Here is a 180,669-nt window from a genome sequence, read left to right on the forward strand (position 1 = left end):
GCATCATTTACGGTGGCCGTTAGATCACATGACTTCGCTATCTTGTGCTAGCTCGTCTCCAGCCTACGCCTTATATGATGTTTTTGTTCATCAGCTCGCACTTATTTTTATAAAGAATGCTAGCGGCGTCCTCCAGACTATCTCTCACGATTTAGCCCTTGCCATTTGCGAGTGTCTATCGTTTAATAACAGTGTGTTATTTAAACGGTGATCTTCCTACAGAGGACTTTCACCTCATAAGTCAATGCCCATGCCGGGCGTACACAAGGCGTTTAAATGCAACAAAAACAGTGGGTTACGTTTCGCTTCGCTACACATTATAACCCACAATTTTTGTCCGCTTAACGCGGCGTTAAGTCTCTAAGGAGTTTTGGTGAATAAATCTAGTGTTCTTAAAGACGCTCTTTGTAGAACAGCAATAATACATCAGTCACATAGCCTTAAAGCTTTTTTATCTGCATCTTTTTTAGAAAAAAGAATTGATGGCTTTGATAATAAAGGATGGGAAAAGTGTCATGAATTAATTGCTCATGATGAGTTGTCTACCGAGTGTTTATTTAGTTCAAGAGTGGAAAATCGGCATTTTAATCTGCAAAGGATTGATGGGATTCTAAAACGTGGTTTATTTCCAGCCTCTTACGTAGCAATGAAAAATTGGTTAGAGCACTCAAGTATTGAAGCAATTTTTTCATTTTATGAAAAACAAGCCATTGAAGGGAATGAGTATTTGCTGCATACAGTTTCAATACTTCTAGCATTTAAGAAACTCTGGCCAAACTTGAATGAACAACAAATACCATATGCGATAGAAAGGTTTACTGAGTTTGTCACCTCAACTTATTACAATAAAAATCACATCGAATACCCAAAAAAGACAGAGTTAATCACTCAAGATATATCAGTTGAGCAGGCTATTTTAAAAGCTGTAACTCAACCTGGATTTTGGGGGCATAATTTAATTTGTTTGTCGTGGTTGTTGGAGTGTGAGGACTCTGTCAGCACTGAATTTAAACAAAGAGTATTAAAATTCATTATTGAACAATCTGATTGGAATTTCCCTGATGTTGATGACGTAATTAACCAGGAAGTATTTGAACAGTTAGTGGGTAGCAATGATCAAAGTAAATTTCATGAGAAGGTTAAAATCTTGATATATAACTCAACGCGAAATATACATCAAATTACTCTTGCTTCGGCATTGGTTCATTTGTGGGAACGTGTTGATTGCCTAAAAACAAAAGAAAACTTATATAAAATATGTTGCTACTTTTCAATCGAGACTTAATCGGGTAGCCGGAGGTCTCTAACCTCCAGCCCCTACACCACCCATCATGCGCTTTTTATTAACAGGAAGTGCAATGGGCGGTTCACCTCCCGTAACAGGGCAAACGGGTTGATTTTATACAGTTAGCCCAACGGTTAGCACTTTCATCATATAAGCATTGTCCCAACCCCGCTTTTAACCGCCTGCTTTTCACTCCAACCTTTGCACTTTTTTCGTTCTTCAATAGATTAAGGGCTATTTTATTAATTAACGCGATGTTTTGAGCTGCATACCCACTGCGTAAACGGTTTTGGTCTTCATTAAAGCTAACGTCGAGTTGCCAATGTAATTTACTCTCCACATGCCAATGAGTACGAATAGCATCTGCAATAAATGCAGCATCTTTATCTTTATGGCTACTAAGATAATACCGCTGCTCATAGGAGCTTACGCCATTTACCTCTCGTGTTGAACATATTACGGCAATACTTTTTAAACTTTTCCATCGTGGGTGTCGCGCTACCAGCCAATCTACCTCTGTCGTTAACCAAACCTCTCTATTTTCTATTCGTCCGTGATCACCATTGAGTGAACAATGCACGCTGTGAGAGATATTTTTAAATTGCGTGTTGAGCTGGGTATCTAAATGTAGTTTAACATCATCATAAATCTCCCCTTGATTCCCCTTAAGTCCTAGTACATAGTTCCCTTCATTAGAGACTATTTGCTCACCGATTTTATATTGGCACCCCATGGCATCAGTTGTAATTGTCGCTCCTTTTATGTCAAGGAGCTCAAGCAAAATGGGGATAGCGGTAATTTCATTCGATTTATCAGCGACTTTAACTTGCCCTAAACAAAAATTATTTTCAACAGACCATGCACTGACTAAATGAGTTACGGGCATACCTGAGGCTTTATCTAATGTACGACGCATCACTTTACCATCCAGAGCAATCACACCTTCTTTATTCTCACTTATTTCAGTGACCCATTTGGTAAATGCGCTGTTAAATTCAGTTGGGTTGAGGCGATTGAGTACGTCATTAAAAGTGTCATGACTAGGAATACCATTTCTCAGGTCTAAAAATTTCCGTAACCACTTTACTTTTGACTATCCGTACTCTTCTATCTCGTTAAAATTATTGCAACCGCTGATAATAGCGCAAATAGTGATACTCAGAATATTGATAAGTGGATGGCGGACACTGGCAGAGTTTCTTGGGTCGGTTAGTTGATTAAAAGCTTGGCTGATAGTCGTTTATTTCATGTTTTATACAGGCAAAGACTATTATAAACCACGATCATTAGGATCGGTCAAATGATCAAAAACTACTTGTATGTTTTTCACCCGCTTGCCCTGCCTCCCGTAATGAATATTGATCCAAATATCTCCCAATGATGCTAAACGTTGTGAAGCTAAATAGTCATTGCCTGCGCAATGTTAATTCCTTTTTATGAGCCCTACCCTACTAAAATAAGCGACTCAAACACCTGTGACACCTTGCAAAAAACCAATTAAAACAACATCAAGTTTTCTTTTATCTTTTACGTGAAATAGAAGTAACTGATTGAACCAAAAGAGGAACTCAGTTATGGTTAAACACTCAATAAATTAAAAACGAGTTATACTACAAAGCTCGTTAGTTGGCAAAAGGAGATTGATAGTTTTGTGGATAGAAAAAAGCTTAATTGAAGGGAAATATGTAGCTCTAGAGCCCCTTACTTTAGAACACGTACCATCACTGATTGAAGCAGTCAAAGATGGAGAGCATTGGAAATTATGGTTTGCTAACGTACCAACCCCAGACACAATGCACCAGTATGTCAACGATGCAATTAAACAGATGCTTCTAGGTAATATAGCTTATGCTGTACGCGTTAAAGCTACTAATCAGATAGTTGGTACAACTCGCTTTTATAATGTTGATGAGCCGAATAGACGGGCTTTAATTGGGTATACTTGGTACTCAAATGCAGCTAGGGGGACTAAAGTTAATACAGAATGTAAGTACCTCCTTATTAAACAGCTGTTTGAGAAGTATAGTGCAATTGCAGTAGAGTTTCGTACTCACTTACATAACACAGCTTCTAGAAAAGCCATAGAGCGGATAGGCGCAAAGCAAGATGGAATATTACGCAACCATATAATTTCAAATAGCGGGACAGTCAGGGATACAGCCGTTTATTCGATCATAGATACGGAGTGGCCTGATACTAAGCAAGGATTACTTAAAAAGCTCAACAGCGAGTAAATTACAAAGTTAGCTATCAGCACTTTATAATACAGCCGATAATGCAAAATATTGATGTTAACTGATAGACTATTTTTGTTGGCTTTCGTTACAAAACTTAGCAAATAACGGGAGGAAGAATGATAAATGGCAATGTTAAAACTTTTATGGGAAAGCTTGGTTTAATATTATTAGCATTAGTAACTGTATTTTACCTTACAGTTATTGTTATCTCTAAAAGCCAATTTCCATTAGCTTTATTTTGGTTACTAATCTTTTTAGGTATTATTTGTTTCGCAATACTCGCAAATTTTACTTTTATCATGCGAAGCAAATAAATCACCGTAAATAAATTAAAGCCAAAAAGAGCTATGGAAGGCTTGTTAATACTAAGCTGAGGTAAAGACAGGTAGGATATATTTCGTTGGGCTTCGTTGCACTCTATCCAACCTACACAGCCAATTTTAACGCTGAACTTAACGCTTAAAGCTTACCGCTCTAAACTAGCTTTTATATCTTCTCTTAAGCGCAGCGTCTCATAACCTCTTTGTGAATAAATCACTTTAAGGGCTTTAAACACAATAAAACAATGGGGTCAAATCTTGTCTTCAGACATCAAAATTTTTGACTATGTGCTTATGATGAAAAGCAGTCTATTTTCTACCCTGTTACTTATAAATTTTAATGTCTTCTCTTAAGCGCAGCGTCTCTTAATCTCTTTGTGAATAAATCACTTTAAGGGCTTTAAACACAATGCAGAATAAAAAAGTGAAGAACTAAAAGGCTTGTTAATACTAAGTCGAGGTAAAGACTGATAGGGTATTTTTTCGTTGGGTTTCGTTGCACTCTACCCAACCTACGTAGCCAAATTTAACACCTAGTTTACAACTTAAAGCTTACCGCTTCTAACTCGCTTATATATTCTTTATAAACAAAAGCGCGAGATATACTCGCGCTTTCTAAAAACACCCTAGAACCTAGTTACCTAGATCCTAGCATCTAATTATTTACTAAATCGCTGGATACCCAATGCGATCAGATAAATAGCCAACGCTGGTGGCGAAGTAGTAAGAACGGTTCCAATGCATCAGTGCTTTGTAGTTGTCATAGGCAAGATACATACGACCGCCCATGTCATCAGGCATAACTAGCGCCGCGGTTACATCTACATTTGGCAAGTCAGTGCCGTCCATTTTACGTAAACCAAGTGCTTGCCAATCAGCCAATGAACGCTCAGAATCAGCCCAATATTCAAGCCACTGCTTACGCGTTCGTGTTCCTCGTTTTAATATATAATTTTTATCAAAGCCTTCTGGTAATTTAACTTGGCGGCCCCACGTTAAATCGTCATTCCAACCTGCTTGTTTTAAGTAATTCGCGATTGAAGCAAATGCATCTGCTTGGGTTGTCCAAATATCTTTGCGGCCATCATTGTCATAATCTACGGCGTAGGCATTAAACGATGTTGGCATAAACTGTGTTTGCCCCATAGCGCCTGCCCAAGACCCTTTAAATTTATCTAAAGTGATATGCCCTTCTTTTAGAATATCCAGCGCTGCCCAAAGTTGATTTTTATACATGGTTTCACGGCGGCCATCAAAGGCGAGCGTAACAACAGATGAAATAACACCGTGCCCACCTTGAATTTTACCAAAGTTACTTTCAAGTCCCCATAACGCTACTATGAATCGCGCTTGCACGCCAAACTCGGCTGCAACTTGTTCTAGCAGCTCTTTGTTTTGTGCATATAACTTACGGGCTCGGTCGATTTTCCATTGTGGAACACGTTTGGGTAAATAGCCTTCCAGAGTTTCTTTTACTTCTGGCTGGCTTTTATCTGCCGAAATAACCTTTTTTTTGAACTTTGCAGTCGCAAAGGCTTGTTCAATTAACGAGTTGTCATACCCTTTTTGCGCTGCTTCATGCTTTAGATTGGCAACATATTCATCAAATTTAGCCTGTGTATTGGCCAGTACAGATGTGCTAGTTGTACAAATAAAAGCACTACATAAAATAGCAGACAAATTTTTCATTACTTTTTTAGTCACTATCAGCTCCATTTTGCTTTCTGAGTTCAGCTAATAAGTTTGCTTCTGGAGGTGGAAGCTGAAGATAAAAGCCTTTATCAGACAATGCTTCTTTCACTAAGTTAAGATCGGCTCCACCTAAATGCTCACGTTTTGCTAAATTAATAATCATTACGTAATGTGGTTGACCAAACATAGCCATTAAAGGTTCCGGAACCTTACTAAAATCATCTCTTTTTTCTACATAGAGGAAGGTATCCGCTTTTTTCTTACTTTTATATACCGCAGTTAGCATTATGACCCTATAAAATCTTGCTTAACAGTGCCGCACACTATAACATGAGACTAATAATAAGTTAGAATAATTAGATCGGAAATTTCAATTAAGGGCCTATTCAGCCTAGGTTTATCTAATATTAATTTCTGATTCAACAATTCAAATGAGCGTGTATGTCGGACCAAATTTTTGAGCTAAAAGGGAATCTTTTTACGTTATCAGTTTTACATCTTTATAGTACTGATATAACCCTTTTAGCAGAACAACTGTATATAAAAATAGCCCAAGCCCCTCGCTTTTTTGAAGGGGCACCTATTGTTGTGAACTTAATTGAAATAAAAAACAGTACGCTTGATTTTGTACATTTAAAATCGCTAATCGAACGCATGCATTTTAATGCTGTTGGTGTATGTAATGGCTCTGATGAGCAACATGCGCAAGCTAAGTTAGCAGGCCTTTCTGTTTTAAATTATTCACAAGACGTTAAGAGTGAACCTGTTATACAAGAAGCGAATACTTCAATTGTTGAAAAAACAGTTCACTTACCGGCACAAGTAATTCACGGCACTGTTCGTTCTGGCCAGCAAGTTTATGCCAAAGATCGCGATTTAATCGTGATTGGTGCCGTTAGCCATGGTGCAGAAGTGATTGCTGACGGTAATGTGCACATTTATGGCGCATTACGCGGACGTGCTATTGCCGGTGCACAAGGTGATAATGAAGCGCGAATATTTTGTCAAAAGCTAGAAGCAGAGCTTGTTTCAATTAATGGCAACTATTGGATTAGCGACTCTCTACAAGGCGAACACTGGGGTAGTGCTGCACAAATCCAGCAAAAAAATGAATCATTAGAAATTTCAGCTTTGGTTAAAGGATAAATCTTATGGCAAAAGTTATTGTCGTTACATCGGGTAAAGGTGGTGTAGGTAAAACTACGTCAAGTGCTGCAATTGGCACAGGTTTAGCCCTTAAAGGGTATAAAACAGTTATTATTGATTTTGATATTGGTTTACGTAACCTTGATTTAATCATGGGCTGTGAGCGTCGCGTAGTTTATGATTTTGTAAACGTAATTAATGGTGAAGCTAAATTAAACCAAGCGTTAATAAAAGATAAGCGTGTAGATAAGTTGTTTTTACTACCGGCATCTCAAACGCGAGATAAAGATGCACTAACGCGTGACGGTGTCGAGCGTGTTTTAAATGAGTTAAAGAAGGACTTCGATTATATTGTTTGTGATTCTCCGGCGGGCATTGAAGCCGGTGCGATGATGGCGATGTACTTTGCTGATGAAGCAATTGTTACAACGAACCCTGAAGTATCATCAGTACGCGATTCAGATCGCATTTTAGGTATTTTGCATAGCAAATCTAAACGCGCTGAAGAAGGGTTAGAAAATATAAAAGAACATTTATTACTGACTCGTTATAATCCAGAGCGTGTATTAAAAGGCGAGATGCTTTCTGTAGAAGATGTACAAGATATTCTGTCTATTGAACTTTTAGGTGTAATCCCTGAATCACAAGCCGTATTAAGTGCATCAAACTCTGGCCAACCTGTCATTTTGGACTCTGAATCAGATGCAGGCCAAGCTTATGCTGATGCCATTGATCGCCTACTTGGTGAAACAGTCGATTTTCGTTTCTTAGATGTAGAAAAGAAAGGGTTATTTAAACGGATATTTGGAGGTTAATGTGTCACTACTTGACTACTTCCGCTCAGAAAAGAAAAACACAGCGTCATTAGCAAAAGAGCGATTGCAGATCATTGTCGCACACGAACGTTCACAACGTGGTACGCCTGATTATTTACCACAGTTGAAGCAGGATATACTTGATGTAATACGTAAGTACGTCAACATTAATTCTGATGCTGTACAGGTACAGTTTGATCAAAATGAAGATGATTTAGCCGTTTTAGAGCTAAATGTCACGTTGCCTGACGAAGAAAAAAAGTAATAAACTGCGGGTGCTATTTAGCATCCGCTTACCTACTTAAATAATAGTATACCTACATACTGCGCCTAATGACATAAGTTAAGTACCTTTTTTGGGCTCAATTTAAAGTTGTGCTTTTACTTTCAAGTGCCATATGAAAGATTGAAAATGGTTTACCCATAGCGTCAAGTGACGAACGCGAAATAATATTAAATCCACAATGTTGGTTGAAACGAACAGCCTGTGCATTTTGTTCGTTTACATCAACTTTATTTGTATCCAGTTGCGTAATGGCACAGTTTAAAAGTGTTTCCCCCCTTGCCTCGCGCCGAGTTTAAGATAAATAGCATTGCAATTTTTGAATCATAAACACAAATAAAACAATAACCTCACCAACAGCATTTTTCCATTTCTTTATGTAGCCGCAGGGAAACCTTGTTCTATCATTATTGGCTTAAAAGGCATTCAGTAGTAGGATTGGTTAAGTAAATCGCTTCGACCAAGCGGTGCAATTTCCATAAATCAAGTAAACTGGCTGTGTATAACAACCAGATACCCGTGTTAAAGCCTGTTGTTAACCTTTTATAAACTCGTTAAACATCCCATTCTTTTAGCGCGTCTTTTATATAGTTATAACGCCATGATCTTAGTAAATCTGGTTTTGGTGTTGTTTTACGTGTCTCACTGTCTAGCTTCCAATTCCAGCTGATTAATTGATTGATTTGCTTTTTTGAAGCAAACACATCTTCTGGAATGGCGTTCTTTTTAGCCACAGCCGTAATTTTTTGCTTAATGTCTTTAGCTACTTTCTTATAATCAGGGAAATCGATTAAACGGCGCAAGGTTGGCGGGTGATCCTGTATTTCAACTCGTTTAGCTTGTTCTAAACATTTTAAAATTTCAATCCCTGAGCGATTCACTTCACTGCTTTCAATGTCTGGAATATTTCGCATCGCATTTAAGCTTGTAGGTTTACGTTTTACAATCTCTACCAAATTATGTTCTTTTAAAACAAAGTTAAGCGCCAAGTTTTTGCGAATTGCTTTATTACGTCGCCATGCAGCAAGCTCTCGTAAAATCACTAAGTCAGCAGGTTTTAACTGCCACGCATTTTTAATATCTTTATACAAAAGTTCATCTGGAATTTGATAAGCTCGTTTTTGCGCTATCAACTCACTTTCTGCGATAACAATATCAAAAAATTTGGCATCGTTAATTTGCTTAATAATAATCTCAAAGCACGGGAGTAGATGAAATACATCTGCGGCAGCATAATCTAGCTGGCTGTTTGTTAATGGTCGTTGTAACCAATTTGTGCGTGATTCACTTTTATCAATTTCAATATCAAGTAAATTTTTAACCATATGCGCAAACCCCATGCAATTACCATTTCCTAAAAGCTGGAGTGCAAATTGGGTATCAAATAATGGCGCAGGAACAAACCCCGCGTATTTTTGAAATACTTCAATATCTTCTGATGGTGAGTGCAGTACTTTTAATACTTTTGGATCTCGCAATATTTGCCAAAAATCAAATAGTGAAAGTTCTGCAAGTGGATCTATCAAAGCTAAATGTTCGCCATCATACACTTGGATCAGTGCGACTTCTGGATATAAAGTACGTCGACGCATAAACTCTGTATCAATTGCTAATATTGGTTTATTGCTAATTTGCTCTACAAACTCATTTAGTTGATTTTGTGTTTTGATCAGTTGGTATTGCACTTAAACTCCTACAATAAAAAAGCCGACTTATGTCGGCTTTTTTAGCTTGCTAATCTTTTAAGGCTCTTCTGAGGATTTTGCCAACATTTGTTTTTGGCAACTCATCCCTAAATTCTACGAGCTTAGGGACCTTATAATTAGTTAAATTATCACGACAGTGCTTTATTATATCTTTTTCAGTTAAAGATGGGTCTTTTTTAACAACAAAAACTTTAACTTGTTCACCACTGACATCGTGAGGGATACCAATTGCAGCAACTTCAAGCACGCCATCATGCATTGCAACAACTTCTTCTATCTCATTTGGATAAACATTAAAACCAGAAACAATAATCATATCCTTCTTACGATCAACAATAAAAAAGAAACCATCATCATCGTAAGTTGCAATATCACCCGTTGCAAACCAACCATCTTGCAGGCATTCAGCTGTTGCATCAGGGCGATTATAATACCCTAACATTACTTGTGGGCCTTTAACCCATAACTCACCCGGTTCACCTTTGGCTGCTTCTTCACCATTATCTAACATTAGTTTAATGTCAGTATTTGGTGCAGGTAAACCAATAGAGCCATTATAAGAGCCTAAGTCATACGGACTAATAGTTACCAAAGGTGAACACTCAGTTAAACCATAACCTTCCATTAGCTTACTTTTAGTGACTGCCTGCCATTTTTCAGCAACGGGACGCTGAACGGCCATTCCGCCGCCAAGTGACATTTTTAAATGACTAAAATCTAAATCCGCAAAACCTGGAGTATTTAATAAACCATTAAATAAAGTATTTACACCTGTGATTGCTGTGAACTTATGTTGGCTTAATTCTTTTACAAACCCTTGCATATCTCGTGGGTTAGTGATTAATAAGTTTAAACCACCATACTTCATAAATGTTAAGCAATTAGCTGTTAATGCAAAAATATGATACAGCGGCAATGCAGTCACAACCACTTCTGTACCACGGTTAAGTACTTTGTCTAAACAACCAGATACTTGCTCTAAATTACCAACCATGTTGCCATGAGTTAACATTGCGCCTTTAGAAACACCTGTAGTTCCACCTGTATATTGTAAAAATGCAATATCAGATAAACATATATCAGGCTTTTTATACGCGTTTTCGTTTGCAGCAAGTAAAGACTCAAACTTGATAGGGTTAGGTAATGAGTAACTTGGTACCATTTTCTTTATGCGCTTAACAACAAAGTTAACTACATGTTTTTTCAAACCACCAACCATATCGCCTACTTGTGTGACAACAATATGTTTTACTTTTGTATGTGGTAATGCTTTTTCAAGCGTGTCAGCAAAATTTGCGAGTATAAAAATAGCTGATGTTTGTGAATCATTCAACTGATGTTCAAGCTCACGTACTGTATACAGAGGGTTTACATTAACCACCACACATCCAGCACGTAAAATGCCCAATATTGAAACTGGTGTTTGCAATAAGTTTGGCATCATAACCGCGACTTTGTCGCCTTTTTTCAGCCCAAGCTCATTTTGAATATAAGAAGCGACACGTTTAGTTGCACTATCTATTTCATCATAACTGAGCGTTTTACCCATGTTAGTAAAAGCAGGCAGATCTTTGTAATCAGTGAAGCTCTTTTCAAACACTTCTAACAACGAGTTGTAGTGTTCAGGATCGATTGTTTCAGGCATACCCTCTGGGTAGCGCTTAAGCCAGATTTTTTCCACTCTTAGCTCCTGTTCTATTTATAATTTATTTTTATTAAACCTTAAACTAACTAAGGCAACTTCACAATTGAGCAAATACTCTAATGGGTAAATAATCCCACATTTGGCGCAAAGATACAATTAGCATGCACCATTTTGCAGCATAAACCCCTGAATTTGCTGTAAACACTTAACTGGATTTTGCATATGACAGTGGTGTCCTCCTTCAAGTTCAGTTACTGTTAGGTCTTTGTAATATCTACTATAATCATTTATGTTATCACGTACAAATGGGTACCCTACAGTGCCTAATATTAACTGACACGGCACATTTATTTCATTTATAATGGCTATGCATTGTTGCTCATCAAATCTAAAACCTGAATGATTTTTGAGCTTTGGGTCGGTAGTAAGTACCCATTTACCACCACTTTGGGCGATATTTCTATCCATTAATAATGCGATTAAATCAATTGGTAAATCACTCATTAATGCGCGAGCTTGATAAATCGTTTGCTTTGACTCATAACTCCTGGGTGCTTTTTTGTTGGTTCGGCGTCTGTTTAAAATTGCTTGACGTAATTGCTGCACAACGTCGTTGCTGGGCGTTGTGATCACACCAAATCCTTCTATCATAGTGACTGATTTTACCTTTTCGGCAAAACAGCTGGCAAATAGTCCTGCAGCCATCGCTCCCATAGAATGCCCCACTAAATGCACTTTTTTATTAGTGATTTTGGTAATGAAATTATAAATGTCATCAATGTAATCTACAAAATAGTAATGCGCATCACTACTTCGCCAATCTGAGTGACCATGCCCAGGAAAATCAAGGCAGTACCATTTACCTTCTAACTGAGTGTTTTTTAACATTGGTATAAAACTATGGCAATTATCCAGCCACCCATGTAATCCAATAACAATTTCATCACCTTCGCCAAAGGTTAGTCCATGTAACGCTAAAGTACCACTTTGAATTAAAAAAGGCTGCAAAGGATCATTCCTCATTTTTTTGACTTTGTTTAACCGTAAAAGACATTTAATTATCATACATTGTGTATACAATAACACCACAAAATATATGGGATCCTAAAATGATAAAACAAATAAGTCTATTGGCATTAGCGTGTTCTAGCTATGCATACGCAGAGCAGACTCCAAAGAACATTATTTATATGATTGGTGATGGCATGGGCCCAGCTTATACCACTGCTTACCGCTACTTCAAAGATGACCCAGCGACTAAAGAAATTGAAAGCACGGTCTTTGATACAATATTAACAGGAATGGCGCATACATACCCTGATGATCATACGTATGTAACTGACAGTGCTGCAAGCGCTACAGCCCTTAGTAGCGGCCATAAAAGCTATAATGGGGCTATAGCAGTAGACACTGATAAAAAGCCTGTTAAAACAATGCTTGAAATAGCAAAAGAACGCGGGATGATCACTGCACTTGTTGCCACATCGCAAATTAATCATGCAACTCCGGCAAGTTTTGCATCACACAATGAATCGCGCCGCAACTATAATGAAATTGCCAATGATTACATCGACAATAAAATTGCAGGAAAGTTACCTGTCGATTTAATGCTAGGCGGTGGTACTGCATATTATATTCGTGACGATCGTAATTTGGTTGCTGAGTTTAAAGCGGCTGGTTACCAATATAGTGATGATTTTAATAGTTTAAAGCAAATTAATCAGATCCCTGCTATTGGCTTATTTGCCCCAAAAGGAATGCCATCAGCCCTTGATGAAAACCCAACTCGTTTAGCTAAAATGACCGACAAAGCCCTTAAACTACTTGATAAAAATAAAAAAGATGGCTTTTTTGTAATGATCGAAGGCAGTCAAATCGATTGGTGTGGTCATGCCAATGATATCGCATGTGCGATGGCCGAAATGGACGACTTTGCCAAATCAATCGAGTACGCTAAGGCGTATGTTGACAAGAACCCAGATACGTTACTTGTTATTACTGCAGATCATTCAACGGGAGGTTTAACTCTTGGAGCGCATGGTCAATACAAGTGGGAGGCTGAAGTTGTAAAAGGCGTTAAAGCTACAGCGACTAAATTAACCAAGTTAATGTTAGAAGCTGATGACTTAAAAGCAATTTGGACAGCAAATACAACGATTGAGTACACCAGTGAAAATCAAGTTAAGCTTGAGCAAGCAAAGAAAATGGGAAGTAAAACACTCAACCTTGCTATAAAAGATATTATTAGTAAAGCAAGCTTTACTGGCTGGACAACCGGCGGCCATACCGCAATCGATGTTCAAGTTTTTGCTTACGGGCCAAGTTCTACACAATTTGTAGGGTCGCAAAACAACACCGACATAGCAAACAAACTAATTAACTTTATCCAGAAAAAATAATGGCTATCTATGATGTTGTTTTTTGAGTAATTCAACAGCAACATTATAAGGTAACGCTTTATTATATAAAAAGCCCTGTGCACATTGTATATGGGCTTTTTTTACAACATCTTCGTGTAATTTACTCTCTACCCCCTCAGCAACTATTTTAAAGCCCAGCTCATCGCATATCTTAGCTAAATGCTGATAAAGTACGGCTGATTTAATATTGCCATCGATTGGTAATAAACTACGATCCAGTTTTATCGTATTGATATTAAGCTTAGATAAAACAGATAAACAAGAATACCCAGTACCAAAATCATCCATTGCACATTGAATATTATGCTTATTTAAATATTTAACTAATTCAATTGTTGATTCAAAATCTTCAATATAACTTGACTCTAAAATCTCGACTTCAACCTGATTTGGGAATCGAGAGAAAGCTTTAACTACACGTTTATAGCCATCAGCAAGCAAATTTTGTGGCGATATATTAAAGCTAATTTTTGGATGAAAACCCTGTCGCGCAAAATTGTCTAAATCAACTTCTAATTGATCAATAACAAAACTATCAATTACATGCATTAGTTTATGCTGCTCAAGTGTAGCCAAAAACCAAGGGCCCATTACTTCGCCATCATTTTTTATTAAACGTAATAATGCTTCAAAACCAACAATCTGCTGACTTAAGGGATCCATTTTTGGCTGATAATACAATGCCAATGCGCCACTATTGAGTGCATCAGTGACTGTTTTAAGACTATATTGTTCAATATGCTGTTCGGAATGTGATTTCGCAAAGCTTTCTTCCGCTTTATCTTCAATAACATGACCTGCACTATAGCGTTTTACAAGCATATCTAGCGCTTTACCTGTGATGTTGTGACGTTGGTTTGCAAGTACAAAGGGATAATAAATGGCTACATTTAAAGCGATTAACATTAATTGCAGAGCAATGCCTGTCCAACTATGGGTGATCATCCACCCACTCAATAAAACGGGTGTAAACCAAGGTATATTCTCACTGGCACTAAGCACAATAAGTCCATGATCTATCAATTGATATGCAATGAAACCATTAACAATAGGGGCAAGTAAAAACGGAATTAAAAAATAAGGGTTAAATACAATAGGTAATGCATAAATCATTACCTCACTTATATTAAACACAGCCAATGGCGCTGAAATACGAGCGATGCTGCGTTCATGCTCTGCATTTTTAAGTAAATAACAGGCAATTATTAATCCCCATAAGCACCCTGTTCCACCTAGTAACACAAAAATAGAAAAGAAGTTATAACTCGACAAGCCTTCAAGAACTTGATAATCAGTGTACGCAGCTGGCGCTAAAATATGATAGGTATTATCCCCATGAACACCAAAAAACCATAGCATATGAGCCGTAATCATTTGGAAACTAACTTTATCAAACACACTTGCATCTTGGTGATAATTCATAAGGAATGCGAGTATTTTATTGCCAAAATCACTTATGAAGGGAATACAAATTAACGTTATCAAACTTGTTAGCAAGTAAGGAAATATTAGGTTTAAATGCTTCCTTAAGAATAAGCTTATAGTGCTTATACCTACTAACTTGAGTGCATTTATTGACGCAAAATAATGCAGTATGTAACAACAAAATATCGGCATTAAAATAGAGTAAAGAACCCCACCTTTACTATCTATATGTATCCCTGCTTCATTTACTATGATGTATCCTGTACTTGCAGCAAAACACACCATCACCAGCACAGGGCTTGCAATTGAGTGTAGTTTTAGATTTTTTGATAAATAATAGCTAAATGACAAGAGTGTTATTAATGGAAATAACGCCCAAACCAAAGTATTGAACGTATTTAAAAATTCATGACTTCCCCCTTTATCCGCAATATCAAACCATTGATTGAGTAATGTGATCACTGAAGCAACAATGAAAAAAGGAATAAGAGCGATATAACTTTCACGCAATGAAAGGATCAATGTGTTTGAAGATAGCTTCACAGCACTTTGATTAAATTGATTAAATATCTTAGCCAGCAAAACGATTTATTCTTTTTATTTTTTTTCTACAATACCGAATTAAGGGAAATATACAAGTGATAATATTGCATGGGAAAAATTATAAATTCAGTATTTAAGCATAAATATCAACACCAATGAGGCTTTGCACCTCGGCGCGACGATCTAAATTTGCAAATTCAGTATAAGTAGAAATTGCTCTGCTCACTTTTGGTGAAGGTTGATCATAAATTGTTTGTGTATATTGGGTTTGAGTATTATTGGTATGTAAAGACAGCTTAGCGGCAAGGTCAACACCTGCGGGGCTTGACTTAACAAACTCAGCAGGTTTTTGATTAGCAATGGCATTACTTAACGTATCTGTAGATACATTAGGCACATTTTTTTTAGGGATAATTCTACCGGGAATATCCCCCGTATAAAAACCAGAACCAATCGGTAAAGCCATAATAGATACTCTTTTAAACTATCAGGTTAATTATGAGCCAAAATATACATTGTTGCAACTTACTCGCGACCGGGTAGCTTTTTCCATGTAACAGTGTCACGAACATACTTAGGTTGAGCTTGTGCTGGCGACACGGTGTGCTGATTTGCGAATGCATAATCAATATGTGCGACCATAAACCCTGCATCAGGCAGTGTAATAGCGTTATTGATTGTTATATTTGTATAATTATCAAGGGCGTTAGGGTATGTTTTCCAGCCTGTTCCTACTGCTGTGCCTTCTGGATTGTCCAGTATTAGTGCATCTGGTTTCAGCACTTGCTCTTCACCTTGTAACACCATCAGACTCTCATCATTTAGCATATAATGAGCAAAATAAATCTCTCCCATACGTGCATCTATCGCGCAATAGACAGACTTATCACCCGTTTGCTGATGTGTCTGCTGTGCCATCATTTGTAATGTGGATACGCCTACTAATGGCAACTTACACGCATACGCTAAACCTTGTGCTATGGCGACACTAATTCGAACGCCAGTAAAGCTACCAGGGCCTTGACCAAAACCAATGACATCTAAGTCATTTAAACGGCAATTTGCTTTACTAAGCAACTCATCAACTAAAGGGAGTATTTTTTGACTATGCTGTTGCGGACACTCTTCAAAGTGATGGAATGTTTGGCCGTTGTAATTAAGCACTAAAGATAATGCTTCTGTAGATGCATCTAAAGCTAAGAAGTTGATTGTTGTAGCATTCATTTGGTTACTCATGGAATGTATTTCTCTAATTAATTTGTTCTAAAAATTCGCTTGCAGCTTCAAGGCTTCGAGTACGGCGCATTGGGGGTAAGCTTTTCAAAAAAACTTGTCCATACTGGCGCGTCACTAAACGGTTATCACAAATGACAAGTACGCCTTTATCTTTATTATCTCTAATGAGCCGCCCAACCCCTTGCTTAAGCGCAATAACAGCCTGAGGTAATTGAATATAGGCGAACGGATCATGGCCTTGTAATTGCGCGTCTTGCATCTTTGCTTGTAACAATGGATCATCTGGCGCTGCAAACGGTAATTTATCAATAATAACACAACTTAATGTGCTGCCTCTAACATCAACCCCTTCCCAAAAAGAAGCAGTGCCTAAAAGGACTGCATTGCCGTGGCGGGTGAACTTTTCGAGTATGATCCGTTTTGACATTTGTCCTTGCATATATATGGGATAATCAATCTGCGTACTCAAACCTTCCGCGACTAAATGCATCATGCGGTAACTTGTGAATAATACAAAACACCGCCCTTTTGCAGCTTTAATTAAATCAAGGGTGAGCTTTACAATTGCATGCGGCATGTTTGCAGCATGCGTTTCAGGTAAATAACGCGGTAAACACAATAAAGCCTGCTTATAATAATCAAACGGGCTATCAACCATCATACTCTGTGCCGGTTTTAACCCAAGGCTGGCGTTAAAGTGTATAAGCTCATTATCAACCGATAATGTTGCCGAGGTAAATACAAAACCCGCGCCAGTGTCGGCCATCATTTTAGCAAATTTAACGGATACATTAAGGGGGGTTATATGTACCGTTAAATATCGACGCGTTGTTTCATACCAATAACTATTACCCGTTTGGCTAATATCAAATACCCGTTCTAATTGACCTTTAAAGGCTAAGGTGCGTTCAAATGGATGCTCTATTTTGTCGCTACGATCTAAACAATGTTTGAGTACTTGATATAAAAAATCGAGATCACTAATTACTCTGTGTAATGCTGCGCATATGTCCTTATTTGCCAGCATTTGTCGCCAATCGCCTCGGCTACCGTCTAAACCAAATTGTAAACGTAGATCAGCCACGCTGGTTTCAAGTTTATTAAGTGTTTTACCTAACTGCAGCATATCTGGAATGTCGGAACGGTAAATTGCACGTAAATCATTAATTAAGTCCACCAGCTTTTTGGTGCTAATACTTTCACCAAAGTAGTCACTGGCAATTTCACTTAATTGGTGTGCTTCATCAAATATATACGCGTCAGCTGTAGGGATAAGCTCAGCAAAGCCGGTATCTTTAACTGCCATGTCTGCAAAAAACAAATGATGATTAACCACCACAATATCTGCATCCATTGCGGTTAAACGGGCTTTGCGGATATAGCAATCTTGAAAATCAGGACATTCTTTACCTAAACAGTTATCCGCAGTGGAGCTTACGTAAGGCAATACTTTGGCATCTTCCTCAATGCCAATACAGTCAGCTAAGTCACCGGTACGTGTTTCACTGGCAAATTTAGCTACCATAGCTAGCTGATGCATTACATCTGAATCATCCGTAGGCACATGTGCAACATGTTGATTTAGTCGATAAGTACACAAGTAATTACTGCGCCCTTTTAACAGAGCTGTTTTTTTACTTGCACTTAATGCTTTAACCAATTGTGGCAAATCACGATGATATAGCTGCTCTTGCAGAGCTTTAGTCCCGGTAGATATAATCGTTTTTCCCTTAGATTTAAGGGCTGGGGCTAAGTAGGCATAGGTTTTACCAGTACCAGTACCGGCTTCAACCACCAGCTGCGAGCGATTTTTAAGTGCATCACTCACCGCTACAGCCATATCTATTTGTGGTTGACGTGGCGTATATCCATCAAGTGATAACGCTAACGGCCCGGTTGCACTAAAAAGCTCTTTGATAATCTCGTTCGCTTAACTAAATCTAATAGCAGGATTTTACGTAAGCCATAGAGTCAGAGCAAGAAAAGAAACCAATGGTTTTGAAATAACCCGTTTTTAACTTTAATTAAAAACTAACAAATATAATCAATATAAATACATATCCGAGGGTCTTGGTTAATAAATGCCGGTGATGACGTGATCAACGCATTATGTTCTTGAGCCAACCAGTTTGTCCCTTTGTAAATTGCAATGTCGCCGTCACAAAAGTGATTAATAACATGATCCTCAGGAGGTTTAATTTGGTGCGTTAGTTGCCCGTCGACTAAAGGTAAAAACGTTGCATTACTGTGTTCAATCCATTGTTCACCGGTACCGCCTACGGATGAAGCCATACGGGTAATCATTGTGTTTTTATGAAAAGCAGGGCTAATCGCATGGTCACAACTAATAACACGGATACCAATCTCTTTTGGTTCAAATAACACCTCAAACATACTTAACATTTGCTTTATATGCGTTGAGATTAAATCACCGTGTGCTGCCTTATTAAAAAGCTGCTCAACTTCAGTGTATAACTTAGGGTTTATTCCACCTTGATAGCGAATTAATTCTCCCTGACTATGTTGTGCATATTTTTTAGCCGCAGTCGAAAGTGCCCAGCTAGACTTACAGCAATAACACGCAAGTACAGTATTTAAATTATAAATTTGAGATAAAACATTTGCCTGTGTATCAATAGAATAAACAGGTGAAACTGTTTGTTCTTGTGAAAGTAACGCATGCATAGAACTAAAACCATAATGATATGTGATATTATATCAAATTAACATTTTTAGGTATTTTGGCAAGCCTTTAATACGAATATAATTATTTATTAAACAACGGAGTTTCTTATCAAGGTTGCGCCTTCCAGAAGATTAAATTTACTGCTTTGTACTTTGTATTTAGTTTGTAGTTAACTGTATTACGATGCTGATGCCTCATAGAAAATCGATAATGCAGCAAAAAAGAAGTTTACTGCTTAGTCCTCGATTTTTACTTATCCACGAATTCACAAACCTCTCATTGCAATTCCCCCTTCATATTGAATAAAATTAAACCAAGTAAAGTGCAACAGTTTTCACAGCACAGTAAAAATTACAGTGCTTAAAGGTTATGCCCATGTATCTAAGTGAGCTTCATCGTCTTCTGTTTTTTTCTGATTTTGAGTCGTTTCGAGCTGTTTTTTATTAATCTTATCTTTTCGTTCTATGTCACGTTTTTTACGTTTTTCACGTTCAACTACCGTCACGTTCGACTCTTTTAGACCCGCAATATGAAACGCGCCTTTTGATTGAAGTTGCAATTTAGTTATTTGCCCTAAATAAGGGATCATGATGTCCATACGTTCCTCCTTTTGTTACTCTTATTATCGACAGTTATAGCTTATTCTTTAATTTGTAGAAAAAAAACTTGCCTCACTATATAAAAATATGTTTTTCTATATGTGAAATTTATTTAACAGATTCAATTTCTTTGTTTACATATATTAAACGAAGATTTATAGGAAATATAATAATGCGCTTAAACCTGACAACAGTACATCATCACCACCATTCACCGGAATAACCTGTCAGGTCTTTCGCTGAGAGGTTATTCCTAAAAGGAACCTCTGGCGAGTCAAAATACAATGATTCATTTTCGCCCTGAGGTTCCCTCGGGGTTTTTAGTTTTTAAATTAAAGGAAAATGAATAATGAGTAACAGCAACCGTCTACGTATCGCCATCCAAAAAGGTGGCCGCCTTTCTAAAGATTGCCAAGATTTACTAAAACAATTAGGTGTTAAGCTTAATTTACGTGAGCAACGTTTAATTGCTCACTCAACTAATATGCCGATTGACGTACTGCGTGTGCGCGATGACGATATTCCAGGTTTAGTCATGGACGGCGTATGTGATTTAGGTATTGTTGGCGAAAACGTACTTGTTGAAGTGCAAGCAGAACGTGAACGCCAAGGCGTACCAAGCGAAGTAACTAAACTTTCAAAACTTGATTTTGGTTATTGCCGCCTTGCACTTGCATGGCCTTCAGAGCTTGGAAAACAAGAAAAAAGCTGGTTTGAAGGCAAGCGTATTGCAACAACCTACCCTGAAATTTTAACTCAATATCTAAAGCGTGAAGGGATCAATGCCAGCACAGTAATGCTTACAGGCTCAGTAGAAGTGGCGCCTCGAGCAGGACTTGCTGATGCAATTTGCGATTTAGTCTCTACTGGTGCAACACTTGAAGCTAACGGCCTAATGCAAGGCGATACTATTTTAGAATCAAACGCCTGCCTTATCCAAAATAAAGACTTACAAGATGCTGACAAACTAGCGCTTATTAATAAGCTTATGCCTCGCTTACGTGGTGTGAGACAAGCTAAAGAAAGTAAATACATCATGTTACACGCGCCAAAAAATAAGCTGGATGAAATCTGCGATATTTTACCAGGCTCAGGTCAACCAACCGTATTAGCACTAGCAGGCTCAGATGAATACGTTGCCCTGCACATGGTAAGCAGCGAAACATTATTTTGGGAAACCATGGAGCAATTAAAAGCGTTAGGCGCGAACTCCATCCTCGTTATGCCAATTGAAAAAATGATGGAGTAAGTCAATGTTGCGCTGGAATGAGGTATCCACTGACGCACAAGCTGCGGCGCTAATGCGCCCAGCGGTTAGTGCAAGTGCGGAAGTAGAAGCAATTTGCCAAGCAATTATGGCAAACGTAAAAGAGCAAGGCGATACAGCCTTACTAAACATGGCTAAGCAATATGATAACCGTGAAACACCTCGTTTATTAGTACCTCTTAGTGAGATTAATGATGCTGAGCAACAACTTAGCAGTGAGCTTAAATACGCAATTGATACTGCCTACGCTAATGTAAAACGTTTTCACCAAGCACAGTTACCTAAAGATATTAAATTGTCGACTCAGCCTGGCGTGCTATGCGAACTAAAATATCAAGCCATTGAAGCCGTAGGCATTTATGTACCCGGCGGCAGTGCGCCATTACCTTCATCGGTGATCATGCAAGGTGTGCTTGCGCAGCTTAGTGGCGCAAAAACAGTGGTTTTAACAACGCCAGTACAAGGCGACTTACCAATAAATCCAGCAATTTTATATGCGGCTAAACTATGCGGTATCAAAACAATCGTAGAAAGTGGCGGCGCCGGTGCAATCGCCGCCATGGCTTATGGTACAGACTCAGTGCCCAAAGTGAATAAGATCTTTGGCCCTGGTAACAGCTTTGTCACTATGGCTAAACAGCTTGTCGCACAAACTATTCCTGGCATGGCGATTGATATGCCTGCAGGCCCGTCTGAGGTATTAGTCATTGCAGACGAACGTGCCAACCCTGAATTTATTGCCGCTGATTTACTCTCACAAGCAGAGCATGGAACAGATTCACAAGTAATTTTACTCTCTAATTGCGCGCTAATTATTGCACAGACAGAGCAAGCTATTGAACGCCAACTTACAGCATTATCACGCCGTGATATAGCCGCTCAAGCATTAGCAAATTCATCGTTTATTTTGGTTGATTCTATCGAACAAGCATTTGATGTATCAGCGCAATACGGCCCTGAGCACTTAATTTTGCAACTTGCCGATGCCAATCCATATTTAGCTAAAGTTAAAAATGCCGGCTCAGTGTTTGTCGGTGATTACACCCCAGAGTCTGCGGGTGATTATGCGTCGGGTACTAATCACGTATTACCGACTTACGGTTATAGTGCAACGTATTCGAGCTTAAATCTGCTTGATTTTTTTCGTACTTATACGGTGCAAACAATCACCGAAAATGGTTTGAAAAACTTATCAAAAGCAATATTACCGCTTGCAGATGCAGAAGGACTTGATGCCCACGCAAATGCTGTAAAGGTGCGTTTAGAGGCTATGAATAGAGGCAATGAATAATGAGTAGTAACCCTTTATTACCCGCAAATATCGATGCATTAGCAGCGTATAGCTCGGCAAAAAGCGAAAAACTAACCGGCACAACGTGGTTAAATGCTAACGAAAGCCCATATGTTAAAAATATTGATATTACTATTAGTGACTTAAATCGCTATCCAGATCCACAACCAACAAGCGTTATCAATCGCTATGGCGAGTATGCAAAGCTCAACGCCGATCAAGTATTAATGACCCGTGGAGCAGATGAAGGCATTGAGTTGCTGGTTCGCACTTATTGCCAACCAGCGACAGATTCAGTTGCTTTATTTTTACCAACTTATGGTATGTATAAAGTAACCGCCGATACCCATAATGTCGCGATTAATGGATTAAGCCAAGCACTGCTATTAGAAGGCTCAGTTGATGAAATAATCACAGCTGTTGATAACAGTAAACTAGTGTTTATTTGTAACCCCAATAACCCAACAGGCAGCATAACGCCGCTTGATAAAATCAAAGCTATTGCCACAGCACTTGCAAATAAAGCATTGGTTATTATTGATGAAGCCTATATTGAGTTTTGCCCAGAGCAAACCGCAAGCAGCCTTATTAATGAATTTGCCAACGTGGTTGTATTGCGTACACTTTCTAAAGCCTTTGCATTAGCTGGCCTGCGAACAGGCTTTACCCTTGCACAAGAGTCAGTACTAGCACCTATTCGCAAAGTCATTGCGCCGTATCCGGTATCAACGGTCGTCGCAAGCATTGCTGCGAGAGCTCTAAGCCCAGATGCAATTACTTCAATGCGTCGCCAAGTAAGTATTCTAAATGCGCTCAAAATAAAACTAAAGCAGTGGTTAGAAGCATCCCCTGCTGTATTAAAAGTATTAAGCGGCGAAGGTAACTTTGTAACGCTAAAACTAGCTAACAAAAACAGCTTTAATATTGCCCTTGAGCAAGGCCTAGTGATGCGTTCATTTACTTTGTACGGCGAAAACGACTGGCTGCGCATTTCAATCGGTAGTGAACAAGAATTAGAACAAGTAAAAAGTTGGTTAGATGGGCTTAGCCAATCAGCCACGCTAAAAGAGCAGGAAGTATCATGAGCAACCCTTATTTATTTATCGACCGTGACGGCACTATCATTGCCGAGCCAATTACCGACAAGCAAGTAGACAGCCTAGAAAAATTAGAGTTTTTACCCAATGTGATCCCTGCCCTATTACAGTTGCAAGGTTCGGGTTACCGTTTAGTAATGGTGTCGAACCAAGATGGTTTAGGCACTGACAGCTTTCCAACAGCTGACTTTGATATTGCCCAAGATAAAATGATGGATATTTTGTCTAGCCAAGGCATTAAATTTGACGAGGTATTAATTTGCCCTCACTTTGATGAGCAAAACTGTGATTGCCGTAAACCTAAAACAGGCTTGTTAACACAGCTTATGCGTTCAGGCAAAGTTGATTTAGGCCGTTCATTTGTGATTGGTGACCGTCAAACTGATATTGGCCTTGCGCAAAATTTATGTTGCGAAGGCATATTATATGACGGTGATTGGAACGCAATTGTTACCAAGCTGACGACAGCAGATCGTAAAGGCCGTATCACTCGTAACACCAAAGAGACGCAAATTGATGTAAAAATCAATTTAGATCAAAACAAAAATGGTGAGATCAGCACCGGCCTTGGCTTTTTTGATCACATGCTTGACCAAATTCGCACGCACGCCAATATTGGCCTTGATATTCAAGCCAGTGGTGATTTACACATCGACGAGCATCACTTAGTTGAAGATATCGGCATCGCGCTTGGTTTGGCACTTAAACAAGCGCTTGGCACTAAATCGCAAATTGCCCGCTATGGTTTTGCCCTGCCTATGGATGAATGCAAAGCAGAGGCACAAATTGATTTATCAGGGCGTGCGTCTTTTGTTTTAAACGCGAACTTTAGCCGTGAAAAAGCCGGTGATTTAGACGTACAAATGGTTGAGCACTTTTTCAAAAGCTTAAGTGACAATGCAGCAATTAGCTTAATATTGTCAGTAAGCGACGGTAACTGTCATCACCAAGTGGAAGGTTTATTTAAAGCATTCTCTCGTGCCTTGCGCATGGCTGTTGCGGCCGACGCCAGTCAACAAACTGCCAGCTCTAAAGGATGCTTATGATTGCCATAATTAATACCGGTTGTGCCAATATAAACTCGGTACGCTTTGCGTTTGAACGCCTTGGCCAAACACCCGAGGTGATCACATCCCCTGAGCAGCTTAAAAACTTTGAACGCGCTATTTTACCCGGTGTTGGTCATGCGTCAGTTGCTATGAAACGCCTTATTGAAGGTGGTTGGCAAGAAGCTATTAACGACTACCAACGCCCATTGATGGGGATTTGTTTAGGCATGCAATTACTCTGTGAGAGCACTGAAGAAGGTAATGTGCAGTGCTTGGGTAAAATCCCTGGGCAAGTGAAAGCCCTTGATGTAGGCAGCTTAACCTCACCACACATGGGTTGGAATAATCTTATGGTTAACCGCGGGCATGCCTTAACTAAAGGCCTTGATATAAACGACCAAGTGTATTTTGTACACAGTTTTGCGCATACAGTGAATGATGCCACGCTAGTAAGCGGCGAATACGGGCAAACTTTTTCAGCCATTGTTGCCAACGATAACTATGCGGGTATGCAATTTCACCCAGAGCGCAGCGCAAAAGTCGGCACCCGTTTATTACAAAACTTTTTAGACTGGCAAGTTTAGTCAACAAATTATAAAGAGAATTTAACGTGATTATTCCAGCATTAGATGTATTACAAAATCAAATCGTGCGCTTATATCAAGGTAAATACGATACCGCACAGTTTTACCCGTTTGAGCTTGGCGCTCGCTTACAAGAATACGCACAAAGCGGCGCAGGTAAATTACACCTTGTTGATTTAGAAGGCGCACGGGATCCAAACAAAAAACAATGGCAACACATTCAAGCAGCCACTAAAGCACTAAATGTGCCGTATCAAGTTGGCGGCGGCATTCGTACTGAACAAGACGTAAGCGACTGGCTTAAAGCCGGTGCCAACCAAGTTGTAATTGGCTCTATGGCAGTTGAAAAGCGCGATGAAGTAAAAGGCTGGATTGAAAAATTTGGCGCACAGCATTTTGTTATCGCCCTTGATGTAAATAAAACAGACAGCGGCTGGGCCCCTGCCACTCACGGTTGGTTAAGTGAATCTGAATTTGGCTTATTTGAGCTAGTGGACTTTTATGTTGCACTTGGCGTTATTGATTTTTTGTGTACGGACATCAGCAAGGACGGCACTATGACCGGCCCTTCATTTGCTTTGTACCAAGATTTAGCAAAGCACAACAGCGACATTAAAGTACAAGCCTCTGGCGGCGTAAGTTCACTCGATGACATTAAAAAGCTTAAAGAGCTAGGCGTAGGCGGTGTTATTTTAGGTAAGTCATTGCTCGATGGCGCATTTAATGTTGAGGAGGCGTTGGCATGTTATCAAAACGCATAATCCCGTGTTTAGACGTTAAAGACGGCCAAGTCGTTAAAGGCGTTAAATTTAAAGGTCACGAAGTCGTTGGTGATATATTAACAATGGCTAAAGCGTATAGCGAAGCCGGTGCTGACGAACTCGTATTTTATGAAATTAGCGCAAGTGTTGAAAAACGCCTACTCGATGTAAATTGGGTCGAAAGCATCGCCCGTCATATCGACATTCCATTTTGTGTAGCCGGTGGTATTAAATCGGTCGCCGATGCTGCACGCGTGCTAGAGCGCGGCGCAGATAAAATCAGTATCAACAGCCCTGCTATAGCACGCCCTGAACTTATCAAAGAGCTACATGATGAGTTTGGTAAGCAATGTGTGGTCGTCGGTATTGATAGCTTTTATGATGACGTAACTGGCGAGTATTTAGTGTATCAGCTAACTGGCGATCCCAATGCATCAAGCCGTACACGTTACAAAACGCAGGAATGGGTTAAACGCGTGCAGGACTTAGGCGCAGGCGAAATTGTACTCAACTGCATGAACCAAGATGGCGTGCGTAACGGCTACGATAACGAGCAACTATCTAAAATGCGCGCTTTGTGTGATATTCCACTGATTGCCTCTGGCGGCGCGGGCAGCATGCAAGATTTTGTTGATGTATTTAAACAAAGCCAAGTAGATGGCGCACTCGCTGCGAGTGTTTTTCACAAAAACGTGATCAACATTGGCGAATTAAAACAGTATTTAACAGATAACCAAGTGGCGGCGCGTTTATGCAACTAACTAAAGAAAACCTCACTCAAGTCGACTTCGCGAAAAGCGAGCTTATCCCAGCCATAATTCAAGATGCTCGCACCGGGGTTATTTTAATGCAAGGGTTTATGAATCAAGAGTCCCTTGAGGTCACCTTTGAAAAGCAAAAAGTGACCTTTTATTCACGTTCAAAAAACCGTTTATGGACGAAGGGTGAAACCTCTGAGAATTACTTAGAAGTAGTGTCGGTCCATACAGATTGCGATTACGATTCAATATTAGTGCTCGCCAACCCACTTGGCCCAACCTGTCATTTAGGCACGCAAAGTTGTTTTGGTGATGCCGCTAAACCAAGCTTGAGCTTTCTAGCACAACTTGAACAAGTGATTGTAGAGCGTAAAAACGACGACCCTGAAAAAAGCTACACAGCGTCACTTTTTGCTAAAGACTTAAGCCGTAGCTGCCAAAAAGTCGGTGAAGAAGGTGTAGAAGTTGCTCTAGCCGCAATGAAACACGACAACGACGAGCTAACGAATGAATCAGCCGATTTGTTGTATCACCTAATCGTGTTACTACAGCGTCAAGGTTTAGAGCTTCAAGACGTTGTAACATGTTTGCAAGGGCGTCATAAATAACTATCACAATGCGAATAAAGCGCTGGGCTTGGCTAAGCTGAGCGCTTTGCAAAGGATATTTCAATTTTACCGATTACAAACCCAGGCATCCCGCCTTAGCTTATATGACACTGTATATAAATATAATAAATTAAGCACTTCCACTTAGCACATTTAAAAAAATAGTTGACAATTACAGACAGCTACGTAATCGAGAAAAAGAAGCTTATTTAGGTCTTCTCCCCTTTAATACCTGGAGCACTCTGTGTAATGGAGAGACCTTTAAACTGATCACCACCTGCTCATCTTCCATTTACAAATATCAGTTAAACTCTAATTACTAAATTTTAAAGGTAAAATAAGAGTGACTAAAAATAATTCACTTCGCTTTAAACCTTTCTAGCGCTTTGTGCGACTAAACTAAAAACATGACAAGAATAGAAAGGGAATAATGATGATTAATATATTTACACGACTTACTCTAATCAGTGCCGTACTCGTATCAACTCAAGCTTTTGCTTGGAATAACGATATGACATTACAGAACACAAAACAGCTGACACTTGATGCGCAGTCGCTAACGGCATTAAAGGTCGAGGCAGGATCAGGTTTTTTAAATATAGTGGGCAGTGATACAACTGCAATCACTGTAAAAGCTGAAATTTACCAATATGAAGCGCACGACAATTACTGCCTTAATTTAGCTAACAAAGGCACAACAGCACAGCTCACTGCAAATAATTGTAATAGTAATAATGACCAGCAAACACGCATTGACTTAACAGTGGCATTACCGAAAACATTTAGCCTGGATATTACCGACGGCTCAGGCGCGATTTTAATTGAGAATACGGCTGCAACAAAAATTCATGATGGCTCTGGCGCAATAAATGTTGACACTATTAAAGGTGACTTAATCATTGAGGATGGATCAGGTGGCATTACTGTCAACAATGTCAGCGGCACGGTGGATATACATGACGGTTCAGGAAGTATTGATTTAACTAATACCCTTAGTGATGTAAAGGTTCATGATGGCTCTGGCAATATCAATATTGAAAATGTGGATGGCGATGTGTCGGTAACCGATGGATCAGGTGGAATTTATGTTGATACAGCAGCAAGCTTCACTTTAGTTGCTGACGGCTCCGGTCGTGTTAAAATAAAAAATGTACAAAAGCAAACACTTTAACGTTTATTTACGCAATGACTTTGTTTAAGTAATGATAGTGCTCAGCACTGGGGCATGTAATTTCCAGTACTGAGTACTGATATACCCAACAATTCTCAATAACCCATTTGATAAAAAATCAAACCGCCCTTTTATTTTCACCTCTTTCATAGCATTTTTTCAAGCCCTTAGGTATCCTTAACATCACTTCGAAGGATTAGCTATTACAAAAGGATAGCGCATTATGAAAAAGTCTTTATCAGTATTGTTAACTGGCCTAATTTTATCTGGCTGCACAAGTTTAACCACCGAACAACAAACAACTATTGATAATCTTACTCCCTGTGAAAAAATCAACGGGTTATTGAATGCCTATGATAACCGCTTTGAAGAGTTAAAGGGCACACGTGTTAATACTAAGTACATGGAAACGTGGACTGCAAAATACGATCTGGTTGGTGAGGATTGCCAAATAACAGCCGTTGATGCACAGACGATTACATATCGTTGCCAAGGCGATTTTAAAGAGCAAACAACCGCCGTTGCATTACACCAAAAAGCGGTCGATTTTACCCGTGAATGTTTAGTACAAAAAAACTGGCTTGAAAAGCAAAAAGAATCAGCAGACTCATTACGCACTACTTTTGTATTGGATGACAAAACTCCTGTAATTTCAATTCACACTGCAAAGACTTTATCGCGCACCACACCGTGGTCTACTTCATTAGAAGTTGGTAAACCAATATCAAGCAAATAGCGACAATTTAATATATAAACCCATACCACCTCACAATGCTGAACCCAACGTTTCACAGGAACTTAATCTCAGGTATTACTTTGCAATAATGGTAGTCCCTTTGAAGGTGGAGTGGGTATATGCCCACTTAAACTGGCCTTTAAATATCACGCAACTTTAAAAAAGACATTATGACTTCACCAATTAAATCAAACACCCTCCCGCTAAAAACCGACTGCATTGGCAAATGCCACCGCTTAAAGGGCTACTGCACAGGCTGTGGGCGCACCAGCGAAGAGATTTTTGATTGGATTATATTATCCGATAGTGAGAAAAAAGCGATTTTAGAAACGGTTCGACACGATAATTAGTAATAGGCGCTTTTGGTAGCCAAAACGCCAATCTGAATATGTTTAAGCTTTATCTAACGCTTGACTAATATCAGCGATAATGAAACTTGAAACTGAACTTAAAATGACACCCATTTTAATTTTCATCGGAAGTAAAACTGTTTTCCTTTTCTTCCTACAGAGGACTTTCACCTCATAAGTCAATGCCCATGTCGGGCGTACATAAGTTGCTTATACGGAAAAATAACAGTTGGCCATCGCTTCGCGATTATAGCCAACCATTATTTTCCGCTTAGCAAAGCGTTTTATAAATACCTAAAGGATTGAGTGTGGACGTTACATTTTTTGCAGAAAAAAAAGGGGGCGATATAAATAGCTTTGATGAAGTACCTGAAAATTCATTACTAGGTGGCGGTCGTTTTACCAAGGATCAAATTGGAGATTTGCTTGGCTGCTTTAAATGTTCAGCTTCTGCTTTAAGCGACAACCTTTGGGTACTCCCAACGAGTTTTTCTGAAAACTTAGCAGTAATTGATGATGAGCAATTAAAAAATATTGCCATTGATTGGGCGGATGAACACTCATGGGGAAAATACTAATGTTAACTCTATGGATTTAGCTGGTCACTTATTAGAACTAAAGTATGCGTATCTATCTCATTGAAATACAAGAATTTTTGCACTATTTGAGTAAGTATTTATAAAAAGTAGTTCAAGCGGGACTAAAAACAGTTTGCTCGGTTTCGCTACACTCTGCCAACCTACGTAATAACCAAAAAAGGCGCTTCCGGTTAAGGTAAGCGCCTTTTGATTATTTTAGCTATTACTTATTTTACGATTTTCATTTCGTCTAATAAATTTTCTGCGTTATCAACTTTATCCATCACCCATAACATATAGCGTGAATCGACGTGGATTGAGCGGTTAAGTGCAGGGTTATAATCCCAATCGCCAATGATGCTTTCATAAACACCGTCAAAGAGTAAACCAACAAGCTCAGCTTTGCCGTTAAGTGTTGGTGAGCCTGAATTACCGCCTGTTGTGTCAACATTTGATAAGAAGTTAACTGGCACAGTATTCATACCACCGGTGTAATCGCCATACAACTTAGCTTTGATCTGTTTTTGTAGATTTTCAGGCGCGTTGAATGGGTCAACATTGGTGTTTTTAGCGAGTAAACCTTCAAGTGAGGTAAATGGCGTTGCAACCAAACCATCTTGTGGCGAATAACCACCAACCGTGCCATACGTAACACGTAAAGTGCTATTAGCATCAGCATAAACTGGTTTATTTTGTGCTTTGTTAAATGCAATGATTGCACTCATTAGTTGCGGGCGTGCAGCTTGTAATTTACCAGCAAGTGCTTTGTCTTTATCTTCTTCTGCTTTCATTACTGCAAATATCGCTTTAGCGTATTGCATAAATGGGTCTTCGCTTTGTTCTACTTGCGCTAAAGATTGTTCAAATAACGCTAAACGAGCGGCTTCATCATTAAGTGATGAATTTGCGTACATTTGCGAGAGTAATTCACTGTGCTTTGTTTTATCAAACCCATTTTGTAGTTTAAATGCGTTATCAACATCTTCAAAACGTTCTGCTTTTGGTAACGCAGCATACAACTCTAAAAAGTGTAATAAAATTGCTTTATCAACTGTTGCATCAAAACGACGTGTCATACGCTTTAAGCCCGCTTCAAAACGCGGTAAATCACGTTCTTGATAACCAGACTCACGCTCTGCATTTGGCTTTTGTTTTTCATATGCTAAACGATATAAACCACGTGCAGTGCTGATCATTTGCGAACGATGTACATAGCCAAGCATACGGTCACGTTCATTATGATTTTGAGACTGTGCAACTAAAGCCGACAATTCATCTAAGATTTTACCGTATTGATTTTTACGTTTGCGATCGCTATTGATCCAGTTTGTTAAGTCTTGCTCAAACTGATTTTTACGCTCAAACATACTGCCTTTATTAAAGCTTTCAATCATTGAACCGTAGTTTTTAATGTAGTTGTTGTAGCCTGCAATTGTGCTTTCATAAGCAATTCGCGCTTTACTACCGTCTTCTGAGTTTTCTTCAATCAAAGACACATACTTTGAGTTATGTTTACGCGCTTTTGGGTAGCTGGTGTTAAATACATAATCAACTTCCGCAGCAATTCGGTAGCGATTAGTGCCCCCCGGGTAACCTGTTACCATAACAAAGTCGCCCTCTTGAACGCCTTTGGCACTTACACTTAGGTAAGAGTCTGGTACGTACGGTACATTGTCTTCACTAAATTCAGCTGGCTTACCATCTTTACCAACATAGGCACGGTAAAATGCAAAATCACCGGTGTGACGTGGCCACATCCAATTATCGATATCGCCGCCGTATTTTCCTACACCCATCGCTGGCGTATATGCTAAACGTACATCTTTAATTTCTAATGATTTAATAAGGTAAAACTCTAAACCACCGTGGAATGAATATACGTTGCAACGGTAATTGTCATCAGCTTCACACTGAGCAACGAGGGCTTTTTCATTTTTTTCAAGCGCATCGTAACGTGCTTTTGCGCTCAACTTTTCAGTGCCTTTGATTACTTTATCAGTTACGTTGGTCACGGTTTCTGTAACATACACGCGCGATCCTGGTGCCGCAGGTAAATCCTCAGCGGGTGTTTTTGCTAAAAAGCCGTTTTCTAAAATGTTATTTTCAGGCGTTGAGTTATATTGAATAGACCCATAAGCACAATGATGATTGGTAACGACTAAGCCTTTTGGTGACACAAAAGATGCCGTACACCCACCTAAACTAATTACAGCATTCATCGGGAATTCTGTAAGCTTAGAAATAGATTTAGCATCAATTTCAAGCCCTTTTGCTTTTAGTATTGATTCTAGTTCTGGAAGTTGATGTGGCTGCCACATTCCTTCATCTGCAATAACTGTCGTCGAAAATGCAACAGCAAGTGTTGCAATGAGAGGTTTTAAACGCATTTTATAATCCTTTTTATTTTATCCGCAATAGGGTACGCGCGAAGTATGCTTGAGGTCAATCGCCCTGCAATGAATTGTTACATTATAACGGTTAGAAACCAATATATTGATTAATTAATAAGTTTTAGAGGGAAAATGCCTCTATAAGAGGCTTCTGATTATAGTTAAGCACACTCTAAGGCTTGGCTTACATCTGCAATAATATCGTCAATACTTTCAATGCCGACCGACAAACGAACTAAATCTCGACTAACGCCTGCATTTGCAAGCTCATCATCATTGAGTTGACGATGAGTTGTGGATGCGGGATGACAAGCAAGTGATTTGGCGTCGCCTATATTAACTAGCCGCAAGACCATATTAAGCGCATCAATAAAACGAGCGCCCGCTTGGGCCCCGCCTTTAATGCCAAAACTTAAAATTCCAGATGCTTTTGAATCCGTAATTTTTTTACTCATTTCATTATAAGGGCTTGATGCTAAGCCCGCGTAATTAACCCAAGACACTTTAGGATGATCTTCAAGGTACTGAGCGAGTTTTTGGGCATTTTCGCAGTGACGTTCCATTCTTAAGCCAAGTGTTTCAAGACCAATTAGAATGTCTGACGCGTTTTTAGGGGCCAATGCTGCGCCGGTATTTCTTAATGGCACAACACGGCAACGGCCTATAAAAGCAGCCTCAGCGAATGCATCTGTATACACAACATTATGATAAGACGGATCGGGCTCGTTCATCATAGCAAAACGTGTCACATTTGCTTTCCAATCAAATTTACCCGAATCAATGATGATGCCGCCAATGGCAGTTCCGTGGCCATTAATGTATTTAGTTAATGAATGCACAACAATATCTGCACCGTGCTCAAACGGACGACATAAGTAAGGCGTTGCAACGGTATTATCAACAATCAACGGTACACCCTTTTTGTGTGCAATTTCTGCAAGGCGTGCTATGTCAACAATATTACCAGCAGGGTTCCCTATTGACTCACAAAAAACAGCACGGGTATTTTCATCTATGGCATTTTCAAAAGCAGTAAAGTCGTCAGCTTTGATCATGCGAGCTTCAATACCTTGGCGTGGTAATGTGTGGGCAAATAGGTTGTACGTGCCACCGTATACCTGACTGGTGCTAACAATATTAGTGCCCACTTCACATAAACATTGTATTGCGTAAGTAATTGCGGCCATTCCAGAAGCAACTGCCAAGGCACCAATTCCGCCCTCCATTGCAGCTAGTCGCTGCTCAAGAACCGCGTTGGTGGGGTTCATGATTCGAGTGTAAATATTACCTGGTACTTTTAAGTCAAATAAATCAGCGCCATGCTGAGTGTTATCAAATGTATAAGATGATGTATGATAAATAGGCACCGCGGCAGATTTTGTGGTGGCTTCTGATTCATAGCCATGATGAAGTGCTAACGACTCTAATTTCATTATTATTCCTTTTAATTGATGAACTACGTGTAACTTAGCACCTTTCACTTCGTTGGTTCAATTTTTAAGCTCTATGTAGCTTAAAACACTGTAAGTTGCTCTGTAGATCACATGCTCAAGCAAAGTTTGGTTAATAACAAAAAAAGGAGCCGCAGCTCCATTTATACCCAAGCCATCTCAAGATCCAGTTTCAGTTGGAATTAAAAGCGATTTAGGCAAGGCATTGATTGAAAATAATGGTTGTTCCCTTATTAAAATCAATAACGCAGTGTAAATCGCTTTTAAACCAACCCGTTGGGCGTCTCATCTTGAGGTGGTTTGGGTATAGTCATTCGTCATGTTAATTATTTAACTAGATTAGGATGAGCGACCCCCATCCATGCTTTAAACAATGCCATTTGCTGTTCAGTAGCCTCTTTATTTACGACGATTTTTTTAGCTTTATCAAAGTCTTCAGTAAGAGTTAGTGTCGTGCTTTGAAGTGCATCACGGCGTATAAAGTCAACCGTCACTTTGTCACCCGCTTTGAATGTTTCAAGACTCGCTTTTAAATCTTTTCCAACATGCTTTTTGTTAATTGCTACAATTTTATCTGCCGTTGTTAAGCCCGCTTGCCACGCAGCACCACCACGACGAACATGCGTTAGCGTAAGTAACTCGCCACTATTTTTAGCCATCGCATCAACACTTGCTAATGTTTTAGCACCTTTAGGGCGTTCAAGCACAAGCCCTACTTTATTAAGTAAAATATCAAAATCAATTTTAGCTGGAGAGTCTACATTTGCAGCCCACCACGTACTATAGTCACGCCCAGTTAAGTCTTTTAAAATCGCTTTCACATTATCAACGCTAAACCCTTGTGGGAGTTTATGTAAATTATAAAGAGCACGATGAACATCGCGATAACTTTGCTTTCCTTGGCTATTCTCAAGTAGATCAATATCAAGCGCCATGGAGATTAATGACCCTTCTAAGTATATATTGGTGCTATAGTTACGCGCGTGGTCACCACCTTGATTAATCCATTTATCAAAACTTGTTTCAGTGGCGCTTTGTACGTCCCGACCCGGCGTTAATAAATGGCGGTTAACTGTTTTTGTTAAACTTTTAAAAAACTCATCTGTCGTTGATATACCAGAACGAACCATTAAATGATCTTCAAAGTAACTAGTTGAACCTTCGGCAATCCACAGTAACTTGTCAAAATTCATATTCGTATAATCATAAGGTACTAACCCTTCTGGGCGGTACGCTTTGACATTCCACGTATGAATAAATTCATGCGCTGCCGTACTAATAAATGCCAGGTAATCTTCGCGCGAACCAAAACGATCTCGCGGTCGTTGAATGATGGTTGAGTTTAAATGCTCTGTTGCACCACCAGCACCTGATGTGGCATGCACCATAAATACATAGCGCTCGTACGGATAATCATCCCAGATCACATTACCTGTTGTGACTAGTTTTTTAAGGTCTTTTAACATTAAGTCAACGTCATAGTTCCCTTCTCCCCAGATCACTAGCTCATAGTCACGACCACCCACTTTAAAAGTATGATGTTCATTAAGACCTGTTTCGATTGGCGAATCGACCAGTACATCATAATCTGCAGCTTTAAAACTATGTTTTGAGCCTGCGTTATCCATTCCTGACACAGAACGCCACGCTTTTGGAACATCAAGGGTTACCGTCACAGGCTCTTGACGAAATGACTCACTAAACATAAAAAAGCCGGATGCATCAATAAATGCATGACTATCGTCAATATGACGGGCACGCTTACCTAATTCATTGGCATACACTTGGTAATCTATTTGCACATCAGTTGGTTCGTCTAAGTGCACACGCCATGTACTGGCATTTATTTTTTCCCAATTAAGCGCTTTACCTTCATCATCTTTTGCTTGAAAAAAACGCACACCATTAGCCAGATTTAAAATCTCATAACGACCCGTGCGCCATGCCGGTAATTTAACATCTAAATGAGCTTGTGCTGTTTGAGGAAACGCAACACTTACATTCCCTAAATGATGCTCTGGTTGAGTGATCTCAAGAGAGTAATTTACGTCAGCGAATGCTGACTGAGAGAGTGCTGCTAATACCGATAATGCTAAAAAACGTTTCATATAGACTCTTTATTCTAAATTATCATTGCTATGTTATAAATTAGCCTAACAATGATGGCTATTAATGTGAATTAAAAGCGACAAAAAGACACAGTTATAAGCCCGATGAATAAAAATCACCATCAAATGCTAAGTTTTTGACTTCGCGACTACATTTGTTCCAATTTTGTTGTAAACTTAAGGCAATATAAAGATTTAATCAATGGCGGTAGCTATCAGTGTCACAACAGATCGAAGTTTTAAATAAAAAACTTAAACAAGCCATTGAGTCGCGCATGGTGATAGAGCATGCGCGCAAACAACAGGTCGATACATTAACCCATTTTTCAGCTAAATTATCATTAAGCTGTAAAGGTATGGACATTGAACTTGATAACCGTTTAGCTAAATTTCGTAGTGCATTAGCAAAAGGGGTCGATTTTGAAATGTTCGCGCCGCTTATTGATGAAGTTCTTACTCTATTAAAGGGGCAAGAAGCCCTACAGTCAGCTCATCAGCGTGAACTTTACAATAGTGTTCAAGATGCCGGTAAACAGCTGCAAAAAACAAAAGGGCTGCCTGATGACGCAAGACGTACGCTACGTCACTTGCTCGATCATGAATTAAATCAGGTCCAATCAAATAGGGATTTCATTCCTATTCTTAACCGCCTTGTTACTATTTACCATCAAGCTTTACATGCAAAACTTACATTAACTGACTCTAAGCAAGCATCATTACAACCCTCATTGGCAAAAGAACTCTTAAATTTAGCCAATGATTTAGTCTTTGAAGATGAAGCTGCGGAACAAGTTAAAACAATAAAAAATAATATCTCTGAAACGGATACTGTGGATGACTTATTAGTTTCAGCAATTGAAATTATCCGTATTATTGCCGGTAATATAAGTAAAGAGCGACAATCCGCTCAAAGCTTTTTAGTATCATTAAATCAAACACTTGAAGAATTACATCATTCAATTGTCTCAACCAGCAAACACTCACAATCGATGGGAGCTGAATTTGATGCACTTAATAAACGAATCGAAAGTAAAATAAATAATTTAACGTCACAAACGCAAAATGCAACGTCTATCTCATCGTTAAAGGCACTCGTTGATAATGAATTAAAGTCGCTTAGCCAAGATTTAATTGAAAAAGAACGCCTTGAACAAGAAGACCGTCAAGCGTTAATTTCCAGTTTTAACGAAATAAATCAACGAATTGGTAGTTTAGAAGGCAAGCTATCCAAGTATAAAAAACGTTTACATGAACAGCGTTTTAAAAGCCTACTCGATGGTTTAACTAAATTACCTAATCGTGCTGCATTTGATGAACGCTTTAATCATGAGTTTCACCTTTTTGCAGTCCAAGAATCAGATATGACATTAGTGGTTATTGATGTTGATCACTTTAAGTCAATTAATGATAAGTATGGACACAGTGCTGGTGACAAAACATTGCAAGTAATTGCAAAAGCGTTGCAAATGTCGATTCGTAAATCTGACTTTATTGCACGTTATGGTGGCGAAGAGTTTGTTTTATTAATGCCAGGTATGTCACTTGAACATGCAAGCCAGCCCCTTGAAAAACTACGTAAGGCTGTGAAAGGCATTCCATTTAAATTTAAGAATAAACAAGTCGAAATTACTATTTCACTTGGTGTTACTCAGTTTAAAAAAGGGGATACCCCTTTAAGTGCATTTGATCGTGCTGATGATGCGCTTTACAAAGCTAAAAATACAGGTCGTGACCGAATATGTATCAGTAAATAATCACGACCACCGAACTGCTTTTCAGCAAGGAGAATGCCTATGTTAATACAGTTAAACCCAACCGGTGTGTTAGATTTACTGTCACAATTAGAAGTAGACCTATTAGAGCAATCGTCCACGAGTGAACGTTATAAATTATTTAGAAATTGCGCGTTAGCAGTACTTAATGTTGGTAGCCATACAGATTCAAGCCTTGAAATTTATAATAAATATAAAGACTTTGACATTCGCTTAGTAAGTCGTGAGCGAGGCATTAAGATTGAATTAATTAACCCCCCTACTACGGCTTTTGTTGATGGTGAAATTATTACAGGTATCCACGAGCATATATTCTCTGTGATACGCGACATCTTGTTTATTTGCCAAAAATACGAAAAAGACTTAACAGATCAAAAAAGCATTACTCATATGGTCTTTGATATGTTGCGCAATGCTGCTGCGCTTCGCGTGAACAGCGATCCGAGTATGATAGTTTGCTGGGGCGGACATTCGATCAATGAAGTTGAATATAAATATACCAAACAAGTTGGTTATGAACTGGGCTTAAGAGGCTTAAACATTTGTACCGGTTGTGGCCCTGGCGCAATGAAAGGTCCAATGAAAGGCGCTACAATTGGCCACGCCAAACAACGTAATACCAACAACCGTTATTTAGGTTTAACAGAACCAAGCATTATTGCCGCAGAGCCACCTAATCCAATCGTTAACGAACTCGTTATCCTCCCTGATATTGAAAAGCGCCTTGAAGCATTTATTAGAACGGCTCACGGTATTATTATCTTTCCAGGTGGTGCGGGAACGGCCGAAGAGCTGCTTTATTTACTTGGCATTTTATTACATCCTGAGAATCAAAAGCAGTCGTTACCTGTCATTTTAACTGGGCCTAAAGAAAGCGAAAATTATTTCATTGAACTCTGCAAATTTGTAGAAATGACGTTAGGCACTGAAGCTCTTGATAAATTTGAAGTGATCATTGATAACCCTGAATTAGTGGGTATTAAATTAAAATCTGCGATGGCTAATGTACGCGATTACCGCAAGAGCCAAGGCGATGCTTACTACTTTAACTGGACACTGAAAATAGAAAACGATTTTCAACAGCCATTTTCCCCAACGCATAAAAATATGGCGGGACTTGATCTTCATTTAGATCAACCTAAGCAACAGCTTGCAGCTAATCTACGTCGTGCATTCTCTGGCATTGTTGCCGGCAATGTAAAAGATGAAGGGATCCAAGCAATAAAACAAGACGGTCGCTTTATTTTAAGTGGTGAACCTGAATTAATGAACGCCATGGATAAATTATTACGTGCATTTGTTGAACAAGGACGAATGAAACTTCCCGGCAGTAAATATACTCCATGTTACGAAATTAAAGCATGAGGATTTTTATTTAGTGTCTGGACAATTACTTTTAATAGATGCGCTTAATTTAATTAGGCGTATCTATGCTGTTGATAGTAATCAAAATAAAGGCAGCGATGAGCAAATGATTATAACGTGCTGCGCGCGTGTAGCGCATGCCTGTGAAAAATTACTAAAAATCACCCAAGCAACACATGCTATTGCAGTTTTTGATGGCGATAAAAGCTGGCGTTATCATTATTACAAGCAGTATAAAAGTAGCAGAGCACCAATGCCTGAAACTTTAAGAAATTCACTCGCTAAATTTAAACACGCCATAGAGCAAACTGGTATTATTGTTTTTGCACCCGTTAATGATGAAGCTGATGATATTATTGCCACTTTAGCGCATAAGATGGCAAAGAATCAGCTACATTCGACCATTGTATCTACCGACAAGGGCTTTTTACCTAGCCTAAATAATTACATTAGTGTGTACGACTATTTTAAAAAAGAGTATCTAGATTTAAATTCTATACACCAACGCTTTGGTGTTGAACAAGCTAGGTTGATTGATTTTTGGGCCATGGCTGGTGATAAAACCAATGATATTCCTGGAATAAAAGGTGTTGGAACTAAAACAGCACAAGACGTGATAGCTAAACACGCTGATATTACGTTAGCCGCCAATGATGAATCGCTTTCTCCCGGCACCCGTAAAAAACTAGCGTCTGGTATGGAAGACTATATTATTTCAAAAAACTTGGTTAGTTTGCGCACAGATATAAACTTAGGCTTTAGTTTAAAGCAGTTAAGACTCAATTAATCGCATTAGCATGGCACTGAATTTCAACTATGCGTATACTCAATTTTAAGTTTCAGTGTAAGAGTGTCAGATGTTTAAAAAGGTTTTTCGCTATCTAATATTAGGTTTAGGTGTCTATGCTTTAATTGCTACCTTGGTTATTACTTTTTATAAAGATGACCCTCAAGCAATGATTTGGCAAGACCGCGAAGCTTTCAATAAGCGTTATATTGATAAGTTAACGATAGAAAATCCCGTTAATTTGAACAGCGTATTAGATTATTTAGGTAGTCCAGATCTTACCTTTGCAAAGCGTGATAAAGAAGAAGTATGGCAAATTATTTTCTACCGCACTCAGCATATAAAGTCAGACGGGATCACCACTATGGATGAGTGCTCGGGGTTACTATTTAAAAATGGTGAATTAGTTTTATGGGGCCCAAGTGCATTTGATGCCTATCAGCGCGAAGGATAATATTAAATAATGGATACCGTCAATCCACAATCACTGGTAACCCTTTTTGAAAAAACACACCAAGTGCTGCGCTGTTATAATAATAAAAGCCAATGGCCCAATATTTATCCACTACTTAGTCAATTAGCTGAACGCTATTATCAAGTCTATGAGCACACACCACATGCTATGCAGGCTCAACTTACTTTGTACGTAAAAAGCTATGGGTATACGACGAACCTAGTTGTCAATCAATGTGTATTGATCACCGCATTTTGCAAAAGTTTAGGTTATGATAGTAAAGTTACACAACAACTCATTTTTGTTTGCCTTACAAACTACTTATGTGTTCAAACGCAAAGTAACAAGTTAGCACTTCGCCAACCACTTAATTTACAAGAAAAAAAGCAGTGGCAATGTCGCCACCAGCTTGCTATTAAACTTTTGCAATCTTCTCAGGTGCCAACGGATAATATCTCAGCAGTTTTAGCACGACTAAATAAATACAAACAAGCCTTACTTAGCACACCACAAATTATGATTTACGATGGCGCAACAATTTTAGTCGCCCTTGCAAATATAATCGCGATGAATATAACTTATCGTGAACACAATGATCATATCAGCGTTTATAAAGCGGTGGCTGATATTTACTTACGTACACCCAATCAGTTTGCACAATACGCACTAAAAAGTATCATTGCACATATAGGGCCCTTTATACCTGGAAGTGTTGTTAAACATGGTGAACAGGATCTCGTTTACATCGGTGAAGATAAAACTCAAAAACACCTTGTTATTTCTATTGATACAGAGCAAAAAATACGCTGGCATAGTATTAAAGCGCAACTAGATGCCAATGCTAAACAACGGCCCATTATAGATAAGCGAGTTTTATTCAGTGTTTGGTTTAGTGAGCACCTTGTAAAGAATGAGGAAGTTAATGAGCAGCAACAAGCGCTTTTAATACTGATAAGCCAAGTTAAAGTACAACATGAATATTCATACACGGCATTGATTAAATTATTACAGAATCAAACTCAAACAATTGAAAATTTATGTCAGTCAGTTAAACCTTATAATAAAGAAAATTTACCTGGTAAAGACTTACGACATAGCCTGTGTATGGTCGGCCTAGATAATGCCCCCGCAATAATACAGCACGTACTATTTGAGCAGCTTGTAACATCCCATAAGCACCCTTTACAGCGTCATATTCATTGTCGTTTACGCGGTATAATTAATATTCTAGCACTGTTTTTCAGACATAATAGTGAGCAACAATTTGAGCAACTTGCCTTGCCTGTTTATGCATATATATGTTATTTGATTGAGCACGCAAGTACTGATCTAAGCCGAAAAACATTGCATAGTAAAGAGCCAAATAATGATAAAAGCCCCCTACTCTCATGGTTATTTGGTGTTCGACAGTTAGACCCAGACTCCCTCAGCCAGTACTTACTCACCGTTTTAAGTGATAACCCATGGACTCAAGCCTTATTAGATGCTGAGCAACATAAAAAGAAATCACTCAGTGATTCGGCTAAGTTATGGGTCGCGGTTAAGTTAATTTCAACACAAGTATATCAACCAAAATACGTACTCAGCCCGTGGCAAAAGCAAATTTTAGATTCTGTATTAAAAGAACTTGGCTGGCCTAGTACTGCGAATTTTTATTCACAATTAACCAGCCTAGGTTTAAGTAATAGTGTATAAACAGCGCATTTTATAAGACATATTGACTATTTTCACGGTTTTTACTGGCAAAAAGTTGAATAAATTGCTATAAAAGCCGCTTAAATTTTCAAACTCATTCACGTAAATTATCTAACAAGTTATCGCAGTTTATTTTTGCGACATATTTACGTGTATTTCTAACTCGTAATAGGAAAAGTTCATGACCAAAAAAATCATCACAGTAATCAAAGGCGACGGTATCGGTCCAAGTATTATTGATTCAGCTCTTGAGATATTACAAGCCGCAGGATGCGATTTTGATTATGAATTCGTTGATGCTGGTCTAGCTGCCTTAGAGAAAACAGGTGAATTATTACCGCAAGAGACTATTGACACTATTGCACGTAATAAAATCACTTTAAAGGGCCCATTAACAACGCCTGTTGGTGAAGGTTTTACTTCAATCAACGTCACATTACGTAAGCAATTTGGTTTATACGCAAACGTGCGCCCAGTAAAATCATTTGTCGGAACAAAAGCCCGCTACGATGATATTGATATCATCACAGTACGTGAAAATACACAGGGTATGTATTCAGGTTTAGGCCAAGTGACTTCAGAAGATGGTAACGAAGCACAAGCAATGTCAATGATCACGCGTGACGGTGCTGAGAAAATCGTTACTTTTGCATATGAGCTTGCCGTGCGTGAAGGCCGTAAAAAAGTAACAGCTGTTCACAAAGCTAACATTTTAAAATCAACATCAGGTTTATTCTTAAAAGTAGCACGTGAAGTTGCAGAGCGTTACCCTGAAATTGAATCAACAGAAATGATTGTTGATGCTACTTGTATGAAATTAGTAATGAGCCCAGAAGAGTTTGACGTTATTGTTACAACAAACCTTTTTGGTGACATTTTATCTGACTTATGTGCAGGTCTAGTTGGTGGTCTTGGTATGGCGCCAGGTGCTAATATTGGTGAAGATGCAGCGATTTTTGAGGCTGTACATGGTAGTGCACCTGACATCGCTGGTAAAAACTTAGCAAACCCGACATCTGTGATCCTAGCGTCAATTCAAATGCTGGAGCATTTAGAAATGGGTGATACAGCTGAGCGCATCCGTAGCGCTGTAGCTGATGTGATTAAGACCGGTGATCGTACAACGCGTGATCTAGGTGGCAACCACGGAACTACCGATTTCACTCAAGCTGTAATTGACCGTCTATAATTTTTTCTGAACGGTTAAAAAGCACAAAAAACCAGTGTTAAAACTGGTTTTTTTGTGCCTGTCAATTTTCGATTCAACGGCCCTTTGTACTAACAATTTTATACCAATCGAGTTAAGTTACTGACCACTCATAGCGACAGGTAAATACGGTGATAACAAGGCATAAATTTTGACATGGTGTTGATCTCGGCAATTGCTCCTGCATTGCTCTACCTCCTGCATCCATGCAGTCGTACATGAAAAATTTATAACGCTGTTAGCGCTTTATTTAGCCCGCTAGAATGGTTAAATATCTAAGTCGATTGGTATTAGTACTCAATTCATAGACGTTTAATGAATAAATTAAGCGCTATCACCTATGCTCATACCTGCAACATCAGCTGAATACCCTGTGTTCAATCTTTAATTAATTGTATGAAATAGCATCTAAAAATATTTATCTCTCACATAATTAGAGCTCAACACCATTCCCATTATTAAGTTTTGTCATCGTAACGTCTTTGTCTACAATTAGACTCTGTAGCTGAGATCAAATCATCGATTCATCAACAGCTATCATTTTAAGCATAAATTCTTTAATTACCTCGTCAAAAAACACATTTTAAAGCTAGCTTAAAATAAAAAACCAATTAATTTGGAATTTTAATGCAAGATAGTCTTGCTGGCGGTTGACATTAGGTAGTAAAACACTTAAAAATAGAGGTAATAAAAAAGAGAATTAATTGTGTCTTAAGCACCGAATAATTAAATAGTTCATTAGAAATTTCATAACAAACATACAGAAGAAAAGTAATACTATGAAACATCAATTTCACCAAATAAACGTACTCGTACTGGTCTTAGTCTTAAGCCCTGCGAGGATGTATTAAAAGGTGAAACAGCTTTTTAAAAACCCTCGCTCCAGCGGGGGTTTTTTTATGCATTTAAATTGTAATACTAATTTAATTAAGTCTATTAAGTAACTATTTACTTGTAACCTTAATTAAAAGTATCAGGTACGTGAGGAATGAGGATGAGTACGAAACAATATAATGGCTCCGAACTAGTGGTTCAGGCATTAAAAGAGTTAAAGGTTAAATATATATTTGGCTACCCCGGTGGCTCTGTATTAGATCTTTATGATGCTTTATTTCAACAAGATGATGTTGAGCATATTTTAGTAAGACATGAACAAGCAGCAACGCACATGGCCGATGGCTATGCGCGTGCTACAGGCGACGTTGGGGTGGTTTTGGCTACTTCTGGGCCAGGTGCTACAAACTGCATAACGGGCATTGCGACAGCGTACATGGATTCAATTCCAATGGTTGTATTATCAGGCCAAGTACCTACTAACTTAATTGGTGATGATGCATTTCAGGAAACTGATATTATTGGCTGTTCTCGCCCTATTGTTAAACATAGTTTTAACTGTCGTAGCGCTAAAGATATTCCAACAATTTTAGCTAAGGCATTTTATATCGCAAGTAGCGGCCGCCCAGGGCCTGTCGTTGTTGAACTACCAAAAGACATGTTAAACCCAGCGTTAAAATTTGATTTTGAATTCCCTTCCACAACCGAATTACGAACCTACAACCCTAATACTAAAGGTCATTCAAAACAAATACGCAAAGCTGTAACTGCTATATTAGAAGCTAAAAAATTAGTTATTTATTCTGGCGGCGGTATCATCATTTCAAATACCTCAGAGCAACTAACACGTTTAGTAGAGTCACTTAATGCGCCAATTACCAATACTCTAATGGGTTTAGGTGGCATCAGTGGTGTACACCCCAACTTTATTGGCATGCTAGGCATGCACGGCAGCCTAGAAGCCAACAAAGCAATGGCCAATGCTGATGTAATCTTAGCCTTAGGTGCTCGTTTTGATGACAGGGTAACCAACAATGTTAAAAAGTTTTGCCCGAATGCAACTATTGTCCATGTTGATGTTGATCCAACATCTATTTCGAAAACAATAAAAGCCCATATTCCTGTCGTAGGTTGCCTTGCAACGGTACTTGAACAATTACAGACCGCGATAGATAAAAGCCCTTTAAATATAGACAGAAGTGCCCAAGAAGATTGGTGGCGTCAGATCATCAGCTGGCGCGAGCAAAAGTGCTTAAGCTACAGCAATGATGGCGAAAAAATAAAACCACAAGCTGTTATTGAAGCCCTCTATAAAGCAACAAATGGTGACGCTTATATCAGCTCAGATGTTGGCCAACATCAAATGTTTGCTGCACAATACTATCCGTTTAAAAATCCACGCCAATGGATCAACTCAGGAGGCTTAGGCACCATGGGTTTCGGTTTACCTGCAGCTATGGGCGTGAAGCTGGCATTTCCTGATAAAGAGTCAATTTGTGTGACTGGAGATGGTTCAATTCAAATGAATATTCAAGAATTATCAACCTGCATGCAATACAACTTAGCAGTCAAAATTGTTTCTTTGAATAATCGCTCATTAGGTATGGTACGCCAATGGCAAGATATGGTTTATGGCGGTCGCCACTCATCATCTTATATGGACTCACTGCCTGACTTTGTAAAATTAGCTGAAAGTTATGGTCACGTAGGCATTAAGGTAAATACACTAGATGAGTTACAGCCTGCGATTGACAAAGCTATGGCGATTACTGACAAGTTAGTATTTTTAGATATTTGTGTTGATGAAAAAGAACACGTTTACCCAATGCAGATTAAACTTGGGTCAATTGATGAGATGTGGCTACGTAAAGGAGTAAAAGCATAATGCGCCGTATACTATCTATTTTACTAGAAAATGAGCCAGGTGCCTTGTCGCGTATAGTTGGTCTGTTTTCACAACGCGCCTATAATATTGATAGCTTAACTGTAGGCACTACTGATGATCATTCATTATCACGGATCACCATCACCACAATGGGAGATGACCGTATTGTTGAACAAATCACTAAGCAAGTTAATAAACTTGTGGATGTTTTAAAAATCATCGACCTGACTGAAATAGCACATATTGAGCGTGAGTTATTACTCGTGAAAGTTCATGCTCAAGATGAGGCTAAACGTTCGGCAGTTACTCGCGTAGCCGATGTATTTAACGGCGCTATTTTAGATATGGGCCGCAATAGTTATACATTACAGCTCGTTAGCAGCACAGATAAAATTGAATCATTTTTAGACACTTTACGCCATGAGACCGATATTATAGAAGTGGTACGTTCTGGGGCTGTAGGCATAGGCCGTGGTGATAAAGCGTTAAGAATATAATAATTAAAAAGCACAAAAAAAGGGCTAAACAGCCCTTTTTTGTTAATAAGTGCTTTAACTTATTAAGGATTAACTTGGTCTTTTAGACCTTTGCCTGCTTTAAAGCTTGGGATAGTTGCCGCTGAAATTTGAATTTCTGCACCTGTTTGTGGGTTACGGCCAGTACGTGCAGCACGCTCTTTTACTGAGAAAGTACCAAAACCAACTAATGCAACAGAATCACCTTCTTTTAAAGATGTTGTTACAGCACCAGTAAACGCGTCAAGTGCACGTGTAGCCGCTGCTTTAGAGATTTCTGCATCAGTAGCGATTTTTTCAACTAATTGAGCTTTATTCATTTGTTAAATTCCTATTCGTTATTATTTTGCCTTCGCAAAACCTATCTTTATGCATTTTTTAAGTATTGGCAACAGCAAATTGCCATTTTTGTTTAAATTCTTAATAAATGGATAAAATTTGGATAATAGTCTTAAAAAATAATGCTTATATCATTAACGAATACTGAATTTAATGACTTTTTAATACTATTATAAAAAAACTATCTACTGTTCAATTTTTTCAATCACCAAAGTAACTTCACCAACCTCAATACCAAATTTATCAATAGCGGTACGGTTAATCAAGCGAGAATCTGTTACCAAGTACATCCAATCGTCAAAGTTAACTTCATAACTGCTACCATCAACAGACAACTCTAAAGAATATGTCCAATGAAAAACACTTCCATTACTCGCACCTTGCGCTATCCCAATGACATCACTAGCAGTTCCTGTTAATGTATTATCATCGTTTAAAGTTATATACCAAACGCGGCGCTGTGTTTCCCCATCATCGTAAACAAAATCTTCTTCTATAACGCCCTTATTGCCATCCCAAGACGCATCCATATCAACAACTAACTTACGGGTAAGTTCGCCTTTATAATCTTGTACGACACCGTAGGCTTTCAATTTACCATTGAAGAATGTCTTAAAATTAAACTCAGGCTGGCTTTGGCTGTAATAATCTACATCGGGCGCTGCACAGCTCGTTAAAAAAACAAGCATAAATAGAATTAAACCACGGATTGTATTGTTCATATTATTTCCTATTGATAGCGTTTGTAACAAATGGTAATTGTATTTAACGACCCAGTAATTGCTTGCGCATTTTAGGCTCAGATGTGTTTTCAGATAGCCATATAGAGAGGAAGTCATCCGCAAAATTAACATCCTTGATCGAGCCTAGCTCTTTATTTTGATGATAAAAAGTACCTACACCTGTTTCAGTCGTAATAAAAGTAAGTGTCTCGCCTTCTTTTATGTCAGGCCAGATTGCCAATAACTTATCATCATACTTTTTAACCAGTTGGTTTTTTCCTAGGTACTGCCACTGCTCGTTGGTTGCTTTGACAATGTCTTTTGCAGCAAAATCGCGAAGATAAGTAAGTGATAATTTAGTCGGGTGCTGAGGAAACTCGTACTGCCCTGTAGTCGTTGCCAAAGTAGCGTCATAAACATCCCAAAAAATGTACTCAAAACGAGACGTTCCGACGGTTTTAAAATCAGCCGAAACGCATTGACCAACAAAGGCTAAGCACACCGCACAGATTGTATTAGCTATAAAACGGTTCATGAATACCTTTAATTTAATAGTGAAGGTTAAATTTTTGGTGAGCTTTGATTGCTGTTTTGAGCAAAGCGTTTGTTCAAATACATAATGAGATTGAACATACATGACCAAGCCACCCCGTAAACAAGCCAAAACTGCAATAATGGTACAGCAATGGTAATAACACCAAAACGAGCACCCGCCCAATAACTTGCAGGTGCGCTAATGGCACAAACCAATAAAGAAAAAAACCAAGGGAGCTTATTTAAAAACTGCATTGAGGTATTCAAAGTCAGTAATAATGCACACCACAATAATACAAGCCAAAACGGGAAAGGTGACTGTTTAAAATACAACATCCCTGATAAAACCATTAAATACTCGTATGTTAGCGCTATAACTAAGCCAAATGTGATCAGTATTAAATCTTGTTTTTTCTGTTTAGACAGATAAACCATTAGACCAATTACACAGAGTATTGGAATTATTGCTCTAGTTTCAAGGAGTAAGGCCATAAACCAAACACCTTGAAACAATGCAAAATTAATAACCGAGCGCAATGTCGTCTCTTGAATGGCTAAAGCGAGGTTTACGTGCCACTAAATGAACAGTGCTGGTTGCTCTGGTGCGAAAAGCCCCTTCACAATAGGCTAAATAGAAAAGCCAAAGACGATAAAAGCGCTGATCAAACTTAGTTTTATCAATTTCAGGCCAACTTGCGACAAAGCGAGAACGCCAATCTGCTAATGTTCTCGCGTAATGGACTCCTATGTCCTTTATGCTATGGACTACCATGTCGGACTGCTGCTTTATTTGTTTATTCATTTCATCAATACACGGTAAGCATCCACCAGGGAATATATACTGCTGTATGAAATCAGAATTTTTTAAATAGTGCTTGTAACGTTGATCGGCAATAGTTATTGCTTGAATTAGCATCGCACCAGACTCTTTCAATAATTCATTGCACTTTTTGAAAAAACTCGGTAAATATTCATGCCCTACAGCCTCGATCATCTCTATGGAAACAAGCTTGTCATATCGCCCTTCAAGTAAGCGATAGTCTTTTTTAAGCAACGTTATTTTGTCCTCTAAACCTAGCTCAGCTACTTTTTGTGCTACGTATGAGTATTGTTCATCTGAAATTGTCGTGGTTGTAACATGACAGCCATAATGCGTTACTGCATGTATTGCAAATGCTCCCCAGCCGGTTCCAATTTCAACTACTTTTTCGCCTGGCTGTAAATCTATTTGCTGACAAATTAAATCGAGTTTATGTTTTTGTGCATCTTCTAAAGAAGCGCTTTTTGATGGATAAACTGCACTTGAGTACAACATTTCAGTGCTTAAAAACGATGAATAAAGCTCATTACCAAGATCGTAATGAGCAACAATATTCTTTTTTGAACCGTGCTCTGAGTTTTTGTTCTTAAAATGATTTAATCGAAAGTAAATATTACTGAAAAATGCAAATTTCTTCTCAAATGCATCGAGCTCATTTTGATTAATGGCAAATATTTCAATTAATTTGGTTAAATCATCACAATCCCAATGACCAAGGATATATGATTCACCCGCACCTACACTGCCTGATAAAGCGAAGGACTTGTACATAGCATTACTGTGAACTGTAAGCTTTACATTGAGTTCGCTTTTTTTATCACCAAAATGAGTTACATTGTTACCTTCTAACAAAATTACATGCCCGGTTTTTAGACTATTAAAGGCACCGAAGACAAGTTTTTTATATATTTTTATCAGCCAATCACTCGATTGCACAGTCTCTAAACTGGATACTTTTTCCATAACATCACCTAAATTCTTACTAATGCAGATTAGCTGCCTTTACCTGAGTGCCCAATAAATGGCACTCGTTTACAAAATAATTTAAAAGCATGGACGTATATCCCTTTGAAAATACTCCACGTCATTGCTGGAAATTGCTTTAAAAGTGCAGATACACTCTCATTGTTCAATGATTGGCGTTTTAATCTAAGCGTCGCATCAAACAATACAGTGCCATCTTTTTTGTTTTCTATATGAATCATTGCATTATCGTTCTTAAAACGCGTATTCCAATGGTAGTTCATATCTAAATCCATGAAAGGTGATACGGAAAAAACCTTCTTAAAGTTCACTTTTTTTTCTATTGGTACTAAATAATAATGCCGCTCATTCCAAGGAGTATTACTTACCTCTGCGACCATATGCGTGAAATCACCGGACTTGCTTTGATAAAAGAAAAAGTTAACCGGACTAAAGTAAAGACCAAAACACCGTAACTGACCAAGCATGTATACGTTTTCAAATATATCTGAAACCCCAAACTCGGCTATTTTTTTAAATGCACGATCGGAGATAGTTTCATGTATATTTTCGTCTTGATTAAGATAATCTGCTTGATTAAACTTAAGCGCTTTAAACCCTTTAGTGCCCAACCCTTTATGTATATTATTGAGTGATTCAGGATCAATAAGGTCCACCCACATCATATAGATGGGGTGTTTAAAATAATGGGATTTAACAGCAAATCGGCGATGTTTTATATCACCAATATACACCGCGCTAGTCAAACTCAACACCAAGCTGACGCGCTACATCTACCGCACTTTTAACGCCGTCTTCATGAAATCCGTTATACCAATAAGCGCCGCAAAAATAGCTATTATTTTCGCCATCAACTAATTTTTTTTGCCGCTGGGCTGCAATTGACGCCTTATTAAATACAGGATGATAATAGGTAAATTCACGAAGTATTTTTTCTTTATCAATACCTTGCTTGTGATTAAGTGTCACACAAAACTGTGTGTCACTTTTAATTCCCTGCAAAATATTCATTTGATATGTCACAACAGCAGCTTTATCTACATTATCATTGAGTAGGTAATTCCAGCTTGCCCAAGCCGCTTTACGCTTTGGCAATAGTCGCGTATCTGTATGTAATATAACTGAGTTTTCAGTGTAAGGAATAGCACCTAGCACCTTTTTCTCATCATCTGTAGGCGAATCCAATAATTTAAGAGCTTGATCTGAATGGCATGCAAATACTACTTTATCAAACTCTTCACTGTGACCATCGGCAAAAGAAAGCGTTACACCTAGGTCCCTCCTTACCACTGACTTTATATCGCTATTTAACTTTATATTATCAGCAAAACCTTTTATTAACGGCGCTATGTATTCTCTGGAACCACCCGGTATTACGTACCATTGAGGGCGATTAGTAATATCAAGAAGCCCATGATTAAAAAAGAACTTTACAAAAAATTCAACGCCTACGCCGCTCATTTCTTTTATGCTGGTAGACCAAATCGCTGCGCCCATAGGCAAGATATAATGATAACGAAAAAAATCATTAAATCCGTGCTCATCTAATAAATTGCCCAGAGTTTGACCCTGCGTGTATTTATTGTCATGGTGTAGAACCTTGCATAATTTATTAAAGCGGACGATATCAGCCAGTAGTTTCCAAAAACGAGGACGAAAAATATTTCGTTTTTGAGCAAATAGGCTGGTAAACGTGTGGCCATTGTATTCAAAGCCTGTTTCTTCATTATGAACACTGAAACTCATTTCAGTCGGCTTTCGCTCTATGCCAATACGCTTTAATAGTTTTTCAAAGTAATGATATGTACGGTCATTAAATACGATGAAACCGGTATCTATGGCGTAATTTTTACCATTAACATCAACATCTACTGTTGCAGTATGCCCACCAATATAATTATTTTTCTCAAAAACGGTGATATCGTACTGTTTATGTAACAAATGAGCACAACTTAAACCGGATACGCCGGAACCTATTATTGCTATTTTTTTCAACGTGATAATCCTTTTGCAAGCTTTAACCACAGAGGGAGTGGCAGCACGCGTAAACACTTTAAGATTAAAGTAAATCGATACGGAAAATGAATTTCCTTACGGCGTTTGCAAACGCCTTTAATAATATAATCGGCCGCTTTTTCTGCCGTAACTGCCATAGGCATCGGAAAATCGTTCTTCTGTGTAAGTGGGGTTTTAACGAAGCCTGGATGAACGAGCGATACATCGACATCAGTTAAATCAACAGCAAGGCTTTTTGCTAAATAACTTACTCCCGCTTTTGAAGCTCCATATGCCTCAGAGCGAGGTAGTGGTAGATAAGTAACACTTGAACTGACTATAACTAATTGCCCACCTGACTTTATTTTTGGTAATAAGGCATCAAGGCAATAACCCATTGAGAGTAGATTTGTTGTAACGACACGCGCAAATAAAGCGCTGTCGAAGTTTCGAGCATCATTAATATATTCACAATTTCCGGCATTTAATATGACACGGTCAAACTGTTCGTAATGAGCTGTAGCCTGTTTCACTGCATCAACATCGGTAGCATCAAATTTACATGCCTCAATGTAGTTATAACCTGACAATTGAGCTAATTTTTCCTCATTGCGACCACAAGCAATAACGCGATCACCTAGAGCAGCATATTGCTTTGCAAGCTCCTCACCAATACCAGAAGTCGCACCTGTAATGAGTGTAATCATGATTGTGTCGCTCGCTTATTGATAAGTTTAATAACAGGGCCTATTAATGGGATTTGTTGGTATAATAGCTCACCTACATCAAAGTAATCTCGGTGCAATTTTATTTTGTTCCCATCGAAAACCAGATGACTATGACCCTGAACAGCGATTTCTTTGTGCGATGCTAATTTAGGGTGACGATAGTACATAGTCCAATATAAAAAAGCGTTATCATCTACGCTATGAAAGCTTGAAATATCAAACCGACATTCAGTTACATTACTGTATAAATCGGCGAAGTAACTGTGAAGATCATCTAAACCATTAACAGTATGCAATGGGTCTGAAAAACAGATTGATGGATGATAAATATCGTCAAGTAAATGTAGGCTATCTTTACTTAGCTGTTGATAAATATTGACAAAATTCTCAATTTTTTGTTCGCGCATTTTATACCTTAAAACAATTATACCTTGAAAGCGTTTAAAGCCCTTTCACGTGCGGCTTTGTGATCAACAACAGCTGGCCAATATACCTCTTTCTTATTCATCTTCGCTAAATATTCATGCGGAAAATGAATCTGTTTATCCGGCACATTTTCCAGTTCAGGTATATACTTACGAATAAATTCCCCCTTTGGATCAAATCTTTCGCTTTGAGTAATTGGGTTAAAGATCCGAAAGTATGGTTGCGCATCACACCCTGTACTCGCTGCCCATTGCCAACCACCATTATTAGATGCTAGATCGCCATCTATTAGGTGTGTCATGAAAAAGCGCTCACCCTTTCGCCAATCAATTAAAAGGTGTTTAGTTAAAAAGCTCGCAACAACCATTCGCAAACGATTATGCATCCAGCCTGTTTCTAATAACTGGCGCATTGCAGCATCGACAAGCGGATAGCCAGTTCGCCCTTCACACCACGCTGTAAAATCGTTATCGTCTGCTCGCCACTTAACTGCATCGTACTTTTCATTAAAGTTTTTATATTTATTTAAATCTGGAAAAGCAACAATCAAATGGCGATAAAACTCTCGCCATACCAACTCATTAACCCAAGTGAATAAGTTACTTTTTGCACTAGTCAATACATCTACATGTTGTTGTTGAACAAGCGCGACAAGTTGATGAACGCTTACAATACCCAGTGCCAAATATGGACTGATCCCCGATGTTCCTTTTATGCTAGGAAAATCACGAGTGTCTTTGTAACTAACCAATTTTTTATCAATAAAACGCGCAATAACACCACTGAGGGAGGCATCATCAACAGGCCATTTTTCAGAGCTATTGTCACTCTCGAGTGATGCTGGTGGTTGCCAAATTATTTCTGCAAAGCACTGGGGAAATTGACGAAAATGAAAATGTGTATCTTGATGTAGTTTCAGCCATGTATTTTTGAAAGGTGTAAAAACTTTATACATTTCACCTGTTTTAGTTACAACTGTACCAGGCGGGGCAATTACGTCGCCATCGTAAAAAGTGCATCTTATCTGATGTTTGTCTGCCCTTGAAATAAAATCGGCGTCTCGCTGCTGCTCATTATATTCATATTCTTTATTAGCAAAAACTTGTGTGATCTTATGAGCCGAGCAAAAACCATCTAAAAGTAAAACACATTCGTTGTAAGTTCCTGCATCAATTACATGTAATTTGATGCCATGTTTAGCCAACAAATCACCTAGAAATACAACTCTACGTTTTATCAAATCTATTTGGATAGGTGCAACATTATGCTGGCGCCATTGCGTGGGGGTAATAAAAAAAATGGCATTTTTACAACCACTTTCAATCGCATCGTATAATGCTAGATTATTAAAAAGGCGCAAATCGCGCCTAAACCAAAAAACTGTCTTCATTAGATACCGTATCTCAACTTTAAATCATGAGGATAAGGATTGAAATAAACTTGCTTATCAAGATACTCATTAGGGTGAACTTTTAAATGGTGCTTTACTAATGTTAAAGGCACATATAAAGGCACGAGTCCTTCTCTGTATTCATCAATCGCATCTCTAAGTTCTTGTTTTTCAACTTTACAAAGTACCTTTTTAAAATAGCCTTGCAAATGCATAAGAGTATTACTGTTATTTTTGCGTGATGCAGGCCTCTTTAATGCAGCCATTAGCCCCGAAATATAGGAATCTGCAAGTGATTCACTATCTGCACCATCAAAAGTACCAAGTAAGTTACCTAAGTCTTTATAAGCTTGGTAATTATGAGCCATTAGTAAGTACTTGTATTGGGAGTGGAACTGAGTTAAACGATGTACACTTACTGGCTGCTCTCGTAAAATTTGCCAATTTTTGTAAGTATAAACTCGCATTACGAAGTTTTCCCGTAAGTGCATATCATTTAACCTGCCGTTTTCTTCACAAGGAAGCAGCGGGTTATGCAACATAATTTGTTCAGCAAAAAAGCCGACGCCTTCAGATGTATTGCCGGTACCAGCCTCATTGTAAATTTTAATCCGTTCCATACCACAGCTCGGACTTTTCGCACAAAAAACAAACCCACTCAATTGACTAGCCTGCTCTGTTGCAATTCTTTTACCATATTCGGTTAACTTAGGCCCAACATCTCCTGTGCCATCTGGGCGACATACTTTTATTGTGTCACCAACTCGAACTTGCCTGATTGTAGGCCTAGGTATGGGAAGCCCTACAGCTACCTCAGGGCAAAAACGAGTATATTCAACGTGTTTAGATAACTCGTCCATACAAAAATTTGATTTTTTATGTCCGCTATCAAAGCGGACTTTTTCACCAGCAAGACAGGCGCTTATTCCTATCTTAATTGTCGATTGCTGCATGTATTTCCTTAATAGATCAAGTTGCCGATTGGATTAAGTAGTTTACTCAAACCTTTATTAAAGTGTAGAGCACTACTGACAACTGTGTAACATAAACAGCCATTTTCTGTTACCGGTGTATGCTGATGCTGACCATCTAGAAGCATAAAATCTCCTGCAACATAATCTCCTGATTCATCACTAAATTCACCGGCAAGCAATAAAGTTAATTCAAAGCCTGTGTGAGTATGCTCTGGTATTTCGCCACCAGCAGCAATATGAAGTAAACTTGATCTAAGAGCGCCATCATCTAACGCTATACGTGATCTAGAAAGTTTGCCCATTTGCATAAACTTACTATGAGCAATTCGAGACAACGCACGTGGTAGCTCATATGATTGTTCATTTACAGAAACTTCCTGCTTTTTAACTTCATACACTTCATCAATGCCATCATCTAGCATGATAGATTCTAATAGACCTGCATCTTCTAAATCTATTTGTTCGGAAAAATCTTCTTGGTTGTTAATAAATGCTTCGCTCGCATTACTCGCTTCAATAGCTTCAACCTTGTCTTTACAACAAGAGCACATATCAATATGGATAGACACAGCAACACTTAAACTAGCAGGTAATGTTCCGTTACAATACTGAGTTAATAAAGCATCAGTTGGATGGTGTTTAATCATTTTTATCTCCCATCTCATTTCGTAACTTTTGTAAAGCTAAACGCAAACGAGATTTAACTGTTCCAACTGGAATATTCAGTTGCTCTGCAAGTTGCTCTTGTGACATGTCCTGAAAATAAACGCCACGTACAACATCTCTTTGGGCTTGTGGCAATTTATCAAGATAACTCTTTATCTGCTTATCTTCGAGGTGATCACTAAACTCATGGGCATCATTTTCATTTTGCTCAACTAAAGGCCAAATATCTTCACTGATATTATCCTCTTTGTTACTTTTCATTTTACGAAGCATATCAAAGGAGGCATTTCGCATAACAGTGTAAATCCACGTTGTCGCAGCGCCCTTGTCGTTGTTATATAAGTGAGCTTTTCGCCATACTGAAGTGAGTGTTTCCTGTACAAGTTCCATAGCTTGTGCTTCAGAATTAAACTGTTTTATACCGAAACGTTTAATTTTTGGTGAAAAATACGCGAATAAATAAGAAAATGCTTTTTTGTCTCTTTTAGTAGCAACGGCGAATAGAGCATCAGCAAGTTCTTTGCTTGGTGTATCTGGCATGGCAGTGTAGTTACCTGTTCTAGGTTTACAACGTATTGACGGTTGTTGACTCACCATTTTTATATTCCCCTTAATGTTCTTATTCTTCAATACGCATCTGAAGAACATATGGATCATATATATTTAGGTAAATTCGTTATTAATGACAGTATGTAGGAAAGTGTGGATATTCGCAAAGTCAGATTTATACGCAAGCTGTTGTTTTTTATCTATTGAAATAGGAAGAAGTTCAAGCCATCGGGCAATCACCCAATTAAAGTTATCAAATTGAGTTTCTCGGTACAAATTACGCAGTTGCTTATTGTCTGCAAATAAATCTTTTAGTGCGCTCACCAAACATGTATCACTGCGTTCAATAGTGTGGGGCTCTGTGAACCAATTTGGTTCTTTCGTCTTCGATGTTTGACCATAGCGTAGTTTATTTTTATCTTGAACCACATCTGTTATCTCAACAGCATACATCGCCGCCACGTCAATAACTAAAACCCCTCCTTCATCTAAGGTAAAATCGACGATCTCAACCAAGCAACCGCGGGTAGGTGTATTTAGGTAACAATCAATATCATATTGGCATAATACAAAACCACTCCCACTTTTGAGCGACTCTTTGACCATGTCAAGGTAACGCTGTTCAAAAATGCGTAATCGTGTATACCCATGTGGTAATAAAAAAACAGGTAATGGGAAGATTGCACGTTTCATAAGGCCTACTACATCAATTAACTATGCATTACTCTACGTGCCTTGCAGTAAATAAGATCAATTCACCTACTGTTGTTATACCTGCTTAACAGATATTAAACCACTGCCCCACATTACGGATAAGCTCAAACGATGCATATACACCTAATAAACTGAAAACAGGTGCTAACATTAAGGCTAATAATCCTAGTTCACTGCTCATTAGATTACCCTTCATTTGATTGAGATTGAACAGCTACCAACTCAGTTTTTACTATTTTTTCTAGATCTGAACCCTGAGTACGGCTTGTGTTTTCTACAGCTTCAGTCATCAATAACTGTGAATTAATTGATAGGCTTTGTTTCAGTGAGTTACTTAATTCTTTATTCATCGTCTTTATATAGCTTGCTATATTTTGTGTTAATACTTGTGTAATCTCAAACTCACCTTCATTTGCACTTGCATGTGTAGAACCGACAATTAAAAGTGCTGCTACTGCTGATTTAATAATGCTTTTCATAATGGTATTCCCTGTTGTGTTATTAAGTTAGTCGCTATTACTTAATCAAAGGTTGTGCCAACTAGAAAATAAAAAATAAACCACTGATTTAAAAAGAAATAAATAAATTAAAATTCATACACCATTCATTGCATGATATTTTTAACCAATCATTTTAGTCAAAAAAACCAAAAAGTAGTGCATTAATTTAGATTGCCAAACTCAGCGTACACTTGTACACTGAAACTCGTTTTTGATTATTATTTTTAGAGCTTTATATGTCGATTGATCATGCTTATTCCCCAAAGGAAGAGCAACTTAATACCGTGTCTCACGGGGCTGGCGTTCTATTTTCAATTTATGTGTTGTGGGAGTTGCTTTCAAAAGCACAAAACTATGCAGAAATAATAAGTGCGGGGATCTACGGCACAAGTTTATTTCTACTTTTTTTATCATCAACTTTATATCACGCAAGTACAAGGAGTGAAGTTCGCGCATTTTATAAAAAATGTGACCACTGCGCTATTTACATTCTCATTGCAGGAACCTATACCCCATTTTTAGTGCTATCACTACAAGGTATATGGTCGGTTGCCACCCTATTATTTATTTGGTCTTTAGCACTTGGCGGAGTCGTTTATAAACTAGTAGTCAAAAACCAAAGTAAAAAAGTTTCACTATCAACATACTTATTAATGGGTTGGTTTGCAGTCGCAATCATCTACCCTATGTACTTAAATGTAGACGTTAATGCATTATGGTGGTTACTTGCAGGTGGCATATTCTATAGCTTAGGAACACTCTTTTACAGCGCAAAACACCGACAGTTTAGCCATGCTATTTGGCATATTTTTGTGATTGCAGGCTGCGTTTGTCACTATATTTCAATTAGTAGATATTTATTAACGCGCTAATTTAAAGCCAGCGGTAAATTCGCATATTTACACGGTTATTTTTAAACGTCACTCCCTCACAGATGAGCAATTGGTGTTGTGTTATATACTGTGAAGAGCCTTCTGGGAAAGAAATTTTACCCTGACTATTGATAACACGATGCCATGGAATGGTAGAATCTTTTGGCATCAGTTTTAATAAACGCCCTACTAACCGTGCGTTGCTAGGCAACCCAGCCATTGCAGCAACTTGACCATAGCTGGCTACTTTCCCTAATGGAATATTAGCCATCACAGTATAAATCTTTTCTTCTTTGCTTAACTCCATATCATTTCCCTAAATATTCTTTACTTAAGCGTTTAAAATCACGCCATATAGCCCTTGCAACAGGCCCATGATGCGTTGAGTTTTGTCTAAAAACACGAATTTGAGCACTAAAAGTGTGCTCCCTATCGATTATGTTTATTTGCTGTAATGCACCACTATCTAACTCATTTTGACAATGAGCAAGGCTTATTATTGCCCAACCTGCGCCTGATAATAAAAATGACTTTAATGTCGAAACGTCATCTATTTTCATCATCGCAGACCCTTTCGAATAAGATAGACGTTCACTATCAAAACTCATATCACTTTCAAACATGGCTAAACATGGGTACTGCTGTAATTGTTCATAGTCAACTTTATTTGGTAACAACCCATTAGCACTAACAATGCCTATGTCTAACTTCCCAATAGGTAGACTCTCTAAATCTCCTGTTGCATGAAATAAATCAAACCAAGGACCAATCCCCAAATCCACTTGTGCCTTATTTACTTGCTCTAAAGACGCAAACCGCTTACCGCTTGTTACACTAAACTCCGTGCTTGTATACTTTACAAACGCATCACAAATAATATCGTTATAAAACGGTTGATGGCATAGTTGCTCATAGCAAATTTTGTAATTTGCTTCATTCCCTAGTGCCAATTCGTTGGCTAATTGCATTAAATGAGACTCAGCACCTAATAATAGTGCTGCTTCTCGATGAAAAATACGCCCTTTTTCGGTCAATTGGAGACGATAATAGTTACGGTCAAGTAATTCAAAACCCACTTCATTTTCAAGCTTTTTTACTGCAAGTGTCAAAGCGGGTTGGGATTTATGCAGCGCAAGTGCAGCCTGCGATAAACTTTGAGTGCGCACTATCGCGTCGAGCATTTTTAATTGGACTAGGTTCATAATAACTTCAACCAAAACATCATTATTTTTATTTATGATCTTTTTAAAATTTAATAATTTTTATTTTATATGTTTGCGGCGTATGCTGCACGTAATATATTGTTTTATGACACGGAGAAGATAATGAAACTGGTGCCTGCCTTTTTACTCTCAGCATTAATGCTCACTTTAATTGCCTGCAAAGAAGATCCAATTCAAGTCGATCAGCAAGCTACAATTCGACCCGTTAAGCTTTTTAAGGTTGGTAGTGACTCTGACGAAACGATTCGAAGTTTTCCTGCTGAAGTTGTGGCTAATCAAGGGTCATATTTAGCATTTAGAGTAAATGGTGAGTTACTTAAGTTTCCAGTTCTGGCTGGGCAGCATGTTGAAAAAGATCAATTACTAGCTAAATTAGACCCTGAAGATTTTCAGTTACAATACGAAGAACGTAAAGCACGCTACGAATTAGCACACTCTCAACTTGACCGCATAAAAAAATTATTTGATAAATCAATTACCAGTCAATCTGAACTTGATCAGGCACTTGCTAATAAGCAGGTGGCGGAATCTGCATTAAAAATAGCTCAAACAAATTTAGATAATAGTGAATTACGTGCGCCATTTAGCGGCACTGTGGCAAAAGTATTTGTTAAAAACTTTGAAAATATCCAAGCGAAACAAAATATTTTACGCCTTGAGACTCGCGATCTCATGGACGTCGTTATTCAAGTACCTGAAAAACTCATTGCACGTATAGATAAAGACGCAAACTATCAGCCTAGTGTGGTATTTGATGGTTTTCAAAATAAATCATACACACTCACAGTCAAAGAATTTGATACGCAGGCAGATCCTATTACACTGTCATATAAAGTGGTTTTTTCTTTACCTGTACCAAAAGACTTCAATTTACTCGCGGGCATGACTGGTCGTGTTGATATTGATTTAAGTAAAATCACTCACTCTCAATCACAGTATGCATTATTGCCTGTTGAAGCCGTATTTTCAGAACCAACGGAATCTTCAAACAACAATAGTTACGTATGGGTTTACGACGCTGTTAGCGAAAAAGTAACTAAACAAGCAGTAGAAGTTGGTCAACTCCATAAGAGCGGAATAGAGGTTCTTTCTGGTGTTACAAAAGATCAACAGGTTGTTGCAGCAGGTGTGCATTATTTAAAAGAAGGTATGCAAGTTCGTCCTTGGCAAAAAGAGCGAGGCTTATAATATGAGCATAGCTGAACTTACCATAAAAAGAAAAGTAATTAGCTGGATGTTCGCACTGCTGCTTTTAATTGGCGGGGCAGTCTCTTATTTAGGCTTAGGGCAATTAGAAGACCCTGAATTTACACTAAAAAAAGCGATGGTTATTACTCTGTACCCCGGTGCATCACCGCAACAAGTTGAAGAAGAAGTTACATTTCCTATTGAAAACGCCATCCAACAATTACCTTACGTAGATTATGTGACTAGTATTTCCTCCCCAGGTAAATCACAAATTACGGTTGAGATGAAAAGTACTTACCGCAAACAAGACCTGCGACAAATATGGGATGAATTACGCCGTAAAATAAACGATCAAGCCTCCGCTTTACCAAGTGGTGTATACCCAAGTACCGTAATGGATGATTTTGGTGATGTCTATGGCGTTATGTATGCTGTTACAGGCGATGGTTACTCTTATGATGAGCTAAAAAATTATGTTGATTACTTAAAGCGTGAACTCGTTCTCGTCGATGGTGTAAGTAAAGTTACTGTTGCTGGTGAACAACAAGCACAAGTAATGGTTGAAATTTCAACTCGAAAACTCGCTCAGTTAGGTATAGCACCAAATAGAATTTATCAATTATTACAATCACAAAATACTGTATCTAATGCAGGAAAAGTCCGCGTTGGTGACGAATCAATTCGCTTGCACCCAACAGGTGAATTTAAAGACGTTAAAGAACTTGAGAGTTTACTTATTTCAAAACCAGGTGCTAGCGAGCTAATTTATTTAGGTGACGTAGCGAAGGTTTATAGAGAGTACGCTGAACTTCCTAACAATATTATGCGCTTTAACCAACAGCAAACGTTACTGGTTGGCGTATCTTTCAGTACTGGTGTTAATGTTGTCGATATTGGTAAGAATATAAAAGCCCATTTAGCATCAATGGAGTATCAACGCCCCCATGGCATGGAAATTAACACCGTATATAACCAGCCCGTGGAAGTCGAAAAGTCAGTTGATGGCTTCATTATCAGCTTATTAGAAGCTATTGGTATTGTTATCGTTGTACTTTTAGTTTTTATGGGAATTAAAAGTGGTGTGTTAATTGGCGCTATTTTATTATTAACGGTTCTGGGTACTTTCATCTTTATGAAACTATTTGCAATCGACTTACAGCGAATTTCTTTAGGTGCACTTATCATTGCGCTTGGCATGCTCGTTGATAATGCAATCGTTGTGACCGAAGGCATTTTGATAAACCTAAAGCGTGGTCAAACAAAAATTAAAGCGGCAGTAAACATTGTAGAACAAACGAAGTGGCCACTGCTCGGTGCCACGGTTATTGCCATCACTGCATTTGCTCCTATTGGGTTAAGCGCTGATGCCAGTGGGGAGTTTGCTGGAAGCCTTTTTTGGGTGTTGTTAATTTCACTATTACTTAGCTGGATAACCGCCATAACGTTAACCCCTTTTTACGCTGACTTAATGTTTAAGCAGTCTGAAGTTAAAGAAGATAGCCACGATGATGACCCTTATCAAGGAGTGATCTTTAACCTATATAAAAGCTTACTAAGTAACTCGATGCGATTTCGTAAAACAACATTACTCCTTATGGTCGTGCTGTTAATGAGCGCTATATTTGGGTTTAAGTTTATTAAGCAATCATTCTTTCCAGCTTCAAATACGCCTATGTTTTATGTTGATTACTGGCATGCTCAAGGTGCTGACATTCATACTACATTAGATGGTGTAGCAAAACTTGAGGCCTTTTTACAAAAAGATCCCCTCGTTGAAGATGTAACAACGACCATCGGCCAAGGTGCTCCGCGCTTTATGCTTACTTACGCACCTGAAAAGTCATATCCCGCATACGGACAATTGATTATTCGCGTAAAAGATAGAGAAGCCGTTGCTACCATGATCAAAAAAGTACGTGATTATGAATACAATAATGTTCTCGATGCTAAATTAAAAGTAAAGCGCATGGAAATTGGCCCTTCAACAGATGCAAAGATTGAAGCTCGTTTTTCAGGGGCCGATCCTGTCATATTACGCCAATTAGCAAAACAAGCTAAAGACATATTAAGTAGTGACGCAGGTTCATTTAATGTACGTGATGATTGGCGTGAACGCTCTAAATTAATCCGCCCTCAATTAAACGAGCAAAAAGCACGTCGTTTAGGTATCGGAAAAACAGATTTAGATCAATTACTGTTAACCAGTTTATCCGGTAAAAAGGTAGGTGTATACAAAGACGGTACGCAACTATTGCCTATTATTGCCCGCTCACCTGCTGAAGAACGGCTCAATGTTGAAAGCTTACGTGATTTACAAATCTACAGCCCTGTTTTAGGTGTATTTGTTCCGGTTACTCAAGTAGTCGATGATTTTATTGTTGAGTGGGAAGATAGTTTAATAATGCGCCGTGACCGAAAGCGTACAATCACTGTTATGGCCGATCATGACGTTATTGGCGACGAGACCCCCGCTAAACTATTCGCCCGGGTTCGTGCTGATATAGAAGCAATTACATTACCCCATGGTTATGAGTTACAATGGGGTGGAGAGTTTGAGTCATCCAGCAAAGCGCAAAAAGCAATATTTGGCTCGCTGCCACTGGGTTATTTAGCTATGTTTGCAGTGACTGTATTACTATTTAACTCGGTTAAACAGCCTCTCGTGATTTGGGCAACGGTGCCGCTGGCAATTATTGGTGTAAGCGCGGGGCTATTATTAATGAACGCCGCATTTAGTTTTATGGCTTTATTAGGCTTATTAAGCTTAAGCGGGATGTTAATAAAAAATGGCATTGTATTAGTTGATCAAATCAACCTTGAGCTAGCCAGTGGAAAAGACCCATACCAAGCGGTGTTTGACTCTGGGGTAAGCCGTGTCCGCCCTGTTGCAATGGCTGCAATTACAACTATTTTAGGTATGATCCCTTTACTGTTTGACGTATTTTTTCAATCTATGGCCGTCACAATCATGTTCGGATTAGGATTTGCAACTGTACTCACACTCATTGTCGTACCCGTACTTTATACTCTACTGTTTAAAATCGAAGTACCTAAAAACGCATAATAGGCTCTGCCCAAAGGGTTCTTCCTAGGGGGGATTAACTCTTTGTTACCTACACGGATGTCGGTAAGGGGGTAAGCAGGACGCGGAAGCTTTGCTCGGTTTTTACTTATTCTCACATGGATGTGAGCCAGTAGAATAACGCAGGAGCAGTTATCGAGCCCACTCGATTCCAAACCTCGCGTTGCGATTAAATCGCCCCTAGATTGAACAAATCTCAACCCACAAAGGTCAACATGCCCTAGGCCAAGCACTGAGTCAAATACATATCTGCTTTAACATATTCAAAACGACTCACCATTTCTTGTAGTTTTTTTATTTGCTGTAGCTCTAGGGTATCACTAACAGATAAGCATTGGACGATTTCACTAGCCTCAGTATCAAAATCTTTAAGCGCTTGCGATAGTTTTTGGATAAGCCCTCCCTGATTATCAACTTCGTTGATTTTTTGCTTACTCGAACTAATTGATTCTATAATTGCTAAACATTGTGGGTTTATTTTCTTAACATATTCAATAAGACTGTCAATATCATGAGCATCGATCAGGTTAGCTTTTAAGCTTTGTTCTAGGTTCTTCATTTTATCTGCGATCACATAAACAGCTAAATTCGCAGCGGCACCTTTAATTGCATGCAATAAATTTGACGCTAGCTCATAGTTTTCTATAGTAATTGCCTGTTTAAGGTTTATTAGCTCTTCCACTTGTTGCGATAAAAATTTTGATAGTATGCTGAAATAGGCCAACTCATTACCTGCCGCACGCTCAATTCCTTCATCTAAGTTAACCCCATCTAAATACTTTTCAACTACTTTCGTTTTCGCAATAGATGTCAAGTCAGGCTCAATATAAGTTGGCTCCCTCATCTTTTGTATAGGGGATTTTGCAACGTGCAGCAAAATTTGTTCAACAAGCATATTTACATCTATTGGTTTTGCTATATGACCATTCATTCCAGCATTTGTGCATCGATTTATATCTTGTTGCATAGCATTTGCTGTCATCGCTAAAATAGGGAGTGCCTTATTTGAAAGTCCCTCTCTGATGATTTTAGTCGCACTGATCCCATCTAATACGGGCATCTGCATATCCATTAAAACAAGGTCATACTTTTCCTTTTCTATTTTCTTTATAGCTTCTTCACCATTATTTGCAATATCAACATGTGCCCCAAAGCTGGTTAAAATCTCATAGGCGATTTCTTGATTTACAGGTTGGTCTTCAGCTAAAAGAAGCTTTATGTTTAAAAGCGCATCATGTGCGTAAGTTTGTTCTTTTAACGGCTGTTCTGATGTATATGTGCCAAAGCATGCAACTAAAGAATCAATTAAATAAGAAGGGTTTATTGGCTTTAATATAATTGCATCTAATAAGCGTTTTTGATCTTCATTTAATTCAAGTTCTCTTCCATACGCTGTTGTTAACATAACCTTTGTATTAGCTAATAAGTCTTCATTCTTAAGTAACTCTATAGCATTCAAACCATCCATTTCTGGCATTTGCCAATCCATGATTAAAAGATCGAAATCATCATTAACGTGCCTTAACAACTCAATTGCGGCAGTTGCATTATCTCGTCTCGTTATTTGTAATCCGGCATTTACAAGGATACCTTCCAAAACATCTAATGCTTGAGCATTATCATCAACTATCAGTACCTGATAATTTGCAAATGATTTGGGTAAAGTACCATTTAATTCACATTCATCTTTTATAGGTAAATTCACATTAAAGTAAAATTCTGATCCCTCACCTAATGTGCTCTCTAAATAAATCTCGCCTCCCATTAGTTTTACTAACTGTTGAGAGATTGTTAATCCTAATCCTGTACCGCCATACTTCCTTGTGATAGATGAGTCGGCTTGGGAAAACGAACTGAACAACCTTTTTTGTTGCTGCCTATCCATACCTATGCCAGTATCTTTGACAGAGAATTTCAATTCAGTATTTTTATCGTCAATTGATTCAGCCACAATCTTAATTGTTACACTCCCTGAATCTGTAAACTTTACCGCATTACCAACTAAGTTGATTAATACTTGGCTTAATCTTAGTGGATCGCCTATAAAACTATTGGGCAAAGAAGGGGGGATATCGAATACCAATTCCAAGTTTTTTTCTTGTGCTTTAATACTGGTAACTGTTGATACTGTTTCTAATAATTTATCCAATCCAAAAGCCGTTTGCTCTATCTCTATTTTTCCCGCTTCTATTTTAGAGTAATCTAGAATATCATTGATTAATCTTAATAATTGCTTCGCAGCAATGTCTATTTTATTAACATAATTAGCCTGTTTTTCATTTAATTGAGCCCCCATCGCTAAATGTGCCATGCCAATTATCGCATTCATTGGCGTTCGGATTTCATGACTCATATTGGCAAGAAACTCACCTTTTACTTTTGCAGAACGGTCCGCCGTTTCTTTAGCTTCTACAAGATCTCGCTCAAGTTCATTGCGTTTTGTAACGTCTAAAAACATCCCAACAATTCCTGACACAACTCCTTTGTTATCAAAAAATGGAGCTTCATAAATCACTAATTCAACGGGCTGATCATTACCGCTCATTGTCACCATGCTATATTCTACATTCGCTCGATCTTTGATAATTTCATTCGCTTGTTCATTAAATACGGCAGCCGCTTGCTGTTCGAAAATAAAGTCAACCGTAGTGCCAATAACGTCAGCTTCAAATTTATCTATAAAGTTTAAAAAGGCTTTATTAACCCCCATAAAGCACCCTTGCTTATCTCTGTAGTATGTTGGGTTTGGAATCGCATTAATAATATGATGATTAAGCTCTAGCTGTTGTGATAAGGCAACCTCAACTGCATTTTGCTTTTCAATATTGACTCCTAATTTAATTGCAATCGCTAAGTCGTTACATACTTCTTCAAGTGTTTCTATTTGCGCTTTATGGTAAGTAGATGTGGAGGCTATGTAGAGTGCACCTATACATTGTTCACTGACGATTAAAGGCATTAAATGGGCTTCTTGAATTAGGATTTGCTGCCCATTGACAATGATCTTAATTGAATTATTTTCCAAAGCAGTCATCGTCTGAACGTTTTGCTTTTTTAATAACGCCTTTGCTTGTGCACTGCTTTCATCAAAAATAGGGATATGACCTATATATTCATCTAATATTAGGTTATTCCCGTTTACTTTAAATATCGCGCAGCTCGGCGAATTAAAGTTTAGTGAAATAAATTGTAATGACTCTTCGATGATGTCTTTAGGTTTGTGAATACCACGAATAGCATGATTAAAAGCTTTAATATGTTTAGATGCACTAATTTTAAAATTTAACTTTTTAAGCGTTAACTCAAATGCACCAATAAGCTCACCCAGCTCCCCTTTAACATCATTTGGTAAAACAATTTGGTGATTATGTAGCTTAATAGATGTAAATACAGCATCGTGGATCCGTTTAATCGGTGAAAAATATCTGCCTTTTAATAACGTATATGAAAAAAGCAGCAGGGCTACTATCCCTCCAAAACACAAAATACCGAGGGCTTTTATTAACTGTAAATGCTCCGCGGCTTTTTTTAAATCTAAGGACTTTCGTGCTTCTATTTCAGCAAGTACACTATTTATTGAAAACATGACTTTACTTTTTTCTTTTATATATACTTCACCAAACAACAAAAGCCGAGCGTTAGCAACGTTTTCTTGTCCTCCTATTTTAATTAAATCAAACGCTTGCTGCTCAATATCAATCAAAACATTTGAGCTATCCAACGCACTTTTAAAAGCGGCAACTTCATTACGGCGCGCATCATTACTTTGAATTATTTCAAGTAATGATGGCCATGACTTTTGTACAGTACGATGGGGAATTGTACTTTTAGGCGCCAAAGATAAACGTTCCCAATATATGGTCGGGTTTTCAACTGGAGAGGCAAAGCCTGTGCGTATATCAACAACATGATCAAATAACATGCGCCACTTTTCATCCATGGTTATTACGTACATTCTTGCAAACCGTGTTAATGAATCTGAGCTTGTTTTTAATTCAGTCGACATCGCAGTCAATTTTTCTAAAGCAACGAGATTTTTAGTTTGCTTCAAGTTATGCTGAAGGAATAAAACAACAATAAAAACCGACATTAGTAAAAAGGCACAAAACACGATATAGAGGATATTTAATACTTTCTTTGCAGTCATCTCATACGCTCGAATTACTTAATGCTCATATAAAAAATAGTCGTATTAAAAATATAAACAAGCTAAATACACTATAAGCATTTTTTGATGTGTTGCTGATGAAATAATAACTCATATTAAAAAAATAAATATTCTAACTATGGCTATACTTGATGAGATAATGTTAACGGGGTAATAAATGGCTAATATTTTGATTGTAGATGATATTGTGGAAAATTTACATGTTCTCCAATTAATTTTAAAATCTGAAAACCATACTGTTAGAGCTGCCACCAATGCAGCTCTGGCTTTGCAACTCGTTGAAAAAAAACGACCAGATATTATTATTACCGATATAAAAATGCCTGTTATGTCTGGTATAGAGCTATGTCAAACCCTTAAATCCAAAGACGAATCTAAACATATCCCCATTATTTTTGTAAGTGCTCAAACTGACACTGATAACATAGTGCAAGCATTAGAGGCTGGTGGCGTAGATTATTTAACAAAACCATTTCGCCCTGCCGAAATAGTCGCGCGCGTTAGTACTCAGATTAAATTAATTGAAGCTCATAATTTACGTGTAGGCCAGGAGTTATCGCACGCAATTAATCAAATGGTTGTTGGTGTTGCCCATGAAATAAACACACCTTTAGGTACAAGCATTACTGCTGTAACCCATTTAAAGAGCATCATTGAATCGCTTATGTCTAGTTATATGCACAAAACTTTATCCGCAACTCAACTAGAAGCCAAGTTAAAAGATGCAAGTGAAAGCATAACTTTATCTGAGAACAATTTGATGCGTGTAGCTGAGTTCGTTAATTTATTAAAAATGATCTCTAGAGCAAAGGGGCCTAGGAAACTTAAAAATACTAACTTAGAGAGTTTTATTAAAAATATCCTCACTCTATCTCAAGAGCTATACCATGGTCTGACGTTTAATTTACAGTTGAATATCCACCAATCAGATTTTAATCTAGATACTGAGTTATTAGCGCTCGTATTTAATAATTTAATCCAAGACTCTTTTACCCACGCACCACAAGCGGATAAGACACAGATTAATATAATTATTACTGAAAAAAATGATGGATTTGACATTCACTACTCTGATAATGGTAATGGCTTACAAGGGCTATCGATTGAGCAACTGCTAAAGCCATTCTATACGAGTAAAAGAGGTAATAGTGGGCATGTCGGGCTGAGTGCTCCCATGGTTGCAAGTATTATTTCAGGCCCACTTAATGGTAAATATCAAATAACGAGTTCAAAAAATGGTATTGAATGGGTAATAGAACTCCCCCATCTAAATGCTTAATTAAAAATCACACTAAAAGTAACGCAAGCTGCGTCAATTTTAGTGTTAATTATGTCATTATTTTTTTAAACTCAATGTGCCGGTCACACGTTTTGTACTTGTGCGGGGGGATGTTCTTTTTATGGTACTTTTAGCGACGCTTTGCGTGTTTGCAACTCGTTTTTTAAAGGTTTTTTTATTATCGAAAATCAGGTTATTTTTATTCTCATCAATTGAATGTTCTTGAGTTTTCCCTGAATCCATTATTGAGTTGTTAATCTCTGCCATTTCTAAATCGCTAAGATGGCGCCACTGCCCAACCTTTAAGCCCTTTAAAGTAACATTCATAATTCGAACACGTTTTAGCGTAACAACTTCATACCCTAAATATTCACACATTCGACGAATTTGTCGATTCAAGCCTTGGGTAAGCACTATGGTAAATTGCTGCGCACCTGTTTGAGTTACTTTACATTTTTTAGTAACAGTATCCAAAATTGGTAGGCCACCCGACATTTTACTTACAAATTGTCGATTTAGCGGCTTATCAACGGTAACAACATACTCTTTCTCGTGGTTATTACCCGCTCGAAGAATTTTATTAACGATGTCACCTTCGTTTGTTAAAAAAATCAGACCTTCTGAAGGACGATCTAACCGCCCAATTGGAAATATACGGTCGGGGTAGTTAACTGCTTTGACAATATTACTTTGAATTTTGCGTTCAGTTGTACAGGTGATCCCTACAGGCTTGTTATAAGCTATATAAGCTCGCTTAGGGACCTTTTTTAATGCTTTACCATCAATAAGAACATTATCACTCGCTGAAACTTTAACGCCCATTTCAGGGCGAATGCCATTAACAGTAACACGACCATCTTCAATATATTTATCAGCCTCTCGTCGCGAACAAAAACCGGTATCGCTAATAAATTTATTTAATCGTTTTAAGTCTGTCATGAGCCATATTCATATTAATTTCAAAGGCCGATAGTTTAAACCAGCAATAAAAATATTGCGCGGTTATTTTTCTAGATTAAGGTTATCTTTACGCAGGCTTTTTATATCAAAGCGGTAGCTAAGTTGTTCGTTATCGAGAAGGCGATAGCGGTTAAAATCTACAAAAGACCAATTATTCACATCAATAAGATACTCATATTGATTGATATTGTCTTTTGTGATCACATCAAGGTCTATTTCAATATTGGTGTTATTTTTCCAGTAATCATGGCCGTTTCTTAAATCAACCAATGTTATCAACGCCCAGCCTGCCATCATAAAGTGACCTCCAACACTTGCAGCCAATTTATCCTGCTTTATTAAGCGTAAATTATCTTTTAACCAATCAAAGCCACCAATTGAATAATTTTTCGCATTAGAAACCCCAGTGTAAGCTCCCAATGCCATTAAATCAGATGCGCTCCAAATTACGTTAGTTTTTGGATACCGTTGAATTAATTTTTTTGTCTTAGTGATAGCTTCAAGTTTTGACCAGCCCGCATAGACTGTTTGGCTTAATTGCAATTTGTTATCAGATAAATAGGCTTTTAAACCATCGCTTCTTGCATCTGACTCAGTACCATAATGCCCATTTATAGCCACAACGTGAGGCTGGCGACCTTGATTTTTAGAATGAGTGATTAATGCATCAGCCAAACCCCGGCCTGCTTTAAAATTATCATGATAAATTTCACCTAGCCAATTTTTATAACGTGCTTGTGGTTCGCCAATTGATCCCCGTTCATCGCCTGTAATTGTTTGTTCTAGAGTAATAAAATTAACGTTGTACTGCTTAAGCAAATTCATTGATTGCTCAGCCCCACCGGGGTAATTCAGCAATACTACATAGTCAGGCGTAGCGCGATATTGTAAGTATTTATTAAGCTCCGAGAGCTGAATATAACGATTGCCTTCTCCATAGATCACATCCAGGCTTATATTGTTTTGTTTTGCAGCCACCTCTGCAATACTTTGTACTTTCTCCCAAAATGGGTCCCCTTTAACTGAAGGGTTCACAAATAGTACAGAAAAAGGCTCAACAGCACTTAAGTGCAATGAAATACACGATAGAATGATAAATAAATAGCGCTTCATCTATGTCTCCAGTTTATTACTACCTCTGAGAATAGTCCCAAATAAACTAGCTAGCCAATTTACGCCAAATAAACTCCAAGGGCCCTTGGTCAAAGTAACGTCTATAAAGTACACTAAAAACGAGCTGAAATAAGGCAATTGAAGTAGCAATTAACCAATAATCAATTCGATCGAATGTCAGAACCCATTCCGGATAAAGCATTTTAAATAACATCACTAACAAAACACTTTGCATAATATACAAGGTTAAAGCCAACCGCCCAACGGATTGCAAGCCTGTAAGTAGAATCCCTTTCACTGTTACTAATTTAACCACAACATGTATAATAATTAAAGCCATGAACAAAGCTGAGAACCACGTTATAGGTTCTAAGATCGCAATATCGAATGTGCTATTTTGAGATTCTAGTAATATTCTAGTGCAGCTTAAAATCCCGGAACAAAACAGCGAAATGATTAACACTTTTTTAGGTAAACCATTTTCAAACACATTATTTTTGTAAGCATAAATACCAAGCAGCATAAGCCCTGCGGTCATCCATACGGTAATAAAAGGAAGTATCACAAGCATAAAGCCAAACATTGCCATGTTGCTCAAATACACAGAGCTTCCTGATTCACTATACGTATAAAAATGGTCTAAAAACTCAGCTGAGTCACGTGTAATAACGATTGGGGGGGATAATAAACCTAATAAAACGGTGATAACTGAACCGAGTAAAAGAAATTGAAAACCACGCTTTAATTGCATGTTACTTTCTGCGTCGAGGTATTTAATTACGACCCAACCTGCGCATGCGTAAATGAATAATATATCACCAGCCCACAGTAAAAAACCGTGAAGTAAACCAAACACGGCGAGTATTTTTAAACGCTTAGTTAAACGTGATAAATCATTATTTCGTTGCCATTGAATATATAACCCAACCCCAAAAAGAATACAAAATAGGCTCCGAAAACGTCCATCGACAAATAAGTGACTGCTCAATTTAATAACATGATCTGAAAACGGAGGTGACGCTGAAGCAACATAGCCAAATTCAAATAGCCCGAATGAATATGCATTCATATACATTAAGCCAAGCACAGCAATACCACGAATAACATCTATACTGTGATTTCGCATTGTTAAATCCTTTTAATTATATTTATGGTTGTTAGACCATTCTAAAGCATTTTTATATAAACTTGGCAGTATATCACTTGGGATATTTAATAATATTACGGCTTGCTCTAGCGCCCACCAGCTTCCAGATTCATATGCTTTAACAATTTCGAGGATATAATAAAGATTATTCTTTTCTTCCATTAACGCCGACTTGATTATGTCAGGGAAAGGTAAACGTATAAGCAACTGATCCATCGGCCTATCTAATATGGCATCCAACAATGAAAATAACCCTGTTAAGAATGCACTATTCGCATTGGCTGGTGCCACTTTTTTTGCTATCAATTCACAAAATCGCGCTCGAATTATGCACATTTTAATTAATTCATTTGGCTTACTTTGCGCTACATGGGCCGTCACTAAAAGACTGATAAACTTTTTGATATGATCATGACCCAGATACACCAATGCTTGCTTTAATGATTCTATTTCTTTTTGAACCGGGAACACCCCACTGTTTATCAACCGTAATAATTTGAAAGCAAGGGCAGTATCAAGCTGAAAAAGAGCTGCTATCGCATTAATATCAGGATTCTCTTTCATCGCTTGAGCATAGATAGACAATGCCAGCGCATGATTCATATCTATATCTTTTTGTTGGATCAACAGTGGTTTAGCAAAAAAATACCCTTGAAAATAGTCGAATCCCATTGCATGAGCAACTTTAAAATCAGCAAGCGTTTCTATTTTCTCTGCTAATAGTTTTAAATTTTTGTATTTTTTAAAGCGCACTATAAGCGATTCGATTTGGTTTAGAGGAGTGATTTGAATATCAAACTTTATCAACTTAACAAATTTCAAAAATCGATCCCATTTAGGATCATAGATAAAATCATCTAAAGCTAATGTAAACTCTTTTTTAAACAACTCTTTACATAATTGATAGTTTTCTTCTGTCGGCTCTATAGTTTCTAATAATTCAAGCACAACGTCTTGGGGGGGTAAAAAGCTGCACAAATCCATTTTTAATGAATCTGGGCCTATATTAATAAGCGCTTTCTTACCACATGTAATATGGCGAGTGCCGAAGTTTAGTTGATTTTCTACAATTAATTTGGCTGTAGCTACACTTTCGTCAATATTAGGAAAGCAATTCTTAATGCTATTACGAAATAATAACTCGTAGGCAACCACAGACTGCCGACGATTAAAAATTGCTTGCCTTGCTACAAATACTTCCACTAGTCAGCCTTTTACAGTATTTTTTATTAATCAAGCCTATAAACCAATAAAAAAAGACTAGGCCACCTTGAAATATAAACACATTATAACTAGAAAGGTGGCAAATTGCAGTACTAACAATAAAGTTTACTAATGTACTCCTGAGCGACTTTCGACCATGTAAAGCGAGCCGCCCTCGCTTGTTGCACTATATTCTGCCATTGCTTTGGCTTATGGGCCCGTAAATTAAGGGCATCTGAAAAGCAATCAATCAAGCCTTCACATTGTGTTTCAAGTGAGTTACCAGTAAAACTGAAACCCGTTTCTAAGTGATTTATCGTATCTTTAAGGCCGCCAACGCCATGAACTAAACAAGGTTGCCCAGCACGCATAGCTAACATTTGACTAATTCCACATGGCTCGAAAGAACTTGGCATTAAGAATAGATCGCCAAGCTCATAAAGGTCCTCCCCCACTTTATGTCCATACCCTTTAAGGAACAGCAAATTACAATTGCGAGCCATGGCTTCTGTCATTATCTGCTCTAATTTTTCATCCCCAGAGCCTAAAATAATCATATTGCCTTGGTGCTGTGCTAATTTTTCACAAAGATGATCAATTACATATTTATTTTGATAGGTTTGGTGTAATAACAATACCTTTTGATCAGTCAATCGGCCTACACTGGTGATCAAAGGTCCTTTATTTTTTTGTTTTTGAAAGCCTATTAATCGTTGGTGAGCAATATAAAAACTACTAACTAATGTAGTTTTTTGAGCGATCCAACCAAATAGAGTTGACTCTATTTCTTCATATAAGTCAGTTAATTGAAGTGTTGAATTTGCTTCATGAGTTGGGTACTCACAGCCATTTAAAATACCAACGACTTTATTTTCTTCTGCTCCCTTTTGTAAATCTTTCTCAAGGCCTTCACCACCGAAGAAACCATTTTCAGGTGAACTTGCAGCTAAAACTTCCAGCGCATAAGTGGGTGATACTAAATGTACTTTATCTGCAAGATTAATCGCGGTACGCATTGGATTAAAACAATGCGGGTACCTAGGATCACACAATAAATGGCCGTCATAACTTAATGATGGAAACCAAGCTTCAAGGCTCGAATCATCGCCTTTAAAAGGTCGGATCCCCTGTAAAGCTATATTATGTACTGTAAACACTGTTTTTAATTGTGAAAATGCAGTAAAACGATGATCAAACTTTAGCAATAATGCCGCGCAGGTACTATGCCAATCATGTAGGTGCAACACGTCAGGGCGTATAAATATACCTTGTAATAATGCTTCACAAACGCCAGCATTAAACAGTGCAAACTTAGTTGCATCTGTAGCGAATGGCCTACCAGGTTCGTCATTGCAATATACCGCGCCATTATGCTGACTAAAATAAGGGTGAGACAAAACTAATTGCCTTACCCCATTATCAACTGAGTTAATTTCCCATGCATGTATTTCATGAATGTAGCCTGCAAATGGCACATATAATAATCCAAGATGCTCTTTGCTCAATACGCTAAAACCATAATCAGGTATAACAACATCAACTGTTAGCCCTCTTTGTGCTAATGCTTTTGGACTATCTCTAATCACATCAGCAACACCGCCGACTTTAGCATTTGGTAACGTGTCATTTTCGGCTGCAACCATTAATACATGCATATTTTCTTTATTTCCTACAACTGATTTATTAGGGTCTTTTGACCTTTCAGGATTAAAACTCGTTCAATCTAGAGGCGATTTAATCGAGCGGGCTAAGTAAAATCGAGCAAAGCTTGTGCGTCCTGCTCACGCCTCTTACCTACATCTGTGTAGGTAACAAAGAGTTAATCGCCCCTAGGAAGAACCCTTTGGGCAGCGCATGTTTGGCATTTATACTGCGTTATCGCCGATTTATGGGGAACAACCACACTACATAGGCTCTGTCTTGCCTAAATACCAAACATACTGCTGCAAAATCAATCACGAAAGGTCAACACACCCTAGGCTAATTGCTTTTTATCACGCTCTTGGCGCTCAAGTTTTTTTGCAAGCTCAGTGAGCATATCACGGGTAACTAGTACAATACCCTTTTTAGATACTCTAAAACCATTTTCTTCATCTGCTTTACGGTCAAAACCAATCTCAACCCCTGCTGGGATCTCGCACCCGCGATCTATTATGGCACGGCGAATACGACAGTTTCGCTGTATGATGGCACCTGGCAATATAACCGACTCTTCAATTTCACAATATGAACGTATATGTACATTTGAGAACAGCAGTGATTTTCGCACAACCGAGCCCGAGATGATGCACCCGCCCGAAACGGTAGAATCAACGGCCATACCACGACGCTCATCATTATCAAAAATGAATTTTGCAGGAGGTAGTTGCTCTTGGTATGTCCAAATTGGCCATGTAGGATCATATAAATCTAGCTGAGGCTCTGGCATTACAAGCTCCATATTTGCTTCCCAAAATGAATCTAGGGTGCCCACATCTCGCCAATAAGGTTGACCTTCATGGCCTGGATCTCTAAATGGAAAAGCAAATACATTATGTTCTTCAATAATAGCAGGGATAATATCATGGCCAAAATCACGTCCAGACCCTTCATTTTCAGCATCTTTTTTTAATTGCTCAAATAAGAACTCGGTATTAAAAACATAATTCCCCATGGATGCTAAACATGTACCCGGTTTACCTGGGATTGAACTTGGTGCAGCTGGTTTTTCATCGAATCGACGAACACGCTTTTCTTCATCTACCGTCATAACACCGAATGTGTCTGCGGCTTCTTCACACGGAACTTCAATACAACATACCGTCATATCCGCACCTGTTTCCAAATGCTTAGCTAATAAACCACCGTAATCCATGCGGTATACATGATCCCCAGATAAAATCATGACATATTTTGGTAACTCATGGCGGATGATATCCATGTTTTGAAAAACAGCATCCGCAGTACCACAATACCATTCATCACCATAACGCTGTGATGCTGGTAAGATTTCAACAGACTCGCCAAGCTCTTTTTTGAAGTGTCCCCACGCGCGATTAACATGACGGATCAACGAGTGTGATTTATATTGCGTCGCAATTCCCACACGACGTATACCCGAGTTAATACAATTAGACAGTGGAAAATCGATAATCCGATGCTTGCCACCAAAATAAACCGCAGGCTTAGCCCGCCAGTTTGTTAATTCATGTAGGCGTGATCCTCTGCCACCAGCAAGAATAAGCGCATAGGTTTCCCGTGTTAAACTACTAATGTAGCGATTTGCATAACTTGGCATAATTTATCTCCGTATTAATCTAAGCTGTTACTAGTGGCTTGATTTGCCATACTAGTTGTTGTTAATGCTTCTAAATGCCAAATATCATCACTGTATTGGCTTATCGTCCTATCACTTGAGAAAACACCACTGGCTGCCGTATTTAAAATACTCATCTGTGTCCAATGCTGTTGATCTAAGTAGGCGTGCTCAACGGCACGTTGGGCGTGTACAAAGCTCTCAAAATCATGCGCTACAAGCCATGGATCATGAGGGCTTTTAATTGCATTTATAATGTCGTCAAATAATCCTGGCTCAAATAAATTGAAGTGGCCACTTTCTAGCAACTGCATTACATTAAGTAAATCAGGGGTATTATGAATTAAATGTAACGGATTATAACTTTGCTTAATACCGTCAATTTGTTCAGTTTGTGCGCCAAACAAGAAGAAATTATCAGCGCCAACAGCATCTCGAATTTCAATATTTGCACCGTCTAACGTACCAATTGTCAATGCACCATTCATCATAAATTTCATGTTACCAGTGCCCGAAGCTTCTTTTCCGGCAGTTGATATCTGTTCAGAAAGATCGGTTGCAGGACAAATAGTTTCCATGGCTGTGACGTTATAATTTGGTAAAAAGGCAACTCTTAAAAATGGCTTAGCAAGCGGGTCTTTATTTATTACATCAGCGACATTATTGATAAGTTTGATAATCCGCTTTGCCATGTAATACCCTGGTGCTGCTTTACCACCAAGTAGTACACAGCGAGGCACTAAATTAGCAGTATCACCACGGCGAATGCGGTCATAAAGGTGAATTACATGGAGGACATTAAGTAGTTGGCGTTTGTATTCGTGAATACGTTTTACATGCACATCAAACATCATACTCGTATCGAACTCAACACCGCATCGCTCTTTAACTAAATCAACTAAGCGCTGCTTATTTTCAAGCTTAACTGCTTGCCATTGTTGGTGAAATTTAGCGTCATCAAAATAACGACGTAACTGACTGATTTGTGAAAAATCACCCACCCAATTATCTCCTATTTTTTCGCCAATTAGTTTGGTTAATTTAGGGTTACAATGGGCAAGCCAGCGCCTAGGTGTGACACCGTTTGTTTTATTATTGAATTTTTCTGGCCATAACTCATAAAATGTTTTAAACAGCCCTTCTTTTAATAGTTCTGTGTGAAGTGCTGCAACACCATTGACAGAAAAGCTACCAACAATCGCTAAGTAAGCCATACGAACCTGTGGCTCAGGACCTTCTTCAATTAAAGAAAGTGCTTGTTGTTTTACCACATCCCCTGGCCACGCAAGCGCAACGTGAGCAAGAAAGCGTGCGTTAATTTCATAAATAATTTCTAAAATGCGTGGTAATAAACGTGCAAATAGTGACACCGACCATTTTTCAAGTGCTTCTGGTAATAATGTATGATTAGTATATGCCATTGTTTTGGTTGTTATTTCCCAAGCATCGTCCCAATCTAGATCATAATCATCAATTAACAGCCTCATTAATTCAGCTACGGCTATACTTGGGTGAGTGTCGTTGAGTTGGAAAACATGAAAGTCTGCAAAGTCACTAAAATCTTCACCGTGTTGTGAAACCCATACACCCATGATATCTTGCAAGCTGGCTGACGATAAAAAGTACTGTTGCCTTAAGCGTAATTCTTTACCATTTTCACTGGTATCATTGGGATACAATACCATCGTAATTTGTTCAGCAAGATTTTTGTGAGCAACCGCTTCCGAATAACTACCCGCATTAAATTCGCTTAAATCAAATTCATCCGTGGCTTCAGACTTCCATAATCTTAATGTGTTAACTATGTTATTTTTATAACCAGGAATTGGTACATCATAAGGGACAGCGAGTACATCATGTGTGTCTAGCCATTGACGATGAACACGTCCTTTTTTATCAGTATAGCTCTCTACGTGACCAAAAAATTTAATTCGTTTAGCTTGTTCTGGCGCGCTGAGTTCCCATGGATGCCCTTCACGTAACCAATTATCTGGTTGTTCAATTTGATGACCATTTTCAATTGATTGGTTAAACATGCCGTATTCGTAACGAATACCATAACCCGTTACAGGTAAAGCAAGGCTTGCACAGCTATCTAAAAAACATGCAGCTAAACGCCCTAAGCCTCCATTTCCTAGGCCAGCGTCATGCTCGGCTTCTGCCACATCTTCTATTTTGGCACAGTACTGATTGAGCGCATCCTTAACCTGATCATCTAAATCTAAATTTAGAATTGCATTACCAAGCGCACGGCCCATCAAAAACTCTAATGAGATATAAGCTGTTTTACGACGTTTTTCGCTATTCATTTGTTGCTTCGTTGCTCTGCAACGAGCTACTAAACGATCACGAATTGTCAATGCTAACGCATTATATAAATATAGTTGAGATTTACCGACTCGATCACGCCCTAAGGTATAGTAAAAATGGCGTGATAAATCATCTTCAAGCGTACTTTCATCAATTAAAGGAGCATCTTGCCATCCTTTAGCTACACACATTTGTTCACCATTATTAGCCATGACATTCGTCCTCTAAATTGGCTGTAAAAACCCAGCTGCTTTGTGCAGCAACCTCAAATTCATCCGTACTTTTGATCATTGCTTGATCAACACTCGATATCGCTAAACTCCATGTAGATAACCCATTACTCACGGGTAATTGGCATTTGACCTTCACTTTACTGGCATTCAATATAATGAGTAGTGCTGTTTTGGCCTGTAAATCCCGCAGGCTATACATTAAAAATTGCTTAGAGCCATCATGCCAATCACTTTCTTCCATCGCTTTACTTTCTTCAGAATACCAATCAACGCAAAATCGATTATCGCTGTCATGCAAAAACACACTGTGCTTAAAAACATTATGCTCTTTACGTATACTCAACACGTCGTCAATAAAACGGGTTAAACTGTGTTGACGTTGAGAGTCTTTCCAAGCTAACCAGCTGGTACGATTGTTCTGGCAGTATGCATTGTTATTACCGCCCTGCGAGTGACCCATTTCGCTGCCGGCCGACAGCATAGGAACGCCTTTAGAAAGTAATAATGTAAGAAGTAGGTTCTTTTGTTGCTGTAAGCGTAATTTGGTAATTTCTACATCATCAGTGAACCCTTCAAAACCACAATTAAACGAATAATTTGCACTATGACCATCACGGTTTTGTTCACCATTAGCTTCGTTATGTTTTTGCTCATAGCTAACGAGATCTGTTAATGTAAAGCCGTCGTGGCTAGTTATAAAGTTAATACTATTTAACGGGCCTCGTAGATTATGTTCAAACAAGTCAAATGAACCATGCAAACGCTTTGCAAGCTCAGGTAACATATTGCCTTCACCTTGCCAAAATCGTCTGACAACATCTCGATATTTATCGTTCCATTCACGCCAAGGAGCAGGAAATGCACCAAGCTGATAACCACCGGGCCCTATGTCCCAAGGCTCTGCGATAAGCTTTACTTGGCTTAAGACAGGATCTTGGTTTATTGCTTGTAAAAAGCTATGTGTTTGACTAAAACCATGAGGAGTACGCCCTAGAATAGTGGCTAAATCAAATCTAAAACCATCAACCCCCATCACTTCAACCCAATAACGCAGACTGTCTAGCACCATTTTCAAAGTATAGGGGTCATCTATATTCAACGTATTACCACAACCGGTATCGTTAATATAAACTTCTGGGTTGTTATTAATTGAACGATAATAACCGAGGTTATTTAACCCACGCCAAGACAAAATTGGACCATCACTGCCTGCTTCTGCGGTATGGTTGTATACAACATCTAAAATAACTTCAATATCTGCTTCATGTAGCTTAGTTACCATTTGCTGAAACTCTGCTACTTCGCCATTTACTAAGTAATCTTTATGCGGGGTAAAAAAATTTAAAGAGTTATAACCCCAATAGTTTTGCAAACCTTTCGCTGTTAAAAATTGTTCACTGATAAAACTATGAACAGGTAAAAGCTCTAATGTTGTTACCCCTAGCTTTCGTAAGTGTTCTATAAAACTTGCATGACTCAAGCCCAAATATGTACCTTGGAGCTGACTTGGAATTGATGGATGTCGAGCTGTCGCGCCTTTTACATGACATTCATAAATAACGGTTTTACTCCAATCATGCGCGGGCTTTTTACCTTTATAAGGCTGTAATTCAGTGACTTTAGATTTAGGCATGTCAATTGCGTTGTTTACTGCACTGAATGTTCCAATAGGCATTTGACCATAATGACGCTCACTCCATGTAAACTCACCAAATAAATCTTTTGCGTAGGGGTCTATCAATAATTTTTGGCTATTAAAGAATAAGCCTTTTTTAGGCTGATAATCGCCTTCAGCTCGATAGCCGTATAAAGTACCTGGCGCGAGTGGACTGATATATAAGCTCCAAATTCCACCTTCATTATTATTCATCGCCAATTTCAGTACTTCGGTATGCCCACTTGCATCAAACAAACATACATATAATTGCTTAGCAAAAGGTGCATAAACAGCAAAATTAACACCCGAGTCAACGACGTTTGCCCCCAACGGAGATATATGACCTTGATTTAACTCAATTGATAGGCTCATCAGACACCTTTTTTAAATAAATTGTCGCAAGCGCAGGCAAAGACAATTTAATACTATGTTGATGGCCATGACTTGCAGTCGCAACAGTACTTATTACTTGCTCCGTTAATGCTACAACATGCACTCCTGAACCAAATAACGCTTCCTCATCTGTATTTAAAATGACCTTAAACTCACCGGCACTTGGCACACCAATACAATAATCATGATAAACCGTGGGTGTTAAGTTACTGATCACGACAACATAATCGCTGGCTTTTTTAGCGAATCGAATAAAACTGAAAATACTTTGCTGTGCATTTTGGCTATCAATCCAACTAAAACCTCTTGGATCATTATCTAGTTGATGTAGCGCTGGTTCAGAGGTATATACTTTGTTAAGTTGACTAATCGTACGCTGTACACCTTGATGCGAGATATGTTCCAATAAATGCCAATCGAGTGATTGATCGTGGTTCCATTCACTGCGCTGAGCTATTTCCCCCCCCATAAACAATAGCTTTTTACCTGGATGCGCCCACATAAATGCATAATAAGCACGTAAGTTTGCAAACTTTTGCCAATCATCTCCGGGCATCTTTTCGAGTAATGAGCCTTTACCATGTACCACTTCATCGTGGCTCAAAGGTAAAACATAATTTTCACTAAAGGCATACACCATTGAAAAAGTTAATTCATGATGATGATGCTGGCGATACAAAGGATCGCGTTGCATATAATGCAAACTGTCATTCATCCAACCCATATTCCATTTATAACCAAAACCTAAGCCATCTTGATCTACTTGACGTGTAACTCCAGGCCACGCTGTTGATTCTTCTGCAACCATCATGATCCCAGGGTTATTGGCATAACTACGTAGATTAACTTGCTTTAGGCATTCAATCGCACCTAAATTCTCACGACCACCATAGCAATTTGGGATCCATTGACCTTCTTTACGGCTGTAATCTAGGTAGAGCATCGACGCTACCGCATCAACACGTAAGCCATCAATCGCAAATTCTTCAAGCCAATACATTGCATTAGCAACTAAAAAACTACGAATTTCAGGACGATCATAGTTATAGATGTATGTATTCCAATCTGGGTGAAAACCCTGGCGCGCGTCAGCATGTTCAAATAAATGCGTGCCATCAAAACAATGTAGGCCATGCGGATCACTTGGGAAATGACCGGGAACCCAGTCAATAAGCAAACCAATATTTTTTAAGTGGCATTGCTCTACAAAATATCTAAAATCATCCAAACCGCCAAATCGGCTCGTCGGTGCAAATAAACCAACCGGCTGGTATCCCCAAGAACCATCAAATGGGAATTCACTAATTGGCATTAATTGAATATGCGTGAAGCCTTGCTCAATTACATATCCAATTAAGCGCTGTGCTAATTCTCGATAATTTAAGTAACGATCCCCAGCCTCTCGCTGCCATGAGCCCAAGTGGACTTCATAAATACTAATGGGTGCATCTATTGCATTTCGCTTGACCCTTTGCGCTTGCATTTCTTTAGTCAACGCTATAGCAGTTGGACGAATTTGTAATACTGATGCTGTCCCTGGCGCTTGTTGCATTTTAAAAGCAAATGGATCAGCTTTTTCAAACACCTCACCACTTAACGTTGTAATTGCAAATTTGTAGCACTGGCCTTGTGTTAATTCAGGAATAAATAGATCCCACACACCCGATGCTGGATGAAAACGCATAAAATGCTGGCTTTTTTGCCAGTGGTTAAATTCACCAATAACAGAAACACTACTCGCATTTGGTGCCCACACGCTAAAACGCACCCCTTGTTTACCTGATAATTCAATAAAATGCGCACCAAGGTGTCGATATGCGTGCTCTAATGTCCCTTCATTAAATAAGTACATCGCGCTGTCATCAAGGCTACTTTCGAAGCTGTAAACGTCATCGCAAATAATTTCGTATTCACCATAATCAACCACAAATTGATAAGTGCCCATATCTTTACTATTAACATCTGCTATGAATAAATCTGACTCAGAGTATCGTGCGCACTCTAATCTTTGCTCACCAAGCTTTAAACTTACTTTGCCAGCGCCTGGCATGTAACAACGTACTTCACTTTTTGTTTCAGAAATTGAATGCGTTCCTAAAAAGCTAAATGGGTCTTTAAAACAACCACGCTGTAATGCATTAACTTGCGGGCCATAGTGCTGCAACGTCGATTGTTTACGAACAATACTGTTCATTTAATTAGTCCTTATGGAATTAATAGCACGCAGGAATTCACGATGACGATCGAAAATGCTTTCACTTGAATAAGTGAGCACTCTACGCCAATTAGGGTATTCCTTATCTGTCCCTGGGATATTTACAGGTAGGGTTTGATCATCTAAATCGTCTAGTTGGATAGTAAATAAACGTGCGGGTGAATGAGCTAAACTTAATGTTAGCGCTTGATAAACATCACTCACTGGGCTTTGTAAACACAGTGATTTTCCACAGTTTTCCAAGAAACGTAATAATCGCTGCCTTTCTAAGTCTCTTGCTTGTTGTTGTTGAATTAATTGCGATTCATCAATTAATTCATAGTCATATTTTAAACTCAGATCACAGCCTTGCCACCAGCCAAAAAAAGGCGGTACATCATGATTTGCAATCATCAATAATGATTGCGCTGAAAAAGAACTAACAGGTAAAAATTCACCGTCACAATCCTTTTCAAAGTAAAATAAGCCATTTGAGAAGATTGCTTTGTCAGCTAATGCAGCTTTGACTTCAGGCGGTACGACACCCAAATCTTCACCAATTACAATACATTGATTTAAATGAGATTCAATGGTTAAAACAGCTAGCAAATGTTCAAATGGATAATAAACATAACAGCCATCTTGCTGATATTGGTTGTTAAAACACCACCATAAACGACGAATAGCCATTACATGGTCAATCCGTAAGCCTCCCACGTTTTCCATATTGGCGCGGATCAATGCTCGATAATAAGCAAAGTTATTATCGCTAAGCTTAATCGGGTTAAGTGCTGGTAGCCCCCAATTTTGACCTTGTTCAGCCCAAGGATCTGGTGGCGCGCCAACATAAGCATAATCTGTAAATAAGTGTTGCTGATTAAGATACTCACTACCATCACCAGCACAGCCAACAGCTAAATCATTAATTAAACCTATGCTCATGCCACTTTCACGCGCAACCACTTGGCACTGCTTTAATTGTAGGTGGGCCTGCCACTGAAGATAGCTCGCAAACTCAAGATCATCCACTTTCAAAGTCGCGAGTGTTTCGCTATGTTGCAGACAAAAATCTGCAAATAACTGCTTACGGACACGACTTCCAGATTGACAAAAACCTTGATACAGCAACTTAAAAACAGCATATTTAAAATAATTTACAGCTGTGTAATCAATATATTGCGCCTGCTGATTAGTAACTTTAAAATCCAGAATATCTGCATTTTTCATAAAAATCGCAACTGATTCATTATCAAGATAATCTTCACATGACTCAACAGCAATATAAAGCGGGTTTAATAATGCTCGGCTATTTGGACTATAAGGGCTTGCTCGTTCTGGCTGTTCACAAAACAGTAAGTGCAATGGGTTTAATAGGATGTAATCGAGCTGGTGTGTTGCAGCTTGCTTCACTAAATCAAGCAAATCAGTAAAATCGCCTATTCCTAATCCCGCTTTATTTTTTAAACTGTAAAGTTGGATTGAAAGCCCGCTTTGTTTTTTTTCTGTTACTTGGTAACTGTGCTTTGGTGTTACCCACAATTGGGTCACTCCAGATATTTCAGCAACGTCAACACGAACATGGTGATAACCGATTGGCAGTTTAGGTAATGGACAAGCAAGTTCTAAATATTTAATACCGTTAAATATATAATCGCCAGTACATATTAAATCAGCCAAACAGACATTAATATTTTCTAGTTCAAGTTCCATGAATGAAATAACACAATGTTGCGCCAATAAACGTTGATCAATACGTATTTTGAATATTGGTTTCTCTTCGCAGACAATGCTGCAATTAGGCACTAGTTGCAGCCATTTATTTGCATCTAAGGTGACATTTAAATGTTCAACTTCAGCATTATTTGTAATATCAATCCCACAGCAACTTAGTGCCGCACCGCGAGTTTCGTCACTAAAAATAACGTGTTCACCAGTGTACTTTGTATACTCATACCCAATTCCATGCAGGTAAAAAAGCTGCGAAAGTGACTCCATAATCGCGCCTTATATACGTTGTGTATTAACTATACTATTTTCTGTTCCGAAGCTATTTGCAATGTAACCATCAGCTTGATGATCATTGTCCCAAATGCAGCCATTTACTAAATATCTAAAGTGGAACTGTTGATCACTTGGTAATCGTTGTTTGAATTTAAAACAGCGCCCTTTCTTGTTGAACTTCATATTAACGGGTTGCCAATCAGTAAACTCAGCAACAAGTTGAACTTCTTCAGCTTCCGGGTGCTGAAATTCAAATGTCACTTCAGCTTCATTTTTGGTTTTAAAAAATCGTTTGCTTAACATAGCGGGCTCCAACTAAACCTTTTGGTTAATTAATCCTTGCCACCGTGCTGTGTTCAACTACTCAACATATGCAGGGGTGTTATACGTAAAAACATTGTTTATTAGTAAATCAAAGTTATGTTTATGCTTTATGACAGTGCAATTAAAATTTAATTGCACAATTTTAGTGCAATAAATGATAAAAAACCCATCAAAAAGAAACATCGCAATGAAGATAGCAATAAACAAACCACTTTGTGGTTAATGTTCGAAATATAGCCTATAAAGTAGTTAAGAATTATTCTCAGGTAAAGTGAAAAAAATTAATGTCCTCCTTGAGTAAAAAAGCCATACACCTTATGTATTTACTCTATTTCATCATAAAAATGATCACTCCTGTACAATTGTACTCGAAATGTTTTGTCACCCGCTGTCACAAACTATATACTGAGAAAAACCTTCAATCCCTAATAATAACTTCAAAGCTGAAATGGGATCCTTATGGCTAATGTAATGACTAACTTTTTTCGTTCTTTCGGTATTGCTTTAATAGCCATTATTGTTTTTGGCTATTGCCTAAATGTATTGCTTACAAAACAAATCAACAACATCAACCCTCAGCAATCAAACATAGCTCTACGTACGTTTAAAATCGCCAATACACAGCTTGAAATGCCGCCTTGGTACAATCCGATATTGAGCGGACACCATCTAATACACAGTAATAACAACGACTATTTATTAATAAAAATTACAGAGACCGAGTTTATTACTGCCAAAGCGTCATCTGTTTTAAACGCAACACTACTATCCCCTGCCAATTTAATATTATTAATATTACTGGGCTTATGGTTAACTTGGTATTTAGGGAAGGCTCGCCAAATAAAGCGCGAACATAATGTTATTAACCAATTACACCTGCAAACACATAAATTGGTAAGTGCTTTTAATATTCAGCTTCCTCCACTTGATAATCCCACATCAGTAGCAAAATTGAGCCAAGCAATTAATGCCCTCAATAACCATGTCACTACATACGCACGAGAAACTCAAACAAGTATTTGCCAAGATAAGCTCACGCTACTGATTGATCGCCATGCTTACATCGAGCACTTAGATCGTCAGCTAAATGGCGCTGAAATAAAAAACATTAACTGTGCATTATTGTTCATTGATTTGGATGGTTTTAAACAAGTTAATGATTCATTTGGACATAGCTTTGGTGATGAAGTACTCATTCAAGTCGCCGAGCGACTTGCTAATGTTCTTCGCCACCATAAACTGAATGATTTAAATCCGACCAGTTTATTAGAACAAAATTTAGCTCGCTTAGGTGGTGATGAGTTCTCAATTTTTATTAATGAAATCGATTCTGACACTAAAACCTTAGATGTTGCTCAACACGTTTTAAATGAAATAGAACGTGACTTTGTACTCGGTAATAAAATTATAAAAATTAGTGCCAGTGTCGGTATTGCCGTTTACCCAGAAAGCGCATCAACACCCCATGCGTTATTACAAATGGCCGATGTGGCTATGTATCGGGCAAAAACAGATGGTCGTGGTATTTTTAAGGTCTATTCGCCTGAAATGGGCAACAAGATGCGTCGTTACCATTATTTATTAGAAGAGTTACGTTTAGCAATAGCGTGTCAGAATTTTCACTTATCTTTTCAGCCCATTGTTCACGTAGAAGACTGTGCAATAGATTACTTTGAAGCTCTAGTCCGTTGGGATCACCCTGTAGAAGGTGCAATATCCCCTGTTGAGTTTATTCCGATAGCAGAAGAATCTAATCTTATTTTAGAGCTTGGTGATTGGATAATGCTCGAGTCGTGTAGACAAATGTCAGCATGGCATAATGCTGGTATGCGTAAAGTAAAAATATCTGTCAATGTGTCAGGTATCCAACTTAAACATCGTCCAATTCACGAATGGGTAATGAAAAAACTAGCTAAAACAGGACTTCCACCAAGCTCCTTGATGCTAGAAATAACGGAATCAACGTTGATAACAGCCAGTGAGACTATAATTAATGAACTTGAAAAATTGCGAAAAGAAGGTGTAACCATCGCTATTGATGATTTTGGTACTGGTTTTAGCTCTTTAAGTACTCTAGCTGATTTACCAATTGATGTAATAAAAATAGATCGATTATTCATCGCACAAGCTAACGAAAACCCTAAATATAATGAAATTCTAAACTCAATCAGTGAACTAGGCACAAAATTAGGGCTTAAAATTGTTGCAGAAGGTGTTGAAGAAATAGAACAATTTGAACTAGTAAAACGTATGGGAATTAGCAGCGTACAGGGTTACCTTGTAAGTCGTCCACAGTCATCGCTAAATGTTGGTAATAAAGTTTTACAAGGTAATGTTAATCATATCGCAGCGACGGGGACCGGCGTGTGGAATCTGGAAAGTTAAATATTGACTCTAAATTTATTAGACGTAGAAATTTACACTAAAATAGATAATAATAGTTAGCAATTTAGTACTTAGACATCCTCATACATGCTTAAAAAAAGCCTATATTCACTTATCTCTATCGTATTTTTAGTTACAACTATTTCAATAAGCATTTCAATTTATACCCTATATAGTAAAAAGGCAGTGAGTGTCGATCCTAAACTAAAAGAAATTTCCGGTATTGAGTTTGATAAAGGTAATCACCTGTGGGCTATAAACGATGGTGGTGACGAAGCTAAACTTTATCGCCTAAGAGAAGATGGGTCTATCGCCAAGGAAGTACTTGTCACAAACGCAAAAAATATTGATTGGGAGGATATGACTCAAAATGACTTTGGGCACTTCTTTTTAGGTGATTTTGGCAATAATAAACAAGAGCGAAAATGGCTAACAATTTATAAAATTGAAAACCCGATTGATATAAAAACAAACACCACAGAGGCTGAAATCATAAAGTTTACGTATCCTGAACTTGATGGGAGCCCTATTGCTGCAAGTAAACGCAATTTTGATTTAGAAGCATTTGTTGCTTTTGGTCGTCATTTATATCTATTTACTAAAAATCGCACTGTTCCCTTTGATGGCATAACTAATGTATACAGAGTAGGTGATCATGCAGCTAATTTTGACGCAAAACTTGTCGGCTCTTTTAAAACCTGCACAACAATGGAAAAGCTATGTTGGATAACTTCCGCAGCACTAAGCCCTGATCGAAAAAAACTTGTATTACTTGATTCAACCAGTATTTGGTTATTCGAAAACTTCTCCGAAGATAAGTTTTTTTCCGGTGACGTATCGCGTATTGATTTAGGTATTGTTACTCAAAAAGAAGCTATTACGTTCTACGATGAAAATACCATAGTCTTCACAGACGAGGAATTTAAAGGGATCGGCGGGAATGCTTATATCATCAAGCTTGATGAAGTAAAAAAGAATAAAATAATTAGGTCTGCCTCAAGTAATAGATCAGAATAAATCGATGTCTGAACTCTTATCAGGTGAATCAATCAAGTTATCAGCAATTAGCTCCTCATAAAAACAAAGTTTATCGCGTCCATTTTCTTTTGCGTAATACAGTGCCTTATCTGCATTTTCTAATACCGTTATCGGAAAGTCATAAGGGCTGATACGCGACATACCGATACTCAGGGTCATCTTTGCTACAAATGGGAAATGAGTTGCTCTTATCATCTCAAGAAATTGACTCATCTTTTCATTAATTGATTCAAAATTAGTTGGTTCAAATACAATAACAAATTCCTCGCCACCAAAACGAAATATCAAATCGGTCGAACGAAAAAAATGACGCATTCTCTGAGCAAGTACCAGTAACACCTCGTCTCCACAGACGTGTCCGAACTTGTCATTAATACTTTTAAAGTGATCAATATCAATCATTGCAAGCCAAGATGTTGAGCTTTGCTTTAACTTCCTATGGCAATCAACCTTCGTTAACTTGTGTTGCTTTAGTACTTGTTTTTCAATGAGCTGCTTAATTTTTTTATCAAAAGTTTGACGGTTTAGCAACCCCGTTAGCTTATCTCGCTCATTTTCATGTAAAATAAATAAGTAGTTTTCAAAGATTCGACAAAAAGCGTTCAGTAATACTTGATCCGCACTTTTCAATTCGTTACACACTATTGAGATTGCGCCTATGGGTTTGTCTTGAAATGAAATTGGCAACCAGCGCTTTTCAACTCCATCATTCGACTTCACTGTGATAATACATGCAGAGCGTAAGCACGATACAAGTTCAGGTTCGGGATCATCTATTATCTGTCTTGGCCCCCAGATAAATTCTTTATCGTTAAGAGTCTGCAAAGACAAACTACGTTCAATTGTCAATTCTTCTTGGACATCCAAATCTTTATAAACAGCAATTTCTGAGCAATCAACAAACTCTTTAATTGTTGAAATAAGGCTATATTCTAGTGAATCAATGTCTCTATTTTTAGTTATTTTAATAACAGAATTTAATAAACTTTCCTGCATATGACCTCTGTATTCGAGTAACTAGCAAATTGATAATAATTTACAGAATAAAATAAGTACTGAATTAATATACCCAAACCACCTCAATATGTGAGCGTCGTTGGAATTTAAAACGATTTAGGCAAGGTATTGATTGCAAGTAATAGTGGTTTCTATTGTTAAAATCAATAACGCAGTATAAATCGTTTTAAAACCAACCCATTGGGCGTTTCACCGGCACTTACTCTCATCGTTGTTGCTTCTTAAAAGGGACTGCCATTCTTGCAAAGTAACGCCTTGACATTAGGCCCCTGTGAAACGCTGAACTCTGCATATTGAGGTGGCTTGGGTATAGTATAGTGTGTTAATACAATTTAAGCTTAAAATATTAGTAAAGTTATTTTAAGTAAAGTTTAATCCCATCCTATTTTCTCAACGGAGGTAACCCTACATATTACCGCTTAAATTTGGTCTCTAAGATAACCGATGAGGTTGTACGCTCAACGCCATCTAAATTACCAATATCATCGAGTAAATGACTTAGCTTTTCTAAATTTTGCGCTTGAACAACTGCAATTAAATCAAATTCACCGCTAATTGCATAAAGTTGTGAAATAGCGTCAATTTGCTTTAGTTCAAGATTGGTTTTTGTTGTTAGCTTTTGCTTCACTTTAATCGAAACGTGTGCCGATACCATGGCATTTAAATACGCCTCTCCATAATCAACACTGTACCCTTTAATAATGCCGCTTTCTTCGAGTTTTAGCATCCTACTTTGTACTGTAGAGCGTGACAAATTTAACGCTCTTGCTAAATCTGAAATACTCGCACGTGCGTTTGTACGTAGTATAGATAGTAATCTTTCATCTTGTTGACTAATCATTTTGGCAACACTCTTCGTTATTTTGCTTTTTATTATCGTCAATTTTAACAAAATAGCACTGCAAATTGAATCTCTGAACCATGATAATAGTAAAACAACAACTAAAGAGCTGTTTTTAAGCAGCTATATATTTTATAAATATTCGTTTTTATAACTTTTTTATAATTTACCCTCTCATATTCGTTATTTTAGGTGCGTCAAATGCAAGTAAATAGAGACTTATTCAATCATGTTATGGTTCCAAACTACAACCCGTCGGATGTTATTCCTGTTCGTGGACATGGATCACGAGTGTGGGATCAAAACGATAAAGAGTTTATTGATTTCGCCGGTGGCATAGCGGTTAATTGTTTAGGGCATTGTCACCCTGCACTTGTAAATGCTTTAAAAGAGCAAGGCGAGAAAATTTGGCATTTATCAAATGTTATGACTAATGAGCCTGCATTGCGTTTAGCAAAGAAAATTACCGATGCAACATTCGCAGACAAAGTTTATTTTGCGAACTCAGGAGCAGAAGCAAACGAAGCGGCACTCAAACTTGCTCGTCGTTTTGCGTTGGATATACATGGTGCTGACAAAACGCAAATTATCGCATTTAACAAAGGCTTTCACGGTCGTACATTTTTCACTGTAACTGTAGGTGGGCAAGCCGCCTATTCTGATGGATTTGGCCCTAAACCTGCTGCAATCGATCATTGTGACTACAATGATTTGAACGCATTTGAAGCACTTATTAGCGACAAGACATGTGCGGTTATGATGGAGCCCTTGCAAGGTGAAGGTGGTATTATTTCGCCTACAAGCGATTTTATTAAAGGTGTACGCACTTTGTGCGAAAAACACAATGCATTACTTATCTTTGATGAAGTGCAAACGGGTGTTGGCCGTACAGGGTCTCTTTATGCATACGAAGAATTAGGTGTAACCCCTGATATTTTAACAACAGCAAAAGCCCTTGGTGGGGGATTTCCAATTGGCGCAATGATCACAACAACCGACATTGCAGCACATCTAAAAATTGGTACACATGGCTCAACATATGGTGGCAACCCATTAGCTTGCGCCGTTGCAGAAGCTGCATTTGATACCGTTAATACCCCTGCTGTACTTGCTGGCGTTAAAGAACGTGAACAACTTTTTCGAGCCGGCTTTGCTCAAATCAACGAAAAATACGACGTATTTAGTGAAGTCCGTGGTAAAGGTCTATTATTAGGTGCTGTACTTAACAGTAAGTTTGAAGGACGTGCACGGGACTTTCTCGTCGCAAGTACTGAACACGGACTTATGAGTTTGGTCGCTGGTACAAACGTTATTCGGTTTACACCTTCGCTCGTGATCCCACTAGAGGATATAAAAGAAGGTTTAGCACGCTTTGAAAAAGCAGTGGCAGATGTTGTAAACGCTTAACCTAATTTAGCACCCTACATGGGTGCTAATGGAGCACTTTGAATGCAAGTATTACGTCCTATCACCGCCAACGATTTTGATGCGTTAAAGCAAATTGCAATCGAATCTGGCCATGGTTTTACATCATTGCCCGTTGATGATGCTTTATTGCTAGAAAAAATTGAACGCGCAGAAAGAAGTTTCGCGAAAAACATTACTCAGCCCCACGACGAAACTTACTTATTCGTATTAGAGGACAGTGAAACAGGGCAAGTCGTTGGCACCACAGCGATTGAGGCTGCGGTGGGTTTGAACGTGCCATTATACCATTACCATCTAGGTAAAACAGTTCACCACTCTGCAACCCTGAAAGTATATAACACAGTTGATATTTTAAGCATGTGTAATGATTACACAGGCTGCTCTGAGATTTGTACATTATTTTTACGCGAAGACAGCCGTAAAGGCTTGGCTGGACGTTTTTTATCACGTTCACGATTTTTGTTTATGGCACAGCACAGTGAACGATTTGCTGACACGATCATTGCCGAAATGCGCGGTGTAAGCGACGAAGACGGCCACTCACCTTTTTGGCAATGGCTTGAAGAACACTTTTTTAGTATTGAATTTCCTCAAGCTGATCACCTTGTTGGTTTAGGCGATAAATCGTTTATAAGTGAACTCATGCCTAAATACCCTATTTATGCCAATTTACTCAGTAAGAAAGCGCAGGCAGTGATAGGAAAAGTTCATGAGCATACAAAACCTGCACTGAAACTCCTTGAAAAAGAAGGCTTTGAACATCGTGGCTACGTTGATTTATTTGATGCTGGGCCAACCGTTGAAGCAAAGTTAGGAAATATACGCAGTGTGCGTGAATCCTTAGTGTGCCCGATATCAATTGGTGAGCTGGATCATATTAATGAACAAAGCTCCGACACACTCGCTATTTGCAACCAAGGCGTGAATGACTTCAGAGCAACGTTTACCAAACACGCTCACTATAACCATGCCAAGCACACTTTAATTATTAGCCGTGAAGTTGCAACCGCACTTAAATTAAAACAAGGGGATGCAGCGCGTTTCTTCCGCCTGTAACCTCGTAGGAGTTTATAATGAGCATTGAGACTCAAAGTACACAGTTAATCAATAACCAATGGCATGCTGGCCTAGGTCATGACTTTAATTCAATTAACCCTAGTAATGGTCAGATAATCTGGCAAGGCAAAACGGCAAGTAAAGAGCAAGTTGATGCTGCAGTAAAGTCAGCGCGTCTGGCACAATTAGCATGGGCTGAATCATCAATTGAAAATAGAATTACAATTCTTGAAAACTTCGTTGCTCAACTAAAAAAACACAGCGAAGAGTTTGCTACCATAATTGCAAGCGAGACAGGGAAACCACTTTGGGAATCGCGCACTGAAGTTGGCGCAATGGCAGGTAAAGTTGCTATTTCTATCAATGCACATAACGAACGTACGGGTACCACAGAAAACTCAATGCCAGGTGCCAAAGCATTTATTCGTCATAAACCACATGGCGTAGTCGCTATTTTTGGCCCATATAATTTTCCTGGCCATTTACCAAACGGCCATATTGTTCCAGCCATTTTAGCTGGCAATACGGTGGTATTTAAACCCTCAGAGCTGACGCCTTTAGTCGCGCAATACACGCTCTGTTTATGGTTAAAAGCAGGTTTGCCAGCAGGTGTCATTAACCTTGTCCAAGGTGAAGTGCAAACAGGTATAGCACTTGCGAGCCATCAAGATACTGACGGTTTATTTTTTACTGGTAGTTCAAACACAGGCCATTTATTGCATAAACAATTTGCAGGTCACCCTGGCAAGATTTTAGCATTAGAAATGGGTGGCAATAACCCCCTTATCATTAAAGGTGTAGCTGATGTAAGTGCCGCAGTCCATGACATCATTCAATCAGGGTTTATTACTTCTGGCCAGCGCTGCACCTGCGCGCGTCGTGTGTTTATTGAAAACACACCAAATGGCGATGCCATTTTAGAAAAACTGATCACCGCCACTAAACAAATTAATGTAGCGGATAGTTTTAGTGAAGATCAACCCTTTATGGGCGCTATGATCAGCGAAAAAGCAGCGTTAGGTATGGTGGCCGCTCAGCAGCAGCTATTATCGATGGGTGCCAAGTCACTCGTTACACTTGCTCATTTAAAGTCAGGAACAGGATTTGTAAGCCCAGGTATTATTGATGTAACCAACGTGGCTGATATCCCTGATGAAGAACACTTTGGACCATTAATTAAAGTTTACCGTTATAACGATTTTGACAGTGCTATTAGTGAAGCGAACAATACGTCATTTGGTTTATCTGCTGGTCTATTAAGTGATTCACGTGATGACTATGATCATTTTTTAAAGCGTATTCGCGCTGGAATTGTTAACTGGAACCGCCCAATTACAGGTGCATCCAGTGCGGCACCTTTTGGTGGTATTGGTGCCAGCGGTAACCACAGAGCAAGCGCCTATTATGCAGCAGATTACTGCTCATATCCTGTTGCATCAGTTGAAGCATCACAGGTTAATCTACCTACAACCCTTGCGCCGGGCTTAATCATCGAATAATCAGCCTGTGGCGTAACGGCCACAGTAACCAAATTAAGGAATTAAAAATGCACACAAATGTAAATACTCTTTTTGACAACTTATGGCAAAACTACCTTGCAGTCACTCCTTCAGCTGTAAAAGTACATGAATTACTTGGATCAACGCAAAAAGATGATGTGATCAATGATCATATTGCGCTTCGTACCTTTAACCATGAAAAAATTGGGCTTGAAAAACTAGCAGCTCATTTTCTAGCGGTAGGTTACAAAGAATGCGGTGAATACCACTTCGAAGCTAAAAAACTATACGCCAAACATTATGAACACACTGATCCAAAACAGCCAAAAGTATTTATCTCTGAGCTGCTAGTAGAAAAGTGCTCCACTGAATTGCAAAATATCGTCAACGAGATGGTTGCAAACATCGACGAAAGCGTTGTTACCGGCGATAATTTTTTATATTCGGGTACTCATTGGCAAGTTGACGCTGATACCTACAAGGCATTATTAGCTGAGAGTGAATACGCAGCATGGATGTCAGCATGGGGTTACCGTGCAAACCACTTTACCGTAAACATCAATGAGCTTGCCAAGTTTGATAACATTGAAGATGTAAACCAAGCACTTAAAGACGCAGGTTTTGCACTTAATACCTCAGGCGGGGAAATAAAAGGTTCACCTGCTGTACTATTAGAGCAATCATCAACGCTTGCTGATGACTTTGAGGTTGAATTTAGTGACACAAAAATGAGCGTTCCGAGTTGTTTTTATGAGTTTGCTATTCGTTATGCTAAGCCTAATGGTGAGCTTTATACCGGCTTTGTTGCCGCCTCAGCAGATAAAATATTTGAAAGTACTAACGCGCGTTAATAAAATAATGCGGCTTGCTAAATTATTTACATAAAAGCTGAACTAAGGCCCTACAATTTTTGTAAGGCCTTTTTGTAATACATACTAATTAGTTAAGTTGTTCAATTATTTAACCGATTGATGTAATAAATTCATCACAAAAATAGCGGTTTATAATCATTCTCTAATTGTTCAAATGACAGGTTACCTATAAAACGGCCAAAACTAAGCCACGTTGCCAAACCTCTTAAATCTTTAAAGTGCGGTGGCACAAACTTAGGTGATTCTATTACGCCTAAATCATGCAACTGGGAAATCAATCTAAAGTCATCTATCGAAATTTTACCGACTAACAATAATGGTAATTGATCAATACGACCAAGCTGTATTGCTACACGTATTAAATTATAAACCAGTACAAACCCTTTTATATATGCGATGTCTTTTGTAAAGGGTAATCCTGTCGCTGTACTGCCTCTAAATACGCGTTGTGCCAGGGTATAGCTTTCATCCTTGCTTAAACCTTGCGCAACGTAATCTCGATAAATATCAACAAACTCAGCGCCATCAATCACCTTAGTCACCGCTTGAATGCGGTTTACTAGCTTCGCTAAACGACGCGGTGTTGATTTAAGCGTGATGATCTCAGTTAAAACAGCAAGCCCTTCTTGGGTCACGGTAGAGCTGGGTGTCCCTTTGCTTAAACATGTTAAATAAGGCTGAGCTAAGCCATTTTGTGTGGTGCCAACATGGATCCACCCTTCATGAACTTCTAAAATATCTAGCTCACGTTGTGAAAACTTCACGTCTTGATTCAGCTTAATATTGTTAGCGCCCGCAGCGGCGTCACTGACGATCCCATCGCTAATCATCACCTCAACATCGATACCTGGCATGCTTAATTTCACTTGCTCAGCAAGAATTTTAACCGCTTCATCGGCATCAATATTCTTAGGGTCATCAGGTAAAATGTCCGCAGAAAGTAAGTTTTTAAGAGGCAACTCGAGCATATTTGCAAGCTCTGATAATGATGGCTCCCCCGCATGAAATAAATCTTTTGGATGCCCAAATAACTCGACAGATAAGTCATGGAACTCAGGTGTGCCTCTGTATTCAAGCATACTCAGTACTGTTTTATATTCAGTACACATTTTGCTCATGTATTGCGCTATCGGGTTTAATTGCCCGAGCTGGCTGATAATATTACGATTTAAATCAGAAAATGCTTGACGTAAATCACTCGGGACAAAGCCTAAATCACGTTGTTGGTAATAGGCTCTATCTACGAGCGGATTCTTTTGACACTTTTGTCTGAAAAACTCTTCTTTTACGCTTTTATCCCAATTAATGGCATCTAAAATACGTATCGGTGTTTGCAGCGCGATTAATCGATCTGATAACTCCCGAGTTTTAAGTAATAACGCCTTATCTATCATGCTCTAAGCTCAGTGGGGTATGAGCCTTGAGCATAGGATAGTTTTTCGTATATTCAAAGCAAATTATTACTGCTTTAGCATATTAATTGGGCTTGAAAAGTCAGTAACTCGCTGTATTACTTTAGCGTCTTTATAGAGTAATAAAGTAGGAACTTGACTCACTTCATTGGAAATAAATAAGTCATTCCCATGATCTATATAAAGTGGATGAAGCACTTTAAATTTTTCTACGTACTCAGCCACAGCGGCTTCATCCGTCCATAGTTGACTCACTCTCGCCTCTGTATCTATTCCCTGCGCCGTTAAGGCATTTATTTGCTCTTGTGCTGCAATACAGTTTTTTGCCATCTTTGGGCGAGTATCCGCTAAATACCAGTCGCACCAAGTCGCTGTATATAAAACGGCTTTTAAGCCTTTGTCTGGAATGGTGAGAGTAAGCGCTACTTTTTGACTCTCTTTATCCAATAAGCGTGGCTTTTCAACAACACCATCATGAGATAGTAATCGTAGTGTGTTATCAAGTGCTTTGTCAGCATCATGCCCTTGAAAAATCACTCTCCCCGTTTTATCCAGTAATACATGAAAAGGCGTACCTCTAAACTCATAGTGTTTCGCGACTTTAGCGGTATCATCAGTCATAATCGGCATTGTTAAATTAAAGCGTTTTTTAACAGCCTCCACAGCACTCGGATCATCATTGAGGTCGATATTAATTGCTATCGTATCAACTGACTCCCCATATTGTTCATATGCATGCTGAAAATGCGGCATTTGTTCCATACACGGTTTACACCACGTAGCCCAGAATTTTAGATACACAGGTTTTTTACCTATAATTTGGTTTAGTTCAAAGAGTTCGCCCTGTTGGTTTTTTAAAGTCAGGCTTGATTCATTTGCCTGTGTAGTTGCACTGCCTAAACATAAAAATAACCATAACGCTGTAACGTATATATATTTCATCTTTGTCATCCCTAAAATAAAAACACTTTAGCATAGCAACTTAAGAGCTAACTTGTAATTTTGCGACATTTTCAGTGACTTTAATTCGATGGTTTAAACTAAATGTTATGCCCATACGTAGTGATTAATAGATCAACAAATAATTTGGAGTAGCAATGAAAAATGACATTGATGGCAAACAAGTACTTGCGGTATATGAGCGAATTATTCAACGTGGTGAGATTACTGAAGAAGGCAAATACTATATGGGGTTAACAGCGTTTTCTGATATTGATGGGTACACGGTTTATTTAAAAGGCAGTGGTGTAACGCTGAGATTTGGGTTTCACAATACTTACCATCTTGATTATGAGCACGACAAGCATAAAGATGACTTTCTTAAAAAAATCATTAACATCTTTAATGAGGAATAATTGTGTACCCAACTCGTCCTCGCCGTAAGCGTCGTACAGAAAATAAAAATGGTAGCGCATTTATAAATAATGTAATTGAACGTTTGCGTGAAGATCCGAGCAAGTTAGATATTATCCGAAAAAACTTGGATGAATATCGCCAGCAACGTTTTCTCAAACGTGGTTTTTTATTAGCTATCGAAAGATTTGATTGGGTATTTGAGGCCTCAAATAATGTTGATGATATATGTGAGCAGATATTAGCTGATGACTATATAGGCAACAGATTACGTCGTTACCCTTTGTTATTTAAAGGTGTTCGCTAACATTAGGGGTAATTTAACGTACTAAGTAAGTAAGTCACCGTTTATAGGTGATACTAAACGTAAAAAATGATAGATTGCGGCAATTTTAAAATTTTGAGAACCAGCTATGTCAAAAGTTGTCGACACTGCGAATTCAACACCGCCTGAAAAACAATCGGGGTTATTTAACCGATTTTTAGCAACCGTTGAGTTTATGGGGAATATGTTACCCCACCCTATCACCTTATTTGCGATGTTTTGTGTAGCCATCGTTGTTTTTAGTGGCATCGCCGACTGGTTTGGCTTAAGTGCGATTGATCCGCGTCCAATTGGATCTGCAGGGCGTGATCCTGATGGTGTTATTGAAGTGGTCAGTTTACTAAGTGCTGAAGGTTTACAACGCATAGTGACCGGGTTAGTAACTAATTTTACAAGCTTTGCCCCTTTAGGGACTGTGCTTGTGGCCTTACTTGGTGTAAGTGTTGCTGAGCATTCAGGGCTTTTATCTGCTGCAATGCGCGGCATGGTTATGGGTGCTTCAAAACGTTTAGTTACTTTTATGGTAGTTTTTGCGGCTATTTTATCCAACACCGCATCAGAGCTTGGTTACGTTGTTTTAATTCCGCTCGCTGCAATGATATTTCACAGCTTAGGCCGTCACCCTTTAGCGGGCCTTGCTGCCGCTTTTGCCGGTGTTTCCGGTGGTTACAGTGCCAACTTATTATTAGGAACAATTGATCCGTTACTTGCAGGTATCACCACACCAGCTGCACAAATGATCGATCCTACTTATCAAGTTGGCGCAGAAGCTAACTGGTATTTCATGATGATTTCGGTTTTACTTATCGCAGTTCTAGGTACCTTAGTCACCGAAAAAATTGTTGAACCACGCCTTGGTAAATACAACCCTGACGATGCAAGTGCAGATTTAGAGCAAAATAATATTCAAGGTTTAACAGCTGTTGAAAAGTCAGGCTTAAAATGGGCAGGGTTTTCTTTATTAGTTGTATCACTATTATTAGCGTGGACTATTGTGCCTGCTGATGGCATTTTGCGTAATCCAGAAACGGGTCTAGTAACACAATCACCATTTTTAAAAGGGATTGTCGTATTTATATTTGTTACTTTTGGTATACCTGGGTTTGTGTATGGTCGTGTTGTCGGCACCATGAAAAATGATAAAGATGTCATTGATGCTATGAGCAAAAGCATGAGTTCAATGGGCATGTACATTGTATTGGTATTCTTTGCAGCACAATTCGTCGCATTTTTTAAATGGACAAATTTAGGCACTATTTTAGCAATCAATGGCGCTGCTATGTTACAAGCGCTTAATCTGACTGGCCCCGAGGTATTCGTACTCTTTATTTTTATGTGTGCTTTAGTTAATTTAAGTTTAGGCTCTTCATCGGCGCAATGGGCCGTTACCGCCCCTATTTTTGTACCAATGCTTATGTTAATTGGTTATGCACCAGAGACAATTCAAGCCGCGTACCGTATTGGTGACTCAGTTACTAATTTAATCACACCAATGATGAGTTACTTTGGACTCATACTCGCGGTAGCCACTAAGTATAAAAAAGACATGGGAATTGGTACACTCGTCGCTACGATGCTGCCATATAGCATGATATTCTTTGTTGGTTGGGTCGCCTTGTTCTATCTGTGGGTCTTTGTTCTAGGCTTACCTGTTGGGCCTGACTCACCCATTTATTATACTCCTTAATAATATTTTAATAATGTCAGCACCCGCTGGCATTATTACATTTATACCTACCAAATGAGGCCTCAACTATGAAAGCACTTTTTCTCATCTTATTTACTTGCTGTTTATTAAGTACACCTTGCATAGCAGAACAAAAAAATCCTCAAGTAATTGAGTTAATAAAGCTAAACAATTTCGCTAACCCTCAAGAAAATATTTATACCTCAGGGCAGCCGACACAAGCACAGCTTTCGCAACTTGCTGACAAAGGGGTAAAGCATATTATAAACCTACGCGGTAAAAATGAAACCCAGTGGGATGAAGAAGATGTTGTAAATACACTTGGTTTGCAATACGCGGCATTACCAATAACTTCAAAGGCTGATATAAATGTTACAAACGCTATTTTATTACAGAAATTGCTAAATGAAACATCATCTGAGGCAACTTTAGTGCATTGTGCCAGCAGCAATCGTGTCGGTGCCCTTGTTGCTGTATACCATGCAACTGAGCTTAAACTGCCCATTGAGCAAGCAATAGCAATCGGTAAGCAATGGGGTTTAAAAAGTTTAGAATCGGTTGTCACAGATGAAGTTACCCGCTATCAAAACACGCTAATACAAAAATAATAAACGGAGGGTAATAATTAGTTGTTTTAATTATAAATCTCGATTGTTAAACTCACCCCAACTTACTTAAATGGATTTAAAAATGAAAAAAATTCTACTTTTACTTGCTCTATTTTGTTCCTCTGCTCAAGCAATTGAATTTCAAAAATACCCTATTCTTTTAGAGTCATCCAGTGGCGAACATGTAACGATCATTGAAAGCCGAGATAAGTCTCAGGCTTTAATTAAAGTGGTCGGTGTTAATAGCCCAATTGATGAAGTCGTTTTTTTAACAGACTTAAAACCTCACGGCAGTATTGAAGCTTATAAATACACTTTTGATGGTGAACAACGCGCTTTAATCACAAAAGGAAAAAGCTATAGCTGTTGCAACTACACGCTATATTTGCCGAATACACGACAAGGTATTTACTTATCCGAACTAAAAGATAAACGCTCAACAGCTATTTCTGAAGATGTATATGCGCAATATCAGGCACAACAAGAACAAGGTATACAACTAAAATTGGCTAAGTTTGATCGTGACAATAGTATTAAACAATCACAAATAGCATTAACGGCTGCAACCAAAGAACTTAATAAGCTTTGCGGTAAAAACATTACAACAACAGTCAATTGGCAAGAACTTGATGATAAAATACTGCAGACCTACGCTGTCGGTGCTTATTGCGCTCAAATTGCAACAAGCTTGGCGCAACAATGTAAAAAACAACCTGCATTTAAAGCGAAAGCACAGCGGTTTGGACAAATTTCATGTGAGTTTGCTGATGAATTAAAGCTACGCCACACCGATACGTTAATTCAATTTAAAACAGCACCAAAAGCCCCAAATCAGGCTCAGTTTGTTGAAGCATATTTACGTAATTTATAAGTTTATTCCCCAGTTTAAAAACTGGGGAAAGCTTACAATTTTTTTGAAGCGTCTGCTAAAGAGAGTTTCCCAAACATAATTTCCAGCATTAAGTTTATTCGCTCAGCTGCATCACCAAACTTGCCTGTATGCAATGTACTTGGGGCTTCATAAGATACTTTTGAGACTCTTTGACCTTTATAAAAAGCCTCAATTTCTGCTCGACTTAAAAATAGTGCAAGATCCCAATTCCAGTAGCCAACATATTCTATCGTTAGCTCTTCAGGGTTGTGCTCGACACCTTCTTGTTTAACAACATAGTTAATTTTATTTGTATCCATCCAGCCTTCAATTGCACTTTGAAATCCATCACGTGTTTCTTTATCATTAATTACAAGTACTTTAGGGTTCTGTGCGAGTACCTCAACCGGTAAAGGATCACCCGAAAACTTAGGACTAACACACCCTGTCAATATTAAAGCCATAAAAATGACTATTGGAAATATTACATTTTTCATTCTTGATCTCTATAAATTTAAAGCTGCCATGCATAGCTAAGCTTTGTAAAAAACGTACGTTGATTTCGCTCTAAACTTTTCAGTGAATCATTTTGATAACCTTTATCAGAATACCCTAAGTAAAACAGTGTTTGAGCGTTGATCTTGTAGGAATAAATTAGCTGGTTACCTAACTCTCGATTCGTCTGATTGACAGCAAAATAATAGGCCTCTTTATTACGGTCAATATCTTCGAATTGCATAACCAATTTAAGCATAGAGCGCATATTAAATTTATAATAAATACGTAGATCAGTTTGGTTTGCGGTATAAATACGCTCGCCATTTTGAGCATTCAAACGACTATAGCTATGCTCTAATTGCACTTGCCAATGGTCATTAATATCCCAAGTAAACTCAGGTTCAATGGCCAGTAACTCACCTAGCTGCTCATTGCTATAATCTATTTTACTGCCAAATTCACTGTATAATGTTAAACGAATGTCATTAGTTGGATTAAACCCACCGTACACAAAACCAATGTTTTGGTTATAAAACTCATCATAATAATTTTCATTTCGGTGGGTTAAACCAAATTGTAAAAATGACTGTAACTGTCCATTTAATTCAACAACTGCTTCATATTCTTCTTCAAGTAAGCGGCCATCAAGTGCCCATGATTTATCCCAATCAGCTTCATATGAATATTCTGTTATGATGTTATCAGCATCGAGATACCAGGTTTGACCGCCCCCTAGATTTACTTTTTTGTAATCAACTTTTGCTTGGTAACCTAAATCAGTACGGTAATCTTCACCCACGTGCTCGTAACTTGCATATAACTCATAATCACGTTTTTCTCGTGTAAATTCAATTTTATAGGCTTGATCTGATTGATCTTGCTTTAAATTATATTTATCAACAAGGTAAGTCGAATTCTTCGTGTCTGCGGTAGCAACTTGGTACATTAAACTATCGGTTTGGTTAAACCAGTAACTACCATCAAGAGACAATACCGTATTATGATAATCAGCTGATTCACGATGGGTAGTCATTACGCCAATGGTACCTTGTTCGCCTATATCATATTGATAACGCCCTACTGAGGCTTTTGATTTACCCCCTAAGTTAGCAAAACCTGAACCTTGATTTGTTGGTAATAACACACTGGTATTTTCATCATCAGCATACATAAAACCATAGCTATGGTTATTGGTTTTGCCTGTTATTTTTGCGCCAATTTCAGGCTCTGCAATAGTACGGGTATAAAGTAATTCAAATAGACTACTCTTAAAATAAGATGCGCCATCTAAAAAGAAGGGGCGCTTTTCAGCAACATAAATTGAATAGGTGGTGTTTACATCCAGCTCTAACTCATCCGCTTCCACTTGTGAAAAATCAGGGTTAATTGTTGCATTGATCACCGCATCTTGCGTGACCCCCCAGCGTAAATCTAAACCTGCTTCAGTCTCAATATCCCCGTCATTCCAGTCACCTGGGACTGACTCTTTAACATCATGGCGAAGTGCGGTAAATGTTGGTGTTACTTGAATGTTTTTACTGGGTTCCATGGCATTAAAACCAGTGATTTTGTCAAATTGGCAAAAGCTGCATTTAGTATCACGGTCAAATCCGACGTTCGACATTTGGTACGTCACGTCACGTGGATAATTTCGCCACGCAGCAAAGCTCCATGTCATATCTGCTTTATTTTTTGGAAATCGTAATGCAGTAAATGGAATTCGCATTTCTACCACATAACCTTGCTCGGTAATTTGACCGGCACTATCCCAAATTGCATTCCAAGATGGGTCTTCACTCCAGCCATCTGTATCAGTCATACGCATATCTGCTTGGGCACCCAGCGGATTTACATAAAACTCATAGCCTGTACGTTCATCATTGAATGTATCAATCATTATTGCGACATTATCGTCAGACCATAAAGTATCTCGGTCTCTTAATGCTGCACGTATTTGACTCGGATCATTATCGTATGCAATAAAACCAACATATAGATAGCTGCCATCTTCATACAAATATGCATCGGTTTTTACCGGAGGTGTGCCTTTTTCGTTGGGTTCATTTTGATACTGCAGAGCAACTAATGTAGCTTGCTGCCAATGGGGTTCATTTAATTGTCCATCAAGATCGATACTTTGCTCAATATGGGCCAAATTAAATTGTTGCTTTTCTGCTACGCTAAAAAAGCTACTTAATGTCAGTACGACAAAGAATACCTGTGTATTTATTGATTTTAGAAGCTGCATAAACATCCGTTTAGAATCAGATTACTCATCAGGAGTAAATTAACCTAGAAAGTTTAATTCAAGCAGGGTCATTTGTTAATAGTTAAATTAAATAAATGTTATTAATAATTAATAAATTGGAGGTGAAATAGAATTTAAATTAACTTTCGATTAATTTTAGTTTGTTTGCAACGCCATTCCAGGTGTCTGCATCATCTGGTGCGGGTTTAACTTCAGTTATTCTCGGCCACACAAGTGCAAGTTCAGCATTGAGTTCCGTAAAATCTTTTTGCGATTCGGGTAATTCATCTTCTTGATATATTGCTTCAGCAGGACACTCAGGTACACATAAACCACAATCTATACAATCAATTGGACTAATTGCTAAAAAGTTAGGCCCCTCATAAAACGCATCCGCAGGGCATACTGATACACAGTCCGTGTATTTACATTTAATGCAGTTTTCAGTGACTACAAATGCCATATTCTTACTATGCCTATATTTACTCAACAACAGCGCTGGATCATACCCAACGCTTGAAAAAATACAATAAATAATCACTGCCATCGCAGCTTAAATTAACGTAAAATACGCGCCATTGTGAGCGGTTCGCCAAAGTGACTGCTAAGACACCTAATAGAGATTAAATATGATACGTTTAACAGAAATAAAACTGCCTCTTGAGCATAGCGAAGACGCAATTGAACAAGCTATTATTACCAAGCTTGCCATTAATGCAGATCAACTTCACAGTTTTAACGTCTTTAAACGTGGTTACGACGCACGAAAAAAAACCGCAATCTTACTCATTTATACCCTTGATATTGTCGTTGATAATGAAGAGCAGCTACTCGACAAGTTTGCAAAAGATCAACACGTTAAAGTCGCACCTGATACCAGCTATAAGTTTGTAGGTAAGGCACCTTCCACAATCCAAGAGCGTCCTGTTGTTATTGGTTTTGGGCCTTGTGGTTTATTTGCAGGCTTGATATTGGCACAAATGGGCTTCAAACCTATTATATTAGAACGCGGTAAAGAAGTACGCGAACGCACAAAAGATACATTTGGTTTTTGGCGTAAACGTACTTTAAATACGGAGTCAAATGTACAATTTGGTGAAGGCGGCGCAGGTACATTCTCTGATGGCAAACTATATAGCCAAGTAAAAGATCCAAAGCATTATGGTCGAAAAGTAATTACTGAATTTGTAACAGCAGGTGCACCAGAGGAAATTTTGTACGTAAGCAAACCTCATATCGGTACCTTTAAACTCGTTACCATGATTGAAAAAATGCGTGCAAGCATTGAAGCGCTTGGCGGTGAAATTCGTTTTAGCACCCGTGTCGATGATATTTTACTAGAAGACGGTCAAGTTACCGGTCTTAAACTTTCATCAGGCGAGCAACTCAATACTCGTCATGTTGTGCTTGCTGTGGGTCACAGTGCCCGTGATACTTTTCAAATGGTGCATGACAAAGGTATTTACGTTGAAGCAAAACCATTTTCTGTTGGCTTTAGAATTGAGCATAAGCAATCAATGATTGATGAATGCCGTTTTGGTACGAATGCGGGCAATCCAATTCTTGGTTCAGCTGATTATAAACTTGTACATCATTGCGACAATGGCCGGACTGTTTACAGCTTTTGTATGTGCCCGGGTGGAACTGTGGTTGCTGCAACATCAGAGAAAGGTCGCGTTGTTACCAATGGCATGAGCCAATATTCACGTAGTGAACGCAATGCAAACAGCGCTATCGTTGTGGGCATTTCCCCCGATGAAGATTTCCCAGGGCACCCACTAGCTGGCATTGATTTGCAGCGCAAACTCGAAGAACAAGCATACGAGTTAGGTGGCAGTAATTATGACGCACCTGCACAATTAATTGGTGACTTCTTAAAAGGGAAAGACTCAAGTACATTAGGAGATGTTAAACCTTCGTATACTCCAGGCATTAAGCTAACTGATTTAGCAAAAGTGCTACCACGTTTTGCAATTGACGCCATCCGTGAAGCAATCCCTGCATTTAACAAGCAAATTCGTGGTTTTTCCACTAATGATGGATTATTGACGGGTGTTGAAACACGCACTTCATCACCTATTTGCATCAAACGGGATAAGAGTATGCAAAGCATTAATACCCTAGGCTTATATCCTGCCGGTGAGGGTGCGGGCTACGCAGGTGGTATTCTTTCCGCAGGTATTGATGGGATAAAAGCAGCCGAAGCTTTAGCATTATCAATGATTGAGAAAAACACATAACCAAGTTTTTGGCTTAATTTGATGTAAGCCCCACAAGTTGGGGCTTTTTTATGCCCATATTTTAAGTAATACCAATCGTGTTAAGTTACTGACCAATTATAGCGACAGATAAATGGAGTGATAACAAGGCATAAATTTTGACATGGTGTTGTTCTCGGCAATTGCTCCTGCATTGCTCTACCTCCTGCATCCATGCAGTCGTACATGAAAATTTATAACGCAGTTAGCGCTTTATTTAGCTCGCTAGGATGGTTAAATATTTAAGTCGATTGGTATAAGAGTAACAAAAAAGCCTGAGTAAACTCAGGCTTTATCACTTTGTGTACTTTTAATATTACTTTTTCAAAGCAAGCTTTTCGCCTTTAAGGCTTTTACGTACACCTGAAATACGCGAACGGTTTTTTGCACGAGCTTCACCCGTTGCTTGACCAGAGACTTTATTACTGCGCGAACGACGTAAATGAGACGGTTTTTTACCAATTTTATCAATTAGTACTTCACGGTTACTTACTTTATAACCTGGTAAGTATTCACGCTCAATTTTTTGACCTATTAGGGTTTCAATTTCGAATAAAGTATTTTCTTCTTCACGGCTTACAAACGAAATTGCTTCACCTTGATTACCAGCACGGCCAGTACGGCCAATGCGATGTACGTAATCTTCTGCAAGCCATGGTAAATCAATATTAATCACACGCGGTAAACCATCGATGTCGATACCTCGCGCGGCCACTTCAGTTGCTACGAGCACGCGAACTTTACCCGCTTTAAAATCACTTAATGCGCGACGACGATTACCTTGCGTCTTATCACCATGACATACAGCCGCAGGAATACCATCAAGATTAAGTTCTTTGACTAACTCGTCAGCTGTGTCTTTCATATTTACAAACACAAGCACTTGCTGCCAGTTCTTTTTCCCAACAAGTTCAGATAGTAATTCTTGCTTACGGCGCTCTTCTACTGGGTAAACAACGTGATGTACAGTTGCTGCAGTGCTGTTTGTTTGATCAACGCGCACAATTTCCGCTTGCTTTAACACTTTACTTGCAAACTGCTTAATTGCCGCTGGGAATGTAGCCGAAAATAATAATATTTGGCGCTCATCAGCACAGGCATTGATCACGGTTTGCATATCACCAATAAAGCCCATATCAAGCATACGGTCAGCTTCATCAAGAACTAAATGCTTAACCTGAGCAAGGCTCAAGTTACCAAGGCGAATATGATCAAGTAAACGACCCGGAGTAGCAACTACGACATCTACCCCCTCTTTTAGACCATTCGCTTGACCTGCTATGTTAACACCGCCGAAAAGGCAAACGGTTTTAAGAGCAGTATACTTAGCAAAATCTTTAAAATTATTGGCTATTTGCTCTGCAAGCTCACGAGTAGGAGCTAATACTAATGCACGCGGTGCATTTGTTGGCGTATGCTCAACTTCAGATAATTTTTGAATAATAGGTAGAGCAAATGCAGCTGTTTTACCTGTGCCTGTTTGGGCACTGGCTAAAACATCTTTGCCTTTACGCACTGCTGGAATAGCATTACGTTGAATGGGCGTAAGGGTGTGATAGTTAAGTTCATCTAACGCCTGAAGAAGTTCAGGGGCAAAACTAAAAGATTTAAAATTCATGCTGTATAACCTGCGGCCACATTATCAAGGGTCGCAAATTATACAGCAATTTGAAGTAAGCAGTTAGTTATAACTTAACTAAAGTGCCTTTTAATGCCACACCGGCCATAATTGTGCCCGCGCCGCATTCATATTCAGTGCTACTAATGAATTTACGTTTTTTATAATACGACTGAATATTAACAACCGCATTCATCCCCTCTTTCACAGCACGTTGCTGTAGTGCTTTTAGCGCACTAAGCATCACCCATTCGCATGCTTCAGCATCAGATTTACCAAATGCATTGGTTTTTTTATTACTGATCACTTCACCGTATTTACTGCTTTCTTTGCTGTAGCTTTGATCTGCAAAATACAATGGAATATCTAATAAAGCATCCTTTGCTTTACTGCTTTCTAGCAGTTGTTGAATTGGGTATTTAGTTATATCGTCACGCGCTTCAACAGCTGTTGTTATTAAAGTAGTCGCCAATAACAGAGCGCTATAAACTATTTTCATCTTTATTTTCCTTGTTGAGTATAAAATTTCCATGCAACACCAAAACCAACTGATACATTACTATCTTGTTTAATTAAAGGACTACGTTGCTGTTTACTATCTGCTAAGTGGTGATATTTCACAAATCCACCCAGCCAATATTTTTTAGTATCAAAATTTACCCCTAAAGATAAATCTGTACCTGAATATCCTGAACCAACGGTAAATTCACTGCGATCTATACGGCTATTTAACGCTGATATACCATAGAAATAATTTAAATAACGACTATCAGCGAAATTTACATTCGCTCGGATAGTGGTGGTTATTTCATAATTATCACCCGTTAACAAAAGGGTTTCAAAATAAACACTCGGCCCATACCGCCACCCAGCATTTGTCAGTGAACTAAAATCCGTCGCCATTGCTTTACGAGTAAATAAACCAACATATAACTGTTCTTCAGCTTTAGGTGACCCTAGTAAGTAGTAATTTAATGAAGGACCGAGTTCAAAAACCCAATCAAGGTCTTCCATCCCTTCTCGTGCCTGGTTATCTTTACTATCAACCGCTAAACTAACCCCTGCTGAAATATCTAAATGCAATTTATCATGTTGCCATAAATACCCAGTTAGGTTATTACGATCTAAATCTAACTCATCACTTTGATAACGGATATAGGGCACTGGCAATATATATTGCTCACTTTGATCTGAGCCTAAATAATGGGGGATATCAGCCGCAAAAACGCCACCACCAATTTCCAGCTTAGAAGCGGATAAAACAGCACCACTAAATAGAGTAAACAATAATAGTAGCCAGCGCATTTTATTCACCTTTAAAACGCTTAAAAATAAGTGATGTATTAATCCCACCAAATGCAAAGTTATTACTCATTACATAATTAGTGTGTATCTCACGACCTTGCTCAGTGATGTAATCAAGCGGGGCACATTCACTGTCAATCTCTGTTAAATTGATCGTTGGGGCAAACCAATTATCGCTCATCATATTAATACTTGCCCACGCTTCAATCGCGCCGCATGCACCTAAAGTATGCCCCAAGTAACTTTTAAGCGAGCTAATTGGTTTTGTACCTAAAGCATTAAAAGTTGCATGAGATTCTGCAATATCACCTCGATCAGTTGATGTTCCATGGGCACTTACATAACCAATTTCATCCGCAGATAAATCAGCATCCTGTAACGCCATTTCAATCGCTAATTGCATTGTAGATGCAGTCGGCTGAGTGACATGCTGACCGTCAGAGTTACAACCAAAGCCAACTATTTCAGCTAAAATTGTCGCACCACGCGCTTTTGCATGTTCATATTCTTCTAAAATAAGCGTAGACGCGCCTTCACCTATAACTAACCCATCACGGTTTTTATCAAACGGACGCGGTGTCATTTTGGGTGTGTCATTTTGCGTGCTGGTAGCATAAAGTGTATCAAATACAGCAGCTTCAGTAACACATAGTTCCTCAGCACCACCAGCAACCATTAGCTTTTGGCGACCAAACTTGATTGCTTCATAGGCATAACCGATGCCTTGTGAGCCAGAGGTACACGCTGAACTAGTAGTAATAACACGTCCTTTAAGGCCAAAAAACACCCCTACATTTACAGGAGCCGTATGCGCCATCATTTGAATATAACTGGTTGCCGTTACACCATTCATAGAGCCAGTTTCCATCATCCGACCAAATGACACCAGCGGTTCAGTTGAGCCGATTGACGAACCATACGATACACCGGTTGAGCCATCAGTAAGCGAGGGGTGTTCTAATAATTTAGCTTGTTCAAGTGCACGTTCTGTCGCAACGGTCGACATCAACGATACTCGTCCCATCGAACGTACTTTTTTACGTGAATAATGTGCAGGGCGACTAAAATTTTCAACTGGGGCAGCGAGATTAGTATTCAAACCATCTATGTATTCCCAGCTTTTCATCTGCTTAACGGCATTTTCGCCTTTTACTAAAGCAGCCTTAAACTCATCCCAGTTATCACCAAGCGCAGTGATTGACGCCATACCTGTTACTACTACACGTTTCATTACGCCATTCCACCATTAACTTGAAGTACCTGACGAGTAATATAACTTGCTCCATCAGACATTAAAAATGCAACAGCTGCTGCAACTTCATCAGCGCTTCCCATGCGGTTCGCTGGGATCATTTTAGTCATTTCTGCAATTGGAAGGTCATCAGTCATACCCGTATCAATTAAACCAGGCGCGACACAATTTACGGTAATTTTACGTTTTGCTAATTCAACTGCCAACGCTTTTGATGCACCAATCACGCCCGCTTTTGATGCACTATAATTGACTTGCCCACGATTGCCTGCAACACCAGAGACTGATGACATAGCAACAATACGGCCACCTTTACGGGTGCGGACCATTGGCATAACCAGTGGATGAAGCACATTATAAAAACCATCTAGGTTAGTGTGGATAACACTGTCCCATTCATCATCAGTCATTGCTGGAAAGGCCGTATCCGCAGTAATGCCTGCATTACAGACTACACCATAAAAAGCACCATGTTGCTCAACATAATCATCAAGTACCGCTTTTGCAATCGCTCTATCGGCTACATCGAATTGCAGAATATCAACATTAACACCTAATGCGCTGATCTCAATTTTTACTTGCTCCGCTGCCTCTATGCCTGAACGACAATGTAAGCTAATATCAAAGCCATCTTTGGCCAGTTGCAAAGCCACCGCTTTACCAATACCTTTACTTGAACCTGTGACTAATACACGTCGTGACATTACAGTTGCTCCGCTAAAAATTGTTCTGGATTTTCAGGTTGAAAAACATTTATTTTGGCATCAACTAAAATGCTATTGCCTTCTCGAATCACACATTCAAACGCGCTTAAACCATTGGGTTCGCTATAAAGTTTTGTGACATCAATTGTAAGCTTACTGCCTAGTTTAAAACCATTACAATGTATTTTATATTTGCGACTACTCACTAAAAAGCCTATCGCGACTATCGCACCACTATCTATTTGATTGGCATTAGCATATGCGGCAATCGATTGCGCCATATATTCAATACCAACATGACTTGGCACTGTTTGTGATTGTGGATTATAAAAATTACTGTCTGGGGTAATCGTTACCGAGCAACGACCACTCTCTTCGTCGTAGCTATCTAAGCTATCAATTAAAATCATCGGTGCGGTGTGCGGTAATACATCTTCAATTTGGTGAACGGTCATAACTATAATCCGATTAATACACTAACGTTATTGCCGCCAAACGCAAAAGAGTTTGACAAGCACGTGGTTATTTTAGTTGGGTGTTGAGTTCCTACTGCAACAAGGTTGATTGCGGGTAAACTCTCATCTTGTTGGCCATCCCATATATGAGGTGCATAATCAGAACCACCTATTAATAGCCAACATAGCCCAACTTCAGTTGCACCTGCTGCGCCTAATGTATGACCAATCATTCCTTTTGAAGAACTGCATGGCGTATTTTTACCAAACACTGTCGCTACAGCAATGGCTTCCATTTCATCATTTTTTGGTGTTGCTGTACCGTGTAAGTTGACATAATCAACATCACCCGCTTGATAAGATGCAGCATTAAGTGCAGCGGTCATCGCCGCCGCCGCGCCCTCCCCTTGTGGGTGCGGCGCTGACATATGATGCGCATCACTTGACTCACCTACACCTAATAATTTTACTCGCCCTTGTTTTTGTACGATGCACAACGCCGCAGCTTCACCTAAATTAATACCATCGCGGTTACGGCTCGATGGATTAGATACACCCGCAGAAGTTGATGCTAAAGCAGAAAAACCGTTGACGGTCATACCGCATAAGCTGTCAACACCACCAACAATAGCGGCATCCGCGAGGCCTGATGCAATCATTTCTTGAGCTGTCGCAAAGGCCTTTGCACTTGAAGAGCACGCCGTTGAAAGGGTTAACGCGATACCTTGCAATCCCAGTTCACTACAAATGAACTGTGCCAGGTTATCCATTTCCTGCTGCTGATAATGATATTCGCTTGGGAATTCTCCCTGCGCGTGACGAGCTTTCATTGCCTGCTCACCTTGAGCAATCCCTGAAGTACTCGTACCTACAATAACGGCAATACGCTGGGCGCCATATTGCTGTTTAAGCTCTGCAATTGGATCTGCGAGTTGCGCGATGGCAAGTGCTGCTAATTGGTTATTACGGGTTTGAAACTCGATCGCCCTATCATTCAATGTTGGTAACTCACCTTGCACGGCCCCAACAAAAATAGGGCCTTCGTTTAACAAAGTATCATTACTAACAATTCCTGACTGATTGCCAGCTAATAAGTTACGCTTGATACTTTGATTATCTCGCCCTAAGGCATTGATCATGGCGTAATGACTGATAAATAGCGGTTGCTGCATATTAATATTCTTCTAATCTTTCTATTTTTAAGCGGTACTTTTGCTCAAACTCAATTAACTGAGTCAGAGCACCAGTATACGTTATTTCACGAACCAAGATTTCATTGCGATAGAACCGGCGCGTTACTTGACCATCAACAGTGAGCTCAACGACTCTACAGTGCTCATTTATTGATTGTTCAAGTGAAGTTAATGGCCAAAATGCACTTTGCATATCGTAAATAATTTTTTTGCCATCAAGATCAATTTCTAAAGTATTGCTCGTTATTAATTGCTGAGTATGCGTATCAAACTGTAACTGTGTAAGCGGCACTCCCTCAAAACTTAAAGCAGCAACACTGATCATTGGTTTAACAAACTCTGTAGATACCAACATCGACTGTTCAACTACGCCTGAGAACTCAAATTTCTCTAACCACCCGCCATTATTAAGTTCCGTAGGGACTGGCATTAGCTCAAACATCGCCGTATTTTGCACTGGTGTATACGCCATTTGACACGCACTTAATAACCATATTACTGAGGTTATAAGTACTATTTTCAAATGATTATTAACCTGTATTTTTAACACTCGCATTTAAACGACAGCAGTGTCTTGTGCTGCATTATCTGGCTCACATATTTGTTCTAAAATACGTAAACCCCGTGCAGTATTTTTAACGAATGGGTTTGTTTTATCCCATGCATAACCGGCTAAAATTGAGCAAATCATGGCTTTGACATCAGGTTGCCCATCCGCGAAAAAAATCACAGACTGTAAACTGGTGTCATACCACGAATTTACAAAATACTTAAATACCGTGATCCCTTCACGCAGCGGCACTTCATATTCATTTTGCCAATCAACGTCTTCGCCTTGTAATTGCTTTACGACTAATTCACTCGCTTGTACCGCAGAACGAAGTGCAATTGTTACACCAGATGAAAAGACCGGGTCCAAAAACTCGCCAGCATTTCCTAGCAATGCAAACTTATCACCATGTAAATGCTTTACGTTCGCGGAGTAGCCACCAATAGTGCGCACTTGAGCAATAATTTCAGCATCGGCTAACAATGTTGATAAGTTATCGTCTTCATGGATGAAGTTAAGTAAAGTTTGCTCAAGGCTTTGATCTGGTTTTTCTATTTGCGCTGTTTCACCTACAACACCCACACTGACAGTACTATCACCAAATGGGATCAACCAATACCATATATCAGGGATCTCAGGATGGACGGTGATCAATATTTTATTGCGGTCAAACTTAGGGCAATCAATGTTATCTTTAAAATGAGTAAAGATTGCTTTTCGTGGTGACAGTTCGCTTGGCTCTTCTAGATCAAGTAAACGAGGAAGCACACGGCCAAAACCACTGCCATCTAAAGTGAAGCGAGCGGTTATTTTGCTCTGCTGTTGTGTTTTTAAATCAACAACATCAAGACAAGTCCCACTATCATCTGCAGTAAAGTTCGTTACATTTTGCCCAAAACGAATGGTTGCGCCTTGCTTTATTGCTTCTTCTGCGAGCAAATTATCAAATTCAGCTCGCTTAACTTGATAAGTCGTGCCTGGGCCTTCACTAAATTTTTCTTCAAAATTAAAGTTAGTGTGGTGACCACTGCGATAAAAGGCAGCCCCATTTTTAAATTGAAAGCCAAGTTTATCTGCATTATCAAGTAACGCGTCAAGCATATTAGCTTGGCGTAAATAATCCATCGATTGAGGTAATAAGCTTTCACCAATAGAGAAACGAGGAAATTCATCTCGTTCAATTAAACACACACTCAAACCATGTTGCATTAATAAACATGCGGCAACTGTCCCCGATGGGCCAGCACCTATGATAGTTACATCAAAATCTGTCGATGTCATTAAATATTCCTTTTCGAAACAAGAGCAAGACGCGGAGAAATAGTAAACACTACCACCACGCCTATAAATACTGTAAAACCAAACTGACTAACAGCTGGCGTTGAACTAACGATTAAAATTGCAAAGACCAGCAGTGAACTCAGTGCTGATATAAGCGTGGTCAAAGTGATTTTTTCACAATGACCATGCTCCGCATAAAATACACAATAATCTAAGCCTAAGGCGAGGATCAGTATCCCTGCTACATAATTAAACACACTTAAACTACCAAAAAACAAGGCACTCATAGCTAACGCAATTATCATTGCTATTACTGGTCGGCTCACCGCTGTAATGGCATTAATAAAGCCATAGCGTAGCCAAAAAACCAACATTGCAGCAATCAGAGCTAATGCGTAAATAAGAATTAAATGATGCCTAAACTGCCCTATTTGCTTACCTACGGCTGATACTTTATCAACAAAAACAACATCGCTGTAGTTATTTAATATACGGTCAATTTCTTTAGAGTCATTAATGCCTTTGAGCTTAATAACACTGTAAAATCGACCATTAATTTGTAGCCATTGGTCATTAAATAAAGCTGCAACTTGGCTTTTTTGCCATGTCGTAAAATCCAATTGTTTATAATCACTCGGTGTACTACCAACGACTAGCCCAAGCACCGTATTGAGCTGCTCGAATAAGCCTGACTGCTGTGCATTTTTTACTAATTGCTGTGATTGTATTTGCGTAGCAATCGAAGGTAGCCACTGGCTAATACTAGCGTAAGCACTCAACACTCCTTGTTGTTGTAATTGAGTAAGTGGCTCTATCAATTGCTCAGAGCGTTGCAGTGTTTGTTCAGGTGTATCACCTGCAATTAAAATATAGGGGCTATCCCACTGCGCATTTAATATTGTTGTGATTTGCTGTTGCTGTGATATTAAATCAGCTGAGCTTTGATAAAACGTACGCGGATCGTCCACGTTTTCGACCAGACTTAGTCCCCCAAGTAGCAGGACTAATAAAGCGATTTGCCAACGCCCATTTACACGTTTTTTTACCAGAATCTTCTGCCAACAATTTAACCGTGTAATAAAGCCTGGGATAGCGGTTGGTTTTTTTACTATAAAACCGGCCAAACTCGGATAGACAAGTAATACCGTAAGTAATGCTCCCAATAAACCGGCCATAGTAAACACGGCAATTTGTTGAAATAAGCTCAATGGGGTAAAAACTAAAATTAAGTAACCTGCGGTCGTGGTAATAAAACCAAGTAATAACGAGCTGCGAATACTTAATAATGGGTTGCTGCGATTTAATTTGCTAAAGCGTAATTCACTTAAAGCATGAAAACTGTAATCCGCAGCAATACCAATTAAAGTGACCGCAAACACTAACGTCAATATATTCACTTCAGTGAAAAATAAGCGCAATGCACTATAGCCGTATAACATACTGACTGAAATCACAAATAGCGTACACAAAACACTCAATGCGCTACGATAGATTGCTAAAATCAATAGCAAGGTTGCAATAATGGAAATGCCGCCAAACACCTTCATCTCAGTTTGAGCACTGTTACTGGCATTAGCAGTAAAAAAAGCAGCACCCGTCGCAAGATAGTGAACACCAGTTGTATGCTCTTTGTTTTGCTGCTTTAGTTCTGCAATTTTTGTCGCTATGTCATTTGCAATATTTAGATCTAAGCCAGTCCCCGCACTCACAAAATTAACTAGTACATAATAAATAGATGCGCCAGCTTGGTTCGTCTGTTGGGCAATCAAATAGCCCTGATCATTTTTAAGTCCCGTCGTGGGCAAATTTTGTTGATTAAAAAAATCAGCTAAACTCAAACTTGGATCAATTTCAAGGGTCGAGGCAACCCAAGGGGATCCCATTTCATTTAGTAAACTAAATTGATACGTGAAGACATCATCGGCACTGCCACTGCTGAGCACATTTTTATAAGCATTACTTACAAACGCATGTTGATAAGGGATGTAGTCTTTTACTATCGAGTCGAGCTGGGGTAATGATCCAAATCTAAGATTGACAGTAATGCCATTAATTGTACGAAGTGATGCAGCTGCTTGCTCTGCATATTCAATTGCGTTATCACGCTTCTCATGAGCAACGAGTAACACGTGCTGACGTAAATGCTGTTGCTCAATTCGCTCACTGACCACGCGAATATCGTCACTTTGCTCAACTGTAAAAATCTGATTAATATCTGCAACAACAGAAAATGACTTAAACAAGCACAAATAGATTAAGCCCGCGATAAGAAGCAGTAACTGTATTAGCCAAAGTACTAACTTTGTACGAGAACTTATCGATTTAATGGGTGAGTTTGACGGCATTCATGTCACCTTCGGTAAGCTCCTTGCTTGTGATCTGCATGCTAATGTGAGTTTCATTTTTCTGCTGATCAGTGATCACAATACGTCGATGATTCTCATCCGCCGAACATAACTCTACCACTGCAAATAAAAGAGCCACATCATCAAGCTTAGGTATTAACTTATAGCACTGTTCAATCGCTGTTATTTTCCAATCATGTTCGTCAATTTCACCACTGAGTAATTTTGCAAGCAAACGATTGAGCTGTTTGTCTTTAGTAACTGTTTGATATGCTTTCTCAGTGTTTAAACGGCGATAAATACCACTGGGCAATAATAACATCTCACTGCTCACAGGGTCTATTGTGTGCCAATAAACATGTTGTTCATAAATAACAAATTCACCTTGTGATTTAATTGCTCGCTTCAAAAATGTAAAATGCTTCGCTTGACTAAATTGCCCCTTGCCCTGCTTTACTTCAAAGTTACTAAAGTCGTTAGCAAGTGTGTGTCCGCTCAGTAACAAAGCACATAACAAGAGGCATTGCGTAAGTTTACCCAACATAAGTAAGCACTTTATCAGTCAGGGCTGCAGGGGATTCAAATTGCAGCTCTTGGGTTTCTATATCAACTGCAACTTGGATTGTATACGCTTTATTGAGTATCTTATTCGTATCTAAACATTCTATGCGGTAATCTATTTTGATCCGCGTTTCAAATTCCATCAAATCGGCATGGATACGAATATGTGAGCCAAACTTAGCCGATGCAACATACTTTAACCGCATATCAACAATCGGCCACATATAGCCTGACTCTTCCATCGCAATGTAGTTGTAACCTATTTTATCGAGTAATACACAGCGTGCATCCTCAATATATTTTACATAGTTTCCGTGCCAAACAATGCGCATAGGATCAACATCATAAAACGGCACAACCATGTCTAGATAAGCACTGACTATTGCGTAGGATTTTTTCATAATTAACCTTTAGCTGTTGGATACAAAGCCCAGCGTTGCGTCTGAATATACTCAATCGTTTGACGAAGTAACTTATCAGTTGGACGATCTTCTTCTAGTAAATCACAAAAACTAGCTACATCATCAATCATTGTGGTGATCTCTGGATTAAGTGCTGCGGCATCTATTTCGTTATTTAAAATGCGAATGCGCACACCTTGTACGGCAGCCAGTAATGTTGCGGCTAATACTTGCTCTGTTAGTTGTAAAATACGTAAGCAATCACGCGCTGCAATTGTCCCCATACTTACTTTATCTTGATTGTGACACTCAGTAGAACGAGAAAATACACTCGCAGGCATTGTTAACTTAAGTGCTTCAGCAGTCCATGCAGAACAACCAATTTGTATTGCTTTAAAACCATGGTTGATAAAGCGGCGTTCGCTAGATGCTGCACTCAAATTAGACGGTAAACCGTGGTTCATTTTCACATCAACTAACGTTGCTATTTGACGATCCGCTAAATCAGCTAAGTTTGCTACGCAATTTTTCATTGAGTCCATTGCCATCGCAATGTGACCACCATAAAAATGACCGCCATGCAGCACATGCTCTCCAATACCATCGATGATAGGATTGTCATTGGCGCTATTTAGTTCATTTTCGATCATGCTGCGTAACCACGGCAGGCTATCTTCAAGCACGCCTATTACATGTGGTGCACAGCGAATTGAGTAACGATCTTGTAATCGATGCGAGTTACGTGGATGCTCAACATGGTTTAAATCATGTTGGATACGACTTGCAACATTTTGTTGACCTGGGTGAGGCTTAACACTAAATAAGATATCATCAAAATGATTACTGTTGCCTTTAAGTGCAATGCTTGATAAGGCAGTAATACGCGTCATTAAGCGGCTAGCGTACTCACTGCGGTCATATGCTTGACATGCAAGTGCGGTCATAACAGCCGTACCATTCATGATTGCCAAGCCTTCTTTAGGACGCAGTGTAATTGCTTTTAAGCCTTCAGCAGCAAATGCCTCCAACGAATTAACAACTTGATCTTTATAGTAAGTATCACGCTCACCTATTAAGCTGCCTGCAACATATGACAGTGGTGTTAAATCGCCGCTTGCGCCTACAGAACCTTCTTGTGGGATCACAGGTATAATATCTCGGTTGATCATTTCAACCAGTAATTTTAGTAAATCCCAGCTAACACCTGAATACCCTTGCGATAATGACGCTAAACGCGCTGCTAAAATTAGTTTACCCTGCTCAGGTGTAAAAAAGTCACCTAGCCCACAACCATGAAAGCGTGTTAAATGCATTGGTAATTCATGCACTAACGACAATGGGATCTCCACTGTGCAAGAGTCGCCATAACCGGTAGTTACACCATAAATATGGCCTTCTTCAGCAAGTAATTTGTCTAAAAAGGCCACTGCAGAATCAATTTTTTCTGCAAAATGGCTATCACCTGAAAGCGCCACGGCACGATCACCTTTAACAACACTAATAATATCTTCAATTGTTAAACGGCCTGCGCCAAATAATAGGTTGTTTGATTTATTATTTTCCATTTACTTCATTCTCCAGATATTTAGCTAGGCTTTGAATCTTTGTCGGTGGCTTTTTGCCAAAAATTAAAAAAATTGTACCATTGATACGGTGCTTTTTTACAATAAAACTCTAAACGCTGTGCGAACTTAGTCGCCATCGATTGAAAGTAGGCTTGACGCTCTTTACGTTTAACTTTAATGGGGTCAGCAAACTTCTCTATATACGTTTTATAGCGCCCTTGTTCGTTAATACAAAACATTAAGAACACTGGGCATTCCATGATATTTGCTAATGCAAAAGGACCCACCGCAAACGGGGCTTCTTCACCTAAAAATGGAGCATGATGCACACTGTTAGGATTATTAACTGAAGTACGGTCTGCAAAAATAATAACCGCTTCACCGTCATCTAATTTTTGCTTTAACTTAATTGTATCATCTGGACCAAAGTTATTGATATGAATAAAATTAATTGCTGCATCTTGGTTTACTTTTTTCAAAAAATTGTTGAATGATGGAGTATGCTCGTTATATGTAATCACATTGAGTGGACGTTTATTATCCCCCATACTGAAAATAGCACGGCAAATTTCCATATTCCCTAAGTGCGCACTAAAAATAACGGCACCTTTAGCGTCAAGTAATTGCTGATAACCTTCTGGTGTGGCTATTTCCAAGTCTTTAATGTTCACTTTGCCAAGCCATGCATCAAACTTATCTAAAATTGCCATTCCAAATGAAAAATACAGTTTAAAGCCTTGCTTAAAGCGTGCCCAGCCAGTGCGTTTATTTTCACCCATACTGGTATTGAGATTATCAAGATAATGCCAAATGGCTTGGCGTGATAAACGCCCTGTGACATAGAAATAAAACATAACGGGTGTTAAAACAATTTTAAACAGCCATTTACCAAATACTTTATAAATAAATACCAGTACTTCAATACCAAACATTGAACCGCGCTCTTTAAGCTGTGACCAATGAAATGGTTTTTCCGTTTTGTCCTGTGGTATTTTTGTTTGCTCAGACACGCATAATCCCTATTTAAATTTATTTGCTATTAATCGCGGTAAACGCCATAGCATGCCACATACCAAGCGCGTGTGCATTTTTGAAATCAACACGTTATCGTCCCACACATTAAAATGAGATACGCCATTTTCAGGGTAATGAACCTTGGTTTTAATAAATTCAACCGGTGTGCCTTGCCAAAACAGTTTGACCATCACCTCTATGTCAAAATCCATTTTATACCCCAGCTTAGTGCTGCTGATCAGCTGACTATAGGCAGCGAGTGGGTAAATACGAAAACCACACATAGTATCTTTGAGCGCAAAGGATAAAGTTTCTATATAGACCCAAAAGTGAGTAATAAAACGTCCATAGTAGCGCCCTTTTGAAATAGACTCATCGTATATAGGCTGCCCACTTACCAATGCATTTGGCTGAAATTTCGAGCGAACAATGAGCTGTTCAACATCATTTAAGTCATGCTGGCCATCGGCATCAACTTGGATTGCGTGGCTCCAACCAGCTTCATACGCATGCGCTAAGCCGGTTTGCACTGCAGCCCCTTTACCGCCATTTTCGGTGCGGCGTACTAAAGTTACTAACGCAAACTGGGCATCAATTTGCTCAAGAATTCGCTGAGTTTTTTCATTGCTTCCATCATCAACCAAGATAATCGGCAACTTAAAATTAGCTAAAGCAATGATCGTATCGAGGATCACTAAATCGTGATTGTAATTAGGGATCACAAATCCATATTGGCTTGGCATTATCAGTTACTCTTATTCATCAGCAAGGACAACTTTACCAGATGCATGTTGGCCATGCTCTGAGCTGTAACTGAAGCTATATTTAGTGTCTTTAATTTTTTTAAGTAGTAAATCTACTTGATAATTAGGCTGCACAATAATTTGAAATTTCAACGCATCAACCGAGATCACTTCTTGGGGATCTACATTTAAATATTTGTTTAAGTAATGCATTACCCAGTCAAGTTGTGCAACACCTGGCAAAATAGCAGCTTGAGTAAAGTGACCTTGAAAATAATATAAATTTTCAGGAATTAATAAACGCAATTGCACATGCTCAGGGCTTTGCTCTATTACGTCACAAATCGGTTTGTATACAAAATCAGTCAAACAACTTCTCCAATTGCGTTTTCTCAAGTTTGCCTTGTGTGTTGTAAGGCAAAACTGATAAATAGCGAAACTTGCGCGGGATCACTAGTGGCTCAAAAAAGGCCTTTAAATGATTTTTTAAAGCCTGCGAAAATTTAAACTTACCTTGCTCTGCTAATGCAATTTCACCTTGTTCGGTTAACACTAACACCGCACCAATTTCACTACGTTTTTGTTGTTGGGTATTTTCAAGCAGCAATATATAGCATTCATCAACCCACTGATATTCATTAATGCGTTGCGTGATCTCATCTAAAGAACAGCGTTTTTCTTCAATTTTGACAACTCGGTCAGCGCGGCCTAATAAATTAAAGTGGCCACTATCAAGTAACTCCACTCGATCATCCGTTTTGTACCACTGTCCGCCATCCACATAAGGTGATGAAATAATTAACTGCTGTAAATCATCACGCTTTATTTTTATTGGGCTAAATGCTTGCCATATTGATGATAAACTTTGTTGCCGCCAAGCAATACCTCCTGTTTCGGTACTGCCGAGCACTTCAATAGGCGCATGCGTTAATTGTTCTTGTAACAGTTGCGCAGCACCACTTTGCAAAGGCCCACCTGATGAAAAGCAACTACGCAATTTCTCTTTTACGGGTATAAGCACATTGTCTTGTACTAAACGATGATAATAAGCGGGGCTGCTAATTAAAGTAAAATCCTGTACATCTGCGCTTTTACCATTAAGTTCAATAAAGTGAAGCAAGTGCTCAGGGTATTCAAAGCTTTTTAAACAAACATCTCGGCCTGAATATAACGGCCAAAGTAATTTAAATAATAAGCCATATATATGTTGGTGTGATACCGTTGCTACAATCACAGTATCTTTAAGTGTTTCGCCAAACTGGGCTTGCAGTACATCCACTTCTTGTATCAACTGCTTGAAGGTCTTATCTATCGCTTTTGGCTTACCTGATGATCCTGAAGTAAAGAAACGAATTACAGTGGCTTCATTAATTTCAATATCAGTAATATGCTTACTCTTTATTTCTCCAGAAAATGTTACTTTAGCAGGTGCTAAACGTGTATCTCCTGTAAATTCATCAGCATGGTTAAGGCATTGTGTAAGCTGTTCAGGCTGGCCATTTTGCGGTAAAACAATCGACTTATCTGCCACCAACAATGCAAAAAATAGTACACTAAATTGATAACTATCAGCATCAAACAACAGCCAGGTTTGTGCCGATTGCGCAGAAAACTGTTCAGCGTGTGCAATTACCTGTTGCTGCCACATCGCGAAATCATGATTATCACCATAAAAATAGGAGTTATTAGTCGGCCATTTCATTTGCTTTATTTTTTGCCTTTTGCCATTTTCTTATTATTAATTCTATTGCCATGACTAATCCCATTAACAGATACGAGATCAAACCATTGTAGGTTAACCATACTTTCGGATCTGGGTGAAACACCGTTGCGGTAGCGATCACACCGTTAATGATAAAAAAGCCACACCACACTTTCGTCACTACACGCGTATACTTCTTGCCATGTGCATCAAGGGTTTCGAATTTTCCTGCAATAATTTCTACAACGCTTGGTGGCTTATAAAGTGAATAAGCAAATACAGCTAAAAAGCAGCTATTGATCACCACGGGATAAAACTTAAGTGCTAATTCTGAATTGGCAAACGTGGCAAATAATAATAATCCAAGCCCACTAATTGTCATTACATGAAAATGCGGGATTGTTGCTTTGCTATCCTTTACTAACCAGTGTCGCAGCAGTAATACCACTGCAAACACCCCGCCAACCAATGCAGGCTCACTAAATTGCAGACCAAAATACACCACTAAGGGGTATAATAACAGCAACCCAGCCAGTAGCGCTTTTTTCATTAAGCGTCTGCTATCATTAGCTTTTCTACAGCATCAATCACATCTTGCACAGTACGCACTTGTTTAAAATCGTTAGGTTCGATTTTTTTACCTGTTTGCTCACGTAGTTTTACTACTAAATCAACGGCATCAATACTATCAAGATCTAAATCTTCATATAAGTTTGCGGTGCGGGTAATGTCTTCTGCGTCAATTTCAAAATATTCTTGCAGAATTTCGCTTAACATTGCGAAAATTTTATCACCGTTATTCATGTTTTCATTACTCATAGTTACTTCCAAACAATACAGTTTTAGAACTGCAATAAATTATGCCCGTGTTGAGGCAATAAAATCACACAAGGTTTTAACCGAGTAAAAATGTTTTTTACTATCATCGGTATTGCCATCGATTTTCACATCGTATGCTTTTTTAATAGCTACACCTAATTCCAATGCATCAATTGAATCTAGTCCTAAGCCATCAACAAATAATGCTTCTTCGTCGTTAATATCTGCTGCTTCAATATCTTCAAGATCTAACGTTTCGATGATAAGTTGTTTTACTTCAGTGCTTAAATCACTCATGTTTTGATTTTTCCTCGTTAAAATAAGCTTGTAAATCACGCGTTAACTGCCTGACGCTATTAGATAATTGTTCGCAGTGTAAATAAGGTTCAATTAAATAAGGGGGCAGTACACGCATTTTGAAAGTAAAACGGCGATCAGTAACCTGATACCATTTTTGACCTTTCGTTAATGTGACTGGACTGACATCTATCAGTACTGGCAACATATCTACTTCAGTACGAAGCGCGATATTGGCTGCGCCACGTTTAAATTTCCATGTATTTCCAGGGGTACTTCTCGTCCCTTCAGGGAATACAATAAGATTGTTACCGCGAGCAAAACTTTGTTGGCATTGCCCTAAAAAATAATCAGGATCTGCATCATTATTTATATAACCGGTGGCTTTAACAACGCCTTTGAGAAAAGGGTTTTTCCATAAATCAGCTTTAACCACGCAATCAGCATGACGTACAATAGAAATGAGCACAACCACATCAATTAAGGATGGGTGATTAGCAATAATCAACTGTCCTTTCGCGTGTTTTATTTCATCAAGCTTATCGATGTCTAATCGTAGTATGCCGACTAAGCGCATATAACCTACAAAAAACTTAAATGAGTAATGTACCGCAGTGCGTGCGGCTTGATTACGCTGATTGATATCACGATAAATTAACCGTTGGATTGAAAACACCAAAATAGACAGTACCAAACCACCGCCACTAAATAAGGCAAACGCACTGCCTGTGGCAAATACGCGATATATTTTTATCCATTTTGCTTTCATGAACGCGTTAACTGCCACTTATAACGTTTAGAACAAGTAGAAAGTTGTTGCTGTTGTGAGAAGTAAAACTTTAAAAAATCCAGCGCCTGTAGTTGTAGGTTTTCGGCTGATTGCACATTATCATGGCCAACACATTCAATACTATAATTATCTACACTATCGCTAGCTTCAATTAATAAGCCGACGGCAATATTATCAGCGTGTTGCTGTACGTAATTCTGATAATGCTCAGGGACGGCTTGATCACTGTATACGTATAAAATACGTTTATATTTACGGGTATGTAGTTTAGCAACTGCATCTACTAAGCCCATAAAAAAGCTATCTTCGCCCGCTGATACAGCGCTTAACGGGGCTTTATTACCTGTGTAAATACTAAACAAACCACCCACAGCATTATGGACTGATAGGCCAAAGTGCGTTGGCGAAAGTGCTTCTTTACTCGCGACATCTGCTATTAATTTACTTGTTTTATGTAAGTCACCATGACGAGATGAAAAAACACTGGGAATTTCATGTTGATACGTATCACTTGCAGTTAAAGCGCAGTGTAATGTCAGTTTGGCAAACGCACTTAAGCGTCGACGCTGCATTGCAGGTATCTGTTTTAATTCAGGAAGAGTTAACGTTTTCGCCTGTATGCTGACGTTGTTTGCAAAAGCCTGCCAATCTTCAAGGCAAGTTTTACCATCGCCCCAAGCGATACATTTTTTTATGGCAAATTTCAACGTAACAGTCCTTATTACAAAGGTGGTGACAAAAAGAGGCTAAATTCTACAGTTGTGCTACCGCTGATTCAAGGAAAACCCGCAGAAACGTTCGCGTTAGCTGGAAAAACCATCATTTTCTATGATTTTAACCCAACATTGGCGTACTTTCTCGTCTTCTTGCCACACGACGACTACACCGTGATCGATTAAGTTTGAACCCATATCAGCTTCAGCTAATACCTGGTTTTTGACCATCGCCTGCTCACTGCTGCCTAAAAATATATTGGGGCCATCTATCCCAAATGTATTTGCAAGGTAATAATTAGCTGCATTACCCACACTTGCAACAAAGCTTAATGGTTTTATAGCCTGCGCGTTGTGCATATCTCGTAGCATTGACTGCATTAGTTCGCTTGAAAAATAATCAGCGCAACTATATAAACCACAACGTTTACTGAGCTGGATGTCACCTTTAGCTCGATGAACAGCAAGTAAAGCAATTAATGTAAACGCATCCATTCTACGTACAACTAAACCGGTTTCTTGCTTTACTTGTTGTCGTAAGCTTTTTATATCTAAACTCTTTTCAAAGCTAATATGACTCGTTGCTAATTCTTTCATTCGTTAACCCTTGTAACGCTGTAATACTAACGCAGCATTATTACCGCCAAAACCAAAGTAATTAAACAAAACAGTATCCACGTTATTAAAGTGTGCGCCATGATAAAACGGCCACATTAGCTCATCTTCACTATGCGTATAACTTGGTGGCGTATAACTTCCTAGCTCTAAACATTTAACAAATAGCGCAATTTCTATCGCGCCGCATGCGCCAAGGGTATGGCCTGTATAAGGTTTAAACGCAATGATAGGCGGTAATTGTTTTGCTGATATTTGGTCAGTAGTTAATGAATCACGAATAAATAGCGATGAGAGTGCATTACACTCTGCTTCATCATTCCCAAGCGTCGCTGTGCCATGCACTTTAATTAAATCAATATCGTCACATGTAATATTTGTTTGCGTTAAGCACTCATTTATCACATGCGCTATATGGCTACCATCTTCTTTAGTCATGGTTAGACTGTATGTATCACACGATGATGCACCACCAAGAACTCGCAAATTATATTGATCAGTGGGTGTTGAGGATAAGTATAACGCACCAAGGCCTTCACCTAAAATGAGCCCGGAACGCCCTTTTGCAAATGCAGCTAATCCTGTCGCGCTGATCAAATCTAACGATTTAAATCCTTCAACCGTAAGCGGATTGTAAAACTCGCAACCAATAACTAGTGCGTGCTCAATTTTTCCTTGTGCTATTAACCGTGTGGCATATAAACAAGCATTAGCACTGGCAGTACATGCTGTACTGAAAGTAAACTCAAGCTCGTTCAAACCATAACGCTTGACCAGCTCTTGGCTTATTTTATCCGTTTTTGATAACCATAATGTATCTTCAGCTCCGAGCTCAACGGCACTAATATCAAGAGATGTTGATCCCAAAAATAGACTGGTTTTTGCAAGTTCGTCAGCTGACAACTGTAATTTCTTAAAAAGTGGTAAAAGCAAGGTGTCAAAATGCGCCAAAATACCAAAGAAATCATTACAGCTAATTTCATCACGGAATGATTTAAATCCAACACGCGTACCTTCTTGCGTGGTTATTTGGCTACTTTTTTCACAGCCTAATGACGCCGATAGCACGTCGCTGGCATTTAAATACACATCCCGTAAAGTCATTACTTTTCACGCTCACGAACAATAAAATCGGCTATAGTATCAATAGACTGTAAATGCTTTCGCGTTTCTTTTGAGCCTTCAACTTTAATTCCAAAATGCTGTTTAAGCACAAGCGATAGTTGCAGAGCATCAAGTGAATCTAAATTGATACGTGATTGACTACCAAACAATGGCTCTGAGTCAATAATATCTGCGGGTTCAAAATCATCTTCCTTATCGCACTCAGTAATGATTAACTGTTTCAATTGTAGTTTTAGCTCTGCTAATTCCATGTCAAATTCCTCATTTTTTTATTAAATGTCCATAATGCGGCAGTAAAGCATAACAATGAAAAACCCCAAAGTGATGCACTATATTGCCAAAAAGTGTGATCAATCGATTCACTCATAAGCTGTCGTAATAATTGCGCTGACCAGTACATAGGCGAGCCATTAGCAAGTGCGGCTAAATTATCTGGCATAATTTCCAGCGGTACCATAAAACCACTCAATGCGGCTAAAATAATATTTACCCCACCGCCTACAACAATTGCTTGCTCGTAACTCGATACCAAACTTGCCAATAGCAAGGCAAATGCGATGGCCGTACAACTGACGGTTATAAAGGTCAGTATGCTATAAAGCAGCCCATGCAAAGATAAAAGTGGTAAATCTAAACAATACGGGATCACAATACAGCCAATCAGCGCAAGTAACCCTCCTTGTACTATACTCACCAACACATATGCACACGCCTTATTATAAAAGTAACGAGCCATACTAATAGGGTAAGTTTTTAATCTAACTAAAGTCCCATTATTGCGTTCATTAATAAACGTCAATGAAATGGGCAGCACAATGAAGTAGATACCAAATACCCACCATGCGGGCACACTATTTAATGCGGGGTTATCGAGTGCCTTGATAGATTGTTGCGCTAATAAATAGCTGACATCTGAAGCAGTTATAATCTGACTTATTTGCTCATTGAGGGGCAAATCGACATCTAAATCACCAGTATCTAACATATACAGATACAATTTTAATTGCGCTAAGCTGGCTTTTACTTTTTCAGTCATCAGCATGCGAGTTTGTGGCGCGAGCTCATCACTAATTTCCAGCGTTAGTTGGCTCGTGCCTTGTCGCATTAAAATTAACTGATCAAATTTAGGAGCAATCGTCAGTGTGCTTTGTTTAGTTTGAGTAATAGGTGAACTTGGCACTATAAAACCTTGTGCTTTTAATAGTTCAATTAAAACATTGCTATGTTTGCTGTAGGCTTTTCCAATGACACTTAACGATAAATTAGACTGCATATTCTGTTGTGATTGGCTACTTGCCATCGTCATTATCACCATAAATAAAATCGGCATCAGTAATAACACGGCTAAACTATGCAGATCATTTGCTATTAAGCGTGCTTCTTTTTTTACTGTATGGATTAGCATAATGGCTCCGCAAATAGGTCACGATAAAGCTGCTCAATATGATTGTCTGAAAACGACAATGCTTTAATATCATCACTTAATTGGCCGAGTGCACTAAACGCAGCGCCGAGTTGTTCACTATTATTAATAACCAACTGATAGTGATTACCTTCAAGCGTCACTAGCTGCTGACTAAAAAGCGTGCTTTGAGTGTTTAATAACGGCTTAAATGTAGAAAAACTCAAAGAGAGCTTCTCGCTATTTAATGCTTCACGGGCAACAACCTTTCCACCGCGTAAAAATACCACGTCATCGCATAGCTGAGCCACCTCATGCAATAAGTGGGATGTATACACTAACGTTTTCCCTTGGCGTTTTAAATCGAGTAAAAGCGTAATTATTGCATCTCGAGATAATGGGTCTATCCCTACGGTAGGTTCATCTAAAAAGATAATATCAGGCTGTTTACTCAAAGCTATGGCAATATTTAAACGACGCTTATATCCCCCCGATAACGTACCTGCGGTTTTATTAACAACCTCTTCAAGGTTACATAGTTTAATAGCTGATCCAATATGCTCGGCATGTAAGTGGCGGTTTTTTTCGCTAATAGAAACAAAGAAAGCTAAATTATCATACACACTTAACTCATGATAAAACGCAAAATCTTGCGGCACTAAAGCCACTTTTTGTGCAATTGCTTGAGTCAAACCGTACTGTTTATAAAATGGGTAGTTTATAGCACCTGTTTGCGCCATTAATAAACCCGTCATTAAAGAAATTAAAGTCGATTTACCTGCACCATTTGGCCCTAAAATAGCAGTACAACTGCCTTTAATTAAACTAAGCGACACGTTATCGATACTCAAAGGAGCATTTTGCTTATAACCAAAGCTAACGTTTTCTAACGTCAACATAACCGGTTTTACATGCGCCATAACTTTACCTGCTCCATTGTCACATCCTTGTTATGATTTTTGACCACTTTAAACATCGTTATCATTTATTATAAACTTTGTGCCAGCGAGAACGCTTCGCCTATTGCCCGTTGTAAATCCAATTTTTCAGCTTTTAATGCACCACCAATAAAGCTAACTGGAATCAATAACTGGCTAAGCTGTTGTTGATATTCAGGGAGTACAGATTGCTGACCACTGCAATTAACAATATGATCAACGTCCAATAGTCGCTCACGTTTACGCACACTTAAGTGTAGCCCTTGAGCATTTATCTTTTGATAATTCACCGCAGCAAGCATTTTTACACCTTGTTGCTTTAAATGCTCACGATGGATCCACCCTGTGGTTTTACCTAAATCAGCACCGTGTTTGCGTAGCTTACGCTGCAGTAAGTAAACCTCATTAGCCGCTGTAGATTTGCCTGCTTTATCTTTTATCCCGCCTGGGTAAGTAACACTAAGATCGATCCCCCACTGATGAGTAAATTGATCAGCATCCGTCTCATCACTTTCATTAAGAGGTAACAGCTTCGTGTTTTTAACCATATTATTTGCAGTTATAAATGTCGCTACATCAAATCCAATGCCACCGGCACCAATAATGGCGACTTTTGAGCCCAGTTTGACTTCACCATTAAGTACTTGCTGATAACCTACAACGTTTGACTGTTCAATTCCCTCAATATTCGGCGTAGCTCCTTTAACACCAGTGGCAATCACACAGTGGTCAAATTCAGATAAAGTTGCTATATCGGCACTGTTTTGCAAATGAATTACAACATTGAGATTTGCTAAGCGACTTTTAAAATAACGCAGGGTTTCTTTAAACTCTTCTTTGCCTGGTACATTCGCTGCTAATAATAGCTGCCCGCCCAATTGGGCGGTTTGTTCAAATAATGTAACCTGATGTCCTCGCTCCGCACTATATATAGCACAAGCCATACCAGCAGCTCCGCCACCAACGATAGCTATATTTTTTATCATCTTGGCTGGTTTTATAGGCATTAATGTTTCATTGCAAGCCCGTGGATTCACAATACAAGAAGCAGGCAAGTTAACAAAAATATTATCTAAACAAGCCTGATTACATGCTATGCATGTATTTATTTGTTCGCTTTGCCCTGCAAAGGCTTTAGCCACAAATTGACTATCCGCTAAAAATGGCCGCGCCATCGAGATAAAGTCAGCGTGTCCATCCACTAACAATTGTTCTGCAACTTCAGGTGTGTTAATTCGATTACTCGTAATAACAGGCACTGACACCGCAGCTTTTAGGCGTTGGCTTAATGATGAAAATAGCGCTCTTGGTACACTGGTTGCAATTGTAGGAATACGTGACTCGTGCCAACCGATACCCGAATTAAGCATATCAACACCTGCACTTTCTAATGCGTGTGCTAATTGCAGCACTTCGTTAAACGTACTGCCATCGGCCACTAAATCAAGTAATGATAAACGAAAGATTAGAATAAAATCATCACCAAGCGCAGCACGAACGCGCGCGACTATGCAAACAGCAAAACGAATACGGTTTTCATAACACCCACCCCATTGATCATCACGATGGTTAGTCGCTTTGACTATGAACTGATTGATTAAATATCCTTCCGATCCCATAATTTCAACACCATCATACCCTGCTTGTTTTGCAAGCTTGGCGCACAGTACAAAATCATCAATTTGTTTTTCAATTTGTTCATGTGTTAATTCTGCAGGTGTATAAGGGCTAATAGGCGCTTGGATAGCTGAAGGCGCAACTTGTTTAGGATGATAACCATAGCGTCCTGCATGCAATATTTGCATGCAAATTTTAGTACCGTGGGACTTAACAGCCTCGGTAATAAGCTGATGATGTGCAACCGCAGTTGATGAATCTAAGACACTGCGATTTGGTGCTAAAATACCTTCTGGATTTGGTGAAATTCCACCAGTGATAATTAGTCCAACTTGCCCGTGTGCCCGCTCGCCATAAAAAGCGGCTAAACGCTCAAATCCCTGAGGAAGCTCTTCTAGATTAGTATGCATAGAACCCATCACTACACGATTTTTCAGTGTAGTGGAACCTAATTGGAAAGGCGTAAATAAATGGTTATATAACATGAAAACAACACAATTGTGGTACAAAACCGCGCTAGAGTAACAAGCTTTAATTATGACTGCAAAATTTACTGTTATATTTTAACATTCGCAGCAAAATCAGCATACTTTATATCCATAAATGAAAAATAGGCCTTGTTGTCCCCTTCTTCGGCGATTATCATTATAGCCACGCAGATGACATCTAATCTGCATTTTCTTCTTTTAAACAAGGAATGATTATGTTTTCATTAAAGTCGTTATTAATAGGATTAAGTTTAGTTACATTATCAAGTTCTGCCTTTGCTTTAACTTCCACTGAGCAACGTGATTACGATCGCCTAATATCAGGTGATTTAAGCCAGCTGACAATGGCAGCACAATCTATAGTTGCAAACAATATTTCAAATACGCAAGTGCTTGATGTACTTGCAGAGTTTGTTGCACAAAATTACCTTAGCGCACCTGATTATCAGCTAGACTCAATAGCATGGGCATGTAGAGCACTTGGTGAGTCTGATAGTGCACGATACCGTGATTTACTTTATCGTGTAATTAAAAGTGACGCTCATAAGAAGGTACGTAAACACGCTAAAAAGTCGTATAAGCGTCTTCCAAAAAGTCCTGTTGAACAATACACCATCGGCAGTATTAATTTAGAGCAACTCCAAGCCCTTCCAAAAAAAGCGATACAATCTCGAAGTATTGAAGAACAAGCTTTACTAGACATTTCCCATGGTAATGTTCTTGAAATAAAACGTTTAGCTCAAGATTACGCAATAAGAAGTGATGCATCACAACAGGTAACCGATACTTTAGCTGAGTATTTTGCGCAAAATTACCAGCAAGCTCGTAAACAACAATACGATACATTAGCGTGGGTATGTAAAGGATTAGCAAGAAACACAGATGGTCGCTATAAAAGACTAATTGAAGACGCCGCGCAAAATAGCTCAGTACGTGCATTACGCAAACATTGCCCAGCACATATCAAAGGAAAAGGCCCCTATTACCAAGTAGGCACACTTAATTTAGAAGAAATAGCAAAGCAATTTAACTAACCTTACCTCAGGTTAAATAATACCAAACATAAAAGACGCCGCGAATTAGCGGCGTCTTTTATTATTAACTTTTACCTTAATCGCTTCATCTTGTGTCAATTGAAGTACACAATCTTCAGGTTCTGGTTGGCCCATCATTAAACTTGGATTATTTGAAAAGCCTACAGGCTCACGCGGAACCGAGTTTGCAGCAAGGTCTAGTTCCCCATTAGCATTTAAATCTTGAAAAAAACGAACGCAATACTTTCCCACGGGTAAATCTTCAACCGTAACATCGTGTACAGCCGCGGACACTGGTAGTTGCTGTGTTGTGATCACCGCCAACGTATCCCAAGAACCCTCGCTATCATTACAATCAAGAACTTGATAATGAAGGTTACCTTCTTGCTGTTTGAATTTAGCGAATGAAATAGCCAGCGAGATACGGTCTGAATTAGCTAAAAGCTGACCAGAAAACAGCATAGGCATCATTAAAATAACCATTATTTTCATCATGTAAACATCCATTTATATGGTTTGATTTTTGATAGTTATGTATAATAGCGAACTTTTAGGACGTTAGGAAAGGTAAAAGGATGCGCAAGGTCCTCGTTATTCATTATTCACAAACGGGTCAACTGACTAATATTACAGAATCAATTGTCACTCCTTTACGTGCCAATGAAGCTATAACTGTTGATTATTTGAATTTAAAACCAAGTACCCCATTCCCATTCCCATGGCCTTTTTTGACATTTTTTCATATATTTCCTGAATGCGTAAAAATGACTCCCCAGCCTATGGAAGTCGTTGAGCCTGCACATGATGACTATGATTTAATTATTTTAACTTACCAAGTCTGGTTTTTATCTCCATCATTACCTATTTCATCATTTATGCAGTCAGAGCAAGCACAACGACTACTTAACAATAAACCTGTCATTACCGTCATTGGCTGTCGTGGTATGTGGTTAAGTGCACAAGAAAAAATGAAGCAGCTACTAAAAAATGTAAATGCTAATTTAATCGATAATGTCGTGCTTAGCGATGAATGCGGAACTGGTTTTAGCTTCTTAGCAACGCCTCTTTGGATGTTCTCCGGCAAGAAAAAGTCAGTTTCGTGGGTACCTGCAGCAGGGGTAGCGGAGCATGAAATTAAAGCTGCCAGTCGTTTTGGTGTTGCGATAGAAAATGCATTACACGCACTGCAAGATAAACAATACTTACAACAACCTGTATTAAAAGGCCTTGGCGCCGTTAAAGTAAATGAAAAGTTTATTGCAAGTGAGCGTGTTGGCCAACACAGCTTTCGCATTTGGAGTAAAATCCTCAGTACGCTTGGCCCAATGCACTCAACGCGGCGCAGTTGTGGGCTATTGATCTATGTGTTATTTTTGCTGACCTTAATTATTACTGTAGTACCAATTACTGCAATAATAAAAAAATTAATCACCCCCTTAACTAGAAAAAGAATTGCCAAGCAAAAAGCCTATTTTGCCGAGCCATCAGGAGAGTAGTTGTACGTTATGGAAAATGCTGTATACATAAACAACTTGCATGCTGTATTGCCTAATGAAGCTGTTAGTAATAAAGAAATGGAAGTTGTATTAGGTGAAGTTGGAGGGCAGCGCTCCCGCGCTAAACCAGTCATTTTACGTAGTAATCAAATTAAAAACCGCTACTACGCCATCGACCCTCAAACAGGCGAGTATAATTATACCAATGCCTCTTTAGCTGCAGACGCAATACGTGGTTTATTTTCAATTGATGGTACCCGACTAGAGCAACTGGACTGTTTAGTTGCAAGTACCTCGATGGCCGATCAAATCATGCCTAATCACGGTGTTATGGTCCATGGTGAACTTAAAAACCCAAGCCTTGAGGTTGTCTCAACTGCGGGGATTTGTTTGTGTGGTATGACTGCACTTAAATACGCCTACCTAAATGTTAAAGCAGGCGAAAGCCAACACAGCGCCGTTGTTGCAAGTGAATTAGCATCAAATGTAATGCATTCCCGAAATTTTAGTGCTGAGAGTGATTACAAAGTAGACATGCTGGATCAAAAACCTGAAATTGCTTTTGAAAAAGACTTTCTACGTTGGATGCTTTCTGATGGTGCAGGTGCTGCATTATTAAGTAACCAAGCAAATCCTACCGGTTTATCTTTGCGCATCGATTGGATTGATATTATCTCCTATGCAGATCAGCTAGAAGCGTGTATGTACGCTGGCGCTGAAAAAATCGATGGGCAACTTAAAAGCTGGACCCGTTATGACTCTAAAGAACGAGAACAACAGTCAATTTTATCAGTCAAACAAGATGTAAAACTACTTAACGAAAACATTGTAAAATACACTGTTGAAGATGCCCTAAGTAAAATAGCTAAAAAACGTGCACTTACGGCCACTGATTACGACTTTTTCTTACCGCACTATTCTTCAGGTTACTTTCGTGAGCGTTTATTTGATGGCCTAAGTAACATCGACTTTCAAATTCCATTTGAAAAATGGTTTACGAATTTAACTGAAAAGGGTAATACGGGCTCTGCGTCAATTTTCATTATGCTGGACGAGTTATTTAAGTCAGGGCGATTGACTGACGGTCAAAAATTACTGTGTTACGTGCCAGAAAGTGGGCGTTTTTCAAGTGCATTTATGCAATTAACCGTAGTTAGTCGATAGTTAAGAGCACTTTATGAAAAAAGATGACGTACCTCAAGATAATAGTAAAAGCTACCAAGGCCAAAACAAGTTACTTTACGCTGTAGATGATAGCGGTCATTATCAAGGGGTTAAATCATCTGGTTGGGAAATCGAAAGTTTTGCAACCCAGTTAGCTGTTGATGATTTAAATGAACAAACCGCGCAAGCTCTTGAGCAAGCATTGCGCGGTGAAATTTCACCACTGGCATATCATATGCTAGCAAGGCGCTTTGATATTGCGACCCTTGCTGGCGCCAGTGGTTTTTTCCAATGGCAAATCAAACGCCATTTACGCCCCGCAATTTTTGCCAAATTGTCTGATAAAAACATAAACCGCTATTGCGATACGCTAAAAATTAGCCGTGACGCCTTACTTTCATTGCCTTCACAATAACGAACTCTTCATGCCTGACATTATTTTACCGATTAACCACCAGCAATCATCACATTGTGAAACTGGTGTTGTAGCCACTCTTTTACAAAGTAAAGGCATTGATATGAGCGAGCCAATGGCTTTTGGCCTCGCTTCGGCCCTCACTTTTGCTTATTTACCTTTTGTAAAAATAAGTGGTATGCCGCTTATTGCTTATCGCATGCCACCAAAAACAATCATAAAAAAGGTATGTAAAAAACTAAATATTGACCTTGAAACACGAAAATTTTCAAACCCAGATGTAGGAATGCAAGTACTCGATGACGAACTTGCCAAAGGTAACTTAGTTGGCCTGCAGAGTTCTGTTTATTGGTTGCCCTATTTCCCTGAAGATATGCGTTTTCATTTTAATGCGCATAACTTAGTGGTATACGGTAAAAATGAACAAGGTGAATACTTGATCAGCGATCCTGTATTTGAACACCCTGTCACCTGCGCTGCAGAGGATTTAAAAAATGCCCGTTTTGCCAAGGGGGCTTTGGCAGCCAAAGGACTCATGTATGTGATCCGCAGCACGCCAACTCACACACAGCTTGAACACGTTATTAAACCAGCCATTAAAAAAACCGCAAAAATGATGAACGGCTTAGTATTGCCTTATTTTGGTCTAAAAGGCATTCGTCATATGGCGAAACAAATTCGTCAGTTAGATAAAAAGCCACCTAAATATGCCCGCCTTTATCTAGCTCACATTGTGCGTATGCAAGAAGAGATAGGCACCGGTGGTGCTGGATTTAGATTTATGTATGCGAGCTTTTTAGAGCAAGCCGCACAGCTCACTCAAACCCCTGCTCTTAATCAATGCGCTGAACACACAACATTAGTAGGTGACTTATGGCGAGAGTTCGCTATGGATGCCGTTAAATATTGTAAAAAACGGGGTGACATCAGCTTAGACGATATAGCCAATAAGCTCGAACAAGTCGCTGAGCAAGAAGCTAAGCTGAGTAAATTACTCATTGGAGCAGTAGCCTAAAACAAAAAAGTCACCCAAGGGTGACTTTTTAAGCTCAGTAATAGACTGTTTTAGCCTATCACTAAATCCTTAGTAACTAATGGTACCGCGATATCACCAACAAAATCGTCAACTGATAATGCATTTATAAGAGTAACGCCCTGCGTTTGTTGCTCGTCATTAAGTGGTACATACGGTAATCTAAATACAGGTTTAACCGCCCCTGTCATCATCAATGCCGTATTAATCGCTATTGGGTTTGGCTCACAGAATAACCAGTCGATCAAAGGCTGTAATGATTGATTTAAATTGTCGTTTTGGGTATCCATTAATTCTCGGAACAAACCAGGGATCAAATTAGAAGTTACTGAAATAACGCCATGTGCACCAAACTTATGGCGAGCGTCATGTGCTTCATCATCATTACCAGACCAACATGCAATACCTTGCTGTTCATAATGGCTAACACGCTCATTACCACCACACTCTTTTACACCAATAAAGTTTTCGTGTTGAGCTAAAGGCTCCATAATGTCAGGCGTTAAATCTTGCCCTGTGCGACCGGCTACGTTATAAATAAACGCAGGTCCAATCGCTAATACACGTTTAAAATGCTCTTTTACGCCAGCCAGTGATGTACGCCCGTAATAAGGGTTAATTTGCAATGCAGCATCCATACCACTTGCAAAGCCATATTCAGTGGCTTTAACTGCCTCACGGGTATTATTGCTGCCTGTATTGCCCACTATAATCAACTTACCTGAGTACTTATTAACGCTGTGTGCAATCAGCATTAAATGCTCTTCCCAGTTCATTAACTGGCCTTCGCCCGTTGTGCCACCAACAACAATGCCATCAACACCGGCAGCTATTTGCTGTTCAACTAAAAAATCGTACGTGGCTAAATCAATTTCACCAGTACGAAGATACGGCGTTTTAATTGCTGTAATAAGACTTGCTTGCTTAATTTGTTCTAGGGAGCGCATAAAAAAATATTCTTAAAAAAACTTGCCGTATTTGTATCATAAAAGCGGGCATTTTCCGAGTATTGGGGCACTAATTTATTAAATAACTTGTGTTATTCAGGTGCATAGGCCAAAATAAACAACTGTATAAATAGACAGTATATTTTATTTTTTAACCTTGAGTGCACTTTTATGCGTTTATCACGATTTTTAGCAACCCACTTTTACCATAGCGAAGAGCTTTGTCATGCTTTAGCTATCGATGAAGACACTCTTGCCAATTGGCAACAAAATGGGTTATTCCCAAAACCTAGTTATTGTATAAAAAATCAGCTTAGTTGCAGTTCCTATTCAGGGTTATATGAATGTGAAGAATATGACGATTATTACCCACGAGGTTGTGTTAATTGGGGGCAAGGTTTAGCAAAACAAAAAATAGAATCATCTAGCCATGCTTTTAATTATTTTGCACAACAGTACACAGCAAGCTTAACTAAATTAGCGCAACAAGGATTTGAGTTTAATGAAGAGTTGTTTGGCTGTGAACTTGAAGAACATTTGCAGCAAGTATGGCAACAGTTTTTATGTAGTAAATACGGCGTATTAACACAAAACGGATTAATTGACGAAATGGCCGCCGTCGATATAGGCCGGCTAATCGTAGACGACATAACTGAGCTGCGCACTAAAGCAAACCTAACACAAGATGAGCGCATAAAACTACACCCTGCATTAAAGTTACTTAACCGTGCCCTGAGTCACGGCGCTGATCACGAAAAGCAACAAACACTGCGCACACGGTATATAGATGCCTTGGTACTTAAATATGATTTATCAGTCAAGTAACGATTAACACTGACGACAATCAAATCAAACACCGCATAAATGCTATATGAGGCTCATTCGAGTACAGTATTTTCAAACAAGGTATTAATTGAATAGCTAAGTATGTAATAATCTCAATACATCAGGGAGTTATACCTATTGCATTAAATTAGTGAGCCGTTATTAAATAACGCAGTTTATGAGTTATTTAATTCACTAGCATGATCATTATTTTAATAAAATGGATATTAGTAGCGCTGTTTAACTTAAAAGCGGCCTACTTTAATGTGGGTTAGTGTTTATTTATGGCTTTTTTAATTACGATTTTTCTTAGTTCTTTTTTACTCTTTCAAATTCAGCCAATCTTAGCAAAAATGGCATTACCAATTTTTGGTGGAGGAGCGGCAATTTGGACAGCTTGCATGCTGTTTTTCCAGCTTTTCCTGCTTTTAGGTTATCTATATTCACACTGTTTAACTCGGTTATCTAAATTAAATCATCAAGTGAGCATTCACTGTACTTTAATTGCCCTTAGTTTACTTTCGTTACCCATTACTTCATTTACAAAAAGCACAATTTTTGAATGGCAAACCCCACAGCTTGAGATCATATTTTCATTATTGCTTAGTATTGGGTTTCCCTATTTTTTATTGTCAGCGACAGCGCCATTAATTCAAAAATGGTATAGCACAATAGAAATTAATAAAGAGCCGTATCGACTATATTCATTGTCTAACTTAGCGTCATTATTAGCACTGTTATCATACCCATTTGTTATTGAGCCAATATTTAATACAACATTACAAGCAAACATATGGTCGACCTTGTACACCTTATTTGCAGTATTTATGCTTTTAAGTGGGTATCGGCTTTACAATACACAGACTACTAACAGTGAAAATACAGCTGAAAATACCGCCGTCGAAAAACCAATTAAGGTAAGTAGAATACTGTTATGGTTGTTGCTATCTGCTACGAGTGTGACAGTGATGGTCTCAACAACTAACGCAATGACTATCAATATACCGCCAACGCCTTTTCTATGGATACTTCCCCTGTGTATTTATTTGCTTAGTTATATAATTTGTTTTAATACCGAAAAATGGTATGTACGTAAGTACTGGTTAACCTTATTTTGTGGTTGTTCAATCGCGTCATTATTGATGTTTTTTATTGGCACACAATTTAATATTATTACTCAAATTGTTATTTATACTTTAATTTTATTCTCTGCTTGTATGCTATGCCATGGTGAGTTATTTAGCCTAAAACCAAAAAAGCACGCGCTTACTTGGTTTTACTTAATTATGGCGCTAGGTGGAGTTGTAGGCAGCGCATTCACCTCCATTATTGCTGAGTATTTGTTTACTCAATACTACGAGTTTCTCATTGCAATCGTACTTGTTTATCTGCTTTTTTGTTGGTCTGTTTATTCACAGCAAAATACGGCTTCATTAAGTAAGCAACTAAAAAAGCACAATATGCACCTTATGCTAATGGCTGCGATTGCTTTGACCTTATTTGGTGGATACTTTTTAAAACTCAATAACCTGTATAACCAAGAAGATATATATACGAGCCGTAATTTTTACGGCACATTAACGGTTAAAGATTTTACAAACACTGAGCAGCCAGTACGCATGCTGTTTGATGGCTCTACATCACATGGCACACAGTTATTATCAACAGATAACACAATCCCTACTAGTTATTACCGCGAGAATACCGGTGTATCATTAGCATTACAGCACTTCAAAAATGAAACTACAAAAGTTGGCATTATAGGGCTAGGCACGGGCACACTAGCAAGCTACGGAAATGCGGGTGATGAATATGTATTTTACGAATTAAACCCGCATGTTGAGATTGCAGCAAATCGCTATTTTAGTTACTTATCAGCCTCCAAAGCAGATGTCTCTGTGCGCTTGGGCGATGCGAGGATCACATTACAAAAAGAACTTAGACAACAAGGTAGCCAGCGATACCAGGTTTTAATCGTTGATGCATTTTCCAGTGACTCTATTCCAGTTCACTTACTGACCTTAGAGGCCTTTGAACTGTATTGGCAGCACTTAGAGAACGACGGTTTACTGGTGCTGCATATTTCTAATAACCACCTTGATTTATTACCATTAGTAGCCACCTTATCTGAAAAAACGGGCATGCAAATGCAGCATTTTTATTCCGCCTCCGATGATGAAAATGAACATACGGCAGAATGGGTAGTGGTTACCAATAACCAAGACTTTTATCTTGATAATTCGATTAAAAAACGCGCCACTTATTTTAGTTTGAATAAAGAGCAGCGTATTTTATGGACTGACTCATATTCTAATCTTATTTCTATCATTAAGTTTTAGGTAAAGAATATGTAGCCGCTATAAGCCTAAGTTTAGCACCACAGTGGGTTCATATATTATTTAGGTCATGTTTAGTGCTTGCTGCTCTGCTCAAGGCGTGGGATCATATTTAGAGAATTTACATATTTGATACAACAATTCTAAAAGCGCTATGCATAATATAATAAGACCACGGATCAAAACATATGAGCTATTTACTACCTGCATTACTTTACTAGCTGACATTTTCGGTTCACTTCGAACTACCATATGAATATGCTCTTCTGGTATTTCTAACTCAATTATATCAATGTCATAGTCGTTGACCAATCTTTTTAATAATTGCTTTCACCTCTGTTCTATAAGGCTCTGAGAACACTTTATGTCGATATTGAGGTATCCTCACTAAATGGCACATGATCCTAAAAGCGTGATGCGTATTTCTTTGGAGCTCTATGTAGAGAGACCAAAGACTCCAAACCAATAATGGATTGGTTTGAAATAAAGTCTTGGGATATTCCATCAAGACCATTTGTTACAATGATCAAAACCGTAACATATCTAGGCCGTGTTGACCTTTCGTGATTGATTTTTCAGCAGTCTATTTAGTATTTAGGCAAGGCAGCGCCTATTGTGTGTGGTTGTTCCCCATAAATAGGCGATAACGCAGTATAAATTCTAAACATGTGCTGTCTAAAGGGTTCTTCCTAGGGGCGATTAACTCTTTGTTGCCTACATGGATGTAGGTAAGGGGTGTGAGCAGGACGCGGAAGCTTTGCTCGGTTTTTACTTAGCCCGCTAGGTTAAAAACCTCGCGCCGCGATTAAATCGCCCCTAGGTTGAACAAATATCAATCCACAAAGGTCAACACGCCCTAATAATAGTATAAAATTAAATCGTTATTAACTTTGCCCGAATCCTCAATCCAACTTTCAAACTGCACCTTTTGGTCAACGGAAATGTCACAACTATTAATGTTTTTCAGTGCCTTACTGAAGTCCTTTCGCTCTAAGGAAAAAACTACTGGAAAGTCATCGGGTAAGCCAATTTTAATTTTCCCTTCCCGGTCAATCTTATACATCTTGAATTCATCATAATCGTAAAATACGTCGACAGCGTCACTCGGATACCAACTATTATTATTTAATTTCACCCCAAATACTTGAATAATACGCTCGATCACATACCAATGCTTAGTGCAATTTTCGGCTATTTGAGGGGTACCTCCATTTAAAAACAAGCTCAATATATCCTCAGCGGGAAGCCAGCCATCTTCTATTTCAAATTGGTCATCTAGGCCAGCCAATGATGACTTAAGTATTCCAAACATTACTTCATATGAACCTTTTTTTGCATTTTTAGGTCCTAGAATGCTTGAAAGAAGGTCAAGATCCATTCTAAAAGGAATCACTCCATATCCCATAAATATTCCCTATAATCACTAGTTAGTTGTTTATAATAACAAAGTTAAAAAAAATTGGCATCCCCTTAAATAAAACTCAGTCGAGCAAAGAACTTAACCACCCACTCTTACTCATTACTGACATCTAAAGCAAAAAACAAGATAGCCACTCTAATTGTCGCATAGAAATGATCGGCGTACACAGCGAGAAATACAGTGATAGTATTTTGTATCAACCAAACTTATTTGACGATTTTTACAATTACCATACACCACCTGTTTGTTTTTCATACTAATTAAAAGCTAGTGAAAATATAACCTTTAGAATGGGTGTCATCGTTGTTTGTCGTTACCATTGCCATACATCACTCTGTTTGCTTTTCACACTAATTTAAAATAAGTAAAAAATATGAAGAATACAAACTTTAGGATGGATGTTACCTTTGATCCTTTCTCCAATATCTATTGTGATACCCCGCTTTTTTCTAAAGACAAACAAGTCAAATATTTAGACAATTCTTCAGTTTGAGTATAGGTGCCTTTTTAACTCAGTTGCTTAGACATAAGTTGTGGCGACTACTTGACTATGCGCACGTCACCAAGTATCGTAATAGGAACAATTTCCATTTGCATTAAATGAAAGGAAGTATATAAGTGGGACTAAATACAGAAGCATACATGGCAAATAATCTAAACAACAACGAATCAATCTCCTGCTTTAAAAAGCGACATAAGCATTACTCTCTAGCATTAGCTGTTGCCGCAGCATTCTCAGGGCAAGCATTTGCAACTCAAGAAATTACAGAGAAAAAAAACGAGAATCAAAACATCGAAGTCATTGAGGTCAAGGCCTCAATATTTAGTAGCCAAAACCCTACTCCAATCCCTCTGACAGCCAAAGAGTTGCCACAGTCTGTTAGTAGTATCTCACGTGAGTTAATGGATTTAAGTGGTATTACCGATATTAACGACGTTATGCTGAATGTTCCTGGTGTTAATGTCACTCAATATGATAGCCAACGACCACTTTATTTCGCCCGAGGTTTTCAAATCACCGACTTCCAAGTCGATGGAATTCCTACTTTTAGTGGTTCAACTAATCAAGAGTACGATACGTCATTATATCAACAAATCGAAGTGATCCGCGGTGCCAATGGATTACTCAGCGGTGTTGGTTCACCTTCCGCCACTGTAAATATGATACGTAAACGTCCAAAACGAGAGTTCGACGCTTCAGTATCCGCTGGCATTGGTTCATGGGATAGACGCCGTGGTGTTGCCGATGTTTCAATCCCACTAACTAAAGATGGTAGTGTTCGAAGCCGATTAGTCGTCGCTTACCAAGATTCTGATAGTTATCTAAACCGATACCAAGAAAACAAAATAGCCATGATGGGCATTGTTGAAGCCGAGATATCTCACAATACAACTGTATCGCTAGGTTACCAAAATCAAGATAATAATCCTGAGGGAACCACATGGGGCACTATCCCAATCTTCGCCAGTGATGGTAAGGAGGCAAAACTACCTGTGACCTCAAGCTACGCCCCAAAATGGACAAAGTGGCAACGTGAGTCAGCAACTGTATTTGCTGATATTGAACATCATTTCAACGACTACTGGAAACTACGAGGAGCATTAAACCACACTAAGGGTGATGTAAATAGTTTACGAGTTTATGCTTCTGGTTTCCCCGACCGAAAAACTGGCGAAGGCTTAATATTACGAGGCGCTGTTGGCTTTACAGAAGACACTCGGGATAGCTTAGACTTGTACCTCACAGGTAATTACACCTTACTAGATCGTGAACATGACATTATGTTTGGCGCTAACATCAGCCAGACAGAATCGACAAGCTTAGGCTATACCTCACTATCTGGTTGGTCTTACAATGTACCTGATGCATGGGACTTCAATGGCGAGGCACCTTCCCCAAGCTATACAAAAACGGGCGCATACCGAACAAGTGAGACTGATCAATACGGTTTTTATGCAGCCTCGAGGTTTCGGGTAACCGACTTGTTGTCACTGGTCGGCGGGGCGCGTATTAGTTACTGGGAAACTGGAACTGACAACTACGATACTAGCGCGTCCTATGTTAGTACGACTGGTGACTATAAAGTTAGTAACGAGATTACTCCATACGTCGGGATTGTTTATGAACTAACACCATCAACCAGCCTGTACGCTAGCTACACAGATATTTTCACGCCACAAAACAGCAAAGATAAAAACAATAACTTACTTGCGCCAGTGCTGGGAAGTAACTTAGAGGCTGGTATTAAAAGTGAACTTTATGACGGTCAGCTAATGGCAACGTTTGCAGTTTTTAATGCCAAACAAGATAACTACGGTGTACGTGATTTAACGCAACCTGATTACTCACTACCCGATGGTAGCTCAGCTTATAAAGGGGTTGATGGCACAGAAAGTAAAGGGATAGAAATTAGCTTAAGCGGCCATATAACCCCAGACTGGATCGTAAATGCTGGTTATAGTTATGTGGACACAACTCGTAATGAAAATGATCGTATCTGGACTAACCTGCCCGAGCACTCAGCACAGCTTTCAACTCACTATCAGTTCTCTGGTACTTTAGAGCAGCTAAATATTGGCGCAGGCATCAATTGGCAAAGTGAGATCACCGGGTATTCTGTAAACCACCCACTGTTCGTCGAAGGTGTCACTCATCAACAAGATGCTTACATGCTGATTAATCTATATGCCAACTGGCGCTTTAACAAATCGTTGGATGCTACGTTCAGCGCCACGAACGTAACCGATGAGACTTATTGGGCAAATATTGATTTTGCAAATTACGGGGAGCCTCAAAACATAAACTTTACGCTGAAATGGGTATATTAATAATACGATAGCAATCAACGTATTATTAATCGCAATCAAAGACCAATAAAAAGTAAAGGGCTACATAATGATTCTATAGAGTCTATTTGTAGCCCTTATATTATTTAATTTTGGCTCAAATTAAATAAATAGAGACATATGAGCGATTCCCAATCGGCCAGTATAAGAGCACTAAATACGAAGTAGATACCTATTCCAAAACAGCGATTTAATCAAAGAATTTAATATCTTTGGTCACATTAGTACTGTTTGACTGTTGGACTAAAATCAGAAAAACAATAGCTTTGTTATTTAGTCTTGACTTTAGTTAGTCAGCATACGGCTATTAATTGTGATATCACAAGTGTTTAGACAGGTACGGCTTCTATCTATTAAAGTGCTGGAAAACACATATGTCCTACAGTGATTCAACTTATCTAACGATATTGAAAAACAAGGGATCAGCGCAGCTAAAATTTGCGGTGGAAAGTTAATTTTAGCTGTTTGCTGTCCAGCTCAGTGCGTATTATTAGCTGTATGCTGCACCATAACTTATTGCTGCTATTATAAAAAAGAACAGCCATGACAAGTGCTTACCTCGAGTAAATAAAAATGAAACAAGACAGCCATCTAAATTTAACAAACACAACCGTTCCACTAAATTTACTTTTTAGGTTATGAATTTATCTTTTACTACTGCGTTACTTTCATTTCACCCATTAAATGAGCTATTTTTACTTTTAAGCCTAAATTACGCGCATGAAAATGACTGCATAATTGCAGTGTTAACTTTTAACTAAGGACTTTTAACTTTATACCAGCAGATTTCACAGTTACCTATATTCGCTCGTCGTTTAATGTGTAACACAAGACGTAAGTTTACACGCCTTGTGTTATGATTTTAAAACAAACGTTGATCATACAAAGCAATTTTATAACTCATTCTCTGAGCAATAATTTTCATAATGCACTCTATGATTCACTGCTTTGTTATAATTGCTGCTGGCTAAACTTCGCGTATAATACCGGCAACACAAATAATGTTAAAAACGTTGCCGTAAATAAACCACCTACAATCACCGTCGCTAATGGTTTTTGAATTTCAGCCCCAATCCCTGTCGATAACAACATTGGGATCAACCCTAGAGCTGATGTTAATGCCGTCATTAATACTGGGCGTAATCGCGACAATGCACCATTAAATGCAGCCTCGTTTAAGCTATCTCCCGCTTTAACACGGTTATTAATACTTTCGACCATCACGACACCATTAAGTACTGCAACTCCGAACAAGGTTATAAAACCTACAGAGCTTGGGACAGACAAATATTGCCCTGAAATATATAAAGCAACAACGCCACCAATAACAGCTAAAGGTACGTTAACTAAGATCAGTAAAGCTTGGCTGATTGAACCAAAAGCAAAATAAAGCAGTAAAGCAATTAATGCCAAAGAAATAGGCACAACTATTGATAAACGCTGTTGTGCTCGTTGCTGATTTTCAAATTGGCCACCAATATTCACCCCATAACCGGGAGGAAGTTCAACTTGCTGTGCAATAACACTGCGAATATCTTCAACTACCGAGCCCATATCGCGCCCTAGTACATTGGCTTGAATAACTACGCGGCGTTGTACATCATCTCGGCGAACTTGTGGTGGGCCAGATTCAATTTGAACGCTTGCAACATCACCCACTCTGACGATAGCGCCACTAGGTGATGACAAGCGTAAATCTTCTATTGATTCTGGCGAATCACGAAATTGCTTAGCAATCCGTACATAAATATCATAGCGTTCATTAGCATTGATAATTTGTCCTGCCGATGTGCCACCAATCCCCTGCTGCACGATCGACATTAAATCGCCTACAGATAATCCATAACGAGACAACGCTTGGCGGTTTGGTTTGATCACTAACTGCGCTTCACCTGCAATTTGTTCCATTGCCACATCTTTTGCACCAGCAACACCTTTTACCGCTTGTTCTATTTCTTGCCCTTTCGTCACGAGCACATCTAAATCGGCCCCAAATAGCTTGATCGCTAATTGCGCTTTAACACCAGATAGTAGCTCATCAACACGGGTTGCAATTGGCTGTGAGAAGTTAAAGAGTAAACCTGGGAACTGCTCTAATTTTTGCTCCATAAGCACTTGTAATTGCGCACGGTTACTAGCCGATTGCCATTCACTCACCGGTTTTAAGCCAAGATAAATTTCTATATTGTTTACAGGCTCCGGATCACCTCCCACTTCAGGGCGACCCACTCGGCTTAAGGCATACTCAACTTCAGAAAACTCTAACAGTATTGCTTCAAGCTTTGGAGCAACCATAAGTGCAGTTTCAAGACTGGCTGAAGGCGCAAGCGTAACGCGTAAGTTGATAGTGCCTTCTTCTAATTCAGGCACAAACTCAGTCCCTAATTGTGGTATCAACACGGCTGCAATGACAACTAACCCAGTCGCAGCACATATAACTGTTTTACGAGCACTCATCGCCCAACGTAAGCTTACTTTATAAGCGTTATCTAATGGCTCAAGTATTACACTACGCCTAACGGTCACGCCTTTAGAAAATAAATACACAGCCATAGCAGGAACGATAACAAGCGCGACTATTACAGCTGCAATAATTGCTAACATAATGCTTATCGCCATTGGCTGGAATAACTTAGCCTCCACCCCTTCAAAGCTAAACAGTGGCATAAAAACAACTAAGATAATTAATGCCGCAAAAAATACCGGTCTTGCAACTTCTTTAGCAGCTAGCGTGATCAAATCGGCAGCTGAGTGCTGCGTTTGCGTATCGTCAGCATGCTTAGTTAAATGGCGAAAAATATTTTCAACCATAACCACAGAGCCATCCACCAGCATACCGATTGCCACTGCAATGCCACCTAGTGACATTAAATTCGCAGATAAGCCTAACCACGCCATAACGCACAATGCCATTCCAATTGAAATAGGGATCGACAGTAACACCAACAGAGTCGCGCGAAGGTTCATCAAAAACAACGCCAACACCACAACAATAAAAATGAATGCGAGTAACAGTGCATCAACTACTGTATCAACCGCTTTGGTGATCAAATCAGCTTGGTCGTATAATGGTTCAAACGTCACCCCTTCTGGTAATGCCTGATTAATCAACTCAATACGCGAACTTATCCCATCAATTGTTTGTTTGGTATTTGCACCAATACGTTTTAATACAACCCCCGTTACAACTTCACCTAATGATTGAATATTTCCTTGAGCATCTTTTTTACTCATTGTTGCAGCACCTTGGCGGATCTCACTGCCTAGCGATACCTGTGCGACATCTGCGATTGTGATCACTTTACCATCAATGGTTTTTAATGGTGTTTGTGCAATTTCTTGCAGCCCTTTGGAGCCTGCATTAAACAACCCTGTACCACGAATAACGAGTTGCTCTTGGCCGCGGTTCATATACCAACCACCCACATTGGTATTATTTTCTTCAAGTGCTGTAACAACTTGCTGCTGCTCTAATTGGTAAGCCAACAACTTATTTGGATTAAGATTTACTTGATATTGACGAACATCACCACCGAACGACAACACTTCAGTCACCCCATCCACCGGTAATATTAGTAACTTTACAATCCAATCGTTTAAGCTTCGCAGCGCCATACTATCAAGGCCTGATTCAGGAGATGCCGCCAATAAGTATTGGTAAACTTGACCAAGTCCAGAAGTATTTGGCCCCATTTCTGGCAAACCTATACCATCAGGGATCAACTCTTTCGCAGCTTGTAAACGCTCGAACACTAATTGACGAGCAAAATAAATATCAACCCCTTCTTTAAATACAACAGTCACACCCGATAAACCCGTTTTAGAAATAGAACGAACTTGCTCTACATCGGGTAATGCATACATTACTGCTTCTATTGGGTACGTTATTAACTGCTCGACTTCAACGGCCGCTAAACCAGGTGCTTCAGTATTTACAGCGACTTGCACATTGGTAACATCAGGAAACGCATCAAGATTTAGTTTTGGGATCACTAATGCGCTCATGGCAATCAACACACACAACGCTAACAATACCAATAATCTGTTAGCGATAGCGCTATCTATTATTTTATTAAACATACTGTTAGCTCCTAATGGTTATGCGGATCAAAGCCGCCTTTAGCTTGCTCTGATGCAACAAAAAATGCCCCTTCAGTCACTACTTTGGTGCCCTCTGCTAACCCTTTAATTTCACGAAAGTCAGCAAACTTTTGGCCTAATTCAACTTCTGTTGAAATAAGCTCACCATCTTCGTCTTGCACAAATACCGCCCAATCACCATCGGGGTTTCTAAGCAGTGCTTGCTCTGGTACAGCTAATACTTTTTGATCCGTTGAGAATGAAAAATACACATCACTGAACATGCCCGGGTGTAATACGTGTTGGCCATTTTGAACACTTAAACGTACAACTCGTGAACGAGTGACTTGATCGATAGTATGAGCTTCTTGGATCACTGTTGCTGGATATGATCGTTGATTAACTTTCACTTTAGCGATTGCTCCCTTAGCAATTTCAATGACTTGATTTGCAGATAATTGCGCTTCTACCCAAAGTAAACTTTCATCCGCTATAAGCATTAACTCAATACCAGCATCAACACGTTGTCCTTGAGAAAAGCTATCACTCAGTATCGCTCCTGATGTACCAGCATATAGCGTATATTCACCAAGTTTTTTTGCAGGAATTGATGCACTTTCTGCTATCGCTTGTTTCGACAAACCAAATGCAACTAATTGGCTGTGAGCCACTTCAAATTCAGCCTTAGCAGTGAGCATACGCTTCTCACTTACGGTGCCTTTGCCCATTTTCTGAACGCGTTGCCATTCTGCTTTTGTTAACCGATAAGTCGTTTGTGCACTGGCAACATCAGCACTAAATAAAGTGACAAGCGGTGCGCCAGCTTTAATATGCTGCCCTAAAGTAGCATGGCGTTTGACCACAATTGAATCGACTCTTGGTGACAGTACATAACTACTATAACCATTTGCTTTGATTTCGCCTGGTGCATAAAGCTGTGACTGATAACTGCGCTTAGTTAAAGTACTCACCCGTACATTGGCTAAGCGCATTTGTGTTGGTGTTAAGCGCACAGCGCCTTCTTGCTCATGTTCTTCACCTTCACTTGGCTCAACCTCACTTTTTTCATGCTCATGACCCGCGGCTTCTTGATGTTCCTCTTCATTCTTATGTTTGGCTTTATCAGGTGCATGCTCATGCATTTCTTTTAATTGTGCTTCACTATGCTTATGACCTAATTTAGTATGATCAACGTCTTCAGGCTCAACAGTTGCTGCCTGAGCAAAACTGCTAAAAATAAACGCAAGGGCAGGAAAAGTTACATTTAAACGTTTCATAGTGCTGTTCCATTTGTAAGAGTACGAGAGAAAGTAGTAATAAATTGACTAAGTTGGCCGCTTTGCGTTAACCAGTTAACGCTCGCTAATTGACTTTGCTGAACAATTTCAATACCCGAAAGTAACCCTGAGCTACGTTGTTGACGCATAGTTAGGTACTGGGCAGTACTAATATCTCCACTACGCCATTGTTGCTCAATCAGTACTAGACTACTGTCTGCATTATTTTGATTAATTGCTTGCCAACGTTTAACACGCTGCGAATATGCTTGCATAACTTCTTTACTGGCTTGTGCTTGAAATGTCATTGCGCGTTGCACTGCGCGATATTCAGCCTCTTTAGACAGAGCTAATGATTCAACAGACTGATATTCATCACTAAAGTCATTGACTATGTTTAATGGCATTGAGAAGTTTAAAGATACAATACTGTCATCACCATTTTTACCGGCTGAAATACCCACTGTAGGTTTGACAGCTCGCTCAGCTTTGAGAACTTGCACTTGCTGGCGTTGCTGTTGCCATTGTAATTTAGCAAGCATCAATTGTGGGTGCAGGTTCACACTATCACTCTCTATATTGAGTTTGAAACCTGCTAATAAACGTTCAGGTGAAAGTGAATTTCCTTCTTTCCAACTAGGTAAAATAGCTTTAACCGCTAATTTAGCATCAGCATAGGCACTCGCTTGCTGAGCCGTTTTATTAAGGATTTCAGACCATGAATATAAAGCTAATTGTTCATCAAGCTGGCCGACTTCACCTGACTCTCGACGCTGTTTAATAATGGCAACTAAACGTTCTAGTTGTAATTCTTGCTCTTGTGCTAGTTCAAAAGCAGCCTTACTACTTCGCCAATTAATTAATGCGGTTAACGCTTGCTCTACAAGTGTAAGGTAAACTAGCTGCATACTTTGTTGTTCAGCTAATAAAGATATCTCCGCGGCTGCTACTTGGGCCTCTTGTTGATCGTTAATATCAAACGTTTGACTAAAACCAATACTGAAATTGTTATCGTCCCCTTCCTTTTCGATACTCGAATCAAAGCTTGGGTTATAAATACCATACTGTGCGGCGCGAACAGCAGCTTCGCCACTGTGTAATTGTTGATAGGCAGCTTGTATTTTTGGATGCTGATTTAGATGGTTCAATAACCAATTTAAATCATTAGATTTCTGGGTCGGACTTGCTAAAACAACAGGCGCAACAAAAATAGCTACACACACGCAGGCAAACCCAAGTGGTTTTTTTAAGTTCATAAATTGTACTCATACTAAAAAAATCGATGACCAACTCGCGTGGTCTGAAAAAATTAACTTAGTAAGTGAACAATTGGAGGACGTAAATCAGGGGTGATTAAACGTGAAATGAATGTGTCTTGCACTGAGGTAATAGCGGCATAGCTTGGTAATAAAGCACTATTTTCCCATACTTGTGAGAACAAAACTGGGATATGACAAACATGGCAGTGCGATTCATCAGCGTTATCAGCAATGGCTTGCTCTAATTGAAAGTGCTCTTCTTGATGTAACTCATGATCATTGTTAGCAATACAATGAGTATCTAACTGTGCTTGTTGATTAAGTAACTGGGCTGCATTTTTAATCACATGATTATAATCAGCCACATCAAAACTATCCAGCAATGGCTGAAGTAGTAAAAAGGCTAATAATAACAACACTGACTGTTTCAAATACATACCCAAAAAAGTAATTAAATATAACCATACCAGAACTTAACCACACTGCAAAGCCAAGATGAGTTTTTTATAATCAAATACGACTTTCAACTGCTAGCTAATTTTCACATGCTATTTTAGTATGAATATCACCAATATTATGAATATCAACAATATTTTAAATAGAGTACTGTTTTGTATGGCACATAATCATGCTCATAATAACGATGATAAAAGTAATCGTCAGCTAAGTGTAGCGGTCTTCATTAACGTGCTACTCACTATTGCCCAAGTTGTTGGAGGGGTTGTCTCAGGTAGTTTATCTTTGATCGCTGATGCACTTCACAACTTAAGCGATGCAGCCGCCATATTCATCGCCTTAGTTGCCCGAAAAATTGGTAATAAACCCGCCAATAATTCATATCACTTTGGCTATATACCCAAACCACCTCAAGATGGCTTGGATATAAACGCGCAGAAATATTAGCAACGCTACTAAACAGCACAACGTTAATTATCATCGGCGGTTTTTTAATAATTAAAGCCATAGAAAATTACTTTAACCCCAGCCCTATCGATGGCTGGATTGTGGTTTGGGTGGCTGCTTAGTTATCAGGATAAATCCACGACCTACAGCAAATCATAACTCTATGGATGTTACTTTGTTGTCGGGATAAATCCACGACCTACAGCAAATCATAACTCTATGGATGTTACTGTGTTGTCGGGATAAATCCACGACCTACGCAAATCATAACTCTATGGATGTTACTGTGTTGTCGGGATAAATCCGCGACCTACAGCAAATCATAACTCTATGGATGTTACTTTGTTGTCGGGATAAATCCACGACCTACAGCAAACCATAACTCTATGGATGTTACTTTGTTGTCGGGATAAATCCACGACCTACAGCAAATCATAACTCTATGGATGTTACTTAGTTGTCGGGGTAAATCCACGACCTATAACAGTAAGCAGCTTTGAAATGTATGCCAATAAAACAGCTAACATAGTAGCCGTGAGAGTGGCGGTTGCTACACTGTAAACTAAGCCTAGTGACACTCCCCAACTATTCACTGCAATTATAACGGCTAAAATAACGCAAGCGTAACCACCGCATCTAAGTGCCAAAACAGTGCGCTTGGTTGGGCGCGATGTATGCTGAAATACCTGACTAAAATGCCGAGGGATTGAAAGGCTTAATAATGCAAAACCAATTAGTTGCAGCAGTATTTGTGCTAAAATCAACATATTTAAAAAACCTCTATTTTATATATTTAAATGCAATCTAAATGGCTATTTTACTCGTGTGTTTTTGTAGTAATACGGCTGAAAAAGCGAAACACGCGGAAAAAAGCAGCATGCTTAAGTCAAAACCAAGCATTAGCCAATCTCCTTTTTGTGCACTTAAAAGCAAGTTGTGCTCTGTAGTTAACATATTACATAGGGGTATAAATGCGTAGAGCGCTGCCGCTACCCACAGCATATTTTGCCAAGCTTTATCTGCAACTCTTAGGGCACAAAAAACCCCACACAATGCAAAAGCGATAAATAAACTGTGCATTTCCCATTCAGCGCGGTCAGGCATTGCTGACGGTAATAAGCGATTACTTAAAAAATAACAGGCTATGGCAATGGGCAAGCCAACAATCACAGCGGCATTGAGTTTATCTATTACGTTAATCAATCTCGTTTGCTGTTTTTTACGCTTATTAACCCAAATAATCATGCCTGTTGCTATCATTCCTGCGCCTAATAGCCCTGATATAAAATACAGCCAGCGTAGGTAAGTACCTGCAAATAGTCCTTCGTGTAAATGTTCTAATATGTCATATACTTGTGCAGCGCTATGAGTTTTACCTATTGATTGCGCTATTTGTACCCGTTCATTAACTATGCGATAGGTGATCAGAGTTGCAAACTCGATCCCTTCATTCGCATCAAGCCATACCTCAAAGCTTGGTTGCGATGTATGTCGATCAATTAACCCTAGATAACTTATAGCTTGATTTTTATAACGTACTTTGGCGTCTTTTAGCGCTGTTTCAAGGGATAAATCAGCTGTATTTAATTCAATAAATTGTTGTTGCTGATCTTCTACTTGAAACAGATCATAAAACTGACGATGTATTTTTTTACCCTCCCCATAGGTTGCATCAATCACGGGCGCAAACGATATGCCCATTAATAAAACAAGCCCGCTGTAAGTGATCATTAAATGAAAAGGTAATGGCAGTACACTAAAAATATTATGTATATCTAACCACGCTCTTAGTCCTTTGCCTGTTCGAAAGGTAAAAAATTCAATAAAAATCTTTTTATGGATGATCACTCCCGTCACTAAAGCTATCAACATAAACAAGGTTGCTAGGCTGGTCACAAGATAGCCAACCATAATGGGCACGTAATGTAAGTTATAATGCAAGCGGTATAAGGTTTCTCCCCCGCTTGTTTCTCGACTCGAAATAGCGTTATTAGTGTAAGGATCAAGGTTTTTTTCGTGCCATTGCCTTGGTATATCTAACTCAGTATTTGCTAACTGTAACCACGAAATGTCGATATGTGGATCACGTATGGATGGGTAACTGATATACCACTGTACTCCATCACCTGCTAACGAGTTTAGTTGCTGTTGTGCCTTATTGAGTATAGTAAAGTCATCTATTGGTGTATTAACAATGGCTATTTCAGGCTTCATCCAGCGATCGATTTCATTCTCGAAATAGCCGGCACTGCCTGTTACAAATATAAAAAATAGTAGCCAGCCAAAGGCAAAGCCCGCCCATGTATGTAACCAACTCATTGATTGCCTAAACCTGGGTTTCATAACACCGCAATCCCATTTAAATGACGAACAAAGCAGTACATTAAAATACAAAGAGCAAATACGCTGATACCTGCGCGCAGGGTTGTTTTAGTGGCAAATACATAAAGTACGGTTACGGTATAGATAATAAAACTCAGCATTAAGGCGCTCACAATGGAGTTTATAATGTCGCCAGGTAAAAGAAGTGCAACGAGTATTGCGCTCAAAGCTGCTAATACATAACCTCCAACCAGGGCAATAAGCACTCGACAAGTTATATTTAAGGCAGCAAGGTGTTTTGTTGTAAGGTTCATATAAAGACCAAAAAAGTATACTCAAGTGACGATAAGATGTAAGTTTAACTTTTCACAGGGGCTTAAAATCTAGGCGTTAATTTGCAACAATACATTGCCTTAATCGCCCTCTTTAATTCCACTTGAAACTTACATCTGAGGTGGCTTGAGTATATAAAGAACTTAAATAGCTACGCTCTTTAAGTTCTAATTACACTAAAATTAAAATTTATATGAAACGCTTAGACGAATATCTCGCCCTCGCTCTTTAATTCCAACAACATTTTCATAACCAGTGATACTTCCATAATCGGCAACACTGCCGTGACTTATGTAAGATTCATCCAATAAATTTTGTACTGATAAATCAAACCTAAGATTATTAAGTGGCTCATAAGTAATGTAGGCATCAACAACGTCGTAGCCTGGTTTATTGATTGTCTCTAGCTGAGTAACCCACTCTAATTCCATTGACCGATAGAATACGTCAATATCATTCAAACTAGCGACATGGTTATAGCTCATACCGAGTTTAATTTGCTCACTCAGATCGTAGTTAAAATTTATGTTAAATGAATCTGCAGCAGAGTTACCTAAGCCACCAAATTCATAAGCTGACATGTCAACACCATCTAACACAACTGTGCTATAACCTGATGGGTCATTTGCATCAGGCCAAACAAATGGGGCATTATTTAATTCAACATTATTGTGGTTATAACTAACGATAACGTCAAAGTCACCCGCTTGATAACCGGCCACCAGCTCAATACCATTTGTTTCTAAATCACCGATATTTTCATAGAAAACACCTTCTCGGCCTTTAAATTTATCAAATACCACACCGTTAATTACGCTTAAATAAGCGGATGCTTCAAATAACCAAGTCCCGTCGTTATAAATTAAACCCAACTCGGTGTTCTCAACATCTTCAGCTGATAGGTTTTCATTATGACTGAGCTCACCCACAGTAAAGGCATCGGCAACTTGTCTGCCACGTAATGCTTGTGCGTAACCCGCCGACAGTTTTAGTGAATCTGTAAAGCTGTATTCAAAGCCAATATTACCGCTAAAGCCATCTTGTTTATCTGTTGAAAAGCTATCAATTGATGTAACCGGCTTGCCATTGGCATCGGTTTCAACAACCCACTTACCCTCTACTTTTATCCAATTAGCTTCAATACCATCGTGATCAAGTTCATAAGCATCGTAACGCGCACCAAAACTCAATATTAATTCGTCGCTAATTTGCCAATGATCTTGCGCGTATACACCTGTTACTGTGCCTTTTTCATCAAAAACACCCCCAAACTCTTCATAAGAGGATGAATGAACTTTATCAACTTTTTGTTCAACTCCATACGTAATTGAATGATCACCTATGTCACTGGTATTACGAATATCAAAGCCGGTGGTTTGTATTGATGCATCCCATGTAAAAAGCTCTCGCTTAAACGATGACTCTGTTTGGTACAAAGTCGTTTCAAGGTTAACAAGGCTGTTTAAATACCAAGCATGGTTTAAAACAAGGGTTTCTCGCTCACCCCATGATTCAAATAATGGATCGCCTTTTAATGGCGCCCAGTTTGTCTGCTTACCAAATTCACCTTCTTCTTTGCGAATTTCATAACTAAGGGTAAGGTCTTGATTATCTGTTAGATCAGCACTAATTTTTATAAAACCTAACTCTTGATCTGATGCTGTACCATAAAGCTCTTCCCCATCGCCATCATCCATGTTATTTCGGCTTACATTAACGTACGACGCTAATACACCAATAGAGTCCGTTACTTTGCCGTATAAAGAAACGCTTTCTTTATGCCCGTCATTTGAGAAATAATTAGCTTTGATCATGCCACCAAATTGCTCACCATTGGCTAGCATGTCGTCAGCATTTTTGGTTTTAAAGCGAATTGCACCGCCCACTGCGCCGGTTCCCGATGTAGCTTCACCGGCGCCCGCTTGCACTTGTACACTGCGAAGTAATTCAGGCTCTATGGCAACACGGCCTATATGATGAAATAAAGTACTCGTTTGTGGCGCGCCATCAACTGTTACATTCACCATTGAGTCTTCCATACCGCGTACAAATATTTTTTGGGCAATGCCTAATGAGCCACCGATAGTAACGGAAGGGGTATGACGAAAAATGTCACCTAAATCATTTGCTTGGTAGTTTTCTAATTCAGTAGGTGTGATCTCTGAATTTGTTGTTGCACCAACAACTGTGATTTTTTCAATCTTTTTGGTTTTTTTCTCGCTAAGAGCTTCCTCAGCATAAACATTAGCGCTACAAAGTGCAGCCAAAATGGCACTGGCAATACTGGTTTTTAAACGTACTTTTCTAGTTGATACAGATGACATGACTTATATCTCAAATAACTGATGAATGCTTAAGTAAGAATTATTACCATTTAAGCGTTGTAAGGATACGACTTTTACAATTGTTACATTTAAGAAATAGGAATCATTATCAAAACCTTTAGACCTCCTTGTGATTGATTTTCTGAACGCACATCAGCTCTTACACTCGCTAAATGCCGCTTAGCAAGCGCTAAACCTAACCCAAAGCTGTCATTTTCTGCCATGCGTGAGTTATCAATACGAAAAAAAGGATCAAATACTCTTTGCAAATATTGCTCTTCAATACCGGGGCCTTGATCAATCACTTCAATACAATAATGAGTCGCCTCTTTTGCTATCTTGATTTGTACGAGCTTACCCGATGGTGTAAAGCGCAGCGCATTACGGATGATATTCTCAATAGCAGGGCATAAAGCCCTATGACTACTGTTGTTAACTACCGCATTATTTGGCGACTCTACAATAATGCGACGATCAGGAAATTCAAACTTAGCGTCTTCAACAAGTACATCGAGTAAATCAACTAAATCAACGTCTTCTTGCTTAATAATCGGTTTTTCGTTTTCTAACCACGCGAGTGTGAGCGTATCTTCAACCAATTTACGAATATGATGGGACTCACGTGTTATGCGCCCTAGGTGCTGCTGAGCATTATTTAAATCAAAACTATTTACTGCAATATCTAAACGTGTAAGTGGGGTGCGTAATTCATGAGATAAGTCCGATATTAATTGCCGTTGACTGGCAATAAGCTCACCAATTTGGCTCGCCATTTGATCAAATGTAGACGCTAAGTGAGATAGTTCATCCTTACGATGTCCTAAATGCTTGCCAACTCTGACTTTAAAGTTACCCTTGCTAAAGGCCGAGGTCGCTTTATCTAATTGCTGTAATGGGGTAATTATGTGTCGGTAAAGTATCACGGATAAAACAACTAAAACGGCCATAGGCATCAAAACTTGCAGTATAAACTTTATTGTAAGCCAGTAAGTTCCTGGGCGCATTCGTTCAGGCAGTTTAATGAGCAAACTCGCATTTGTTTGGCTAAAAGGTAGCTCCATGATTGGGTTTACTTCAAAATACAAATGTATTTTCCAATCAATGCTTCTTCCAAAGTGGTAGCCACCTACAATATCTTTTTCGATTTGTTCTCCCGCTATATGCACGGCATTAAAACTAGCAACAGATACCCATGTTTGTTCTTGTGCTTGTAAATTTTCTAACCATTGCACTAAATCCTCATGTTGATCTGATAAATAAAGCTGCTCAGCCTGTTTACTCCACTGTTTTAACTGCTCGCGATGTTGCTCGGCAATAAAACTCATGCTCTCTTCTGTTTTTAAAGTCAGTGCATGCAGTAGGTAAAAAAAAGCAACCAAGCCGGTTGCTAAAATAAGGCATAGTTTCCAGAGAATTTTGCGATTCATTTAAAACAATACCCTTTTCCGTGAACCGTCTGTAAGCGCTCGCCAAGCCAATTTGCTTCGTTGAGTTTTCGCCTTACGCGACTTAAGTGCATATCAATACTGCGATCGTATGCGCCTAACTTTTTATTTAATACTGCCTGATACAAATCAGCTTTACTGACTATTTTGTTTTGCTGCGACACCAGCTCCCACAGTAACTTAAATTGTATTGGCGTAAATTCAATTTCGTTCTCGTTTACAAAAATGCTTTGTTTTGCCGTATTAAGTGTGAGGCCATCAATACTTATCTCAAAGTGGTTGTTAGCAGGAGTATAGGACGAGCTACGCCTGAGGATACTTTCGATTCTCAGTAATAACTCTTGGGTGTTAAATGGTTTAGCCACATAGTCATCGGCACCATGAGTTAGCCCTAAAATACGCTCTTCTTCAGCGCCTTTTGCCGATACCATGATCACTGGTTGTTGGCTGCTCTCACGTAAAATTTTAAGTAATGATACACCATCAAGTTTGGGGAGCATTTTGTCTAACAATATCAGCTGATGCTGTTGTGACTGCGCAAGCTTTAACCCTGTTTCGCCATCAAAGCATTGTTCAACTAAATAGCCTGACTTTTCGAGTAGATCAGCCAAATAATTACTTAAGGTGTTATCGTCTTCAATTAATAAAACTTTTATTTTTGCCATAAACACACCGCTTAAAATGGTAACGATAATAATTAGTGTTATAAATGGTATGCTATCTGCCCCTATAAAGTAAACACACCGTATAACTATCGGCGATTCTTTTAATTCTAATCGGCGCTATATTTTGGGGTCGCTTGGGTATACACGGCTATGTTAAATACGTTTTTATGAATGTCTAGGTAGGTAATACGTTCAAACCGTTTTTTAATTGTGGTACTTCTTATGCTTGTACAGAGCTTTATACCCAAGCCACCTCAAGGTGCAGAATTCAGCGTTTCACCGAGGCTTAATATCAAGGCGTTACTTTGTAGGAATGGCCGCCCCTTTTAAGAAGGAACAACGATGAGAGTAATTCGCTGTGAAAAGCCCAACGGTTTGGTTTAAAAGCGATTTATACTGCGTTATTGATTTTAACAATAGAACCACTATTACTTGCAATCAATGCCTTGCCTAAATCGGTTTTAATTCCAACGACGCTCGCATCTTGAGGTGGTTTGGCTATATTAGCTGTCATCGCGCATGCAAGAAGACGTAAACAAAGTAACAACCGATTACTCTGATCAAGCCGACAACAGCGCGGCAAACTGGCAAGTACACTTAAAATTTAACAATAAAGGCTTACTAATCTGTTTGATAATAAGCTTCCCAATCTTTTGGCGCAGGGTACTGCTGCTTATACTCGTGTAAATCAAACTCACTGGCATACTTAAGGTAAACGTCAAAGTAATCAGAAAGGTATGATTCCCCATCTCCCATTCGCCAAAATAAACTGTCTGAGTCAGCATATTCAGAGTATTTTAGCCAAGGCGGTAGCGGTGGTGAAAACTGCAATTCATTTTCGAATCTTTGTATCAACATTTCCTCCCACTCTTTTTTATGTTTGAGGTAAGCATGCCAATCTTCTACCGACACGCCATCTGGTGGTTCAATTTTTTCTGAAGTCATACCAAATCCTGATAATAATTCTGCATTAGCCATTAATTAATGGCGCAATTGGTAGCACTGTAATTCAAATCGACATTCATTTCTATGTTCTGGACAACAACAAAATAGACAAGCCCTACGCCCCCCATAATGTTGGGCTCATTTTTTGAATCAACCGGCGCATAAAACGCCATATCTGTGTTGCACTTTGAGCAAATAGACTCTTTGGACCTTGTACAAAACAAGGATAACTACCAAGTAAAGTTGCATAATCGTTCAAACATCCAGCTCTGTCGAGCGGTTTGCATACAGCTTAACCCACCAATTTATATGAAAAGATAGTTCACTTAATACTACTCACTTAGATTCAGATCATGATTGCTGGGGGGATGAATTTATTACCCGAAGTTGAGGCTATTTAGCAAATACGTTGTTTATCTAAGTGCCCTGCTAAACATGTAGCAGCTAACGCTGCACTGCAAATTATTGCGCCGATCCATGCGGTGTCTTGCAATGTTTGGGTTTCAACAACGTGTCCACCAACAACTGAGCCCAAAGCAATGCCAATGTTAAAAGCGGCAATATTCAAACCGACAGCGACATCTATCGCTTTTGGTGTATCTTGCTCCGCTATTTTTACAACATGCAATTGCAATCCAGGAACATTACCAAAAGCAAATGCGCCCCATACTAATACGGTGATCACAACAAGCAACGGGGAGTTCATTGTAAATGTCAGTGCTAATAAGGTAATGCTTAAACCTAAAAATAAAACTTTAAGTGCTTTAATAGGCCCATATTTATCTGCAAGTTTACCACCCCACACATTCCCTACAGCAACCGACACACCATAGCCCAGCATGATAAAACCAACAAATGAGGCAGCAAAACCAGCATGTTGTTGTAAAATTGGGGCAAGAAAAGTAAATGCAGTAAAGGTCCCACCATAACCTAAAATGGTCATTGTATAAGCCAGTAGTAAACGTGGCTTAAGTAATACTTGTAGTTGATCTTTTACCTTTGTTGGTATTACTTGATCAAGCGTGTTGGGGACTAAAATTGCACTACCAATTAATGCAATCAAACCCAACAATGAGACCATCAAAAAAGTGGATCTCCAGCCAAACACTTGGCCTACCCACGTCCCTAAAGGCACCCCTGTTACTAATGCTACCGTTAATCCGGTAAACATAATAGCAATTGCGCTGGCTTGTTTTTCTTTACTCACTAAGCTCGTTGCCATCATAGAGCCTATCGAAAAAAATACGCCATGAGCCAAACCAGTTAAAACTCGCGCTGCGATTAAAGTTTCATAGCTTGGGGCTTGCCAAGCAACTATATTGCCTATGACAAATAATGCCATCAAACTCGTAAGTACTGTTTTTCGCTTCCAGCGACCTGTTACTGCCGTTAACACGGGTGCGCCAATTGCGACACCCACTGCGTATAAGCTCACTAAAAGCCCTGCAGATGGCAAACTAACACCAAGATCGTCTGCAATAATAGGGATTAAACCTACTATTACGAATTCTGTTGTTCCAATTGCAAATGCGCTTAACGTAAGCGCCCATAAAGCGAGTGGCATACTGTAATGTCCTATCGGGTATTGAAGATAAATAGTAAGAGCCCAGTGTGAACGAATTAACAGTTGTGAAAAATAGCATTAGTGGCAAAATACATTTGTTATATTTGCAAATATAAGGCAGCCCAATGAGTGTTAAATCAAAAACTGAAGATCTAGAAGCTTTTGTAACTGTGGTTGATTGCGGCAGTTTTTCTCGGGCAGCCGTTTTATTAGATCAACATATTGCTAAAGTATCCCGTGCGATAACGCGTCTTGAAACAAGCTTAGAATGCGCTTTATTAAGTCGTACAACACGGCGTTTGGAGCTGACAGAAGAAGGCCAAACCTTTATTGAATACGCGAGAGAAGGATTAAATCTACTAGAGCATGGGGAGGAGTCGTTACGTTTATTAAAACATGCACCCGCGGGGAAACTACGTGTAGATGCTGCGAGTCCATTTGTATTGCATCAGCTAACACCTTTAATAGCCCAATTTAGTCATTTATATCCAGATATTAGATTAGACATCACATCTCATGACAACGTAATTGACTTGCTTGAACATAAAACAGATTTAGCTATTCGTATTGGCCAATTGCCAGATTCAAACTTGCACGCACGTAAATTAGGTATTAGCCAACTACACCTTGTAGCGAGTCCTGCTTATTTAAAACAAAGCTCTGCACTTAATACGGAGTTAGATTTATATAACCATAAGTTAATTGGCTTTACAGGCACTACTAAGTTAAATAAGTGGCCACTTCAACAAGCCTGTGCACTTAATTTTTCTCTTAATGCCAGTAGCGGCGAAACCATTCGTCACTTATGCATTGCAGGACAAGGCATTGCACTACTTTCACAGTTTATGATCGCAGACGATCTCACTCACAATAGGTTAATAAAAGTCTTACCACAGGCTATAAAAACGCCTAACCAACGTGAACCTGTACAAGCTGTGTATTACAAAAATAGTGCAGTATCGTCGCGTATAGCTGCCTTTTTAGATTTTATACAACCACGGTTAACACTTTAATTATGAACCCGTTATTCTTGGTGCTCAAACTGACCGCGGTACACTTCAAACACTTTCAATACGGTGTGTTGCGCTTTATTTAGATTATCAAACCAGTTATCAAAAACGTCGTCATCGTCTTGTTCACTTAACGCTAAATATTGCGCTAGCAATTCAACAATATCGTTATGTGTACAGCTTAATGGATCTATTTGTTGAGCAAGTACGCTGTGATCTCTGCTACGTAATGTGTCCATCACGCCTTGATCTATTTCTTGGCTTTGCTCACTGATGCTCTCTTTAATTGATTCACTCATACTAACCTGTACTCCTTAATGCTCGGTTACATATTATTTATAACAGGCTAATTAGCAATTGCTAGCTTTTTTGATCTAACTGCTTATTTTTTAGTTGATTTGCGCGAAATAGAACCATGTTCACTACTTTTACATCCATTGCACCTAAAAGTAATGACTTAGTTAGATTTAAAATAGTGTTTGCAAAGGATTCTTATTTACTATAAATTATAGTTATACTATCACATAACAATATTGATATAATTAAAGGCATTTTATGAAACCTAATATTCATCCAGATTACCAAACAGTTGCTTTTCACGATACTGCAGCAGATAGCTACTTTATTATTGGATCAACAATAAAAACGAGCCGAACTATTGAATTAGAAGGTAAAACTTACCCTTACGTGCCAATTGATGTATCAAGTGATTCTCACCCGTTTTACACAGGTAAACAAAAATCTGTTGCGACTGATGGCCGTGTTGCAGCGTTTAATCGTCGCTTCAAAAATATCGGGAGCAAGTAGCAATGAAAGTTTTAAGTTCACTTAAAAGTGCTAAAAATCGCCCAGGGTGTCAAATCGTTAAACGTAAAGGTCGTGTTTTTGTGATTTGTAAAGACAACCCACGCTTTAAAGCCGTGCAAGGAATGAAAAAGAAAGGAAAGTAAACGCCCTTTTGTGCGCCTGAAAATTGGCGCACTTTTTACCTTCTACAGTTATATATACCCAAATCACCTCAAGATGCGAGTTTCAGTTGGAGTTAAAAGCGATTTAGACAAGGCATTGATTGCAAATAATGGTTGTTCCCTTGTTAAAATCAATAACACAGTATAAATCGCTTTTAAACCAACCCGTTGGGCGTTTCACAGGCGCTTACTCTCATCGTTGTTACTTCTTAAAAGGGACTGCCATTGTTGCAAAGTAACGCCTTGATATTAAGCCCCTGTGAAACGCTGAATCCTGCATCTTGAGGTGATTTGGGTATACCTCTTGTCCAGCATACACCAGTCTTCGTAGTATAAAAAATAGCTTTTCACTTGCCAAATAACAGTTCCCAAAAACTTGGCGGCTCATGTAGTTTATGGTATTGCTGTCGTAACTCATTAATTGATTTTAATGGTTTTTTAGCAGCATCAAGCCCTTTTTCATTCGCTAACTTTTTAGCAATTTCAGCCTGAGCGATTACTTTATCTAAGCCCTGGCGCGAACTTTCAGCTTCTTTATGAAAAGTCGCTGTCTTACTGAGCTTAACTAAAGTGATAAACTCATCAATCGCTGTATTGAACTCACTTAATTGCGTTGCTTGAACACTGTGCTTATAAGCTAGCCCCATATTTTTCATATTGGTTTCAAGATCTAGCTCTTCAGCAAACACCAAAGTAGGCGTTAACATTAATACAATTATAAATAGCAGCGCTTTCATTTTAAACCTTGTAATATAATTTCTAGCGATAAAGCAACATTATATACTTAAAAAACTTAAAGGTACGCGTTTCAGTTAGAATTAAGAATAATAAACGGCTTCTGCTGGCTATCAATAAATTGCTTTATGTATACGAATTTTAGTATTAGCACCACTTTTGTAGCACTCATAACAATGTCTATAAATGCGCAAAACAGTCAATTATCCCTAATATTAGTATGGTCTAATTATGAATCGTACTGTCATTCTGGTAAAGTCTATCCTCATTTGATAGATGAATTTTGAGCATTACTTTGATTTTATTTTCCCGGATTCTAACAAGTTCTTTATTACTAGTTGCTATACTGTCATCGTTTAATGTATTGGCGTTGAACATAACATTTATTAATCCCGGTTTTAACAAAAGTACTGATGACGTGAATAACAGCACAGGCGATTTCTGGTATAAAGTATCAGCAGCAATGCACGCAGCATCAGACGATCTAGATATTAATTTAACCGTTTATTATGCCAATCGTAATCACATATTAATGAAAGAACTTATATCTAAAGCACTCAAAGCAAAGCCAGATTTACTTATCTTAGTTGATGAAAAACAAGTGATTAGTAATTATTTGTTATCAATAAATACCGATAATGTACCATTGTATTTTCTTTTAAATCGCCCAAATGCATCCCGATTACATTATCTCATACAACATAATGCAAATATTGTAGGCAGTATGGTCCCTGATAACCGTATGGGCGGGCGCTTGTTAGCTGAAGCGCTTTTTAACAAACATCGCAACAGTAGTAACACCAATATGAAAATTTTAGCCCTGCTTGGTGACTACACGACACCTGCTGCAACTGCTCGTCGTGCTGGACTGACTGATTATTTGAATTCATACCCTGAAGCATCATTATTTGCTGAGGATGTGGCTAATTGGTCTCTTGAAGAAAGTTATACAAAAACGTTAGCGTTTTTACAAAATGCCCCTGAGATTAATGCTATTTGGTGCGCCAATGATGCGATTGCATTTGGCGCAATTAAAGCTCTTAATACTTTAAATTTAAGAAAACATGTAGTCGTAGGCGGTATTAATTGGGACACGCCTGAAAATAAAGATATAACACTTGATGTTTCTATAGGTGGGCATGTTTTATTAGGGGCGCACGCGCTTTTAAACATCTATGATGCATCTAAAACACCTGAGCAATTTCCATTGCAACATAAACAAGTTGCATCATTTAATAATAGAACGGATGACTATGAACCACTTATAAATAAAATAAATAGTGGTGATTTGAAGATGATTGATTTTTTACTCTTTTCTCAAACACAGGAAAACCATTTAGATTTCACGGTTGAAAATTTAGCCCATGAGCTAAAAAACTCACTGTAAAGCCCCTTTACAGTGAGTTTAAAATATTCAAGTCGTTTTTAACACGATATCTATATTCTGTGTAACCAATAAAACTACTAAATTAAAGTGACTGTAAAAACACGATCACTTGCTGGCGCTTGTCTTTATTCAACTGAGTGAATTTATCTCGACTTGTTTGCGCTTCACCGCCATGCCATAGAATCGCTTCTTCAAGACTTGTTGCACGCCCATCATGTAAAAATCCAGCGCCTGGATTAACTGTTTTTGTTAACCCTATCCCCCAAAGTGGCCTTGTTTTCCATTGTCTGCCAGACGCTAAAAAATCACGACGATTATCAGCGAGTCCCTCTCCCATATCGTGTAAAAGCATATCTGTAAATGGCCAAATTACTTGCCCTTTAATACCTTGAGGTGCTTTTACACCACCGAGCATAAGATCACTTTGTGTTGAAGTCGTAAAGCTTGGTGTGTGGCAACCATTGCAGTTGATCTCAGAGAAAAGCTTAGCGCCTGCTCTCACATCAGGATTACTTATATCGCGTCTTGCAGGTACAGCCAGTGTTTGTGCGTAAAAAACCACCGCATTTGAAAACTCATCACTTGCTTCCGGTAAACCTTGTGCATCTGTGCCAGTGTCTTGATAGTTAGTACGTGATAGGTAACTGTCATGCATCAAGGTGTTTGCAATACTTTCTTGTGCGAATAATGAATTTGTTACTCCCATATCGCCACGTAATGCCGCCAATGATTGTTGACGTACCGAGGGGGTGCTGGCTTTCCAGCCAAAGCGCCCTAATGACACCGGATTATCAATTCCTTGCTGTGCTTTTACTGCATCAAATACCCAATTGGCTTGACCTTTAATGCCATCATTATTGCTATCTGTTGGATCTTCTAATGCCAAAATATCTTCATCTGTTATCGCTTCTAATAAGCCAAGACCAAATACCGGCATACCGTTGCGTGCACTAAACTGAACATCACTACTGGCTAATTCGCTCAATGAATAATTACTTGGTGAATCCCATGCATTATCGACTTCAAAAACTGGCTGCTTTAAAGTCACCGTGTGCCCATCTGGGTATGTGAATTCAGTGTATTTATAACTTAAGTAAACATCTGCTTGGCCTCCAAAGTGGTTTTGTTGCCAATCTTCTCGCGCTTGTAATACACCGCGATGAAACAGCTGATCGCCAAAACCTGGGACAGGTGTATTTTTACAATAATCATTTGTACTATTTGGCTGATTGCATACACCATCAGCTAAGCTTACACGTAAAAATATTCCGGCATCGCTGCCTAATTTAATTCTGCCATCGGGGGTACTTGGCAATACGGTACTTGGGCGGCCATCACGTTGATGACAGGCATTGCAGTTATTATTATTAAAAACCGGACCCACCCCATCTAAGTCAGGGTGCGTATCATTTGGTGCTGTTGTAAACGCCGTTTCAAAATCAGTATCCCCATCAAGGTGTAAATTTAATTCTGCTGGCGATAAATTAGGCATAGGAGTAGAAAAACCATGCCCGGAATTATTTGTATCATGCGTTGTTGCGTCACCGGCAAGTGCGCTGACATCTATGTACGAAGGTAACTCTTCAACTATTGGTGGGGTTACTGGAGTAGTATTTGTATCACTACTACTGCTACCTCCACCACACCCGCTCAGCATTGCTAAGCTGAAAAATAAAGGTGTATATGGTTTAATTGCTTTTATCATGACGGTTTCTTTTTAATGTTAAGCAAAAAAGGGAAGCATTTGCTTCCCTCTTCAATTATTTATACGGTTATACGTCCCATTTTTTAAGTAATGGAACAACTTCTTCTTCAAGTGATTTTTGTAACTCACCTAAGCTATCAATGGCAGCTTGAACCCTTACGCGCGCATCGTCATCTTTAATTGCTTGACGAAATGGCATGTTATTTTCACCTGCGATTGCTTCAATAGCTGTAATTGCTGCGCTGATCTGCGTTTCAACTTTAGCTGCAAGTGTCGCATCCCCTGCTTCAATTAATGCTTTAAGGCCTGGGCTATCGTTTTCGTTTGCAAACGTACCTAAATAAACATTTTGAACGCCTTTAATGTTGTCGCTAAAGTCTGTTAATGAATTCCAGCTATACTGCGACTCTACTTTAGATGTATCCGCATTATCTTTTGTGGTATTGAATGGTTCTGCAATTTTGCCATTGCCTACCTCATCTACAATACCAATTAAACCATTCACTAATTCTTCAACCACACCTAAATTTGAGGCATATTTGTCGTTACCCGGAGTTAAAAGGTAATCTTTATAAGCTGGCTCTTTATCACCATCAGCAGATACCGTCCATGCACTTGATAGGCTATCTGTGTAAAATGCAAATACTTCAGCGCAGGCAATTAAATATTCAATTTCACGTACTGTCATTTCAGCAATGGCTTTTTCGTTGTCGGCAACACCATCACCAAACAATAAAAACTCCATAGTATGAAAGCCTTGCACGCCATCATCTAAGCCTTTAATGGTGTCTGCAGTAAATACCGTATCGCTGGCAAGCAACGTGTTTAAATCTGTCGTGTTTAGTGGCCATGTATCTAAATGCGGATCAATTGATAAGCTATCAACTGGACCAAAAATGTGTGACTCGCCCTGCTCCCAAAATATACGCGCGTCTTTCCAAGCATCTTGTGCTTTAGCTAGTGATTCTTGATTTTGGTTATTAAGTAAATTTTGCGCTGCAACGTAAAGTGCATCTGCTTTTGTATCAAGTATTTCGTAGCCATCAACAATCACGTCTGTCGTTACATTGGCAATTAAATCAGTCGCATCATATGTAAACTTCGTTGATGCAACTGGCGGCGGCGTAGTAGAACCTGAATCATCAGATGATGATGAACCACATGCTACGAGTGTAGATGCTAAAATTATTGCTGTGATGCTATTAAGTACCGTTTTCATCCTTTAAATCCTATAAAGTAGTTGAGAATATATAGCCGATTGACGCACTAAAATGAGTGGTGTTATCAATATTGCTTTGCGCATACTGACGTTGCCCACCTTGGAATTTTAAAATTAAATTTTTATTTGGTAAGTAGTTAATACCCATACTAAATTCGCTAATGTCAAAGCGATCAATCGGCGTGCCTTTAGCAACTTCTAGTAATGGGTTTGCATAATCAAATGAGGTAAATACATAAAGCGGACTGGATAAGTTAAACATATGTTGTGTGTTATACGCTGCTTCAAAAAATGCAGACTCTGACTTACTACCCAGTTGAGAAAAACTGCCAGGGCGAAGACCTGGCGTGGTTTTATTCGCATTGGTAATGGCAACAGAATCTTCAAGTTCACCGTATAAGTATTGCCCGCGTAGTGTGAAATCTTGATATTCCCACGCGCCATGAACACCTAAAATAGAGACATTGCCGTCAACATCTAACTTGCCTTGGTTGCGGCGGTTTCCACTTGTATCGCTGTTGTAATAACTGATACCTACGCCTTTACCTTTTTTAACATCGCCATAATCAAGACGTAAAGTAAGCGCTAAATCATCTGCAGTGTTAGTTTCAAAACGTTGTTGCGCGCCACCAGCAATCCAGTTTGTGGTGCGAAAATATTCTGAGTTTAAACCAGTACTGATCATCGTCTGCAACGTAAAATCTTGCCAATTGGTGATCAGGTTAACCCCAGTTTCATGCCATACTTGCGGGATCATACTCGCTTCACTCCAGTGGCGTGACGTAGTAAAGTATTGATCTGGTTTATTTAAATCAGTGCCTAAACCTACAGGTACGTATATATGGCCAAATTTAACCTGCACATTCGGGTTAAACTCATATTTTACCTGCAGTTTTTCAACAATGACTTCACCACCTGCTTCTACTTCACTTTCAAACTCACCAAACTCTTCAAAACCATCGTATTCAAGCGTTGTGCCTGTGCCACCGTGCTCATACTCAATTTCAAATTCTATTTGCCAATTTTTGTTTATTTGATATTCAAATTCAGTCACTACTCGCTCTAAGTCGGTTGTGGCTCGACGATCTGGCGATATATCTTGAATATTGTCGAATATTTCATCATTACGATAAGCTAAAGTGCCGTAGCTCTTAAATGTAAGAGAGGGTGTATCGCTTTTATCACGAATGAACGATTGCTTTTTTTTATCAGTCGTTACTACGTTAATATCATTAAGCTGCGTTTTTTGTTGCTGTTGTTCTGCTAACTGAGCAGTTAATCGTGTAATCGCTTTTTGTTGCAGAGCTAATTGCTGCTGCAATTGTGCTAACTGTGTTTCAACATCAACATCTGTTGCAAAAACTGATGTTGGTAAAAGTGCGAGGTAAATCGCAGTAGAAATGATTTTTCGTGTCATTACAGCCCCCATAAGTAAAGCGCAATGATAATGGTTGTTATTTTTGATGTAAATAGCATTATTGAATAAATTAACATTAATACACTATTAATTTATTTAATTAGTATTCTTAACAGTTAAGCGTTAACCGTTTAGGGACAAACATCTGTCAGATTCAGCTTTGTGATAGATGGGATTAAGGCATAGTGATTTGGAGAGTTTAAATTACTTATTTTATTGAACTGCTATTGCTACGAAGCTTCATAGCCGAAACACCTCGCGCTTTGTCTAACGTAAATAACGCATCAACACGCTCTGGTAAATGTATTAAGTTGTGACGGGTTATTCGTTCAAAATGAGAGATGAACCGCAGCAATTTCTGGCTATCGAAGGTTCCAACGCCAGGACCTTTACAATTTAAAAGCTTGTGCTCTTGTTCTAAACGCCAGCCGTAAACATCTGAAAATGATGGCGCTTTTAGCATTACCGTATAGTCTATACCCAAGCCACCTCAAGATGCGAGTTTCAGTTGGAATTAAAAGCGATTTAGGCAAGGCATTGATTGCAGGCAATGGTTATTCCCTTATCAAAATCAATAACGCAGTATAAATCGCTTTTAAACCAACCCCCTGGGCGTTTCACAGGCGCTTACTCTCTACGTTGTTACTTCTTAAAAGGGACGACCATTATTGCAAAGTAACGCCTTGATATTAAGCGCCTGTGAAACGCTGAATTCTGCATCTTGAGGTAGCTTGGGTATAAGGGAAAATACATCATGGTATTCATCCACTAAACAGCTGTTAGCATAACGTCGCCAAATACCTTTTGGATCCTCCTGTTGCTCTAATTGATTAGCGCCTTGATCAAGCTGATACGGTTGTTGTGCTTCACTGCCTACACACCATCCTTCAAAGATAATTATATCAATGGCATGATTGTTTGCAAACCATAATGATTTTTGAATAGGGTTATCACTTTGCTTATCAAACTTAGGGGTTGGCACAGCCACCTTACCCGCGAGTAATGCGCTAAATGTCTGTTTCATGAGCATTATGTTATGTGTACCTGGTACGCCACGCGTTGCAAATAATGGGTGTATGTCTTTAGCTAGCTGTTGGCGGCTTGCCTGATTGTGGTAAAAATCATCAATCGATAGGGAAATACTATTAAATGCAGTATTGAAGTTGATCCACGTAACTAAAAAGTCAGCGAGGGTCGTTTTTCCTGAACCTTGGCAACCATTAATTGCCACGACCATTGGTTGCCCTCGTTTTTTAGCCGCAATAATATCCTGCGCTAACGGGGTAAAGAACTGCTCACTCAAATATTGATATTTATGCGGCAGCTGATGCTTTGCTAAAAAAAGAGGCTATATCCACACTATTGACCTCTTGTATATAATGCTCACAATAATACCTATTTTATTTTTAGTAAGTAAAAAATAGCGCATATAAATGCGCCATTTTGAGACAAAATAAACATTCGTTGTTAGCAATTACGTTGCTTCATCGGCCTTTGGTAATACTAAATTCAACACAATACCTAAAATTGCGCATAAACTAACGCCTTGTAAACTAAACTCACTGCCGCCAATGTGCATGCCACCAATTCCGCACACTAAAATTAACGCCACAATACTCAAATTACGCGGCGCAGTGAGGTCTTCACCACATTTTACTAATGAATTTAAACCAACCACGGCAATTGAGCCAAACAATAAAATCATGATCCCACCCATAACAGGCACAGGAATGGTTTGTAACCCAGCGCCCATTTTTGCCACAAAAGCTAAAATAATGGCAATGATTGCAGTCCACATCATAACTTTAGGGTTAAAGTTTCGCGTAAGCATCACTGCACCTGTTACTTCTGAATAGGTGGTATTGGGCGGGCCTCCGAATAAAGATGCCGCAGTTGTAGCCAACCCATCGCCAAACAAAGTGCGATGTAATCCCGGTTTTTTCAAATAATCTTTATTGGTTACTTGGCTAATGGCCATCATATCGCCAATATGTTCAATGGCAGGTGCTATTGCCACTGGTACCATAAATAACACAGCTTGCCATTTAAATTCTGGCCACGTAAAAGCAGGCATGGCTATCCACTGTGTATTCGTCACAGCATCAAACTGCACTATGCCTAAATAAAGCGATAAACTATAGCCTGCAATGACACCCGCTAAAATAGGAATAAGCTTAAATACACCCTTACCCCAAACAGCAAAAACTAACGTCACTAACAACGAGAAAGCGGCAATCCAAATGGCTTGATCATAAGCAATTAACTGCACTGATCCATCACCACTTTTACCCATCGCCATATTTACTGCCACGGGTGCAAGCGCTAAGCCAATCACCATGATCACAGGGCCCACAACAACAGGTGGCAATATTTTATGCAATGTCGCAACACCTTTGAGCTTAACAAGTAAGCTCAGCGCCATATAAGCAAAGCCCGCCGCCATTAAGCCCCCCATAGTTGCAGGCACACCCCACAGCTGTACACATGCGATTATAGGGGCGATAAAAGCAAAAGATGAGGCTAAAAATATAGGCACTTGGCCTTTAGTAACGACATGAAATAGCAGTGTGCCAATACCTGCGGTAAACAGTGCCACGTTAGGGTCAAGCCCCGTAAGCAATGGCACTAATACCAAGGCACCAAAGGCTACAAATAGCATTTGCGCCCCGGTTAAAATAGTTTTGATTGAAAAAGTAGCGTTATTCACCATCACACCTACACGGTGCCAAATATTTTATCACCTGCATCACCAAGACCAGGAATGATATAGCCTTTTTCGTTAAGGTGACTATCTAGCGCTGCGGTAAAAATTTCTACATCAGGGTGTGCTGCAAGTGTTTTTTCTACGCCTTCTGGCGCTGCGACTAGCACAATAACTTTAATTTCTTTACAACCTGCTTTTTTAAGCATATCGATAGTAGCAATCATGGAACCACCCGTTGCTAACATAGGGTCAATCACAAGGCTTAAACGCTCATCAATTTTACCTACGAGCTTTTCAAAATACGGGATTGGCTCAAGGGTTTCTTCATTACGCTGTAGGCCAACAACACTTACTTTAGCGGCTGGCAATAACTGCATTACACCATCCATCATGCCAAGGCCGGCACGTAAAATTGGTACAACCGTTATTTTTTTACCTTTGATATGCTCTACATCGAGTTGATTGCCATCCCAGCTGGTGATTTCTACTTTTTCAAGGGGGAGATTTTTAGTCGCTTCGTAAGTTAATAACGTACCAACTTCAGATGAAAGCTCACGAAAACTCTTGGTACTGATGCCATGCTCTCGCATAAGGCCAAGTTTGTGTTGAACAAGTGGGTGATTAATTACATGGATTGTCATAATAGCGCCTAAAAGGAAAATAAACTGCGATTATTTTAGCTTAAAAAATCTTGAGAGACTTTTAAAAAAGCAAAATCATGCGAAAAAACATATCCAGTATCGAAAAAGCACACTTTATTGCTCTTTATTTATTCAAAAAATGAGTCATTACGAATACAATTAAACCTGCTCAGATTAAAACACAGCAGCTATTCGAGCTGTACTTAACTTACAATCTATACCATATAAACTAAGTAAATAGCCTCAATCCATGATACCAACGCACTCAATTAGTACCATTTAACACAATAATAAAGCTTTATGATATTTCATACCCTATACTTACGTAATAATTAAGCGTATCGATATGTTTGCCCAATGCCTAAAATAATACTGAGCTTACTCACGTTCATCATGATGTTTACGGCCCACGCCAATGCTGCTAAAAATACAACTTTACACATTAAAATTATGACTGATTTTGCACCTCAGCTTGATAATTCTCCCCAAAACATTGCTACGGGTATGATGCTAAAATTAGAACAACAACTAAATGGTGCTGTATCGCTAACATTTATTCCTGCAAGTAGATTACGTGAATGGCAACAGCTGCATAAATTTACTGATGTATGCTTATACAACAAAGTAAAAAACCCAGAACGAGAAAAGAATGCGCTTTTTAACCGTTATCCAATAATGGCATTTCCATCAAACCGCTTAGTTGTACTTAATCACCCTGAGCTACCTAAAGATATCACCCTAAGCGACGCTATCAATAAGCATAAACTTATTATTGGAATAACCAAAGGCCGTTCATACGGGGAAAAAATTGATGCATTTATAGCTGCAAATAGTGATGCGTTTATGCCTTTACCCGGCACTACCAGTGCACTTCGGTTAAGCCATATGCTATTTCAAAACAAAATTGATGCAATCATCGAGTACAGTGCTGTTTTCATTTCGCGGCACAGCAAAGATCCACGAATGAGTAATATTCGTTATTTAACTATAAATAAAGTTGAACAAGCTATTTTTGGCTACATTGCATGCTCACCATCAAAAGAAGGTAAAAAAGCAATCAACTTATTTGATACAGCCTTACAAGAACCGTCAATTTTTAAGGATATTATCGATCTACATAAAGCAGCGTTCCCACATACAGAACAAGCCGTGTTGATTCGTGCACTTGAGAAAGCCTATAAACAGTAAGCTGTACCCTCACTCTTTTATTCGAGTTTTTTTAAGCTAGGGCGTGTTGGCCTTTGTGGATTGAAATTTGTTCAATGTTGGGGCTATTTAATCGCCCCTAGACCAATCACTTCGGGTAGCGTGTGTTTTACTCTGACACGATTGTCTACGTTGGCATTATTATTTGTTCCATAACCCAGCTCGTATGCATAGCGGTTGTACCTGTCGATGGGTGACCTGATTGGGAAAGAAGATCCAGCGCTATGTTCTGTACGTGATATTGATGAATATGTGCCGGATTAGCAATTGTGTATTCCTCTATACCGTTAAGCGTTGTAACTTTGATTACTTGCTCATCAAATACACTGAAAGTTATTTCACCTCTTTGGCCATATAACGTAACGGTGTCGTAACGCGAAAAGCCACCAAAGTTCCAACTACCCGATCCCGTAACGCCACTTTTATGCTGCCAACATGCTGTAATGGCATCAAATGCACCATATAGTTTTTGCTGATTGCTGGCCAATCCTTTAACTTGCTCAAACTCTCCAAATAAATAGCTAAATAGATCTAAACCATGGCTCGCTAAATCATCAAAATAGCCACCAAGAGCAATACTTTTATCTGTACGCCAGTTATATTTCCCAGATAAATCAAGTTGATTTGGTGCTTTATTTAAATGCCAATTAACATGTCGGATGTCACCAATTACATTGCTTTCAATCAAAGTCTTCACTTTATTAAATCGAGGTAATGAACGACGATAATAGGCAACATATAAAGGCAGACCTTGCTGCGCAAATGCATCATGAATAATTTCACATTCGTGATAAGTTGGTGCCAATGGCTTTTCAATGCAACAAGGCTTACCTGCTGCTGCAACTTGCAAAGCAAGTTCCATGTGACTATCTGGTGGTGTCGCTATGTATATCGCATCTATTTCAGGACATGCTATTAATTCACTCGCGCTTGAATAAACATTAGGCACGCCATGACGTGCAGCATAATCTTTGGCTAAAACCAGATCCCTTCGTGTTACACCATGCAATTCAAACTGAGCCGTATTCTGATAAGCAGGTCCACTTTTCACCTCGGTCACTGCACCACAGCCAACCATTCCCCAACGTATAACTTTATTCATCTTTAATCTATTCCTACTGTATTACTTTAGCTATTATATTTTCAATATGTATCTAGCGCTTGATATTGCTCTTGCATATAATTGTTTATTTTTACATGGTTTGGGCTCCATCCTAACAAAAAGCGATAAAAGTCAGCCCATACCACAGGCCATAAAGCACGCCAATTATCAACGATTATAGAAGCATCAACTCCACGATGATATTCATGCATTGCCTGCGTAAAATAATCAAAGTACTTTGCTAAATAATCATCACTAGCCTGTTCTAATTCTGTGTTAGTAAGACAACTACCTAAAAAATACATTAAGTCGGTAACACCAATTCCACCACCTACATATTGGAAATCATACCCAAGCGCCTGCTCTGTAGTTATTCCAACAGCAAAGTTTGCTAATTTAGCATCGCCATGAATGAGTGTTTGATACTCGCAATTGCGTATTTCTCTGTCAAAGCACTGTGCTTTTTGTTTTATTACAGCATCTGAAATTTTTTCATATTCATCTGGCCGAGTATCTAAATGCCAATAATTTCCTTGAGGCCACAATCCCAGTGGACGTTGCTGAAAATTAACAGCATGAAAGTAAGCCAACCATTTAATAATCGCGTTTATATGCGATGGTATTTTTTCAGTTGCAGCAAAGCCATCACGCTCAAAATCAGAAAATACAAGTACACGTTGATGCTCATTTTTTAGTGTATTAAAACAACTAACTGCGGGTGATTGGGCAGGTAACGATTGCGCATAGTGTTGATACCAATAGTATTCAACATCATAAGAGCGGCGCTTGCGATTAATAGCAAACTGCGTTTGTGAAATCCGTGGATGATTTATATGATCGGGCACTGCAATCGCTTTAATTACACAATCAATGCCATCTAAATTGCAGCGTACTATTTCCCCACACCCACTCCATAAGGATGTAATCGTGCTATTAATGTGTATTTCTTTATAATGATTTGCTAATAGCTGTTTATACATCAACAACCTACCTCTTATAAATAATAGGCAGGTAGTATGGCATTAAATACCTTCACGCTTAAACCTAATTTAACTGGTTTTTAATCTATTTCAAAACATTGTTTAGCACGTTCTAAAAAGTCACCGCGGCTTTCTAAGCCATGATAACCGCCATTTATTTTGCAAGTAATACTATTTAAATCATCTTTATCCGCCAATTCATTCAGTTTTAGTACTTGCCATAAATAACATGCGCTGCCCACCATAATTTGTGGGTCACGTTGGAGTAGCTCAGGTTCAGATACAATATCTATATCAAGATAGTCTGCACATCCAGCATAGCTATCTTTGCCTGTTAGATGAATAAGCCCACGTCCTCTATAATGCCAACCATCTCCTGAGCGCTCATCCCCGTTCCCCATTTTGTTAGCATAAACAATATTTGCTATGGCTTCTTGTTTTCGTGCATATTGCAGTGCCATTTCATCCGATGTAAAATACTTACCAAACACAGCACGTAGCGCTCTTGCGCTATAGTTCAGATTTTCTGACTCTGTATCTAAAGCATCCACTTTCATGCGCGACTTGTGCAATAAAGTGCGCTAACCTCAATGCTGAATTAATATCAAATTTAGTCACTTGAGACTGTAAGGCCGGTATAAATAGTGCTATGTGCTCCGCTTTTGCATCAGGCATAATTTGAATTAAATTTTTTTCGATAAGCAAGCTCTGCATTTTTATTCCTTTGAACAATAAAAAGTCTAAGCAGTGAAAAGTAAATTAAAAACCTCTTCACAGCTTAACTTTAAATCATGTGATTAAGATTTTTTATTTAATTGAGTGGTTATATCTATCGACTTAATATTCGTGTCTATCTTATGGATATATTTTTGCAAATGCTTGAAATCTAATTCCATCAAATTAATGCTAAATACCTGAGGAGATTGGTACATTCTTACGGAGAAAGTTTTATTTTTCAAATCAGACACCGTTACCCATTGTGTAAAATCGTGAACATTTTCGCCTTCAGAATCCCGACTAGTCCCCAATGGAATGTCAACCGTATTTAATATATGAAAAGCCAACGTAGTTGCATCTACTCGTCCTACTTTAATATCGTTCTGTATCGCTGATACCCCTGTTGTGAAGCTATGCTCCACACTATTTGCTTTATCTACTTCATACTGACTGGTAAATTGTGAAACTGGGAATGAAAAGTTCGTCATCATTGCAGCTCTCACAAAGCGATCAACGGGTGTTGAACTTCCTGGAACACCAGAAAAACCAGTTCCTTGCGCATAAGAGTTACATTGAAAGTTAGATGCAGCACTTTTATATGCTTCCACACTCGGCATCGTT

At 38.9% G+C, this 180,669-nt stretch carries 162 protein-coding genes and 2 pseudogenes; 56 read left to right on the plus strand and 108 right to left on the minus strand.

What is annotated here, in order from left to right:
- Positions 1-373: 373 nt before the first annotated feature.
- Positions 374-1,285 (plus strand): hypothetical protein, encoded by a 912-nt coding sequence (locus HH219_RS08445; protein ID WP_169327155.1) that lies wholly within the window; start codon positions 374-376, stop codon positions 1,283-1,285.
- Positions 1,286-1,367: 82 nt separating this feature from the next.
- Here HH219_RS08445 and HH219_RS08450 read toward each other — a convergent pair.
- Positions 1,368-2,519: pseudogene (locus tag HH219_RS08450) on the minus strand (ISAs1 family transposase).
- A gap of 415 nt (positions 2,520-2,934) precedes the next feature.
- Here HH219_RS08450 and HH219_RS08455 point away from each other — a divergent pair.
- Positions 2,935-3,519: a GNAT family protein gene (locus tag HH219_RS08455; protein ID WP_169327156.1), complete on the plus strand. Its 585-nt coding sequence runs from the start codon at positions 2,935-2,937 to the stop codon at positions 3,517-3,519.
- Positions 3,520-4,508: 989 nt separating this feature from the next.
- Here HH219_RS08455 and HH219_RS08460 read toward each other — a convergent pair.
- Both HH219_RS08460 and HH219_RS08465 read right to left on the minus strand, forming a co-directional pair.
- The gene (locus tag HH219_RS08460) at positions 4,509-5,558 is read right to left on the minus strand and encodes a lytic murein transglycosylase (protein ID WP_169327157.1); all 1,050 of its coding nucleotides are present in this window, start codon (positions 5,556-5,558) and stop codon (positions 4,509-4,511) included.
- On the minus strand, positions 5,539-5,820 hold the full coding sequence (locus tag HH219_RS08465) for a YcgL domain-containing protein (protein ID WP_054203736.1): 282 nt from the start codon (positions 5,818-5,820) through the stop codon (positions 5,539-5,541). Before HH219_RS08465 ends, HH219_RS08460 begins: the two co-directional genes overlap by 20 nt.
- A 155-nt stretch (positions 5,821-5,975) precedes the next feature.
- Between HH219_RS08465 and minC the strand changes: the two genes are divergently transcribed.
- From minC to minE, 3 genes are read left to right on the plus strand one after another with little or no spacing between them, the layout of a single operon-like run.
- Positions 5,976-6,680, plus strand: a complete 705-nt coding sequence (gene minC, locus HH219_RS08470) for a septum site-determining protein MinC (protein ID WP_054203737.1) — start codon at positions 5,976-5,978, stop codon at positions 6,678-6,680.
- Between the two features lie 5 nt (positions 6,681-6,685).
- Positions 6,686-7,495, plus strand: a complete 810-nt coding sequence (minD, locus tag HH219_RS08475; RefSeq protein ID WP_169327158.1) for a septum site-determining protein MinD — start codon at positions 6,686-6,688, stop codon at positions 7,493-7,495.
- 1 nt (position 7,496) lies between these two features.
- Entirely contained in the window at positions 7,497-7,760 is a 264-nt protein-coding gene (gene minE, locus HH219_RS08480; protein ID WP_054203739.1) for a cell division topological specificity factor MinE, read from the plus strand.
- A gap of 572 nt (positions 7,761-8,332) precedes the next feature.
- Here the strand turns inward: minE and rnd are convergent.
- The 3 genes from rnd to HH219_RS08495 form a co-directional block, all read right to left on the minus strand.
- A complete protein-coding gene (rnd, locus tag HH219_RS08485; RefSeq protein WP_169327159.1) occupies positions 8,333-9,463 on the minus strand; it encodes a ribonuclease D in 1,131 nt (376 codons plus the stop codon).
- Positions 9,464-9,512: 49 nt separating this feature from the next.
- Entirely contained in the window at positions 9,513-11,165 is a 1,653-nt protein-coding gene (gene fadD, locus HH219_RS08490) for a long-chain-fatty-acid--CoA ligase FadD (RefSeq protein WP_064435578.1), read from the minus strand.
- 120 nt (positions 11,166-11,285) lie between these two features.
- Complete coding sequence (locus tag HH219_RS08495) at positions 11,286-12,137, minus strand: alpha/beta hydrolase (RefSeq protein WP_169327160.1); 852 nt, start codon at positions 12,135-12,137, stop codon at positions 11,286-11,288.
- A 101-nt stretch (positions 12,138-12,238) separates the two neighbouring features.
- Between HH219_RS08495 and HH219_RS08500 the strand changes: the two genes are divergently transcribed.
- Complete coding sequence (locus HH219_RS08500; protein ID WP_169327161.1) at positions 12,239-13,528, plus strand: alkaline phosphatase; 1,290 nt, start codon at positions 12,239-12,241, stop codon at positions 13,526-13,528.
- Between the two features lie 3 nt (positions 13,529-13,531).
- On the opposite strand, the gene HH219_RS08505 is transcribed toward HH219_RS08500, so the two are convergent.
- The 6 genes from HH219_RS08505 to HH219_RS08530 all read right to left on the minus strand — a co-directional run bounded on the left by HH219_RS08505 (position 13,532) and on the right by HH219_RS08530 (position 20,037).
- Positions 13,532-15,556, minus strand: a complete 2,025-nt coding sequence (locus HH219_RS08505) for an EAL domain-containing protein (RefSeq protein ID WP_211842071.1) — start codon at positions 15,554-15,556, stop codon at positions 13,532-13,534.
- Positions 15,557-15,650: 94 nt separating this feature from the next.
- Positions 15,651-15,983, minus strand: a complete 333-nt coding sequence (locus HH219_RS08510) for a hypothetical protein (protein ID WP_054454633.1) — start codon at positions 15,981-15,983, stop codon at positions 15,651-15,653.
- Between the two features lie 59 nt (positions 15,984-16,042).
- Positions 16,043-16,753 (minus strand): tRNA (adenosine(37)-N6)-threonylcarbamoyltransferase complex dimerization subunit type 1 TsaB, encoded by a 711-nt coding sequence (gene tsaB, locus HH219_RS08515; RefSeq protein ID WP_169327162.1) that lies wholly within the window; start codon positions 16,751-16,753, stop codon positions 16,043-16,045.
- Positions 16,754-16,766: 13 nt separating this feature from the next.
- On the minus strand, positions 16,767-18,593 hold the full coding sequence (locus tag HH219_RS08520; protein WP_211842077.1) for an ATP-dependent DNA helicase: 1,827 nt from the start codon (positions 18,591-18,593) through the stop codon (positions 16,767-16,769).
- A gap of 191 nt (positions 18,594-18,784) precedes the next feature.
- Entirely contained in the window at positions 18,785-19,438 is a 654-nt protein-coding gene (locus tag HH219_RS08525; RefSeq protein ID WP_169327163.1) for a DUF1826 domain-containing protein, read from the minus strand.
- Between the two features lie 368 nt (positions 19,439-19,806).
- Positions 19,807-20,037, minus strand: a complete 231-nt coding sequence (locus tag HH219_RS08530) for a hypothetical protein (protein WP_169327164.1) — start codon at positions 20,035-20,037, stop codon at positions 19,807-19,809.
- 350 nt (positions 20,038-20,387) lie between these two features.
- Here HH219_RS08530 and hisG point away from each other — a divergent pair, with 350 nt between their 5' ends.
- From hisG to HH219_RS08590, 12 genes are all read left to right on the plus strand, one after another.
- Entirely contained in the window at positions 20,388-21,287 is a 900-nt protein-coding gene (gene hisG / locus HH219_RS08535) for an ATP phosphoribosyltransferase (protein WP_054203749.1), read from the plus strand.
- Between the two features lie 4 nt (positions 21,288-21,291).
- Positions 21,292-22,596 (plus strand): histidinol dehydrogenase, encoded by a 1,305-nt coding sequence (hisD, locus tag HH219_RS08540; protein ID WP_169327165.1) that lies wholly within the window; start codon positions 21,292-21,294, stop codon positions 22,594-22,596.
- On the plus strand, positions 22,596-23,681 hold the full coding sequence (hisC, locus tag HH219_RS08545; protein ID WP_169327166.1) for a histidinol-phosphate transaminase: 1,086 nt from the start codon (positions 22,596-22,598) through the stop codon (positions 23,679-23,681). The genes hisD and hisC overlap by 1 nt, the downstream gene beginning before the upstream one ends.
- Entirely contained in the window at positions 23,678-24,739 is a 1,062-nt protein-coding gene (gene hisB / locus HH219_RS08550; RefSeq protein ID WP_169327167.1) for a bifunctional histidinol-phosphatase/imidazoleglycerol-phosphate dehydratase HisB, read from the plus strand. Before hisC ends, hisB begins: the two co-directional genes overlap by 4 nt.
- Positions 24,736-25,326, plus strand: a complete 591-nt coding sequence (gene hisH / locus HH219_RS08555; RefSeq protein ID WP_054203753.1) for an imidazole glycerol phosphate synthase subunit HisH — start codon at positions 24,736-24,738, stop codon at positions 25,324-25,326. The genes hisB and hisH overlap by 4 nt, the downstream gene beginning before the upstream one ends.
- A 26-nt stretch (positions 25,327-25,352) precedes the next feature.
- Positions 25,353-26,087 (plus strand): 1-(5-phosphoribosyl)-5-[(5-phosphoribosylamino)methylideneamino] imidazole-4-carboxamide isomerase, encoded by a 735-nt coding sequence (locus tag HH219_RS08560; RefSeq protein ID WP_169327168.1) that lies wholly within the window; start codon positions 25,353-25,355, stop codon positions 26,085-26,087.
- On the plus strand, positions 26,069-26,848 hold the full coding sequence (gene hisF / locus HH219_RS08565; RefSeq protein ID WP_054203755.1) for an imidazole glycerol phosphate synthase subunit HisF: 780 nt from the start codon (positions 26,069-26,071) through the stop codon (positions 26,846-26,848). The genes HH219_RS08560 and hisF overlap by 19 nt, the downstream gene beginning before the upstream one ends.
- The gene (gene hisIE / locus HH219_RS08570) at positions 26,839-27,453 is read left to right on the plus strand and encodes a bifunctional phosphoribosyl-AMP cyclohydrolase/phosphoribosyl-ATP diphosphatase HisIE (RefSeq protein ID WP_169327169.1); all 615 of its coding nucleotides are present in this window, start codon (positions 26,839-26,841) and stop codon (positions 27,451-27,453) included. Before hisF ends, hisIE begins: the two co-directional genes overlap by 10 nt.
- 430 nt (positions 27,454-27,883) lie before the next feature.
- Positions 27,884-28,624 (plus strand): hypothetical protein, encoded by a 741-nt coding sequence (locus HH219_RS08575; RefSeq protein WP_169327170.1) that lies wholly within the window; start codon positions 27,884-27,886, stop codon positions 28,622-28,624.
- Positions 28,625-28,847: 223 nt separating this feature from the next.
- Complete coding sequence (locus HH219_RS08580; RefSeq protein WP_169327171.1) at positions 28,848-29,360, plus strand: hypothetical protein; 513 nt, start codon at positions 28,848-28,850, stop codon at positions 29,358-29,360.
- Positions 29,361-29,530: 170 nt separating this feature from the next.
- Entirely contained in the window at positions 29,531-29,710 is a 180-nt protein-coding gene (locus HH219_RS08585) for a DUF1289 domain-containing protein (RefSeq protein WP_169327172.1), read from the plus strand.
- 308 nt (positions 29,711-30,018) lie between these two features.
- The gene (locus HH219_RS08590; protein WP_249118480.1) at positions 30,019-30,288 is read left to right on the plus strand and encodes a hypothetical protein; all 270 of its coding nucleotides are present in this window, start codon (positions 30,019-30,021) and stop codon (positions 30,286-30,288) included.
- A 227-nt stretch (positions 30,289-30,515) separates the two neighbouring features.
- On the opposite strand, the gene HH219_RS08595 is transcribed toward HH219_RS08590, so the two are convergent.
- From HH219_RS08595 to HH219_RS08605, 3 genes are all read right to left on the minus strand, one after another.
- The gene (locus HH219_RS08595) at positions 30,516-32,675 is read right to left on the minus strand and encodes a S46 family peptidase (protein WP_169327173.1); all 2,160 of its coding nucleotides are present in this window, start codon (positions 32,673-32,675) and stop codon (positions 30,516-30,518) included.
- Positions 32,676-32,839: 164 nt separating this feature from the next.
- Positions 32,840-34,111 (minus strand): aminotransferase class I/II-fold pyridoxal phosphate-dependent enzyme, encoded by a 1,272-nt coding sequence (locus HH219_RS08600; protein ID WP_169327174.1) that lies wholly within the window; start codon positions 34,109-34,111, stop codon positions 32,840-32,842.
- Between the two features lie 344 nt (positions 34,112-34,455).
- Entirely contained in the window at positions 34,456-36,237 is a 1,782-nt protein-coding gene (locus HH219_RS08605) for a PDZ domain-containing protein (protein ID WP_169327175.1), read from the minus strand.
- 218 nt (positions 36,238-36,455) lie between these two features.
- Between HH219_RS08605 and HH219_RS08610 the strand changes: the two genes are divergently transcribed.
- The 8 genes from HH219_RS08610 to ilvN all read left to right on the plus strand — a co-directional run bounded on the left by HH219_RS08610 (position 36,456) and on the right by ilvN (position 46,733).
- On the plus strand, positions 36,456-37,991 hold the full coding sequence (locus HH219_RS08610; protein WP_331458686.1) for a GGDEF domain-containing protein: 1,536 nt from the start codon (positions 36,456-36,458) through the stop codon (positions 37,989-37,991).
- A gap of 39 nt (positions 37,992-38,030) precedes the next feature.
- Positions 38,031-39,374: a nucleotide 5'-monophosphate nucleosidase PpnN gene (gene ppnN, locus HH219_RS08615; RefSeq protein ID WP_054203766.1), complete on the plus strand. Its 1,344-nt coding sequence runs from the start codon at positions 38,031-38,033 to the stop codon at positions 39,372-39,374.
- A gap of 13 nt (positions 39,375-39,387) precedes the next feature.
- On the plus strand, positions 39,388-40,161 hold the full coding sequence (xni, locus tag HH219_RS08620; RefSeq protein ID WP_054454648.1) for a flap endonuclease Xni: 774 nt from the start codon (positions 39,388-39,390) through the stop codon (positions 40,159-40,161).
- 70 nt (positions 40,162-40,231) lie between these two features.
- On the plus strand, positions 40,232-40,615 hold the full coding sequence (locus HH219_RS08625) for a DUF3192 domain-containing protein (RefSeq protein WP_054203768.1): 384 nt from the start codon (positions 40,232-40,234) through the stop codon (positions 40,613-40,615).
- Positions 40,616-40,624: 9 nt separating this feature from the next.
- Positions 40,625-42,310: a hypothetical protein gene (locus tag HH219_RS08630; RefSeq protein ID WP_169327176.1), complete on the plus strand. Its 1,686-nt coding sequence runs from the start codon at positions 40,625-40,627 to the stop codon at positions 42,308-42,310.
- A 181-nt stretch (positions 42,311-42,491) separates the two neighbouring features.
- Entirely contained in the window at positions 42,492-43,499 is a 1,008-nt protein-coding gene (locus tag HH219_RS08635) for an isocitrate dehydrogenase (protein WP_054203770.1), read from the plus strand.
- 1,012 nt (positions 43,500-44,511) lie between these two features.
- The gene (locus HH219_RS08640; protein WP_169327177.1) at positions 44,512-46,236 is read left to right on the plus strand and encodes an acetolactate synthase 3 large subunit; all 1,725 of its coding nucleotides are present in this window, start codon (positions 44,512-44,514) and stop codon (positions 46,234-46,236) included.
- Positions 46,236-46,733 (plus strand): acetolactate synthase small subunit, encoded by a 498-nt coding sequence (ilvN, locus tag HH219_RS08645; protein WP_054203772.1) that lies wholly within the window; start codon positions 46,236-46,238, stop codon positions 46,731-46,733. The genes HH219_RS08640 and ilvN overlap by 1 nt, the downstream gene beginning before the upstream one ends.
- 62 nt (positions 46,734-46,795) lie before the next feature.
- On the opposite strand, the gene HH219_RS08650 is transcribed toward ilvN, so the two are convergent.
- The 15 genes from HH219_RS08650 to HH219_RS08720 form a co-directional block, all read right to left on the minus strand.
- A complete protein-coding gene (locus tag HH219_RS08650; RefSeq protein ID WP_054203773.1) occupies positions 46,796-47,071 on the minus strand; it encodes an HU family DNA-binding protein in 276 nt (91 codons plus the stop codon).
- A 204-nt stretch (positions 47,072-47,275) separates the two neighbouring features.
- Positions 47,276-47,812: a DUF3833 domain-containing protein gene (locus HH219_RS08655; protein WP_054454651.1), complete on the minus strand. Its 537-nt coding sequence runs from the start codon at positions 47,810-47,812 to the stop codon at positions 47,276-47,278.
- A 43-nt stretch (positions 47,813-47,855) separates the two neighbouring features.
- Positions 47,856-48,347: a chalcone isomerase family protein gene (locus HH219_RS08660; protein WP_169327178.1), complete on the minus strand. Its 492-nt coding sequence runs from the start codon at positions 48,345-48,347 to the stop codon at positions 47,856-47,858.
- Between the two features lie 26 nt (positions 48,348-48,373).
- Positions 48,374-48,838 carry a DUF2878 domain-containing protein gene (locus HH219_RS08665; protein WP_249118481.1) on the minus strand — a complete coding sequence of 155 codons (465 nt, stop codon included), beginning with the start codon at positions 48,836-48,838 and terminating at the stop codon, positions 48,374-48,376.
- 28 nt (positions 48,839-48,866) lie between these two features.
- Entirely contained in the window at positions 48,867-50,129 is a 1,263-nt protein-coding gene (locus tag HH219_RS08670; protein ID WP_054203775.1) for a cyclopropane-fatty-acyl-phospholipid synthase family protein, read from the minus strand.
- A 29-nt stretch (positions 50,130-50,158) separates the two neighbouring features.
- Positions 50,159-50,896 carry a DUF1365 domain-containing protein gene (locus HH219_RS08675; protein ID WP_169327263.1) on the minus strand — a complete coding sequence of 246 codons (738 nt, stop codon included), beginning with the start codon at positions 50,894-50,896 and terminating at the stop codon, positions 50,159-50,161.
- Positions 50,889-52,145 carry an FAD-dependent oxidoreductase gene (locus HH219_RS08680; protein ID WP_169327180.1) on the minus strand — a complete coding sequence of 419 codons (1,257 nt, stop codon included), beginning with the start codon at positions 52,143-52,145 and terminating at the stop codon, positions 50,889-50,891. The genes HH219_RS08675 and HH219_RS08680 overlap by 8 nt, the downstream gene beginning before the upstream one ends.
- Complete coding sequence (locus HH219_RS08685) at positions 52,142-52,852, minus strand: SDR family NAD(P)-dependent oxidoreductase (RefSeq protein WP_169327181.1); 711 nt, start codon at positions 52,850-52,852, stop codon at positions 52,142-52,144. Before HH219_RS08685 ends, HH219_RS08680 begins: the two co-directional genes overlap by 4 nt.
- A complete protein-coding gene (locus HH219_RS08690) occupies positions 52,849-53,280 on the minus strand; it encodes a nuclear transport factor 2 family protein (RefSeq protein WP_169327182.1) in 432 nt (143 codons plus the stop codon). The genes HH219_RS08685 and HH219_RS08690 overlap by 4 nt, the downstream gene beginning before the upstream one ends.
- 17 nt (positions 53,281-53,297) lie before the next feature.
- Positions 53,298-54,689, minus strand: coding sequence for a deoxyribodipyrimidine photo-lyase (gene phrB, locus HH219_RS08695; RefSeq protein WP_169327183.1), 1,392 nt, complete (start codon positions 54,687-54,689; stop codon positions 53,298-53,300).
- The gene (locus HH219_RS08700; protein WP_054203781.1) at positions 54,689-55,642 is read right to left on the minus strand and encodes a DUF523 and DUF1722 domain-containing protein; all 954 of its coding nucleotides are present in this window, start codon (positions 55,640-55,642) and stop codon (positions 54,689-54,691) included. Before HH219_RS08700 ends, phrB begins: the two co-directional genes overlap by 1 nt.
- An 8-nt stretch (positions 55,643-55,650) precedes the next feature.
- Positions 55,651-56,310 (minus strand): ChrR family anti-sigma-E factor, encoded by a 660-nt coding sequence (locus tag HH219_RS08705; protein ID WP_169327184.1) that lies wholly within the window; start codon positions 56,308-56,310, stop codon positions 55,651-55,653.
- Positions 56,303-56,926: a sigma-70 family RNA polymerase sigma factor gene (locus HH219_RS08710; RefSeq protein ID WP_169327185.1), complete on the minus strand. Its 624-nt coding sequence runs from the start codon at positions 56,924-56,926 to the stop codon at positions 56,303-56,305. Before HH219_RS08710 ends, HH219_RS08705 begins: the two co-directional genes overlap by 8 nt.
- Before the next feature lie 66 nt (positions 56,927-56,992).
- Positions 56,993-57,571, minus strand: a complete 579-nt coding sequence (locus HH219_RS08715; RefSeq protein ID WP_054203784.1) for an LON peptidase substrate-binding domain-containing protein — start codon at positions 57,569-57,571, stop codon at positions 56,993-56,995.
- Positions 57,572-57,777: 206 nt separating this feature from the next.
- Entirely contained in the window at positions 57,778-58,071 is a 294-nt protein-coding gene (locus HH219_RS08720; protein WP_169327186.1) for a hypothetical protein, read from the minus strand.
- Between the two features lie 257 nt (positions 58,072-58,328).
- Here HH219_RS08720 and HH219_RS08725 point away from each other — a divergent pair, with 257 nt between their 5' ends.
- The gene (locus HH219_RS08725) at positions 58,329-58,964 is read left to right on the plus strand and encodes a hemolysin III family protein (RefSeq protein WP_054454660.1); all 636 of its coding nucleotides are present in this window, start codon (positions 58,329-58,331) and stop codon (positions 58,962-58,964) included.
- A 1-nt stretch (position 58,965) separates the two neighbouring features.
- Here the strand turns inward: HH219_RS08725 and HH219_RS08730 are convergent, their stop codons facing one another.
- Positions 58,966-59,271, minus strand: coding sequence for an MGMT family protein (locus tag HH219_RS08730; RefSeq protein ID WP_054203787.1), 306 nt, complete (start codon positions 59,269-59,271; stop codon positions 58,966-58,968).
- Between the two features lies 1 nt (position 59,272).
- Positions 59,273-60,166: a LysR family transcriptional regulator gene (locus HH219_RS08735; RefSeq protein ID WP_054203788.1), complete on the minus strand. Its 894-nt coding sequence runs from the start codon at positions 60,164-60,166 to the stop codon at positions 59,273-59,275.
- A gap of 123 nt (positions 60,167-60,289) precedes the next feature.
- Here HH219_RS08735 and HH219_RS08740 point away from each other — a divergent pair, with 123 nt between their 5' ends.
- Positions 60,290-61,375, plus strand: a complete 1,086-nt coding sequence (locus HH219_RS08740) for an efflux RND transporter periplasmic adaptor subunit (RefSeq protein ID WP_169327187.1) — start codon at positions 60,290-60,292, stop codon at positions 61,373-61,375.
- A 1-nt stretch (position 61,376) separates the two neighbouring features.
- Positions 61,377-64,439, plus strand: a complete 3,063-nt coding sequence (locus tag HH219_RS08745) for an efflux RND transporter permease subunit (protein ID WP_054454661.1) — start codon at positions 61,377-61,379, stop codon at positions 64,437-64,439.
- Positions 64,440-64,677: 238 nt separating this feature from the next.
- On the opposite strand, the gene HH219_RS08750 is transcribed toward HH219_RS08745, so the two are convergent.
- On the minus strand, positions 64,678-68,604 hold the full coding sequence (locus HH219_RS08750; protein WP_169327188.1) for a response regulator: 3,927 nt from the start codon (positions 68,602-68,604) through the stop codon (positions 64,678-64,680).
- A gap of 178 nt (positions 68,605-68,782) precedes the next feature.
- On the opposite strand from HH219_RS08750, the gene HH219_RS08755 reads away from it, so the two are divergent.
- Positions 68,783-69,904: a response regulator gene (locus tag HH219_RS08755; RefSeq protein ID WP_054203792.1), complete on the plus strand. Its 1,122-nt coding sequence runs from the start codon at positions 68,783-68,785 to the stop codon at positions 69,902-69,904.
- 57 nt (positions 69,905-69,961) lie between these two features.
- Here the strand turns inward: HH219_RS08755 and rluF are convergent, their stop codons facing one another.
- From rluF to HH219_RS08810, 11 genes are all read right to left on the minus strand, one after another.
- Complete coding sequence (gene rluF, locus HH219_RS08760; RefSeq protein ID WP_169327189.1) at positions 69,962-70,843, minus strand: 23S rRNA pseudouridine(2604) synthase RluF; 882 nt, start codon at positions 70,841-70,843, stop codon at positions 69,962-69,964.
- A 63-nt stretch (positions 70,844-70,906) separates the two neighbouring features.
- On the minus strand, positions 70,907-71,977 hold the full coding sequence (locus tag HH219_RS08765; RefSeq protein ID WP_169327190.1) for an ABC transporter substrate-binding protein: 1,071 nt from the start codon (positions 71,975-71,977) through the stop codon (positions 70,907-70,909).
- Between the two features lie 46 nt (positions 71,978-72,023).
- Positions 72,024-73,103: a DUF418 domain-containing protein gene (locus HH219_RS08770; RefSeq protein ID WP_211842082.1), complete on the minus strand. Its 1,080-nt coding sequence runs from the start codon at positions 73,101-73,103 to the stop codon at positions 72,024-72,026.
- A gap of 12 nt (positions 73,104-73,115) precedes the next feature.
- Positions 73,116-74,327: an HDOD domain-containing protein gene (locus HH219_RS08775; protein ID WP_169327191.1), complete on the minus strand. Its 1,212-nt coding sequence runs from the start codon at positions 74,325-74,327 to the stop codon at positions 73,116-73,118.
- A gap of 113 nt (positions 74,328-74,440) precedes the next feature.
- Positions 74,441-75,982 (minus strand): glycogen/starch synthase, encoded by a 1,542-nt coding sequence (locus tag HH219_RS08780; RefSeq protein ID WP_169327192.1) that lies wholly within the window; start codon positions 75,980-75,982, stop codon positions 74,441-74,443.
- Between the two features lie 320 nt (positions 75,983-76,302).
- Positions 76,303-77,604 (minus strand): glucose-1-phosphate adenylyltransferase, encoded by a 1,302-nt coding sequence (glgC, locus tag HH219_RS08785; RefSeq protein ID WP_054203797.1) that lies wholly within the window; start codon positions 77,602-77,604, stop codon positions 76,303-76,305.
- A gap of 14 nt (positions 77,605-77,618) precedes the next feature.
- Complete coding sequence (locus HH219_RS08790; RefSeq protein WP_169327193.1) at positions 77,619-80,144, minus strand: glycogen/starch/alpha-glucan phosphorylase; 2,526 nt, start codon at positions 80,142-80,144, stop codon at positions 77,619-77,621.
- The gene (gene glgX, locus HH219_RS08795; protein WP_169327194.1) at positions 80,137-82,194 is read right to left on the minus strand and encodes a glycogen debranching protein GlgX; all 2,058 of its coding nucleotides are present in this window, start codon (positions 82,192-82,194) and stop codon (positions 80,137-80,139) included. Before glgX ends, HH219_RS08790 begins: the two co-directional genes overlap by 8 nt.
- Positions 82,178-84,409 (minus strand): 1,4-alpha-glucan branching protein GlgB, encoded by a 2,232-nt coding sequence (gene glgB, locus HH219_RS08800; RefSeq protein WP_169327195.1) that lies wholly within the window; start codon positions 84,407-84,409, stop codon positions 82,178-82,180. The genes glgX and glgB overlap by 17 nt, the downstream gene beginning before the upstream one ends.
- Complete coding sequence (gene malQ, locus HH219_RS08805) at positions 84,410-86,404, minus strand: 4-alpha-glucanotransferase (RefSeq protein ID WP_169327196.1); 1,995 nt, start codon at positions 86,402-86,404, stop codon at positions 84,410-84,412.
- Between the two features lie 9 nt (positions 86,405-86,413).
- Positions 86,414-86,713, minus strand: a complete 300-nt coding sequence (locus HH219_RS08810; protein ID WP_054203802.1) for an isoamylase early set domain-containing protein — start codon at positions 86,711-86,713, stop codon at positions 86,414-86,416.
- 492 nt (positions 86,714-87,205) lie between these two features.
- Here HH219_RS08810 and HH219_RS08815 point away from each other — a divergent pair, with 492 nt between their 5' ends.
- Both HH219_RS08815 and HH219_RS08820 read left to right on the plus strand, forming a co-directional pair.
- Positions 87,206-89,119, plus strand: coding sequence for a GGDEF domain-containing phosphodiesterase (locus HH219_RS08815; RefSeq protein WP_054203896.1), 1,914 nt, complete (start codon positions 87,206-87,208; stop codon positions 89,117-89,119).
- Between the two features lie 87 nt (positions 89,120-89,206).
- On the plus strand, positions 89,207-90,136 hold the full coding sequence (locus HH219_RS08820; RefSeq protein ID WP_054203803.1) for a hypothetical protein: 930 nt from the start codon (positions 89,207-89,209) through the stop codon (positions 90,134-90,136).
- Here HH219_RS08820 and HH219_RS08825 read toward each other — a convergent pair.
- Positions 90,128-91,153, minus strand: a complete 1,026-nt coding sequence (locus tag HH219_RS08825; protein ID WP_169327197.1) for a GGDEF domain-containing protein — start codon at positions 91,151-91,153, stop codon at positions 90,128-90,130. The genes HH219_RS08820 and HH219_RS08825 overlap by 9 nt on opposite strands.
- Positions 91,154-91,586: 433 nt before the next feature.
- On the minus strand, positions 91,587-92,015 hold the full coding sequence (locus HH219_RS08830) for an Lrp/AsnC family transcriptional regulator (RefSeq protein WP_054203805.1): 429 nt from the start codon (positions 92,013-92,015) through the stop codon (positions 91,587-91,589).
- A 201-nt stretch (positions 92,016-92,216) separates the two neighbouring features.
- Between HH219_RS08830 and HH219_RS08835 the strand changes: the two genes are divergently transcribed.
- From HH219_RS08835 to HH219_RS08850, 4 genes are read left to right on the plus strand one after another with little or no spacing between them, the layout of a single operon-like run.
- Positions 92,217-93,422, plus strand: a complete 1,206-nt coding sequence (locus HH219_RS08835) for an aspartate aminotransferase family protein (protein WP_169327198.1) — start codon at positions 92,217-92,219, stop codon at positions 93,420-93,422.
- 42 nt (positions 93,423-93,464) lie between these two features.
- A complete protein-coding gene (gene astA, locus HH219_RS08840; protein WP_054203807.1) occupies positions 93,465-94,499 on the plus strand; it encodes an arginine N-succinyltransferase in 1,035 nt (344 codons plus the stop codon).
- Between the two features lie 17 nt (positions 94,500-94,516).
- On the plus strand, positions 94,517-95,998 hold the full coding sequence (gene astD, locus HH219_RS08845; RefSeq protein WP_169327199.1) for a succinylglutamate-semialdehyde dehydrogenase: 1,482 nt from the start codon (positions 94,517-94,519) through the stop codon (positions 95,996-95,998).
- 47 nt (positions 95,999-96,045) lie between these two features.
- A complete protein-coding gene (locus HH219_RS08850) occupies positions 96,046-96,849 on the plus strand; it encodes a DUF1338 domain-containing protein (RefSeq protein WP_169327200.1) in 804 nt (267 codons plus the stop codon).
- A gap of 134 nt (positions 96,850-96,983) precedes the next feature.
- Here the strand turns inward: HH219_RS08850 and HH219_RS08855 are convergent, their stop codons facing one another.
- Positions 96,984-98,264: a flavohemoglobin expression-modulating QEGLA motif protein gene (locus HH219_RS08855; RefSeq protein ID WP_054203810.1), complete on the minus strand. Its 1,281-nt coding sequence runs from the start codon at positions 98,262-98,264 to the stop codon at positions 96,984-96,986.
- A 66-nt stretch (positions 98,265-98,330) separates the two neighbouring features.
- On the minus strand, positions 98,331-99,224 hold the full coding sequence (locus HH219_RS08860; protein ID WP_054454685.1) for a TlpA disulfide reductase family protein: 894 nt from the start codon (positions 99,222-99,224) through the stop codon (positions 98,331-98,333).
- A gap of 155 nt (positions 99,225-99,379) precedes the next feature.
- Between HH219_RS08860 and HH219_RS08865 the strand changes: the two genes are divergently transcribed.
- The 5 genes from HH219_RS08865 to HH219_RS08885 all read left to right on the plus strand — a co-directional run bounded on the left by HH219_RS08865 (position 99,380) and on the right by HH219_RS08885 (position 103,126).
- Entirely contained in the window at positions 99,380-99,637 is a 258-nt protein-coding gene (locus HH219_RS08865) for a DUF3081 domain-containing protein (RefSeq protein WP_054203812.1), read from the plus strand.
- Positions 99,638-99,639: 2 nt separating this feature from the next.
- Positions 99,640-99,942 (plus strand): hypothetical protein, encoded by a 303-nt coding sequence (locus HH219_RS08870; protein ID WP_169327201.1) that lies wholly within the window; start codon positions 99,640-99,642, stop codon positions 99,940-99,942.
- A gap of 106 nt (positions 99,943-100,048) precedes the next feature.
- The gene (locus HH219_RS08875; protein ID WP_054203814.1) at positions 100,049-101,647 is read left to right on the plus strand and encodes an AbgT family transporter; all 1,599 of its coding nucleotides are present in this window, start codon (positions 100,049-100,051) and stop codon (positions 101,645-101,647) included.
- A 68-nt stretch (positions 101,648-101,715) separates the two neighbouring features.
- Positions 101,716-102,255, plus strand: coding sequence for a sulfur transferase domain-containing protein (locus HH219_RS08880; RefSeq protein ID WP_169327202.1), 540 nt, complete (start codon positions 101,716-101,718; stop codon positions 102,253-102,255).
- Between the two features lie 82 nt (positions 102,256-102,337).
- On the plus strand, positions 102,338-103,126 hold the full coding sequence (locus HH219_RS08885) for a hypothetical protein (RefSeq protein ID WP_169327203.1): 789 nt from the start codon (positions 102,338-102,340) through the stop codon (positions 103,124-103,126).
- Positions 103,127-103,158: 32 nt separating this feature from the next.
- Here HH219_RS08885 and HH219_RS08890 read toward each other — a convergent pair whose 3' ends face one another.
- The 3 genes from HH219_RS08890 to fdxA all read right to left on the minus strand — a co-directional run bounded on the left by HH219_RS08890 (position 103,159) and on the right by fdxA (position 106,335).
- Entirely contained in the window at positions 103,159-103,590 is a 432-nt protein-coding gene (locus HH219_RS08890) for an Sbal_3080 family lipoprotein (protein ID WP_169327204.1), read from the minus strand.
- Between the two features lie 50 nt (positions 103,591-103,640).
- Positions 103,641-105,878 (minus strand): carbohydrate binding family 9 domain-containing protein, encoded by a 2,238-nt coding sequence (locus HH219_RS08895; protein ID WP_169327205.1) that lies wholly within the window; start codon positions 105,876-105,878, stop codon positions 103,641-103,643.
- 133 nt (positions 105,879-106,011) lie between these two features.
- Positions 106,012-106,335, minus strand: a complete 324-nt coding sequence (fdxA, locus tag HH219_RS08900) for a ferredoxin FdxA (protein WP_054203897.1) — start codon at positions 106,333-106,335, stop codon at positions 106,012-106,014.
- A 166-nt stretch (positions 106,336-106,501) separates the two neighbouring features.
- Between fdxA and HH219_RS08905 the strand changes: the two genes are divergently transcribed.
- The gene (locus HH219_RS08905; RefSeq protein WP_169327206.1) at positions 106,502-108,112 is read left to right on the plus strand and encodes an NAD(P)/FAD-dependent oxidoreductase; all 1,611 of its coding nucleotides are present in this window, start codon (positions 106,502-106,504) and stop codon (positions 108,110-108,112) included.
- A gap of 334 nt (positions 108,113-108,446) precedes the next feature.
- Here HH219_RS08905 and HH219_RS08910 read toward each other — a convergent pair whose 3' ends face one another.
- The 28 genes from HH219_RS08910 to HH219_RS09045 form a co-directional block, all read right to left on the minus strand.
- Entirely contained in the window at positions 108,447-109,748 is a 1,302-nt protein-coding gene (locus HH219_RS08910; RefSeq protein WP_054454692.1) for a DEAD/DEAH box helicase, read from the minus strand.
- Between the two features lie 67 nt (positions 109,749-109,815).
- A complete protein-coding gene (locus HH219_RS08915) occupies positions 109,816-110,247 on the minus strand; it encodes an excinuclease ABC subunit A (protein ID WP_169327207.1) in 432 nt (143 codons plus the stop codon).
- Between the two features lie 2 nt (positions 110,248-110,249).
- Positions 110,250-111,053 (minus strand): MipA/OmpV family protein, encoded by an 804-nt coding sequence (locus HH219_RS08920; RefSeq protein ID WP_211842084.1) that lies wholly within the window; start codon positions 111,051-111,053, stop codon positions 110,250-110,252.
- Position 111,054: 1 nt separating this feature from the next.
- Positions 111,055-112,284, minus strand: coding sequence for a beta-ketoacyl-ACP synthase (locus HH219_RS08925; protein WP_169327209.1), 1,230 nt, complete (start codon positions 112,282-112,284; stop codon positions 111,055-111,057).
- Positions 112,284-113,009, minus strand: a complete 726-nt coding sequence (gene fabG, locus HH219_RS08930) for a 3-oxoacyl-ACP reductase FabG (RefSeq protein ID WP_169327210.1) — start codon at positions 113,007-113,009, stop codon at positions 112,284-112,286. Before fabG ends, HH219_RS08925 begins: the two co-directional genes overlap by 1 nt.
- Complete coding sequence (locus HH219_RS08935; protein WP_169327211.1) at positions 113,009-113,464, minus strand: hotdog family protein; 456 nt, start codon at positions 113,462-113,464, stop codon at positions 113,009-113,011. The genes fabG and HH219_RS08935 overlap by 1 nt, the downstream gene beginning before the upstream one ends.
- A gap of 2 nt (positions 113,465-113,466) precedes the next feature.
- Positions 113,467-114,636, minus strand: coding sequence for a beta-ketoacyl-ACP synthase (locus HH219_RS08940; protein WP_169327212.1), 1,170 nt, complete (start codon positions 114,634-114,636; stop codon positions 113,467-113,469).
- A 1-nt stretch (position 114,637) separates the two neighbouring features.
- Complete coding sequence (locus HH219_RS08945; RefSeq protein WP_169327213.1) at positions 114,638-115,129, minus strand: DUF3261 domain-containing protein; 492 nt, start codon at positions 115,127-115,129, stop codon at positions 114,638-114,640.
- 84 nt (positions 115,130-115,213) lie between these two features.
- Positions 115,214-116,488 carry an NAD(P)/FAD-dependent oxidoreductase gene (locus HH219_RS08950; protein WP_054203827.1) on the minus strand — a complete coding sequence of 425 codons (1,275 nt, stop codon included), beginning with the start codon at positions 116,486-116,488 and terminating at the stop codon, positions 115,214-115,216.
- On the minus strand, positions 116,488-118,833 hold the full coding sequence (locus HH219_RS08955; protein ID WP_169327214.1) for an MMPL family transporter: 2,346 nt from the start codon (positions 118,831-118,833) through the stop codon (positions 116,488-116,490). The genes HH219_RS08950 and HH219_RS08955 overlap by 1 nt, the downstream gene beginning before the upstream one ends.
- On the minus strand, positions 118,811-119,377 hold the full coding sequence (locus HH219_RS08960) for a hypothetical protein (protein ID WP_064435603.1): 567 nt from the start codon (positions 119,375-119,377) through the stop codon (positions 118,811-118,813). The genes HH219_RS08955 and HH219_RS08960 overlap by 23 nt, the downstream gene beginning before the upstream one ends.
- Complete coding sequence (locus HH219_RS08965) at positions 119,367-119,795, minus strand: acyl-CoA thioesterase (RefSeq protein ID WP_054203830.1); 429 nt, start codon at positions 119,793-119,795, stop codon at positions 119,367-119,369. Before HH219_RS08965 ends, HH219_RS08960 begins: the two co-directional genes overlap by 11 nt.
- Positions 119,796-119,797: 2 nt before the next feature.
- Entirely contained in the window at positions 119,798-121,360 is a 1,563-nt protein-coding gene (locus HH219_RS08970) for an aromatic amino acid ammonia-lyase (RefSeq protein ID WP_054203831.1), read from the minus strand.
- Positions 121,361-121,380: 20 nt separating this feature from the next.
- The gene (locus tag HH219_RS08975) at positions 121,381-122,370 is read right to left on the minus strand and encodes a family 2 glycosyl transferase (protein WP_169327215.1); all 990 of its coding nucleotides are present in this window, start codon (positions 122,368-122,370) and stop codon (positions 121,381-121,383) included.
- A gap of 9 nt (positions 122,371-122,379) precedes the next feature.
- A complete protein-coding gene (locus HH219_RS08980) occupies positions 122,380-123,117 on the minus strand; it encodes a glycosyltransferase family 2 protein (protein WP_054203833.1) in 738 nt (245 codons plus the stop codon).
- Positions 123,118-123,129: 12 nt separating this feature from the next.
- The gene (locus HH219_RS08985; RefSeq protein WP_169327216.1) at positions 123,130-123,486 is read right to left on the minus strand and encodes an acyl-CoA synthetase; all 357 of its coding nucleotides are present in this window, start codon (positions 123,484-123,486) and stop codon (positions 123,130-123,132) included.
- Positions 123,479-124,819 carry an AMP-binding protein gene (locus tag HH219_RS08990; protein ID WP_169327217.1) on the minus strand — a complete coding sequence of 447 codons (1,341 nt, stop codon included), beginning with the start codon at positions 124,817-124,819 and terminating at the stop codon, positions 123,479-123,481. Before HH219_RS08990 ends, HH219_RS08985 begins: the two co-directional genes overlap by 8 nt.
- Positions 124,803-125,369 (minus strand): hypothetical protein, encoded by a 567-nt coding sequence (locus HH219_RS08995; RefSeq protein ID WP_169327218.1) that lies wholly within the window; start codon positions 125,367-125,369, stop codon positions 124,803-124,805. Before HH219_RS08995 ends, HH219_RS08990 begins: the two co-directional genes overlap by 17 nt.
- A complete protein-coding gene (locus tag HH219_RS09000; protein WP_054203898.1) occupies positions 125,369-125,623 on the minus strand; it encodes an acyl carrier protein in 255 nt (84 codons plus the stop codon). Before HH219_RS09000 ends, HH219_RS08995 begins: the two co-directional genes overlap by 1 nt.
- Before the next feature lie 54 nt (positions 125,624-125,677).
- On the minus strand, positions 125,678-125,935 hold the full coding sequence (locus tag HH219_RS09005; RefSeq protein ID WP_169327219.1) for a phosphopantetheine-binding protein: 258 nt from the start codon (positions 125,933-125,935) through the stop codon (positions 125,678-125,680).
- Entirely contained in the window at positions 125,928-126,704 is a 777-nt protein-coding gene (locus HH219_RS09010; RefSeq protein WP_211842086.1) for a lysophospholipid acyltransferase family protein, read from the minus strand. Before HH219_RS09010 ends, HH219_RS09005 begins: the two co-directional genes overlap by 8 nt.
- Positions 126,701-127,432 (minus strand): beta-ketoacyl synthase chain length factor, encoded by a 732-nt coding sequence (locus HH219_RS09015; RefSeq protein WP_169327221.1) that lies wholly within the window; start codon positions 127,430-127,432, stop codon positions 126,701-126,703. The genes HH219_RS09010 and HH219_RS09015 overlap by 4 nt, the downstream gene beginning before the upstream one ends.
- Positions 127,433-127,528: 96 nt before the next feature.
- Positions 127,529-128,035 carry a hypothetical protein gene (locus tag HH219_RS09020; RefSeq protein ID WP_169327222.1) on the minus strand — a complete coding sequence of 169 codons (507 nt, stop codon included), beginning with the start codon at positions 128,033-128,035 and terminating at the stop codon, positions 127,529-127,531.
- A gap of 3 nt (positions 128,036-128,038) precedes the next feature.
- Positions 128,039-129,157, minus strand: a complete 1,119-nt coding sequence (locus HH219_RS09025) for a beta-ketoacyl synthase N-terminal-like domain-containing protein (RefSeq protein ID WP_169327223.1) — start codon at positions 129,155-129,157, stop codon at positions 128,039-128,041.
- Positions 129,157-129,429, minus strand: a complete 273-nt coding sequence (locus tag HH219_RS09030; RefSeq protein ID WP_054203842.1) for an acyl carrier protein — start codon at positions 129,427-129,429, stop codon at positions 129,157-129,159. Before HH219_RS09030 ends, HH219_RS09025 begins: the two co-directional genes overlap by 1 nt.
- Positions 129,420-130,583: an ABC transporter permease gene (locus HH219_RS09035; protein WP_054203843.1), complete on the minus strand. Its 1,164-nt coding sequence runs from the start codon at positions 130,581-130,583 to the stop codon at positions 129,420-129,422. Before HH219_RS09035 ends, HH219_RS09030 begins: the two co-directional genes overlap by 10 nt.
- Complete coding sequence (locus HH219_RS09040) at positions 130,577-131,500, minus strand: ABC transporter ATP-binding protein (protein WP_169327224.1); 924 nt, start codon at positions 131,498-131,500, stop codon at positions 130,577-130,579. Before HH219_RS09040 ends, HH219_RS09035 begins: the two co-directional genes overlap by 7 nt.
- A 68-nt stretch (positions 131,501-131,568) precedes the next feature.
- The gene (locus HH219_RS09045; protein WP_169327225.1) at positions 131,569-133,620 is read right to left on the minus strand and encodes an NADPH-dependent 2,4-dienoyl-CoA reductase; all 2,052 of its coding nucleotides are present in this window, start codon (positions 133,618-133,620) and stop codon (positions 131,569-131,571) included.
- 218 nt (positions 133,621-133,838) lie between these two features.
- On the opposite strand from HH219_RS09045, the gene HH219_RS09050 reads away from it, so the two are divergent.
- Positions 133,839-134,657 carry a hypothetical protein gene (locus HH219_RS09050; RefSeq protein ID WP_169327226.1) on the plus strand — a complete coding sequence of 273 codons (819 nt, stop codon included), beginning with the start codon at positions 133,839-133,841 and terminating at the stop codon, positions 134,655-134,657.
- A 45-nt stretch (positions 134,658-134,702) separates the two neighbouring features.
- On the opposite strand, the gene HH219_RS09055 is transcribed toward HH219_RS09050, so the two are convergent.
- Positions 134,703-135,152 (minus strand): DUF2141 domain-containing protein, encoded by a 450-nt coding sequence (locus HH219_RS09055; protein ID WP_054203847.1) that lies wholly within the window; start codon positions 135,150-135,152, stop codon positions 134,703-134,705.
- Between the two features lie 80 nt (positions 135,153-135,232).
- Between HH219_RS09055 and HH219_RS09060 the strand changes: the two genes are divergently transcribed.
- From HH219_RS09060 to HH219_RS09075, 4 genes are read left to right on the plus strand one after another with little or no spacing between them, the layout of a single operon-like run.
- On the plus strand, positions 135,233-136,153 hold the full coding sequence (locus HH219_RS09060) for a hypothetical protein (RefSeq protein ID WP_054203848.1): 921 nt from the start codon (positions 135,233-135,235) through the stop codon (positions 136,151-136,153).
- Positions 136,154-136,162: 9 nt separating this feature from the next.
- Positions 136,163-137,317, plus strand: a complete 1,155-nt coding sequence (locus HH219_RS09065) for a beta-ketoacyl-ACP synthase III (RefSeq protein ID WP_169327227.1) — start codon at positions 136,163-136,165, stop codon at positions 137,315-137,317.
- Between the two features lie 13 nt (positions 137,318-137,330).
- Positions 137,331-137,732, plus strand: coding sequence for a hypothetical protein (locus HH219_RS09070; protein ID WP_054203850.1), 402 nt, complete (start codon positions 137,331-137,333; stop codon positions 137,730-137,732).
- Between the two features lie 10 nt (positions 137,733-137,742).
- A complete protein-coding gene (locus HH219_RS09075) occupies positions 137,743-138,747 on the plus strand; it encodes a BtrH N-terminal domain-containing protein (protein ID WP_169327228.1) in 1,005 nt (334 codons plus the stop codon).
- A gap of 50 nt (positions 138,748-138,797) precedes the next feature.
- Here the strand turns inward: HH219_RS09075 and dapA are convergent, their stop codons facing one another.
- Positions 138,798-139,712, minus strand: a complete 915-nt coding sequence (gene dapA / locus HH219_RS09080; protein ID WP_054203852.1) for a 4-hydroxy-tetrahydrodipicolinate synthase — start codon at positions 139,710-139,712, stop codon at positions 138,798-138,800.
- 171 nt (positions 139,713-139,883) lie between these two features.
- Here dapA and HH219_RS09085 point away from each other — a divergent pair, with 171 nt between their 5' ends.
- Positions 139,884-140,537, plus strand: a complete 654-nt coding sequence (locus HH219_RS09085) for a DUF6058 family natural product biosynthesis protein (protein WP_169327229.1) — start codon at positions 139,884-139,886, stop codon at positions 140,535-140,537.
- 284 nt (positions 140,538-140,821) lie between these two features.
- The gene (locus HH219_RS09090; RefSeq protein WP_211842088.1) at positions 140,822-142,876 is read left to right on the plus strand and encodes a fused MFS/spermidine synthase; all 2,055 of its coding nucleotides are present in this window, start codon (positions 140,822-140,824) and stop codon (positions 142,874-142,876) included.
- A gap of 853 nt (positions 142,877-143,729) precedes the next feature.
- Here HH219_RS09090 and HH219_RS09100 read toward each other — a convergent pair.
- Complete coding sequence (locus HH219_RS09100; RefSeq protein WP_169327232.1) at positions 143,730-144,278, minus strand: hypothetical protein; 549 nt, start codon at positions 144,276-144,278, stop codon at positions 143,730-143,732.
- Between the two features lie 657 nt (positions 144,279-144,935).
- On the opposite strand from HH219_RS09100, the gene HH219_RS09105 reads away from it, so the two are divergent.
- Entirely contained in the window at positions 144,936-147,122 is a 2,187-nt protein-coding gene (locus tag HH219_RS09105; RefSeq protein ID WP_169327233.1) for a TonB-dependent siderophore receptor, read from the plus strand.
- Between the two features lie 969 nt (positions 147,123-148,091).
- On the opposite strand, the gene HH219_RS09110 is transcribed toward HH219_RS09105, so the two are convergent.
- The 4 genes from HH219_RS09110 to HH219_RS09125 are packed head-to-tail and all read right to left on the minus strand — an operon-like array spanning position 148,092 to position 154,187.
- Complete coding sequence (locus HH219_RS09110) at positions 148,092-151,220, minus strand: CusA/CzcA family heavy metal efflux RND transporter (protein WP_169327234.1); 3,129 nt, start codon at positions 151,218-151,220, stop codon at positions 148,092-148,094.
- 11 nt (positions 151,221-151,231) lie between these two features.
- A complete protein-coding gene (locus tag HH219_RS09115; protein ID WP_169327235.1) occupies positions 151,232-152,497 on the minus strand; it encodes an efflux RND transporter periplasmic adaptor subunit in 1,266 nt (421 codons plus the stop codon).
- The gene (locus tag HH219_RS09120) at positions 152,494-153,753 is read right to left on the minus strand and encodes a TolC family protein (RefSeq protein ID WP_169327236.1); all 1,260 of its coding nucleotides are present in this window, start codon (positions 153,751-153,753) and stop codon (positions 152,494-152,496) included. The genes HH219_RS09115 and HH219_RS09120 overlap by 4 nt, the downstream gene beginning before the upstream one ends.
- Positions 153,754-153,806: 53 nt before the next feature.
- The gene (locus HH219_RS09125; protein ID WP_169327237.1) at positions 153,807-154,187 is read right to left on the minus strand and encodes a hypothetical protein; all 381 of its coding nucleotides are present in this window, start codon (positions 154,185-154,187) and stop codon (positions 153,807-153,809) included.
- A 184-nt stretch (positions 154,188-154,371) separates the two neighbouring features.
- On the opposite strand from HH219_RS09125, the pseudogene HH219_RS09130 reads away from it, so the two are divergent.
- Positions 154,372-154,778 (plus strand): annotated as a pseudogene (locus HH219_RS09130) (cation diffusion facilitator family transporter); the annotation flags it as partial.
- Positions 154,779-155,108: 330 nt separating this feature from the next.
- Here the strand turns inward: HH219_RS09130 and HH219_RS09135 are convergent.
- The 9 genes from HH219_RS09135 to HH219_RS09170 form a co-directional block, all read right to left on the minus strand.
- Positions 155,109-155,426 carry a DUF3325 domain-containing protein gene (locus HH219_RS09135; protein ID WP_169327238.1) on the minus strand — a complete coding sequence of 106 codons (318 nt, stop codon included), beginning with the start codon at positions 155,424-155,426 and terminating at the stop codon, positions 155,109-155,111.
- A 37-nt stretch (positions 155,427-155,463) separates the two neighbouring features.
- Complete coding sequence (locus HH219_RS09140; protein WP_169327240.1) at positions 155,464-156,978, minus strand: PepSY-associated TM helix domain-containing protein; 1,515 nt, start codon at positions 156,976-156,978, stop codon at positions 155,464-155,466.
- A gap of 20 nt (positions 156,979-156,998) precedes the next feature.
- Positions 156,999-157,295, minus strand: a complete 297-nt coding sequence (locus tag HH219_RS09145) for a hypothetical protein (protein WP_054203866.1) — start codon at positions 157,293-157,295, stop codon at positions 156,999-157,001.
- A 201-nt stretch (positions 157,296-157,496) separates the two neighbouring features.
- The gene (locus HH219_RS09150; protein WP_054203867.1) at positions 157,497-159,638 is read right to left on the minus strand and encodes a TonB-dependent receptor; all 2,142 of its coding nucleotides are present in this window, start codon (positions 159,636-159,638) and stop codon (positions 157,497-157,499) included.
- 89 nt (positions 159,639-159,727) lie between these two features.
- Positions 159,728-161,065, minus strand: coding sequence for a sensor histidine kinase (locus HH219_RS09155; RefSeq protein WP_054454088.1), 1,338 nt, complete (start codon positions 161,063-161,065; stop codon positions 159,728-159,730).
- Complete coding sequence (locus HH219_RS09160; protein ID WP_054454086.1) at positions 161,062-161,748, minus strand: response regulator transcription factor; 687 nt, start codon at positions 161,746-161,748, stop codon at positions 161,062-161,064. The genes HH219_RS09155 and HH219_RS09160 overlap by 4 nt, the downstream gene beginning before the upstream one ends.
- A gap of 391 nt (positions 161,749-162,139) precedes the next feature.
- A complete protein-coding gene (locus HH219_RS22275; RefSeq protein WP_282960295.1) occupies positions 162,140-162,262 on the minus strand; it encodes a hypothetical protein in 123 nt (40 codons plus the stop codon).
- A 107-nt stretch (positions 162,263-162,369) separates the two neighbouring features.
- Positions 162,370-162,726: a hypothetical protein gene (locus HH219_RS09165; RefSeq protein WP_249118482.1), complete on the minus strand. Its 357-nt coding sequence runs from the start codon at positions 162,724-162,726 to the stop codon at positions 162,370-162,372.
- A 364-nt stretch (positions 162,727-163,090) separates the two neighbouring features.
- Positions 163,091-164,257 (minus strand): MFS transporter, encoded by a 1,167-nt coding sequence (locus HH219_RS09170; protein ID WP_169327243.1) that lies wholly within the window; start codon positions 164,255-164,257, stop codon positions 163,091-163,093.
- A 125-nt stretch (positions 164,258-164,382) separates the two neighbouring features.
- Here HH219_RS09170 and HH219_RS09175 point away from each other — a divergent pair, with 125 nt between their 5' ends.
- Positions 164,383-165,270, plus strand: coding sequence for a LysR family transcriptional regulator (locus tag HH219_RS09175; protein WP_169327245.1), 888 nt, complete (start codon positions 164,383-164,385; stop codon positions 165,268-165,270).
- Positions 165,271-165,281: 11 nt separating this feature from the next.
- On the opposite strand, the gene HH219_RS09180 is transcribed toward HH219_RS09175, so the two are convergent.
- Positions 165,282-165,566 (minus strand): hypothetical protein, encoded by a 285-nt coding sequence (locus HH219_RS09180; protein ID WP_054203872.1) that lies wholly within the window; start codon positions 165,564-165,566, stop codon positions 165,282-165,284.
- A 256-nt stretch (positions 165,567-165,822) separates the two neighbouring features.
- Between HH219_RS09180 and HH219_RS09185 the strand changes: the two genes are divergently transcribed.
- Together HH219_RS09185 and ykgO are read left to right on the plus strand one after the other, a co-directional pair.
- Entirely contained in the window at positions 165,823-166,074 is a 252-nt protein-coding gene (locus HH219_RS09185) for a type B 50S ribosomal protein L31 (protein WP_054203873.1), read from the plus strand.
- A gap of 2 nt (positions 166,075-166,076) precedes the next feature.
- Positions 166,077-166,217 carry a type B 50S ribosomal protein L36 gene (gene ykgO, locus HH219_RS09190; RefSeq protein ID WP_054203874.1) on the plus strand — a complete coding sequence of 47 codons (141 nt, stop codon included), beginning with the start codon at positions 166,077-166,079 and terminating at the stop codon, positions 166,215-166,217.
- Between the two features lie 365 nt (positions 166,218-166,582).
- On the opposite strand, the gene HH219_RS09195 is transcribed toward ykgO, so the two are convergent.
- Positions 166,583-166,972: a cytochrome b562 gene (locus HH219_RS09195; protein ID WP_054203875.1), complete on the minus strand. Its 390-nt coding sequence runs from the start codon at positions 166,970-166,972 to the stop codon at positions 166,583-166,585.
- A gap of 416 nt (positions 166,973-167,388) precedes the next feature.
- Between HH219_RS09195 and HH219_RS09200 the strand changes: the two genes are divergently transcribed.
- Entirely contained in the window at positions 167,389-168,357 is a 969-nt protein-coding gene (locus HH219_RS09200; protein WP_349251611.1) for an ABC transporter substrate-binding protein, read from the plus strand.
- Positions 168,358-168,439: 82 nt separating this feature from the next.
- On the opposite strand, the gene HH219_RS09205 is transcribed toward HH219_RS09200, so the two are convergent.
- The 7 genes from HH219_RS09205 to upp all read right to left on the minus strand — a co-directional run bounded on the left by HH219_RS09205 (position 168,440) and on the right by upp (position 176,043).
- Entirely contained in the window at positions 168,440-170,062 is a 1,623-nt protein-coding gene (locus tag HH219_RS09205) for a di-heme oxidoredictase family protein (protein ID WP_169327247.1), read from the minus strand.
- A gap of 67 nt (positions 170,063-170,129) precedes the next feature.
- Positions 170,130-171,281 carry an imelysin family protein gene (locus tag HH219_RS09210; RefSeq protein ID WP_054203877.1) on the minus strand — a complete coding sequence of 384 codons (1,152 nt, stop codon included), beginning with the start codon at positions 171,279-171,281 and terminating at the stop codon, positions 170,130-170,132.
- A gap of 10 nt (positions 171,282-171,291) precedes the next feature.
- Positions 171,292-172,698, minus strand: coding sequence for a hypothetical protein (locus tag HH219_RS09215; protein WP_099458978.1), 1,407 nt, complete (start codon positions 172,696-172,698; stop codon positions 171,292-171,294).
- A gap of 208 nt (positions 172,699-172,906) precedes the next feature.
- Complete coding sequence (locus HH219_RS09220; RefSeq protein WP_211842089.1) at positions 172,907-173,161, minus strand: hypothetical protein; 255 nt, start codon at positions 173,159-173,161, stop codon at positions 172,907-172,909.
- Positions 173,162-173,347: 186 nt separating this feature from the next.
- The gene (locus HH219_RS09225; RefSeq protein WP_169327249.1) at positions 173,348-174,001 is read right to left on the minus strand and encodes a hypothetical protein; all 654 of its coding nucleotides are present in this window, start codon (positions 173,999-174,001) and stop codon (positions 173,348-173,350) included.
- A 171-nt stretch (positions 174,002-174,172) separates the two neighbouring features.
- Positions 174,173-175,408 carry a uracil-xanthine permease family protein gene (locus HH219_RS09230; protein WP_169327269.1) on the minus strand — a complete coding sequence of 412 codons (1,236 nt, stop codon included), beginning with the start codon at positions 175,406-175,408 and terminating at the stop codon, positions 174,173-174,175.
- 5 nt (positions 175,409-175,413) lie between these two features.
- Positions 175,414-176,043 (minus strand): uracil phosphoribosyltransferase, encoded by a 630-nt coding sequence (gene upp, locus HH219_RS09235; RefSeq protein ID WP_169327251.1) that lies wholly within the window; start codon positions 176,041-176,043, stop codon positions 175,414-175,416.
- A 357-nt stretch (positions 176,044-176,400) separates the two neighbouring features.
- On the opposite strand from upp, the gene HH219_RS09240 reads away from it, so the two are divergent.
- Positions 176,401-177,231: an ABC transporter substrate-binding protein gene (locus tag HH219_RS09240; protein WP_169327253.1), complete on the plus strand. Its 831-nt coding sequence runs from the start codon at positions 176,401-176,403 to the stop codon at positions 177,229-177,231.
- A 145-nt stretch (positions 177,232-177,376) separates the two neighbouring features.
- Here the strand turns inward: HH219_RS09240 and HH219_RS09245 are convergent, their stop codons facing one another.
- The 4 genes from HH219_RS09245 to HH219_RS09260 all read right to left on the minus strand — a co-directional run.
- Positions 177,377-178,351 (minus strand): Gfo/Idh/MocA family oxidoreductase, encoded by a 975-nt coding sequence (locus HH219_RS09245; RefSeq protein WP_064435609.1) that lies wholly within the window; start codon positions 178,349-178,351, stop codon positions 177,377-177,379.
- Positions 178,352-178,392: 41 nt separating this feature from the next.
- On the minus strand, positions 178,393-179,331 hold the full coding sequence (locus HH219_RS09250) for a phosphotransferase (protein WP_169327255.1): 939 nt from the start codon (positions 179,329-179,331) through the stop codon (positions 178,393-178,395).
- 80 nt (positions 179,332-179,411) lie between these two features.
- A complete protein-coding gene (locus tag HH219_RS09255; RefSeq protein WP_211842090.1) occupies positions 179,412-179,888 on the minus strand; it encodes a glycoside hydrolase family 19 protein in 477 nt (158 codons plus the stop codon).
- Positions 179,889-180,128: 240 nt separating this feature from the next.
- Positions 180,129-180,669 (minus strand): linear amide C-N hydrolase (locus HH219_RS09260; RefSeq protein ID WP_169327257.1); only part of this gene is annotated, 541 nt, incomplete at its 5' end.

The sequence above is a fragment of the Pseudoalteromonas sp. NEC-BIFX-2020_015 genome, assembly GCF_012952265.1.
GTDB classification, from domain to species: Bacteria; Pseudomonadota; Gammaproteobacteria; order Enterobacterales; family Alteromonadaceae; genus Pseudoalteromonas; species Pseudoalteromonas neustonica.

Excerpts from the sequence above, each read along its gene's own strand:
- HH219_RS09110 (WP_169327234.1), bottom strand. The coding sequence starts at position 151,220 with ATGTTTAATAAAATAATAGATAGCGCTATCGCTAACAGATTATTGGTA.
- astA (WP_054203807.1), top strand. The coding sequence starts at position 93,465 with ATGCAAGTATTACGTCCTATCACCGCCAACGATTTTGATGCGTTAAAG.
- HH219_RS08685 (WP_169327181.1), bottom strand. The coding sequence starts at position 52,852 with ATGATTACACTCATTACAGGTGCGACTTCTGGTATTGGTGAGGAGCTT.
- HH219_RS08820 (WP_054203803.1), top strand. The coding sequence starts at position 89,207 with ATGCTTAAAAAAAGCCTATATTCACTTATCTCTATCGTATTTTTAGTT.
- HH219_RS09165 (WP_249118482.1), bottom strand. The coding sequence starts at position 162,726 with ATGGCTAATGCAGAATTATTATCAGGATTTGGTATGACTTCAGAAAAA.
- HH219_RS08915 (WP_169327207.1), bottom strand. The coding sequence starts at position 110,247 with ATGAAAATAGTTTATAGCGCTCTGTTATTGGCGACTACTTTAATAACA.
- HH219_RS08885 (WP_169327203.1), top strand. The coding sequence starts at position 102,338 with ATGAAAAAAATTCTACTTTTACTTGCTCTATTTTGTTCCTCTGCTCAA.
- HH219_RS09060 (WP_054203848.1), top strand. The coding sequence starts at position 135,233 with ATGCGCAAGGTCCTCGTTATTCATTATTCACAAACGGGTCAACTGACT.
- hisC (WP_169327166.1), top strand. The coding sequence starts at position 22,596 with ATGAGTAGTAACCCTTTATTACCCGCAAATATCGATGCATTAGCAGCG.
- HH219_RS08725 (WP_054454660.1), top strand. The coding sequence starts at position 58,329 with ATGTCGATTGATCATGCTTATTCCCCAAAGGAAGAGCAACTTAATACC.
- HH219_RS09175 (WP_169327245.1), top strand. The coding sequence starts at position 164,383 with ATGAGTGTTAAATCAAAAACTGAAGATCTAGAAGCTTTTGTAACTGTG.
- minD (WP_169327158.1), top strand. The coding sequence starts at position 6,686 with ATGGCAAAAGTTATTGTCGTTACATCGGGTAAAGGTGGTGTAGGTAAA.
- HH219_RS08955 (WP_169327214.1), bottom strand. The coding sequence starts at position 118,833 with ATGCCGTCAAACTCACCCATTAAATCGATAAGTTCTCGTACAAAGTTA.
- HH219_RS09230 (WP_169327269.1), bottom strand. The coding sequence starts at position 175,408 with ATGGTGAATAACGCTACTTTTTCAATCAAAACTATTTTAACCGGGGCG.
- hisG (WP_054203749.1), top strand. The coding sequence starts at position 20,388 with ATGAGTAACAGCAACCGTCTACGTATCGCCATCCAAAAAGGTGGCCGC.
- HH219_RS09220 (WP_211842089.1), bottom strand. The coding sequence starts at position 173,161 with ATGCTAAAAGCGCCATCATTTTCAGATGTTTACGGCTGGCGTTTAGAA.
- HH219_RS08765 (WP_169327190.1), bottom strand. The coding sequence starts at position 71,977 with ATGAAGCGCTATTTATTTATCATTCTATCGTGTATTTCATTGCACTTA.
- HH219_RS08995 (WP_169327218.1), bottom strand. The coding sequence starts at position 125,369 with ATGAAAAAAGCGCTACTGGCTGGGTTGCTGTTATTATACCCCTTAGTG.
- HH219_RS09145 (WP_054203866.1), bottom strand. The coding sequence starts at position 157,295 with ATGAACCTTACAACAAAACACCTTGCTGCCTTAAATATAACTTGTCGA.
- HH219_RS09115 (WP_169327235.1), bottom strand. The coding sequence starts at position 152,497 with ATGAAACGTTTAAATGTAACTTTTCCTGCCCTTGCGTTTATTTTTAGC.
- HH219_RS08825 (WP_169327197.1), bottom strand. The coding sequence starts at position 91,153 with ATGCAGGAAAGTTTATTAAATTCTGTTATTAAAATAACTAAAAATAGA.
- HH219_RS08530 (WP_169327164.1), bottom strand. The coding sequence starts at position 20,037 with ATGGACATCATGATCCCTTATTTAGGGCAAATAACTAAATTGCAACTT.
- HH219_RS09040 (WP_169327224.1), bottom strand. The coding sequence starts at position 131,500 with ATGGCGCATGTAAAACCGGTTATGTTGACGTTAGAAAACGTTAGCTTT.
- HH219_RS08980 (WP_054203833.1), bottom strand. The coding sequence starts at position 123,117 with ATGCCAAGCCAATATGGATTTGTGATCCCTAATTACAATCACGATTTA.
- HH219_RS08500 (WP_169327161.1), top strand. The coding sequence starts at position 12,239 with ATGATAAAACAAATAAGTCTATTGGCATTAGCGTGTTCTAGCTATGCA.
- HH219_RS08655 (WP_054454651.1), bottom strand. The coding sequence starts at position 47,812 with ATGAACAATACAATCCGTGGTTTAATTCTATTTATGCTTGTTTTTTTA.
- HH219_RS09215 (WP_099458978.1), bottom strand. The coding sequence starts at position 172,698 with ATGACACGAAAAATCATTTCTACTGCGATTTACCTCGCACTTTTACCA.
- hisD (WP_169327165.1), top strand. The coding sequence starts at position 21,292 with ATGTTGCGCTGGAATGAGGTATCCACTGACGCACAAGCTGCGGCGCTA.
- HH219_RS08855 (WP_054203810.1), bottom strand. The coding sequence starts at position 98,264 with ATGATAGATAAGGCGTTATTACTTAAAACTCGGGAGTTATCAGATCGA.
- HH219_RS08770 (WP_211842082.1), bottom strand. The coding sequence starts at position 73,103 with ATGCGAAATCACAGTATAGATGTTATTCGTGGTATTGCTGTGCTTGGC.
- glgX (WP_169327194.1), bottom strand. The coding sequence starts at position 82,194 with ATGAGCCTATCAATTGAGTTAAATCAAGGTCATATATCTCCGTTGGGG.
- HH219_RS08755 (WP_054203792.1), top strand. The coding sequence starts at position 68,783 with ATGGCTAATATTTTGATTGTAGATGATATTGTGGAAAATTTACATGTT.
- HH219_RS08905 (WP_169327206.1), top strand. The coding sequence starts at position 106,502 with ATGATACGTTTAACAGAAATAAAACTGCCTCTTGAGCATAGCGAAGAC.
- HH219_RS08810 (WP_054203802.1), bottom strand. The coding sequence starts at position 86,713 with ATGTTAAGCAAACGATTTTTTAAAACCAAAAATGAAGCTGAAGTGACA.
- fdxA (WP_054203897.1), bottom strand. The coding sequence starts at position 106,335 with ATGGCATTTGTAGTCACTGAAAACTGCATTAAATGTAAATACACGGAC.
- HH219_RS08960 (WP_064435603.1), bottom strand. The coding sequence starts at position 119,377 with ATGTTGGGTAAACTTACGCAATGCCTCTTGTTATGTGCTTTGTTACTG.
- HH219_RS08625 (WP_054203768.1), top strand. The coding sequence starts at position 40,232 with ATGTTTAAAAAGGTTTTTCGCTATCTAATATTAGGTTTAGGTGTCTAT.
- HH219_RS09160 (WP_054454086.1), bottom strand. The coding sequence starts at position 161,748 with ATGGCAAAAATAAAAGTTTTATTAATTGAAGACGATAACACCTTAAGT.
- ilvN (WP_054203772.1), top strand. The coding sequence starts at position 46,236 with ATGCGCCGTATACTATCTATTTTACTAGAAAATGAGCCAGGTGCCTTG.
- HH219_RS09245 (WP_064435609.1), bottom strand. The coding sequence starts at position 178,351 with ATGAATAAAGTTATACGTTGGGGAATGGTTGGCTGTGGTGCAGTGACC.
- HH219_RS08910 (WP_054454692.1), bottom strand. The coding sequence starts at position 109,748 with ATGAATTTTAAATCTTTTAGTTTTGCCCCTGAACTTCTTCAGGCGTTA.
- HH219_RS08520 (WP_211842077.1), bottom strand. The coding sequence starts at position 18,593 with ATGGCTGTAGCGGTGAGTGATGCACTTAAAAATCGCTCGCAGCTGGTG.
- tsaB (WP_169327162.1), bottom strand. The coding sequence starts at position 16,753 with ATGAGTAACCAAATGAATGCTACAACAATCAACTTCTTAGCTTTAGAT.
- HH219_RS08935 (WP_169327211.1), bottom strand. The coding sequence starts at position 113,464 with ATGACCGTTCACCAAATTGAAGATGTATTACCGCACACCGCACCGATG.
- HH219_RS09000 (WP_054203898.1), bottom strand. The coding sequence starts at position 125,623 with ATGAATAACGGTGATAAAATTTTCGCAATGTTAAGCGAAATTCTGCAA.
- HH219_RS09250 (WP_169327255.1), bottom strand. The coding sequence starts at position 179,331 with ATGTATAAACAGCTATTAGCAAATCATTATAAAGAAATACACATTAAT.
- glgC (WP_054203797.1), bottom strand. The coding sequence starts at position 77,604 with ATGCCAAGTTATGCAAATCGCTACATTAGTAGTTTAACACGGGAAACC.
- HH219_RS08640 (WP_169327177.1), top strand. The coding sequence starts at position 44,512 with ATGAGTACGAAACAATATAATGGCTCCGAACTAGTGGTTCAGGCATTA.
- hisIE (WP_169327169.1), top strand. The coding sequence starts at position 26,839 with ATGCAACTAACTAAAGAAAACCTCACTCAAGTCGACTTCGCGAAAAGC.
- HH219_RS08950 (WP_054203827.1), bottom strand. The coding sequence starts at position 116,488 with ATGACATCGACAGATTTTGATGTAACTATCATAGGTGCTGGCCCATCG.
- HH219_RS09140 (WP_169327240.1), bottom strand. The coding sequence starts at position 156,978 with ATGAGTTGGTTACATACATGGGCGGGCTTTGCCTTTGGCTGGCTACTA.
- upp (WP_169327251.1), bottom strand. The coding sequence starts at position 176,043 with ATGACAATCCATGTAATTAATCACCCACTTGTTCAACACAAACTTGGC.
- HH219_RS09210 (WP_054203877.1), bottom strand. The coding sequence starts at position 171,281 with ATGAAAACGGTACTTAATAGCATCACAGCAATAATTTTAGCATCTACA.
- HH219_RS08860 (WP_054454685.1), bottom strand. The coding sequence starts at position 99,224 with ATGAAATATATATACGTTACAGCGTTATGGTTATTTTTATGTTTAGGC.
- dapA (WP_054203852.1), bottom strand. The coding sequence starts at position 139,712 with ATGCGCTCCCTAGAACAAATTAAGCAAGCAAGTCTTATTACAGCAATT.
- HH219_RS08715 (WP_054203784.1), bottom strand. The coding sequence starts at position 57,571 with ATGAAACGTGCAATCTTCCCATTACCTGTTTTTTTATTACCACATGGG.
- HH219_RS08780 (WP_169327192.1), bottom strand. The coding sequence starts at position 75,982 with ATGCATGTATTAATGGTTGCAGCCGAAAATGACACGTTACCAAATGCT.
- HH219_RS08965 (WP_054203830.1), bottom strand. The coding sequence starts at position 119,795 with ATGAAAAAATCCTACGCAATAGTCAGTGCTTATCTAGACATGGTTGTG.
- HH219_RS08720 (WP_169327186.1), bottom strand. The coding sequence starts at position 58,071 with ATGAAAAGCATTATTAAATCAGCAGTAGCAGCACTTTTAATTGTCGGT.
- HH219_RS09020 (WP_169327222.1), bottom strand. The coding sequence starts at position 128,035 with ATGAAAGAATTAGCAACGAGTCATATTAGCTTTGAAAAGAGTTTAGAT.
- HH219_RS08510 (WP_054454633.1), bottom strand. The coding sequence starts at position 15,983 with ATGGCTTTACCGATTGGTTCTGGTTTTTATACGGGGGATATTCCCGGT.
- HH219_RS09185 (WP_054203873.1), top strand. The coding sequence starts at position 165,823 with ATGAAACCTAATATTCATCCAGATTACCAAACAGTTGCTTTTCACGAT.
- HH219_RS08660 (WP_169327178.1), bottom strand. The coding sequence starts at position 48,347 with ATGAACCGTTTTATAGCTAATACAATCTGTGCGGTGTGCTTAGCCTTT.
- HH219_RS08990 (WP_169327217.1), bottom strand. The coding sequence starts at position 124,819 with ATGAAATGGCCGACTAATAACTCCTATTTTTATGGTGATAATCATGAT.
- HH219_RS09205 (WP_169327247.1), bottom strand. The coding sequence starts at position 170,062 with ATGATAAAAGCAATTAAACCATATACACCTTTATTTTTCAGCTTAGCA.
- malQ (WP_169327196.1), bottom strand. The coding sequence starts at position 86,404 with ATGGAGTCACTTTCGCAGCTTTTTTACCTGCATGGAATTGGGTATGAG.
- HH219_RS08700 (WP_054203781.1), bottom strand. The coding sequence starts at position 55,642 with ATGCAGCAATCGACAATTAAGATAGGAATAAGCGCCTGTCTTGCTGGT.
- HH219_RS08665 (WP_249118481.1), bottom strand. The coding sequence starts at position 48,838 with ATGGCCTTACTCCTTGAAACTAGAGCAATAATTCCAATACTCTGTGTA.
- glgB (WP_169327195.1), bottom strand. The coding sequence starts at position 84,409 with ATGAACAGTATTGTTCGTAAACAATCGACGTTGCAGCACTATGGCCCG.
- HH219_RS08465 (WP_054203736.1), bottom strand. The coding sequence starts at position 5,820 with ATGCTAACTGCGGTATATAAAAGTAAGAAAAAAGCGGATACCTTCCTC.
- HH219_RS08740 (WP_169327187.1), top strand. The coding sequence starts at position 60,290 with ATGAAACTGGTGCCTGCCTTTTTACTCTCAGCATTAATGCTCACTTTA.
- ppnN (WP_054203766.1), top strand. The coding sequence starts at position 38,031 with ATGTTAATACAGTTAAACCCAACCGGTGTGTTAGATTTACTGTCACAA.
- HH219_RS08650 (WP_054203773.1), bottom strand. The coding sequence starts at position 47,071 with ATGAATAAAGCTCAATTAGTTGAAAAAATCGCTACTGATGCAGAAATC.
- fabG (WP_169327210.1), bottom strand. The coding sequence starts at position 113,009 with ATGTCACGACGTGTATTAGTCACAGGTTCAAGTAAAGGTATTGGTAAA.
- HH219_RS08865 (WP_054203812.1), top strand. The coding sequence starts at position 99,380 with ATGAAAAATGACATTGATGGCAAACAAGTACTTGCGGTATATGAGCGA.
- HH219_RS09070 (WP_054203850.1), top strand. The coding sequence starts at position 137,331 with ATGAAAAAAGATGACGTACCTCAAGATAATAGTAAAAGCTACCAAGGC.
- astD (WP_169327199.1), top strand. The coding sequence starts at position 94,517 with ATGAGCATTGAGACTCAAAGTACACAGTTAATCAATAACCAATGGCAT.
- HH219_RS09035 (WP_054203843.1), bottom strand. The coding sequence starts at position 130,583 with ATGCTAATCCATACAGTAAAAAAAGAAGCACGCTTAATAGCAAATGAT.
- HH219_RS09155 (WP_054454088.1), bottom strand. The coding sequence starts at position 161,065 with ATGAATCGCAAAATTCTCTGGAAACTATGCCTTATTTTAGCAACCGGC.
- HH219_RS08745 (WP_054454661.1), top strand. The coding sequence starts at position 61,377 with ATGAGCATAGCTGAACTTACCATAAAAAGAAAAGTAATTAGCTGGATG.
- HH219_RS09100 (WP_169327232.1), bottom strand. The coding sequence starts at position 144,278 with ATGGGATATGGAGTGATTCCTTTTAGAATGGATCTTGACCTTCTTTCA.
- HH219_RS08635 (WP_054203770.1), top strand. The coding sequence starts at position 42,492 with ATGACCAAAAAAATCATCACAGTAATCAAAGGCGACGGTATCGGTCCA.
- HH219_RS08595 (WP_169327173.1), bottom strand. The coding sequence starts at position 32,675 with ATGCGTTTAAAACCTCTCATTGCAACACTTGCTGTTGCATTTTCGACG.
- HH219_RS08790 (WP_169327193.1), bottom strand. The coding sequence starts at position 80,144 with ATGGCTAATAATGGTGAACAAATGTGTGTAGCTAAAGGATGGCAAGAT.
- HH219_RS08920 (WP_211842084.1), bottom strand. The coding sequence starts at position 111,053 with ATGCGCTGGCTACTATTATTGTTTACTCTATTTAGTGGTGCTGTTTTA.
- HH219_RS09090 (WP_211842088.1), top strand. The coding sequence starts at position 140,822 with ATGGCTTTTTTAATTACGATTTTTCTTAGTTCTTTTTTACTCTTTCAA.
- HH219_RS08525 (WP_169327163.1), bottom strand. The coding sequence starts at position 19,438 with ATGCATGCGTTACTTTCACAAGAACAAACAGTTTCACCTGTTTATTCT.
- HH219_RS09180 (WP_054203872.1), bottom strand. The coding sequence starts at position 165,566 with ATGAGTGAATCAATTAAAGAGAGCATCAGTGAGCAAAGCCAAGAAATA.
- HH219_RS08460 (WP_169327157.1), bottom strand. The coding sequence starts at position 5,558 with ATGGAGCTGATAGTGACTAAAAAAGTAATGAAAAATTTGTCTGCTATT.
- HH219_RS08815 (WP_054203896.1), top strand. The coding sequence starts at position 87,206 with ATGACTAACTTTTTTCGTTCTTTCGGTATTGCTTTAATAGCCATTATT.
- HH219_RS08710 (WP_169327185.1), bottom strand. The coding sequence starts at position 56,926 with ATGGTGAGTCAACAACCGTCAATACGTTGTAAACCTAGAACAGGTAAC.
- HH219_RS08735 (WP_054203788.1), bottom strand. The coding sequence starts at position 60,166 with ATGAACCTAGTCCAATTAAAAATGCTCGACGCGATAGTGCGCACTCAA.
- HH219_RS08600 (WP_169327174.1), bottom strand. The coding sequence starts at position 34,111 with ATGAAATTAGAGTCGTTAGCACTTCATCATGGCTATGAATCAGAAGCC.
- HH219_RS09085 (WP_169327229.1), top strand. The coding sequence starts at position 139,884 with ATGCGTTTATCACGATTTTTAGCAACCCACTTTTACCATAGCGAAGAG.
- HH219_RS08890 (WP_169327204.1), bottom strand. The coding sequence starts at position 103,590 with ATGGCTTTAATATTGACAGGGTGTGTTAGTCCTAAGTTTTCGGGTGAT.
- HH219_RS09055 (WP_054203847.1), bottom strand. The coding sequence starts at position 135,152 with ATGATGAAAATAATGGTTATTTTAATGATGCCTATGCTGTTTTCTGGT.
- HH219_RS09075 (WP_169327228.1), top strand. The coding sequence starts at position 137,743 with ATGCCTGACATTATTTTACCGATTAACCACCAGCAATCATCACATTGT.
- rluF (WP_169327189.1), bottom strand. The coding sequence starts at position 70,843 with ATGACAGACTTAAAACGATTAAATAAATTTATTAGCGATACCGGTTTT.
- HH219_RS09135 (WP_169327238.1), bottom strand. The coding sequence starts at position 155,426 with ATGTTGATTTTAGCACAAATACTGCTGCAACTAATTGGTTTTGCATTA.
- HH219_RS08580 (WP_169327171.1), top strand. The coding sequence starts at position 28,848 with ATGAAAAAGTCTTTATCAGTATTGTTAACTGGCCTAATTTTATCTGGC.
- HH219_RS08690 (WP_169327182.1), bottom strand. The coding sequence starts at position 53,280 with ATGCGCGAACAAAAAATTGAGAATTTTGTCAATATTTATCAACAGCTA.
- HH219_RS09030 (WP_054203842.1), bottom strand. The coding sequence starts at position 129,429 with ATGGAATTAGCAGAGCTAAAACTACAATTGAAACAGTTAATCATTACT.
- HH219_RS09170 (WP_169327243.1), bottom strand. The coding sequence starts at position 164,257 with ATGCCACTCGCTTTATGGGCGCTTACGTTAAGCGCATTTGCAATTGGA.
- HH219_RS08895 (WP_169327205.1), bottom strand. The coding sequence starts at position 105,878 with ATGTTTATGCAGCTTCTAAAATCAATAAATACACAGGTATTCTTTGTC.
- hisF (WP_054203755.1), top strand. The coding sequence starts at position 26,069 with ATGTTATCAAAACGCATAATCCCGTGTTTAGACGTTAAAGACGGCCAA.
- hisB (WP_169327167.1), top strand. The coding sequence starts at position 23,678 with ATGAGCAACCCTTATTTATTTATCGACCGTGACGGCACTATCATTGCC.
- HH219_RS08945 (WP_169327213.1), bottom strand. The coding sequence starts at position 115,129 with ATGGCGTATACACCAGTGCAAAATACGGCGATGTTTGAGCTAATGCCA.
- HH219_RS08670 (WP_054203775.1), bottom strand. The coding sequence starts at position 50,129 with ATGGAAAAAGTATCCAGTTTAGAGACTGTGCAATCGAGTGATTGGCTG.
- HH219_RS09025 (WP_169327223.1), bottom strand. The coding sequence starts at position 129,157 with ATGACTTTACGGGATGTGTATTTAAATGCCAGCGACGTGCTATCGGCG.
- HH219_RS22275 (WP_282960295.1), bottom strand. The coding sequence starts at position 162,262 with ATGACAGCTAATATAGCCAAACCACCTCAAGATGCGAGCGTCGTTGGA.
- HH219_RS08630 (WP_169327176.1), top strand. The coding sequence starts at position 40,625 with ATGGATACCGTCAATCCACAATCACTGGTAACCCTTTTTGAAAAAACA.
- ykgO (WP_054203874.1), top strand. The coding sequence starts at position 166,077 with ATGAAAGTTTTAAGTTCACTTAAAAGTGCTAAAAATCGCCCAGGGTGT.
- HH219_RS08750 (WP_169327188.1), bottom strand. The coding sequence starts at position 68,604 with ATGACTGCAAAGAAAGTATTAAATATCCTCTATATCGTGTTTTGTGCC.
- HH219_RS08850 (WP_169327200.1), top strand. The coding sequence starts at position 96,046 with ATGCACACAAATGTAAATACTCTTTTTGACAACTTATGGCAAAACTAC.
- phrB (WP_169327183.1), bottom strand. The coding sequence starts at position 54,689 with ATGAAGACAGTTTTTTGGTTTAGGCGCGATTTGCGCCTTTTTAATAAT.
- HH219_RS09240 (WP_169327253.1), top strand. The coding sequence starts at position 176,401 with ATGCCTAAAATAATACTGAGCTTACTCACGTTCATCATGATGTTTACG.
- HH219_RS08925 (WP_169327209.1), bottom strand. The coding sequence starts at position 112,284 with ATGAAACGTGTAGTAGTAACAGGTATGGCGTCAATCACTGCGCTTGGT.
- HH219_RS09105 (WP_169327233.1), top strand. The coding sequence starts at position 144,936 with ATGGCAAATAATCTAAACAACAACGAATCAATCTCCTGCTTTAAAAAG.
- HH219_RS09065 (WP_169327227.1), top strand. The coding sequence starts at position 136,163 with ATGGAAAATGCTGTATACATAAACAACTTGCATGCTGTATTGCCTAAT.
- HH219_RS08830 (WP_054203805.1), bottom strand. The coding sequence starts at position 92,015 with ATGATTAGTCAACAAGATGAAAGATTACTATCTATACTACGTACAAAC.
- HH219_RS09120 (WP_169327236.1), bottom strand. The coding sequence starts at position 153,753 with ATGAACTTAAAAAAACCACTTGGGTTTGCCTGCGTGTGTGTAGCTATT.
- HH219_RS08730 (WP_054203787.1), bottom strand. The coding sequence starts at position 59,271 with ATGGAGTTAAGCAAAGAAGAAAAGATTTATACTGTGATGGCTAATATT.
- HH219_RS08585 (WP_169327172.1), top strand. The coding sequence starts at position 29,531 with ATGACTTCACCAATTAAATCAAACACCCTCCCGCTAAAAACCGACTGC.
- HH219_RS08970 (WP_054203831.1), bottom strand. The coding sequence starts at position 121,360 with ATGGAAAATAATAAATCAAACAACCTATTATTTGGCGCAGGCCGTTTA.
- HH219_RS09050 (WP_169327226.1), top strand. The coding sequence starts at position 133,839 with ATGTTTTCATTAAAGTCGTTATTAATAGGATTAAGTTTAGTTACATTA.
- HH219_RS09195 (WP_054203875.1), bottom strand. The coding sequence starts at position 166,972 with ATGAAAGCGCTGCTATTTATAATTGTATTAATGTTAACGCCTACTTTG.
- HH219_RS08575 (WP_169327170.1), top strand. The coding sequence starts at position 27,884 with ATGATGATTAATATATTTACACGACTTACTCTAATCAGTGCCGTACTC.
- HH219_RS09010 (WP_211842086.1), bottom strand. The coding sequence starts at position 126,704 with ATGAAAGCAAAATGGATAAAAATATATCGCGTATTTGCCACAGGCAGT.
- HH219_RS09255 (WP_211842090.1), bottom strand. The coding sequence starts at position 179,888 with ATGAAAGTGGATGCTTTAGATACAGAGTCAGAAAATCTGAACTATAGC.
- HH219_RS09005 (WP_169327219.1), bottom strand. The coding sequence starts at position 125,935 with ATGAGTGATTTAAGCACTGAAGTAAAACAACTTATCATCGAAACGTTA.
- HH219_RS08705 (WP_169327184.1), bottom strand. The coding sequence starts at position 56,310 with ATGATTAAACACCATCCAACTGATGCTTTATTAACTCAGTATTGTAAC.
- HH219_RS08605 (WP_169327175.1), bottom strand. The coding sequence starts at position 36,237 with ATGAAACGTTTTTTAGCATTATCGGTATTAGCAGCACTCTCTCAGTCA.
- HH219_RS08940 (WP_169327212.1), bottom strand. The coding sequence starts at position 114,636 with ATGCAGCAACCGCTATTTATCAGTCATTACGCCATGATCAATGCCTTA.
- HH219_RS08880 (WP_169327202.1), top strand. The coding sequence starts at position 101,716 with ATGAAAGCACTTTTTCTCATCTTATTTACTTGCTGTTTATTAAGTACA.
- HH219_RS09045 (WP_169327225.1), bottom strand. The coding sequence starts at position 133,620 with ATGTTATATAACCATTTATTTACGCCTTTCCAATTAGGTTCCACTACA.
- hisH (WP_054203753.1), top strand. The coding sequence starts at position 24,736 with ATGATTGCCATAATTAATACCGGTTGTGCCAATATAAACTCGGTACGC.
- HH219_RS09150 (WP_054203867.1), bottom strand. The coding sequence starts at position 159,638 with ATGTCATCTGTATCAACTAGAAAAGTACGTTTAAAAACCAGTATTGCC.
- minC (WP_054203737.1), top strand. The coding sequence starts at position 5,976 with ATGTCGGACCAAATTTTTGAGCTAAAAGGGAATCTTTTTACGTTATCA.
- HH219_RS08875 (WP_054203814.1), top strand. The coding sequence starts at position 100,049 with ATGTCAAAAGTTGTCGACACTGCGAATTCAACACCGCCTGAAAAACAA.
- HH219_RS08835 (WP_169327198.1), top strand. The coding sequence starts at position 92,217 with ATGCAAGTAAATAGAGACTTATTCAATCATGTTATGGTTCCAAACTAC.